Source organism: Thermoanaerobacter kivui (assembly GCF_000763575.1).
In the GTDB taxonomy this organism is placed as follows: domain Bacteria; phylum Bacillota; class Thermoanaerobacteria; order Thermoanaerobacterales; family Thermoanaerobacteraceae; genus Thermoanaerobacter; species Thermoanaerobacter kivui.
On the sequence record NZ_CP009170.1, the window covers coordinates 2,235,858 to 2,397,824 of the forward strand.

A 161,967-nucleotide genomic window follows, 5' to 3' on the forward strand; every position below is an offset into this window, starting at 1 on the left:
CCACTCATTTCATAATAATTTCACATCAGCAAAAGCACTATATATTAACCTTTATATATATCTTCTCTTGTATCAAAAGCTTTCACTTTAATAGCAAAATCAACGTTGTCAATCTCAAAAATCAATCTATAGTTTCCAACTTTTAACCTATATAAACGCTCCTTTTTAGATGTTTTTAGTTTTTTTACATCTCCCTCAAAAGGCAATCTACTGCCTTCTTTGCTTCTTCTAAAGTTATATATTCTCCCTCGCTTTCTTTTAATAATTTTTCCTCTTCGTGGGTTATTTGTTCTACTTCTAAAGATTTATCCCAATCGTTAAATTTTTTTATAAGCTCTTTCTTTTTTTCTTTAAGATACTCAGCAAAGTCAATCACTTCAGCAATTTCCTTCTCCGTTAAAGAATCTATAATTTCATTTAATTTTTTTATCATGCTACTATTTTGCATTTTTATCACCTTAATAAAATTTACTTTACATATATTATATCATCTTTATAATATTCTGACAACAATCCATATCTCTATATCAATCCTTTAACCGCTCTTGCTTTTATTATGCTATTTAATTTATTTAGAGACTCTACTGCTTCATCAGGGATTTCTTTGTCTGTGCTTACAATCATTAATGCTGTTCCATCATTTTTATTTGGGCTTACTTGCATGGTAGAAATGTTTATTCCAAAGTCTCCTAACACATTCCCTATGTGACCTATAACCCCTGGTACATCTTTATTCTTAACAAATAGCATGTGTTCTGTAGGCTCAAAATTTACTTTATGATCCATATATTCTACAATTCTTATTTCTTCCCCATATGTGGTGCCAGCAAATTGTGTCGTTTTACCATTGGTGTCTGTAATTTTAAGTATGATAAGGCTTGAATAGTGGTTTATTTCTTCGATTTTTCCTTCTACAACTTCTATTCCCATTTCTTTTGCCCTTAATTTTGCATTTACAACACTTACATCCTCTTCTAATACAGGCTTTAAAAATCCTTTAAGTGCATAAAGAGTTACAATTTCTGTATTAGTTCTCGAAATGTCTCCCCTATATATCACTTCAATCAATCTAACAGGAGTGTCATTTATCTGGTAATAAAGTGCTCCCATCGCTTCGGCTAATTTCATGTACGGCTTAAGCTGTGAAAATTCGTCTGATTTTACCCCTGGTAAATTTACTATATTTCCATACAGATTACTGTTTAAAGCCGAAATTACTTCTTGAGCAATGGATATACCTATGTTTTCTTGCGCTTCATAAGTTGAAGCTCCAAGATGAGGCGTAAAAACGACATTTGGTAGTTCAAGAAGAGGATTGTTAAAATCTTGATGTTCTATGTTATATTTTGGTTCTACTTCAAGAACGTCTAATCCTGCTGCCGCTACAATGCCCTCTTTAATGGCATTGTAAAGAGCTTTTTCATCAATGATGCCTCCTCGTGCGGCATTTACTATTCTAACTCCCTTTTTCATTTTTTTGAACTCTTTTTCGCTGAGCATTTTTTTGGTCTCTTCCGTTTTCGGAAGGTGAATTGTTATAAAGTCTGATTGCTGAAGTAATTCATCCAAAGTAACTTTTTCCACACCGTATTTTTCAAAACGGCTATCAGGCATATAAGGGTCGTAAGCAATTACTCTCATGTTGAATGCTGCCAACCTTGCAGCAACAAGGGAACCGATTCGACCCAAACCTATTATGCCTACAGTTTTTCCGTTCAATTCAACGCCTTTGAATTTATCCCTTCTAAAGTCTCCATTAAGACCAGCATGATATGCCTGCGGTATATTTCTGGCTATAGCCAGCATAAGGCCAATGGTCAATTCTGCAGCAGCTACAGTATTTCCAGCAGGAGTATTTACAACAAGAATTCCTTTTTCAGTAGCTGCTGTCACATCAATGTTGTCAACGCCATTTCCCGCACGACCTACGACTTTTAATCTTTCACCTTTTTCGATGAGTTCTCTATCTACTTTTGTAGCACTTCTAACAATAATAGCGTCATAATCTTTAATAATTTCTAAAAGCTCATCTCTTGAAATATTAGTTTTCACGTCTACGTCGGCGTGTTTTTTTAGATATTCAATGCCATTTTCTGATATTTTCTCTGTGACAATTATTTTCAAATTATATCCCTCCTTACTCCTTTATTGCGTCTTTCAGCGCCTCAAGAGTTTTAGTAAGCATTTCTTCAGTCACATAACCCATGTGACCTATTCTTATAATTTTCCCTTTTAAAGGTCCTTGCCCTCCTGTTATCAATACCCCATGTTTTTCCTTCATGTGATTTATAATCTCTGATGCTTTGTATTTTTCAGGAACTTTTATAGCAGTTATTAAATCAGAAGCTATGTCTTCTTCCGGCAACAGTTCTAATCCCAAGCTCTTTACGTATTCTCTCACTCTTTTTCCATAGGTGGCTTGCCTTTTGTATACATTATCCAACCCAAATTCTAAAAGCATATTTGTCGCTTTTGCTACAGCCATTATTGTAGAAACAGCAGGAGTAGCAGGAGTATCGGGATTGGGTTTTAAAACACCTTCTCTTGCTTTTTTTAAGTTAAAATAATATTTTGGAAGATTAGAAGTTTCCGCCATTTTCCATGCTCTTTCACTTAAAGCAACAAAGCTAAGTCCAGGAGGGGACATAAGACATTTTTGAGAACATGTTATTACTGCATCAATACCCCATTCGTCCATTTCAAGTGGTATGCCACCTAAAGAGCTTACAGCATCAACGATGACTGCCACACCGTACCTATCAGCAATTTTTGCAATTTCTTTTACGTTATTTGTAACTCCTGTAGAAGTTTCATTGTGTGTGACTAAAAGGGCTTTGTAATTACCATTTCTTAATTTGTCTTCTAATACATTAGGGTCTACGGCGTTTCCCCAGCCAAAGTCTTGAAGTTCTGCATCAAGGCCATAAGCTTTCGCTATATCATAAAACCTCTCTCCAAAGTAACCTATACTGGCGACTAATACTTTATCACCGGTAGAAAAAAGATTTGCAATGACAGCTTCCATTCCACCTGTTCCTGATGAGGTCAAAGTTATAACTTCATTTTTAGTTTTAAATATTTCTTTTAAATTTTTATTGAGATTAGAGAATAATTCATAAAACTCTTCCGTTCTATGGTGTAAGGGTTGTGCACCTGCAACTTTTTTTACCTCCTCCGGCACCATTGTAGGCCCCGGTGTCATCAATATCATCTCTTTCATCTTATCACTCCCTGTTACTAGATATATATTTAATATGATAAATCAATAAAGTAAAAAATGCAATAGCAAAAAATACATTTGTCCACGCAAAGTGGATATTGTTAAAAAAATATCGATTACTGATATGCAAAAATGAAAATATATCATCCAAAAGGTAAGAATTATTAAAAATCATCCATTAAATAATTAGAATAAAAAGAAAAGCGCCCATTGGGGCGCATTAGCTCCATCTTATATATTTCCTGTTTTCTCTAAAATTCTGTAAAGCATAGCTGCTGCCTCTGCTCTTGTAGCGTTGTCTTTTGGCTTGAAAGTGTTATCTTCATATCCTCTTACTATTCCAAGTTTTACTGCATTCGCTACTACATTCTTTGCCCATTCACTTATCTTGTTGTTATCACTGAAAGTGGTATTGCCTATGTTCTCCTCTTTGTACTCTGCAAGCTTTCCGTATACCCTCATTATTACTGCTGTCATCTCTTCTCTTGTTATTGGGTCATCCGGCCTCATATTCTTGCCGTCTCCTAACATTATCCCTGCTTTGTATGCTGCTTCTATCGCGTTTGCATACCATTCTCCTTCTTTTACGTCATTGAATTCTCCTTTGTATGGCTCTTCTTCTATTCCTAATGCCCTTATCATTAATGCTGCAAATTCTGCTCTTGTTATTTTTGCGTTCGGTACAAATGTTTCACTGTCTACTCCTTTTATTATGTGCCTTGATGCAAGGACATTTACTACGTCATATGCCCAATTGTCTTTTGTTACGTCTTTGAATTCTTTGTTGTATTCAAAGACTCCATAGGTTGAGAAGTGTTTGGCTTCAAAGGTTATTGTGTTTGTTCCTTTGTCAATTTTTCCTCCTACGTATTCCCATTGATTTGTCTTCTCGTTTAAGTAGTATACTCCTGCTTTTCTTATGTCTTTTCCACCTTTTATGTTAAATGTCATTTTTACTGGTGACCCTATTTTTATGTCTTTGTCTCCTGCTTTTATTGTTATGTCATAGGCACTTGTTATTGGCTCGAAAGATGATGCTTCCTTTTTGCCTTTGTTGTGTATGTTAAGTTTTATTGTTCCTGCTTTGTTTATGAGGTCAATTGCTTCTTGTGATACTGCTAAAGTTTTTGCATCAAATTGAAGAGCTACTTCGTCTGATTTTACTACTACGTTTTTGTTGTTCTCTGCTATTAAATTAAGTACAGTTACAGGTATTTCTAATGCTTTTTGAGGTGTAGTTCCTATATTTGTTAAGTCAAATTGTATTTCTTTCTTTGAAGTGTCTTTTATGTCTTTTGCTACTTTGTTTTCGTCTATTGTAAGTGTTGTTGTGTTATTTTCTACAACTACTTTGCCTTGTGATACTTCTTGAGTTGGCTTTGCTGTTTCTTCAGTGCTTGCAGGTGGAGTCACTGGGGGTATAATAGGTGTAATACCTACGCCTCCGCCAGAAGAAGATACTTCTTTTACTGTAACATTGACAGATGCAGTTTTGTCGCCATAACTTATTTCAATTGTGGTACTGCCTGCTTTAACCCCTTTAACAAGCCCTTGGTTTACTGTAACAATACTTGAATCTTTGGATGTATAGGTAGCATCTTTTGTCACATCTTTTGTTGTACCATCAGAATAGTTTGCTGTAACTTCTATTTGTGTAGTTTCCCCCACTTTTATTTCAATAGAAGAAGGTTGAACTTGTATATTTTCAAGAACTGGGTCTGTTACTGTAATTGGAACATTTAACGCACTATTGTTATACACAGCAGTAAGCACAGTGCTTCCTTTAAAAAGGCCTTTTACAACTCCCATAGTGTAGTTGTAGTCAGCAATAAGCGGATTTGCAATTATAAATTTAGTGTAATTTGTCACATCTACTTGACTACCATCTGAGAAATGATTATAAACTGCAACGGGCATTGCTTTGCCTGCTGGAACTTTTATAGATGCCGGGTCAACACTAATACCCAATGGTACAGCTTCTGAAACTACAACTTTTATATCAACAGATTTATTATCATATATTGCAGTTATTGTAGTTTCACCTGGATTCATTCCAACTACAATTCCATTACCCTCTACTTTGGCAATGTCCCCATATACAGATTCAAACACTGCTTTATCTGTTATATCTTTTGTTGTACCGTCTGTATATATTGCATTAACGGTTATTTTGCCTGTTCCCCCAATCGGTATATAAAGTGGATTTGGATTAGCATTAAGTGAGTTAAGCATGACTTCTTCAAGCTGTATTGTCTTTTGTGATCCATTATAGGTTATTGTAACGTAATTTTGTGTATCTGAAGTATATACATTTGCAGCTACTGTAGCTTCTGCTTTATTCGTCGCCACATCTACTGCACTTATCGAAATGATATTATTTCCCACGTTAAGAGGTACTCTGGCAATAAAGTTATCATTAAATGTTGTGTAATCATCAGCTTCTTTGTTAAGTATATTGTTGCCATTGATAAACAGTTTGTATCCAAATCCTGTATCGTACACATTGCCTGCTACTGTAAGGCTTACTCCTTCAGGTGAAATAAAGCCTTTGAAATTATCTACATTTAAAGTAATTTCGGGTGTTGTAATGTCTATATAAATGGGTATTGCAAATTCTGTCTTGTGTTCATATGTTGATGGGTCATTTGGGTCATACAATTTATCAAATGCAAGGAATTTTATTTGTTTCTTTCCATCACTGTCAAAATGTATTGTTGTTGTGAAATTATTGTTCTCATCAACTGGTACTAGTTTACCGTTAATATAGAGCTCGCCCATAAATGTCGTCTCATCTTCTATGGTTCCTGAAACAACAATATCTCTTGTATTAAATATTTGTGCTACTTGAGGTTCTTTTACAGTAATTACAGGTCCAAAATTGTCTTTTATTTCTGGGTTAAATGCAATACAGCTATTATTTACACCCATTATATCAGAAATATTTCCTGCATAGTCTACACCAAGTACAGCAATAAATGTATAGCGGTTTGGAAGAGGGACTTCTGCTGAAGTCACATCATTTGGTAAGACTTTTGCTTCAATATTTGCTACGTTATATGTCACAGGGTCAATCTTTCCTGTAAAGAGAACATAATAATCTATACCTGAACCTTCTTTATCAGTAGCTGTCCATTCAATTATTGCTTTTCCGTTTGAAATGTAATTTTCGTTTAAATATCCATATTGATCGACATAGCCATCATTTATCATAACTTCAGGTAATATTGTGTCAACTTTAACAGGCATTTGAAGAACTTGTGTCTTTGCATTCGGATAATCTATCTTAGATTCAAAGCGCATATAATATTGTCCATCAGGAACTGCTTCAAATTGTCCTGTCGCAGGGTTAAATGCTTTGCCGTCCCATATCCAAGAATCAGAAATCTGAGCTTTGGATGTCTCTGCTACGTTCTTTCTTAAATATTTCTCTTGGGATATTTCTCTTATTACATTTCCATTGCTGTCTACAACGCTTACTTTAAATTCTCTTGCATTTCTCATAAATGAAAGCACTGGCTGTGCAAAATCAAATACACCATCACCATTTGGCGATATAGCAATTGTAGATGGATCAGGTTTTTCTTCCTCGCGTCCCAAGTTACCTAAGAAATACAAATCTTCATCTATAACTCCTGCCATACCTGTAAGTCCATAATAAGTGTCATCTTCCCAAAGAGGTGAATCTATAATTCTTGGTTCATCCCAACTTCCATAAAAAGCTGTATAAGGTACGCTTAGTTTGGGAAGATTGTTGTCCTGTGGAATAAAGCTTAAAAAGCCTTCTGCAAAAATATTTTGTGGCGCATTTTGAGGAATTATCAATGTGACATTTACAGTTGCTTGTCCGTTTGCAGGAACTGTTACAGAATCTCTGTCAAAGTTAACCATTGCGCCCGTAAGAGGTACTGTTTCAGCAAAGTTAAATCCCCAAAGAACATAGTCTGTCAAAACTCCATATTCATCTTTTATATTATATGTGACATCACTATTCCCATAATTTTTAAGAGTCAATGTAAAGTTAGCACTATTTCCAATACTTCCAAGGGCAATACCTGCTTTCCCATTTGAATCTGTAATTGTAACGGGTGTTTTTATTGCCTTATCTATTTGAATCATACCTGCTCCCTGTTGCCTTGGAGAATAAGGCTTAGGACTTCTTAAAATTTTACCTGTATAAATAGCAGCATTGTCGTTTGTGTCAATAATAGGTCTTGCTGTATTCATAGCTACTATTTTTGCTAATTCTACAAAGTCTCTTCCTTCAACATTTAAAGTACCTTCTTTAACTTTTTGCTTTAGCGCTTCTGCAATTAATGCCATAGCACCTGCCACATGAGGTGATGACATAGATGTACCGCTCATCAAACCGTAGGAATCTTTGTTAAGTGTTGAATATATTCCACCGCCAGGTGCCATTATTTCCGGTTTAAAGTCAAAGCTTGGTGTAACACCCCAGGATGAAAAGTCTGTTACATTGTCTCCCGGAGGAACTCCTAATTTATTTGTTCCTATAGCACCATCAAATTTTACTGTGACTTTTTGCCCTTGATCTAACAAAGCTTTAATTGCAAGACCTGCATCTCTTAAAATAGACACAGAAGGAATTTTCGTACCTTCTCCTAATGCCATTGAAATTGTTCCTGTAGTATTATTGAAAATTACTGCAGCTACAGCACCAGCATTTTGTGCATTTATCGTCTTTGCGTTAAATGTAATAGAACCTCTTGAAATAAGGGCAACTTTACCTACTACATCTTTACCTTGAAAATCCTCGGGTCTACCTAATCCACAGTATACTACCTCATACTCTCCTTTCAAGACATCTGCAGGGTCAATAGGGTCATGGTCTGTAGGACTTCCTACAGAATATACTACTCTGGCAAAATCTTGTGGAGCAGGATTTACAGAAAAGCTTTTTCCTGTAAGTCCAGGATTTATAGAAGCAGCCACTTGAATAGCATCAAGCCACAATCCAGGCGAGCCGACAGTTCCTATATCTGGATCCATTGCATATGGATAAAATTCTGCGCTCGTCGAATAACTGGAGTTACCAGCTGAAACGACAACTATTACGCCATTGTCAACAGCATTTTTATCGCCAGGTGCTCAGGGTCATCAGGGCGAACGAAACCTGCTGTTGAACCTAAGCTCATGTTTATAACATCTGCACCAAATGCAACGGCATGGTCAATACCTGCTACTATATCGTCCGAAAAAGCAGATGCAAAATTAGGGTTATTTGAAAATACTTTTTCAGCTATAAGCTGTGCCTCAGGTGCAACGCCTTTAATATTGCCATTTGCTGCAACTATACCTGCAACGTGCTGTCCGTGCATTGACTGTGTAGCACCAATATCTATAATTTGATCATTGTTGTCTGCCCAGTTCCAACCAACCGGCACTTTATCTGTGAAATATTTATAAGGTTTTCCAGTTTCCTTCGCTATTTCTTCTACTTTTTCCTTTGTCAACTTCACTTTTGTGGGATCTGTAATCTTCATATCTTGATGTCTATAGTCTATTCCTGTATCAATTATAGCAACAACCATTCCTTCACCTTTATATCCCAAGTCATTCCACACGGTTGGTGCATTTGTTGAATAGATTGCTGTTGTCATGTCAAGGAAATACTCATTTGCAATTCTTACATCTTTTACTCCAGGCAATGTTTTAATTTTTTCTATGTCTTTAACTTTTACCTCGCCACTTATGCCATTCAAAACAGTTTTATATGTATGTCTTGGTTTAAAATTGAAATTTTTGCTCAATACGCTTTTTAATTGAGTTTGTTCTTGAGTAATTTTGTTTAAAACAGTCGTTTTTTCATTTTGCGTCAAAGTTTTGAGAGTCTTGTTAGACTTTAATGCAAAAGAAGCAAGACTATCCTTTTCTAATTCCACAATAACTCGTACAGTTTCATCAGGATTATATTTTTCAATCTCTTGCTTGGAACCATCTCTTAAATTTTGCATCTCTTCTCCAAATTGTTTCACAACTTTTGACTTGCTTTGATAGGGTTTAGCAGTTTCTTTAAAATTATCTTTAGCAATCTGTTTTACAAGATTATAATCGATTTTTAGCGAATCTAAAGTAAGTTTTGGGTTATCTGATGATGGCATTTGCTGAGAATAACCAAAAGAGCTAAAAGCACTAAATACCAATGTAAATGCAATCAGAAAAACTAAAAACCTTTTGCCCATAAAATCTTAACCCCCTTGTTTTTCATCTTCCTTATGTTTCGACAAAAAGATACAATTTTCTCCCCTTCATCCCCCCATTTTATGAAATATCTATAATCCAAGGGAATAAACCCTTAGATAGCATATGTTTAATAATTATAAATAAAATTTGTAATTATTGTTGAATTTGAGACATTTTATTTAAAATATAATATACTAATCCTTTGTATATCTTTTGCTTGGCTATTTGTATGATTACTATTTAATGTTGCATAAATTTCATATTCAATATTATTCTACATAAATTACATTTTTCCTTCTTTGGAAAAATAAAATTTTTTATTTATAAAACACACTCTTTGCAAGAAATTATTCATTTTATAAAATTAAAAAACCACATGCTTCGCATGTGGTTCGAAAACGCTTCTATAATATTAAAGTATTTTTAAATTTTATATTTTCTTTAACACTTCTATTGCTTTATCTAATTGAACATCTCTATTATTTAATTCTTCAAGCATTTTAACCATCGCATCGTATGTGTTTTTATCAAAAACCCCTGTCGGAGTTAATCCCGCTTTCTTTTGCAGTTCTTTTACAGCGTTTGCCGTTTTAGGTCCAAAAATACCATCTTCTGGGCCCGCATTAAACTTCAATATATTTAAATTCTTCTGTAAAATTTTCACATCATTTCCTCTGGAACCTACCTTCAATGTGCCATTAAATTTAATTGAAGGAGTATATTGAGTATTTACCACATATATATCTGGCTTCAAGCCTTGTTTGTCAATATATCTGCCTGAAGGGAGTTTATACCTTGCAATTGTAAGCTTAAAACCACTTCCATCTGGCAATGGCACTACTGATTGGACAGTCCCTTTCCCAAAAGATTTTTCTCCCACTAATATACCCGCTTTGGTATCCTGTATAGCCCCTGCTAATATTTCAGCTGCAGAAGCAGTATTGCCGTTAATTAATACTGCTAATTTATACTTAGGATTATTGAGATAAGAATAATATATTTCATTTTCTCCATTTTTTCTCTCTACAGTCAATACAACTCCTTTTGGAACAAAAAAGTTTGCAACGCTTACCGCCTCTGTAAGGAGTCCACCGGGATTATCTCTTAAATCAAGAACAATTTTATTTATACCATTATTGTCCATATACATGAGGGCTTTTGTTATGTTAGATGTGGTATTTTCATTGAATTCTTGTATTTTTATGTATCCAATTCCATCGATTATTTTATAAGAAACTGGATTGACACGAATTATTTGTCTGGTAAGTTCAAATTCTTTTATTGACCCACCTACGTCAAAAGTGACCTTTACTTTTGTACCTTCATCCCCAATTATCATGTTTACTACGTCATTTATATTCATTCCCTCAACGCTTTTGTCATTTACCGCTTTTATAATATAACCGCTTTTGATTCCAGCTTTTTCAGCAGGTGAACCTTCTAAAACGGAAGTTACAACAATTTTCCCGTCCTTTTCAGTCAAGACCATTCCTGTTCCGCTGAAAGTCCCAGAAGTATTTTTGGTAAAATCTTTAAACTCTTCTTTTGTAAAATATGTACTATATTCATCAAGGCTTGAAAAAATTCCTTTTAAAGCTGCTTCTTTGAGTTGATCGTACGTCACATCTCCAATGTAATTATCTGTTATATACTTCATAATGGAACCAATGTCTGCAAGGTTATCATATAGTTGTTGATCTGTCGTGGTTTGTGTTGAAGATTCAGCAAAAACATGTACTGGAACAGTAAAAGCAAGACTTGCAGCAATTAAAAATGTCAAAATTAGCGTCAAAAATCTTTTCACAATATATACCTCCATTTCTAATATATTGAGTTATAATCTCTCCGCTACTAAGTTTAATTATATCACATTGGTTTATCATAAAAATTTATCATATGATAAAATTTCAAAGGTTTCCCTATACTGATAGAGAAACCTTTGAAACTTGAGCACCGTTATTTTCACAATGGAGTTTATATACTCTATAATCTATCTCCATGCTAGTATACACACTTCCTACTCCTTCTACTACTGTATCTACCTTATCTTCCGAGCAAATAGCCATAATTGTGGGGCCTGCTCCACTTAAAAAAACAGAATAAGCGCCTGCTTCTAAAGCTTTTTCAAAACAGGCATGCATTTCAGGTATAAGTTTAGAGCGGTATTTTTGATGGAGCATATCTTGAGAGGCAATCTTTAACAAGTCGTACCTTCCACTAAACAAAGCAGCTGTCAAAAGAGAAGACCTACCTGCATTGAATACAGCATCTTTAAAATCTATTTTTTGGGGCAACATACTCCTTGCAATCTCTGTTTTTAAAAGTTTTTTGGGAGTAAAGGCAATAAATTTTAATTCTTCTTCTAATTCTTTTTTTACATAATAAGTAGTATTACCATCAAAAACCGTTACATTCAGTCCTCCATTTAGAGCAGGAGCTACATTATCGGCATGTCCTTCCATAGAAGCCGCAAGGTCTAAAATTTCCTCATGTGTTAAAATACCTCCTGCAAGTTCATTTGCTGCTAACATCCCACCAATTATCGCCGCCGCACTACTTCCAAGACCACTGCCTATGGGAATACCATTTCTTATCTCTATTTTTAATCCCTCATATTGTGTCTCAGTTTTTTCAAAAACTCTTTTAGCCGCTTTATAGACGAGATTATCCTCAGTTGTTTCTATTTCTTTATAGTCCTCTCCTGAAACCTCTATCAAGAGCCCTTCTTCTATAAATCCCATAGAAATTTCTGTATACAAATTTAGTGCCACTCCTATGCAGTCAAAGCCCGGTCCCAAATTTGCTGAAGAAGCGGGAATTCTCACTTTTACCATGTCACTCTCCATATAAAACTTCCTCCAATGCTTTTAGATTCGCCTCTATCGTTTTTATCTCTCCACCTAATTTAACAGCAGTATCTGGATCCTTTAATCCATTTCCCGTTAAAACACAAACAACAGATTCTCCTTCTTTAAAAAATCCTTCCTTGTATTTCTTAATAACCCCTGCAATAGAAGCCGCTGAAGCAGGTTCTGCAAAAATACCTTCACTTTTGGCTAAAAGCGCATAAGCTTCCAGTATTTCTTCATCTGTAACTTTGTCAATGATTCCACCCGACTCATCTCTCGCAGCGACAGCCTTTTCCCAGCTGGCAGGGTTACCTATTCGTATCGCTGTTGCAATAGTCTCAGGGTTTTCAATTACTCTGTTTTCAACTATAGGTGCAGCCCCAGCTGCCTGAAAACCTAACATTTTAGGAAGTTTCTTTATTTTCCCCGCATTATAATATTCTTTAAAACCCATCCAATAAGCTGTTATATTTCCCGCATTTCCTACAGGAAGTGCAACATAAGAAGGTGCATCTTTAAGTTCGTCACATATTTCAAAAGAAGCTGTCTTTTGCCCTTCTAATCTATAAGGATTTATAGAATTTACCAACGTTATAGGAAATTTTTGTGAAATCTCTCTAACTAACCTTAAGGCATCATCAAAATTCCCATTTATAGCAATGACTTTTGCCCCATAAGCAATGGCTTGGGCAAGCTTTCCTAAGGCGATTTTGCCACCCGGTATAAGTACGATGCTTTTAAGCCCTGCTTTTGCCGCATAAGCAGCCGCAGAAGCAGAGGTATTCCCTGTTGAAGCGCACACTACGGCATTAGAACCCTGCTCTTTCGCCTGTGACACTGCTACAGTCATCCCCCTGTCTTTAAAAGAACCTGTTGGGTTTAACCCTTCGTATTTTAAATATATTTTTATACCAGGAAAAGCTTTTTCAAGATTTACAGCTTCTATAAGGGGGGTGTTGCCTTCTTTTAATGTGACTATGTTTTCCTCTTTTATTTTAGGCATAAACTCTCTATAAGCTTTTATTACACCTTCACAGCGCATCAATTATTCCCCCTCTACCCTTATAACGCTCTCGATACTCTTTACTTCTTTGAGATTTTGTATTTCATCCAGTGCTTCAAATACTTTTCCTGTATTCGCAATATGAGTAATCAAAACAATCTCTGCAGTATCTCCCAAAACTCCTTTTTGTACAACAGACAAAAGGCTTATTCCTTTGTCTCCCAGTATTCCTGTGATTTTACTCATCACTCCCGATTTATCAAGAGCTATAAGTCTTATATAATATTTGGATACAGTATCCACAATAGGAAGAAGGTCAGCATCTTCACATCCATTTTGAATTACAATATGGTTTTTCACATCCATTATGTCCGCAACAACAGCACTGGCAGTAGGCATCATACCTGCACCCTGCCCATAAAACATGACTTCTCCTACCGCATTTCCATCTACTAAAATAGCGTTAAAGACACCATTTACCCCATTTAAAGGATTGTCTTTCTTTATCATGACAGGATGTACCCACGCTTCTAAACGGTCTTCTTCATCAATTTTTGCGTAAGCTATGAGTTTTACATTATGCCCCAATTCTTCTGCATACTTTATGTCAGATTTAGAGACAGATCTTATACCTTTTGTATAAATTTTTTCAGGCAAAATGAATTTGTTAAAAGCTAAAGTGCACAGTATGGCAAGCTTTCTTGCAGCATCGAAGCCTTCCACGTCGTCTGTTGGATCTGCTTCTGCATATCCTCTTTGTTGGGCATCTTTTAAGACTTCTTCAAAGTCAAGGCCTTTTTCTTTCATCTCTGTCAATATATAATTTGTAGTTCCGTTTAATATTCCTTTGATTTCGTATATTTTATTTGCCGCAAGACATTGTTTTAATGGCCTGATGATGGGAATACCACCACCAACCGATGCTTCATAGAGAAGACTTACTTTATTTTCTGTCGCAAGTTTTATTAGCTCTTTACCGTGAACTGCTATGACTTCTTTGTTTGCAGTGACAACATGCTTACCTTTTTTGAGAGCTTTTATGATATATTCCAAAGCAGGGTGTTCTTTTCCCATAACTTCTACTACAACATCTATTTCTTCATCTTCTAAGATGTCATCTGCATTAAAAGTTATTTTTCCCTCTGCAAGGGGTGTCCTCTTTTTATTGAGGTCTTTTACAAGTATCTTTTTTATCTCGATTTTTTCACCTATCTTTTTTTCAATGTTTTTACCATTTTGATTGATTAAATGAACTACACCTGTTCCAACTGTGCCAAGACCCATCAATCCTATTTTCATTTATATCCCCCTTATTCTCCTAAAATTTCGACTTTCCTCACACCATTTTGACTGAACAATTTCTCAAGAAAATTTTCTAAGCTTATTTCCATGTACTGGGTGTCAATAGAAATAGTAACACTTGCAACGCCCATTGAAGGAATACTTTGATTTATAGTGACAACATTACCCCTCACATTTGCCACCACGTCCAAAATAGACGAGAGCACTCCTGGCATATGTTCTAAAACCATAGAAAGAGTTATGATTTTCCCTTTGCTAAATTTTGAAAAAGGAAAGACATAATCTCTATACTTGTAAAAAGCGCTGCGGGATATCCCTACTTTTTTGACTGCTTCGTTGATGGTTTTTACTTTACCTGATTCCAGCAATTCTTTTACCTTTAGGGTTTTTTTGAGAGAGTCAGAAAGAATTTCCTCTCTTATGATATAAAGTTTGCCGTCCTCTCCCACAAATTCCACCTCCATTGTTTTTGTTGTATAAACATTATTCCATATATGAGATACATTTTACCACATAAAATTATAAAAATCAATAGCGGTTTACGTTTACTAAACAAAAAATTAATACTAAAAAAGTAAGATAAGGGTTAATGTATTTACATAAGGAGTTCCAAATAAAAAATTTTCAGTAATAAATATTCACTAAAAAATCATTAAAAACTCAATTTTTTTCTTTATTTTTCGCTGTAGTATAACATATTGGCATACTTATTCACTAATATGCATTTTTTATTGTTAACACCTCACAAATTTTTTGTATTTAAGAAGGATTTTTTAAAAAAGCGTCGAATATATTGTTTGTAAAACTATTACCCATTAATTTATCAACATTTTGCATTTTTACCTTCATCTTATCTATCTGTTACATTAATGAGCGTCAGGGAAAGTATATTTATCAGAAAGAGGGGGGTGTATTGATTTTTTAATTTATTTAAAATTTTGTAACTAAGCGAGCAAATTTTTAAAAATGGGGGTTGACATTTAATGTCAAAATCAAATCTATTTAGAAAGAAAACTTTAGAGATGGTATTGTCAGAAACGGAAGCTGCTGAATACAAATTGAAGAAAACTTTAACTGCAATTGACTTAATCGCATTAGGATTGGGCGCAATCATAGGTACTGGTATATTTGTTATTACTGGTGTTGCCGCCGCTGAAAAAGCTGGTCCCGCAATTGTGCTCTCTTTTATTTTAGCAGGATTGGCTTGTGCTTTTGCAGCAATTTCTTACGCAGAATTGGCATCAATATTCCCAATTGCAGGTTCTACTTATAACTACACTTATATTGCAATGGGAGAATTTATAGCTTGGATAATAGGATGGGACTTAATACTTGAGTACGTCTTTGCTCTTCCAGCAATTGCTTTAGGTTGGTCTGGTTATTTCACTAACCTCCTGGCAAGTGTGGGAATAAATATTCCTGCTTGGGCAGCTAACTCTGCATGGCAAGCACCCGGAGGACTTATTAATCTTCCAGCAATAGGAATCCTTCTTGTCATTGCAATCTTAAACTACATTGGAGTAAGAGAAACTGCTACTGTTAACAACATTGGCGTTGCCTTTAAAGTGTTTGTAATTCTCTTCTTTATCTTTGTCGCTGTATGGCATGTAAAACCATCTAATTGGCAACCCTTTATGCCTTATGGATGGCAAGGAATATTCCATGGCGCAGCAATTATCTTCTTTGCATATATAGGTTTTGATGCTGTTTCCACAGCTGCTGAAGAGACAAAGAATCCAGCAAAAGATATGCCTATTGGAATTTTAGGATCTCTTGGAATCAGTACCCTTTTGTACATCGCTGTTTCAGCAATTTTGACAGGTGTTGTTTCATACACTGAGTTGAACGACCCAGCTCCTGTTGCAAAAGCTCTTAACTTGATAGGTCTAAACTGGGCAAGAGGACTTGTATCTTTGGGCGCTATAACAGGTATTACAACAGTGTTACTCGTTATGTTCTACGGATCTACAAGAATAATCTTTGCTATGTCTCGTGATGGATTACTTCCACCCGCTTTTTCAAAAGTTCATCCAAAATTTAGAACACCTACTCTGGCTATATATCTCATAACGATTGCAACAACTTTAGTGGCAGGATTCTTACCAATTGGCATAATCGCAGAACTTGTAAATATAGGAACTATGTTAGCTTTTATACTCACTTCTATCGGTGTAATAGTATTAAGATATACACAACCAGACTTACCAAGAAAATTCAGAGCACCTGGTGTACCATGGACACCTCTTTTGGCAATTCTTTTCGTACTTTCACTCATGCTATCTCTGCCATGAGAGACATGGGTAAGACTTATTGTATGGCTTGTAATAGGGCTTCTCATTTATTTCGGTTACGGAAGACATCACAGTATACTATCCAAAACATCAGAAGGACAGCAACAATAGAAAAAACGCGGCAAAGTTTCATACTTTGCCGCGTTTTTTTTTATATTTCCATCACATCACTTTCAATGTTTCTCAAAGCCATCCTCACTTCAAATTTTACCCTTGACTTTTTAAGCATATCCGTTACAGTAGCAAAAGCAAGTTCTGGCTTGTTGTTATTCTGGCTTAAATGACCTAAAAAAGCTATCCCTATAGCTTTCATTTTAAACAGTTTCATGAGAACATCCGCAGCTGCGTCATTAGAAAGATGGCCCAAATTAGATAAAATCCTTTTTTTAAGTGGCCAAGGATATGAACCATTAATAAGCATTTCTACATCATGGTTTGCTTCTAAAAGTACCACATCAGAATCTATGAGATGATTTGCCACACCTCTTGTCATGTACCCTAAATCAGTAGCAATGGAAATTTTTTTGTCTCCGCATTTAAATGAAAAACCTACTGGCTCTACGGCATCATGGGGTTTTTTGAAGGACATTATTTTTACATCCCCAATTTCAAATTCTTCACCTGTGGTAAAATAGAGTTTGTTTTTTTCGGAAATTTCTTTTATGTCTTTCTCCATCGCATCCCACGTAGCTTTATTGGCATATATAGGTATATTGTATCTTCTTGAAAGTATCCCTGCACCGATAATATGGTCTTTGTGCTCGTGGGTTATGAGGATAGCAGATAGGCTTTTGGGGTTTACGCCTATATTAAGTAACGCTTTTTCAATTGTTCTACCGCTTAAACCCGCATCAACAAGTATATTCACATCTTTATGATTTATGTAAATAGCATTTCCACTGCTTCCTGACCTCAATGAACAAAACTTCATAACCAATATACCCGCATTGCGGGTATCCCCCTTTCACTTGTTTTCAGATTAATTATACCAATTTCTATAAGGTAAGTGAAGAAATTTTATTCTTTCGCGTAAAATAAAATTATATACAAGCAACTTGTGTGCAAAATTTTCACGTTTTAAAAAATGCCTATGTTTTAACCAATGACTTACATGATTTTTTAACATCAAGTTGTCAACATATTCACACACATTTGTGGATAAGTTGCTTAAATAATAAGAGGGGATAAATCCCCTCTTATAGTGAAAGACCTAACTTACGTCCTTCAGAAATAGCGTTGACAATTTTTTTACTTCTTTAGCATCTCCATATAACATGAAGCTTTTCTTGTGGCAAAACCTTACTGACCACTTCGTAAAGAGAAGAATCCGGTTTCAAACCCACCGCTAAAACTATAGTATCGGGAAGCAGCAGCTCTTTTTCACCTTCGGGTGTCTCCACCAAAAGCGCTTTTCCTACTTCCTTTAAACGAGTTTTTACATAGATTTCCACACCCCGTTCCTTTAAGCGCTAACTTTATGTCCTCTCACGGCAGCAGTATAAGCCGCTTCCAAGCCGGCAAGTCCAGCGCCAATGATAAATACTCTCTTTCCAGGTTGAGTTGCTTTAGGTATTTCGATTTCTTCCTCCATGCCAACAAATGGGTTGAAATTACAGCCAAAGCGGCGTCCTGCTCTCAATTCGTCCAGACAGCCCTGGTGGCAAGCAGCACAGCGGCGTATTTCCTTGCTGCGTTCTGAGGTAGCTTTTTCTACAAATAGCGGATCAGCCACCAAAGGACGTCCAAGAGCAACTAAATCAGCTTTGCCTGAAGTCAATATCTCTTCTGCCAATTCTGGAATCATTGCCTATCTCTTTCTTTATTTCCTCTAATATTTCCATCACAAAGCGAACTCTATTTTCAAAACTTCCACCGTATTCGTCCTCTTTTTTGTTGGTATATGGTGACAAAAACTGGTGAATGAGATAACCATGTCCAAACTGGATTTCCAATGCATCTGCACCAGCTTCATAAGCTCTGACAGCAGCTTTTACATAAATATTTTGCCATTTCTTTATGTCCTCATGAGGTATTCCTTGTGGTGCGGAATTTCTTTGCCGGATGGGGCCACGTATGCGGATTCTAAAACAATTAAACCCACCCCTCCCTTTCCTCTGTTAAGATAATATCCTATCAATTCTTCCGTAACCTGCCCCTCTACTGTAGCATACCCTGTTTTAACAGGAGCCATTACAAGGCGGTTTTTAAGCTCTATCCCCCCGAGTTTTATGGGTTTTGTAAGCTCCATATTCTCACTCCTTCTCTGCTATGAGTTTTAAAATAATGTTCATAATTTATTTATTCGACACAAAAAAGACAATTCCTTCTTGTTTTTTTCTCTATCAAAGGGAGGGGTATACATTTTTAAGCGTTTTTCTCACTTTTCAGATAATCTAAAATATCTTTTAAGCTTGCAAAAGCTACTCCAATGCTTGTATCTGCAGCACCATAGTAAATTATAAGCTTATCTTCTTCTTTTCTGTATATTGCCCCTGTTGGAAACACTATATTCACTGCATTGCCAATCCTTTCATATTCTTCCTGCGGCGCAAACACCCACTCTTTACTTCTCCTTATCACCTTTTGTGGCTCTTCTAAGTCCAAAAGTGCGAGTCCTACTCTGTAAACAGCTGTAGAAGCAGTGTAGCGAATACCGTGATAAATTATAAGCCATCCTTCTTCAGTTTCAATAGGAGGTGCTCCTAATCCCACTCTGTGGCAGTCCCACATTCCCGGCCTTGCGGGCAGCAAAATCTGGTGCTTGCCCCAGTAGGTTAGGTCATGAGAAAAGGAAATCCAGATGTGTCCCTCTCCTCTAATTATTGGCCTATGTATAAGGGCATATCCGTCTTTAAATTTTTTGGGGAAAAGACAGCCGTCTTTGTCTTCTGGCGGCACCAAAACTCCTTTCCTTTCAAATCTTTTAAAGTCCTCTGTAAGCATTAATGATATTACAGGACCACCTGGAGAAAAAGAAACATAAGTTATGGCGTACTTTCCCATATCCTCTAAGTACACAATCCTAGGGTCCTCAAGCCCCCACATCTCTTCATTGTAATTTTCATCTGGCAAGAGAGTGGGCTTATCTGGTATCTCCCAATTTGTAAGGCCGTCCCTGCTTTTGCAAAGTGTAAGATGAGAAAATCCGTCTTTGGTCTCTACTCGGCATAAAAGATAGACATAGCCGTCAAATTCTATTACTCCTGGATTAAACACTGCATTTGCATCATAGGGAATATTATCTCTTGTCAGTATGGGGTTTTTCTCATACCTTACAAAAAGCTCCTTATCGCGCATTTTTATCACTCCTCAGTTTTTCTATTTGGAAGGAATACACTTCTCTTAATTTTATAAAAAATTCCGTATACTCTTTTGTCTTGTAATCTGGATAGGTCCAAGGAAGAAATTCATATTTGCCCTTCGTATAGTAAAGGGTCACCTCTGCAAAGATGCCTTTCCCAAGGTATATCCTGTGGTAGAAGTTTTTCGTCGAAAAAAGCACTACTTTGGCCATGTCTATGTAACCAGGGTCTATATTAACTTTTCTTTTTCCCTCCTTAGAAAAAATTTCTTCTGCAGAATTTGTAAATAGCTTCCATTCATACGATTCATCTGGACTAAGAAGTTTTTCAAAGGATACAAAGCGCTTTTTTAAATCTTTTCCCATCTTTTCTTCATAGTAATCAGTAAAGTCAAAGGGAAAAGGGCCTGCTTCAAGGTCTATTTCTCCCCATTTTTCTTTTAATTTCTCTATCGCTTCTTCCACTACATCTTCTTCTTTATATATAAAGCCGCAAAAAAGTTTTACAGGCAGCACTTCTTTCACTTTCCCCAATTTTAATTCCCTCCATAAAAGTAAAAGCTCGAGTGTAAAGCAAATACTTCCACGACCACAGAGGTAAGGAAAAAGATTGCCTCAACACTGCAATAATAGAAAAAGCAAGTAAAGCCCCAAAAAACATGCGCAGAAAAGCTACATCAGCAGTAGTAAAACCCAATTTAACTATCAGCCTGACAAAAAGACCTGTCGTCCCCCACAGTGCACCTGCCGAAAAAGCAAGCACTTCCCCTTTTCGCACTCTTATTTTCTCCTTTCTTTTCTCCTGGCAATTATGTCATTATTCCACTTCATTATAATTTCTTCAATTTCCTTTTCTGAAAGGGTTGGCTTTAAATACATGCCTTTATCAAGCCTCTGCTTTAAAGCCTCATAAAGTATTATGCCTGTCGCCACAGATACATTCAGGCTTTGCACCATACCCATCATAGGTATAACAATTCTTTCATCCGCAAGATTTAATATATCCTCCGACACGCCTTTTAGTTCATTCCCAACCACCAATAAAGTAGGCTTTGTATAATCTATTTCCCGGAAATCTTTTGAGGACTCATCCAGCCAAGTGACAACAACCTGCAAATTTTCCCTTCCTTTTAGCTCCTTTATCGCCTTTTCTCTGTCATAAACCCTTTCAATAAAGAGCCACCTGTTTGCTGCCATTGACACCGCTTCATTTATTTCTATGCCGTTTTTTGCTTCAGAAAAATAGTATACTCTCATCACTCCAACAGCATCGCATGTCCTTAATATCGCCGAAAAATTGTGCTCGTTCGTCACATCATCCACAAAGACGACAAGGTCTTTTTGCCTTTTCTGCAAGACTTCATAAAATCTTTTCAATCTGCCTTCTAGAACTATTATTTTATTAGACTGCATAAGCTATCCCTGCCTTGTGTGAAATTCATACTTTTAGAATGTCACCTGCTACAAAAGGTGTGTTTGAAAGTAGCTCATTATGCCCTTTCACACAAGACACCTTTATTTATAATTTAGCATATTTTAGAGGATTTTGAAATATCCATATCCTAATCTTGTCTTTGCACCTATACCAAATTCAGTAAGAGCTTTCTTTACCCAGTTTTCTACCAATTCTTTTAAGAAAGTATCATCTTTTAAAAAATCTATTGCCCCTTTCACTTCTGATGGAATTTCTTTTTTTATGAGTTCTTTAAAACGGATTTTATCAAAAAGCACACTAAAGTTAAAACTGGTGTTTTCCTTCACTGTCAGAAAAGGTATAGGAATAGGGTTCTCCCAATCGCCTGGTGGCGTTTTCCCTGTATCATCGCTGTAATAACTTTTATAATGTACATTTATTATATCCACATCGAAAAGCGAAACATTGTTATTGATAACCGGAAAGGCATCAAGGAAAAGAAACAATCCTTTAAAATCTTGGGTACCAAAAAGCAATTTATGTAAAACTCTTTTTGGCGAATCTTCTTTCCCTTTATCTTTAGAAGAAGATCTATCAAAAATCAAACCTTCATAAAGCTCCTTTTGTAAATTCTCAATTTCCCCTTCTTCTATCTCTTCACCCCTTGCTTCTTCTATTGCTATATCCCAAAAACTTACCATCCTACAAACACCTTTTAAAGCAGTACCAGGAATATAAGGTATTCCAAATAGATGATGTATTGTAAGAGAAGTTTCTAAAGGATGTTCTACACCTAAACCTATTACCAATCTGGAAGCAGTTGTAATCTTGTATTGTCTTAAAATTGGTTGGTAGCCTTGCTTAGAAAGGTCTTCAACTTGAAGATTAACTTTGGAAAGATAAGCATCAAAATCTAAACTCCTCATGGAGTAGCTGGCAAGGCTAGTTAGAAATGCATTTTTGGCTCCTTCTTTCCCGCTTTCGATTAATTCCCTTCTTATTAGCTTTGAAAATGCTAGAGAAAAATTTTCACACTTATCCCAAGCAATCTTAGAATCATCTTTGTACACAACCCTTACCAAATCCGAAAAACTTTTTATCATTGTCCCTCCCTCTCTCCAAGCGAATTAGCTTTTTCTTCCTTTATTTCAATTTCAACTGTTCTCTTCAGCCAATTTGCTAAGGCTAAAATTTCTGTAGTAGCTAATCGCAGAATTTGAAAATCTTTGTTGACAAATTCTTCAAGAGCATCCTTATCCCTTGGTATGTATCCTCTTTTTTGCAACCACTTGTTTAGCGTATAATATACTGGCTTAGTTTCCTCTTTGGATTTGTAAAAAGCAAGGGTGGAAATCAAACCATTTGAAACGATAAAAGCTGGCAACCTTCTGGCATTTGCCTTGTATTTGTCTCTTTTATCTTTTTCTTTGGGTAAATTTTTTACTTCTTCAAGGCAAAAATTCGCTCTTTCTTGCTCGAGGGTTTTAACTTTCAAACCTTCAACCATCTTTCTTATCCTCCCTTTTAGAGATTTATGGATAAATCTTTACTCTCATAAACCCTTTTCCCGTAGTTTCATCTCCTCCAAGCTGGAGAATAGTTCCATTTAATATTTCATGCAAATTATCTAAAACTTCTGCAGAGTTAAAATAATTCCCTTCCCAAGCTTTTTTAAGATAAAATTCTTTATTTTTTACCTTTTCCAGCCATTCTTTTTTCTCAATCTTATTCTTTGCTTCTTCCCAGTTAAGTTTTCCCTGGGTCTTTTCTTTCACTTCAAGAAGGCAGCTATAAAATTCATCATCTATTCCAAAATAAGGGTCACTAATAAATAAAAGTGAATAAAATACGCTCTCAGAGGGTATGAGTTCTTCAGTAAACAATGCTCCCTCCTTCACCGTCCCTGTCTTTTGGTCAATTCTCACTCTTGTCCTCACCTCAACGGCATAATTTACAAAATCTCTGAAGGTATCATCTGACACAATGGCAAAATGTTTTTCAATATCTGTTGTAAGGAAAGTTTTAGGAAGCAAATTCTTTATAAACTTGACAACTTCTGAAATATTTTGCGACGTGTTTTTTATAGAAAATACAAATTCTTCAAAAGCCACTTGTTTATCATTTATCTCTAAAACTGAAATACTTTCTTTTGGAATCACTGCCTCTCCATCTTTTAAGTGTAAATTATCAATCACTTCGAAATTTTTATTAACTTCATTTATTCCTGCACTTTCCAATTCATCTTTAAATCTCTTCAATACAAAAGGACAGGTAATCCATGCAAACACGCCTCTGACAGAACGAACTGGATAGAGTAAAATCTTTGCATCTGTAATGCTTATACAACTAGAAAAATCGGAATCTTCCTCTGGACCAAAAATAAGATTTACTTTGTCTCTATCCCTCCAAATCCTATAGCAAGTATCCCTTATAACTCCTTTGATTCCGCTGGACCAGAAAATTGGGAAAGCAGTATGTCTTTCCCTCTGGACTGGCAGGTCCACATAAGATACGCTCTGCCCTGCGCCCATATGAACAGGCGTTTCAGCGTAAAACGTTATTAAAGCGCTCTCTTTATACATTTTTTACCTCCTCCTTGCCAATGAGAATTAGATTAGATCCAATAAAGTCCTGCTCACCATTCGGAATTTTAAAAGAGTAACCACCATCTTCATGTAATATGAAAGCTGGATTCACCAAAAGCATATCCCTCTTTGCTTCAAACCACATCACTGTGCCACTTGGAAAAGCCCTCACAGTCTTCCTTATTTTTAATTTGGGTGAGTACCTCCCTACAATTGTGTATTTATCTAGAGCCAGTGAAAACACTTCAAATCCTTCCACGGAAAATTTAAAATCAGGAAAAACTCCAGGGGTCAGAAATAAAACTTTTACAATATCTCCAGCTCTTACTTTTACCATTTGTGAAACTCCTAAATTTTCTCTCAAAAATTCCAGAAAATTTTCCCTCCCCACTTCATAAAAGGCGTTTCTCATCTCACCTCCTATTTTTAAAGCTCTTGGCGGTTGATTAAAAATTTCCATCAATTTATTTTCATCTGAAAAACCTGTTTTCCTAATCTCTTCAGCTTCAAAATCAAATTCTATCCATACAACAAGACTTACATCTTCCTTTAATCTCATAAATTCTATTCTATAAAGTGCGTCTTCTTCTCCCCCTACTGCATTCACTGTGCTATCCATTTTGATTCCAACTCTTTCTTCTTTTGTGAAAATTTCTTTATACTGAAGTATTTCATGTATTTCTATTTTCTCTCCTTTAAGCCACTTCCTGAGCCCTTCTATAGAAATAAAAGCCGGAAAAGTTCCTATATCCTCTTTACCCATATACAGCGGAAATGTTTTAATGTTAGAATCAGCATTAGTATTTTCTTTCCTAAAAAGTTTAGTGTTTAATTCATAAGGGCGAGCATGAAATATATTTTCGATTTTTTCTTTTTTTCTCTCCCCCAAAATACTGCTGGGTTTAGGGAAATAGAGCTTTCCGCCTTTTTCAATAAAAGGACCATAAACATTTTTCAAAATTTTTGATGTGTCAATTTTTGTATGTGCATGGATTTTTGCACAAATAGCTCCTGCTAGTGTGTGAGGATGAGGAAAAATGGAGTACACCACATCGCCCACATTAAAAGGCCGTCCTGAGCCAAAGAAAACCACATCGTAAGGGGTAATTTTAAACTTTATCATACACTTCACTCTCCTGGGGGATTGATTTCTATAAATTCGTATTTTTTTAATTTTGTTAAAAAATCTTCCACTGGTTTCTTCTGAGGCCACTCTTGCCATACCAAAATTACTCCAAAGTAATGATTTTTTGCATTTTTCTTGATTTGTATTATTAAAGGCGAAGTTTTTCTTTTGCTTCCTTTAGGAGAATAAGAGACCTCTGAAGTTTTTAGCTCATGTTTTAGAGCTCTATAGAGATTATCACGCAAGTCATTCATAGCACTTTCATAAGAATTCCAAAATTCATTTTTGGGTTTAATTAGAAATATCTTTGTATTGGTAAAATTAATAAATTCTTGTAAAGGCTTTATTTTTGAAACATCTCTTTGTATATTCAACTCCATCAATTTTTCGTTTATCTCTTTTTTAATCTCTTCTAATTCTTCACCACAAAGGATAAACTCTTCAACAACTATACTCCCAAATCCTCTTCTCCACCTGGCACCAATGCCACCAAATAAGCTTAAGCACAATATTGAATTTTTGAAATCTTTTTCATATTCTTTTAGAAAATGTGGCATAAATCTAAAATTTAAAATAAACTCTTGATTAGGAGCATAAGAAATTCTCACCCTTTCATTGTAATTTGCTACAGCGCCATTTTCCCCCTTTTTTCTTCTATCATTCATACACAAATATGCCTTTTCAGTACTTTGGGGCTTTTGAAGTATCCTTATATAAAATCTTTTGGCTCTGTTCGTGGAACCAAAAACTTCACTTTCCCTTTTTTGCAGGTCCTGAAGATCTTGATATTTTAAGCCCCCATAAAATCTGAACCACCACCTCAGAATACCGTTAATAGATTGCTCTCTCAGTTCAAGCGAATTTTTTCTTGCGCCACCCATTATTATTGGCGTCACTATTTGCAATTTACACTCATAATTCCTCATATTTTCACCTTCTCACATAAAACTTACACATGTTTTTTTAAACAATCTAAAAATTTTTTTTCGAGATTTTTATCATATCTTAGATACAATTTCCCCTCTTTTTTCCTTACTTCTGTGACATTTCTTTCAAAGCCTGCATGAGCCAAAAAATTTCTATCCTCAAAAAAGCTGGGTTCCCCTTCATCTATAAAGTTATAAACTTTATTCCACTCTTCTGTAGCTTGATTTAAAATAGATTTCTCTTTTCCTCCGTAACATAAATTGCGAATTTCCTTTCCTAAAATTGAAACATGTGTTCCCAGCTCAAACAGTTCATAAATAGAATTCTCTTCAGAGGCAAAGAACTGCTTTATCTCCTCTAGTGCAATTCCCTTTTCACAGTCATATTTTGATATACCCCTAGCCTCTAAAACCTTTAAAATTCCCGCATAAAATCCCAAAGACAGAATTGTATTTAAATAATCGGCTTTTGAAAGACCTGGTGAACTATTCCATGACCTTGAAAGTTTTTGCTTTAACATTTCCAAAAAATTTTTTAAAAACGAAATTACATCTTCCCGAACATTCCTTTTCCCCATTTGCCATTCTTCGCGCTAAGTTGAAATCCTCAATCTCTTTTTTCTTTATAGGAGAAGAAAAGAAAGTTTTAAAGCGCAATTCCTCGATATGTATTTTATAAGTTTTTTCTAACTCTGATAAAATGGGATCTGAAAACGCTAAAAATATTTTGGGTCTTTTTTCTTTTTTAAGCCAATTTAAAAGGCCAGAAAATACTGAAAAATGCCTCACTGCTTCCAACAATGCTGAAATATACATATTTTGTCCGCTAGATATGTCAATATAAAACTCTATTGCTCCATTATCTTTGTTGTATTCATTTAAATACCTTATAGCCATGTCACTAAAAATTTGTAAAACTATATCATCATAGGAACAATTAAACTTTATAGGTTTACCAAAAAGTTTATATTCTCCAATAGAGTAAATAACTAGAAAATCCTCCGCAATTTTGGAATAGGGATGCATTCTAAAAAAATCATAAGGACTTAAAAGATATTCTTCCAACGCGTTCGAAGTTATACCACTAATTTTTTCTTTAAATTCGTTTAATTCCCTATACTGGTTGCCTTTTTTATCCTTCAAAAGCCAATCGATGACCGTTTCATTAAGCAAAAGACTCGTAGGATAGATTAAAACAACTTTTGCAGTTTCAGTTTGAAAGCCCTCTTCTTCAAACGCTCTTTTTATGGCAAAGCTTGAAAGTAATTCTTTATAACTTTTGTCTTTAAAGTTAAACTCCCTCATTTCCATAAAATCTCTTGCGAATCTCCCTATTTGATATATAAGTTTCATATTCTCGCCTCCATTGCAATTGACCTTGCTATAATCAACATATTAGCAAAATTCATCACTCCATTTGGCGTTTTTGAAACTATTTCATCAAATTTAGGAAGCAGTATTTCATCAGCATACTTTTCTAAATCATCTCTGTTTCTACTCTGTCGAATAAATATTCTTTTCAATTCATTTCTCAAAATCCCGAGAACCTGCTCTTTATTTTTATCATCATACAGTCTGTCCACTACCTCAAAAAATTGATAAGGAAATGTGGATGAAAATTCTTCTTTCTTGAAATGCTCTATAAGTTCTTTCAAAAAATCTATCAACTCCCATTTGCCCCCGCATTCTTTCGGTGCCCCACTTCCTTTTATAAACTTAAGGCAAAATGCATTTCTATTATACTGTCTTTCATCCTTTGCTTTCTTCTGAGCCAGTTGAACCTCTTTTAAGGCAAGATAAAGAGGGTATTTATGATGAACTATCACAATCCCTGCACTCATGGAGGCCTCAGAACTTAAAACTTCTTTAAAAGCGTTCTGCAATTCATAAGCACATCCCAACACCTCTTCTACAGGAAGTAATGCTAGAACGTCATCCCCTCCTGTATAAACCAATTTTCCGTAATGTTTTTCTTCTACAATTTTTCGCACTTCTTGAAGAGCAAATGTAGAAATTTTTCTGCTTAGGGTCTGGTGAAGAGAAGGAGTAGTAGGGTGTTTCTTGTAAAGTATCAAAGATAGGTTATCTTTTGCATGTTGTTTTATATGTTCTCCTACTTTGGGGTGTAAAGTTTCCATTATAGATGGACTATTCTCTCCTTTTAACCATTTCCCCATGTGATCTCCATCCATTTGAAGAATAGCATAATACCTGGAAGGGTTGATTTTGTAAGTCTCCAGAAGCTTTCTTATTTTCTGAGCCATGTTCTGAAAGTCCTCTATTTCGAAGTTCTCTGCATATTCGCTTTTAATATATTCTTCTCTATAACTCTCTTTCATTAGCCATTGACCATCTATCTCAAAAAGCTGGTTATCCTTTAATTTTGGAACAGAAACAGTATTGGGAAGCATAAATTTCTGCTTAAATTCTTTAAATAATTCCTTAAACTCTGCAATAAACTCTTTGTTCTCAGCAATTCTCCTTTTTTCTCCAATAGCTGCCATTTCAGAAGTTGAGGGAAATTTCAGTTCTTCGGAAAGATTTAGCTCTTCCTTCATTCTCTTTGGGAACAATCGCTTCGCAAGACACACCCCACAAAGTTGTTCTTTTTCTTTTACTAAACCTTTTTCCTTACTCCTTAATTTCTCCCAATCCAATGGCAAAACTTCAAATTCTCCGCACAAACTGCATTTACGCCCTTTTTGCTCTAACTGTTCAAATTCTCTTATGCTTTTCCTTGTTCCAAGCAGTTTTTCGGTTAGTTCAAGAAGCAGTGAATAGGCTATGCTAAAATCTCTATATTTTTTACTTTTTTCTTGATTTTTACCTAATATTTTATTAACATGTTTCGTAAACTCACTTATCGTGTGATAAAGCTCTGTCTCCCCTATTATTTCTCTATAACCAGCCAAAGCCTCTTCTGGAGATTCTTCTTCTTCAAACCATGGCATAACTGCCCAATAAACCTGAAAATATTTTAATAGCTGATTTTCAATCTGCAACTGAATTTTTTCTAAATCTCTATCCCGATTTAAAATGCCTTCTAATCTTTGCGCTGTCTTTTTGGCTAACCTCTTTAGTTGCTCTTTAAAGTTTTTCTCACATTCTTCGCCCAGTTTCAAAGCTTCTCCTTCATTAACCGGCACAATTGCAAGAAACTTATTAGGCATATTAGCAATAGTCAATTTTCCTTCTAAACTTTCAGACCTCGGCACTCTATTCCATTCTTTAAACCATTCATCAAACTCTGTTTGCGCTAGATCCGTGAATGAATTACCAAATACCTTTGAACTAAGCCATAAATCTACAAGAGGTTGACCTAAAAGATTCGGGTACACAATTACATCTGGCCCATAATGTTCAACTACAAACTTCATACTTTCCCATATGAAGTAAGAAAGCATATAACTGCCTGCCCATAAATCAGAAGTTTTTCTAGCGGTAGCAATAAAGCTTTGAACAGGACCAATTGTAAAAAGCAAAAATGCTGGTTTGGGAAGAGCTGAAACCAGAGTGGACGTTTGAACAAGGTGATCATAAATAGAATGATTGGGTGCCCTTGTATCTGCAGGATGAATTTTAATCCAGTGAAAAATTTTTTGATAGAATCTCCATAGAAATAAAAACAAGATTTTTGCTTTTTCTTCTTTATTTATCTGAGAAAGCTTATAATTCGTTGCAAGTTTCTCTATTAATTCTAAAAAACGCTTATTCTCAGTTTCATAATCTGTTTCTGCCAGTATATCGTAATATATTTTTTTATTAAATATGTCAAAAAATATCACATCTTCTCCTCTTATTTTAACAGCCACTGGGGGAAGTATTCTATTTACAGGATAAGCTTGTGTATCTGCTTTTTCAATAAGTTTCTCTTCTTCCTCCGTTAAATCTTCTCCAAGAAGTGGTTCAATTACTTTAGATTTAATTAAAATCTCATGGCATCGACCTTTTTCCTGAAGCTGGAACTTTTTTATACATTCTTCATTGTCCATAGAAATTATCCAATGCTTATGAGGAGGGTCATGAAGAAAAGCTTTAAGTTTCAGAAGCCATACTTTTTCCATCTTTTTCTCCCTCACTTTTTCTAAACTTCAAAAAAGAAAATTTTGTATAATTATCATCTAACAGTTCTGCTTTTTACTATGTATAATTCTACATCAATTGCCAATTTCCTTCTTGAAATTATAAAAATTTCAACTTTTTTAACAAACACTCATCTTTCTTCTGTAAAAAATTAGGGAATAGTACAAAAAGCGGGAATTGCGGGAATTAATAAGATATAGGCGGAGTTTAATAGAAGAACGTGCCAGAGAAATAAACCGGATGCAAAAAGTATTAGAGGGAGCAAATATTAAACTTGCTTCTGTGACTACAGATATACTGGGTAAATCATCACGTGCGATAATTGAAGCTATAATTAATGGAGAAGAAGATCCAGCCATTTTATCCGAATTGGCCCAGAAACGATTAAAGAATAAGAAAGAAGAACTAAAGAAAGCTTTAAATGGTTTGATAGGACCACATCAAAGATTAATGTTAAAGACACAGCTGGCACATATAGATTTTCTTGATGAACAAATAGCCTTATTGAAGAGGACCTGGAGAGTTTAGACACTATTCCAGGAGGGGGCAGACGCACAGCTGAACACATAATAACTGAAAGCGAGGGTGTTGTGAATCGCCACATTCGCGGGAGAAGGAACCTTTAAAACGTAACATCGACATTCGCGAACGTCGCAAGACTATCGCTTCCGGAAGAAAATGGTCCCAACGAGAGCGCCGGCGATGGCGCCTGCTGCGACGCTCGCGCCAAGCGGTAAGGCGGTACCCCAGAAGCCATGAACAGCCCAGTTACCGAAAATAGGTGCCACCCAGAGAGATGGCAAAAATAGGAGCAGATACTTCATACCGTATCCCAGGTAATCGTGGATGGTTTCTCTAATCTCGGGTACTACAAGGATGACATAACTCAAAGCACCCCAGAGTGCCCCAATCAAGCTTCCCCAGTAGAGGGGCAACACGTCCATCACCTCCCTCCAATGACCACGGGGGCCTGCCACGAAAGCGCAAGCCGACCAGCGGCAGGCCCCCGAATTCTATCGTTCAAAACCCGAGCGCGGCCGGACCGGACCAGCGCCGGCTCAGGAAGACTGGGTAACCCTGAGCGCACAGAGAGCTCCTGGAACCGCGCCCGTATGGAGAGACGCATTCCGCGTTACGGCACGTTAATGAACACCGGATTCGCCCATACCTCGCTGAGGTCCGAGCCGTCCGTCTTAGTGAATTCGAACTTTACGACATAAAAGCCGTCGGTCGATGGGGCTATAGTGTTCCAATATATCACCGATGTAGACGGATTGGTCACGGTATAGACGGCTACCTGGTCCTTGTTGAATACCGTGATCTTCGTGCACTTCCGGCCGGTTACCGGGGTCTGTACCAGCTTGAACTGCAGACTCGAGCCGGGTGTCACGTTCAGGACGCTTCCTTGAACGGCCCCGTTGACGGTAAAGTATCCGAGGTCCTTCCGCCCGGAGGCGCTGACCCTACCGGACTTGATCGCATCCCAGATAGCAGCCCTGTTTGTCGACGAATACGAAGTCGCGTACGCCCAGGTGAACCCCGCGAACCCCGGCGCCTGGAAGTTGTGGCAATCCGACGTCCCGATGCCCACCATAAACCTACCGCTGGACATCGTTGAAGAAAGCCCGCTGCGCAACAGCGTAAACCAGCGAGAGATAGTATCGGGTTTGACAACGGTCTCCTGACTTAAAAGCTCCATCCCGCAAAAACCCGTTGCATTCCAGTCACTCCACGGATGAGCTCCGTAAGGATGGGCGATGACCGCATAGGAGTACGGATAGTTATGCCCGTTTATCCGGTTGATGAGCTCTTGCGCTGGATAGGTTTGGTTATTGGGCACCGTGGCAGCTGTTTCACTCATCCAGTAAGCTAGGGCATCCCCTTGGGAGTTTGCCGTAGTGATCTCTACACCTGGTAGCGCGGGGATAAGGTACTTGGACTGAGGTTTCAATCCCTCTTAGGTAGGCTAAAAACCTGTAATTGTTTTTGTGTATCTTATGCGCTTTCCTGGTTTCAATCCCTCTTAGGTAGGCTAAAAACGGTTGTAGGAGACAGCAAGCGTGGCGAATACCCTGTGTTTCAATCCCTCTTAGGTAGGCTAAAAACGTATCCGGTGTGTCAGTAGGAAGCACCGCTGTCACCTGTTTCAATCCCTCTTAGGTAGGCTAAAAACAACAGCTGATTGACAAGCAGCTGATTGACAAACAGCGTTTCAATCCCTCTTAGGTAGGCTAAAAACGCTCCAGAAAAATCAAGGCTTCCGGGCATTTGAATATAGTTTCAATCCCTCTTAGGTAGGCTAAAAACAACTACACGAGAGACTGAAAAAATACAGCAACGAAGTTTCAATCCCTCTTAGGTAGGCTAAAAACCTATCCTCCGCCAAGAAGGTGCTTTCTTAGCTGCTTGTTTCAATCCCTCTTAGGTAGGCTAAAAACTAGTGCCCTATAACGGTGCAAATATCCTGCGTAGTGTTTCAATCCCTCTTAGGTAGGCTAAAAACTTATTTCTGTTTTAAAGGGTAGCAAAAGGGTTGCATTGTTTCAATCCCTCTTAGGTAGGCTAAAAACGGTTCTCCGCCTGCCGGAGGTTGCCACTCCGGCAGGGTTTCAATCCCTCTTAGGTAGGCTAAAAACTCTAGTAAAACTAGAAGATGGAGAGAGGAGGTTGTCCTGTTTCAATCCCTCTTAGGTAGGCTAAAAACCTGCTCTTTTGTAAGTTCTTCTACATTACTTGTACTGGTTTCAATCCCTCTTAGGTAGGCTAAAAACGAGGGAACCGCCAAGGTTCTCTCGGAAATATTAGGAATGTTTCAATCCCTCTTAGGTAGGCTAAAAACTAGCAACGCCTATGATTGAAAGCCCGACTATAACCGGTTTCAATCCCTCTTAGGTAGGCTAAAAACTGGAAAATCGTGATTTAGAAAAAATCATTGAAACATTGTTTCAATCCCTCTTAGGTAGGCTAAAAACATGCAAAAATTCAAATCGACTACACAGACCCTTTCATGTTTCAATCCCTCTTAGGTAGGCTAAAAACTGCCGGTTTTCCAAGTATTTCTGATATTTTATTAATGTTTCAATCCCTCTTAGGTCGGCTAAAAACCCCATGTCGCCATTTTTATTCATCCTCCTTTTTTGTGTTTCAATCCCTCTTAGGTAGGCTAAAAACAACGCTGTCCGAGATTGACGCTGCCTTGGCACAGGTGTTTCAATCCCTCTTAGGTAGGCTAAAAACACAGGATAGCCTGCAAAGGTATTCGGTCTGCCAGCTGTTTCAATCCCTCTTAGGTAGGCTAAAAACGAAGAAGGCCAAACAAAAAATGCAATCGTATGGTTTGTTTCAATCCCTCTTAGGTAGGCTAAAAACCTCCATACCCTTCTTCATGTCAGCGAGTATCTCGCGTTTCAATCCCTCTTAGGTAGGCTAAAAACGAGGTGAAGTAGTAAAGGTTTGGCTTACAGCGCATGAGTTTCAATCCCTCTTAGGTAGGCTAAAAACTTTCCACCTTCCCATCATCCCCTTTCAGAAGGTCGCGTTTCAATCCCTCTTAGGTAGGCTAAAAACGGGCTTGAGTACGATATACCGGAACCGGATGATTTGTTTCAATCCCTCTTAGGTAGGCTAAAAACAGCGGGGTATGGGGGAGGGGAATACTAGCATATTCCGTTTCAATCCCTCTTAGGTAGGCTAAAAACGAAAAACGAATGCTTCAGGACTTTCATGAACGGGGAGTTTCAATCCCTCTTAGGTAGGCTAAAAACTCGATGACTTGGGTAAAGAAAACGTGTCTGAATACAGTTTCAATCCCTCTTAGGTAGGCTAAAAACCAGTATGCACACGTTGTAATGGAAGCGGTTGGATAAGTTTCAATCCCTCTTAGGTAGGCTAAAAACCTGACGAGATAAAAAATCCGCGGGGCGATTAGGCCTTGTTTCAATCCCTCTTAGGTAGGCTAAAAACGCGGTGCGGATAAAGGGTTTCCCACGCTGGAAACCTCGTTTCAATCCCTCTTAGGTAGGCTAAAAACAGCTATACTAAGGGCACGATGTTTTCCGCTAAAAATGTTTCAATCCCTCTTAGGTAGGCTAAAAACTGGTACCGGGTTCCCGTACTCTCAGTAGCAAACGAGGTTTCAATCCCTCTTAGGTAGGCTAAAAACGCCTACCGGCGGGAAAATATTTTTCGGCAGTGCAGAGTTTCAATCCCTCTTAGGTAGGCTAAAAACGAGTATTTCTAAACCCGCCGGTGGCCGGGGCGGGATAGTTTCAATCCCTCTTAGGTAGGCTAAAAACATCACTAGCTAATTTTTTTATTTGTCTTCTAATGCGGTTTCAATCCCTCTTAGGTAGGCTAAAAACTTTTGTTATCAGGTCTAATCTGCCTTCAGTCCACGCATGTTTCAATCCCTCTTAGGTAGGCTAAAAACAATATTTAAAAGAGGGTAAAAATGTTATATATGATGGTTTCAATCCCTCTTAGGTAGGCTAAAAACTAAGGGCAGTATAGAATATTTTAAAGTTGCATACACGTTTCAATCCCTCTTAGGTAGGCTAAAAACTCAGGATGGCAGTCGCTGGGGGAAATGCTTACCTCAGCGTTTCAATCCCTCTTAGGTAGGCTAAAAACAACAAGCATGATAGCAGCACTAATGCCCCTTGGGATTTATTTCAATCCCTCTTAGGTAGGCTAAAAACGATATTAAGAAAACGGCTGAAGATTACTACATCGGATTTCAATCCCTCTTAGGTAGGCTAAAAACAAGACGAAAAGGGGCTAAAAATTAGGGCTAAATTGGCGATTTCAATCCCTCTTAGGTAGGCTAAAAACAAGACGAAAAGGGGCTAAAAATTAGGGCTAAATTGGCGATTTCAATCCCTCTTAGGTAGGCTAAAAACATCATATGCAGAGTTTTGCAGATTATTATTTTGTACCATTTCAATCCCTCTTAGGTAGGCTAAAAACCTGCTGGTGGCTGTTCCTGGCAGTAGCTCTAGCAGTAGTAAATTTCAATCCCTCTTAGGTAGGCTAAAAACTAAGATACTCTATTTCTTCTTCCGTTAGCTCAGGAATTTCAATCCCTCTTAGGTAGGCTAAAAACTCTTTTGTATCCATTCTTATCCTCTCCATTCTTCGATTTCAATCCCTCTTAGGTAGGCTAAAAACGGATAAAAATATCCTTATAAGGACTGCATCAAGTGAATTTCAATCCCTCTTAGGTAGGCTAAAAACAGGATGGCCTCTATATAGGCCAGATTTCTTTTGTTATTTCATTTCAATCCCTCTTAGGTAGGCTAAAAACAAGAGTGAGTAATTATGAAGAGTCCATATTCAAGAATGCTATTTCAATCCCTCTTAGGTAGGCTAAAAACCTGGGCGTGCAATGGGTTTTGAGTCGTATACGCATTATTTCAATCCCTCTTAGGTAGGCTAAAAACTACGATGAAGAGAAGAAAAACGAAAGATTGTATGTACATTTCAATCCCTCTTAGGTAGGCTAAAAACTAGCAGTTCCGCCAGTATGGGAAAATTGCCAAGGTTCATTTCAATCCCTCTTAGGTAGGCTAAAAACAATATGGAAAGAGTCAGGTGTAGACGTTGCAGAAGAATTTCAATCCCTCTTAGGTAGGCTAAAAACTAAGTCAACCAACTGCTTAATCACTCCGGAATAGTTCTATTTCAATCCCTCTTAGGTAGGCTAAAAACAAGAAAAGGCAATAAATATGTGTATTTCTCTACTCCATTTCAATCCCTCTTAGGTAGGCTAAAAACAGCATTATCCTCATCTTCACCTCCTTCATCTACTTCATTTCAATCCCTCTTAGGTAGGCTAAAAACAGCATTATCCTCATCTTCACCTCCTTCATCTACTTCATTTCAATCCCTCTTAGGTAGGCTAAAAACAAGAACTAATCAGGCTAGAAGAAGCAGTAAAAACATCATATTTCAATCCCTCTTAGGTAGGCTAAAAACGTAGAGCACTGCTAAGTAAAGGTTTTGTTTTGTATGGATTTCAATCCCTCTTAGGTAGGCTAAAAACTTCCAGCATACTTACAAACATCTCAGCAAACTTCTTATTTCAATCCCTCTTAGGTAGGCTAAAAACACGGGATACCAAACTCTCCAAATTGGTATCCCGCTTTTGATTTCAATCCCTCTTAGGTAGGCTAAAAACACGTACTTTTACCTCACTAGCATTTAGAGTTACTGCATTTCAATCCCTCTTAGGTAGGCTAAAAACTATAAATGCGTCACTCTCTTTAAATTGTGCTTCTAAAGTTTCAATCCCTCTTAGGTAGGCTAAAAACTTACCCGGGAGTACAACGGCTAGGAGGTGGTCTGTGTTTCAATCCCTCTTAGGTAGGCTAAAAACTTGGGTATAAAAATATGAGTGCCCTCACAAATTTATGTTTCAATCCCTCTTAGGTAGGCTAAAAACAGGACGGAGAAAAGTATTTTTTGCTTCGCGTAAAAGGGTTTCAATCCCTCTTAGGTAGGCTAAAAACAAATGAATTTGTGGCAACTCATCTACTGTGTTATTTTGTTTCAATCCCTCTTAGGTAGGCTAAAAACAATAGGCGCTTGTCCTGATAGCCGTTCAGCTTTCTTATGTTTCAATCCCTCTTAGGTAGGCTAAAAACATCTGTGCGCAAAAAAATAAAGCTGTTCACAGGTTTGTTTCAATCCCTCTTAGGTAGGCTAAAAACAAAAGATACCTTTATGTGCAGGGAGGTTGCAGAGGTGTTTCAATCCCTCTTAGGTAGGCTAAAAACAATAATCCCCCAAATGGATACACTCGTTATCAACAATGTTTCAATCCCTCTTAGGTAGGCTAAAAACCTTTTTCTCTTGTTCTCAGCAGCTGCAGATAGTCTAGTTTCAATCCCTCTTAGGTAGGCTAAAAACAGTGTTATTATAGAGAATACAAATGCTTTTGCATCAGTTTCAATCCCTCTTAGGTAGGCTAAAAACTATAGAAGAATGGATTGAACAGCATTATAAAGATTTGTTTCAATCCCTCTTAGGTAGGCTAAAAACTTGCAAGCTTCCATTTTGTTTTGACTGCCACTCTTGTTTCAATCCCTCTTAGGTAGGCTAAAAACCTATGTCCAATATGAGAACAGGTGTATCTGCTTATGTTGTTTCAATCCCTCTTAGGTAGGCTAAAAACTTTTTCATGCGAAAAGAAGTACTTGTTCGGATTGTGCGGTTTCAATCCCTCTTAGGTAGGCTAAAAACAAGGCATAAATTTGGCTCAGAATCGTTTCTAAAATGGTTTCAATCCCTCTTAGGTAGGCTAAAAACAAGGCACAAATTTGGCTCAGAATCGTTTCTAAAATGGTTTCAATCCCTCTTAGGTAGGCTAAAAACAATTACAAGAAGATATGCGCATCTGGGAAGTATCCGGGTTTCAATCCCTCTTAGGTAGGCTAAAAACATGGCTACTTCCATTCCGCATCCTATATCTACTCCAAGTTTCAATCCCTCTTAGGTAGGCTAAAAACGCACAATAGGACAGGCGCAAGAGGAAGGAAAAGAAAAGGGTTTCAATCCCTCTTAGGTAGGCTAAAAACAGGACATTTGGAACATGAGGGGAATATTTTTTCTAACGTTTCAATCCCTCTTAGGTAGGCTAAAAACACGTTCAAAAAACCATAAAAAGCGAATAAAAATTTTGCCTCTCATAATGGCTTTGTCAAGTATCTTGCCTTTATTATATCACATTATTCGATAAAATCAATTACCTTAATGAAAACAAAAAATAAAAATGTCGTCGATCTCCAGTGATTTTTGCATTATTAGGGATCGACGACAAATATTTTGTTATCAGACGTACTTTATAAAATTGGTATCAATAAATTATTTGCCAAAAGTATAGCAAAATGTAATAATCATTTAAACCAAAGTTGCCCCAGGAAAATACCTTATAGAAAATAGAATTGCCTAAAGATAACTATGGAAAACTATAGGATTTATATAGACAGATAATAGTGAGTTTGGGAAAACTTGAAGAATTTATTTTCGGAAAATATTTCTGATAGTCTAAAGTTTTGTAAAAAACAACCCCAAGGTAAAGTCAAAAAATTGGAAATTACCCACCAGGTTTTAATTTTTATATTTTATTGAAAATGGTTTGGAATATTCAATATATCCATTCTTCTCCTCCCTTTTTTATCCCTAAAAGCTCTCTTTTAGTATATTTAGTATTGCCTAAAATATAAAATAGAACAGAATCTTCTTCAGGGTCAATAATGCGTGTAAGGTCATTTTTTAAAGCTCGATAGGTAGCTTCTGTGAGTTCTCCTTCCAATACAGAATTCTGCACCCAAGTGAGATAACGCCGGGCGGTTTTTAGAACTTTATTTACTCTATTTACATTTACATCATATACCAAAATCACATACATAATTTCTCTACTCCTGCAGAAAGAATAGTTTTAATTTCACCATCTACTCACAAAAGGTTCATATAATTCTTCCCCAATAAGATGTTTTTCTATCTTATATAGTTCCAATCGAATCAAAGTCTGATAACTTACATTGCGTTTAAGACGGCGATGATAAAACGTGGTTCGTAGTTTATCTTCAAATTCTTGCACATAAAGACGCCTCCCTCTTTCTTTTAGTAAAAACACTCCTCCCTGGTTTTCGAAATCATCTTCTTTTATAACGTTCTTATTCAAAAGTGTAAAAAGCACTCTATCAGCATAAATAGGTTTAAAAATTTCTGCTACATCTAAATTCAGTGTAAAACGCCTGAAATTAGTAGTGTGGAAATAACCAATCCTTGGATCTAAATGTGTCTTATAAATTTCAGTCAAAATCTTAGTATAAACTAATGAATTGCCAAAACTAATAAGAGCATTCAGTGGATCAGTAGGCGGGCGTTTACTTCTATTTTTCAAAATAAAAGGAGTATCATCGAGTATCGTGTTAAAACTTTCATAATAATAACGACGAATATTTCCTTCTAAAGCCATTAATTCTTCCACTGAAGAAACCGAAGATACACTCTCTTCTAATAAGGAAATTGCATACAAATAGCTTTCTAAATCTTTACCGCGATTCTGATAATACTTTAATACCTGTACAATATTGGCTACTGCACCTTGAACAAATCTTTTTGCTAAGTCTAAACGTTTAGTAGAGTCTAAGTAATGTTCTGCTTGTCTTAAAATTATATAGCCTGAATTATAATGTTCCCTAGGGTAAAAAGTTCCTACATAGTTACCATAGTAACCAAAAAAATGCAAGATTATTTCTTTATCTTCGGCGAATTCTATAAACTTTTTATTCAAATCAACTTCTCCAAAAACATATATATCCCTTATACTTTCTACGGGAAAATATTTTCTCTCCTTTTCTCCCTCCACGCAAATGGTATTATCTTTTCTATACAATCTGCCATTGGCAAAAAGATAAAGTGTTTTCTGCAAATATTTTTCACCTCACTTTTATTACTATTTCATTAATCATACCTATGCCCAGCAAAATTCGGCATAGGCACATTTGGAACAATAACGTCCTCTGTGAGGAGATGGAGGAAGTGGTTGGTTTATCAATTCTAAAATTTCCTGCTTTACCTTTTCTACTTTTCCTTCCCATTCTGGGGTTAAAATCAAAATCTCTTTTTTTCTCTCCTCTGGAAATAAAAGTTCTCCTTCAGCCTCTATCCCCATATTTTTTAATTCATAAAGATAAAAAGCTAACTGCATTCGTGCAGCCTCTATAGCTTTAGAAGTTTTCTTAACTTCAGCTATCACTAAAGTTTTTTCGCCCCTTTTAATCATATCTAAAGCCAAATGTTCTATGTGCACTTCTTTTCTTTCCCTACTATAGGCTTGTTTTTGAATTAATCTACCTATCTGTAAAAATATATTATCTTCGTCTGGACATACCTGTCGAGACATAAGCCATACCTGACGTGGACATATAAAAAAGGCCTGTACATAACTACCTATAACCTTAGATAGTTCTTCTTCCAAAGAAAATAAAGTACTCAATAGATCCACGTCCCTTCTTCCTTAAGCTTAAATCCAGTATTTGGGTCATAAAACTCATCTACTAAATCTCTGGAAAGATAGGGTATGGTTTTGCCTATATCTACTTTGTTTATCAAGACTTTAGCTGGTACAGAAATAATGTAACGTCCAAAATCCTTTTTTATTTTGTAAAAGGCTTCCCATCGGGCTTTACGATTAGAGGCTTTAATTACTTCTCTTTGATAAAAATTCCAAACTTCTTCTGCCTTATCATCTAACGCAACATATACACTTACAAGGTCCCACCGATTTTTAATCAATTGAAAATCGCTAACACCATAAGTATCATTTTGTGCTTTAGTAAACCGGCAGTAAGACATAGCCTCCAATAGCCCTATACTTTTACTCTGGTCTTTTTTCTCCCTGACCATTTCAAAAAATTGTTCCACTAAAACAGGGAATTCTTTTTCATCAAATTCTCGCCTTTCTGAAAAAACTTGCTTGGCGCAATGAATATGAACTGCCCCATAAACTGATGGAGCCATAATTTCGCCGTTTTCATTTACCAATTCAAAAAGCCTTACTATACCCTTCCCATGCTTAAAATTGCGATTACATCTCCCCGCCGCTTGTATGACCGAATCGATAGGTCCAATATCTCTCCAAACCTCATCAAAATCCAAATCCACACCAGCTTCCACTACTTGGGTAGATATTACAATGGGTTTCTCTCCTCTCCTCAGTATCTCCTTGATTTTCTTTATCCTCTCCTCTCTTTGCAAAGGTATTATATTAGTAGATAAATAATAAACATCTGCTTCAGGCATAAGCATAGTTAGTTTCTCATAAAATTCTATTGAGCTTCTGATAGTATTAGATATCACGAGATAAGACTTGTCTTTCTTATAATTATTGACAAAAATTTTAACCGCATCTTCTATACTTTTTTCCCCACCTTCAATTTTTAATCGAACTCGAGAAAGTTCATTAAAGTATCCGATAATATCTTGGGCTTCCCCTGCTAACTCTATAGCTTCCCCAGGACCAAACCACTCTGGTCTGGTAGCAGTCATAAGAATCAACCTTAAATCAAAATATTCTGCTGCTTCCTTCAATACTTTTATCACAAGAGGCCAATACTCAACTGGTATATTTTGTACTTCGTCCATTATTAAAATGGAAAGGTTAAGCTGGGAAAACTTTTTAAGCATTCTATTTCTATTCCCTATTAAAGTATGAAGTAACTGTACAAAAGTAGTAACTACCACCTCACTTTTCCAGCTTTCTATAAGGAGCATAGCTTCGTCAAAAGCTCGCATATCTTCTTCCTCTCTATCTTGATAAAAAATTTCACTCAAGTGATGGTGTTTAAGTAAATAAGGCGAAGGAGTGGAGGAAAACTGATCTACAGTTTTAGAAAAAATCTGATGCATTACTTCATAAGTTTGATCTATTATGCTTGTAAAAGGCAGCGCATATATGATTTTAGGAGCCGTGCCATAGATTTCTTTTAAGCGCTCTCTTAAAATGAACGCTGCGTTTATAACAGCAAGAGTCTTACCACTGCCAGTAGGAGCTGTGAGAGTAAAAAAGCGTTGTTCAAGAGGTGCGTTTTTTATTCGTTCAGCCGCCTGTTCAAAAACTTTTTGCCGTATGTCAACAATTTTAGGTTCTCCACTAGGAGTAAAATGTTTTTCTTTATATATGACTACCAAATTAGGAGGAAAATCCACCCGTTTAACTTCTCTGACCCGTCCACTGTGAAGTTTGTCATTGTTTATTAGAACAGAAAAGAGAGACACCATTTTGAAATATTCGTTTAACTCCCCGCTTTTTGCCCTTTTTTCTCGATAAAATTTTCTCCATTTTTTATGAAGAGAAGTATAAACATTTTTCCAATCGTCAAAAAATTCATTTAAAAGCTCTTCACAGTTTTGCTTCAAAACAGAAAGGACAGGAAGGTCTTTCGCACTTAACATTTTTATTAACCACTGCCGGGCTTTATTCAAAGAAAAAGAAACAGCTTTTGCATGTTTTTTTAAGTCTTTTATTTGCTGTTCTATAATTTCTAACCGTCTGGCTTTATTGGGATCCAGAGTTTTTTCATAATAATCTTCCATCTCTAAAGGAGATACCAAGTACTCTTCTATATTCCCCAAATCTCTGTGATGCCATAGAACTGACATAAAAACCATTAATTCATCCCAATCTTTTAATCCTTCTTTACCTACTAAAAATGTACTCCATATGGCTGAAATAAAAGCATGATCTTTATAGGGATTAGTTTGCTCTTTAAGTAAATAATCTTGAAAATAACTAGTATATTTACCAAAATCATGACCAAACCCAGCAATAGTAGCGGGAAAAACCAGTTCTTTCCCATTGGGTAGTTTGATTATGTCTTCTGCAGATTTGAGTGCAACGAAAACTAAATGAGCACCTAAGCGATAGAGGGCTTTTTGTTCTCTGTGGGCATAGTAAACCATAATTCCCCCTCCATAAAAGCTACATTTTCTTCCCCTGAAGGCAGAGAAAAACTATACGCATCAATTGAGAGTATAGCTTTCCAAGGCTGCCCCTTGGTCTCATAGATATAACTTCTAGGGGGTAAAAGATTTCTGCCTTCAGAAAAAGCTTCAGGAGCTTTTTCTCTGTTTAATGTAATCCCATTAGTTAAAAAGGGCTTTTTTAAAAAATCAACCGTTAAAACAGAATGGAGCATGACCTCTTCCCCTGCAGGGATTACTTTTGAAGGTTCACCAAAATATACTAATTGAGTCTGAGCAATAAATTCTGTCAAACCCAGGTAAAGAGGAAAATACGGCTTATTCTGTTTTAGCCTTTTTGCAACTTCCTCTGTTATTCCTTCTTCTTTATGCCCAAAATAGATACGGTAATTTAGCATAGGAGCTCCTCCTCCGGGGAGGAGAAGCTCCAGAGGTACCTGGGTTCCTTTCATGAAACCTAATTTTTTCATCATATTTAGATCCTCTTCCTTAGTTCTAATATAATTTACTGTTTGAAAGAGACTTCGCACTGGAACTTTTATAACTACTCCAAATCTCGCATTGTCGGGATTTAATTTTTCATAATAGCTATCCCTTTCCCACCCCAAAATAGCCGCTATTATCCCCATGAGCACTGTCCTTGGGGGAAAAGGATAAGACAAAGAAGAAGTATTAGTATAATATTTGCGGAAATGGGCGAAAGGCCCCCGCAAATCAAATACAGCTATCTTCATATCTTCTTCTCCCTTCTTAAACCAGAGATATTACTTTCGAAGATCCCAATATATTTTCCAACATCTCAGAAAATGTTTGTTCTTCTCCATTTACAAGTGTCATCAAATCTACATCTTGCCATACGAATACCCTGTTAATCTTTTCTTTCATACCTTCCAAATATCTTGTAATTCCTCCAATTTCTAATTTTACATCTTGAATAGAGCGCAATCCTTCCTCTTCAGAAAGTCGGAGATATTGTCTTAAATCTCCTATGAAGGTCTCATCATCTATATATTCAAATCGGACATAGAGGCGAGGATATTGCCCAATTTTGGAACGAGTAGCCAATAAAGGAATGGCTTTAAGCATAGCTTGATCTAAAAGTTCTAAATCCTCATAAGTAGTAGCACCTAAGAGATTTTCTCCTGCCTTTTTGTACATTTCCCTTGCCCGGCGTGCACTGATAATCCCGTGGAAGGCAATCAAAGAATAATAAAGTCTATAATCCTTGCCAAAAGTGCCCTGACCAGCTTGCTGTCTGGAGGAAAATTGGGAAGAAATAGTATTAGATTCTACTAATTGAACTCTATTGAGAGAATATCCCCAGTTAAACTGTACTGGTCCAGTAAGAGTTATCCCTTCTCCTTCTCCCTTTCGCTCACCTTTTATAGGCATGGTAGCTCCGAAAAGGCGCACATCAATTAGTTTTGTAAGTAAAATTGGCAGGTCAGCTCCACTAACGTTATCTTTGCCTAAGATTCTTTTTATTCTATCTTCAGCTTGCCCTATGCCTTCAGCTTTGGTTACATAAATGGTTTGGTCCTCTCCCTTGGCTTGGAAATAATCATATAAATAGTCCCTTATATAGCGCTTAAGTCTTACATCAGAAACTAAATTACGCTCTCGTTCTAAGTCCATTCTTGGTCTGTTTTCGTCATCGGGGTCACCATTGGGATTGCACATCTTTGCATCGTAAATGAACAATATTTCGCCGTTCTTATCAACAAGAGTTCTCATATAATCATTCCTCCTCTTCTTTTTCTTCTAAATTTTCTTTTTTACCTGACATTCTGGAACCAAAAGCATACCCTGACAGTATATAAAAGACGTTTTCCTCAGATGTCAAAGGCCAATCTTTTTCACCGCGGTATTTGTCCATGAGCTTTTTCATCTCACTGTAAACCTGCTCATTGAAGCGAAGTTTATCATACTGTCTTAGTTTTTCAAAAATCAAGTTGGACAATTGCTGAACTTTTTTAAAGCTCATGCCTTGATAGTTGATTTTGTCTAAAATAGGTTTGCTCTTATGCCCTGAAGAGTATTGTCCCTTACCTACTTCGCTTATGAGATAGCCCATCAAAAAGAGAGCAGCCTGAGGTTCACTGTATTTCATCTCTAATAAATAGTTTTTTATCTCTGGTTTCACTTCCAGCATTTCTGATACTTCCGTCAAGTTTTTCACCCCTTTTAATAATTTTTCTTCCTGTAAAAGTTTTATTAAAAATCCAGCTCTTAAAATTTCCTGACTTAAAATCCAATCCCTATTTTCTTGAGCAATTCTTCTCCTCTCTTGATTAGTACCAGCTAATGAATCTGTTAAATAGAGGCGTGCTAAAGTTACAAATTGAGTTACAAGAAAATCGTAATCTATAGGTTCTCTTTTAAGCAGTCCATGATAAAGGTAAAGTAACTTTTTGTGCTCTGTCTTATCACCCTCTCTCAAAGGTAGTAGATAATAAAGTCGGGTAAGGTCCAACCACCAATCTCTGCAATCACCACCCAATAATTTAGCAGCCAGGTGAGAAAGCTGGTTACTCTTCTTAAAAAGCCCAAAGAGCCAGCTTGGGGCCACATCTTCAATTAAGCTTAAAACTCTAAATTCACTCTGGGTTTTTTGATAAAATAAGAAAGTTAAAAGAGCTTGATTCTCTATCCCTTCTTCTTCCATCTCATAAAGTACTCTTCTAAGTTCTTTTTCAAATTCTTTTTCATCCGCTATACTCCTCACCTGACCAGTAAAATCTACAATATTTTGTGTTTTCTTTCTTAACTTCCCTACTATATTAGAAAAATCCATCTTCCATCCTTCTAAATCATGAGTTAAAAGTAATGAAGGTAAAAGTAAGAAACTAAGATTGCCTATTCTAAATCCCAAATTGCTGAGCATATATCTTTCAGCTACCAAAAGAGAATTAAAGCATTCCTCGCAAATGAGAAAATTGCGAGAAAAGCCTTTTTCATTTAATTCAGAAGCAAAACCAATTTTATCAGTTATATAAGGCTTAAAAAATTCAAGTCGCTTAAAAGCAGTAGGACTGACTCTGTCTTTCTTTTCTCCGCAAATCGAGCAATATCCTTCAATCACCTCCTTTTCAAATCCTTCTGTACGATATTCAATTATCACATCGTCATAGGGTGATAAATCTATTAAAGGTTTATTATTTAAAACTATTGTCCACAGGGCTATTTGCCTCTTTTTTACTCCAATTTTTTTAGCAATCTCTTCTGACAACTCTTGCGCTACTAATTTGGCTAAATCTTTTTTCTTAATTAGCTCTTTAGCTTTTTTGATAATATCTTTAATTTCTTTTTGCGCCTTTTTATCAGTTTGCTCCTTCTGATATTGGTTTAATTGCTGTAAAAAATTGTCCAGTTCATTGAGGTTCTCTTTTAACTTATCATCTTTTAAAGGAAAACCAATTTTTCTAATATCAAATAAGCTTTCACCATTTGGTAGCACAACAAAATATCCTTTTAATATTTTATCTATTGAAAGAGCCAATTCCGAATGTTGTCTGCTGCGGCGTAAAAGTGTCTGATAAAGGTTAGAAAGCGTAGAACCCATAAGATAATTTAAATTGCTAACAGTAAGAAATATTTGAGGAATATTCCCTGAAGCATTACCTACAAAACGCCAGCGAAATAAAAAATCTTTTCTGGATTTGTACTCCTCTGGAATCTCTTCCAAATCAAAATTAAATTTTAATTCTTCACCTTCTTCAAAGAATTTAAGTTTAACTAAATATTGTTCCTCCTCCTGTTTAGGTGAACTCAAATCTTCTATAAGGTAGGAAAGCATTTCTTCATCAACGCCCAAGTTTTTGCCAATAAAAGTTACTGCCTCTAACATTTTTATCCCTCTTTCTTTAATGATTGTGCCAATTTCCTCTGAGCCTCTTCGTGTGGTTCAAATCGACCATAGCCTACAGAAGTTTTAGCTCCGGCTCCAGCCCAGCTAAGAGCTTCTTTTATCCATTCCTGCAATTTAAATATATCTTCTTTTCCTTCTTTAATTCGAGGAGCTATGGCAAAAACAAAAGTTTGGTCTGAAGCTACTGTTAAAAAAGGTATGGGCACAGGGTCATACCAATCTCCCGGCGCATACCAATCTCCCGGCGCTTTTTCGATTTTATTTTTCTCTTGCAAATAATAGGGGCTGTAATGGGGTGTCATTACATCAGCTTCTAATTTAATAGCTTTTATTGGTAACACATCAAAGAAAATGACGCTTCCTGCTTTATCGGATTTTCCCTTGCCTTTAGGTCCAAATATTTTCTCTATTTCTTTCGGATCTATCTCGCTCCATTCTTCTGCCCAAGAACGCACTAATCCTTTAAAAGAACTTCCCGGAAGATAAGGCACTCCCAAAGTATGATGCCATACAAAACCATTTTCTATGGGGTGTTTTCTCCCCAAGCCGGTAACAAACCGCCACTGGGTTTTGTAACACATATAACTTCCTCCTAAAGTTGTTACAAGAGATAAAAGGCGAGTAAGAGCTTCTTGTATAAGTGATGGGTCGCCTATGTCACCACTAGTCACCGATTGAATCCATTCTTTTTTCCCATCTTTTTTCCCATCTTTTTTCCCATCTTTCGCTATAGTCCAATCTTTTTCCCACTGGTAGAAAAATTTATCATACCAGAGGCCAGCGTTAAAATTTTTTTGATATTTCTTCCACATTTCGATATTTTGAGCTTCTTGATAAAGAGGAATCATGATGTTTCCTCCTTCTCAACAACAGTCTCTTTCTTAAAAAAAGCCACAGCAAATTTTTTAAGCCACTCCAGGTAAGCTAAAGCTTCCATCTGGGCTTGAATATATGTCTCCCTGCTACTGTTGACAATGGCCTCCATCAAATCTTCTGCATTGCGATAAGGAGCTTGGGAATGATCTCTGCAAAGCCAGCTCTGTATGGAATTGTATAGGACATAGTGGAGGTCTTCCTTATCACCTTTGGCCTGTGCTAAAAGAGTAGCCATGGCTTGTCCTAAGCCATTAGCTAAAATTGTTGCAGGCAAACTTTCTACATATGAAGCGTATTTATTCTTATTATCAGAAGAGTACCTACCATTGTCGTTATTTATTTTTCTAATTTCGTTCAAGGCATGTTTAGCCCTTTCTTGAGCAATAGAGGGCCTCATCTGGATTCACCTCCAGAAAACCACTGTATCCTGCACCAACCCTGACCTATGGTTTCGTTTCCTCCCACTTGGAGATACGGACTATCTTTAAACAAAGACTCAACCTCATATAAGTCATTTTGATCCTCTGTAAGCTTTCTTTCAAAAATAAGAGAATAGAATAATGTATCAGGAGGAATTACTTCTTCATACCATAGGTTGTCACTGGTCTTGTTTTTATTCAGTACATTCCGGGCATTAACAGGTAGCCCGTACTGAGCGAAATATTGAAATTCTTTATCATCGATGATCACTAACTGAGTTTCTAGACGCTTTTTTACTGAATCATGTGGAATGAACTCTTTTAAAGTTTCTACTATTTTATTGAGATCTTTACCTTTGCTTGTGGAAAAAACTATTTCTTCCAGAAAGAGTTCTCCCATTTCTTCTTGAACTAAGGCTTTATCCCCGGGGTCAGGTATATCGAAATCCCAAGACAGCCCCATCAGCTCTCCATCTCTTTTTAGACGCTCTAAAATATAGGGACAAGTAACCCACTTAAAGGGGCCTGGTAGAGACCTCACAGGTAAAAGAAGAAGACGAGCATCGGTTATAAGCAAAGATCCCGCTTGGTTTGATTCGCCAAAAATCCGCTTTAATTTTTCTTCTTTTTCTCCCCATACCTGCTCTGCCTTATCTCTCAAAGCACCTTTTAAGCTAGAACCCACTATAACTGGATAACCTGTGGTTTTTTCCCGAGCTACAGGTAAGTCCACTGCTCCTACCACTTGTCCCACCCCAGGGTGCAAACTGGTCTCTGCAAAAAGAGATAAAATACTACCCTTCATTTTATCTCCTCCCATCTACCTATAATTATCTGGTTAAAACCATAATCTCCTCTCGGTTCCAAGCATTGCCCGTGAAGTTTACTCAACTTTTCTTTTATATCCTCTCTATTTTCCGCTTCATAAAACCATAGGCTGCCAGGAGGAAGAACAGGCACTAAAGGTCTGGGTTCCTGTTTTTTTAAGTCCCAACCTCCCACATAGAGGCATTTCCCTATGCACGCCGATACCATTGTGCCGGGAATTCCAGGAGGACCTTGAAGTATAGCTGTATCTAACGGCTCGAACCATCCAGGTGTAAGAAGTAAAGCAAAAAATCGCAATTTCCCATCTTTGTCAGGATAAATTTTCGGAAATGATGGTAAAACCTCTTCAGGAAAACCTGTAGCTACTTCAACTCTAGCCAGGCGCCCTTCTCCACCTAGAGGTATTGCTTTGATGCCAGAAGTATCCCAATCATCAGGAATGCCCCCTACATATATGGCCAAAGATGTTTCTTTTTGAGGTCTTACATGAACTACATAGTAAAGATGACCCTCCTTGGCGGTGCGGGTTTTATCGGACCGCTCCAAACCTATACGGGGTTCATTGAAATATACCTTGTCCCTGGGCAATATATCTTCCTCATTGGGAAGGCCGCCTTGTATCACCTCCTGAAGACCTTCTCGAGATATATACTCCCCTTCTATTACCTTATACCCTTCTCCACCTTCATCTGCTATAACAGGAAGGCGAACTTCCCCTAAATCGCAACGAACCTTGGAACCGGGCACTAATCTTAAAAAATCCTTGCCTTTTTTCAGAAGTAAAAGAGGTGCAGGAAAATAAGGCTTATTTTTGTACAAGAGATAAGGACCCTTAAACTGAATTTTGCCTAAATTATCTGAATCGCCCAGTTCTTTAGGCCATAAATTAGGCTTTTCAGGAGACCACCCTCTCTTTATGGCTAAACTATATCTTACTGCCCCCTGTAGAGTGGTTATAAAGGGTGGAAAAAGGCTCTGTACGCTACTGTATCCTCCTTCGCCCGCATGAAATGAGACTCCGCCTCGGAAAAAGAAAGTGTCCAAAGCTTCAAAGGACCACTTGCTCCAGTTCATGCCTCCACCCCCTTCTGGCTTAGAAATTTCACCAGCATAAGGCCATCGGTTTGAAAACTGGCTTTGTCTACATCCATCAAGTACCCCTTCCCATCTTCCTTTCCTTTTCTTTTAACCCTCTGGCAAAGCTTTAAAATATGCTTTGCTTTTTCTCTTGCTGTAGGCCAGTCCACTTGACGCTCCCTATTTTTCCTGTATTCTGCAGCCAAAAGGTCTACTAAATACTCTTCAGATATCCATTGTTCCGGTAGCTTCCCCTCCTGAGAAAACAAAGGTTCTATTCTCTCCCGCAAATTGTAAAAGAAAGTAAAATTGTATTCTTTAGGCTTGTCTCCTTCGGACAAAGCATTTAAAAACTCATCAAAGATATTGCCGTTATGGGTTTTGATGAACTCCCAAGGAGCAGACCAAGTTAAAACTCGCCCCGATCCTTTCCAAACAGTTATAGCTAAGCTATCTCTTCCAGTTTCATCTTTAGCTACTCTATCCAGTAGGTCATGAGCTTCCTTTATAACTCCGGTTAATGGAACATTGTAGTGGGCATATACTAAAGCTGCCGAAATAGTGCCTTCACCATCTTCCTCCAAAACTTCGTAATCATTTCCAAAGGTTTCTCTAAAAGCATTGACGTATGTTTCCCGCAACTTAAGAGCCAGAGATAGCGCTTTTTCCAGAGAAACCATTGCTAAGACGTCATCTCCTCCAGCATAAACCAAAACTCCATTATGGAGTTGCAGACTGTTGACAAAATATCGGGAACCCGTTATGATGAGAAGGGTTCCTTGTTTTTTTAACGGTACAAAGCAAAAGAGGAGAGGAGAAGAAAGATGTTATCAAAGAAACAGGATGCCAGACATCAAATAGAATTTGTAAGCATAGATCAGTTAGTTCCAAAAGATCACCTTTTAAGGAAGATAGAAAGAGTTATAGATTTTAGTTTCATATATGATTTAGTAAAAGAGAAATATTCCGAAGATCACGGCAGACCAAGCATAGACCCAGTAGTACTCATAAAAATACTTTTCATTCAATATCTTTTTGGTATACCATCGATGAGGAGGACAATAGCAGAAATAAAAACAAATGTAGCGTATAGATGGTTTTTAGGGTATGGGCTGACAGAAGAAATACCTCATTTTTCAACATTTAGTCAGAACTACATAAGAAGATTCAAGGGGACGGATATATTTGAAAAAATATTTACGAAAATTTTAGAAGAAGCAATAAAACATGGGCTAGTAAATGCAGAGGAAGTATTCATAGATTCAACCCATGTAAAAGCAAGTGCCAACAAGAAGAAATACACCAAAGAAATAGTAGAAAAAGAAGCCAGGACTTATCAAGAAAAACTAGAAGAAGAAATAAACAAGGATAGAGAGGCTCATGGCAAAAAGCCATTAAAGAAAATCAAGAAGATAAAGACGAAAGAAGTGAAAGTAAGCAAAACAGACCCGGATAGCGGAATGTTAAACAAAAACGGAAAAGAAAAAATCTTTGCATATTCTTTTCACACAGCCTGCGATAAAAACGGATTTGTATTAGGAGTAAAAGTTGAAGCTGCAAATGTACACGACAGTGTGATGTTTCAAGAAGTATTAGAAGAAGTTGAAAAGAGGGTAAGAAAACCGAAAGCAATAGCAGTAGACGCAGGCTATAAAAATCCGTACATATTAAAGACAATATTTGATAGACAAATAATACCATCAGTGCCGTATACAAGGCCAAAAACAAAAGATGGTTTCATGAAAAAACATGAATTTGTTTATGATGAATACTATGACTGTTACATATGCCCGCAGAATGAAATATTAACATATGTTACAACCAACAGAGAAGGATATAGAGAATACAAATCAAACCCAGAAAAATGTAAAAACTGTCCTCTAAGAGAAAAGTGTACCCAAAGTAAAGACTACACAAAGAGGATATTCAGGCACATATGGGAAGGATATGTAGAAGAAGCAGAACACCTAAGGCATACACCTTACTGTAAAGAAGTATATGAGAGAAGGAAAGAGACAATAGAGAGAGTATTTGCAGATTTAAAGGAGAAGCATGGTTTGCGATGGACGACGTTAAGAGGGAAGGAAAAATTGTCCATGCAAGCGATGCTTGTTTTTGCTGCCATGAATTTAAAGAAAATGGCCTTATGGTTATGGAGGAAGGGCAAAGGGCCCTTTGACATTTCAAAACTTTATTCATTATTTGGAGTTTTAAAGAAAATTTTATCCAGATATATACAGCCCCTGCTTTCGGTACTAAGAAAACAGGGGCTAAAATTTTGCTTTGTCAACAAACTGAAACTCCATTATGGAGTTGTACCACATCTTTTACGTTTTTAGAAAAACTATTCAAGGCAGAACTAATCTTTTTGGCATTGTACCTCCGCAAAAGAGCACCCATTCTATCTCCATCCATCAAAAGAAGAGCATAGAAGGAAGAAGGCTTTTCTCCTACCTTGTCCGTAAGCTCCTTTAAAGCTTTTTGACATTTTTCTCTCTCATCTTTGGGATCTTTCCCACCTTCTTGCACCCAGAGATTGGGATTACTCAAAGCAGCTTGGTGAAAACAATTGCCATTCAGAGAGAGAAATTCTCTCGTCTGGGCATCGCGGTTTGCGATTTCTCTCAGCGAAGGGAAAAGCTCTAAATCTTCCTTGTGTGTAGCTCCAGGAAGAAAAGAAGCACATTCTGCATATTGTCTCACTATTTCTGGAAGATTTTTTGCTGCCTTTATTATCCACGGCAAAGCTGACAAATACGGAGTAGAAGGATAATTTTTCTGCTCAGGATCCCATCCTATGGCTTCACGAGCTACCAAAGGAAAAAGCCTTTTGATTAACCCTATAGCAGAAAGTCTCTCCCTTTCATCCAGCTCGTACCCGCCTACTTGTTTTCTTAAAGATTCCCAAAAAGCATCCTGTTTTTCTCTTTCTTTTATGCGCAAATACCCTGAAAGTTCCTGAAAATGTCCCATCAGGGTGCATTTATCACCAGGTTCAGGAAGCAAAATGCGAATTCGCCAGTTTTTCCTGCGATCTAAAAGGTTTACCTGTCCTTCCTCCCCTAAAACCCACATTATTTCCCAGAAATTTTCCACTTGGCGCTTCCAAATTTCCTCAGTGTTGTTCCCGTCCTTGGCTACAGGCTGAACAAACTTATCCCAAACAGCCTGAGCTATTTTTAGCCAACCATTTTTTACAGCCTCCACACATTTCTGCGGGTCAAAATCTTCCGGAACCTTTGCCATGAAACGATTGGGCAAAGTGGCAATGCTAGGACCTTTTTTGACTTTCTCCCCCTCCCTTATCTCGGCAATGGTTTTCAAGAGAGCATCTACCCTTTCTCCCCGGTAATCCACCGCCGGGAACACCATCTCTCCGCCATTCATCAAAACCTCAGAAATGGCCAAACCAGAAAGATACGAGAGAAGAAAAGACCCAACCCAGAAGTCCCTGGTTCTTCTCGCTTGGGCCACGAATTCCTGAACGGGACCTATAGAGAAATGTAAACTCACTTTACTCATTTGGCCACACCACCTTGGCTCCTAAAGTTGGGCGCTTCAGGAAATCAGAAATTACGTCGTAATTTACCTGCACGGGGACAATCTTTGATTGCCCACCCCTCTTGATTTCTACCCTTACATTCTGAGGTAAAAACTGAGATGGAATTAAACTAAGTACTCCTACATAATTACCATCAGCTAATTTATGAATATGAATAAACAAAGGGCTCGCTCTTCTCTTTTGTCCTTTTGAATCTGGTTCTATAGAAACTTTACCTTTGCCGCTAAAAAAGTAATTATGAGGCAAACCAAAAACTACTCGCCGTGGAATCCTGTTAATTCTCTTCCCATTCAAGAAATCAAGCATCAAGTCGTGGTCATCAGCAAAAATTTGCTCTGCTTTCTCCCCCCAAGGCAATACATGCTTATCTTTTGAAGCTCGTCCATAACTTCGATATCTCAACAACTCCATTCCAACCTCATTTAAGAGTGCAAGAGGATCTTTATCTCCTTTTTTTACAAATATTCGAGTTTTACTACTAAAAGCCGTGTATGGAGGTAAGGTGTCGTCTCTACTTACTTTGTTTAGAAATCCTCTAAGGAGGTTTTTTAATTCTTTTACATTACGAGGCTCATTCCACTCTTCATTATTTTCTACTCGCAGAGAAACCAAAGAAAGAGAACCAAAACCTCTCCTGGACCTGGCTCCTGCTCCGCCAAAAAGCCCCAGAGCCTGTAAAGATTGTTTCAAAAATTTTAATTCTTCTTCTGATACAGATTTTTTTAAGAATAAACTGAGAGTAAAACTCCTGCCGTTTTCAATATATGGCCTAATTCCTTTTTCTGTCAAACCATACCCTAAGTAATTTAATCCATAAGTATATTTATTGAAAATCTGTTTTTTATTAGGCATAAGCGTATTGTCATCAATTTTTATAAGAAACTTAGCTTGCCCCTCAGTACTGCCAAAAATACTATTTTCTACCTCAAAAACTTCTTTTAGAGAACCCAGCTGGGGCCAGGCAACAGCTCGGAACCAAAATCGCAAGAGCCCTTTCAGGCTGGAAGGCCTAAGCTCTGTATTAGTTCCATTATCAGCCCCACCCATGAACATAGGTGTGCTTATATGATATGTAGCTTCAATTCGCACTTTCCCACCCCCCTTTTTTGCCAATCTTAAAAATAAATTTACCTTCGCTTTCTCGCCTTTACTTTATTGTCTGTATTTGCTAAAACAAATTTTTACTTTTTAGTTTTTTCCCTAATCTAAAAGTTTTTCCAACATTGAATAAATTTCTTTTAATTGTTTTTCAATGCTGGTTGGTATTTCTTGAGCGCCCTTTGTTTTACCGCAGTGGGCAATGCTATTCCGTAGATCTCTGATTTGTCCCCACAGTTTAACTAATTTTTCGCTCTCAGCCAATTGCTCAAACCATTCTGGTACTAAAGCTTCCTCCCCTTTTTTCTTTTTCAAACTACTGTTTAGGGCTAGCTCTATTGTATTCGTCCTGTAATCCCTATCCAACCATTCTTCTTTCAGATTTTTGTAAGCTACAAAATCCACTATCCATTCTCTAGTTAATAAAATTCCCTCTGTGTATCGTCCCTTATCTATATAATGTCGAATAATCGCTAATTGGCGTCGTAGATTCTCCCCAGTTAATTTCTGTGAATCGCATTCATAAGCCAATTCCTTTATTTCCCTTTTTACCTCGTCTAAAACCACCCCAAAGGGTTTAGCCCAAGTCTTTACTTCACCTGAAGCCTGTTCAAACAAAGGCAATAATTCTTGAGAAAATTCCATAACTTTTAAAGGGCGGAGTAACTGCAAAGCTTGAGATACCCTTTTGAGCCCTTCTCCTAATTTCTTTAATTTAGTCGGTTTTTCTCCTGGCTGCTCTTCCTTCCAAATTTTATTCTGGGTTTCGGCTATCCGTTCCGCCAAAAAAGCGGCATCACTTCTTTGTCGCAAAAATTCTACTCCAATCATCCAATCAAACAAATCTATCAATTTTGTTAAGTCAAAGATAGGAACTATATCTTCCTCTCTTGCTTCATATGCACCGTACAAAATAGCTTTAATTTTTGCTCCTTTGACCCTTTCTAAATAGACAGCTGCCGTAAATACTATTAAAGGCAAAGATCGAAAGGCATGAGTAATATCCAGAATCACTTCGTCCCCTTTTTCTACAACTTGAGTACATATATCAAAGATTTCCCAAAGTTCCCCTTCTGATTTTCCCTCAGGAATTTCTCTTTCCTTTAATTTAACTTTATCTTTTAGACGTTTTTGTAAAGTTTCCCAATAAGTCTCTTCTTCCAAAGGTTCTGGAAGTCCTTGGTTGCATTCGGGGCACTGCTCTCTTTTGGGAGGTCTATAATTTTTAGCCGATGGAGTCAGTAAAATTATAACCTCCTCAGGTTGAAAAATTTCAGCAACCGCTTCCGGAAAAAGATGGGTCCTAGCTTGCTTATCTTCCCAGACATAAATAACTTCTTTATATTGTCCTTTGCCTAGAAAACTTATTGCTTTTTTCATTACTTATCCCCTTTCAAATTTAACTTTTTTCTTAACTTCCTCTTCTTTTCCTCGCCTCCTCCCTCACTTGGTGTAGGTTAATAATCTCTGCTACTTCAAACTGGAGGGGAAGGCTTCCTTCTATTGGTCGAAGACGCAATACAGGAGGAAAATAGCCACACCTTCCGTGTACTTCTGCTAAAAGAGTTACTGCGCTTATGCTGAGAGATGGCGGATTTAGTATAAAAGGTACTGTTTGCCATTCATGTGGCGTAAACCCTACTCTATCTACCAACTCAACAATTTGAGGAATTAAGGACTTCTGTTGGTCTATGTAAGCATCTATCTCTACAACGCGTTCTATTTTTTGCCCCAATTTTTCTTCTAGTTTTTGAATTTGGTTCTCTGTTAGAGGATGTGAGAAATTTATGAGAAACATTGCAAAAACCCTCCATATGTAGTTATTCTTCTAGATCTTTTAAGGCAAAATAGGGTGCAAATTCTGCAATGAGAAGATTGCGGTCTACTTTCATAGAAGGATAATCCTTCCACTCCTTTAATTTTTCATAAATGACTTGCAATTGATTAGCTATAGTCTGCTCTTTTTTATGAAGAATCTTAGATATAGATGCATTGTCGTAACCTTTACATACAAGCTCAACAATCTCTCTTTCTGCTAGAGTAAGCCAATGATTTAAAAATTCCTTTTTTCTCTTAAACTCCGCTTTTTTAGTCAATTTTCTATACCAAATCTCAACTTCACTAGGGTCCCCTATCTCCGCTACTGTGCGCATTAAAGTAGAAGCTTCTGACCAACGTATTACAGGTATTTGCACTAACCAGACTTTTTCCTCACTTGAAAGATGAAGTTTGCGTTCATTCCCCGGTTCCCAACCTTCTGTAATAAGATACCATAAACGATCTTCATCCCCAAATAAAAGCTGAGCTACAAGCATTCCTACCACACCCATTATTTTCCGCCCACCTGAAATAAGAAAATGGATTGTGAAATCATTTTGCTTAAGTTCTCGAATCTCTTTATAAATAGTGCTTAGCAAAGCCTTTACACTTTCTTCTGTGAGAAAATCCTCTATCACCCCATCACGGGAATAACCCTTTACAGGTACTTTAACAAATTCCATCTTATAGAATTCCTTTAAAAACTCATCGTCTAAAATTCTTAGTGCATCAAGTACTTTGGAGCTTTTGGTATATATCACAATTACCTTGCTAAGTGGATACCCTCTTTTTAGCAACTCATCTAAAGCAATAGTGACTACCTGTGGTTCACTTCCTAAAGTTGCTATTAAAACTTCTTTTCGTTTTTTTAGCCTTTCCTTTTTGTTTGGATTTTTCATGATAATTCCGCCCTCTTCCACCTTGTCAATTATTTTATCCAAATTGCTCAAATTTTTCTATGTAATGTGTTACTATTTTAAATAGTAATTCCTTCACCCTATTATCTCAAAACACCCAAACCCTTGTGAATTTTTGGCACCCAAACCTGTGTAGTAGGCAAGTTCCAGAAGTTCAGGAGTAGTCTCAACATCATATATCCCCATCCATCCTTTTACATAAACATTTTTATATTTGATCATCTTTGAATATCTTCTGTCTTCTTTTTCCAATAAGGGATAAAGCTTAAAATATGGATCTTTCGCTTTTACTTTATGGACTAATTCATATTTTTTAAGGAGATTGTTAAGTAAAAGGAGAGAAAATTTGTCATCCCATGGAGAATAATAATAAGTGTATTTTATGTCTCCATTCCTAAGAGTAGTGTACATAACAACAGGAGAAATAAATTTTATCCTTGCTTTATTTTTAAAAACAGGAGGATTGTCTATATTGAGTGAATTCAAAATAAATTTTTGACCATTAAAATGGCAATACTCCTTTTTTAACGCATTTTTTGAAATATCAAATATAAATTCATCTAAAGGAGAGGCAACAGTAAATTTAAAAGGAGGTTTTATGCTTATTTTTTTCTGCCCTTTGGAATCTGTTAAAATCTTGAACTCCCCTTCAATTCTTGAAAAAGTAAATAATTTAAATTTTCTTTTTTCATATTGAAACCCTTCATCATGTAAAAAAGCTGCAAACTCACTGTCCCCCATGAGGTCATACAAAAAGCCTTGAACTATATAATTATAATGAATTGGCAATACTAAATTTTTTTCTCCCACAAATTCCAAAGTAATTCTCATAATAACACCTCATAAATTTATTCCAGTGAAGATATGGATATATTGGTTTTACGTGTATATAATTCTACATTAATTCTCATTTTTCCTTCTTAACTTTTAAAAAATTTTTAATGATTTTGTCTAAATTTATTTAATAAATAGTAAACTATAAAACAAAAAAGAAAAGCCCATTTTGAGCTTTTCTCTCTTTATAAAATTTCCTGAAGTGTCTTCCAAGCCAGTAGAGCACATTTTACACGGGCAGGAAAGTCAGATACTCCATGCAGTACTTGGGCATCACCTAATTCATCTAAGTTTACGTCTTTTTTGTGTATCATGTCTATAAATTCTTGAACAAGCCTTAAGGCCTCTTTTTTGTCTTTCCCTTTTATAAGGTCTATCATCATAGAGGTTGAAGCTTGGCTTATAGCACATCCATGACCTGTAAAAGATGCGTCTTCTATAATGTCACCATTCATTTTTAGATAAATGGTAATGTCGTCACCGCAAAGAGGATTGTGCCCCCTTTCTTTGTGAGTAGCATCTTTAAGCTCTCTTCTGTGAGGAGAGTTTTCATAGTGTTCCATTATAACTTCAGAATAAAGCTGATTTAAATCGCTCATTTAAACCACTTCCTGACTTTTTTTAGTCCTTCCACAAGGGCATCAATATCCTCAAAATCGTTGTAGAGATAAAAGCTTGCTCTTACAGTTGCAGGAACGCCTAAGTATCTCATTAAGGGCTGGCAACAGTGATGCCCACTTCTTACAGCAATTCCTTCTTCGTCTAGTATTGTAGCAACATCGTGAGGATGAACTCCTTCTACATTGAAGGAAATTAAGCCTCCCCTTTCCTTCGCGTCTTTGGGGCCATACAATTTTACAAAGTCTAATTCTTTCATTTTTTGAAGACCATACTCCAAAAGCTCGCCTTCGTGTTTATATATATTGGTAAGCCCAATTTTTTCTATATAATCTATGGCAGAAATAAGCACATACGCTCCCTCTATATTAGGAGTACCTGCTTCAAATTTAAGAGGGGAAGGTGCAAATGTGGAATAGTCCTCGTAAACCTCGTCTATCATTTCTCCTCCTCTTAAAAATGGCGGTACCTCTTTAAGTAAATCTTCTTTTATATATAAAACCCCAATCCCCATAGGTCCTAACATCTTGTGACCAGAGAAGGCAAAAAAGTCACAATCTATCTTTTGTACATCAACAGGCATATGAGGTACACTTTGTGCTCCATCTATTAACACTTTTGCCCCGTATTTGTGGGCAATATGTGTAATCTCCTCCACAGGATTTATTATTCCTAAGACATTTGACATGTGCTGGATAGCAATTAACTTTACTTTATCAGACATTTTTTCTTTAAAGTCTTTCATAGAAAGCCTAAAATCGTCATCAAGGTAGACATATTTGAGTTTCGCCTTTTTAGCTTCCGCTACCATTTGCCATGGGAGTATATTGCTGTGGTGTTCGGCTATTGTCAGTATTATTTCGTCTCCTTCGTTTATATACTTCATTCCCCACGTATATGCTATAAAGTTTATAGATTCTGTAGTATTTCTCGTAAATATTATAGATTCTTCAGTTTTAGCGTTAATAAATTTTTTTACTCTTTCTCTCGCCTCTTCGTAAGCCTGTGTGGAAAGAGCACTTAAATAGTGGGGGCTTCTATATACATTGGCATTTAACTCTTCATAATATCTATCCATAGCTTTAATGACGCTAATTGGCTTTTGTGTTGTAGCAGCATTGTCTAGGTAAATAAGCTTTTTACCATGAGGTTTTACATTTAATATAGGAAAGTCTTTTTTAATCTTTTCTACATCAACATATTTCACCTTAAAATCCTCCTTCCTATATGACCCTTTATGATGATTTCTCTTACGGGGTCATAAGGAATTAAGTCTATGACAGGATTCAATACCGCTTGTACCATCAAAAGTTTTGCCTCTTCTAAGCTAAAGCCTCTACTCATCACATAATAAAGCTTGTTTTCATCAATTTGCCCCGCACTGGCTGAATGGTTTGCCTGCACGTCATCTTCGCCACAATAAAGAGCAGGAATAGCATCGGATTTTACAGTCTTGTCAAGCAAAAGCACTGTTTCATTTTCATCAGCTTTTGCTTTTTTAGCACCTTTTTTTATGTCAATGTTGCCTCTGAATACAGCTTTTGCGCTACCCTTTAATGCGCCCTTTAAATCTACACTGCTGGTAGTTTTAGGAGCCTGGTGGAAGACTTTATAGGACATGTCATACTTTTGACTATCTACTCCTAAAAAAATAGATTTAGAGTTAAAAGTTCCACCTATTTCGTCAAGATATACCGTTACGTCAAAAGCGCTTATTTTTGACCCTATTACAACATTTGACCAGTTTACAGTAGCATCCTTACCTACAAATACAATGTTGTTGTCAAAGTCATTGAAGTCATCGCCTAACCTTTGTATTTTAACTATATTTACAGTAGAACCCTCGTTTGCAATTACTGCCGTTATGCCATTGTGAAAACCCTTAAGACCTGAATTATAGTCAAAAACAATGGTTATATTTGAATTAGCCTCTGCTTCTATGATATTGTAATCAATGATAGTGTCATTTCTTTCATCTCCTATAAAGTCAATTACTATAGGCTTTTCTGTCTTTGTATCTGTGGGGGATTTAATGTAAAATCCACTGTTGTAAAAGGCTTTTGCCATGTTTACAAATTTGTCATCTACGCCAAAAGCTCTGTCAACCAAAGACAATGTTTTGCTTTCTAAGTTTCCTAAGCTTTTAGTTATATCAGTTATTTTAACTGTTTCTTGTGAAGAATCCCTTAACACTACCAAATTATATTCTTTATAAAAAGGCAATTCTATTTTGTCTATATTAACTCTCTTCCACTTAGGAAAAGGAAGAGAAGAAAAGGCGTCATAAGCTTTTCTTCTGTATTCTTTTGCTATTTCATCTTCCTTTTCAAAAAGAGACTGTACTTTTTCATCCAAAAGATTTGACATGTTTTCACCCCTATCCTATCGCGCCTTCCAGCTCGAGTTTAATGAGCCTGTTCATCTCTACGGCGTATTCTAACGGTAAAGATTTCGCTATCGGCTCTACAAAGCCTTTTACAATCATAGCCCTTGCATCATCTTCGCTTAAGCCTCTGGACATGAGATAAAATATCTGCTCTTCGCTTATTCTTCCAACTTTTGCTTCATGGCCAATATCTACATTGTCATTTTCTATTTCTATTACCGGCATTGTGTCAGACCTTGATATGTCGTCTAACATGAGGCCTTCACATTGGACAGAAGCCTTTGCCCCTTCTGCTTTAGGTCCTATTTTCAAAAGGCCTCTGTAGCTGGATATTCCACCATCTTTTGATATGCTCTTTGCCAAAACCTTTGAAGATGTGTGGGGAGCTAAATGTATCATCTTTGAACCTGTGTCTAAGTGCTGTCCCTTTGCTGCAAAAGTCACACCTGTGTACTCGGCTTTTGCACCTTTTCCTTTTAATATAGAGGCAGGATAAAGCATCGTCTTGTGGCTTCCAAAAGAGCCGGATATCCACTCTATAATGCCGTCTTTTTCAACAATAGCTCTTTTTGTGTTGAGATTATAAGTGTTTTTGCTCCAATTTTCTATAGTAGAATAAATTATGCGGGCTCCTTCATTTACAAATAGTTCCACACAACCTGCGTGCAGGTTTGACACAGAATACTGGGGCGCAGAACAGCCCTCTATAAAATGGACTTCGCTGCCTTTATCAGCGATTATGAGAGTGTGCTCAAATTGCCCGCTTCCTGGTGCATTCATTCTCAAATACGCCTGAAGTGGAACTTCTACTTTAACCCCTTCAGGAACATACACAAAGGTGCCTCCACTCCATAGGGCAGCATGCAATGCCGCAAATTTGTGGTCATAGGGAGTGACGTTTTTTGTCATGAAATACTCTTTTATTATGTCAGGATATTTTTTTACTGCGGTGTCCATGTCTTCGAATATGACACCTTGGCGTGTAAGATTTTCTTTGATGTTGTGGTATACAACCTCAGAATCGTATTGTGCACCAACTCCCGCCAAAGCTGTTCTTTCTGCCTCAGGAATTCCAAGTCTTTCGAAAGTTCTTCTTATTTCCTCTGGCACGTCATCCCACGACCTTTGCATCTTTGCGCTCGGACGTATATATGCGATGATAGAATCTATGTCAAGCTTACTTAGGTCAACGCCCCATGTTGGCATAGGCATTTTTTGATATATTTCAAGAGCCTTTAATCGGAAGTCCCTCATCCAGGAAGGTTCATTTTTTTGTTCTGAGATTTCCAGAACAACTTCTTTAGAAAGCCCCTTCCCTGTCTGGTACTCGTACTTTATATTGTCTTTAACATCGTATATGCTAAAGTCTATGTCTTTTACATCTGTTTTTTTCATTTTTCCGCCTCCTACGCACTAAGCGCCATTTCTCACAAAATCGTAACCCTTTTCTTCAAGAATTTTTGCAAGGTCTTTGTCACCGCTTTTTACAATTTTCCCATCCATCAGGACAGATATTACATCTGGTTCAAGGTAATCCAGTATTCTGTTATAGTGGGTGACAATTAAGATAGACATGTCTTCTGTCTTTAATTTTTTAACCGCTTCTGCAACAATCTTCAATGCATCTATGTCAAGGCCTGAGTCAATCTCATCCAGCATTACAAGCTTTGGTTTCAAAAAAGCCATCTGGAGTATTTCAGTTTTTTTCTTTTCTCCTCCCGAAAAACCCACATTTAAATACCTATTTCTGTACTCGGATTTCATATCTAAAAGTTCTAACGTATTTTTCATATCTTTTGCAAATTGAAGCATTGATATATTTTGGCCTGTTACAATATTAACAGAGGTTCTTATAAAATTATCAACTGTTATGCCAGGTATCTCTTCAGGGTATTGGAAGGACAAAAATATTCCCTTTTTAGCCCTTTCGTTCACTTTCATGTTTGTTATATCTTCGCCTTCAAATAAAATCTGCCCCTCTGTTATTCTATACTTAGGGTTTCCCATAATGGAATTGCACAAGGTGCTTTTTCCTCCACCGTTGGGTCCCATTATTGCATGTATTTCTCCTTTTTTTATCGTCAAGTTAAGGCCTTTAAGGATGTGTTTATCCTCAACCTCTACATGCAAATCCTTTATTTCCAATAGTGTTTCCCTCATTTTTTACAACTCCTTTTTAATTCCGACTATTTTAATAGGAATGCTCAAGCAATATTATTATACACCACTTATACAACCAAAATCAATAGAAAGAGTCATAAGATTAATAATTATTTTCATTTAATAAACATATGTCAATAACCTTGTATAAAATATAAAAAGTCGGGACTTAAATTTCCCCGACTTTTATATCTCATCAACTTCCACAAATTTTGCCAGTATGTCATCTACAGGAATTATGAGATATTCCTCTCCCTCATGCTTTATTCTAGTTCCTGAAAATTCTTTGTATATAACCCTATCTCCTACAGCAAGTTCGTCTGTAGCACCAGCTGCAAGACCAGCTATTATTCCTTGATTTAATTTTTCTTCAGCAGTCTTAGGAATTATTATTCCTCCCACTTTTTTCTCCTCTGTATCTTTTTCAAGCTTAATAAGGGCATGGCCATTGACAGGCTGTATTTTAGTCATGATTTCTTCCCCTTTCTTTATAAATTTTGGTTTAAAATTTAAAAATAGAACAATATCTATTATACATCAGCTGTATCTTAGGGTACAAGTATTAAAACTTATTGTTCCACAATTCCCAATAATTTGTTGAGCTTTGGTTTGTCAAATCCTACCACGATTGTACCGTCAATATCTGTCTGTGGCACGCCTCTTTGACCACTGCGCCTTACCAATTCTGCTGCTGCGCTTGGATTTTTGCTTACATCTATTTCTCTAAAAGGAATATTGTGCTGCCTCAAATAAGCCTTTGTAGCATTGCACCATGGACAGGAAGGAGTAGTGTAAATTGTCACTCTGTGAGTTTTTTGTCCTTTGCCATCTGATACCTTTGGCGGAGCTGTAACTAACAACTTCTTATAATATTCATTGCTTTGAACGCCAAAAATAAACTGCCACGGCTCACCATTTTTAAATAGTATAACCGCTGGTACTACATTAATACCGTATTGGGGGTGTATATCTCTAATGTTTGAAACATTTACTGCATAAACTGGTACTTTGGGGTTGTCTTCGCTGAATTTTTTCATTATTTCAAACGCTTCAAGACTTTTTGGGAGGAATTAGAATAGAACATCAGCATAAAAAACTCTTCTTTACTTTTTACATCCTCGAAGTGCTGTACATCCTTTATAAATTCTAACATCAAATCACCTCTTTAAATATTTATGTTGCCCAAATCCACATTTATATAATCATAACCTAATTATAATTTATTCTTCCTCATGTCCTATTTCTACCCCCCATAAGTATTGGGTTCGCAACTTATATTATATGAAAATATCATTTAAAAATCAAGATATTTTTAACAATATTATTTTAATGAAACGATTGCACATATTGCAAAAAATTATCTCCCGTCAATTTTGCGGGAGATAATTTAATATATACACTTTTTCTTTTTCAATGTATTTTATCACTTCGTTGTAAACAAATCTTTCAAAATACTCGGCATCTTTATAAGTAAAAACTCCGCCTTTTAAAACAGTGTCATAGCAAAATATTGGAGAATGTTCTTTTAGTTTTTCTATTTTTTTCGCCTGTTCTTTTACCATTCTGAAGGCACCAATGTTCACATCTTTTATTCCCTCTACAGGTATTTTTAAGAAAAACTCTTTGACGAAATTTTTATAGATATTTTCAAAGTCATCAATGTACATCACCGGCTCAATAGAAATTCGAATCTTTAGTCCTTTTGATATGGCTTTTTTTATGCTTTTTATTCTGTCTTCAAGAGAAGGAGTAAACCTTTCGTATTTATCTATAACAGGCTGTGGCAATAGTGTCCATGCAAAAATGACGTTGTCTAATACCTTAAGTGAATAGACGGCTGAAAAATTACTGCTTTTTGTTCTTATTTCTATTGTGACATTTTTATTTTTTGTGGCATAGTCAACCCACATCCTCACAAAGTCTGTTAGGTATTCAAGGGCGAGTAAATCTGTTTCATAGGATATGCTCAAATACACTTTTTTGTCTTGTGTCAATTTATCCACTTCTTTAAAATAGTCTTCAATATTTACAAATATTACAAGATGACCCGAAGGATACATCCCTTGCAAATAGCAGTAATCACAGTCGTATATACAGTTTAATATATTAGAGGTGTGGTAAAAATTAATATTCCCAAAGTTTTCACAAAGCTTAGAACCTCTATATATAAAATCGTATCTTTTTTTGGCTATGATTAGATTTTGATGGTCTTTTTGGACAACGTAGTTTTGATTAGGCCTGTTAAAGACTTCATTGTATCTGTCAATGATGACAACCTTACTTTTAGTAAATTTTTTTATGATGTTTTGTGTTAGGGGACTATCTAATACCTCCTTTTCAACGTAAATGTGCGAGAATTTGCGCAAAAGCCCTCTTCCTTTCTTCTTTATTATTCACACTGATGTCATAAAAATCTTTCAAAAAGGTTATGTTTTCGCCTTTTCTCACTTTATAATGAAGGCAAGCTTTGTAAAAAATTTGCCTTTGGCTTGCAGTAAGTTTTAATGTCTGCGAAAGAAAATCAATTATATCTTTTTCTTGAGGGGAAAATATCTCTGTTTTTTTAAAAGAAGTTTTTACAATTTCAATAAATTTGCTTATTTCCTCTATTGTATTCTTTATCAAATTATATACCGTTTCTTTAGATACAGCGCTTAGGCTTACATTGTCAGAAACTATTTTTAAAAGATAAATTCTGTGAGTTTCAAAATATTTAGAAGCTGCTTGATAAAAACCACTGGCTTCCATATCACAAAGTTTCGCTGACATCAATGTAGCGTCATTGACGACATAGTTAAAAGTTTCTATATCGCTTTCTTCAAAAAAGTGGTTTATAAGTACATCCGGTATATAGTTTTTCTTTGTTTCATTATCTATAATCTTGTTAATGAGATATATACTCCCCAACTTGTCGTTAGAATCTTTAGAACCACATATTCCAATGTTTATTATATAATCATCAAAATCACATGAATATTTTGTAGCAGCATGAGAAACGGCTATACTGCTGTTTATTTTACCAATTCCTGTAACTATAAGAGTTATTTCTTCATTTTTAAAGACTTGAAAATATCTATTTTCTACATCCTTTTTTAAATCGTAATATTCAATTATAGGTTTTGCCTCAATATATAAAGCGGTTGCGATAAAGACCATCTTAGCACCTCTTTCAAGGTCACATAAAATTTGTGCCAAGAGAAATTCTCTTGACACAAAAAGTTCCCCCTTTATTCTTTAATGACAAGCCTGTGATACTCTTTTTTGCCCTTTCTTATTAAAATGCTATTATCTTTTATCATATCATCTTTTATATATTCATCAATACTTTCAACTTTTTCATTGTTTATATAAAGTCCGCCTTGTTGAATGAGCCTTCTACCTTCGCTCTTTGAAGGTATTATCTTTGCTTCAAAAAGCACATCCAAAACTTTTTTACCCAAAACATCGTGAGAGACGGTAACAGTAGGCACATTTTCTAAATCTCCGCCACCTTCAAACAATGCTTCTGCCGCTTTTTGAGCTTTTATAGCTTCCTCTTCTCCGTGTATGAGTTTTGTGACCTCGTATGCCAGTACTTTCTTCGCTTCATTTATCTCTTTGTCCTTTAAAGAACCTAATCTTCTAACCTCATCCATGGACAAGAAAGTCAAAAGTGCAAGAGCTTTCTCTACATCCGCATCGGCTATGTTTCTCCAATACTGATAAAACTCATAAGGGGAAGTTTTGTTAGGGTCAAGCCACACAGCACCTTTTTCTGTTTTACCCATCTTCTTGCCTTCACTGGTGGTAAGCAAAGTGAATGTCATGCCATATGCTTTTTTGCCTTCTTTTTTGCGGATAAGCTCTACCCCTGCAATAATGTTAGACCACTGGTCGTCTCCACCCATTTGCATTACACAATTGTACCTTCTGTTTAATTCAAGAAAATCATAAGCTTGCATCAACATGTAGTTAAATTCTAAAAATGAAAGTCCTCTTTCTAAGCGAGACTTAAAACACTCCGCTGTAAGCATTCTATTTACAGAAAAATGAACCCCAATATCTCTCAAAAATTCTATATAGTTTAAGTTGAGAAGCCAATCGGCATTATTCGCCATAATAGCTTTACCATCAGAAAAATCAATGAGCCTTTGCATCTGCTTTTTAAAAGCCTCGGCATTTCTGTTTATTTCTTCTATTGTAAGCATCTTTCTCATATCTGTTCTGCCGCTAGGGTCACCCACCATCGCCGTTCCGCCGCCAATCAAGACGATAGGCCTGTGGCCTGCTTTTTGCATATGGGACATTACCATAATTTGCAGAAAATGCCCCACATGCAAACTGTCAGCAGTAGGGTCAAAACCTATGTAAAAGGTGATTTTTTCTTTTTCTAAAAGCTCTTTTATTTCATCTTCATGAGTCATTTGCTGAATATATCCTCTTTCTTGTAAAACATCAAGTACCGACACAATAATACCTCCATCGCTTTTATTTTTTGTATATTGTATCAAATGAAACACACATTTTCAAATATTTTTGACAATATAATTTTATCATTTTATAATATTGACTATCAACAAACTTTAAAGAGAAGTGATAATATGAACTACAAGGTGTATGCCATCGGCAACAAAATAGAAAAGTTTTATTCCGACGCTATAAAAGAATATCAAAAGAGGTTAAGCCGCTTTTGTAATATTTCCTTTACAAACTACAAAAATCCTCAACAGTTGCCCAAGCAACAATTAGACAAATATTATAAAATCGGAATATCACCTTCGGGAAAATCGCTGTCTTCTGAAGAATTAGCAGAAAAAATAAAAGAGCTTGAACTTTCAGCAAAGTCAGATATATTAATAGTCATAGGAAATGAGGAAATTTCCTTAAATGAAAGCATTAGCATAAGTCCTATGGAAATGAGTTTAGGCCTTGCATCTACTATTCTTTTTGAACAATTGTATCGCGCTTATAAAATTTTAAACAATGAACCTTATCACAAGTGAATTTTACCATCAAATGCTAAATAAAGCTGTTCTAAAAGTATGAGCCGCATCAATTGATGAGGAAATGTCATTTTAGAAAAAGAAAGATTAAAATGGGATTGGTCCTTTATACTTTCCCATAATCCTAAAGAACCACCTATTATGAAAGTCATCTCTTTATACCCTGATTGAAAAGTATCTTTTATAAATTTAGAAAACTTATGAGAATCCATGCCCCTTCCTTCAATAGCAAGAGAAACAGCAAAACTTCCTTTTTTTATTTTTGAAAAAATCCTCTCCCCTTCTTTTTTTAAAATTTCTTCTCTTTCTTTTTCACTTAAATTTTGTGGCGCTTTTTCCTCTTCTACTTCTATAATTTCTATATTGCAATAGGGGCGCAATTTTTTCAAATAAAAATTTATTCCATCGTTTATATATTTCTCCTTTATTCTTCCAACAACTATTATGCGTATATTCATCTCTATGCTCCCCATTTTTAAACGACAAGATATTTAGGCACATCATCACAAAAATCGCATTTATGAGGTACCAGCCAATCCGTAAAAGAAACCTCATCTAATTTGTAAATATCTGGTGGTTGCTCGTACACTTCTACAAATTCCTCAATAGCATCCTCTAAATGCTTTTCACACACAACAAACATAAAACCTCTCCTATTCTCCGAGGGTTATAGTCGCATAGCCTGTCTTAAGAGTAAAAGTTTTGTAACGGACTTTTATTTTGTCTCCCGGGTTTTTTTCATAAATAATGCATTTCAAACTCGCCATAGTATTTACTGGTTTGCCGTCAACCTCTAAAAGGACATAACCCTTTCGTATACCAGCTTTGTAGGCAGGACCTTTTGGGTCAATATCTGCCACATAGATTCCCTCATAAATATAAACATCGGCAGAAATGTAGCTGGCAATTTCTTTGTCATAAGCAACTATGCCAATATAAGGAGCTTTGAAGGTACCTGTTTCTATAACTTTTTTTAGTATTGGCTTTACAATATTTATAGGAATAGCAAAGCCTAACCCCTCTGCTGTTGTAACTTTTGCAGTGTTTATTCCTATAGCCTTTCCTTGAGAGTCTACTAAAGGTCCCCCGCTATTTCCTGGATTTATAGAAGCATCTGTCTGTATAAGGTCTTCCATAATGCGAGGTTTCCCATCTTCTGTAATAGGAAGGCTTCTGTTTAAAGCACTTATTATCCCCGAAGTAACAGTTCTTTGGAAACGAAGCCCCAATGGATTTCCTATCGCTATTGCAGTTTGACCTACTGCAATTTTATCAGAATCACCTAAGGAAATAACAGGCAAACCTTTCGCGTCGATTTTTAATATGGTAAGGTCTAAAACAGGGTCAGTCCACAAAACTTTTCCTGGAAGTATACTACCATTGCTTAAATAGACTCGGATGTTTTTTGATGCTTTATTCGCCACATGGTTGTTTGTCAAAATATAACCGTTAGGGTTAACGATGAATCCTGAACCTACTCCTTCAACAGCTTTTTCTAAAAAATAATACTCCCTTTTAAATTCTATCGTAGATATTCCCACAACTGCAGGAGTATCCTTTTTAGCTACAGCTTCAGCTATTGTAGGAGGTTCCTCTTTTGGTATAATTACTTCCGTCCTTGTGCCTGACGGTGACATATAAGGTATTGGTATGACTTTTCCCCAAAGATATTTTGGTGCAATGTAGACAAAAACTAAAGAAGTAATCAAAGAAGCTACAATCGCAATAGCCCAAGAAGAATTTTTAATTTGCCGCTGCATAATACCACCCCATTAATAGGATGTATCTTATGCAGCGTATTATACTCAAAAAAATTACAATTTATTCTTTTACTCTTATTATATCTGCTGCTAAAGCTTGAAGCTTTACTTCCATGGCTTCATAGCCTCTGTCTATGTGATAAACCTCCATAACTTCAGTTATACCTTCAGCAGCAAGACCTGCTATAACCATTGCCGCTCCTGCCCTTAAGTCTGTGGCGTATACAGGAGCGCCTGTCAATTTTTCTACCCCTTCTATTATAGCAGTTCTCCCTTCTACTCTCACTCTTGCACCCATTTTTTTCAGTTCATCTAAATATTTAAATCTGTTTTCATAAATATTTTCAGTAATGACACTTATGCCATCAGCCAGTGCCAAAAGAACTGCCATTGGTTGTTGCATGTCCGTTGGAAAACCCGGATAAGGCAAAGTCTTTATGTCAACGTGTTTTAAAGGCCCTTCTCTTCTGACTCTTATAACATCATCATGTTCTTCAATTATAACTCCCATTTCAGTAAGCTTCGCAATAATCGCTTCTAAGTGATTGGGAATTACTCCTTTTATATACACGTCTCCTTTCGTCGCAGCAGCTACCACCATGTAAGTGCCTGCTTCTATCTGGTCAGGGATGATGGTGTAATGACAGCCATGGAGCTTGTCTACCCCTGTTATTTTTATGGTATCAGTACCTGCCCCTTTTATATTGGCACCCATAGCATTTAGAAAATTTGCCACATCTACCACATGAGGTTCTTTGGCACAGTTTTCTAATATGGTCACACCTTCGGCTTTGCAAGCAGCCAACATCAAATTTATAGTAGCTCCCACACTTACAACATCAAAATATATATGATTCCCTACTAATTTCTTTGCTTTAATTCTTATAAGACCGTGTTCTATAGTAGTCTCTGCCCCTAAGGCTTCAAACCCTTTAATATGCTGGTCAATAGGCCTTACGCCAATATTACAGCCTCCGGGCATAGCTATTACTGCCTCGTTAAACTTACTTAAAAGTGCTCCGATAAGATAATAAGAAGCCCTCATTTGACTCGCCAAATCCCGAGGAGGGTAAAAAGAATTAAGCCCTTCAGGGTCAATCACTATTTCGTGTTTTTTCTTTTCCACTTTCCCTCCCAGATGGCGTATCATCTGGGCTAATAATTCTATATCTTTTATATCAGGCAAATTATCTATCACACTCGGAGTATCAGCCAACAATGCCGCGGGAAGGATTGCAACAGCGGAGTTTTTAGCACCACTAATCTGTACACTCCCTCTAAGAGGCTTTCCTCCTTTGATTATAAACTTTTCCACTTTCAATCTTCCCTTCAAATCAAATTAAATTAAAATAAATCGAATATCATCACAATATATACTTTAATACAATTTAAAATATTTTACAAGTATTTTACGGTAAAAAAGAAAAAAGAAGAAGGCGGTATTATTTACCTTCTTCGAAATTTCCTGTATAAGCATTTATGTAATACTTATCCCCTTCTTCTGTAGTTATCCTCCAAACAGGGACTGCTTCTCCTTTTGTGGCATTGCTCCAGTTAAAATAATAACCTAATTTTATCTCCTTTATCACCATAGGCTTTTTGTCCCTCTTTATTTCCACAAGCTTCAAGAGAGCGTAAACCGCATCTATCACATCTTTTTTTGCATTTTCCATTGCAACAGAACCAAACCAGCACTTCGAAAATTCAAAGCTTTTATCATCTATTTTCCCTTCTATCCATCCGCCATCTATGAAGTAATCTTTATAGGTTTGAAAATACTTTATCTTTACCTCTTTACCTTGAGAAATTTTTTCAACTTGCACATTTATTTCTTTAAAATGATAATTATTTATAAAATCCTGTATATACTCTTCCTTTTGAAAAGAAGACATGTGTTCAAATTTATCACTTTTTTCAGAGTAATAAAAACTGATGCCATCCACTTTGATAGTCTTATTCTCAAATTTAAAAATTGTATATTTGTTTTCTTTGTATTTTTCATATTTCTGCCCTTTGATAAAATTTTCTAATACAAAATTTTCATCAAATATCTCTCTTTTCACCTTAATAAGTGGCATTGGCTCTGTATTTTGCGGTATTGCAGTTTTTAAAATTATGTTGTTTTGTGACAAAACCTCCTCTAAAGAATGCAAATCCTCTCCAGATAAAATATGAGGTTCTGGTTTATTCATTTTAGCAATAGTTAGATATAAAAGAACATTTAAAATCGCAAAAGTGATTATCATCACTGTTTTTGCTTTAGACCAGTTCATAATCTATACCCCATTGTAAATCAACTTTCCATTAAATATGTTTATGAAAAACACTCTATTTTTACCTTCCCCAATCCAAACAGGGATAAATTGTCCTTCATAATACACATAACCTATTTTTAAATCAGAAAGTGGCTGTTGCCAGTTTATATGCTTTAATCCCATTACAAGAGATTGTTTCAATTTTCCATGAGAAATTAAATAACTTCCATTACTCATCAAATCTAAATACAAAACTCGTGCATATTTAATATTCCCATTTGAGATATTTACCTCGATTGGAAAATCCAGCATTTCTTTTTGCAAAATTCGAAGAGGATAATCAAATATATAATTAAAATAAAAAGTATACTGCCCTTTTTCTTCTTTGACATCCCACAAGTAAATATTGTCAACTTTTATCCCTATTTCCTCTAAAAAGATGACAGATTTTCTCAGTGCAAAAATTTTATCAGTGGGAGAAGCTTCAGAAACAGTGTCATAAAATTCTATATACCCATTTTGATATAAGCGCAGACTTTTTAAACCGTCGGTATAAACAGTACATCCGTTATTCTCGGTAATTTTTCTTACAACAGAGATATTCGTAAAAAATTTTTCTAGAAAATGGGTGTCAGATTCAAAATTTATTTCTTTATTATATATCTTCTTAATCGAAAAAGTGAGAGAAGGTATGTACACGTTTTTTGTAAAGTATGTATTGCTTTCTTGATACACCGACTCACAAACAGTAATATCATTTTTGTTCAAATTTTCTATAAAACTCTTTAAGCTCTCCAAACTTTGATAATTGATAATATAAAATTTCTCATTAACTGCATCTTTCACAAAAATTTGACTTTTGCCTATATTAATAATAATTTCTTTTACATATATATCACTATTTATCTTTTTAAACCAGCCCTCTTTATTGCTAAAAACCTCTCTCAAAAATTCACCATTTACACTTTTCCCCATTAAAAACCGTATAAATGTACCTTTTTGTGCATCCTCCCAGCTATTTTTATCCACTACATTTATTTTTTCTTCTTTATTTGAATTAATAAAATCTGTTGTTTTTTTCCACAGAGAGGAGGAAAGATTGTCATCTGAAATCAAATACACTTTATCTTGCAAACCCACAAAAGTGTATTCTGGCCTAATTATACGAAAAATGTCCACTTTTATATTTGTGGACTTTTTATTAGAAAATAGTTCATTTTGCGGAAAGGATATCCACAAGGTATAAGTTAAATACATACTGGTTAAAACAAGAAAAAACAATAGCAGTGATTTAACCTTCTCCTTCATCCTTCAAAACCTCTATCTCAAAAGGGATTTTATTATATCTTCAATGGCAGTAATTGTTATTTGTAAAATTCCATCCTTTTTTGTAAGTATCACGTGTCCTTTTATTATTTGCAATTGATCACCTTTATAAGCCTTTATGACAATGCAATTATCTCCATAGCTTAAAGTCAGCAATTTTGCAAAAAGCATTGTATCGCCAATTACCCATTTGTCGTTTAAACTGTCATTTAGGATAAGCTCTACTGTAGTATTAGGTTGACCACTACCAGAAATTATAAAATATTTGTTAGCTGTCTTTACATCGTTTATATTAGTTTTAACTTTTATGAGATCTTGTGCGTATCCGTATGACATAAAAAGGGCCATCAACATAATCACTGCTACAAATAAAGCAATTATTTTTTTCAAGGATATCCCTCCTTCTCTTTTATGACTTTATTATACAGTACTATTATTACAGTATTGTTACAGTAATATTAAACTATTATTACAAATTTACTGGTATGGCAGTTTAACCCTCACTATAGTGCCTTTTCCTACTTCGCTTTCTATGTTTACTTCTCCTTTGTGAAGTTCTACAATTTGTTTTACAATAGAAAGCCCCAAACCTGTACCTCCAAGCTCTCTGGATCTGGCTTTATCTACTCTGTAAAACCTTTCAAAGATTCGAGGCAGGTCTTCTTTAGGAATTCCTATACCGTTGTCTTCCACAATGAAGGTTGCAAAATTTTCATCGTATTCTGTGATAACTTTTATCATTCCGTTTTCTGGAGTGTATTTTATAGCATTGGTTACTAGGTTCAGTATAACTTGTTCCATTTTATCTTTGTCAATATACACATGCCTTGGCGTTTCTTGAAGGTCTACGATAAGTTTCTGATTTTTTTTATGAGCTTCAATAGAAAGTCTATTTATTACGTCAATTATTACTTCATTTAAATTTTTATGCTCAAATTTGAGGTTTTTGTCTTCAGAATCCATTTTAGATAAAAGAAGCAAATCTTTTACAAGACGTGTCATTCTGTCAGTTTCTGAATCTATTATTTTTAAAAATCTCTTTAAATATTCAGCATCTACGTCGCTGTAAAGAAGAGTTTCAACATAGCTTTTTATGGTAGCAAGAGGAGTTCTAAGTTCATGAGAGACATTTGCCACAAACTCCTTCCTCATGGCATCCAATTTGTGTTGCTCCGTGATATCGTGAAGTACATAAACATATCCTTCTATTTGTTGATTGCTTTTTAGCGGAGCTATGTTAACTGTTAAAACCTTGTTTCCGCAATTCATTGTCGCTACTGCATCTTCTTTTTCTAAATTTAGTATTCCCTCTATTGGCATTCCTAATTCCAGCTTCACATTTAACATTTTCTCGGCAGCCTCATTATAGTGGATTATGTTGCCTTTTGCATCTGTTGCCACAACACCATCGGTCATAAATTGTATAATAGCTTCTATTTTGTTTTTTTCACCTTGAATATCATTTAAAGTCTGTTTTAACCGCAAAGATAAAAAATTAAACATTTCACCTAATTTTCCTATTTCGTCATTAGATTTTATCTTTATCGTCACATCAAAATTACCTTCTGCCATCTTTTGAGCATATTTTGTCACTTCTTTGATGGGATCTGTTATAGTCTTGGACAAAATATATCCAAGCACCATAGTAATTCCAACAGCAAAAAGAGTAGCACTCGAAAGAATCAAATTGACATCCCATAAAGTCTCATATATTCCATTTAAAGAACCGCTAATATACACAACTCCATTTATTTTACCATCGCTATTATAAACTGGCATGGCAAAGCTTTTTATTTTTCCAGTAGAATTATAATCATCAGTCACTTCACTTCCGATTTCTCCTGATAGGGCTTTGACAATAGCAGGAGTCATCATTTTTCCCCTATCCCCAGTTGAACTAGCTAAAATATTTCCTTTATTATCCAAAATATACACATACTTTACGTTTGAATTAGGACCCAGGTACATATTTATCACATTTTTTAAGCTTTTTGCATCCATGTTGTCTTTAAGGGTAAAAGAAATACCTCGCGCTTGCGCTTCAAGGTAATTGTCAAAGTTATTCATGTGGTAATTTTCAAGAGATTTATAAAGATATACCCATATGATTTCCATTGCTACAAGTATTAGCAAAGTATATATGAGAATTATTTTCCATTGAATGCTTTTAAATCTGCTTCTCATCGCTAAAATAGTAACCAACCCCTCTTTTTGTGTGAATAAGCTTAGGGTTACTGGGGTCATCTTCAATTTTTTCTCTCAGTCTTCTTATGGTGACATCTACTGTTCTAATATCACCCAGATATTCATAACCCCATACCTTTTCCAATAGCATTTCGCGTGAAAAAATAAGCCCCTTGTTTAAAATGAGAAATCTCAAAAGTTCAAATTCTCTAGAGGTAAGTTCTATCTCTTTATTGTTTTTCTCTACTTTATATTTTGACATGTCAATTTTTAAATTTTTTACGTAAATGATATTCCCAGACTCGTTTCCATTTAAACTAATTCTCCTTAAATTAGCTTTTACCCTTGCTATGAGTTCTCTTACAGAAAAAGGTTTCGTTATGTAGTCATCAGCTCCCAATTCTAAGCCCAACACTTTGTCTACTTCTTCCTCTTTAGCCGTCAACATCAAAATAGGTATAGTCATTGATTGCCTTAGAGTTCTTAGCACTGAAAAGCCGTCCAACTTAGGCAACATCACATCAAGTATTATCAAATCTGGATTTTGCTCTTTTGCTATTTTTAAAGCCTCTTCCCCATCATAAGCTTCATAAGTTATGTATCCCTCTTTTTCCAGATTGTATTTGATTATCTCAACTATAGGCTTTTCATCATCAACTATCAGTATTCTGTAACTCATTTTACTTCCCCCTTGTCTTTTTATAGGGTTAAAGCAAGAAGAGCAATACTCTCCTTGCTTTATTTCAATGAATCTACAAATTTCTCTAAATCTACTCCTGTGATTTTGTAAAAACTGTCATTTAAACTTAATCCTTTCCCCAAACATTTTAAAATATCTCTTATACTTTGCATTCCATATTTATCAGTTATGGCTTTTACTATTTCAAAAGACCTTTTATAGGCCAATGTCTCATCTAATTGGTTAAAATTATAAGTCAACTCTTTGAGAGAATAGGGTTTATCAGCTGTTACACCTTCGCCCCAGACAAAGCTATTTTCTCGATATTCTTCAAGAAGGGCTATGCCTTCTGTAAACCATACGGGGTAATTGCCTCTTGCAACATCATCCACAATGAGATGGGCAAACTCGTGTACAATCGGTCCATCATGTTCAAAGACTCTTTCTAAATCTTGTCCAGGGCTAATCCACAATTCGGGTGATACTATGCTTATGGCTCCATTTAGATAAAGGCCCATAGCAGTATCCCCTTTTGCAAGTGAAAAGTCCCTGTTCATTTTCTCAGGGTCATGGTACATTATAATAACAGTTTTATTATGGGGCTTATAACCTAAATCGTCAGTAACATTCGCATAATGCTTCTCTGCAATTTTTAAAACAAGAGGAACGTATTTTTCATCCTGTGGTGTATATCGCACTATAAAGTGTTCACTTTGTGTTGTTTTGTAATCTTTTGCATTATCTGTTAAACTCTTCTCTTTTATTTCTCTCACATAAGGATAGGAAGCCACCACAATTTTGTTGGCGTAATAAAGAGAAATGAACAAAATAAGCGCACTAACAAAAGCGATAATTTTCCTTTTCATCCTGTATCACCTCACACATATTTTAAAAAACCCCGTATGTATTATATGTGCATGCTTTTATATGTATGAAGTAATACAGGTTTTTTAACAAATATAACTACAACTGTATTATAACATTCATAAATGCTTGTAGCAACCCTATAAAAATAAAAAGCCCTCTTAGGGCTTGTAGCAATTATTTATTTAAATAGGTCAAAGGATTAACTGGAACACCATTTTTTCTCACTTCAAAGTGCAAATGAGGTCCCGTTGCATGGCCTGTCGAACCTACCAAAGCAATTTTTTGTCCTTTCGCCACTTTATCTCCCTTCTTAACAAGGAGTTTGCTGGCATGGCCGTAATAAGTGACATAGCCGTTTTTGTGGTCAATTTTAACCACATAGCCATATCCACTTTCCCAACCAGAAAATATAACAGTACCCCCATCTGCCACATAAATAGGTGAACCTTGTGGTGCCGCTATGTCAACTCCTGTGTGAAGTCTCCCCCACCTTTGTCCAAACCTTGAAGTGATAGTACCTCTAAGGGGATAACTAAAAGACCCTGTAGCAACAGTCAAAGGTAATCTCTTTGAACCTACTGCAACTATTTTGTTGACAGGCTTTTCAAGTACATTTTCGCTCTTTATCTTTTTGGAAACCTCAATGCCGTTGTAACTTATGACAACAGCGGTTACTTCTTTTAAACCTTTTTTGCCCTCAACTAAAACTTTTGATTGGTTTGTGTATAAACTTTCATCCTTTGCTAGTTTTGTATCAAAAGGTATTTCTTCTTTGTAGCCCACTTGTCTTTCAGTAACAACTGTAACATGAGGTTCAGCAGAGGATAAATATATCACTTGTCCTGGTTTTAAATTTTCTGTAAGACCGGGATTTAATTTTAAAATATCTTCAATGTACATGTCGTGGTCTCTTGCAATAGACCACAAACTATCGTTTTCTTTGACAGTATATGTAACAACTTTTTTTACAGGTTGTTCCAATATTTTTAATGCTTCTTCTACATTTGTTAAATACTTTGGAGGTATGTACTTCTCTTCAATTTTGACATCTTCTTTAAAATATACTCTTTTAGAACTTTTAGCGTATTTGCCTTTCAAAAGCTCAAGTGCTTTTTCAGCCTCTTCCTGATTTTTTAACGCAGTGACAAATTTGTTGTCTACTATTATAGCAGCAGCTTTGCAGCTAAAGCTCATGGCATTTTTCAAATTGTCATAAATTTTATGTACATCTGTCAGCTTTTTATTTGCTACTCTTACCCTTTCAAATTTTATTTCTTGATTTAAAACTATATCCGTCCCCGTCTTTTTCCTTTCTTTTTTATGTAATTCTTCTATAAAGCTTTTTACCTCATCTATATTCTTGGTAATTCCGACAATTTCCCCGTCTACTGTTATTTTGTAGGCAAATCCTTCTTCATACACAATAAAAGATAGCCCTATGGACAGTGCTACCGCAAAAGCTATAAGATTGTTCTTGTAAGTCTTTAATAAACCAAGAAAAAACTTATAGCTTTTATCCCCCACATTACCCATAGTATTCTCCTTTCATTTGTTAATCCTATGTTAATCCTTTTTAATTATACCATACTTTTTACAAAAACCAAATTTTGATTTATGAAATATTTGTCATTCTTCTATATTTTATGCTATACTCACTTACAATATTCATGTATATATTTTCTTCACTAAAAGTTTCTTAACAATAGGACAAATATTCCGATAATTATGTTAAAATCTTTTTCAATTGAAGGGCATAATCCACTGTGCTATAATATATTCGAGGTGGGGAGGATGAGCGTTTTTAAATTTTTAAACGAAAATGACGATTGGGGAAGCACACCTGTTAGCAATTATTTTATAAATCATTTTATGTTGGATGCTCCTGGAGAATACGTTAAGGTATATATTTTAGGGTTAAAATATTGTTATTATGGCAATGAAATATCTTTAAGCGCTCTAGCAGATAAGCTATTTATGTCAGATATAGAAGTTGATAGAGCGTTGAAATATTGGGAAAAATCCGGCCTTGTCAAATTAAAATATGTCGACGGCGAATACACAGTAGAATATCTCCCTGTAATACCGCAAAACATCTCAAACCACAGCTTATCTTTGCAGGATAGCCAAGTAAAGCAGATGTTTGAAGCAATTGAGCTGACATTAGGAAGGCCTTTAACTCCCACTGAAATGGATACATATTTGAGTTGGATAGATGAATACGGCTTTTCCTTGGAAATAATAACGATGCTGGTAAGTTACTGCGCTTCTAAGAATAAAACATCTTTGAGATATATGGAAAAGGTAGCAATAGCCTGGCATGACGCCGGTCTTAAAACTGCACTGGATGTAGAAGAATACCTCAAAGCCGAAAACAAAAGGTGGCAAAATTATAAGAGGATTTTAAACGCCCTTGGCCTTAAAGAAGACGAACTGATGGAATCTCATAAAGAAATGATGGACCGTTGGATGGACGATTTGGGCTTTGATGTAGATGTGATAATAAAAGCCTGCAACGAATGTACTCTTAAACTAAACGAACCCAGTTTCCCTTACATTAACAAAATACTAATAAACTGGTTTAACGAAGGAATAAGGACAGTAGAAGACTTAGAAGCTAAAAAAGCCTCAACAAAGAAAAAGTCCCCTGTCACAACAGGTTTTAAAGCACCAAAAAATTACTTTAACAGCTATTCCCAAAGAAATTACGACATAGAAGATTTGGAAAAGAAGCTTTTAGCCCATTCAAGGGGTGAATTAAATGAATGATAACATCATACATGAAATTCTTAAAGAATATGAAATGAAAAGAGATACTTCTTTAAAAGAAGCTCTTCGCCGCAAAAACCGATTATATAAAGAAATTCCTGAACTTGAAAAAATTGACGAATCCATTAAAAATATAGGCATAGAAATAACACAGGCTATTTTCAAAGAGCCCGACAAAGCGAAAGATCTTTTAAATTCTTTAAAAGAGCGTTTGAACAATCTAAAAAAACAAAAAGCTTCCCTTTTAATTTCCCACGGTTATTCAGAAGACTATCTTGAGCCCAAATATGAATGCAATATTTGCAAAGACACGGGATACGTAAACGGAAAGCGATGCAAATGCTTTGACCAAAAGCTCATAAATATCTACTACAAGCAATCCAGCATAGAAGAAATACTAAAAAGAGAAAATTTCTCTAACTTTAATTTTGAGTATTATTCTGACAAACCTTACGGAGACAAGCCCTCTCCCAGAAGTAATATGCGAGAAATCGTGGAGTTTTCCCTTAATTTTATAAAAAACTTTGATACATATACAGAAAGCCTTTTTTTCTATGGGGATTCTGGGTTGGGAAAAACTTTCCTTGCCAATTGCATTGCAAAAGAGTTGTTAGATAGAGGTAAAAGTGTGATATATCGAACAGCATCCGATTTAATAGAAGGGTTGAGAATAAACAAGCTCAATCCTGACAGCAGCACTTACAGCGAATATTTAGACCTTTTAAAAAACTGTGACTTGCTCATAATCGATGATTTGGGAACAGAGCCCATAACAGCCTTTAGCCTTCAAGAATTTTTTAATCTTTTAAATACAAGATTGCTGGCCGATAAAAAGTTTATCATTTCTACAAACTTACCTCTATCTGAAATAATGGCCATATACCCCGAAAGAATTTATTCAAGAATATTTGGCCATTTCAAATTGCTCAATTTCTATGGTGAAGACATAAGGCTTAAAAGGAAAATGATAATTTAGTAAAACCACTCTTGGAAAAATCCACCTGTATCTTTGCCTGTAACACTGTCCACTACGTCAATTAGGTCTTGCGTAGTGGCAATTTTATATTTGTATTTTTTATAATAACTCTGTAATACTTTTTTAAACGCTTCGTCACCTATTAAGCCTCTTAAATCATGGAAGACCATCGCTCCTTTATTATATGCAATATTTGTATATTGTTTCCACTCTTTGAAATCAGCGAGGGTTTTCGCAAAAGAAGTATCAGAACTTGTTTTTAGATATTTGTCAAACTCGCCTTCTATTACGTGTCTGTAAATCTCATCTGCAGTAGCTTTTCCGTAATACCTTTCTATATACAGTATTGTTGTGTACTCTGTCAATCCTTCATCCAACCAAGACTCCTTTATTTGATTATTCCCTACAGCACCGTACCACCATTGGTGAGCAGTTTCATGGGCAATAACGTATTCCAAGTTAAATAAATTGCTATTAGTGTACAAATCTTTAGATATCATCACAAGGTTTGGATATTCCATCCCCCCTATGTAAAAATCGCTTTGAACCACAGAATATTGCTTATAAGGATATTTCCCAATGTAGTCGTTGTAAAATTTAATAGCATCAACCGCAAATTTGAGGGCTTTTTTCCCGTAGTCTTTGGTAAAATAATAGGATTTTACTTTTATTCCATCTACCTCTTGTTCTGCTACTTTAAATTTGGGGCTCATCACCATAGCAAAATCTCTAACTTTTTGAGCTTCAATATTTAATTCCTTGAAATCATAAGAGACTTTTTCATCTTTGATTACTCCAGTAGTAGCCACTATCATATTTTTAGGCACTGTTAACTTAACTTTGTAATTTGCTATGTCGCTGTAGAAAGGATCGCCAAAAACATAATAGAGGTCATTATTCCAACCATTTTTGTCGTAAACGGAAAGTATGGGATACCAATTGGCAACTTGCACAGTATTGGTGCCATACCCAAATCTACCTCTACAAGGAGGAAGCTGAACTTTATATGTCATTTTAATCTGTATTCCTTCTCCTTTTTTCAATTCTTTAGGTAATATCACCTTTAAAATTTCACCATTCGGTTCTTCAAACTTATAAGTAGCTGGAATGTCATTGCGGTACGCAATTTTCTCAAACTCTATAAACCCCAGTTTAAATCCATCAGGATATGCAAAAGGAAGTTCTTCTTTGGTAAAAGGCAAATTCTCTTGTGTTTTAAAAGCATTGGGATATAAATGGAAGTACACTTCTCGAAGGGAAATATCATGAGTATTTACATAATCCACCTTTTGTGTAGCATAAATCACTTTGTTTTCGTCATCATACTTTGCTTCAATAGTATATAAAGTAATGTTACTATCTTTCGTTGGCAAAAGATATATAATTAGCCCAATAATTATAATTATTGTTAACGCCCATAATGTTTTTCGCTTTAATCTCATATAACCAGCTCCCCCAAATTATCCTTCAATATATATTAGTACAAATCATTGAATAATAGAACTTTTATGTTAAAAAAATTATTTACCAAATCTCGTTTTGATAAAAAAGCAAACATTGGATATTATTAAAAAGTATAAAAGCACCTTTTGCTTCAAAAGGTGCTTTTATACTTTATTCTTTTTTATTTTAATTCATGAACAAATAAACCGCTTCTCAATTTTGGTTCAAACCAAGTAGATTTAGGAGGCATTATCTTACCTGCATCTGCAACAGCAATTAAATCGTCAACAGTGGTAGGAAATATAGAAAAAGCTACTTTCATATTCGTTTTAACTCTTCTTTCTAATTCTTCAAGTCCTCTAATACCTCCTACAAAGTCAATTCTTTTATCTCTTCTGGGATCTTTTATTCCAAGAATAGGGTCTAAAAGATTTTTTTGAAGTATGCTTACATCTAACCTGTCTATCGGGTCAGTAGAGTCAAAAGTGCTTTCTTTGGCAGTAAGTTTATACCATCTTCCTGATAAATACATGCCAAAAGTGTGTTTTTCTGTGGGGTTAAAAGGCCCTTTATTCTCATAATTTTCTACTATGAATTTTTCCTTTACTTTATCAATAAACTCTTCTTCAGAATATCCATTTAAATCTTTGACAACCCTATTATAAGCCATAATATGCACTTCATCATGTGGGACAAGTACTGATAAAAAATAATTAAACTCTTCACTTCCGTCATAGGAAGGATGCTGCTGTCTCCTTTTCAACCCTATTTTTACAGAGGCAGCCGACCTGTGGTGTCCATCTGCAATGTAAAGATAATCTATCCCCTTAAAAATAGAAGTAATCCTATCTATCAAAGATCTGTCATTTATAACCCATACTGTATGCCTTATTCCGTCATCAGACACAAAATCGTATATGGGGTTTTTTCCCCTTACCCAACTGCTTAATAAATCCTTAATCTCTTGGTTAGCTTTGTAAGTTAAAAATACAGGACTGGTGTGGGCATCACAGTAGTCCATGTGATTTATTCTGTCTTCTTCCTTTTCAGGTAAAGTAAGTTCATGCTTTTTAATTATACCATTTAAATAATCATCCACACAAGCAGTAGCCACTAAACCGACTTGGATTCTTCCATCCATTATCTCTCTATATATATAATAATAGTCTTCAGTGTCCTTTATTAACACACCTTCTTTAAGCATTTTATCAAAATTTTCTTTCGCTTTTTGATATACTATTTTGTCATACAAATTTATAGAAGGATCTAAATCTACTTCTGACCTATCTACGTGAAGAAATGAATAAGAATTCCCTTTCACCAATTCTCTCGCTTCTTCGCTATTTACAACGTCATAAGGCAGCGATGCTACTTTATCCGCTAAATGCGGTGCAGGCCTTATCGCTTTAAAGGGTTTTATTGTAGCCATATTAACCCACATCCTTTCGCTTTGCTCAAGCACAAATTGTAATGAAAGTGTGCTATTGAGCGATATTTTTGATATAATTTCTTTAAAATATATAGATATACTACAAAGCACGGAGGAGGGAGTGGAATTATTTCTACCACTCATTGGACTCAAGTCCGCATTTTAACATGTGTAGAATATCTTCTCAAGCACAAATAAGTGTGACTTTGATCACGTACACTAATCATTGTATAAGCAATTCCTTAGTGTTCATGTGCTGGATATTCAGTCAATGTCTATATATTTTAATTTTTATCTCTAGGGTTGATCAATCAGTCAAGATGAAGGTTTGCGGAAAACACTATGACTTTATCAATCTTTGTGTTTCTGATTTGGATAAAGCCATTTCTCAATTAGCCAAACCTTATCAAGACTTGATTGATATCTCTGTTACTCTTCCTGGCATAACCGAAAAATCGGCAACTTATATCATCGCTGAAATCGGCACGGATATGACAGTTTTTAAATCTGACAAGCACCTTTGCTCTTGGGCTGGTCTTACTCCTCAAAACAACGAAAGTGCAGGTAAGAAAAAATCTGTCCATGTCTCAAGAGCAGGTGTTTACTTAAAACTTCTCTTAATACAGTGTGCCAATGCAGCAATTAGGGATAAAAAGAATCCTTATTTTAGGATTAAATATGAACGTATTAAAAAGCGCCGCGGTCATAAACGTGCAATTGTTGCTATTGCTCGTATGATCCTCACTTGTCTCTATCATATGCTTTTGAAAAGGGAACCTTTTAATCCTTCTGACTCCGATTACACTAATATGCCAGAAAAACTTTATCAAAAGCATAGGCAACAATATATTAAGAAAGCTATTAAACTTTTAGAAAAAGAAGGTTGTACTATTATCCCTCCAAAAATTACTTAAACATTATATGTTACCATTATTTGGCTTTGGGCAGCTTCATTTGGTGCCCTTTTTGTCATGCCCAAATTTAACTATTTTACTTTCACACTATTAACCTCCTAAAAATTTATTTGTTACTTTAAATCTTCAAGATGGTACGTTTTTATTATATCATATCACTTTATAAATGCAATGTAGTAAAGCGAGGCAACCGATGGCTTTTAAAGCATAAAAAACAAGCTCAACAACAGTTGTTGAATCTTTACCACCACTGTAACCGGCAAAGAGTTGGCTTGATACAGTTTTTTAATAAGTTCTATCTTTTCCCTGACAACTGTTTTTAAACCATGTGTTGCAATTAATCCAGTGATTTTAATTACTCCTTATTAACTTAAATATATTGCTATTAAAATTATAACACATAATTTCGCAAAGCCTATCAAAAAAGTGCTTTAAATAATTATATACGACAAAAAATAACTATTTCCTTCTAAATAAGTACCATATTTATTTTCAAAACCCTTTACTCATTCATTGGATTATTCTTTTGATTTTTCTATTTGACTTTATTTCCCGGCAAATAATCTCCCAGGCTGACGTTAAAACTTATCATTTTACCATCGGTTACTGCAATTACAGTTCCACATTCATCTGTCCTGTATACTGTTATCCCTAATGTTTTAAGTTTTTTCATTGTCTCTCTATGAGGATGTCCGTAGTCGTTGCCTCTCCCACAGGAAATTACAGCATATTTGGGCCTTACAGCCTTTAAAAATTCTAAAGTAGATGCTGATGAACTTCCGTGATGACCGACTTTTAATACTTCTGCTCTTAAATCATATCCTTTATTTAGCATTTCTTCTTCTGATTTTGCACTAGCATCACCTGTGAATAGAAATGATGTGTTTCCGTATGTTAGCTTTATTACTGCACTGTAGTTATTTAAATCATCATAGTGCGTGCTGTTTGGTGCAAGCATCTTTGCAGTTATGCCATTGCCAAGGTCCAGTGAAACACCAGCTTTGGTAACGTTTATGGAAATTCCTTCGCTTTTTGCTGTCTTTAAAACCTCTTCAAATGTCTTTGTGGTTGTAGTGACTTTTGGCATATAAAACCTGCCTATTTTAAAGTTCCTTATAACATCTGGTATGCCTCCAATGTGGTCATTGTGAGGGTGAGTACCAACAAGTATGTCTATTTTGCTAATTCCTCGACTTTTTATATAGTTTACCACTTTATTACCCATTTCAGGTATCCCTGCATCTATTAACATCGTTTTGCCTGATGGGGTCTCCACCAATATGCTGTCCCCTTGACCTACATCTATGTAACTTACTATGAGAACGCCTGGGGTTAATGTGGTTGTATTTGTATTTGATTGCTGAGTGTTAACACTATCTACCTGCTCTGTTTGAACTCTCTCTAATGGTTGTTGCACACTTGTTGTGTTTGAACAGCCGACAAAAATTAATAAAAAAATAAAGGCCAAGATTAATGCTGTCAATCTCTTTTTGAACATTGTATAGCCTCCTATTCGTCTATAAATAAGTCTTTTGCTATGCTTTCGATTGCTTTTTTGCGTTTAGCTGTTTCTTCTTCGTCTACATGGATGTTAAATGAAAGTACATCTCCCTCTTTTGCGTTTTGGGGAAGAAGTTGTTTAGGAAAATTAAAAGTTTTGTCGCCATACTCTATTACTGCCCAATTGTCTTCAAATCTGTCTATAATACAGAGTTGGTAAGGAATTTCAGACATAGTTAAGCCTCCCTATTGGAATATTGTTTCAAGATAGCCCTTCTTAATTGTACTACTTAAATGTTCAATAAAAACATTATTAATACTTTTTACAATCATATCAATCATCTTGGGAATCAATTCCTCTTCCTTCTCCAAGACTTTTTCATACAGCAATTCATAATTTAAAGGATCGCACTTTCCTCTTAATAATTTAAGAAGTACTTCAGGATCATTTTCTTCACGTTGTGATAGAAATAAAGTTAAAAAAGCAAAGATGTTTGAGGGAGGTATTTTTTATGAGTGAATACTTACAGCATTACTATAATATACAATTCATATTATGCTGCTTTGACTTTAAGCACACGTAATGCATTAAAGACTGCAATGAGGGCAACACCAACGTCGGCAAATACAGCTTCCCACATTGTGGCAATCCCCAAAGCACCAAGTGCAAGAACTGCTATTTTTACTCCAAGCGCAAGAATGACATTTTCCCATACTATTAATTTTGTTTTTTTCGATATCTTTATAGCCGTTACCAGTTTTGATGGTTTATCTGTCATTAAAACTACATCGGCTGCTTCTATGGCAGCATCTGACCCGATTCCACCCATTGCAACACCAACATCAGCTATCGCTAAAACCGGTGCATCATTTATGCCATCACCGACAAATATGAGTTTGCCTTTTTGATTGTTATCATATTAATAATTAACGCCAAAAAAGTAACAATAGGACTATAATATTTCGCGAATCTTGTTATAAAGTTCTCTGTAGGAGCTTTTTTACTACCCGCATTCTCAACTAAATCCAGTATTTTTGAAACGGTCGATTCACCGAATTCTTGTGTTACTTCTATTGTAAGAAGGCCATTTTTGTTTATAAAGCCACTTAAAACATCCGAGCCTTTATAAACTTCCCTCAGGACAGACTCACCAGTTAATGCAGAAGTATCAACCATTGACTTTCCGTCAATGATTTTTCCGTCAAGCGGTATTTTTTCACCAGGTTTTACTATAATGATATCTCCAATTTTTACCTCTTCCGGTGAGACCCTTTTTACCTCAAAGTCCTTTTAAAATAAATAACTTGTTATTATTTTGCACTTTACTCTGGCTCAATTATATCACCTCCATTGGATTTACTCATTAATATGATTAAATCCCTGTTCAAATATTTTCTTTACATGATCATCTGCTAAAGAATAATAAACTACCTTCCCTTCTTTTCTAAATTTCACTAATTTATTTTGCTTTAATACTCGAAGCTGGTGGGAAACAGCAGACTGGCTCATACCAAGAAGTGCAGCAATGTCACAAACACACATCTCTGATTCAAACAACGCACAGAGTATCTTTATCCTTGTAGTATCCCCAAATACTTTGAATAATGCTGCAAGGTCATACAGTTTTGTCTCTTCTGGCATAATTCCTCTTACTTTATTCACAATATCTTCATGTATTACATTAACTTCACAAACCTCTGTTTTATTTTCCTTGTCCTTCATAAAAAGCACCTCAACACTTGAACATGTAAATAATTGTTCATATATTTAGTATATAATTATCTTTTCCTGATGTCAATATCAGCAACCTGTTGAATTATCACAACTACTCTCATTTCTCCTTCAGGTTTGTCAATTGAAATAAAATTGTTATTGTAAGAAATGAGTTCCTCTCCAAACACTTTGTCGCCATAACCTAATACTACCACATTATTTTCTGCATCAATATCGACAACATAGAGGGGTTTGCCAACAGAAATTCCCAAACCTTTCCTTTGTCCTATTGTATAATGGATAAACTCTATTAAAAAATGAAAGGGGAGGCACATTTGAACTTAGTTTAAAAGTTATGGCCATAACAAGGTTTTTGATGCCTGATATTAATATTTCAACAACCACAGCAATGAAAACTCTAAATATTAATAGAAGATTGATAGCACTTCGTAGTGGATCAAATGTTTAATGCCAAATGTTACAGAAGGGGAATACAGAAAATTATACACATTATATCCAGGTAAAATCTGTATAAATTACACTCCCTCCCATTGCTTTAGCTGTATTACTGGTAAAATAAATAGCATAGGAAAACTAATTGCAAAGGATTATGATTATAGGAAAGTACTTTAAAAAGACGGGTCTTCCCCGTCTTTTATGCATACATATTTCCATAAGGTCTTTTGCCTATCGGATGCAATTTGATAAAAGAATGATTCATAATCTTTTGAAAATCATAATCAAAATATTGACAAAAATTTTCAATATACTTCTGGATAAACGCGTAATCTCTGTCATCTATCTTTTCTTTAATAACTTCTTTTCCAAGTTTATAGTCTTCTACATCTCCTCTCAAATATATAACTCCTCCATGCATACCTGTACCACAATATTCTCCAACTATATTTTCATCATTTTTCAAGTTCAGTACAATCATACATCCACCTGCCATATATTCACCAAAGAAATCTCCCGCACTTCCTCCAATAACTATTACAGGAACTTTATCTTTGTATTCTTTCATGTGTATGCCAACTCTATAGCCAACACTATCTTTTATATAGATAGATCCACCCCTCATCCCGTAACCAACGACATCACCTGCATGTCCATGTATAATAATATTTCCATCGTTCATTGTGTTTCCGATTGCATCCTGTCCATTGCCAAAAACTTCTATTGTAAGGCCGTCCATAAAAGCCGCCATGTCATTGCCAGGCGTACCTTCGATATTTATTTTTGTAGTCCCAGATAAATTATCTCCTATATATCGCTGACCATTGACATTTTTTAAATTAATTATGTCTTCACCTGAACGAACTAACTCTTTAATTATTTCATTAAGGTCTCTATAATAAATTCCTGACGCATTTATGGTTTTCATTATACCACCTCCACCTATTCGCCGGCAGCAAGAATGCCAAGTATATCAAGTTCCTTTTGTGTCATTCCTATGCCACGAAGCATCAACCTATTGCCTTTAAGACTTTCAATATCATTTATACCCATTCCACCAAGCATTTCTTTTATTTCATGGCTCCATGCTTGTACAAGATTAACAAGCCGTTTATATCCAATTTCTGGGTTTAATCTTTTTACAAGGTTAGGATCTTGTGTAGCAATTCCCCAATTACACTTACCAGTATAGCATTTTTGGCACATGTGACATCCCAAAGCAATCAAAGCGGCTGTTCCAATGTAAACAGCATCTGCACCAAGAGCTATTGCTTTGACTATGTCTGCACTGTTTCTAATACTACCTGCTGCAACTAAAGATATTGTATGTCTTATACCTTCGGAGCGAAGTCTTGCATCTACAGCAGCTATTGCAAATTCAATTGGAATTCCTACGTTATCCCTTATTCTCTTTGGTGCAGCCCCTGTACCGCCTCTAAATCCGTCTATAGCTATATAATCTGCACCAGCTTTTGCTATTCCCGAAGCTATTGCCGCTACATTATTGACTGCTGCAATTTTAACACCAACAGGTTTTTGATAATTGGTAGCTTCCTTCAATGCATATATTAATTGTGCAAGGTCTTCAATTGAATAGATATCATGATGCGGTGCAGGAGATATAGCATCACTTCCAGGTGGTATCATTCTTGTTGCCGAGATGTCCTCACTCACCTTTTCACCGGGTAGATGACCACCTATCCCAGGCTTTGCACCCTGACCAATTTTTATTTCAATAGCCGCCGCAGTATTGAGGTATTCTCTATCAACACCAAAACGTCCTGAGGCGACCTGCACAATTGTGTTTTTCCCATATTTGCGGAAGTCCTTGTGAAGCCCTCCTTCACCAGTATTATAAAGTATCCCAAGCTCTTCAGCAGCTCTTGCCAAAGCTGCGTGAGCATTGTAACTTATTGAACCATAAGACATTGCTGAAAACATTATTGGTGTCTCAAGTTTGAGTTGTGGAGGCATTTTTGTTTTAACATTAAGGTTTTCGTCTATTTCTATCTTGTCAGGCTTCCTACCTATATATACCCTTAATTCCATAGGTTCTCTTAGTGGGTCTATAGAGGGGTTTGTAACTTGGCTTGCATTTATAACCATTTTATCCCAATATACAGGATAAGGCCTATCATTTCCCATGGATGACAGAAGAACTCCACCTGTTTCTGCCTGTCTGTATATATCTCTTATAGCATCGTAAGTCCAATTGGCATGTTCTTTAAATGTTTGAGGATGTTTAATAATTGTAAGAGCTTGTGTTGGACACAATACGACACATCTTTGACAATTTACGCAATTCATATCATTTGAAATCATTTTATCTAGATGTTCATCATAACTGTGAACTTCAAATGAACACTGTCTCATACAAACCTTACAGTTAATGCATTTATCGTAATCTCTGAGTACTTTAAATTCTGGAGTAAGGTAGCTTAAACTCATGCAGTAACCTCCTTTGTAGAATACATTTCTTTTTCGTTGTCACGTATGAGCTCAGCTATAACAGGTTCTCCACCTCTAGGAATCCATACGCTTTCAGGATTTTTGCATACTTGCCTTATTGCTGACTCTTCGCTGGCTACATATATCATATCGCCTTTTTTTGCAGCAGTAAGTGGCCTTAGTTTAATCCTATCATTTATTGCCACAAAGCCATCTTCATATGCTATTATCATTGAAAATGGACCATTTAGGAGTGCTCTCCCATAAATTATTTTCAGGTTAGTGTATAAAATTTTTTCTTTTGGTGACATCCTTTCAACCTGCTTCCACAAAGGCGATGCAACTACTTTGCATGCAAGTTCTATTGGTAAACCATGTCTTCTTAATAGAAGATCGAAAATGTATGCCGCAACTTCTGTATCAGTTTGCAAGGTGCAAATATATCCAAACTCTTCTAAATATTTACGATTAGTATCGTACGAAGAAAGCTCGCCATTGTGAACAACAGAGATATTTAACAGATTAAAAGGATGTGCACCGCCCCACCATCCTGGTGTATTCGTTGGAAATCTACCGTGAGCCAACCACATATATCCTTTGTAAGATTCCAATTTATAAAAATTTGCAACATCTTCTGGGTAACCTACTGCTTTAAATACTCCCATATTTTTCCCGCTAGAAAAAACATATGCGCCTGGTATGTTACTGTTTATATTAAATACAAATTTAATTGTAAATTCATTTTCATCCAGTTCTGATAATTTCAATTTCTCTGGCCTTGGTATAGCAAAATATCTGTAAATTAATGGTGCATTTTTAATATGTGCCGTTTTTCGTGTGGGTATTTTTTCTTCTAAAGCGACTATATAATTTGCTTTTAAAATATTCTCTGTTTCCTGTTTAGCTATCAAATCATCATAAAACATATGAAATGCAAAGTAATCTTTAAAATCAGGATAAATGCCATATGCAGCAAAACCACCTCCAAGACCATTTGATCTATCATGCATTGTCGCGATGGAATCTGCTATAGATTGCCCCGAAAATAGACGACCAGTGCGATCAATTATGCCACTTATAGCACATCCCGAAGGTATTCTTACATAACCTTCCTTCAACATTTTATAACCCCCTTAAAAAATTTTTATATGCAATATTTTTTTTTGAAAGTTGCATCAAGCGAAAATGTTTACTGTTTAAAATTGTCCTCAAATTGTGGCAAAATGCTTATCACTCCTAAATTACGAGTGTTATGTTAATTATAATATATTTTATTAATTTTGCAATACGTTAATATGAAAAATTCATAAATTATTTTTAGGTTAATTCTTCACTTAAATTTAGTGGGCAAAAAAACAGTTAGATACTTTAACATCATAGGTAACTTATATGTAGAATGACAACACCCCCACTTTCTACGCATAAAAAGTGGGGGTGCTTTTTTATATCTGCAATGCTCTTTCCATTGTTCTCGTTCTTCTCCCTAAACATCCAAAAGTCGGCAAAAATTCGCCCAAAAACGGGAAAAAACTTCCTGATTCTTTTCCCACAGCCTTTTTGTCTCCTCTTTAAGTTGAGCCACTGCTCCTGGTCCAGCAAACTCTATAAGTTCTTCTTGATAAATCTCAGTCCAATAACTAACGATTATAGGTGTAACTTCTGGGTGAAATTGTAAAGCCCAGGCACAATCCTGATAAGCAAAAGCCTGGTTAGTACAAGTATCACCTTCTGCAAGGAGAACAGCCCCTTCAGGCAGTTCAAAAGTATCTCCATGCCATTGAAAAGCCCAAAACTCTTCTGGCAAATCCTGAAAAAGAAAGGCCTTTTCCCCTGCTTCTGTCAAATGTATTTTATACCACCCAATTTCTTTTACCGGGTTAGGTTTAACTGTTGCTCCCAACGCCCTGGCAATAAGCTGTCCTCCCAAACATATTCCTAATACTGGTATTCGTCTTTCTATCGCATCGCGTATAAGTTCTTGTACTTGATAAAGATATGGGTACTTTTCTTCTTCGTATGCTCCCATTGGACCTCCCAATATTATCACAGCATTATAGTCAGCCACCGTTTTAGGTAAAATAGCTCCAGGTTGATTCATTACGCGAATATCTAACTTCCATCCTTTCTTCGAAAAAATTTCAGCTATAAGGCCTGGTCCTTCCTGACTTACATGTTGGATAATTAAAACTTGCATTATCTCCTCTCCTTTGTTAAACAATTATGATTATTCAGATTCAATCAACTTTTCTATTTAAAGTGCTTTTTCACCTCGTTCGCCAGTACGAACTCGTATCACATTTTCTAAATTCACCACAAAAATTTTACCATCTCCAATTTCTCCAGTCCGTGCAACTTCTGATATGAGCTTTACTAACTTTTCTGTCTGATGATCAGCTACTGCAATTTCAACCTTAACTTTAGGCAATAAATTGATAAAATATTCATTGCCACGGTAAACCTCGGTCCAACCTTTTTGATTTCCACAACCCATTACTGGATAAACAGTCATACCGTGAATATCAAATTTACCTAACTGGTCTTTAATAATCTCTAATTTTTCCGGCCGTATAATTGCTTCTATTTTCTTCAAAGCAAATCACTCCTTTTAAACTTTTCAAAATATATTCGATATTAATTTCTACTGTTTAATATTATTTTCTAAACAATGTTGTATAGATAATTGCGTTTTTAATTATTATCATAATAGCTAAAATAATTATATTTAAGTTCTATATTATTATAAGCTCCTTCACCGTGTTGAGATATGTCTAAACCTGATTCCTCCTCTTCCTCACTTACTCTTAAGTCCATAAACAGACTTATGAATTTAAGTATGGCATATGTCATTATGCTTGCGAAAGCATATACCGCAATAACACTTATAATTTGTATTATAAATTGGTGTACATTTCCATATATTAATCCATTAGCACCTGCTGGGTTTACTACCTTTGTAGCAAATATACCTGTTGCTATAGCCCCCCACGTACCACCAATACCATGTATTCCAAATGCATCAAGCGAATCATCATATTTAAATTTATGCTTTAAGTAATTAACTGAGAAATAACACAATATTCCTGCGATAACACCAATTATAATTGCTGATACCACAGTTACATAACCTGCAGCGGGTGTTATTGCAACAAGTCCTGCCACAGCTCCACTTGCCGCACCAAAAAGTGTTGGTTTGCCATTTACTTTCCATTCAACTATAACCCAACCGAGCGCAGCCGCTGCAGCCGCCGTATTTGTCACTACAAATGCATTAACAGCTATTCCATTTACTGCTAATGCACTTCCTGCATTAAAGCCAAACCATCCAAACCATAAAATTGCTGTACCCATAATAACCATAGGTATATTATGGGGAATTATATTAACATTTTTACGCTTTCCAATTAAAATTGCCGCTATAAGGCCTGAAATACCTGAACTGATATGAACAACCGTACCACCCGCAAAGTCCAGTGCACCAAGATTTTTAAGCCATCCTCCGTTGCCCCATACCCAATGTGCAATAGGAGCATACACAAGTGTTGTCCATAATAGAGTAAATAATAAAAACGAACCAAATCTCATTCTTTCAGCAAAAGCGCCTGTTATAAGAGCAGGTGTAATTATTGCAAACATCAACTGGTAAATCATAAATGCCATAAAAGGAATTGTTGCAGAATATGCGTCATAAGGTTCAAATCCTACATTTTTCAACCCTAACCATTGTAAATTTCCTATTATATGTCGTACATCGCTTCCGAACGATAATGAAAAACCAAATAATATCCATTGGATTGATACTATTGCGATAATTATAAAGCTTTGCATCATGGTACTTATTACATTTTTACTACTAACCATGCCACCGTAAAAGAATGCAAGTCCTGGAGTCATAATCATAACAAGCGCAGCAGAAAATAGCACAAAAGCAGTATCACCTGTATTGATTTTACCTGTAGAAGCAAAAACTAACTTTGGTATAATTAAAAACATAAACATAAGAGAGAATAACAAATAAATCTTCTTCACCATTTTGTATAAACCTCCTCTAAATTTTTCTGTTTTAAGCCAACATAGAAAATGGCGCTTTTGCCTTAGGCTTTAGCCTGTTGCAAAAGCGCCATTGCTTTTGTACTTTAAAATATTAATTTTTATGTCCAATTAGATGACACTGTAAAAAGTTAAATGTTAAATAACATGTCGGCATATGTTGGTAGTGGCCACAATTCTGCATCTACGATTGTTTCCAGTTTATTGCCAATTTCTCTTAAAATGCCCATTTTTGTAAATATTACATCTCTGTAATAGCAAGCCTTGCTATAAGAATCACCATTCATATTTGAAGCTTCATTAACTGCATTTTCAAGTTCAGAGATGTTTTTCTTAAATTCACTCATTAGCGAAGAAACTTCTCCCAACAATTCAGTTTGTGCACTTATATCAACATTTAGACCTGTTGCTTTTACAGAATTTATTGATTCTGCGATTTTTGTAGCAAAATTTATTACAGCTGGGAGTATTTGTTGTTTTGCTATATCCAACATTGTCAGAGCTTCAATATTAATTGTTTTTATATAATTTTCAAGAGAAATCTCATATCGCGATTCAAGTTCAACTTTGCTTAAAACACCGTGTTTTTCCATGAGTTTGACATTCTTCTCTTTAATTAAAGCAGGAATAGCTTCAACTGTTGAGCGAATATTTGGAAGCCCTCTTTTTTCTGCCTCTTTTACCCATTCTTCTGAATAACCATTCCCATTAAATATAATTCTTTTGTGCTTCCTTACAATTTCCTTAAGCAACAGTTGCACTTCTTCATCAAAATTTGTGGCCTTCTCCAACCTATCCGCAATCTGGGATAGACTTTCAGCAACAATGGTGTTTAATATAAAATTAGCATTTGCAATTGATGAAGAAGAACCAACCATTCTAAATTCAAATTTATTTCCTGTAAATGCGAATGGAGATGTTCTGTTTCTATCTGTAGAATCCTTTGGTAGTGCAGGAAGAGTAGATACACCTACTTTTAGTACTCCTCCTTGTTTTGAAGTTGTCGCACCACCATTTTCGATTTGTTCAAGAATATCTGTAAGCTGCTCACCAAGGAAGACTGATACAATTGCGGGCGGTGCTTCATTAGCGCCGAGACGATGGTCATTTCCTGGTGTTGCAGCGGCTACTCTGACCAAGTCAGCATATTCATCGATAGCTTTAATTACGGCACACAGGAATACTAAAAATTGTGCATTTTCGTGGGGTGTATGTCCCGGATCTAAGAGATTTTGGCCATCATCGGTGCTCATTGACCAATTAATGTGTTTACCGGAACCATTGACTCCTGCAAAAGGTTTTTCATGCAAAAGGCATACAAGCCCATGTCTTAAAGCAATTTTTTTCATTAGCTCCATTGTTAATTGATTATGATCTGATGCAATATTAGCTGTATTGTATACTGTAGCGAGTTCATGCTGAGCAGGAGCAACTTCATTATGCTTAGTTTTAGCAGGAATTCCTAATTTCCACAATTCTTCATCTAGATCTTTCATAAATGCTGATATTCTTTCTTTGATAGAAGCAAAATAATGATCTTCCATTTCTTGACCTTTTGGTGATTTAGCACCAAATAGAGTTCTTCCTGTAAGTATAAGATCTTTACGCTTATCATACATCTTCTTGTCAATTAAGAAATATTCCTGTTCAGGTCCTACGGTTGTAATAACTTTTTTTGCTGTAGTATTACCAAATAATTTTAATACTCGAAGAGCTTGTTTTGATAAAGCTTCCATAGAACGCAGTAAGGGTATTTTTAAATCTAGCGCTTCGCCTGTATACGAACAGAAAGCGGTGGGGATATATAGCGTATTATCTTTTATAAAAGCGGGTGATGTACAATCCCATGCTGTATATCCTCTTGCTTCAAAGGTAGCCCTTAAACCACCTGATGGAAACGAAGAAGCATCAGGCTCGCCTTTAATTAATTCTTTTCCAGAAAATTCAGTTATTACCCTACCATCTTGAGTAGGAGAAATGAAAGAATCGCGCTTTTCAGCAGTAATTCCAGTTAATGGCTGGAACCAATGAGTAAAATGAGTTGCTCCTTTCTCAATTGCCCAATCTTTCATTGCATTTGCTACAACTTCAGCAACTGCTGGTTCTAATGGAATTCCCTCATCGATTGTTTTTCTTAAAGCTTTGTATGTTGCCTTTGGAAGGCGTTCTCTCATGACAGAATCGTTAAAAACATTTGAACCAAAAATGTCGCTTAGAGTGTTTTGTGCCATAGTAATTTCCTCCTCTTAAATTTTTATAAATTAACATAATAAATTGATAATTAATTAAAATACAAATATTAAAAACAAAACAAAGGCGCCACCTCTAAAATACAGGATGAAACGCCTTTGTTTCATTCGCAAACTATTAAATTTCCACTCATATATAATTAATAATTTTCGTAGCGACTTTATAATAGCACATTTTTATTTTGATTTCAAGTACTTTTTTATCAAAGATAGTGTCAAGATACTGTAGGATAATTTTTATAAACAACTCCTGAAATATCCTAAATCATGGTTTTCACCGTGTGCTTGTTTCTATTGGTTTTTTATATTATATTTTCATATTTTATTGCCTTAAAAATTTTACTAAACACTCTTAATTTTGCCATCAGCTTTAATCCTTTTCTACTCCATCCCATCTTCTCTTGACTTGTAATATGTCCATTTATGTTCTATTTCTCCAAGCATTAAAGATGAAGTAATTGGATTCTTTCTGAACCATTCGAATGGCCTCGTCCGGAGGCAACGGTTTGCTGAAATAATAACCTTGAACTTTGTCGCACCCGCTCTCTATAAGACAATCAAGCTGTTCTTTTGTTTCCACACCTTCGGCAGTTACGCCGAGTTTCATCCTGTGCCCCAAGAAAATAATCGCATCGACAATAGCCTTATTTACCTCTACCTTTATCTCGCTCACAAATGACCTGTCAATTTTCAAACCATCAACCGTAAATTTTTGGAGGTATTTGAAAGAACTATTTTCCGTTCCGAAATCATCTATTATTATTTTGACCCCTACCTCTTTCAAGCGATAAAGGTTTCTAACCACCGTTTCCATTGCTTCTATAAGGATGGTTTCAGTAATCTCCAGTTCCAAATATCTTGGTTCAAGTTCAATCTCGTTTAGTATATCAAACACAACTTTTGCAAAATCAGGCTGCTGCAGCTGATGCACTGAAACATTCACCGAAACATTAAAGCCAGAATACCCCATATTAAGCCATTCTTTCATTTGCCTGCAGGCTGCCCTTAACACCCATTCCCCTATAGATATTATTTGTCGTGTCTCTTCAGCAATTGGAATAAAATGAATGGGACTGATCAGTCCTTTTTTAGGATGCTGCCACCTCAATAAGGCCTCCATACTTGTTACTTTACCAGTCCTTATATCAACAAGAGGCTGGTAGCACAAAAAGAACTGACCTTTTTCCAAAGCCAACCTTAAATCTCTTCTTATTGTGCTGGCAACTTCGACTTCTTTCCTCGTGATGCTGTCAAAATATTGAAAACTATTTTTCCCATCTCTTTTAGCCTTGTACATCGCTATATCTGCATTTTTGACTATAGCTCTTTCATTTTTTCCATGGTCAGGATATATGGCAATACCTATGCTAATAGTCACATACAATTCATGATTATTGAACTTTATCGGTTGGTTGAAAAGTTCCAATATTCTGTTTGCAACTTTATTCGTATCGTCAATATCCATTATGTCAGGCAGCAAAATGACAAACTCATCACCGCCCACTCTGGATACTGTATCTGATTCACGCAGACACGCTTTCAGTTTCCTGGCAATCTTCTTCAATAGCCTGTCACCTATATGATGTCCCAGGGAGTCGTTGATTGTTTTGAAATTATCAAGGTCTACAAAAAACACTGCAAGTTTCTTTCCATTCCTTTTTGCATCTGCCATGGCAATTTTGAGCCTATCCATAAAAACCTCCCGGCGAGGGAGGCCAGTTAATGGATCATAGAAGGCCATGTATTTTAACTTGCTTTCCATCTGTTTCCGTTCAGTAATATCTGTGTGCGACCCTGCCATTCTTATGGCTCTGCCCTCTTCATCCCACAATGCCTTTCCCCTGCTTAGAACCCAAATATATCTACCGTCTTTTGTTTTGATTCTGTATTCACATAAATAAAATGGTGTTTTTTTCTCAAGATGATTACGTAGATTATTGATGACTGTTTTAACATCTCTAGGATGAATTAATTTAGTCCATGTTTCATAATAGTTGTTTACTACTTCTTTATCTAAACCAATGATATCCTTCCACCTCTCGGATATGTATGCTGTATCCGTTATCAAATCCCAGTCCCATAGTCCATCGCTTGCTCCTTCAACTACCAGTCTGTAGCGTTCTTCACTTCTTTTCAATTCATCCTGCTGCCTTTGTATTTCAATTAAGTTCTGTCTCAACTCTTCTTCCCGGGCCATAAGTTCTTCATTCATTGCAGAGAGCTCTTCCTGTTGAGCCATCAATTCCTCGTTTAAAGCAACAAGGTTATTATTTGCTTCTTCAAGTCTTCTTTCAGCATTTTTCAGGTCTGTAATGTCTATACCAGTTGAAACAACATACCTGTTTCCTTCATCATCCCAAATAATACTGTTATGCCACATAATATAAATTTGTCTACCATCCTTCAAAGCCATCGGATTTTCACATTTGTAATGAATGCCTCTATATTCAATATCGTCCAAATTTTCTTTTATACGGCTTATCGTGTCCCTGGGAATTATTGAACTTACATCTATCCTCTCTGTTTGTTCTTCGACCGTTATACCAATTACAGCCTGGGTATATCTGTTGAACCAAACTACTCTACCATCTAGTGCCCAGACTACTATAAGCATCTGCTCGTTTTCAAAAATTCTGCTTAAAAATTCTTCTTTCTTCTGAAGATAAGCAATTGATTTCTTTGATTCTTCAATAAAACTCTTATTTTTCTTCTCACTAGGTAACTTCTTACCATTCACCATTAATTTCTCCTTTCTGGACAACTATTCTTTAAACAATGTCTTCAACGACTTTTTCATCTTTGTCTAAATATAATTTTATTTTTTCACCATTTTTTAATTTGTAGCCTATTTTATCAAAGTATAGTTCGACTCCTTCATAGCCGTAAAGAATTTTTGCTACTGAATTTTTACTCCCCTTTAATAATACATGACTGCCAGCGCCAAGCGATCCGGCTTCTTTTATAAAGATATTTTTCTTAAATTCGATCGTACTCATCTTAACCTTACCATTAATAGAAACTGAACCATTTGTAGAAATTTTTGTGTTATAACAACCTGCTTCTGAGGTTATAATTACGTCCTTCATAGCATAAATTTTGCTGTCATGAACCCATTTTGCAAGTAGATGTCCCTTGTTTTCATGTTCCTCGGCTAAAATCCTTGATATGAAGAGGATTTTTTCATAAATTTCTTTTAATGAATTCAAATGTTTTATAAGACCAATAATATCGTAATCCAAAATGTTGTTGAGCGTTTTAACGAGTACTCCAGAAGATTTTGAAGTACATTTGAACTGCGTATCATACTTATTTCTGTTGATGATGTTTTTAACTCTTCTTTTAAAGCTTCAATTAATTTGATCTTCTCACTTAAATGTCTGGAATTATTCATAACTGTCGGTAGTTCTTTAATATGGAGGAAAATTGCCGATAATTTCTCAACAATAAGATTTACAGCGTGAAGTTCTATTTTATCAAAAATGTTTCCTGGTAAAAAACCGGCATGTAACTGGCTATCAACAATTCCGCCAGAGATAATAATATTTTGCCCTCCCTGAACTACTGATTCGTAAACTGAACCAAGTATCTGAACATTTCCTGAAGCAATTATTTGGTTACCTTTTTCGACATTTCCGTTTATTATAACATTGCCCTCGAATGTTAGAGGTCTTGAATTCTTCGGGATACTTCCTTCGTAAAAGAATACAGGAATAGAGTTAAAAAAATATACAAATTTATCAGTTTCATCTTTTTTATGTACAACCGGTCTTATGTCAGATATCGCAACTATCTTATCTTCATCTTCTTTAAACACTATGGAATCGCTGAGAATTTTTACCTCAACGTCTCTTACAGGTGGTGCATTTATAATTCTACCTCTTACGCTAATTCCATTTTCACCTTTTATGGGTTTATGCAGTTTTCCGATAACATCACCTTTTCTTGCAAAGGGTATACTTGCCATATCAAATATATCTTCAGAGAATGTTTCTGTATAAAGAATTCTCGGCTTATCGATTTTTATAATAAATTCCAGATAACCATCCCTGCCACTTTTATATGGTATTCCTCTTGCTATCACCGCTTCTTTTTTATTTTGGGTATATACGCTAATTAACGCACTTTTATCTATACCTACTATAATTCCGTTCTTACGAAGTTCGCTTTCCACTATATTTAAAAATTCATCTATATCACCCCAAGAAGAAAAAAGGGTTTTTCTTAAGGTTACAATCATTTCATCATCCGAGATTTCTAAAATAATCCCCATTTTCTTCAAAATATCGCTTAATTCTATTTTCATAAAAACACCCCCGTATGTTAAGCGCCCCAATGAATATTAATGGATATTCTACATTCAAAGATATTTTCTGCCTCCTTGTAAACTCCAAGCGACTATATCTATTAATTTCAAAACTTATTAAAATTGCTATCTTCCGTTGTCCTCATTGTGGTAAAACTCTTGAAAAATCAAAGCTCGTAGGAAATATGATATCTGTAAATGCAAGAACTCTTCCCGCCCTTATTATCTTGATAAATATTTAAAAAACAAATTGCATGGGGTTCAGGCAGTGTTGGACTTTATTTTGCACACTCATCCGTCCTAAGTCAGCCATATAGTTCTTGTTCATCGGGCCGGGATTTTGCCGCTGTTTCCTTCAGATTCCACCTCACGATGGACACCCTTGCCTTTGGCTAATGGTTCCTACAGCCATGCCCATAACGGACTTTCACCGCCTAGCTATCGCCCATGCCGGGTACACCATATTAAAAAGTAGGCAACTGCTTCGGTTGCCTACTTTTATAACTACAAATTGGCAACCCAGCCGTCATAGCAGCTGCATGCCTTAGACCTGTGGCTTTGCGTCCTTACCTTTCGGTAAGTTTGCCTTTTTCAGAATATCATATTTAAATAATTATTTACTTTTTTGAAAAATTATATTAAGTAGTTAACTGTTTTTTTACATTATTATCTATTAAATTATTATATTCGACAAAAAAACCATAATTCCTTTTAAAATTTCAAAAAAAAAAAAAAAAAAAAAAAAAAAAAAAAAAAAAAAAAAAAAATTACGAAAATTATTTAACCAATTTAACCTAATTTGGTTCTTTGTTAAGAGTTAGGATAGGTATTTTCTAAATGCCCGCCCTTAATTGTTATGTCAAAATATAATGGCATTATTACTAAATACAAAAGCATCAAGTATTAAAAATAGATTATGGATTTGTATTTGCAGCACAAAACGGCAGTCCATTAAGAAAGGAATGTTGTACGATATTTTAAAACACTTCTTAAAGATGCAGGATTACCTGATATAAGATTATATGATTTGAGGCATACATGTGCTACTCTTTTACTGGCAGCAGGAGAAAATCCAAAAGTTGTATCAGAAAGATTAGGTCATGCTAGTATTACACTAACACTTGATACCTATTCCCATGTACTACCAGACATGCAGAAACAGGCAACGGATAAGCTTGAGGAAATGTTATTTTAATTTCGCAATCAAAAAAGGGTATCGACATTTTATCGATACCCTGTAATCCGCTTAAATACTGGAGCTGGCGAAAGGACTTGAACCTTCAACCTGCTGATTACAAGTCAGCTGCTCTGCCTATTGAGCTACGCCAGCACATCTTTTTCTATTTAATTGCCCTGACATTTATATATTATACTTGGAGCACAAGATTGTGTCAAGGTTTTTAGAGAAAATTTTTTGAGGAATTTGAGGTATCCCCTCAAAAATTCCTCAAAACAATTGTCTGCCCTCGTTCGGGTCCTACAGATATTATTGCCGCTTTAATCCCCATCAATTCTTCAATTCGCCTTACATATTTTTGAGCATTATAAGGCAATTCTTCGAAACTTTTGGCACTTTGAATGTCTTCATCCCAGCCTTCTAATTCTTCATATACGGGTTCGCACTGGGCCAAATCTTCAAGGCTCGCAGGAAAATCTGTTATGATTTCTCCATTAAATTTATATCCTGTACATATTTTTATTTTTTTAAGCCCTGTCAGTGTATCAAGTTTTGTCAAAGCAAAATATGTTATACCAGATACTCTGATAGAATATCTAAGTATTACAACATCTAACCAACCACACCTTCTCGGCCTTCCTGTTGTAGTGCCGTATTCATGTCCTTTTTCTCTTAAGAAATCGCCATTTTCATCAAAAAGCTCTGTAGGGAAAGGCCCTTTGCCCACTCTCGTTGTATACGCCTTTACAACTCCCATCACTTCATCAATCATTGTAGGTCCTATACCAGCTCCAACTGTTACACCACCTGCTATAGGATGTGATGCAGTAACATAAGGATATGTGCCTAAGTCAAGGTCAAGAAGTGTTCCTTGTGCACCTTCAAATAAAACTTTTTTGCCGCTTTTAATTAAGTCATATAAAAGCACTGTCGTATCAGTAACAAATGGTTTTATTTTTTCTGCATAGTCTAGGTATTTTTCGTATATTTCCTCAAAGCCAAATCCTTCCGCACCATATAAATCTCTAAAAAGTTTATTTTTCTTTTCTACATTTCTTCTAAGTTTTTCTTCTAAAACTGTGGGTTTTATAAGGTCACATACTCTTATTCCTATTCTTTCTGACTTATCCATGTAGCAAGGTCCTATTCCCTTCCTTGTGGTTCCCAAGTCATTTTTCCCTTTTGAAATCTCTTCAAGTTCATCCTGTCTTATGTGATAAGGAAATACGATATGCGCTCTATCACTTATCTTTAAATTATTCACACTAATTCCCTGTTTTTTTAGATTCTCTATTTCGCCAATCAAAGATGCAGGGTCAATTACGACACCATTTCCTATTATGCAGATTTTTTCAGGATACAATATCCCAGATGGAATTAAATGAAGTTTATACTGAACACCTTCTTTTTCAACAGTATGACCTGCATTATTTCCTCCTTGATACCTTACGACTACATCTGCTTTTTCCGCAAGATAATCAGTAATTTTACCTTTCCCTTCATCGCCCCATTGGGTACCAACTATAACTAATGTTGACATATTAAGTGCTCCTTCCTATTTAACTCGATTTAATATTTCCCTTGCGACTACAACACCGGATACAGAAGCTTGTGCTAAACCCCTTGTAATTCCTGCTCCATCCCCTGCTGCAAAGAGATTTTGAATTTGCGTTTCAAACTTGTCAGTAAGCTTAACCCTTGATGAATAAAACTTTACCTCAACACCGTACAAAAGCGTATGCTTAGAATAGACTCCTGGCGCTACTTTGTCCATGGCTTGAAGCATTTCAATTATTGACTGCAAAAATCTGTAGGGAAGCACTAAGCTTAAATCTCCCGGCGTTGCATCTTTTAACGTCGGTTCAACAAGACCTCTTTTAATCCTCTCAGGGGTGGAACGCCTTCCTGCCAGTAAATCCCCTAATCTTTGGACAAGCACTCCATCACCCAGCATATTGGCAAGTTCTGCTATATAGCGACCGTATTCTATCGGCCTATTGAAAGGATGAGTAAACTCTTTGCTGACAAGTATTGCAAAATTTGTATTGTCCGTTTTTATATCTTTGTAACTGTGTCCATTTACCGTTTTTATACCATTATTATTTTCAATAACCACTTTCCCGTAAGGATTCATACAAAATGTCCTTACTCTGTCATCAAAAGACTTTGAATAATATATAAACTTTGATTCGTATATTTCTTTTGTTATGTCTTCCATGACAACAGCAGGAATTTCCACTCTCACGCCTATATCAACAGCATTATTTTTTGTTTCAAGTCCGAGTCTATCAGCCTCTCTTTTAAACCATTCAGCACCTTCTCTTCCAGGTACTACAACTATATATTTTCCGTAATATTCTTCTCCTTTTTCTGTAACTACGCCTTTTACTTTCCCATTTTCTACAATTATCTCAGCCACAGGTGTTTCTGTTTTAATCTCCACTTTTTGCCCAATATTATCTCTCATGTTTTTTATAATATCGAAGCATTTTTCTGTACCTAAATGCTTTATCACTGCTGGAATCAATTTTAAATCTGCAGCCTGAGCCCTCTTTTCTATTTCTCTAATTTTCTCTCTATCTGTACCATGAACTTCTGTTGTTCCTCCAAATTTTACATATATGCTGTCTACATAACTTATAAGGTCGTTAAGCTGCGACTTAGGCATGTATTCATCTAAAACTCCACCAAACTCTGACGTCAAAGTTAATTTCCCATCACTAAATGCCCCTGCGCCACCTATTCCACAAGTAATAGCGCAGGGTTTACAATTGGCACACCTTGAACCATAGGCATTAATAGGACAAACCCTTTTTTGTATATCCTTTCCTTTCTCCAACAATAATATTTTTAATCCTTCTTTTTTATCAATTAATTCTAAAGCAGTAAAAAGCCCTGCAGGTCCTCCTCCAACAATAATGACATCGTACAATTTCATAAATATAACCCCTTTTTGCTAATATGTTGAACGCAAAAACCCGTAATATATATTACCAGAAAAAAAATTATAAATCAATTAAAATACGAATTTTATTTTTAAAACTATATTAAAAGTTCGTATTGTCCATGAGCATCTTTTGCAATTCTCCCATTTAATATTTATTGCACAAACAATAAAATTAATCACAAAAAAGCAAAAAGACAGGCTTTTTAGCTCTGTCTTAATTTCAGTTTCACAATCAAGCAACAAGTTTAGACAATATATCTTCAAGGGATGTCGCCGATTTTAATAGTTTTTCCGAACTTTCTTTTATTTCATCTATAAATTTCATATGTTCCTCTGTGGAAGCCGCCACTTCTTCAGTTGATGCGGCAGTCTCTTCTGATACTGCGGTGATATTAGCTATTGACCCTATTATTTCATCTTTATACCTTGAAAGTTCCATCACAGCATTATTTAACATATGTATATTTTCCGTTATCGTGTCAATTGAGCTCTTGATTTCATTAAAAACAGCATATGTAGTTTCAACCTGATGAGCTTGGTCATCTGCTATTTCTTTTACCACATTAGCTTTTTCCACTGTTTTATCTGTTTTTTGTTCTATTTCACTGATAATTTTTGCTATTTCACTGGCAGCTTGCCTCGACTGTTCCGCCAAATTTCTAACTTCTTCCGCCACAACCGCAAACCCCTTACCTGCTTCCCCCGCCCTTGCCGCTTCTATGGCAGCATTTAAAGCAAGCAAATTAGTTTGATCTGCAATGCCTGTGATTACTTCAATAATTTTTTCAATGTGATGAGAATTGGCTTGAAGTTCGTTTATTGCCGTAACTACTTCATCAATTGATTCTTTCGTAACAGCGCTTTTTTCCTTTAAAGAATTTATGGTTTGCATACCATTTTGACTAAGTTTATCAGCATTCACAGTAGACTTCTCTACAGCTTTAAAAAATTTTGCAGAATTATCGATGCTTTCACCTATATTTTGTACCATATCAGCTGCATTTGAAGTGTCTTTTGCCTGCTCTGACGCCCCTGTCGCAATCTCTTCCACCGCTTTTGAAATTTGCTGAAAAGTTATATTGCTTTGCTCAATAGATTTAAAGAGGGTATTTGCCGTTTCTTTGGTACTTTGCGCAAATGTTGATACATCTTTCAAAATAGACCTCATATTCTCCATCATCACATTGAAACTTGCTATCAATGTTCCAATCTCATCTTTTCTCTTTAAATCGACTTTTGCAGTAAAATCGCCATTTTGCACCTTTTTAAACTCTTCTGTCAGCTTTTTTATGGGATGTGTGATATTTAAAGAAATAATCACTGATAATAACAAAGACAAAACAACACTAACTGTTGCAACGGTAATAAAAACATGCATTACTTTATCATCTACAGCAAAATAATAAATAGCACCAACAGGTATAGCAACTACCACAAAAAACGAAATAATTAATCTCCAAAATATGCTTCTCATATAAAGGTTCCCCCTTATTAATTGTTTTTTGGCGGAAGTTTGATAAAATTTAGCCAGGTATACTCTGTATTTACCTTTACTTGCCTATTAGCTTAATAATGTACTCAAAAAACACACCCCCAAGGTAAATACCTATAATTCCAGCTACACCAGGCAACACATTTGGAGCAGGAAGTGGGAGCTTTAAAAATGAAAAAATCAATCCTACAATTATTCCTGTAACCAGTGCCAATAATGTCGCTTTCACATTAACACCTCACCTTTATTTTATCGGCATACTTATTATTAACTTTAAGCAAAAATATTATATCATAATTTTTACTATTTGTCAGACTATGTCATCCTGAAATAATGGCTTCAAAAGGAAACAAAAACATGTTGAAAATCTTTCAGCAATTCATTTATTATTCAAGTAAAAAATAAAATTCTAATGAATAGGCCTTTTTTGCAGTTTACCTCCAAAAACATCATAAACATCATGGATAGTAACAAAAGCTCCTTCGTCAATTTCCTTTATAATCAACTTTAATTTAGCAATTTCCAAACGCGTAACAACTGCATACAAAATTCTTTTTGATTGTCCAGTATATCCCCCTTTTCCTTCCCAAAAAGTCACGCTTCTTCCCAATTGTGCAATAACAACCTCTGCAATCTCATCCACCTTTTCAGAAATTATCATAACAGCCTTCGCCTCATCCAAACCTTCAATAGCCAAGTCAATCACTTTAAAAGCAATAAAATACGTAATAAGTGAATACATCGCTCTATCCCAAGTAAAAACTATACCTGCACTTCCTAAAATAAAAATATTGAAAAACAATATAATTTCACCTACAGAAAATCCCGTCCATTCAGAAATGGCAATAGCTACAATCTCTGTTCCGTCCATAGAGCCACCATACCTGATAACCAATCCTACCCCTATTCCTAAAATAATACCACCAAAAACAGACGCTAACAGAGTGTCATTAGTCAAAACAGGAGCTTTATCTAATACAGTGACACTAACCGAAAGCACTGTAACAGCGAAAAAGGTCAACCCTACAAAAGTCTTCCCAATTTGTTTATAACCAAAAACAAGAAAGGGAATATTTAATATGAAAATAAAAATTCCAAGTGGCAGATTTGTCAGATAACTAAGCATAATAGAAATGCCAGTTATACCTCCATCTATTATATTATTAGGAACCAAAAATATTTCCAATGCGGTTGCCACAAGTAAAGCACCAATAAATAAAAACCCGTACTTTTCTAAAGTATTAATTAACTCACTTTTCCTTCTCATCTCACTACCTCCTGGAAAAATATCTTTTTGTTTTATTCTAACTGATTTTCCTCTCCCCAGTAAAAGCTTACAATCAAAAGATTAACTTTAGGCTTTAACTCTGAAATGTCTTTTTTAATTTGATTTTTTGTCCACACAGTATTGTCAAACCCTGTATATCCAAGTATCCCAATCTTTATTCCTTTTGTAGTCCTAATGTATTTATATCCATATCCAAAATAACCAATACCTTCTTTCTTTAATGCCCTTACCGTATCATCAAAACCCTCTCTTAAATAATCAAAAGTATGGTTATTGGCTAAATTTACAACCTCTGTACTTCCCTCTTTCAAGATCCTGGTATAAGAAGGGTCTCCTTTAAAAGCATACTAGTGGATAGTTAACTGTCGGAAAATTTCCATCGAGGATTTGCTGTTCTAAGTTTCAATTCCAGTATGGTTGGATTAAATCAAGAAAGATGTAGAACGTGGTGAAGTTCGTATTATGTTTCAATTCCAGTATGGTTGGATTAAATCTGATTTTTTATCCCAAATGCTGAAGCGATCTGTTTGAGTTTCAATTCCAGTATGGTTGGATTAAATCTGATTTAGCTTCCCGACCTTGAATTCATCAACGTAATTTCAATTCCAGTATGGTTGGATTAAATCGTATGGCGATCCTGTTGATATTGTATATTTTAATGACTTTCAATTCCAGTATGGTTGGATTAAATCTATTACACAGATTTTTTGATATATTAAAAAAATAACTTTCTTTCAATTCCAGTATGGTTGGATTAAATCAGCATGTAAGTACAGTTGTACTTGCGTATAGTATTGCTTTCAATTCCAGTATGGTTGGATTAAATCTTATGAATGCTGTTTTTGCCAAATTTTTGGTTAGCTTCTTTCAATTCCAGTATGGTTGGATTAAATCAAGAGTATACCAGAAGGTCATTTATCACACAAACATCTTTCAATTCCAGTATGGTTGGATTAAATCCAACCGAAACATCCAGATTAATAGGCAACGAATAGAACTTTCAATTCCAGTATGGTTGGATTAAATCCGGCAGGAGTAATTCCCAGGTCCGCTTCTGTTTTATCTTTCAATTCCAGTATGGTTGGATTAAATCATAAATCCACCAGCGGAAGCAGAATTTACAATACAATCTTTCAATTCCAGTATGGTTGGATTAAATCGTGGATGTAATTGATTATGGTCTTGCTGCTTTTGCAGCTTTCAATTCCAGTATGGTTGGATTAAATCTTATGAATGCTGTTTTTGCCAAATTTTTGGTTAGCTTCTTTCAATTCCAGTATGGTTGGATTAAATCAAGAGTATACCAGAAGGTCATTTATCACACAAACATCTTTCAATTCCAGTATGGTTGGATTAAATCTTAAATTATGCTTTACTACCTCGTATGTATAATACGACTTTCAATTCCAGTATGGTTGGATTAAATCCAAAAGCAAGAGAACAACTAGTTGAGGATATAAAAAACTTTCAATTCCAGTATGGTTGGATTAAATCTTCTTTCAGCTTTGTTTCATTGAAGGTTTTTATCTCCTTTCAATTCCAGTATGGTTGGATTAAATCGAATATCCACCTTTAATTAATATGTACCAATAAATTGCTTTCAATTCCAGTATGGTTGGATTAAATCTGTCAATATCACAGCAAACTAACTTGCCTTTTACGTCTTTCAATTCCAGTATGGTTGGATTAAATCTGTACACGAATGTGAATTTTATTCGTTAGCAAACTACTTTCAATTCCAGTATGGTTGGATTAAATCCTAAGGCTTTTACATAATCAAAAAACAGTTTGCTTCTCTTTCAATTCCAGTATGGTTGGATTAAATCCAAAAATACACTCACAAAATCACCCTTTCAATATTTTCTTTCAATTCCAGTATGGTTGGATTAAATCGATATAAAACACAACCAATTCAGTATATATTCATACCTTTCAATTCCAGTATGGTTGGATTAAATCTTAATGAAGGTGATAATGTGAGCAAAAAGACGATTACTTTCAATTCCAGTATGGTTGGATTAAATCCACCCCCTTGTCAGAAATTTAGTCGAGTACAATCACTCTTTCAATTCCAGTATGGTTGGATTAAATCCACCCCCTTGTCAGAAATTTAGTCGAGTACAATCACTCTTTCAATTCCAGTATGGTTGGATTAAATCTTTAACAGATGGCACAAATAATTTCTTATCAACACACTTTCAATTCCAGTATGGTTGGATTAAATCTAACCCAAAAATTTCCGTTTTCATTGCCTTTTGATGTTCTTTCAATTCCAGTATGGTTGGATTAAATCTCAACACTATATTGTTTAAGTTTTTCGTGTAATTCGACTTTCAATTCCAGTATGGTTGGATTAAATCGCTTTAAAGTTTGTTCATCATCATAAAAGTTTGGCTTCTTTCAATTCCAGTATGGTTGGATTAAATCGGGACAGCTTTATGGAGTGATGCCAATTCCAATCCTTCTTTCAATTCCAGTATGGTTGGATTAAATCTTGTTCTCATTATGTTTTAACTGCTGAATGTTTGCGTTGCTTTCAATTCCAGTATGGTTGGATTAAATCTGTTACCAAGTTTTCGCAGCTCAGCTTCAGCTCTATCCTTTCAATTCCAGTATGGTTGGATTAAATCGCACACTGAAAGAAAAAAAAGATTATGGAATCATCCCCTTTCAATTCCAGTATGGTTGGATTAAATCTTTGAGCATTCCATACAACGTTTAATCCTAATGCTTCTTTCAATTCCAGTATGGTTGGATTAAATCTGCATCTTCGAGTTTGCCAGTCAGAGCTAAGTATTGCTTTCAATTCCAGTATGGTTGGATTAAATCCCATGAAAACTGCATGATAATACTAATGCTCTTTAAATTTACTTTACCACAGAATAAGCTATTTTACAATAACAAATCCTAAAATAAATACTCAAACATAAATTCATAAAAATTCATCTCGACATAAAATTTATATTTTTGTGATATTATGAAAACGTTATATATGGGTTTTTCTTCGTCGACCTCTTGGCATTCTTACATCCGGAGAGGTCGACAAAAAATTAAATTAATAAATATTCATCTTATTTTTTGTATCATTCCAAACCCTGCACTATTTTTCTCTCCTATACCGCAATCATATGCCACTTTGATTAATTCAATATTTCCTGACATTGTAAATGGCACCATATACCCTTTTACATAAACATTTTTATATCTTATCCTTTTACCTTTTGGATTTTTCGAATAATACTCCATGTCAAAATTAATATTAAGACTTAAATTATCTGGCAATGTATTGTAAATCACGTAATATTTTTCAATGAGATTGTTTTTTAAATTTTCTACAAATCTTGGATCATGTAAAGGCAAATTTACACTTTTCCTTTTACCATCTATCTCTGCAGCAGTAGAAGTTACAATTGGAGATAAACATATAAATTTATTTTCTCCTTTATCAAATTCCGGTTCCTTTAATATTTCTACAGTTTCAATCTTAAATTCGTAATCTTGTAATTTTAAGATATTATTATTTAAAACTTCAGTTACAAAATTTAACAAAAACTCTTTTTTGGGAGAAGTTATATATAAATAAGTTTTATCTAAAAACATAATATTCTCGTTAACTATCTTAAGATTTTTGCTTCTTAATTGAGAAAAAGTAAATAATTTAAAAACCTTTTTCCCATAGCTATATCCTCTTGTATGTAATTCTTCCGCATACTCTTTATTTGCTTTCTTTAAAGTATTGTATATCCACCCAGACAAAAAGTAATTATAATTTATGTTTAAACTTTTATTTTCTTCCGGTAACAATGTTATTCTTATCCTCATTGTATCCCCTCACAAAATATTATCTGTAGAATTTTTCTCTACTCCAATCACTCTTTTAGAAAGCCATTTTTCGGAACTAGCAGTATATATCAAAACAGAATCGCATTCCAAATCCAAATGTCCCTTAAACCATAAGACGATCCTATTTAACTGAGCTTCTGTTAATTCCCCTTCAAAAACAGAATTTTGCACCCAATTTAAATAAGTCTTTAAAAATTTATTGACTTTTGCAACCCTTTTTTCTTCAACATCATAAACAATAAGTACATACACATTACCACCACATTTTCAACGCTTCATATTCTTCTTCATCTAAAATATGTTTTATAAGCTTGTAACACTCAAGTCTAACAAGCCTTCTATAACTTACACTTCTATTTAATTTGGGATGTTTTATTATTGTAGCTAATTTTTCATCAAATTCTCTTTGAAATATAACTCTTCCTTTTTCATTAAGATAACACATACCTAATTCTTGGTCAAAATGCTCTTCTCTTATCATCTTTTGATTTACCAAGCTAAAAATAATTCTATCTACAATTATCGGTTTAAAAATTTCGCTTATATCAAGGCTTAAAGAAAACCTTCTTTCTCCCGGCTCATGTAAGTAGCTGATTGTTGGATTAAGCTGTGTATTATATATTTCTGTCAGAACTGTGGAATACATCATGGAATTGCCAAAAGAAATTAAGGCATTTATAGGGTTGTCTGGGGGATTCATTGTCCTGTTTTTAAATTCAAATTTTCCATCAATGATAATTTCAAATGCACTGTAATATATGTTTCTAATTCTCCCTTCTACTCCCATGAGCTCACTTATAGTTTTGGCATCTTTTACATTTTTTCTTTCATTTTCTATTCTTTCAACATATTCATCTAAGCCTTCTTTTCTGTTTGAATAATACTTTACATTTTTTAAAATATTGTGAGTGGCACCATTAATAATTTCTTTTGCAATTTTAAGCCTTTCATACTCGTCTTTATATTTTTCTACTTGCTTGACCAATAAAAAACCTGACGGCAAATGTTCCCTTGGATAAAAGCTTCCTGAATAATATCCGTAATAATTAAAAACATGAAGTGTTATGTTATTTTGTCCTAAAAAATTGATAAGTCTTGTATTTAAATCAATTTCCCCAAACAAAAATATCTCTTGTGTATTATTTACTGGGATAGGCTTTTTCCCGTAAGTTTCACTTTCCAAGTAAAGGGTATTGTCTTTTCTACTGAGTCGTCCATTAGTATTTATATATACGCTTCTTTTCATGAAATCACCTTCTAACAAAAACATAATTCATAATAACTGCACTTTGTGCAAACTTTGCTTTTGACCTTTTGAGGCGGTTTATCCATCTCTTTTATTTTATTGATTTCTTCGATTATTTGTTTTATCTTTTCCTCATTCTGCTCCCTCAGCGTAATTTCTTCCTTCGAATGGTTATCCATATAATGTATAACCCCTGTAACTCCGTCTACACCTTTCATTTTCAAATAGTAGATATAGTAAAGAATTTGATATTTTGTAGCTTCCTCCATCGCTTTGCTTTTTTTAGTTTCATGTATTTCTAATTGATTCCGCACAAAATCTATTTTTATGCGCCCATCAATAAGGATTTCTTTATCTTCTCGCGTAAAACTTTTTTCATGCAGCGCATTACCTATATCTACATAATCAGAATTATGCTCCATATTTATGCCATGGGTAAAAAGCCAAAGTTTATGCTTACATACAAAATAATAATTTATCTCTGTACCTGTAACTAAATTCATAATATCACCTTATTAATATTGATTAATATTGAAAATCATCAGCAAAGATATTACTGTAAGGTTTATCTATCAGTAAGCCTAAGTCTTTGTCATACTCACAATATGCAAAACCTATATTATAATCTTGATCTTCAATAAGATTTTGCTTTTTTAATGCAATGTATCTTCTCTGAGAAATTCCAACTATATATCCTGTAGCTTCAAAATATTCCTTATTCTTAACTTTCTCTAAATACTCTTCTTTAAAAACATAAGGCACAACTTCTCTATTATCAAATAGTTCATAAAATTCTTCTTTTAAATGTTTTGTTTCAATAAATGGATACAACTGTTTTATAACATTTCTAAAACTTTCTTTTGCTCGAATAAACTCCTCATAATCTTTACCCACATATCCCTCTTTATAAACTTCATCAACTAAATTTTGTATTAGGTCCTCACTTAAAATGTCCCATTCTCTTAAAAGTTCTAATGTTTTACTTACCACTTGTTGATTTTTATATACATTTTTATCTACCTCAGACCCTTGTGAAAAAATATAAACTGGCGATACACCCTTATATCCTTTTCTGTTCACTCTTCCAAACCTTTGAATAAGTGCATCAATAGGAGCAGGTTCAGTATATAAAGCATCAAAGTCTATATCTAATGAAACTTCTATTGCCTGCGTACCAACTAATAATTGCACATTATCTAAATTTTGCTCTATTTTTTCCCTATCTTTTAGAATAAACCTTGAATGTAAGAGGGCACTCTTATCTGTATATTCTTTTAATTCACTATAAACTTTTTGTGCATGGCCAACAGTATTGCAAACAACAAGAACATTTTTATTCTCCTTTGTATCTTTTATTATTTTGCCTATATTAGAAAAAACATCTCCTTCAATAACTGAAACTTTGTGCCTTGCAATTTTCTTAAGCTCTTCTTTTGAAGGCTCAATTAAACATCCTATATTTAGTTCTTTCATAAAAAGTTCTTTTAAAAATTTTGGCAGTGTTGCTGACATTATGAGAACTTCTACTTTGTACTCCTCTTTCAGATATTTTAAACTTTCAAGTATTAGAGCAGTAGTATGGGGATCATAGCTATGAACTTCATCTAAAATAAACAGCCCTCCTGTCATTTCTCCAATATGCTGTTCAAAGCCTCCTACCCCAAAAAAGTGCTTTAATATTTGAAAAGGAGTCAAAACTTTATAAGGTTTAAAAATCTTTTGAGATAAGTTATATTTCGTTTTAGCTTTTGTCACCGCACTGAAATAATCCTCTCCCGATTTGGTAAACTCTTTATACAAAAAATATACCGCTTTTCCATGGAGCAAAGCAACTCTATCATCCCCAAAAGTATCTTTAAACCTATTATACATAGCATTAATACTTGCAGTATAAGGCAATAAATAAAAAATTCTCTTCCCTTTTACTTCATTTTGGTTGTTGTCACTCCACAAAAGAGAAGCCTCTGTCTTTCCATAGCCAGTCGGCGCAATCAAAACAGCCGAACCTTTTGTAGACATCGCCTTTAGCTGAGTATCTCTATACACCGGAAATTTAAATATTTCTTTCATGTTTGAAACTGCTTTTACTACTTCCTCTTGAGAAGCAGAAGACAAGTGGTCACAAGCAGTCAAAAAACCTCTTAAAAACAATTTTCTCTTCTCATTAGTGATTTTTTTATCCTCATAGTCATTGAGATACTCCTTTGCCGCCCAACAAAAAGCATCTTCTATCTCTTCAATGGATTTTATTTGATTTAAGCTAATTTCATAACCTAAAAACTCTTTGCTCCACTCCGGCACCTTGTCCAACATAAATTGCAAATAGCTTATATTTTTCTCAAGTTCTTTCAACCTTTTTATATAATTATCCTTCCCCGGAGGTGTTAAAGTAGAGTAGCCCTCTTGCAATTCATATAAGTCTTTATGGTGTGTAATAATTGCAAGAGCTATATCTTTTTTTACATCCTCAGAGTATGGTAAGCATGAGATAAAACCTGCCGATATTATCTCATGCCTATATCCCCAAGGTTTAGCTTCTTTTAGCATTTTTTGGAATCCTTCTGCTGCCTTACCAAAGTCGTGTAGAAATATAGCCGCAAAAAGATACTCATAAAATTTTTCATCCCCACAAATCTCAAGTACTTCTGGATAAGCCTCCTTTAGGCTTTTTAACACATTGAGTGCTTTTTGTGTATGCTGAATAAGTGTCTCTTCTCCATATTCACTACTTTTTGCCAATATTTTTTTACCCATGTATATATACTCCCCATTCTAATTCCTCATCGTACAAAAAGCTATCCCCTTCATATTCTATAAAATCTCCCAAAACATAATATGGTTTAATGCCAATAACCTCTCTTGGTATTGTATTTGAAAAATACATCGGTAGTGCCTGAAGAGGTCCCCATATTCCTTCTTCACAAAAAGGCACAACTGTACCGCCAACTCTTTTCCTGCCATGTTTTTGTATTAACTCAATCTCTTTTATCTCTGTCACCATTATAAGGTCAGAACTTCTCCCCAAAAGGAGAGAATATTCTGGTTTTTTGAAGGCTTCTTTAAAACTTAGATTTGTGAGGTATATATACAAATCTGGATTTAACAAAAATTCTCTCTTATAGACATTAGATTTTACGCTATTATCATTTGAAAGCATGTATATAGTTTCTAAATCAACTCCTTTTGCATCACTTCTCATTACATAACCTACTTTTGTATCCTGTGGCGTTACATACTCTCCTTTGGCAGCAGAAATAAGACCATATATAGTAGATACAGGCGGTACAGGTAAGGTAGGCTGATACCCCGTGACAAAAATTGGATATCTAAATGATGCAGTCCAGCCCACAAGATGCACCCTTAAAACTCTCATGTTATATCACCTCTTATAAAAGCCACTAACTACTTGCTGAAACTCAGATACCGCCTCATTTACTGTTAAAAGATGTACTTTTATGTTTGATAATGTTCTGTTTAACTCATCAGTCATTTGCCTTAAATCCTCATTGTATTCGTCCATAAATCCTTCTCTTTTACCAATATACACATCAGATATAATGTTTTCTTGATAATCCAAAATAACTTCTTTTAAAGCTTTTACATTTATAGCAGCTTCTCCTCTATCATCAACTGCAATATTCATAAAAATGTTATTTCCGCAGTTTAAAATAGCTAAGACGATAAACTTTGGAGAAACATCTGTCAAGTGGAATGTTTGTTTAGCACCTCCAAATATATACGGCAGTACCCCTATGAGTTCACTAGCTCTTTTAGCCCTTACTTCCGCTGGTAAAGTTACCACCTTGCCATCTTCTTCAACCGTACAATTATGTGCTTCCCATTCTTCTTTATAAGCTTCTGTTATATTCATATATCCAGTTTTATTTACACTGCTAAATCTACCCACCGAATCTAAGTCAAGAGAAAAAATTCCTTTTAAAACTGTAGAGTAAAACTCATGTTCATAAGGCACAGGGTCTCCTTCATGTCTTGCCATAACCCCAAAATCATTCACAATATTTACAGGAGTTACAGAAATTAATGGTGAGCACTTAAAAGGAGAAACTCTTGTAAGTGTGCTACCAGACTTTTTACCTATTGCCTTCATATATCCAAACATATCATCATCTGGGTATTTAAAAGGATTTGCTGCCGTGAAGGCTATTTTAGAATCTCTCTCAATAGGAGACAATTCCCATCCAAAAATATTTTTTAAAGAACTCCTCACCCAATACCTAAAAGCCTGTCCTGAAACGTAAACGTATTCTCCTCTCCCTCTTCTTATCTTTTTTACAGCAATCGTATTTTCTGTCTTTGCCCCCACATCTGGCCCCGCATTATTCAAAGCAGAAGCAGGAGCATCTACTAATATAAACCCATTTACATTATTCATAACTTAATTCCTCCTTCTCTATTTCATTATCACTCTCTTCACCAATAACAATTTCTTTTATCTCTTCATTTCCAGTAAGCCAATTATGTAACTGTTCATAAAGCCTAAATATTATAAGGTCTTGAGTTTCTTTCCAAGACAAATTCCCCTCTGGAAAAAGGTATTTTTCGTATTCGTCAATGGTAAATAATGGCCTTTCAAATCCTGCATTTATCCTGTCTTTAATTACCAGTCTTAGAACATTTCTAAACTCCCCATAAGTTTTTGCAGTCTCAAGTTGAGTAAGTCTTCGTACATTGCCTTTTGCCTTTATAAGTTCAGCAATATCGTCACTTACTCTTTTTATAGTCTCAAGCCTTTTCTCTTCCAAACCTCTCACTCCTTTCATGTAATACTCAAGAAAACTCCAGCCTACTAAAGTCTTTCTTTCGCTTGTGTCTACAAAATATCCCAATATTGACTCTCCTCTTAAAAGCCTTTCATAGACATCATTGCGTAAATTTTTGTACTTCTCCTCATCTTCTAAATTAACTTTTTTGGTTGAGATGTACCCTCTTTTTATAACCTTTTTCCAGTTATCTTTTTCTTCGTGCTGAAGTGCATAAGCCAAAAATTTAAATATCTTATCTGGCATATCAAATATTGATAAATTATCAATAGGCGGTTGATTAAAATTAGTAAAATAGTAAAGTCTTATATTTGTATTATCCTTTTGCCAATCCCTTCTGTCATAAGTCAATATAATATCTGAAGCTAAATGAAACAAGGCATTAACAGGGTTAGTATACCCTTCGTCATTACACCCTGTGTAGTTTTTTGTCGCCTTTTGCATATCAATAAAAGTTTTGCATTTATTAGCATAAATTTTTTCTGCTTCTTTATTGTTTGACTGCAAACATACTAAATTCCCAGCTTTATAAAAAATAAGAGGTGAAAATTGAATAGCTAAGGCACAGACAGAACAGTAATCTGCTCCTTCTTTGCCATAAGAAAAGAAATTTATAAAATCACTTGTCCCTGTTAGAGGCACTTGAGTTTTTGTAAATTGTCTTTTATAATTTCTCCTGCCACATGCAATACAGTTTCCCCCGTTTCCTAAAACAGTGACTTCTGATAATAACTCATTGAGAAATTTTGTATATTCTCCTTTTTTGTCTTTTACACTGGGATTTGTCAGCTTGCTATTTGGAAAGATAGAATACATTATCTTATTCCAACCATCTTTTGTATACAAATCCGTTATTTCATCTATTAAATTTTTAACCTCGTAATCCTCAATGTCTTCAGGTTTTTCCTTCCCCAGCCATACTAACATAGCAGTTATTCCCGCATCAACAAAAGGATTTCCTGTATAAGTAAATATATTATTCAACCCTAACTCACCTCCTTCTAATACACACTTTTACCCATTTACCTAATATATTCTACAAAAACTCCTAAAATCCTCTATATTACCAGTAAAATTTTATAAAAAAACTGATACCTCAAACCAGGTATCAGCTAAAATGTCAGTTCTTGTCGTTTTATTTTTCTAATTCCTCTGTTAATTTAATTATTTCATCTATTATACTGCCAATATACTCAATTGTATCCAATAATGGCTTTTCTGTGGTTATATCTACACCTGCCATTTTTGCCAGTTCTACTGGCGTCTTTGTTCCACCAGCTTTCAATACCTCTTTCCAGTCTTCTAAGGCCTTTTGTCCTTCTTCTAAATATCTCTTGTTTACTTGTGTGGCTATAGTAAGCCCTGCACTGTAAGTGTAAGGGTAAAGTCCCATATAATAATGAGGCTGTCTCATCCAGGTAAGTTCTGCTCCCTCATTTATTTTTGCTGAATCTCCCCAGAATTTTTCTAAAACTTCCCTCTTTATTTTATTCAAAATAGATGCTGTAACAGTACCACCTTTATCAATTATTCTGTATACTTCTCTTTGATAAGCAGCCTCTAATAGGTGAGTCACAAAATTGTGATAATAGGTTCTCGATATCAAAGTGGAAAGCACCCATCTTTTCATTCTCTTGTCCTTATTATTTTTCATCAAATAATTAGCCATCAAAAGCTCATTCATTGTAGAAGGAGCTTCTATAAAGTACAAAGAAGGCCAAATATATTTTGATACTGGTGAGCTAGATAAAAATGCCCTGCATGCCCTAATTCGTGAGACAGCACAAATACTTCTCTCATCTTGTCAGTCCAATTAATCAATACAAAAGGATGAGCTCCATAGGGGGTAGAGCAAAAAGCTCCTGTAGACTTACCTTTATTTTCAGCAAAGTCTATCCACCTTTCATTAAATGCCCTTCTTATCATTTCTCTATAATCTTCACCAAAAACTGACAAACCTTCTTCTATGTATTTTTTCGCTTCCTCAATTGTTATTTCCGGTTCAAAGTCAGGGTCTACTTCTAACTTCAAATCAGCAAAAGTCATTTCCTCTAAACCGTGTATTTTTTGAAGAAGCTTTGCAAATTTCCTCATATGAGGTGCTAAATGTTCCATTATCAAATCAATTTGCCTATCGTACAATTCTCTATCAACTTCCTGATGGAACAAAAGACTGTCAATAACAGAATCAAAACACCTTAAAGTTGCTATAGTCTTTTCCTTTTGCACCTGTGTCTGATAAACTGCTGCTATTGTATGCTGATATTCTCGCAATTTCTTAGAAAAAGCCTCAAAAGCAGCTCTTCTAATCTTAGTATCTTCTTCATATTCCCATTTTGTTTCAAACAAAGAAAAACTTAAAGGATATTCTTTCCCATCTACTTTAAAAGTACCAAAGTCCATATCTGCCAATTTTGCCATATTGTAAATATGAAGTGGTGCTTCTAAAACAGTTGAAAGAGCAGACAAAACTTTCTCCACTTCTGGATTAAGGGCATGTTTCTTTTTTCTGAGTATTTTTCTAAGATAATTTGCATTCTCTTTTGATTCTTCTATAGCTTGATTTATTATTTTTTCATCTAATTCTATAATTTCTGACTCTACAAAACTTATCCTGCTTTCAATATCAGAGGCTATATTAGAAAATTTCATTTGTCTCTGTAGATTTTCTGTATTTGTTTGGTCCACTGAAACAGCCAAATGAGCATAGGAACCTGCAAGAGTAAGCAATTGGGCTAATACTTTTAATTTATCCAAGTAGTTGTTAATCGTCTTAGAAGTATCAAGTTTTCCTTTAAACTCTTCTTCCAACTCCTTTGTAAGTTCTTGCGCCTTCTTTATCGCCTCCTCATATTCCTCCTCTGTTCTGAAAATCCCTGACAAATCCCATGTCAATCTTTCATCTACATCTTTTCTCTCTAACAAATGTGTACTCAAGAAAATTTCCCCCTTTTTAATATTTTTTTAGGTCTTTGCAGAATCCCAAAATCCTTATGAATTAAGGGATTCTGCTGTATATTTTCAAAGGAATTCACCCGCTTTCGTCGAATTTATATAGAGAACCAAATCCCAAAAAGAAAGGGAGGAACTCCTATGAAAACTAAAGCTAAACAACTTTCTCTCTCCGATATTTACGATAATGTCCTATCCTTCTTTGAAGAAGATAAACCCAAGTTTATTAAACTCTTTGATTCCTTTATTGATTTATCTGAACTTATTCCGCCTTCTATTTAAAAGTAAACCAATCTCCTAATGTTGTAATAAAAAGGCCTATTAAAAGCAGTACAAAACGCGATTCTAATTTTTTCAGCAACTTGCTCCCTACATAAAATTCATCTTCTACTATTGCCCTTTCATATAGTAATTCTTTTATTTACAAACAGCTCTTTACGTATCCTTCCTTAATTATATTATACATGTAAAAACAGATATTTCCAAAGAAAACTTCAAAACTCTTTAAAAAATTGATAAAATAACTGTTAAACATAATCTTACAAGGAGAGATTCATATGGATCTTGGTCTTAAAGATAAGGTAGCATTTGTAATGGCTGGAAGCAAAGGCCTTGGAAAAGCAGTCGCCTTGGAACTTGCAAAAGAGGGAGCTTACGTTTCAATTATGTCGAGAAGTAGTGAAAATTTAAAAAAGCCCAAGAAGAAACTAAGTCTATCACAGGAAAAGAAGTCTTGGCAATTGAAGGAGATGTAATTCGCAAAGAAGATATTGAAAAGGCTGTAAAAGAAACAGTAAGTAAGTTCGGTACTATTCACATCCTCTTTGCAAATGCAGGAGGTCCTCCTGCTGGTGGATTTTTTGATGTAAAACCTGAAGATTACTTAAAAGCAGTGGAACTAAATCTAATGAGCACAATTTATGCAGTTTATGCAGTCAAAGACTACATGATAAATCAAAAATGGGGAAGGATAATAGCATCAACTTCAATATCAGTTAAACAGCCTCTGGATAACCTTATTCTGTCAAATGTATCAAGAATGGGAGTAGTCGCTTTTATAAAGTCTGTATCAAATGCATTAGCACCTTTTGGAATTACTGCAAATGTGGTAGCACCCGGCTACACAATGACTGAAAGAATAGAAAATCTCCTTAAAGCAAGAGTTGAAAAAGAAGGCATAACCTTTGAAGAAGCGCAAAAATCAATGATTACAGACATCCCCATGAAGCGCTTAGGCACTGTTGAAGAATTTGCATCAACTGTTGCTTTTCTTGCATCAGAAAAAGCATCATACATAACAGGGGTAGTTTTACCAATTGATGGAGGTTTTATAAAAGGAGTGTAAAAGCTAAGCTCCAAGCTTAGCTTTTACACTCCTTTTATAAAACCTTTTACACGCTATATAACTTCATCCCTCACTATTTTCCCATCCCTTATATTAATTTGCCTTTTTGCTCTATTTTAATCTATAGAGTGAAAAGACCATATCTTATATAATAAAAATGGTAAAATAGAAAATAAAGTAGAAACAGTACAGGGGCCTTCGGGGGCTGGTAAAACAACACTTCTTAATATAATTGCAGATTTTGAAAGGCCTACAAGAGGAGAAGTTGAAGTATTTGGAATAAATGTTTCTTCACTTAAAGAAACTGCTTCAAGCTCATCAAAAATTGCCTCAAAACGGCTTGATGAAAATGGAAAATATATATGGCCACCAAATAACGGATTTGAGGGTACACCAGTAAAGAGAATATTCAAACCGGGAGAAAGGTTTGATAGATATGGGGATGAAACAGGAGAATTTACAGCGCCGAGAGGAACACCATTTGAATTTTTTATTTCTTTTATATGCTACTTGTAAATAATAAGTATATCGCTTGTATAACCTTTTGAATCAAAATCTGATACAATTTTCCCCCATTCAAATTCTGCTACATCTGCCTTATAATTTTCCTCATCCCATTTGCGTTCTAATTTTATCCCTTTACTTCTTAAGTATTCATCATGTATTTCTTTCCTCTTAGGTTCATTATTCCATTCTTTTATAAGTGGACTGTCCATTGCAAGTGAAACTTCTTTTAAGAAGGAATCTTTGAAATATAAACTAATATAGAAATCTCTTCCGTCTATTTTGTGAGGTCCTCCTATGCTCATGTACATTTTTTCATCTTGTCCGGTATAATATCTTGTTTTTTTGAACTCTTCAAGACTTAATTTCGGTGATAATATTAAATCTGAGTTTACTATTATCTCCCCTGTTTTTAAATCTATCATTTTCACCTCTCCTTATTTGTAATTTTTAAGTGGTATTTCTTTTACAGGTACCAGTATCCCTTTTTGTTCCAACTCTTTTACATTTGGTACAAATATTTGAGGTAACCCTCCTTCTCCATGTTTTACATTTGCTTTTGCAATGCCAAAGGCTGCTTTTGTATCTTTTGTAACTTTATATCCTACCATTACTTTTTTGTATTCACCATATATTTCACTTTTTTTTACTTGTAATCCTCTAAATAATTTTGTTGCATCATTTTCTGACCTTTTTATAGCACTTTCTGTAGTAAAAAATTCTGTACCATTAGGTTCTCCTCTGTATATTATTTTCCCTTCTTTTTATGTTATATCTCTAAATCTATCTATGCCTGGATAGTCCTTAGTACCCTGAGCCATTTGTGCAAGTTTTGATGGAGATATAGCAGTTTCTTTTACAGAAGTTGACTCTATTTTGGGTACAGCTTTAGAGATTTTCTCTACTACTTTTTCTGCAACTCCTGCTGCTTTCCCTGCTTTTGTTATATCTACCGCTGTCTCTGCAGTTTTCGCAGTTCCTGCTATTACTGTTGCTTCTTTTACTGCTTTAATCCCTTTGTCTATCCCTTTTGTCCCTACTACTGCTAACCCTACTTCTCCTACTATCCTTCCTGCTATCTTCGATTTTGTATTTGCATCCCCTGTTTTAAAGTCGTTATATGTCTTTATTGCTTCCTCTTTTATTGCATTTGCTGTCTCAACAGGATGTGTTGCTGCATAGGCTATTCCCTGTGCAGTCTCTACTGGATGTGTGGCTATTGTCCATACTCCTTTTAATGTGTCAACTACTGCATCACCTATGCCTTCTCCAAAATTTTTTAACACTGTTACTGTATTTACATTTTGCTGGTTTGTTGTTATTTGTCCGTTTTTGTTGTATACTTTATAATTTTGTGGTGTTGTGCTTCCATTTATTTGCCCGGCAAGTATGTTTATTCTTGGTGTTGTACTTCCTCCTGCTATTGGAGTTGTGCTGCCATTTTTGCTGTATGTAATTGGTGTTGTGCTTGCTGATCTGTATGGCGTGACACTTCCGCTTTTAAGATATGATGGATAAAGTCTTCCATTAGTTTGCACAGGCGTTGTGCTTCCACTTTTGCTGTATGCTGTATAGGCTGTTATTACAGCATTATTTTTTGCTGAACTTGGTGTGTTACTACCTCCTGTAGGAATAACAGAAGGTGATGCACTTGCACTTTTATATACGGCTGTTCCATTTCCTGCTGATATGGTTGCTGTATTTACAGGTACAGACTTTGCTGTGCTACTTCCATTTAATGCAGGAACTGTACTTGCACTGTTTGAGTATGTTTTGTTCGATGCTACCGTATTGGATGTAACAGGATTTGATGGCACCGGAGTTGTACTCCCACTATAGCTCTTGTTTGTGCTTGTTTGAATTACATATGATGTACTTGCTGTTTTTGTATTTGTCGTATTTTGCGGTGTTTGATAAGTGCTTGAGCTTTTTTGCTGCACAGGTGTTGTACTGCCGCTACTTAATGTTACAGGTTTTACAGTCGCTGCTGCTGTATTTGATTTTGGTGTCGCACTTGCACTTGATATACTATTTGCTGCTTTTGTCAGTGCCTGAAGTGTTTTAGGTCCTATTATTCCATCTGGTGTCAGTCCATTTGCTTTTTGAAAGGCTCTTATTGCTGCATCTGTGTTTTTACCAAATATACCGTCAACCCCGCCTGTGGTATATCCCAATTTGTTTAACACCTGCTGTCATACACCGGGGACGGTTCCTCTTGTTTGATTTTCAAATTTCAAACAAAAGGAACCGTCTCCTTTGTTTGAGAGAAGAGAGCTGTGGGACAAATGCGATTTCAATGGCAATGCGATTAAAGAGGGGTAGTGTATGTAAGACCTCAGGAACACTACTGTAAGATATTCAAAAAATGGCACTGCATTGCTTCACCTATAATAGTAGAAAATGGGGAAATAGTAGGCTATGTGGATATATCAACTATTGATAAAAAGATTGTGGATGAAGTATCAATAGTAATAAAACTGCTAACTGAGAAAATAGCAATTGAGTATGAAAAGATAGTAAAAGAAGAAGAAGTAAATGAGATGAAGATAAAATTAAATGACAACCAGATAAAAATACTGGCATTAGAGGCAAAAGGATACAAAGAATTAGGCATAGCAGAGACTCTTGGAATAGAGGTTGTGACTGTAAAGTATCACAAGAGAAAGATAGTAGAAAAACTTAGGGTAAAAAATATCAAAGAGGCAGTAATAAAGGCAATTAAGTTGGGATTGGTAGATTTGGATTAAAGTTTGAGACTATACTTTAGTATAGTCTCAAACTGTTGACAAACTTTCGAAAATAGGATATTTTGCATAAGGAGCGACTTGTTACAAAGCGGTAACAAAACTTAGCAAGACCAAGGTTGGAGGCAGGGCCGTAGCCAAGGATGGTGAAGGCGGGCACCTGAGACAGGACGTCGATTGTGCCCGGTACCCTGCCGGAACCCGAAGGTCGAGCTTAGTTTTGTCGCTTTGGAACATCGGAGTGACGATGCAAAATATCCTATTTTAAAATTTCTGACTTTGTCAACAAGCCGAGACTATACTTTAGTATAGTTTTTTTGCTCATTTATGTAAATATTAACTGGAAATGTAATAAAAACTATACTAAAATATAGTAGACATTGCGAAAAATGTATATTATAATAACTGTAGAAAAGTTTGGTAGATCAAGAAGGATATAAACAATAATATGGTTTTTGTGGCTTTAATAAAACATTATGTACCAGTCTAATAAGTATTTAGGGTTATTTAACTTAGTATTAGCTTTAATAGGGGCAGAGTCCATGGAAATAAACTCACCGGAGATAATTCCCATATTTTTGAGGATATTGACTGATTTTGAAAGATAGAGGTCAAATAATCCTGAGAGAACTCATTAATAAAACGGCGGAAAGTCCAATAAGAAGGAAGAGGTTTAAAAATGTTAAAGCCACAAAGATGAGCAATGATAAGATTATTGCGGAGATAATCTAAAAGGTCAGAAATTGTACCGAATCTTAAAGCTTAATAACAATAAAAGCTCTAAACATTGCATGATGAGAATAACCCTTACGGCCATGACTAGAGGAAGAGAATTCAGGTATTGAAGACAAGTCTAGATTTTTAAACATAGAAGAATAAAAGTCTATTTTAGACTGGGAAGTAAAGAGTTCAGGTATATTTAAAAGTAATTGAAGCTGGTACATGTAGGATTTCCTCCTCCTTAAGAAATATTTTCATGCTGTATATATAATAATTCGACAAATGGGAGGTGAAATCCTACATAAAAGATAAAAAATTCAAGAGTGATAGAAAAAAAGTATGTCTCCAGAATCGCTTAAATGAAGGCTTTCAAATTATGCACAAGCCTATAAGAGAATAGAAGGGGGGTGATAATATGGCCATAAAGAAAATAACAATTATTAATTATAGTTTTACTGATTAGTATTAATATTATTCCAAGTTTTGCTGCTTTTACCCAGAACTATATACGCCATTATGCGTGGTCCAGCGATTGGGGCATGAAAATTTTCGCTTTTTACGTAAATTACAGCGCTTCTAATTACATTGATTACCCCATGAAGTCTATTGGTGATCATTATGTTGCTGCTTTTAACAACTTGCCAAATCATCCTGAAATAGGTAATGGCAATTGTTACTTGGTAGGTGTTGATGTTGTTGATGCTAGTTCTGGAGTTTTAATTGGTACAATAGATCCTTCAAAATTCGTAAAAAATCCGAATGGTTCAATTTGGAATCCAAATACATTAATATATTTTGATTTGTATAGTTCTTATGCAATCAGTTATTATTCTACGACAACAAAAACTGTTAATTCTACTGCAAAGACTCTTTTCCAATTAGATCCTAGTTGGATACCAAGTAGTTGGACTGACTATACGACTTTAACATTTAGCTTTTGAGGAGGTGAATTGAAGTGAAAAAAGGAAAAACTTTAATTTTAATTAGTTTGAGTATTTTTCTGATATTTATTTTAGCTATTGTTGCTTTTTCATTTTCAGCAGCAAATCCGCAAGAAAAAGCAAATGAATTACAATTTAATAATGTTGTGAAAAAAGTATCTGCCTTTTTTAAAAGCAACAAGGATAAATTACAGGGTGACATAATTGCAGAAGTTAATGGTATACCGATATACAAAAATGAATTTGAATTACGGAAGGAGTTAACATTAGCATCAGGGGTACAAACAGATAATATAGATGATTATATATTGCAAAAATTAATCAAGGAAAAAGTACAAGAATATCTGGCAAATAAATACAATGTAAAAGTTTCGCAAAATGAGATAAATGCATATATAGAAAAAGAAAAGAAGGAATTTAACGAGTATCCCGAAGCAAAGAAAAAATTAAACGAATTGATTGCTGCCAGCGGTATGACAGAAGATGAATATTGGAATACCTATGAAAACTACAATGTAAGAAGAATGCTGTTATTTGGCAAATTATACAATTCTATTATAGAAGAAGGAATAAACAGTGGAAAATTGAAAAAAACCGAAGAGATGACAAGCGAGATGCAAAATGAATACAGAAAATATGTTGACAGTATAATAAATGAATATGTAAAAGATGCTAAAATATCAATTAACGATAAGTATAAAGATATGTTTAAAGGCTTTTGAGAACAGCTGATGTATAGGAAAAGTTAATGCTTTACCCCTATTATAATGGGGGTTAATTTGGTGTTTTTAAAAATAAAATTTAACTCTTGTAAATGATTGTTCCATAGAGTGAGAATGTTTTTCATTTTCAATTATATTTAAAACCACTCAATTTTTCTTAAAGCCTCCATGCTAATAAGAGCCTGCACTGATGCATCTTTTTGAGTAAGTCCTAAAGATTTGCGTATATTTTTCAATTCATTGACAAAACTTTTTTGGATTTTCATCATAACTGGAAAGAAAGTGGCCTGGGATATACTTCTTAAACGATAATGTTTGTCATGTACTGCTATTACCTTGCTATCATAGAGAATTTCAATTTTGCCATTTACAAACGTCGGGGACGGTTCCTTTTGTCTGAAATGAAAATCAGACAAAAGGAACCGTCCCCGACGTTTGAGAGGTATTTGTCGTGCTATTTTTTTGTTTAATAAAGGAATTATAGATGCTGTTTATGACCTTGTTCCAGCAGTGAAGATTCAGATAGCTTTTTACGAAGTTTATGGAGCCGAGGGCATTCGTGCATTTTTTAAAACAGCCGAATATGCAAAGAAGAAAGGTCTGATTGTTATTGCTGATGTAAAAAGAGGTGACATAGCCGATGTTGCTATGATGTATTCAAAAGCATATCTTCAGAATGAATATATTGATGCAATAACTGTAAACCCTTATATGGGAGAAAATACTATCCTGCCTTATATTTCTGATTGTACGAAATATGGGAAAGGAATATTTATTCTGGTAAAAACGTCTAACAAAGGTTCCGGAACAATACAAAATATCAAAACTGAGGAAGGATATTTTTTTGAAAAGGTTGCGGAAATGGCAAATAAGATGGCTGATAGCCTTATAGGAAACTACGGATACAGTTCCATTGGAGCGGTGGTTGGAGCGACTTGCACAGAGGAAGCAAAGATTCTCAGAACGAAGATGCATAGAAGCTATTTCTTAGTACCTGGTTATGGCGCACAGGGAGCAACAGCAGATGATGTAGCTGATTGTTTTAATGATGACGGATTGGGCGCTGTGATAAATTCTTCTCGAAAAATAATTTTTGCTTATAGAAATGGGTATTGGAAAGATGTGTATACTGAAGAGGAATATGCTCAAACATCCAGGGAAGAGGTTATACTGATGAGAGACCTTATAAATAATTGCTTAATGAAGAAAAGATCTTAAGTTTTGAGTGGAAGAACGGTAGAAAACCCAGGTGTTTTTAATGTTATTTCCCGAAAGTGCTTGACTATCTGCCATAATTGGATTAATATTGAATTATAACATTAAAATAGAACAAAAGAAAAGAAATGATAGTAAGGAGGTGCATAAAATGGAAGAAAAAATTAAGCACGAACACGAGCATACGCACCCAGAGATTCATCATTCGCATTCTCATAAACATGATGATGGTACAATTCATGAACATAAACATACTCATGCGTCTGTAACACATACCCATGAACACGTACATGAACCGGAAAAAGTAGAAAAACACGAACATGAGCATCCTGAACATAAACACGAGCAATAAAAACTGAGCCAGTTGTCAAGGTTTTGTTAAATCAAACATGGAATGTTGGCGTTATTTTCTGTAAAGAAAAAGCATACAATTTGCACGAAAAGGGTATGGAAGAAATATTCCATACCCTGTAATCTGCGTAAATATTGGTACACCTGACAGGAATTGAACCAGCGACCTCCCGGTTCGGAGCCGAACGCTCTATCCACTGAGCTACAGGCGCATAGCTGTTATTGTATATAGTTGCCAGTTTAATAATGCGATAGAAAAAAATAAGATAACACTGTATCTGATTATATCATATTTTATTGAAAATTTCACCCTTTTTAAATTAATTAAGCTTATATATCATTTTTTATTTCGTCTTAGAAACCACCCATTAAAAAATTTTATTAAGTATAAAATACAATAAAGCAGAATTTATGATACTATGATATTTTTCATTTGATGCCAATGATATAATATAATTAACCCGGCTTTAACGCTTCTATACCGCCTCTTAAATACTGATATAGCCACCCTCTAACCTCTAAGTGTCTCAGATTCCTTTAGCATTAATTTTAATTGGAGAGGTTACTTATGCAAATAGTTTTCCATGTTGATAACATTGAAGAATATTTACATAAAGGTAAAGATTACAATTTCCCTGCCCCACCAGATAGATGCCCTCATCCTGACTGCAAGTGTAAAGTAAAATTAAAAAAGCACGGTTTTTACTACCGTTACTATTTAAATGGAGCCATCTGCATAAAAATAGCCATAAGAAGATATATATGCCCTGTGTGCAAAAGGACTCTTTCCTACCTCCCTGATTTCTGTATTCCTCATTTTCAGTATTCTTTCAATATGGTTGTAAAGTCTTTAAAAGAGACACTTACAAGAGAAAAAACTCTCAGTTCTTTCATAAGTGACTTAAAAAGAAACTTTCCCACCATACTATTTTCAAGACAGCATATATATTTTTACACCAAAAGGATAATCAATAATTTAAGTTTTATCATATATGGATTAAGGCAAATAAACCCTTACATAAAGTTATCTGAGACTAACTCACAAAGAGAGAGGGCCAGAGAGATTTTGGACATTAAAGCTTGTACCACTCTTCTCCCAACGGTTTTATGCTCATTGCCAAAAATCATTTCTGGCCTCTCTCACATAATTTTAACTGATAAGTCCGGTGTTAAACGGACAGGTAAAAAATCAGAAAGAATATTTTGATGCTCTTTCTGATAAACCTATTGAGATACCTTATATTGGAATGAGAAGATATACTCCCAAGACACTTAGAGGGTGGCTATATCAGTATTTAAGAGGCGGTATAGAAGCGTTAAAGCCAGGGTATCGAAGTGACAGAGGCAAATACAGAAAGATAGACTTTGAACTTTCAGAGAGAATAAAGCAAAAGAAGCTTGAACATCCTGAAATGCCAAACAAACTTCTTTATGAGACATTGATAGGAGAGGGAATAATATCACCGGATAAAGTATCCCTTTCGACATTCTATAGGTTTTTGAAAAACATTCCTGTAAAATCTTTAGATAAAGAAAAAGAGGGTAAAACAAAGAGGTTTTCCCATGAATACATCAATGAACTGTGGCAAACTGATGTCATGTATGGGCCATATATTAAAGAAGGTAAAATAAAAAGGCAAACGTACCTTATTGCATATATAGATGATGCTTCAAGGCTTTGTACCTATGCTCACTTTTACTATACCCAGAATTTTTTAGCTTTAAGAGATTCATTTAAAGAGGCGGTGCTAAGAAGGGGGATACCTAAAATGCTCTACACTGACAATGGAAAGATATATAGAAGTACTCAATTGGAATATATCTGTGCTTCATTAGGTACGTCTCTTATTCACGCTGAGCCTTTTTCACCTCATTCAAAAGGAAAAATAGAAAGATTCTTTCATACAGTAAGAATGAGATTTTTAAGCACAATAGATCCTACATCCATAAAGAGTATAGATGAGCTCAATATGATGTTTTTTAAATGGTTGGAGGAAGATTACAACAGAAAAGAACACAGCAGTATTGGCATAAGTCCTTTAGATTTTTTCATGTCTCAAATATCGAGGATAAATATGTGTGGTGACATAGATATGTTGAATGAATGTTTTTTAATAAGAGTGAATCGTAAAGTAAACAAAGATGCTACACTTAAAGTGGAAAATATACTTTATGAAACAGAAGAAAAGTTTAAAAATATTCGCTTAGAAGTAAGATATGACCCGCAGTGGCTTAAGGATAATACGCCGCTTCTACTTTATTATGAGGGCAAAAAAGTAGGAGAAGCGTATAAAGTGAACTTTCATGAGAATGCTAAGATTTCTGCTGCGTATATAAAAGGCAAAAATGACGTAAGCGAAAATGAAGAAATAAGTGATTTTACCAAGCATAAAGTAATCTCTTTTAACGATATCATTGATTGAAAGAGAGGTGCCTTAAAGTGTTTACCCAATATTTTGGAATGAAATTTAATCCATTTTCTAAAGAGATAAGTGTAAACGACCTTTACATAAGTGAAGACATTGCTGAATTAAATGCCAGGCTAAAATATTTGCAAGAAACAAGGGGTATAGGACTTATCGTTGGGGAGGCCGGTTCAGGCAAATCTACCGCATTAAGAAAATATGTTGAAAGCCTTAACCGTTCTTCGTATAAGCCGTGTTATTTTGCTCTGTCTACGCTCACAGTGAGAGAATTCTATCAAGCATTGGCTATGATTTTAGGCGAAACACCCTCATACAAAAAAGTAACGCTCTTTCACCAGATACAAAGAGCGATAACAGAACTTTACTATAGCCAGAAGATAACTCCTGTCATAATATTAGATGAAATACAACTGGTTTCTAATGATGTTCTCGAAGATTTGAGAATAATATTTAACTTTAATATGGATTCTCAAAACCCGTATATACTGATACTTTCGGGGCAACCACACATAAGAAACAAATTAGCTCTCAATGTAAACAGTGCACTAAGGCAAAGAATTACCGTAAAGTATATGATGCAAGGGCTAAAAAAAGAAGAAATTCAAGATTATATAAAAACAAGAATGAAAATAGCCGGAATGATGGATGATATATTTACACCATCAGCATATGAAGCAATATATTCTCTAACAAAAGGGCTGCCAAGGATAATAAATAACCTGGTAACAGCTTCTTTACTCTATGCGTATTCTAAAAGGCTAAGAGAAATAGATGAAGAAGTAATATACCAGGCACAAAATGAAATAAGTTTATGAGAGTAGTAGCTTTCGCTACTCTCATTTTTTATTATACTTCAATTAACCCAAATTGCCAATAACAGATATTAACATATTTTAGCGGTAATGCTTTTGGAAAGTGAAAAAAATTTTTAATCAGGCTGTGATAATTTGAGAAAAAATACTTTTATGCACTTAAAAAATGCCATTATAATTTGAAAATCTTTGGAGATTTAATTTGAGAATTGACATTCTTCATATCCACACACCTCACCTTAATATTTTGTAATAAATCAGTCGTGTTTTAAAAATTCATTTTCCTAAGATTCTCTTATCACCACCTCCACAATAATTTATAAACTTGTCTTATAACAACATCACCTCCCAGATATTACAAAATACTATCTTGTTAAATCTTCTTACCCTAATGGTGTAACTATACCTGCATTCAAATATAATAAAGGATATTGAAGTAACAGATGTTAGGAAGATAAGCATTAATTTCTTTTTTGTTTACACCGCCACTTTACATATCTTTTCTTTCCATTTGAATCGGGGTTAGTGTCAAAAATGGATGGGTTCTACTGTAACTTAGAAGTTTTTTGTGCTGACAAGCTTGGGCATCAGTAATGCCCGTATGCTTGTTCTACTGTAACTTAGAAGTTTTTTGTGAGGAACTTAAAAATATCCGCAAATCTGTGGAACTTTCCTAAACTAATGTTTCCGTGTATAGTTTCATTAATTTGGAAAGAGGATATTAAGTCTTTAGTTTTTTCCTTGATATATGGGTTCTCCATGTACCCTTGGTTCTCTTTCTTCTGCTAACATGTATTGTTGCATTACTTTTTTATCATTTATATAGGAGGGCTTTACGTTAATGTACGTCACTATCCCAAGTAAAAAAGCTACTAATGCCAATAAAGCTATAGCTTTCTTCAATTTTCTTCACCTCCCAAATCCTCTTTCAATTTTATCCTATCATTCTTACCTCTCCCAGTAAAATGGCAAAAACGCTTATAGGCCCTTACAATATTTCGTTTCATCGAAGTTATTCACTTTTTTCTTTCTTTTTCTCCTTTTTTCATATATCGCCAGTGAAAAATTTTAATTTTGTAACTGTAAGTTACAATAGGTTAAATTTATAAAATGTCTAAAAGACAGTAAAATAAACTGTTAAGGGATTTAAAAAGGAACTTTTAAAATAAATTGAAAATTTAAACTTTATTTGTTTTTTATTTTGATTTCTTTTACATTCCTCTTTTATGGATATAATTGTTATGATTGCAAAACTTTAAATACTTTTGTTTCTGCATTTCTGAAAGCTGAGTTTTTATAGGTAATAAAACAAAAAGCTCCCCATCTTCTGGAGAGCTTTTTGTTTTCGGACAAAAAGAACCGTCCCCGGTGTCTGACTGAACTGTCCCCGGTGTTTGATTATACTCCTAAGAACATTTTTAGGTCGTCTTCTACGTTTGTTATTCCGCCAATGCCAAATTTTTCGACTAGTAATTTTGTCACATTTGGCGACAAGAAAGCTGGTAGTGTTGGTCCTAAGTGAATATTTTTTACTCCAAGGTAAAGTAGTGCCAGAAGTACTATTACAGCTTTTTGTTCATACCATGCAATGTTATATGATATAGGAAGTTCGTTTATGTCGTTTAATCCGAATACTTCTTTAAGCTTCATTGCTATTACAGCAAGAGAATATGAGTCATTGCACTGTCCGGCATCTAACACTCTTGGAATGCCATTTATGTCTCCAAGATTTAGCTTGTTGTATCTGTATTTTGCACATCCTGCGGTTAGAATCACCGTGTCCTTTGGAAGAGCTTTGGCAAACTCAGTATAATAGGTTCTACTTTTCATTCTCCCGTCGCAGCCTGCCATTACAAAGAATCTCTTTATTGCTCCTGTCTTTACTGTTTCTACTATTTTATCTGCTAACTGCAAAACCTGGTTGTGAGCAAAACCACCAATTATCTCTCCTCTTTCAATTTCTACAGGAGGTTTGCATCTTTTCGCGTGTTCAATAATTTCTGAAAAGTCTTTCTTTCCATCAGGGCCTTCAGGAATATGTTTTACTCCCTCAAAACCTACAACTCCTGTAGTGTAGACCCTGTCTTTATAAGAGTCTTTGGGTGGAATGAGACAGTTTGTAGTCATTAAAATCGGTCCGTTAAATAGTTCAAATTCTTTGTCCTGCTGCCACCACGCATTGCCATAATTGCCTACAAAGTGAGGATATTTCTTAAAAGCAGGATAATAGTGAGCTGGTAACATCTCTCCATGAGTATATACATCTACACCTGTGCCAGCAGTTTGCTCAAGAAGCTGTTCTAAGTCCTTTAAATCGTGACCGCTTACCAATATTCCTGGATTATTTCTCACTCCAATATTGACCTTTTTTATCTCAGGATGACCGTAGGTAGAAGTATTGGCTTTGTCAAGAAGTGCCATTGTATCTACACCGTATTTTCCTGTCTCCATTGCCAAAGCCACATAGTCATCCACTGTCAAGCTGTCATCCAGAACCTTAGCTAAAAGCTTTTCCATGAACCTAAATATATTGTCATCTTTATATCCCAGCTGATATGCATGGTATGCGTAAGCTGCCATACCTTTTACGCCATAGGTTATTAACTCCCTCAGAGACCTTATATCTTCATCTTCTGTAGACAACACCCCTACTTCCTGTGAAATCGCCTCTATGTCTGCATCCGTGCCATAAGTCCAGGAAATGGCATCTATACTTTCATATTCATCTACTTTTACACCTGCTTTTCTCAGGTCTTCCTTAATCTCTTCTCTTAATGCGACCGCTTCTTTTATTCTTCTCAAAAAGAAATTTCTATCAAAATTTACATTTGTAATTGTAGAAAAAAGGCCTTCGATTAGAAAGCGATCTGATTTTTCCTTATTTACTCCGACTTCTCTTGCCTTTAAGTTTAAAAAAGATATCCCCTTCAGGGTAAAAATGAGCAAATCCTGAAGGTTTGCTACATCTGCTGTTTTGCCACACACTCCCACTGTCGTACATCCTGTATTCTTCAATGCCTCCTGACATTGATAACAAAACATCTTCATGCCCACTACCTCCTTAAATTTGTTTTTACATAGTAAATGATAGGGTATATTAAGAGAAAAATCTGTGACAAAAATCACATAAAATAAAAAAGTCCCAAATAGCTTTGGGACAAAATCAGAGCATTTTTCTGAGTTCTTCTAAATCTTTTATCAATATTTTGTCTTTGCCAAGCTTTATTATTCCATCTCTATCCATTTGACTTAAAATCCTTGTGATATTTTCTCGAGAAGTTCCGGCTAAATTGGCCAGTTCCTGTCTTTTTAGGTCTATTTCTACCAAAATTCCTTCTTTTATAGGGGTACCCCTTTCTCTCGCAAAAGTAAGTAAAATAGAAGCTGTTCTTCCTACAGAATCTCTCAAGGCTAAGTTCTCTATGACAACAGCTATGTATTTTAACCTTTTTGCCAACATTTTTATTATGCTAAGGGCTATTTGGGTATCTTTTAAAATTAGGTCTTCTATGTCTTTATTTTTTAGTTCCAGAATTTCACTGTCTTCTATTGCTTCAGCAGTAGCCGGATATTCGCCTCCTATAAATAAGGTAGATTCTCCGAAGACATCCCCTTCTTCCATTATCTTTATAGTATATTCTCTCCCAACAGAAGAAATTTTGGATATTTTTACTTTGCCTGTCTTTACAAAATATATAGCTTCTCCTTTTTGACCTTCTGTAAAGATAATACATCCCTTTTTGATAGGCTTTAATGTTGTAATATTATACAGTTTTTTAAGCTGCTGCTCTTCTAATTCGCTAAAATAGGAGATTTTTCTGAGATATTTAAGTTCTCTCACGGGCTCATCCACCCCTTATCCTTCTTCCATTCTGTACTTGTCAAGACTTACAAATTTTGTATACTGTGCAAGCCATAGGAGTTCTACTACTCCTGTGGGGCCATTCCTGTGCTTTGCAATTATAACTTCCGCTATGTTTTTCTTTTCAGAATCTTTGTGATAGTAATCATCTCTGTACAAAAACATTACTATGTCAGCGTCCTGCTCTATTGCTCCAGATTCTCTCAAATCGCTCAAAATAGGCCTGTGGTCTGACCTTGTCTCAGGTGCGCGTGAAAGCTGTGATAAAGTGATTACTGGAACATTGAGTTCTCTTGCTAAACTTTTTAAAGACCTTGATATTTCTGAAATTTCCTGCTGCCTGTTTTCTGCCTTTCCTCTTCCTTGCATAAGTTGCAAGTAATCTATCATAACCAAACCCAATCCCTTTTCCAGTTTAAGGCGCCGGCATTTTGCTCTTATGTCCATTACGCTAATTCCAGGGGTGTCGTCAATGTAAATAGGGGCTTTGGAAAGAGGAGTCATGGCGGCCGCCAGTTTCATCCAGTCATCTTCGTCAAGGTTTCCTGTTTTAAGTTTTTGGCTGTCTATATTTGCCGTCGAACAAATAAGCCTGCTTACCAGCTGCTCTTTTGACATTTCCAAGCTGAATATAGCAACGGGAAGGCCGGTTGAGAGAGCTGCATTTTGTGCAATATTTAGTGCAAAAGAAGTTTTTCCCATTGAAGGCCTTGCTGCGACTAATATAAAGTCGGAGGGCTGAAATCCTGCGGTTTTTAAATCAAGGTCAGGAAATCCTGAAGGAATTCCTGTAAGCTGCCCTTTGTTTTTGTAAAGTTCTTCTATTTTGTAAAAGGTATTCATCAATACGTCTTTTATAGGAGAAAAATTAGTAGTGTTTCTCCCCTGAGCTATGTCAAATATTTTTTGTTCTGCTATGTCAAGGACACTTTCGACGTCATCTCCTTGATAACTTAACTCCATAATCTCTGAAGAGGCTTCAATGAGCCTTCTCAATGTGGCTTTTTCTTTTATAAGCTTTGCGTAGTAAGATACGTTAGCAGTGGTAATAACATTGGAAGATAAACTTGCTATATAATCGATTCCGCCAACGGCTTCCAGCATGTTGCGCTTTCTGAGTTCATCAACAACTGTCACAAGGTCAACGGGGATGTCTTTTTCAAACATGTTCATCATTACTTCGAATAATTTTTTGTGGGATTCTTTATAAAAGTCATCAGCTTTTATTATTTCAGACACATCTATTATGGCATTTCGAGATAAAAGCATTGACCCCAGGACGGATTGTTCAGCCTCTATGTTTTGTGGAGGGATTTTGCTCCACTCCATCCTTATTCCCCCTTGTTTTAGTTACTCTGCCACCACATCTACTCTTACTTTTGCAGTAATTCCCTGAAAAAGTTTTATGTCTGCATAATATGTCCCTGTCGTTTTTACAGTTTCGTTAAAAGCTATTTTCTTTTTATCGATGTCAAAACCTTTTTCTTTTAAGGCCTCCTGTACGTTTTTTGAGGTTATAGAACCAAAGAGTTTGCCATTTTCTCCAGCCTTGACTTTTAAAACCAGGCTGATACCCGAAAGCTTTTGTGCCATTTCTTTTGCCTTCTCCAGCTCCTGCTGCATTTTTTTCTCTTCCGCTTTTTTTCTTTCATTGAGAGCCTTCATGTTAGAGTCCGTAGCCTCTATGGCAAGTCCTCTTGGAAGGAGATAATTTCTGCCATATCCATCGCTGACATTTACAATTTCTCCTGCTTTTCCTACATTTTTAACGTCTTTTACTAATATAACTTTCATTTGTCTTCACCTTCCTCTTCAAAGTATTCTTTAATGGCATTTTTTAAGTCTTGTAGTACTTCCTCTATTGGCTTTTTGACCTGAGCTCCCGCCACAGTCAAATGACCTCCTCCTCCAAGCTTTTCAAGGATAACCTGCACATTTATGTCTCCAAGGGAGCGCCCACTTATGGCCACATCTTCTTCTCTTTTTAACAGGACAAAAGAAGCCTGTACTCCTTTTATTGTGAGAAGCTCATCAGCAGCCTGAGCTATGATAAGGTTGTTTGCATTTGCAGGGCTTATTGCTATTGCAATGCCGTTATCCAATATTTCAGCGCTTTTCACTATTGAAGACTTTATGACGTAAGAAGCTAAGTCGTTTTGGAAAAGCTGCTTGACAGATGTTGTATCTGCGCCCTTTCTCCTCAAAAAAGAGGCCGCTTCAAAAGTCCTTGAGCCTGTCCTAAAAGTGAAATTTTTTGTATCCACCGCTATTCCTGCCATGAGTGCTTCTGCTTCTACAGTCTTTAAGTCAATTTTGTCCGCTATGTACTGTAAAATTTCTGTGACCAATTCACATGCAGAAGAAGCATAAGGCTCCAAGTAAACAAGCAATGCTTTGTCGATAAATTCTTTTCCTCTTCTATGATGGTCTATAACAACTATCCTGTCCACAATGTCGACAATTTCGGGATAGGTAAGGTAGCTGGGTCTATGGGTATCAACTACTATTAACAGGCTGTTTTGGTCCACCATGTTTTTAACTTCGCTGCTTTTTATAAATAAATCTTCATAGCCTTTTGTACTTTGTATCTTCTTTACCAGCTCATCTATCGCTACATTAGATTTGTCTAAAATTATATAGGCTTTTTTGTCAAGAGACATACAGGCTCTGTACATGCCAATTGCAGCACCTAATGAATCAAAGTCCATGAAGTTGTGTCCCATTATGAAAATCGTAGAGGATTCTTTTATGAGCTCTCTTATAGCGTGGGCAATTACTCTCGCCTTTACTTTTGTCCTCTTTTCGACAGCTTGTGTCCTTCCTCCATAAAAAGAAATTTTATCTCCTCTTTTTATTACCGCTTGGTCTCCGCCTCGCCCTAATGCTAAATCTAAAGCGCTAGAGGCGTATTCATTTAAGGCTAAAAAGTCACCGGCATCTGCGCCAATACCTATGCTTAAGGTCAACGGGATTTTGATGTCCTCTCCAATTTCTCTCACTTTATCTAATATTTCAAATTTGTTTTCTTCCAGATTTTTTAAACCCTCTTCTTTAAATATGATAAGGTATTTGTCGTCATCGTATTTTTTCATAAAAGCCTTTATTGAAGAAGCCCATTCTGAAAGTTTTTTCTCTATTTCTGAAGAAATGACCGCTTTTTTTATGTCTTCTATTGCCATCATTGCTTCTTCGTAGTTGTCAATTATTATGTGCCCTACCACAGGTCTATCGTAAACCAAAGATTTTTTAAGCTGAATGTATTCAGTATTGTCAAGGAATAAAAGAGTGCAACTTAAATCTTCACCTTTTTTTCTTTTGAGTTGTGAATCTATTTTTAACACTGAATAGTATTTGCCATTAAATTCTATTTGGTTCTTTCTGTCATCAATTTTACTACTGAGATATCTCTTTATCAGTTTTTTTATTTCTTCATTTTCATTAAAAGCTTGAGCGTAGCTGGAATTGTACCACAGTATTTCCCCCTTGCTGTTTAAAACAACTGCTGGAATTGGCATTTTTGCCAAAACACTTTTCGATGCCTTATCTACATTGAAAAATAGGTTTTCCAGGTATCTATCCAGCTCCAACTGTTTTTTCTTTATGCCAAAGTACTCACTTAAAAGGACATAAAGAAGAATAATTAAGGAAATGGAAGCAATTATCTTGTTGTAATAAAACATAAAAGCTATTAATATAACTGACAGCAAAATATTTATCACACTGACAGAAGAAATTATCCTGTAAAACTTCTTATCCACAAAAACACCTCTCATCTTTTAAAGCATGTATTTTCTTAAATTCATGCTTGTATCCGCAATGCCTAATATGGTAAGCAGCCAGGAGGTAAGAGGAAAAATAAACAAAAATACAAGTATAAGATTGCATAATAGAGGTTTAACATTTAATTTATGCGTTAAATAATACTTTACAACTGACATCCCGCCTAAAGTAAAACCTAGTGAAAGCAATATAATGATATTTGTGGTAATTATCTCTGGTTTTTCTAAAAAATACTGATATATTAATGCCCCGATGAAAATCCAACCTGTGATATAAGGCATTCTCCAATTTTCAAAAGTAGGAAGTGTATCTATTGAAACTCTTTGCGTTTTAAGGACTTTTGCTATGACAATGTAATTAATTAAGATGATAGAGACTACAGTAATTATTATGGAGGCAGGAAGGCTCATCTTTACCATCTGTTCCAGTGCCATAAGAGTGCTTTTTATAGAAGAAATATCAGGATGCCCTTTATAAATGGATAATACTTGTTTTGTGCTCATATCAAAGATTTTAAAAAATTGATCAATGACATTTATGTTAAAAGCTATTTTTATAAAGTAAAATATTACAATTATACTAAACACTGACACAACAGAGGTATCTATGACAATTTCACTGGCTTTTCGCTTCTTCAATATCAAATACCCTATTAGAAAACCTTGTAACGCAAAAAACAAGCTTATAAATGCAGTAATTATATCTGTAAAAATTACATTTACAATAAACACAGCGAAAGACGCCGCTACAGCATAGGATTCAGAACTTCTTACACAAGTTATGGCTATAGGAGCAGGTATTAAAAAAAACAGCAAAAACAACAGAGGAACGTATACTCCTACCAACGTTATTACAACAGCCATTGCAGTCATCATTGCTGCATTTGTAAGTTTTCTGGCATCCATTAAATCACTCCCGCTTTCTACCCTTTATGTATCTTTCTAGACCAGAAAAATTATAGTCTCCATCAAAGTTTTTATCGATAATTTGAAGCTTGAGTTTTTTAATTACTTGCTCATCCATTTCTTCAAAGTCATAACCTAATTTCTCTCCTAATAAGTACGCAGAAATTAAAATATCGCAAAGATTATCTATCAATACTTCTCCAGCTTCATCTTCGTTAAAAGCTTTAAAGAGAGAATATACTTTCCCTAAAAGGTTTATTTTTAAATTCTCAATGCTCATGATATTTTTAGCAATTTCAAAGTTATTTTTCATACCTTCATTCCACCTTTATTTTTAACAGCTTTTCTAAATAGTAAACTAAAAGAGGGCATCGCCCTCTTATTATTATATCATTATTCTACTGTATATGGTAGTAGTGCAATCTGTCTTGCTCTTTTAATAGCTTTTGTAAGCTGCCTTTGATGCCTTGCACAGTTTCCTGTAATTCTTCTTGGCAGAATTTTTCCTCTTTCTGTGATGTACTTGCGGAGCCTTGCTACATCTTTGTAATCAATTTTGTCTATATTATCTGAACAAAAAGCACAAACACGCTTCTTTGCTTTTCTGCCTCTTTTTTTCGCAGCTGCACTGTCTTTCGTTGTCGTATTAGCTGTTGTCATCCTTCAACCTCCTTTTTAAAAAGGTAAATCATCTTCACTCTCTATAGGTGTAAAGCCCTCAAACTCTTCCGGTATATCTTCAAATACACTGTCAAAGCCTTCATCAAAATCTCTATTTTCTTCAGCATTGCCACTGCTGCCAAAACCAGATTTCGGCTCTAAAAATCTCACATCGTCTGCTACCACTTCTGTAACCCAATGCCGATTGCCGCTATTATCATCCCATGAACGGGTTTGAATGCTTCCCGTCACTGCTATTAGTCTACCCTTTTTTAAGTTATTAGCGCAGATCTCTGCAAGCTTTCTCCATGTGACGATGGGTATAAAATCAGTAGGCCTTTCCCCGCTCTGACTGACATAATTCCTGTTAACCGCTAACGTAAAAGTAGTAACAGGAACCATATTGGCACTATACCTCATTACAGGGTCTTTTGTAAGCCGGCCTATTAAAATAACCTTATTTAACATTTTTAACCCACCTTTTTATATTAATAAATGATCATTCGTCAGTTCTTATTATTAAATATCTCAAAACGCCATCTGTGATCTTATAAACTCTCTCCAATTCCTGAGAAACCTTTGAGTCGCTGTTAAAGTTCATCAGTACATAATATCCCTCAGGCTTTTTGTCAATTGGATAGGCTAATTTTCTCTTACCCCATTCATCAAAATTGGTTATTTCTCCACCATTTTCAATGATGAGGTTTTTAAATCTTTCTATTAAGCCTTTTCTTTCCTCTTCACTTAAATCTGGAGAGAGAATGTACATTGTCTCGTATGACCTCATTTTTTCACCTCCTTTTGGACTAAACGGCCCTAAACGGGCAAGGCGGCAATCCATACACATATTCTATCATTGTCCTTGGGGATTTTCAACCGTTTTTAAAATTTTTTTAATGCTTTTTTCAAATTTAGGCCTGGGCATCAAAACCATTCTGCCACATTTCAAACATTTTATTCGAATATCCATACCCACTCTTAAAATTTCCCATTCATCAGAACCACAAGGATGCTTTTTTTTCATCTTTACAATATCTCCTACATGGAGTTCTTTTGGCAAAGCAATCACCTCTAACCAATCTATGAACTTAATAAATCAACTGAAAAGGTGCTTTGATTTTCACACATTACTAACCAAGTTATGTGTCAATATTTGTTATTGTAACATCTGTATGCGGATACGGAAATGTAATCTTTTCTCTATCAAATACTTTTTTTATCCTGTATCTTATATCCCTTTCAACTTCCCATTGTTTCATAGGCTCTGTTTTCGCAATAATCGTTATTAAAACTTGCGAGTCCTGAAAATCCGTAATTCCCAAGACTGTAGGGCCCTCTATCACATCATTCCTGGATTTTTTTATATCTTCACAAATTTGTGTGAGCACATTTATTATTCTATCAATATCTTCCTCATAAGGAATACCTACATTTACAAGCGCTCTCATACTGCCTCGTGTATGGTTTGTTACAGTCTTTATTTCTCCATTTGGTATTATATGTAAATCGCCCGAAAAATCCCTTATTTTGCTTGTTCTAAGTCCTACTTCTTCAACAAGACCCGAAAAATTATTTATCGTTATATAATCCCCAACTCCAAACTGATCTTCAAATATTATGAAAAATCCCGAAATTACGTCTTTGACTAGATTTTGAGCACCAAAACCTATAGCCAAACTGCCAATTCCGGCAACTGCCAATATTGATGTCATTTCTATGTTGAAAATTTTTAGTATTGAAGCAGCTGCTATGAAATAAATGACATATCTCAATATATTTTTGGTAAGAGACATTAAAGTGCCTATCTTTCTTTCAGGAAGCTGTATTTTTCCTTTTGTCTGTAATTTGTAAAACCTTGATATAAGTATGTCTCCTATTTTTATACCTATAAAAGCTATAACCAAAATTTTTATGATGTCGAAAGTTACTTTTAATATTTTTATATCGTAAAGACTTGAAAATTTTTGGTATAGTTGAGCTATTGTCTCCATTCCATCACCCGCTTCATTTCCTTTATATTTTATATATTACACAAGTAAGAAAGGTTTTTCAATAATTAAAACCGGAAATTACCTGTATTTAATTTTACATAGTTGACAAAAATATATTTGTAAGACTTATCAACTTAAGAAAGGAGAAACATATGGAGTTAATAAATATTGAAGACAAAAGAGCTGTTTGGCATTTTTATAGATTTTTTTCTCAATACATGCTTGACCTTTATGACTATCAAAAAGAAATAGTTTTGCTTTGCATAGGTACTGACAGGTCTACAGGCGACAGCCTTGGACCTTTAATTGGTCATAAACTAAAGCCGCTTCTTAAGGGAAAAGCTCATATTTTCGGCACTTTAGAAGAACCACTACATGCAAAAAACATACATCAGGTTTTAAAGTACATAAATTTAAATTATGGACGTCCTTTTATGATAGCGATAGACGCTTGTTTGGGTTCTTTAAACCACGTAGGCCACATCTCTGTTGGAAAAGGACCTATAAAACCAGGAGCAGGAGTTTCAAAAGACCTTCCTCCTGTGGGAGACATGTTTGTTACAGGAATTGTCAATATCTCTGGTTTTATGGAATACATGGTACTTCAAAATACAAGGCTTAGGACTGTAATGAAAATGGCAGACATCATCTCCTTAGGTATATTTAAAACAATAAATGAAATATACGAACAAAACAAAGTAAGGGCTTAAAGTCAAGCCCTTTCAGTCTGTAAACAAAGTCACATTAAAAAAATCTCCACTTTTATGCGTAAAGTGCATTGCGGAAGTATCTTAGTGTGTCCCCTCTGTCCAAAACGAGCCATAGACACGACTTAGATATGTGAGCCTGCACTTTAATATAAAGCTGGAGACTTTAATTTATACCTCAAAAGGTTTGTCAACAAACTATAAGGGCTTGAGTTAAGCCCTTTCAGTTTGTTGACAAAGTTAAAAAATATTCAAAGGAGATATTTTGCATCGTCGCTCCGATGTTCCAAAGCGACAAAACTAAAGCTCGACCTTCGGGCTCCGGCAGGGTACCGGGCACAATCGGCCTCCTTGCCTCAGGTGCCCGCCTTCGCCATCCATGGCTTCGGCCCTGCCTCCACCCTCGGTCTTGCTAAGTTTTGTTACCGCTTTGTAACAAGTCGCTCCTTATGCAAAATATCTCCTTTACGAAAGTTTGTCTACAGTCTGTAAGGGCTTGAGTTAAGCCCTTTCTAATTTTATTTCAATATTTTTAAGGTCTTTGTTTTTGATAAACTCCTCTATCACTTCTATAATCGGCTGATACTTTTCATAAAAAACTATTATCAAATCTCCTGGTTCAGCGTTGTACATAGCTGCCCTTAATGCTTCCGTCTCTTTTAGAATCGTCTTTATTTTTTGCCTATCCATACCACCTTTTATTGCGCCCTGTTCTAATATCTTTGCTACTTCTCCCGGCTTTCTACCTCTTAAATCTAAGTCTTCTTTTATATATATGAAGTCAAATTCTCTTCCGCAAATTTCTCCAACTTTTAATATGCTGGAATTTGTTCTGTCACCTGGAACTCCTATCACTCCAATGAGCCTGTTTGCATCCATCTTCTGAGCAGCTTCTATTACGCTTTTTATCCCTGCGATATTGTGGCCATAGTCCACCAAAACTCGGAAATTCCCTACATTAAACAAGTTAAACCTTCCTGGGTTGTGGGTGGTGTCACAATAAAAAGTTTTTATGCCTTTTGCAATTATATTGACAGGCACTTTTATCCCATAGCATGCAGCAATTGCTGCAAGAGCGTTTTCCACGTTATACAAAACTTTGCCTGACAGTGCTGCAGGGATTTCTTCTATCTTTACAACTGGAACTATCTGCCCATTCGCTATAACGATGACACCGTCTTTAACGTATACTGCTATTCCGCCTTTTTCTATATGTTTTTTTACAGTGAGGTTATTATCGTACATTGAAAAATATATTATTTTCCCTTTTGCCCTTTGGGCCAAATAAGTGGTCATCGGGTCATCAGCATTTAACACACAATATCCATCTTTTTTTACCGCTTCAATCACCAAAGCTTTTACAAAAACTAAATCTTCTAAAGTCTCTATCCCATCAATGCCGAGATGGTCTTCAGAAATATTTGTTATGACACCTACATCTGCAAGGTCATAACCTAAACCTTCCCTTATGATACCTCCTCTTGCCGTCTCCAATACAGCGGCATCTATATTTTTGTCTGCCAGGCAAGTTTTTGCACTCTTAGGTCCGGTGTTGTCACCTTTATAGACACATACGTCGTCAATGTAAATTCCATCAGTACAAGTCATTCCCACAGTGTAACCGTAAGTTTTTAATATGTGCGCAGTCATCCTTGTAACTGTGGTCTTTCCATTAGTACCTGTAATAGAAATAATAGGTATTGTGGCTTTGCTCCCTTTGGGAAACAACATGTCTATTATGGCTGCTGCTACATTTCTGGGTTTTCCTTTGCTGGGATAGTGGTGCATCCTTATGCCTGGTGAAGCATTTATTTCTATGATGGCTCCGTTTTCCTTTGTGAGAGGTTTTCTTATGTCTTCCATTGTAATATCTATTCCTGCAATATCAAGCCCAATTGCTTTTGCAGCTCTTATCGCAATTTCGATATTATAGGGATGAATATCCTCTGTCCTATCTATAGCGATTCCTCCTGTGCTCAAATTTGCACTTTCTCGCAAAAACACTTTTTGCCCTTTTTTAGGTATATCTTCTAGCTCAAATCCTTGTCTTTTTAAAGTCATTTTTGATATCGCGTCTATTGTTATTTTTGTGAGGGGCTTTTCATGGCCTTTTCCTCTTAAAGGATTTTTATTTTCAATCTCTACTAATTCCTGTATGGTGTGAATTCCGTCTCCTATCACATGAGCTGGAAATCTTTCTGCTACTGCTACGACTTTTTCACCTACTACCAACACTCTGTAATGCCTTCCTTTAATGTTTTTTTCTACTATAACAAGGTCGCTATAATTTCTAGCATTTCTGTAAGCTATAGTTACTTCCTCTTTAATAGTTATATTTAGATGTACTCCCTTTCCTTGGTTGCCGTCATAAGGCTTTATAGCCACAGGATACCCAATTTCCTCCGCAATGGCAATCGCTTCTTCTTCATTATAAGCAACATCACCTTCTGGCACAGGAAAACCGTGGTCTTTTAGAATCTGTTTTGTCAAAATTTTGTCTGACGCTATGTCGACAGCAATGCAGCTGGTGTTTTGGGATATAGTTCCTTCAATCATCTTTTGATATTTTCCATAGCCTAACCGCAATATGCTTCCATTGCCTACTCTTGTAACTGGAATTCCAGCTTTTATTGCTTCGTTTTTTATAGCCATTGTGCTTGGCCCTAATTCTATTTCAGCAATTATATTTCTTATTTTGTCAAGCTTTCCCTCTAAGTCAAATTCTTCTCTTTTTATAAGTTTATTGACCATTTCAACCGCCAATTTGCAAACCCTCACGCCGCATTCCTCAAGGCTGTACTCCGAAATTATATAGTAAAAATTTCCTTCTATATTCCTTGCCTTTCCAAATTTTACGTCATATCCTAGCATGTGCTGAAGTTCTAAAATTATGTGCTCTGTCACATGGGGCAAATATGTGCCTTCCTCCAGCCTTTTTAAAAAACCTCCTTCATATCCATAAGAACAGCCATGTTTTGACAACCCCGGAAGTAGTTCTATTAATCTGTCATTAAAGCCAGTTATGTCTTTTGTGGGTATATCAAAACCTTCTATGTCTACTACCATTTTTATTACTGGTTTGTGACTGTATATGTTTCTGCCTCGATATACCCTTATATCTTTGATAATCATACTTTATCCTCCTTGAATTTGACTAAAGGTACCCAATTTTTTAAGTCATATCCACAACCTGATGGCAATATGTGAAGGGTTACATTGGTAAGGGCTAAAATTTCGTCAGGACTTGACTCAGAAACATTGGTATGTCTTAATTTTCTTCCGTCTACCACCGTCACAGCATTGGAACCTATCACTCTAAAACAATTTTGTTCCACAACTATAGCTGTATCTTCGTCTATTCCTATGCCAAGATTATTTGGATTTTGTGCAATTGACGCAAGAAGCCTTCCAATACGACCCCTTTGTGCAAAATGTTGGTCAATTATAACATCTTTTAATAATCCTAAGCCCGGTGCCATTTTTATAGTACATTTTCTTGGCGAATCTTCATCTTTTCCCTCAACAATCATGGTTTGAGACATCACAGAAGCACCTGCACTGGTCCCCACGATTAAAACTCCATTTTCATTTAATTCTTGCAATAATCTATCTATACCACTTCCTCCTAAAATGCTTGTTATCCTCAGTTGGTCACCACCTGTAAAAAATACACAGCTGCAATCTTTAAGTACATCATTTGCATAATTTATTTCTGCATCTTCTCTTGAATCTATGTTTATTACTTTTACTTCATTTGCTCCTAATTTTTTAAAAATAGAAACGTACATTTTTCCAGCTTCAATAGGTTTTTCTGTGGCTGTCGTCATTACTACTATTCTACTATCTCTACCCCCTGACAAATTTACGACTTCCTTTAATATCTCACATTTATCTTCTTTGTCTTCCGCACCACCTATTATGATTAACTTTCTTCTTGTCTTTTCCTCCATTTATTCGCCTCCAAAAATAATAAACTCTCAGGTTCACATAATTATTATTCCTGAGAGTTTAATGCAATATACTATAAATTATATTGTGCACAGATTTATGGCATCTTTTTCCACTTTTAATTCTAATCTCTTATCTTGAATTATTTCACCGTCAACACAAATAGGTAGTTCCTTTTTTGTGTTTATCTCCACTCTTTTAGCTTTGTAAATTTCTACAAATTTATACTGCTAAAGGCTGCTTTCCTCGCCAATACTTCTCCTTCTTCTGCGTATTTTGTGATAAAAATTTTGTAATCGATTAATTTCTCTTTCATAATTTTTTCGATTTCGGAAATCTTTCTATAAGCTTTGCCCCCGCCCGCCACCGGATTTACGATGAATGGAATCAAAGCCACCACTCTCCTGTTTTTCTATAAAGCTTTTCTTTTGGCTCTTTCTATAGCTTGTACTTCTTCAGCAGAAAGAGGATACTTTGACTGCCCTCTCTCAATAGGTTTGGCAAATGTAGCTGTTTCATTCCTACCATATATGCCTGACAATACTATTCCATTGTCATTACTATCCAGGAGGGCAATAGAAAAACTTAAATCAGAACCTACATCAGAAAAAGCGTTGTATCTTACAATTCCTACTTTCTTAATTGCAGTCTTTACTTCCCTATCTAAGCCATTTAAATCAATGTGCAATTTGTCCAGCTTATCTTTGATTTCTTCGTTTTCTGTGGCAATTTTTGAAAAAATGTCAAAAACATCCCCTTTTTCTAAGGTTTTTATCATTTTTTTATAGGTTCTGTTTAATTTTAAAAACCTTGAGTTGATTACTATTATAAAAATGAATTGAATGAAAGATAAAACTATTAAAAAAGAAATAATTAATGCCGTGTTTTTGCCTATAATATCTAATAGGTTTTGCATAAGTTCCTCCTCCATTTTTTAGGGTGTTTTATGTGAAATCGCCTCTATAGCTTTTATAGCTTCAACTACTTCTTTTTCTGTGTTAAAATACCCAATTCCAAACCGTAAAGTACCGGTTTGTAGTGTCCCGATTGTAGAGTGCGCCAAAGAAGCACAGTGAAGTCCTGAGCGAGTTGCAATTCCAAATTCTCTATCAAGAAGATAGCTTATTTCTCCTACATCCATATCTTTTATGCGTATTGAAACTACCCCCACCCTTTCTTCTACATTTTGCGGTCCGTAAATTATGACCTTTTTTATTTCTTTTAATCCCTCTATTAGCATTTTAGTAAGTTGTTTCTCATGCTCACGAATTACATCTATACCTACCGACCTTATAAATTTTACGCCTTCCTTTAAACCAGCAATTCCCGGTGTATTAGGAGTACCGCTTTCTAACTTATCAGGCATAAGGTCTGGTTGATATATAGATTCTGATTTACTTCCCGTGCCACCCTCTTTTATCGTTTTTATGTCAATTCCTTCCTTTATATAAAGCCCCCCTGTCCCTTGTGGCCCATACAAACCTTTATGTCCTGGAAAAGCCAAAAGGTGTATGTTTTGACTTTCTACATCAATGTCAAGCACACCTGCAGTCTGAGCCGCATCCACCAAAAATATTAAATTCATTTCCCGGGCAATATTTCCTATTTCTCTAATTGGCATTATGGTACCCGTGACATTAGAAGCATGAGTCATTGCAATCATTTTTGTATTTTTCTTTACCGCCTTTTTTACATCATCTGGGTCAATCTTCCCTTCACTATTCGCTTTGACGATAGTCACTTCTATTCCTATACCTTGTAATGCCATAAGAGGCCTTATCATAGAATTGTGTTCCATGCTGGAAGTTATAACATGGTCTCCTTCTTTTAAAACTCCCTTTAAAGCTATGTTTAATGCCTCTGTAGTATTGAGAGTAAAGGCGATTCTCATGGGGTCTTTAATATTAAAAATACGGCATATCTCCTGCCTTGCTTCAAATATAACTCTTCCTGCTTCTAATGCCATTGTATGACTGCCTCTTCCAGGGTTTCCGCAATTTCTTAAAACCCTGTCAACTTCTTTATACACCGATTCAGGTTTGGGCCAAGAAGTTGCAGCATTGTCAAAATAAATCATTCCCCTATCCCCTCTATTTTAAATCTCCCTACTATTATATGCAATAGCTCTTTATAATGCCTTACATATGGCAAAAGCATGCCCTCATGTAATTTTTCTGCACTTTATTATATTTTGCCACCTATTTAATTTTAACATTTTATTAAAAGTTGCGCAATTCATCACCACTTATAGAAATGGGTATCTTTTTTAGAATTTAAAAATTACTTATAAAAAATGCATTTCCCTAAACGAATGCATAGTTTGTAGATAAAGTTTTTTTAATAAGTCTCTGCTTTTATGTGTAAAGTGCATCGCGGAAGTATCGGAGACGGCTTGGTGAAGTTTTGGAAAAGCAGCTTCTCATGAGCAGTCTAAAAAATATGTTTTAAATAGAAAAGAAATTTTCTCACTTCAGATTAAAAATACTTCGGTGGGAGAAAAAAAGCGAATTCAGAAGCTGCCCAAAACGAGCCTTAGGCACACTTAGATATGTGAGCCTGCACTTTAATATAAAGCAGGAAACTTTAATTTACATACAAAAAAGGTTTGTCAATAAACTGTGCATTTTCCCCTAGACAAATGCTTTTTTTTCCATACCATTTCCATAGAATATTTCTAAAATTCTTGTCAGGTCTTCTTCCCCATAATATTCTATTTGTATAATTCCTTTATTTTTACTTTTGTGAGATATTTTAACCTTTGTTCCTAATAAACTGCACAGATTTTCCTCTATTTCCTTAAGGTGAACGTTTGTACTTTTTCTTTCATTTCTTTTTGAAACTTTTCTATTGGTTTCTGACAAATTTTTAATTAATTTTTCTGTATCTCTTACATTTAACCCTTCCAGTACAATTTTATTTGCCACTTCATATTGCAAATTTTTATTTGTCAGAGAAAGTATCACTTTTGCATGGCCTATTGTTATGTCACCTTTTGAGAGCATATTTTGAACTCTCTCATCAAGGTTGAGAAGCCTTATACTGTTGGCAATTGCAGAACGACTTTTTCCCACTCTTTTAGATATTTCTTCTTGCGTAAGATTAAACTGTTCCATTAAAGACTTATACGCTTTAGCTTCATCGATTGGATCTAAATCTTCTCTTTGTAAATTTTCAATTAAAGCTATTTCCATCACTTGTCGATCATCAAAGTCCTTAATAATGGCTGGTATTTCAGAAAGTCCCGCAATTTTTGCAGCTCTCCATCTTCTTTCTCCAGCTACAATTTGATAACTGCTGTTTATTTTTCGCACTATTATAGGTTGTATTACACCATGCTCCTTTATTGAATCTGCCAGTTCTTTTAAAGTTTCTTCGTTAAAATGTTTTCGCGGCTGATATTGATTAGGTTGAATATCAGATATTTTAATGGTTTCTACTCCCTGCAAGTCTTCAGTTTGGTATTCAGGTATAAGAGCCTGCAAACCTCTACCCAATCCTTTTTTGCTGGCCATTTGATCACCACCTATTTTATATTTTTGCCCTTTCCACAACTTCCTGCGCTAGTTCCTCATAGGCTTCTGCGCCTTTTGAAGTAGGGTCATATAATGAAATGGGCTTTCCAAAGCTTGGCGCCTCTCCTAAACGAACATTGCGAGGTATAATAGTTCTATAAACTTTGTCTTTAAAAAATTTTTTCACCTCATCAACCACTTGTATAGACAAATTAGTGCGTGCATTAAACATTGTGAGAACCACGCCTTCTATTTCAAGATTTGGATTTAGACTTTTTTTAACGAGATTAATAGTATTCATAAGCTGTGTAAGACCCTCTAATGCATAATATTCACACTGAATAGGAACAATCACTGAATCAGCAGCTGTAAGGGCGTTAATCGTCAAAAGTCCAAGAGATGGAGGGCAATCTATTAATATATAGTCAAATTCTTCTTTAATATCTTTTAAAGCATTTTTTAATCTAAATTCTCGAGAAATCATAGGAACTAATTCAATTTCAGCACCTGCCAATTGAATGCTAGAAGGAACAACAGAAACATTCATTTCTTTTAAAAAGACTATTGCATTCTTTATATCGTCCTCTTCTATTAAAACAGTATAAGTAGTATGTTCCAGTGAAACAGGGTTAATGCCAAAACCACTTGTCATGTTGCTCTGAGGATCTATATCTACACACAAAACTTTTTTCCCTAAAACAGCTAAAGAATAGCCTAAATTTATAGCAGTGGTAGTTTTTCCTACTCCACCCTTTTGATTGGCGATGGCAATAACTTTGCTCACAATTTCACCCCCTTCTATAATATGCGCTATATTAATCAATAGTCAATTGAATTTTATATGTCTATTATACCATTGTTCCACATGGAACAAAAGCACATGAGGGGGTGAGTAAATAGTTACTATGTTTTTGGAATTTTTATTATAAATTCTATATAATCATCACTTTCTTTTTTGTCATATTCAGCCGGCACCCCTGATTTTCTCATCAAATCTACAGCTTGCTTGATTGTGTTTACAAATATTCTTATGTCTTTGTAAAATTTCATCATCTTTTTGCTGTCTTTTTTGCTTTCTTCTTGTTGTTTTGTAATTTTGTCTATCATGCTTTGTACAAGTTTTTCCGTTTCACTGACATTCAGTTTTTTCTTTATAATAACATCTAACGCCTTTTTTTGTAGTTCTTCATCAGGAAGGCGCAAGAGGGCTCTTGCGTGTCTCTCTGTCAAGTCATTTTCTATTAATTTTTCCTTTATTTCCTTGCTTAATTTTAAAATTCTCAACTTGTTTGCTATAGTTGACTGACTTTTTCCCAACATTTTCGCCAATTTTTCCTGTGTTAAATGGTGGTCATTTATCAAGTTGTAATATCCTTCTGCCTCTTCAATAAAATTGAGGTCTTCTCTTTGCAAATTTTCAATTAACGCCAAAATAGCAGAATCTTCATCATAGGCATCTACAATTATTGCAGGTATTTCAGTAAGTCCAGCCAATTTTGAAGCTCTCAATCTTCTTTCCCCTGCCACTAACTCATAAGAATTGCCATTTACCACTCTCACAGTGATTGGTTGTAAAACCCCATACATTTTTATAGACTCCGACAATTCTTGAAGATTTTTTATGTCAAAAGTCTTTCTCGGCTGGTATGGATTAGGTCTTATAGCATCGATGGGCAAATAACAAATTTCCTGTGATTTAATTGACGTCATCTTACACACCCCACTTTTAAAACACTCAAAAAATTTTCTGTAATTATATATTCGACAAATGATGTAAAATTCCTCCTAAAATTCTTATATATTGTTAAAATTATAAAAAAGTCTCAGGAATGGGGATGAGGCAGTTAAAAAAATCTTTTTGCTGTATTAACTCTGCAAGCTTTTTAGGGTAGACTTCATAATTTTTTAAATCCTTAAAATCTATCCATTTTACTTCTTTTAACACTTGTCTATTTTTAGGCAGTTCTGGGTCACTGCCAAGCGCTAACTTCCCTCCTATTATTGTGGAATAAAAATACGTTACATAGTAAATATCATATTCTTGAATATAACAAACTCCATTTAATTTTACTTCATACCCTGTTTCTTCTTTGCATTCTCTTATGGCAGCAGCAGCTACCGATTCATTCTCTTCAACCCTCCCTCCTGGAAACACCCACGCAACTTTTTTTCCATCTTGATGCTTTACCAGCAAAACTTTTTCATTTTCTACAACGACAACTCTGGCCACCAGGAAACTTGCTCTAAAATTTACCATTTTATTCTTCTCCTTGTCAGTATTTTACCTTATTTAAAATTATATCATAAAAATATTTTAAAATAACACAACAAAAACAAACTTGTGTGTGTCAAAACTTTGTAGGTAGCTGACGTTTTGCACTGCTTGCTCCGGTGACCTCACAGGCTAAACTAGCGCTCGACATCAGATTCCGAGAGGGTTCCTGGCCCATTCGGCTTCCTTGCCTCAGGGGCCATCCCCCGGCATCCTTGCCATCAGCCCCGCCTTCATCTTTCGGTCTTGCTAAGTTTCCCGGCACTCAAATAAACATGTTATATAATCACAAAGCAAAGTAATAGCAAGTCTATTTGAGTGCCAGACGGTCAAGTCGCGCGCTTTGTGTAAAAGTCAGCTATACTATTTACCTACTAAAACTTTACACACACTACAAACTTTTAACCAAAAATAAAAAGACAGCTAAAATTAGCTACCTACAGACTGTCGACAAAGTTTTTTTAATAAGTCTCCGCTTTTATGTGTAAAGTGCATCGCGGAAGTATCGGAGACGGCTTGGTGAAGTTTTGGAAAAGCAGCTTCTCATGAGCAGTCTAAAAAATATGTTTTAAATAGAAAAGAAATTTTCTCACTTCAGATTAAAAATACTTCGGTGGGAGAAAAAAAGCGAATTCAGAAGCTGCCCAAAACGAGCCTTAGGCACACTTAGATATGTGAGCCTGCACTTTAATATAAAGCAGGAAACTTTAATTTACATACAAAAAAGGTTTGTCAATAAACTGAAATGACAGCTAAAATCAGCTGCCATTTTTACAATTCATAGTGGAGATTTTTGGATAGCATTTGGCCTTCTTGGATATTTTATAGGGCTTGTATCTATTTTTTTAACAACAATTAGATGATGCACTATATTACTATAGGGAATGTCAATTTTGATTATTTCCTCTACACTCCCTTTTAACTCTTTTAATGCTCTTTGACTATTTACCATCTCTTCCTCAATTTCTCTTCCTTTTAAGGCGACAAAATAACCATCTACTTTTACAAAAGGAAGTGTATATTCTAATAAGACATTCAAAGAAGCAACAGCTCTTGCAACACATACATCAAACTTCTCTCTATAAGCAGAATCCTTTCCGATGTCCTCTGCTCTTCCATGTATTACATTTACCTCTTGCAAATTTAGCTCTTCTACAATGTGATGCAAAAACATAGTCCTTTTTTTAGAAGAATCTAGTAAAGTAATTTTTAAAAAAGGAAAAACAATTTTGAGAGGGAGAGCTGGAAAACCAGCTCCTGTTCCCACATCTATAATTTGTTCATTGCCTTTCATTTTGCCACATTTATAAGTGGATAGACTATCTAAAAAGTGTTTTATCACAACCTCCTCTTCTTCTATAATTGCAGTTAAATTCATTTTTTTATTCCATTCAACAAGCAACTCATAATATTTATTAAATTGTTCCACATGGAACATTTCAATATTTATTCCAAACTCTTTAGCACCTTTTAGCAGCATTTCAACCGATTTGCTCTTCATCTTTATTTCTCCTCAATTGCTGCAAATAAATTAATAATACAGAAATATCAGCTGGAGAAACACCAGAAATACGGGAAGCCTGCCCTATAGAAGTAGGCCTAATTTTGGTTAATTTTTCTTTGGCTTCATTGCTTAAACCGTGAATTTGAGTGTAATCTATGTCATCGGGAATTTTTTTGTTTTCCAATGCTTTAAAATGTTCTACTTGCCTGAGTTGTTTCATTATATATCCTTCATATTTAATTATTATATCAATTTGTTCGGCAACGCTGTCCATTATGTCATCAGGCCTATGTTTGTCAAGAAATTTCGTCGACTTATAGTCAATCTCTGGGCGCTTCAAAAGTGTATATAAATCTACTCCTGTGACTAAAGGAGTGCTTCCTTTTGACACTAAAAAATTATTGACCTCTTCTGAAGGAGTAATCATGACGCCATGTAACCTTTGCATCTCTTTTTCTAACTGTATTTTTTTCTTTAAAAACTTTTCATATCTTTCTTCAGTCACAAGGCCTATTTTATAGCCAATCTCTGTAAGTCTAAAATCTGCATTGTCTTGCCTCAACAAAAGCCTATACTCGGCTCTAGAGGTTAACATTCTGTAAGGTTCATTTGTACCTTTGGTCACGAGGTCATCAATTAGCACTCCAATATAAGCCTGAGACCTATCTAAGATGACAGGAGGTTTATTTAAAAGTTTCATAGCAGCATTTATGCCAGCCATTAAACCTTGAGCAGCCGCCTCCTCATAACCAGAGGTGCCATTAACTTGCCCTGCAAAATACAAACCACTGATTCACTTAGATTCCAGAGTCAAATTAAGCTGTGTAGGGTCTATACAGTCATATTCGATAGCATAAGCAGGTCTCATCACTTTTACATTCTCGAGTCCTGGAACAGTTCTTAAAAATTCTAACTGCACATCTTCTGGCAAACTGGAAGACATACCTTGGACATACATTTCGTTGGTGTTCAATCCCTCAGGTTCAATGAAAATCTGGTGCCTTTCTTTGTGGGGAAACTTCACAACTTTATCTTCTATAGAAGGGCAATATCTCACCCCAACTCCTGTTATTTCACCGCTAAAGAGTGGTGAACGATCGATATTCGCCATAATTATTTCATGGGTTTTTTTGTTAGTATAAGTAAGCCAACATGGTAATTGTTCTCTTTCAATTTTATCGTGCATATAAGAAAAAGGCGTTATAACTTCGTCACCAGGTTGTATTTCCATCTTTGAAAAATCGATACTTCGCTTATCAACTCTGGCAGGTGTACCTGTCTTAAATCTCATCAATTTAAAACCCAGTTTTTTTAGATTTTCAGAAAGTTCAGTGGCTGGGAAAAGTCCATTAGGACCACTACTATAGCTTACATCTCCAATTATAACTCTTCCTTTTAAATACGTCCCTATAGTAATGATACAGGCTTTGCACTTGTATATTGCACCTAATTTTGTAACAACACCTGTTACTTTATTATCCTCCACTAAAATATCAACAATTTCTGCCTGCTTTATATCGAGGTTTTCTTGCCTTTCCAATGTGTATTTCATGTTCATTTGATAAAGTTTTTTATCCGCCTGTGCCCTTAAAGACCTTACAGCAGGTCCCTTACTGGTATTTAAAGTCCTTATTTGTATGAGAGATTTATCTGTGTTTATAGCCATTTCCCCACCTAAAGCATCTATCTCTCTCACCAATTGAGCCTTGGCAGGTCCTCCAATAGAAGGATTGCAGGGCATCATCGCTATAGAATCCAAATTTATGGCAAAACCTACAGTCTTAAGGCCTAATCTCGCACAAGCAAGGGCAGCTTCACTGCCAGCGTGCCCCAACCCTACAACCGCAACATCGTACTCACCAGCAATAAAACTCATACATTCCACCTACTTTCCCACACAAAATCTTTCAAAAATTTTATTTATTAAATCCTCAGTTGCTGTTTCACCGGTAATCTTTCCTAATTGGTCAAGTGCAGCATTTAAGTCAATTGAAATGAAGTCTTCACTATACCCCCTTTCAATAGCATTAAGACAGCTTTCCATATACTTTTTTGCATTGATAAGGGCTTCTTTATGTCGTGAATTTATAACTACTGCATCCTCTTTTAAGCTTATATCTCCCTTAAAAACTAAATTGTAAATGGTATTTTCTAATTCTTCTAATCCAATTTTTTCAACAGTAGAAACCTCTATTATTATACCACCTTTGGTAAGATTCTTTAATTCTTCTTCGTCAATTTTTTTAGGTAAGTCAATTTTATTTAAAACAAAAATAGTGTCTTTGTCAGTTAGAATATCGAAGATTTCATAATCTTCGCGACTAAGTTCTTTTGAGGCATCCAGCACAAACAATATGAGGTCTGCCTCCATCAAAACCTCTTTGCTCTTTGATACACCTATTTTTTCTACCAGCTCGTCTGTATCACGGATGCCTGCAGTATCAATCAACTTTATCGGAATACCTTTTACATTTACATACTCTTCAATAATATCTCTTGTAGTTCCGGGTATATCCGTTACAATGGCTCTATTTTCCTTTAGTAAAGCATTCAAAAGAGATGATTTTCCAACATTTGGCTTCCCAATGATAGCCGTTTTAAGCCCTTCACGTATAATCCTTCCACTTTCTGAAGAAAGAAGAAGTCTATCAATATCGCCAATTATCTCTTTAGCAGTATTTAACATCTGCTCTCTTTCCAGTTCATCTACATCCTCTTCAGGAAAATCGATTAAAGCGAGAATATGAACTAATAGTCCCATTATTTTGTCTTTAATGTCCATTATTCTGCTTCCAATATATCCTGAAAGTTGCTTTTGAGCGTATTTATTAGCAAGCATCGTCTTTGCCCTTATTATATCTATAACAGCCTCTGCTTGAGACAAATCAATCCTTCCGTTTAGAAAAGCTCTTTTTGTAAATTCGCCTGGTTCAGCAATCCTTGCCCCGTGTTTTAACACTAATTCAAGAATTTTAGAAGTTACAACAATTCCACCGTGGCAATTTATTTCAACTACATCTTCCCTCGTGTAAGTATTAGGCTTTTTCATTATAGATACCAAAACTTCATCGTATACTTCTTTTGTCTCTGGGTCGATTATATTGCCATAATGTAAAGTGTGAGTTTTTACCTTTTTTAAATCTTTCGGCTTATAAGGCTTAAAAATTTTAGAGACTATATCTATTGCCTCATTACCGCTCAGTCTCACTATTCCAATTCCTGCTTCCCCTGGAAAGGTTGAAATAGCAGCAATTGTATCAAAATCCATTTCCATCACCAACCAACAAATTATCTTATAAAATAATATGCCAACATTCTGTGCTTTTCAATCATAATATAAAAAAAACCCTGATTAGGGTACTATTTTAAAGCTATAATAACTCTTCTATTAGGCTCTTCACCTTCACTGTAAGTTTCTACATAGGGATGGTCTTGCAAAGCCATGTGTATAATTCTTCTTTCATTGGGACTCATGGGCTCTAATTCTATATTCTCTTTACTCTCCATCACTCGTTGTGCCAACTTTTTTGCCAATTTAATCAAAGTCTGTTCTCTTCTTTTTCTGTAATTTTCTGCATCAAGTATAATTCTTTTATACCTTTCGTAAGTTCTATACTTATTTGCGACAACATTCACAAGATATTGTAGGGAATCCAAAGTCTCTCCTCTGTGGCCTATCAATAAACCGACATTTTTCCCGTGCAAATTAAACTTTATACAATCTTCTTCTTCTACGATGTCAAACTTTACGTCTATTTTCATCGCTTCAATTACGCTTTGCAAAAAATTTTTTGCACTTTCTTTTACAACATCTTTTAAAATCACTCTAACTACTGCTTGTTTGCTAAGCAACCCTAGAAAACCTTTACCCCCTTCATCCAGTATTTCCACATCTACCATTTCCCTTGGAACGCCAAACTCTTTTAACGCGAGATTTACTGCCTCCTCCACTGTTTTACCTGTTCTTATAAGCTCTTTCAACTCATGATCCCCCCTTAGCAGTATTGGATTCCCTCAAAAAGAAATACTGCTGAACTATCTGGAATATATTGCTTGTTACCCAATATATTCCTACCCCTGCCGGCAAAGAAACAGTTACCCATCCCATAAAAATTGACATCATTATATTCATAGAATTTTGACTCTTGTCTGTTGCTACCATTGCAGAAGATATATAAGTAGTCACAGTAGCTAAAATAGGAATTATATAATAAGGGTCCTTTTGTGCAAGGCTATGCATCCATAAAAAAGAAGCAGTAGAAAAAGCCGGATAAGTTCTAAGCATCGTAAAAAGCGGCCACAAGATTATCAAAGGCAAAAGCATAGGTAAACATCCACCAAAAGGATTTACCTTTTTCTCTTGGTACAATTTCATTGTTTCCATGTTTAATTTTTGAGGGTCTTTAGCGTATTTCTTTTGAAGCTCCTCCACAAGAGGCTGTATTTCTTTCATCTTTTTCATTGTTCCCATTTGCTGTACATAAAAAGGCAAAAGCAATATCCTTATTAAAATTGTAAAAATAATTATAGCGATACCATAATTTCCTACATAATGATGTATAAATTCTAACAACTGTCCTAAATACATAGCAATTGTTGCCATAATATACCTCCAAAAATTTATTTTACAGGGTCGTATCCCCCAGGATTAAAGGGATTGCACCTTAAAATCCGCCAAATTGACATAATTCCGCCCTTTAAAAGTCCATGCTTTGATATTGCTTCTATAGAATATTGAGAACAAGTTGGGTAAAATCTACAAGCCCTTGGCTTCATAGGCGAAATATATCTTTGATACAACTTAATTAAAAAAATAACAACATTTTTCATCTTTCATTCCCCACATAAAGAGGTGTTTTCATAATCAATTTTCTCATGGAATTTTTTAAAGTGTGAAAATCAGCCTCTACAATTTTCCCTCTTGCGACAAAAATTATATCAAAACCTGTTTTTATCTCAATATCTAAAAGTCTAAAACTTTCATGTAAAAGCCTTCTAACTCTATTTCTTACCACACTTTTACCTATTTTTTTACTCACTGAATAGCCAACTCTATTAAAACCTAAATTATTTTCCATATAATACATTACAACAAACTGATTAGCAACAGATTTTCCATTTGAATAAACCTTTTTAAATTCATAACTTTTTTTAATTTTTATAATCTTGTTACTCATTTATACCTCCGGATTGTAAAAAAGGCCCTAAAGGCCTCACGCTGTCAATCTATGTCTACCTTTTTGTCTTCTTCTTTTCAAAACATTACGACCACTTTTGGTAGACATTCTCTTTCTAAAACCGTGCTCTTTTTTTCTATGTCTTTTCTTGGGTTGATAAGTACGAAGCATTAGTACACCTCCTAAAACCTAAAAAATGCTATAAAAATTATAGCGTTAAATCAAGGTCATGTCAACAACAGTTATAAGATATTTTTAGAAGCTCAAAGTTATCAACAGGCCACTTGTTTGTCTACAGGGTTTGTAGATAAAATTATTTTTCTTATTGATAATCTGTTGATAATTTGATATTATAAAATTAAACTGTTGATAACTTAAATAAATTTTGGCCACAAAAATAACAACTTATTCACAGGTTGTGTATAATTTTGTGAATAAGTTGTTATTTAACTGTGAGCAGGCTTTATTCATTAACTTATATTTAAGGTGTTTTGAGCCTTTTTACATAGATTTTTATTAAAATATTTTTTATAAACAGCATTTTTACATGTTTTTTTGCAAAAGTTATCAAAAATAAAAATTCACATTATCAAA

General features: G+C 35.3%; 143 protein-coding genes, 2 tRNA genes, 13 pseudogenes, 2 CRISPR repeat arrays and 1 riboswitch. Of the genes and pseudogenes, 20 read left to right on the top strand and 138 right to left on the bottom strand.

Annotated features, from left to right (window positions below; genetic code table 11):
* Positions 1-44 precede the first annotated feature (44 nt).
* From TKV_RS12590 to TKV_RS11430, 11 genes are all read right to left on the bottom strand, one after another.
* A complete protein-coding gene (locus TKV_RS12590; protein WP_175574660.1) occupies positions 45-206 on the bottom strand; it encodes a type II toxin-antitoxin system RelE family toxin in 162 nt (53 codons plus the stop codon).
* A complete protein-coding gene (locus TKV_RS11390; protein ID WP_049686026.1) occupies positions 185-448 on the bottom strand; it encodes a hypothetical protein in 264 nt (87 codons plus the stop codon). The genes TKV_RS12590 and TKV_RS11390 overlap by 22 nt, the downstream gene beginning before the upstream one ends.
* Before the next feature lie 74 nt (positions 449-522).
* Positions 523-2,124, bottom strand: a complete 1,602-nt coding sequence (gene serA, locus TKV_RS11395; protein ID WP_049686027.1) for a phosphoglycerate dehydrogenase — start codon at positions 2,122-2,124, stop codon at positions 523-525.
* Between the two features lie 13 nt (positions 2,125-2,137).
* A complete protein-coding gene (locus TKV_RS11400; RefSeq protein ID WP_049686028.1) occupies positions 2,138-3,220 on the bottom strand; it encodes a pyridoxal-phosphate-dependent aminotransferase family protein in 1,083 nt (360 codons plus the stop codon).
* 231 nt (positions 3,221-3,451) lie between these two features.
* Complete coding sequence (locus TKV_RS11405) at positions 3,452-8,290, bottom strand: S-layer homology domain-containing protein (protein ID WP_268870120.1); 4,839 nt, start codon at positions 8,288-8,290, stop codon at positions 3,452-3,454.
* Positions 8,290-9,420, bottom strand: a complete 1,131-nt coding sequence (locus TKV_RS13860) for a S8 family serine peptidase (RefSeq protein WP_268870082.1) — start codon at positions 9,418-9,420, stop codon at positions 8,290-8,292. The genes TKV_RS11405 and TKV_RS13860 overlap by 1 nt, the downstream gene beginning before the upstream one ends.
* Before the next feature lie 431 nt (positions 9,421-9,851).
* On the bottom strand, positions 9,852-11,225 hold the full coding sequence (locus tag TKV_RS11410; protein ID WP_049686029.1) for a S41 family peptidase: 1,374 nt from the start codon (positions 11,223-11,225) through the stop codon (positions 9,852-9,854).
* 115 nt (positions 11,226-11,340) lie between these two features.
* Positions 11,341-12,267, bottom strand: coding sequence for a homoserine kinase (gene thrB, locus TKV_RS11415; RefSeq protein WP_049686030.1), 927 nt, complete (start codon positions 12,265-12,267; stop codon positions 11,341-11,343).
* Positions 12,257-13,312 carry a threonine synthase gene (gene thrC / locus TKV_RS11420; protein WP_049686031.1) on the bottom strand — a complete coding sequence of 352 codons (1,056 nt, stop codon included), beginning with the start codon at positions 13,310-13,312 and terminating at the stop codon, positions 12,257-12,259. Before thrC ends, thrB begins: the two co-directional genes overlap by 11 nt.
* A gap of 3 nt (positions 13,313-13,315) precedes the next feature.
* A complete protein-coding gene (locus TKV_RS11425) occupies positions 13,316-14,572 on the bottom strand; it encodes a homoserine dehydrogenase (protein ID WP_049686032.1) in 1,257 nt (418 codons plus the stop codon).
* A gap of 11 nt (positions 14,573-14,583) precedes the next feature.
* Positions 14,584-15,024: an ACT domain-containing protein gene (locus TKV_RS11430; protein WP_049686033.1), complete on the bottom strand. Its 441-nt coding sequence runs from the start codon at positions 15,022-15,024 to the stop codon at positions 14,584-14,586.
* Positions 15,025-15,558: 534 nt separating this feature from the next.
* Here TKV_RS11430 and TKV_RS11435 point away from each other — a divergent pair.
* A pseudogene (locus tag TKV_RS11435) lies at positions 15,559-16,977 on the top strand (amino acid permease).
* 40 nt (positions 16,978-17,017) lie between these two features.
* On the opposite strand, the gene TKV_RS11440 reads toward TKV_RS11435, so the two are convergent.
* The 17 genes from TKV_RS11440 to cas10 all read right to left on the bottom strand — a co-directional run bounded on the left by TKV_RS11440 (position 17,018) and on the right by cas10 (position 30,282).
* The gene (locus TKV_RS11440; RefSeq protein WP_049686034.1) at positions 17,018-17,797 is read right to left on the bottom strand and encodes an MBL fold metallo-hydrolase; all 780 of its coding nucleotides are present in this window, start codon (positions 17,795-17,797) and stop codon (positions 17,018-17,020) included.
* A 325-nt stretch (positions 17,798-18,122) separates the two neighbouring features.
* The gene (locus TKV_RS13690; protein WP_236617271.1) at positions 18,123-18,317 is read right to left on the bottom strand and encodes a hypothetical protein; all 195 of its coding nucleotides are present in this window, start codon (positions 18,315-18,317) and stop codon (positions 18,123-18,125) included.
* A gap of 11 nt (positions 18,318-18,328) precedes the next feature.
* A complete protein-coding gene (locus TKV_RS13695) occupies positions 18,329-18,598 on the bottom strand; it encodes an FAD-dependent oxidoreductase (protein WP_236617272.1) in 270 nt (89 codons plus the stop codon).
* A 25-nt stretch (positions 18,599-18,623) separates the two neighbouring features.
* Positions 18,624-18,947, bottom strand: coding sequence for an oxidoreductase (locus tag TKV_RS13700; protein WP_322785823.1), 324 nt, complete (start codon positions 18,945-18,947; stop codon positions 18,624-18,626).
* Positions 18,881-19,114 (bottom strand): oxidoreductase, encoded by a 234-nt coding sequence (locus tag TKV_RS13705; RefSeq protein ID WP_236617273.1) that lies wholly within the window; start codon positions 19,112-19,114, stop codon positions 18,881-18,883. Before TKV_RS13705 ends, TKV_RS13700 begins: the two co-directional genes overlap by 67 nt.
* 116 nt (positions 19,115-19,230) lie before the next feature.
* Complete coding sequence (locus TKV_RS11450; RefSeq protein WP_049686035.1) at positions 19,231-20,163, bottom strand: glycoside hydrolase family 130 protein; 933 nt, start codon at positions 20,161-20,163, stop codon at positions 19,231-19,233.
* A complete protein-coding gene (locus TKV_RS11455) occupies positions 20,153-20,692 on the bottom strand; it encodes a DUF4416 family protein (RefSeq protein ID WP_236617483.1) in 540 nt (179 codons plus the stop codon). Before TKV_RS11455 ends, TKV_RS11450 begins: the two co-directional genes overlap by 11 nt.
* Positions 20,646-20,945, bottom strand: a complete 300-nt coding sequence (locus TKV_RS11460) for an EamA family transporter (RefSeq protein WP_049686037.1) — start codon at positions 20,943-20,945, stop codon at positions 20,646-20,648. Before TKV_RS11460 ends, TKV_RS11455 begins: the two co-directional genes overlap by 47 nt.
* Positions 20,946-20,947: 2 nt before the next feature.
* A complete protein-coding gene (locus TKV_RS11465) occupies positions 20,948-21,580 on the bottom strand; it encodes a TrmH family RNA methyltransferase (protein WP_049686038.1) in 633 nt (210 codons plus the stop codon).
* Positions 21,581-21,703: 123 nt separating this feature from the next.
* Positions 21,704-22,684, bottom strand: a complete 981-nt coding sequence (gene cmr6, locus TKV_RS11470; protein ID WP_049686039.1) for a type III-B CRISPR module RAMP protein Cmr6 — start codon at positions 22,682-22,684, stop codon at positions 21,704-21,706.
* Positions 22,681-23,088 (bottom strand): type III-B CRISPR module-associated protein Cmr5, encoded by a 408-nt coding sequence (gene cmr5, locus TKV_RS11475; RefSeq protein ID WP_049686040.1) that lies wholly within the window; start codon positions 23,086-23,088, stop codon positions 22,681-22,683. The genes cmr6 (TKV_RS11470) and cmr5 (TKV_RS11475) overlap by 4 nt, the downstream gene beginning before the upstream one ends.
* A 25-nt stretch (positions 23,089-23,113) precedes the next feature.
* Positions 23,114-24,163, bottom strand: coding sequence for a type III-B CRISPR module RAMP protein Cmr4 (gene cmr4, locus TKV_RS11480; RefSeq protein WP_009609733.1), 1,050 nt, complete (start codon positions 24,161-24,163; stop codon positions 23,114-23,116).
* Positions 24,156-25,289 (bottom strand): type III-B CRISPR module-associated protein Cmr3, encoded by a 1,134-nt coding sequence (cmr3, locus tag TKV_RS11485; protein WP_049686041.1) that lies wholly within the window; start codon positions 25,287-25,289, stop codon positions 24,156-24,158. Before cmr3 ends, cmr4 (TKV_RS11480) begins: the two co-directional genes overlap by 8 nt.
* Positions 25,290-25,294: 5 nt before the next feature.
* The gene (gene cmr1 / locus TKV_RS11490; RefSeq protein ID WP_049686042.1) at positions 25,295-26,218 is read right to left on the bottom strand and encodes a type III-B CRISPR module RAMP protein Cmr1; all 924 of its coding nucleotides are present in this window, start codon (positions 26,216-26,218) and stop codon (positions 25,295-25,297) included.
* Positions 26,219-26,241: 23 nt separating this feature from the next.
* Positions 26,242-26,739, bottom strand: coding sequence for a TM1812 family CRISPR-associated protein (locus TKV_RS13710; RefSeq protein ID WP_049686043.1), 498 nt, complete (start codon positions 26,737-26,739; stop codon positions 26,242-26,244).
* Complete coding sequence (csx1, locus tag TKV_RS11500; protein WP_049686044.1) at positions 26,705-27,571, bottom strand: CRISPR-associated CARF protein Csx1; 867 nt, start codon at positions 27,569-27,571, stop codon at positions 26,705-26,707. Before csx1 ends, TKV_RS13710 begins: the two co-directional genes overlap by 35 nt.
* On the bottom strand, positions 27,568-30,282 hold the full coding sequence (gene cas10 / locus TKV_RS11505) for a type III-B CRISPR-associated protein Cas10/Cmr2 (protein WP_049686045.1): 2,715 nt from the start codon (positions 30,280-30,282) through the stop codon (positions 27,568-27,570). The genes csx1 and cas10 overlap by 4 nt, the downstream gene beginning before the upstream one ends.
* Positions 30,283-30,466: 184 nt before the next feature.
* Here cas10 and TKV_RS11510 point away from each other — a divergent pair.
* Positions 30,467-30,879 (top strand): annotated as a pseudogene (locus tag TKV_RS11510) (IS110 family transposase); the annotation flags it as partial.
* An 81-nt stretch (positions 30,880-30,960) separates the two neighbouring features.
* On the opposite strand, the gene TKV_RS11515 reads toward TKV_RS11510, so the two are convergent.
* The 14 genes from TKV_RS11515 to TKV_RS11575 form a co-directional block, all read right to left on the bottom strand.
* Positions 30,961-31,245 carry a hypothetical protein gene (locus TKV_RS11515; protein ID WP_049686047.1) on the bottom strand — a complete coding sequence of 95 codons (285 nt, stop codon included), beginning with the start codon at positions 31,243-31,245 and terminating at the stop codon, positions 30,961-30,963.
* A 188-nt stretch (positions 31,246-31,433) separates the two neighbouring features.
* Entirely contained in the window at positions 31,434-32,162 is a 729-nt protein-coding gene (locus TKV_RS12940) for a CehA/McbA family metallohydrolase domain-containing protein (protein WP_148307274.1), read from the bottom strand.
* A gap of 83 nt (positions 32,163-32,245) precedes the next feature.
* Positions 32,246-37,942: direct repeats of the CRISPR family, unit length 30 nt; unit sequence GTTTCAATCCCTCTTAGGTAGGCTAAAAAC.
* Positions 37,943-38,444: 502 nt separating this feature from the next.
* Positions 38,445-38,708: a CRISPR-associated endonuclease Cas2 gene (cas2, locus tag TKV_RS11520; RefSeq protein ID WP_049686048.1), complete on the bottom strand. Its 264-nt coding sequence runs from the start codon at positions 38,706-38,708 to the stop codon at positions 38,445-38,447.
* Positions 38,709-38,744: 36 nt separating this feature from the next.
* Positions 38,745-39,737: a type I-B CRISPR-associated endonuclease Cas1b gene (cas1b, locus tag TKV_RS11525; protein WP_049686049.1), complete on the bottom strand. Its 993-nt coding sequence runs from the start codon at positions 39,735-39,737 to the stop codon at positions 38,745-38,747.
* Between the two features lie 42 nt (positions 39,738-39,779).
* Positions 39,780-40,313, bottom strand: coding sequence for a CRISPR-associated protein Cas4 (gene cas4, locus TKV_RS11530; RefSeq protein ID WP_236617274.1), 534 nt, complete (start codon positions 40,311-40,313; stop codon positions 39,780-39,782).
* Positions 40,301-42,769 (bottom strand): CRISPR-associated helicase/endonuclease Cas3, encoded by a 2,469-nt coding sequence (locus TKV_RS11535; RefSeq protein ID WP_049686050.1) that lies wholly within the window; start codon positions 42,767-42,769, stop codon positions 40,301-40,303. Before TKV_RS11535 ends, cas4 (TKV_RS11530) begins: the two co-directional genes overlap by 13 nt.
* On the bottom strand, positions 42,724-43,524 hold the full coding sequence (cas5b, locus tag TKV_RS11540) for a type I-B CRISPR-associated protein Cas5b (protein ID WP_049686051.1): 801 nt from the start codon (positions 43,522-43,524) through the stop codon (positions 42,724-42,726). The genes TKV_RS11535 and cas5b (TKV_RS11540) overlap by 46 nt, the downstream gene beginning before the upstream one ends.
* 16 nt (positions 43,525-43,540) lie before the next feature.
* Entirely contained in the window at positions 43,541-44,524 is a 984-nt protein-coding gene (cas7b, locus tag TKV_RS11545; RefSeq protein WP_049686052.1) for a type I-B CRISPR-associated protein Cas7/Csh2, read from the bottom strand.
* 4 nt (positions 44,525-44,528) lie between these two features.
* Entirely contained in the window at positions 44,529-46,637 is a 2,109-nt protein-coding gene (locus TKV_RS11550) for a TIGR02556 family CRISPR-associated protein (protein ID WP_084574297.1), read from the bottom strand.
* 2 nt (positions 46,638-46,639) lie between these two features.
* A complete protein-coding gene (gene cmr6 / locus TKV_RS11555; RefSeq protein WP_049686053.1) occupies positions 46,640-47,506 on the bottom strand; it encodes a type III-B CRISPR module RAMP protein Cmr6 in 867 nt (288 codons plus the stop codon).
* The gene (gene cmr5, locus TKV_RS11560) at positions 47,503-47,931 is read right to left on the bottom strand and encodes a type III-B CRISPR module-associated protein Cmr5 (RefSeq protein WP_049686054.1); all 429 of its coding nucleotides are present in this window, start codon (positions 47,929-47,931) and stop codon (positions 47,503-47,505) included. The genes cmr6 (TKV_RS11555) and cmr5 (TKV_RS11560) overlap by 4 nt, the downstream gene beginning before the upstream one ends.
* Complete coding sequence (gene cmr4, locus TKV_RS11565; RefSeq protein WP_043883753.1) at positions 47,928-48,758, bottom strand: type III-B CRISPR module RAMP protein Cmr4; 831 nt, start codon at positions 48,756-48,758, stop codon at positions 47,928-47,930. Before cmr4 (TKV_RS11565) ends, cmr5 (TKV_RS11560) begins: the two co-directional genes overlap by 4 nt.
* Positions 48,755-49,855, bottom strand: a complete 1,101-nt coding sequence (locus TKV_RS11570) for a type III-B CRISPR module-associated Cmr3 family protein (protein ID WP_049686055.1) — start codon at positions 49,853-49,855, stop codon at positions 48,755-48,757. The genes cmr4 (TKV_RS11565) and TKV_RS11570 overlap by 4 nt, the downstream gene beginning before the upstream one ends.
* Positions 49,852-50,625, bottom strand: coding sequence for a Cas10/Cmr2 second palm domain-containing protein (locus tag TKV_RS11575; RefSeq protein WP_394214542.1), 774 nt, complete (start codon positions 50,623-50,625; stop codon positions 49,852-49,854). The genes TKV_RS11570 and TKV_RS11575 overlap by 4 nt, the downstream gene beginning before the upstream one ends.
* A 57-nt stretch (positions 50,626-50,682) precedes the next feature.
* On the opposite strand from TKV_RS11575, the gene TKV_RS11580 reads away from it, so the two are divergent.
* Complete coding sequence (locus tag TKV_RS11580; protein ID WP_049686057.1) at positions 50,683-52,197, top strand: IS1182-like element ISTte1 family transposase; 1,515 nt, start codon at positions 50,683-50,685, stop codon at positions 52,195-52,197.
* On the opposite strand, the gene TKV_RS11585 is transcribed toward TKV_RS11580, so the two are convergent.
* The 16 genes and pseudogenes from TKV_RS11585 to tyrS form a co-directional block, all read right to left on the bottom strand.
* The gene (locus TKV_RS11585; RefSeq protein ID WP_049686058.1) at positions 52,145-53,380 is read right to left on the bottom strand and encodes a type III-B CRISPR-associated protein Cas10/Cmr2; all 1,236 of its coding nucleotides are present in this window, start codon (positions 53,378-53,380) and stop codon (positions 52,145-52,147) included. The two genes, TKV_RS11580 and TKV_RS11585, sit on opposite strands and share 53 nt — an antisense overlap.
* Positions 53,373-54,509 carry a type III-B CRISPR module RAMP protein Cmr1 gene (cmr1, locus tag TKV_RS11590; RefSeq protein ID WP_049686059.1) on the bottom strand — a complete coding sequence of 379 codons (1,137 nt, stop codon included), beginning with the start codon at positions 54,507-54,509 and terminating at the stop codon, positions 53,373-53,375. The genes TKV_RS11585 and cmr1 (TKV_RS11590) overlap by 8 nt, the downstream gene beginning before the upstream one ends.
* A gap of 111 nt (positions 54,510-54,620) precedes the next feature.
* Positions 54,621-55,898, bottom strand: coding sequence for a TIGR02221 family CRISPR-associated protein (csx2, locus tag TKV_RS11595; protein WP_049686060.1), 1,278 nt, complete (start codon positions 55,896-55,898; stop codon positions 54,621-54,623).
* 31 nt (positions 55,899-55,929) lie between these two features.
* Positions 55,930-56,316 carry a CRISPR-associated protein Csx15 gene (gene csx15, locus TKV_RS11600; protein WP_049686061.1) on the bottom strand — a complete coding sequence of 129 codons (387 nt, stop codon included), beginning with the start codon at positions 56,314-56,316 and terminating at the stop codon, positions 55,930-55,932.
* Between the two features lie 22 nt (positions 56,317-56,338).
* A complete protein-coding gene (locus TKV_RS11605) occupies positions 56,339-57,277 on the bottom strand; it encodes a CRISPR-associated protein Csx14 (protein WP_236617275.1) in 939 nt (312 codons plus the stop codon).
* Between the two features lie 51 nt (positions 57,278-57,328).
* Complete coding sequence (gene cas6 / locus TKV_RS11610; RefSeq protein ID WP_049686063.1) at positions 57,329-58,084, bottom strand: CRISPR-associated endoribonuclease Cas6; 756 nt, start codon at positions 58,082-58,084, stop codon at positions 57,329-57,331.
* Between the two features lie 188 nt (positions 58,085-58,272).
* Complete coding sequence (gene sufU / locus TKV_RS11615; protein WP_049686064.1) at positions 58,273-58,686, bottom strand: Fe-S cluster assembly sulfur transfer protein SufU; 414 nt, start codon at positions 58,684-58,686, stop codon at positions 58,273-58,275.
* Positions 58,683-59,912 carry a cysteine desulfurase gene (locus tag TKV_RS11620; RefSeq protein WP_049686065.1) on the bottom strand — a complete coding sequence of 410 codons (1,230 nt, stop codon included), beginning with the start codon at positions 59,910-59,912 and terminating at the stop codon, positions 58,683-58,685. Before TKV_RS11620 ends, sufU begins: the two co-directional genes overlap by 4 nt.
* Positions 59,909-61,072 carry a Fe-S cluster assembly protein SufD gene (gene sufD / locus TKV_RS11625; protein ID WP_084574299.1) on the bottom strand — a complete coding sequence of 388 codons (1,164 nt, stop codon included), beginning with the start codon at positions 61,070-61,072 and terminating at the stop codon, positions 59,909-59,911. The genes TKV_RS11620 and sufD overlap by 4 nt, the downstream gene beginning before the upstream one ends.
* A gap of 10 nt (positions 61,073-61,082) precedes the next feature.
* Positions 61,083-62,486 carry a Fe-S cluster assembly protein SufB gene (gene sufB, locus TKV_RS11630; RefSeq protein ID WP_049686066.1) on the bottom strand — a complete coding sequence of 468 codons (1,404 nt, stop codon included), beginning with the start codon at positions 62,484-62,486 and terminating at the stop codon, positions 61,083-61,085.
* Between the two features lie 18 nt (positions 62,487-62,504).
* Positions 62,505-63,251, bottom strand: a complete 747-nt coding sequence (gene sufC, locus TKV_RS11635; RefSeq protein ID WP_049686067.1) for a Fe-S cluster assembly ATPase SufC — start codon at positions 63,249-63,251, stop codon at positions 62,505-62,507.
* A 186-nt stretch (positions 63,252-63,437) separates the two neighbouring features.
* Positions 63,438-63,722: a co-chaperone GroES gene (locus TKV_RS11640; RefSeq protein ID WP_049686068.1), complete on the bottom strand. Its 285-nt coding sequence runs from the start codon at positions 63,720-63,722 to the stop codon at positions 63,438-63,440.
* Positions 63,723-63,820: 98 nt separating this feature from the next.
* Positions 63,821-64,404 (bottom strand): annotated as a pseudogene (locus TKV_RS11645) (glutaredoxin domain-containing protein).
* 214 nt (positions 64,405-64,618) lie between these two features.
* Entirely contained in the window at positions 64,619-65,617 is a 999-nt protein-coding gene (locus TKV_RS11650; protein ID WP_049686069.1) for an SPL family radical SAM protein, read from the bottom strand.
* A complete protein-coding gene (locus TKV_RS11655; RefSeq protein ID WP_049686298.1) occupies positions 65,589-66,407 on the bottom strand; it encodes a 5'-methylthioadenosine/S-adenosylhomocysteine nucleosidase family protein in 819 nt (272 codons plus the stop codon). Before TKV_RS11655 ends, TKV_RS11650 begins: the two co-directional genes overlap by 29 nt.
* Before the next feature lie 71 nt (positions 66,408-66,478).
* Complete coding sequence (tyrS, locus tag TKV_RS11660) at positions 66,479-67,699, bottom strand: tyrosine--tRNA ligase (RefSeq protein WP_049686070.1); 1,221 nt, start codon at positions 67,697-67,699, stop codon at positions 66,479-66,481.
* A gap of 132 nt (positions 67,700-67,831) precedes the next feature.
* On the opposite strand from tyrS, the gene TKV_RS11665 reads away from it, so the two are divergent.
* Positions 67,832-68,233 carry a 23S rRNA (pseudouridine(1915)-N(3))-methyltransferase RlmH gene (locus TKV_RS11665; RefSeq protein ID WP_049686071.1) on the top strand — a complete coding sequence of 134 codons (402 nt, stop codon included), beginning with the start codon at positions 67,832-67,834 and terminating at the stop codon, positions 68,231-68,233.
* Here the strand turns inward: TKV_RS11665 and rlmH are convergent.
* From rlmH to TKV_RS11715, 11 genes are all read right to left on the bottom strand, one after another.
* Positions 68,224-68,691, bottom strand: coding sequence for a 23S rRNA (pseudouridine(1915)-N(3))-methyltransferase RlmH (gene rlmH, locus TKV_RS11670; RefSeq protein ID WP_049686072.1), 468 nt, complete (start codon positions 68,689-68,691; stop codon positions 68,224-68,226). The genes TKV_RS11665 and rlmH overlap by 10 nt on opposite strands.
* Positions 68,692-68,708: 17 nt before the next feature.
* Positions 68,709-68,876, bottom strand: coding sequence for a CxxH/CxxC protein (locus TKV_RS12595; protein ID WP_003867872.1), 168 nt, complete (start codon positions 68,874-68,876; stop codon positions 68,709-68,711).
* 10 nt (positions 68,877-68,886) lie between these two features.
* Complete coding sequence (locus TKV_RS11675; RefSeq protein ID WP_049686073.1) at positions 68,887-69,993, bottom strand: S1C family serine protease; 1,107 nt, start codon at positions 69,991-69,993, stop codon at positions 68,887-68,889.
* A gap of 61 nt (positions 69,994-70,054) precedes the next feature.
* Positions 70,055-71,308: a UDP-N-acetylglucosamine 1-carboxyvinyltransferase gene (locus TKV_RS11680; RefSeq protein WP_049686074.1), complete on the bottom strand. Its 1,254-nt coding sequence runs from the start codon at positions 71,306-71,308 to the stop codon at positions 70,055-70,057.
* Between the two features lie 127 nt (positions 71,309-71,435).
* Entirely contained in the window at positions 71,436-72,266 is an 831-nt protein-coding gene (locus tag TKV_RS11685) for a two-component system regulatory protein YycI (RefSeq protein WP_049686075.1), read from the bottom strand.
* Positions 72,267-72,269: 3 nt separating this feature from the next.
* On the bottom strand, positions 72,270-73,556 hold the full coding sequence (gene yycH / locus TKV_RS11690; protein WP_049686076.1) for a two-component system activity regulator YycH: 1,287 nt from the start codon (positions 73,554-73,556) through the stop codon (positions 72,270-72,272).
* 12 nt (positions 73,557-73,568) lie between these two features.
* A complete protein-coding gene (locus tag TKV_RS11695) occupies positions 73,569-73,964 on the bottom strand; it encodes a hypothetical protein (RefSeq protein ID WP_049686077.1) in 396 nt (131 codons plus the stop codon).
* A gap of 87 nt (positions 73,965-74,051) precedes the next feature.
* On the bottom strand, positions 74,052-75,758 hold the full coding sequence (locus tag TKV_RS11700) for an ATP-binding protein (protein WP_049686078.1): 1,707 nt from the start codon (positions 75,756-75,758) through the stop codon (positions 74,052-74,054).
* A complete protein-coding gene (locus TKV_RS11705; protein ID WP_049686079.1) occupies positions 75,742-76,437 on the bottom strand; it encodes a response regulator in 696 nt (231 codons plus the stop codon). The genes TKV_RS11700 and TKV_RS11705 overlap by 17 nt, the downstream gene beginning before the upstream one ends.
* 59 nt (positions 76,438-76,496) lie before the next feature.
* Complete coding sequence (locus TKV_RS11710; RefSeq protein WP_049686080.1) at positions 76,497-77,303, bottom strand: peptidase MA family metallohydrolase; 807 nt, start codon at positions 77,301-77,303, stop codon at positions 76,497-76,499.
* Positions 77,304-77,478: 175 nt separating this feature from the next.
* A complete protein-coding gene (locus TKV_RS11715; protein ID WP_049686081.1) occupies positions 77,479-78,837 on the bottom strand; it encodes a peptidoglycan DD-metalloendopeptidase family protein in 1,359 nt (452 codons plus the stop codon).
* A 258-nt stretch (positions 78,838-79,095) separates the two neighbouring features.
* Here TKV_RS11715 and TKV_RS11720 point away from each other — a divergent pair, with 258 nt between their 5' ends.
* Both TKV_RS11720 and TKV_RS11725 read left to right on the top strand, forming a co-directional pair.
* Positions 79,096-80,070, top strand: coding sequence for a DnaD domain protein (locus TKV_RS11720; protein ID WP_049686082.1), 975 nt, complete (start codon positions 79,096-79,098; stop codon positions 80,068-80,070).
* On the top strand, positions 80,063-81,046 hold the full coding sequence (locus tag TKV_RS11725) for an ATP-binding protein (protein ID WP_049686083.1): 984 nt from the start codon (positions 80,063-80,065) through the stop codon (positions 81,044-81,046). Before TKV_RS11720 ends, TKV_RS11725 begins: the two co-directional genes overlap by 8 nt.
* Here TKV_RS11725 and TKV_RS11730 read toward each other — a convergent pair.
* Together TKV_RS11730 and TKV_RS11735 are read right to left on the bottom strand one after the other, a co-directional pair.
* Complete coding sequence (locus TKV_RS11730) at positions 81,043-82,488, bottom strand: M1 family metallopeptidase (protein WP_049686084.1); 1,446 nt, start codon at positions 82,486-82,488, stop codon at positions 81,043-81,045. The two genes, TKV_RS11725 and TKV_RS11730, sit on opposite strands and share 4 nt — an antisense overlap.
* Positions 82,489-82,670: 182 nt before the next feature.
* Positions 82,671-83,918, bottom strand: a complete 1,248-nt coding sequence (locus tag TKV_RS11735) for a DUF1015 domain-containing protein (RefSeq protein WP_049686085.1) — start codon at positions 83,916-83,918, stop codon at positions 82,671-82,673.
* 320 nt (positions 83,919-84,238) lie between these two features.
* On the opposite strand from TKV_RS11735, the gene TKV_RS11740 reads away from it, so the two are divergent.
* Complete coding sequence (locus TKV_RS11740) at positions 84,239-84,832, top strand: transposase (RefSeq protein ID WP_236617234.1); 594 nt, start codon at positions 84,239-84,241, stop codon at positions 84,830-84,832.
* Between the two features lie 535 nt (positions 84,833-85,367).
* Here TKV_RS11740 and TKV_RS11745 read toward each other — a convergent pair.
* The 15 genes and pseudogenes from TKV_RS11745 to TKV_RS11815 all read right to left on the bottom strand — a co-directional run bounded on the left by TKV_RS11745 (position 85,368) and on the right by TKV_RS11815 (position 101,549).
* Positions 85,368-86,330, bottom strand: coding sequence for a ComEC/Rec2 family competence protein (locus tag TKV_RS11745; RefSeq protein WP_049686086.1), 963 nt, complete (start codon positions 86,328-86,330; stop codon positions 85,368-85,370).
* 11 nt (positions 86,331-86,341) lie between these two features.
* Positions 86,342-86,566, bottom strand: a complete 225-nt coding sequence (locus tag TKV_RS11750; RefSeq protein WP_049686087.1) for a DUF3006 domain-containing protein — start codon at positions 86,564-86,566, stop codon at positions 86,342-86,344.
* A gap of 320 nt (positions 86,567-86,886) precedes the next feature.
* Positions 86,887-87,614, bottom strand: a pseudogene (locus tag TKV_RS12600) (P-type ATPase); the annotation flags it as partial.
* 75 nt (positions 87,615-87,689) lie between these two features.
* Positions 87,690-88,055 carry an ArsR/SmtB family transcription factor gene (locus TKV_RS11765; RefSeq protein ID WP_049686090.1) on the bottom strand — a complete coding sequence of 122 codons (366 nt, stop codon included), beginning with the start codon at positions 88,053-88,055 and terminating at the stop codon, positions 87,690-87,692.
* A 104-nt stretch (positions 88,056-88,159) separates the two neighbouring features.
* Positions 88,160-88,348: pseudogene (locus TKV_RS11770) on the bottom strand (tRNA methyl transferase PRC-barrel domain-containing protein); the annotation flags it as partial.
* 353 nt (positions 88,349-88,701) lie between these two features.
* Positions 88,702-89,430, bottom strand: a complete 729-nt coding sequence (locus tag TKV_RS11775) for a GltB/FmdC/FwdC-like GXGXG domain-containing protein (protein WP_049686092.1) — start codon at positions 89,428-89,430, stop codon at positions 88,702-88,704.
* Between the two features lie 14 nt (positions 89,431-89,444).
* Complete coding sequence (locus TKV_RS11780) at positions 89,445-90,950, bottom strand: glutamate synthase-related protein (RefSeq protein ID WP_049686093.1); 1,506 nt, start codon at positions 90,948-90,950, stop codon at positions 89,445-89,447.
* Positions 90,947-92,071: a class II glutamine amidotransferase gene (locus TKV_RS11785; RefSeq protein WP_003870571.1), complete on the bottom strand. Its 1,125-nt coding sequence runs from the start codon at positions 92,069-92,071 to the stop codon at positions 90,947-90,949. The genes TKV_RS11780 and TKV_RS11785 overlap by 4 nt, the downstream gene beginning before the upstream one ends.
* A 362-nt stretch (positions 92,072-92,433) precedes the next feature.
* Positions 92,434-93,144 (bottom strand): type 1 glutamine amidotransferase, encoded by a 711-nt coding sequence (locus TKV_RS11790; RefSeq protein WP_049686094.1) that lies wholly within the window; start codon positions 93,142-93,144, stop codon positions 92,434-92,436.
* 57 nt (positions 93,145-93,201) lie between these two features.
* On the bottom strand, positions 93,202-93,540 hold the full coding sequence (locus TKV_RS11795) for a P-II family nitrogen regulator (RefSeq protein WP_049686095.1): 339 nt from the start codon (positions 93,538-93,540) through the stop codon (positions 93,202-93,204).
* Positions 93,541-93,638: 98 nt separating this feature from the next.
* On the bottom strand, positions 93,639-94,979 hold the full coding sequence (locus tag TKV_RS11800; protein ID WP_049686096.1) for an ammonium transporter: 1,341 nt from the start codon (positions 94,977-94,979) through the stop codon (positions 93,639-93,641).
* 149 nt (positions 94,980-95,128) lie between these two features.
* Positions 95,129-97,228 carry a glutamine synthetase III family protein gene (locus TKV_RS11805; RefSeq protein WP_049686097.1) on the bottom strand — a complete coding sequence of 700 codons (2,100 nt, stop codon included), beginning with the start codon at positions 97,226-97,228 and terminating at the stop codon, positions 95,129-95,131.
* Positions 97,229-97,667: 439 nt separating this feature from the next.
* Positions 97,668-99,986: a GGDEF and EAL domain-containing protein gene (locus TKV_RS11810; protein ID WP_049686098.1), complete on the bottom strand. Its 2,319-nt coding sequence runs from the start codon at positions 99,984-99,986 to the stop codon at positions 97,668-97,670.
* A gap of 28 nt (positions 99,987-100,014) precedes the next feature.
* Positions 100,015-100,485, bottom strand: coding sequence for a hypothetical protein (locus TKV_RS13715; RefSeq protein ID WP_236617279.1), 471 nt, complete (start codon positions 100,483-100,485; stop codon positions 100,015-100,017).
* Complete coding sequence (locus tag TKV_RS11815; RefSeq protein ID WP_236617280.1) at positions 100,458-101,549, bottom strand: FapA family protein; 1,092 nt, start codon at positions 101,547-101,549, stop codon at positions 100,458-100,460. The genes TKV_RS13715 and TKV_RS11815 overlap by 28 nt, the downstream gene beginning before the upstream one ends.
* A 510-nt stretch (positions 101,550-102,059) precedes the next feature.
* Positions 102,060-102,146: riboswitch (cyclic di-GMP riboswitch) on the bottom strand.
* A gap of 415 nt (positions 102,147-102,561) precedes the next feature.
* Between TKV_RS11815 and TKV_RS13720 the strand changes: the two genes are divergently transcribed.
* Positions 102,562-102,744 carry a tyrosine-type recombinase/integrase gene (locus TKV_RS13720; protein ID WP_236617484.1) on the top strand — a complete coding sequence of 61 codons (183 nt, stop codon included), beginning with the start codon at positions 102,562-102,564 and terminating at the stop codon, positions 102,742-102,744.
* 59 nt (positions 102,745-102,803) lie between these two features.
* Here TKV_RS13720 and TKV_RS11820 read toward each other — a convergent pair.
* The 16 genes and pseudogenes from TKV_RS11820 to pepF form a co-directional block, all read right to left on the bottom strand.
* Positions 102,804-102,879, bottom strand: a tRNA-Thr gene (locus tag TKV_RS11820).
* A 106-nt stretch (positions 102,880-102,985) separates the two neighbouring features.
* Complete coding sequence (locus tag TKV_RS11825; protein ID WP_049686099.1) at positions 102,986-104,266, bottom strand: adenylosuccinate synthase; 1,281 nt, start codon at positions 104,264-104,266, stop codon at positions 102,986-102,988.
* A 15-nt stretch (positions 104,267-104,281) separates the two neighbouring features.
* Entirely contained in the window at positions 104,282-105,664 is a 1,383-nt protein-coding gene (locus tag TKV_RS11830; RefSeq protein ID WP_049686100.1) for an NAD(P)/FAD-dependent oxidoreductase, read from the bottom strand.
* Between the two features lie 241 nt (positions 105,665-105,905).
* Positions 105,906-107,147 carry a methyl-accepting chemotaxis protein gene (locus TKV_RS11835; RefSeq protein ID WP_049686101.1) on the bottom strand — a complete coding sequence of 414 codons (1,242 nt, stop codon included), beginning with the start codon at positions 107,145-107,147 and terminating at the stop codon, positions 105,906-105,908.
* A gap of 76 nt (positions 107,148-107,223) precedes the next feature.
* Positions 107,224-107,394, bottom strand: a complete 171-nt coding sequence (locus tag TKV_RS11840) for a XapX domain-containing protein (protein ID WP_049686102.1) — start codon at positions 107,392-107,394, stop codon at positions 107,224-107,226.
* A gap of 180 nt (positions 107,395-107,574) precedes the next feature.
* Positions 107,575-108,432 (bottom strand): YitT family protein, encoded by an 858-nt coding sequence (locus TKV_RS11845; protein ID WP_049686103.1) that lies wholly within the window; start codon positions 108,430-108,432, stop codon positions 107,575-107,577.
* Positions 108,433-108,473: 41 nt separating this feature from the next.
* Positions 108,474-108,800: pseudogene (locus TKV_RS11850) on the bottom strand (CapA family protein); the annotation flags it as partial.
* A gap of 52 nt (positions 108,801-108,852) precedes the next feature.
* Positions 108,853-111,282: direct repeats of the CRISPR family, unit length 30 nt; unit sequence CTTTCAATTCCAGTATGGTTGGATTAAATC.
* A gap of 237 nt (positions 111,283-111,519) precedes the next feature.
* Positions 111,520-112,275, bottom strand: a complete 756-nt coding sequence (cas6, locus tag TKV_RS11855) for a CRISPR-associated endoribonuclease Cas6 (RefSeq protein ID WP_049686105.1) — start codon at positions 112,273-112,275, stop codon at positions 111,520-111,522.
* Between the two features lie 9 nt (positions 112,276-112,284).
* Positions 112,285-112,548, bottom strand: coding sequence for a CRISPR-associated endonuclease Cas2 (cas2, locus tag TKV_RS11860; RefSeq protein WP_049686106.1), 264 nt, complete (start codon positions 112,546-112,548; stop codon positions 112,285-112,287).
* A gap of 1 nt (position 112,549) precedes the next feature.
* Positions 112,550-113,542 (bottom strand): type I-B CRISPR-associated endonuclease Cas1b, encoded by a 993-nt coding sequence (cas1b, locus tag TKV_RS11865; RefSeq protein WP_049686299.1) that lies wholly within the window; start codon positions 113,540-113,542, stop codon positions 112,550-112,552.
* Positions 113,543-113,553: 11 nt separating this feature from the next.
* Positions 113,554-114,045, bottom strand: a complete 492-nt coding sequence (gene cas4, locus TKV_RS11870; protein WP_049686107.1) for a CRISPR-associated protein Cas4 — start codon at positions 114,043-114,045, stop codon at positions 113,554-113,556.
* Between the two features lie 22 nt (positions 114,046-114,067).
* The gene (locus TKV_RS11875) at positions 114,068-116,296 is read right to left on the bottom strand and encodes a CRISPR-associated helicase/endonuclease Cas3 (RefSeq protein ID WP_049686108.1); all 2,229 of its coding nucleotides are present in this window, start codon (positions 116,294-116,296) and stop codon (positions 114,068-114,070) included.
* A complete protein-coding gene (gene cas5b / locus TKV_RS11880; protein WP_049686109.1) occupies positions 116,289-116,915 on the bottom strand; it encodes a type I-B CRISPR-associated protein Cas5b in 627 nt (208 codons plus the stop codon). The genes TKV_RS11875 and cas5b (TKV_RS11880) overlap by 8 nt, the downstream gene beginning before the upstream one ends.
* A gap of 6 nt (positions 116,916-116,921) precedes the next feature.
* Positions 116,922-117,935: a type I-B CRISPR-associated protein Cas7/Cst2/DevR gene (gene cas7i, locus TKV_RS11885; protein WP_049686110.1), complete on the bottom strand. Its 1,014-nt coding sequence runs from the start codon at positions 117,933-117,935 to the stop codon at positions 116,922-116,924.
* Positions 117,928-119,307, bottom strand: a complete 1,380-nt coding sequence (gene cas8a1 / locus TKV_RS11890) for a type I-B CRISPR-associated protein Cas8b1/Cst1 (protein WP_049686111.1) — start codon at positions 119,305-119,307, stop codon at positions 117,928-117,930. The genes cas7i and cas8a1 overlap by 8 nt, the downstream gene beginning before the upstream one ends.
* 151 nt (positions 119,308-119,458) lie before the next feature.
* Positions 119,459-121,260, bottom strand: a pseudogene (gene pepF / locus TKV_RS11895) (oligoendopeptidase F).
* 156 nt (positions 121,261-121,416) lie between these two features.
* Between pepF and TKV_RS13170 the strand changes: the two are divergent.
* From TKV_RS13170 to TKV_RS13725, 3 genes and pseudogenes are all read left to right on the top strand, one after another.
* Positions 121,417-121,557, top strand: a complete 141-nt coding sequence (locus TKV_RS13170) for a hypothetical protein (protein WP_173402341.1) — start codon at positions 121,417-121,419, stop codon at positions 121,555-121,557.
* A 311-nt stretch (positions 121,558-121,868) separates the two neighbouring features.
* Positions 121,869-122,620, top strand: a pseudogene (locus tag TKV_RS11900) (SDR family oxidoreductase).
* 231 nt (positions 122,621-122,851) lie between these two features.
* Positions 122,852-123,136, top strand: coding sequence for a hypothetical protein (locus tag TKV_RS13725; RefSeq protein ID WP_236617485.1), 285 nt, complete (start codon positions 122,852-122,854; stop codon positions 123,134-123,136).
* Here TKV_RS13725 and TKV_RS11910 read toward each other — a convergent pair.
* From TKV_RS11910 to TKV_RS13880, 3 genes are all read right to left on the bottom strand, one after another.
* Positions 123,127-123,549 (bottom strand): hypothetical protein, encoded by a 423-nt coding sequence (locus tag TKV_RS11910; protein ID WP_049686113.1) that lies wholly within the window; start codon positions 123,547-123,549, stop codon positions 123,127-123,129. The two genes, TKV_RS13725 and TKV_RS11910, sit on opposite strands and share 10 nt — an antisense overlap.
* Before the next feature lie 12 nt (positions 123,550-123,561).
* A complete protein-coding gene (locus tag TKV_RS13270; RefSeq protein WP_201769479.1) occupies positions 123,562-123,735 on the bottom strand; it encodes a hypothetical protein in 174 nt (57 codons plus the stop codon).
* Between the two features lie 153 nt (positions 123,736-123,888).
* The gene (locus TKV_RS13880) at positions 123,889-125,310 is read right to left on the bottom strand and encodes a peptidoglycan-binding domain-containing protein (RefSeq protein ID WP_201769480.1); all 1,422 of its coding nucleotides are present in this window, start codon (positions 125,308-125,310) and stop codon (positions 123,889-123,891) included.
* Between the two features lie 74 nt (positions 125,311-125,384).
* Between TKV_RS13880 and TKV_RS13735 the strand changes: the two are divergent.
* A pseudogene (locus tag TKV_RS13735) lies at positions 125,385-125,871 on the top strand (LuxR C-terminal-related transcriptional regulator); the annotation flags it as partial.
* Between the two features lie 493 nt (positions 125,872-126,364).
* On the opposite strand, the pseudogene TKV_RS12625 reads toward TKV_RS13735, so the two are convergent.
* Positions 126,365-126,812 (bottom strand): annotated as a pseudogene (locus tag TKV_RS12625) (transposase); the annotation flags it as partial.
* A 315-nt stretch (positions 126,813-127,127) separates the two neighbouring features.
* Between TKV_RS12625 and TKV_RS11930 the strand changes: the two are divergent.
* The gene (locus tag TKV_RS11930; RefSeq protein WP_236617281.1) at positions 127,128-127,529 is read left to right on the top strand and encodes a hypothetical protein; all 402 of its coding nucleotides are present in this window, start codon (positions 127,128-127,130) and stop codon (positions 127,527-127,529) included.
* 14 nt (positions 127,530-127,543) lie between these two features.
* Positions 127,544-128,251 carry a SurA N-terminal domain-containing protein gene (locus tag TKV_RS11935; protein WP_049686115.1) on the top strand — a complete coding sequence of 236 codons (708 nt, stop codon included), beginning with the start codon at positions 127,544-127,546 and terminating at the stop codon, positions 128,249-128,251.
* A 137-nt stretch (positions 128,252-128,388) separates the two neighbouring features.
* Here TKV_RS11935 and TKV_RS11940 read toward each other — a convergent pair whose 3' ends face one another.
* Entirely contained in the window at positions 128,389-128,667 is a 279-nt protein-coding gene (locus TKV_RS11940; protein WP_049686116.1) for a transcriptional regulator, read from the bottom strand.
* 1 nt (position 128,668) lies between these two features.
* Between TKV_RS11940 and pyrF the strand changes: the two are divergent.
* Both pyrF and TKV_RS11950 read left to right on the top strand, forming a co-directional pair.
* Positions 128,669-129,469 (top strand): annotated as a pseudogene (gene pyrF, locus TKV_RS11945) (orotidine-5'-phosphate decarboxylase); the annotation flags it as partial.
* A 148-nt stretch (positions 129,470-129,617) separates the two neighbouring features.
* Positions 129,618-129,818 carry a hypothetical protein gene (locus TKV_RS11950; RefSeq protein ID WP_049686118.1) on the top strand — a complete coding sequence of 67 codons (201 nt, stop codon included), beginning with the start codon at positions 129,618-129,620 and terminating at the stop codon, positions 129,816-129,818.
* Between the two features lie 135 nt (positions 129,819-129,953).
* Here the strand turns inward: TKV_RS11950 and TKV_RS11955 are convergent.
* Positions 129,954-130,029 (bottom strand) — tRNA-Arg (locus tag TKV_RS11955).
* 356 nt (positions 130,030-130,385) lie between these two features.
* On the opposite strand from TKV_RS11955, the pseudogene TKV_RS11960 reads away from it, so the two are divergent.
* From TKV_RS11960 to TKV_RS11970, 3 genes and pseudogenes are all read left to right on the top strand, one after another.
* Positions 130,386-130,965 (top strand): annotated as a pseudogene (locus tag TKV_RS11960) (DUF6431 domain-containing protein).
* 6 nt (positions 130,966-130,971) lie between these two features.
* Positions 130,972-132,240 (top strand): DDE-type integrase/transposase/recombinase, encoded by a 1,269-nt coding sequence (locus TKV_RS11965; protein ID WP_148307276.1) that lies wholly within the window; start codon positions 130,972-130,974, stop codon positions 132,238-132,240.
* Between the two features lie 17 nt (positions 132,241-132,257).
* Positions 132,258-133,058 carry an ExeA family protein gene (locus tag TKV_RS11970; protein WP_049686119.1) on the top strand — a complete coding sequence of 267 codons (801 nt, stop codon included), beginning with the start codon at positions 132,258-132,260 and terminating at the stop codon, positions 133,056-133,058.
* Positions 133,059-133,784: 726 nt separating this feature from the next.
* Here the strand turns inward: TKV_RS11970 and TKV_RS13175 are convergent.
* From TKV_RS13175 to mscS, 13 genes are all read right to left on the bottom strand, one after another.
* The gene (locus tag TKV_RS13175; RefSeq protein WP_173402342.1) at positions 133,785-133,958 is read right to left on the bottom strand and encodes a hypothetical protein; all 174 of its coding nucleotides are present in this window, start codon (positions 133,956-133,958) and stop codon (positions 133,785-133,787) included.
* Positions 133,959-134,453: 495 nt separating this feature from the next.
* Positions 134,454-136,103: a hydroxylamine reductase gene (gene hcp / locus TKV_RS11975; RefSeq protein ID WP_049686120.1), complete on the bottom strand. Its 1,650-nt coding sequence runs from the start codon at positions 136,101-136,103 to the stop codon at positions 134,454-134,456.
* 115 nt (positions 136,104-136,218) lie between these two features.
* Entirely contained in the window at positions 136,219-136,908 is a 690-nt protein-coding gene (locus tag TKV_RS11980) for a Crp/Fnr family transcriptional regulator (protein ID WP_173402343.1), read from the bottom strand.
* Positions 136,909-136,911: 3 nt separating this feature from the next.
* The gene (gene dnaB, locus TKV_RS11985) at positions 136,912-138,246 is read right to left on the bottom strand and encodes a replicative DNA helicase (protein WP_049686122.1); all 1,335 of its coding nucleotides are present in this window, start codon (positions 138,244-138,246) and stop codon (positions 136,912-136,914) included.
* Between the two features lie 21 nt (positions 138,247-138,267).
* Positions 138,268-138,711: a 50S ribosomal protein L9 gene (rplI, locus tag TKV_RS11990; RefSeq protein WP_049686123.1), complete on the bottom strand. Its 444-nt coding sequence runs from the start codon at positions 138,709-138,711 to the stop codon at positions 138,268-138,270.
* Entirely contained in the window at positions 138,708-140,675 is a 1,968-nt protein-coding gene (locus TKV_RS11995) for a DHH family phosphoesterase (protein ID WP_049686124.1), read from the bottom strand. Before TKV_RS11995 ends, rplI begins: the two co-directional genes overlap by 4 nt.
* Before the next feature lie 18 nt (positions 140,676-140,693).
* Positions 140,694-141,602, bottom strand: a complete 909-nt coding sequence (locus tag TKV_RS12000) for a YybS family protein (protein ID WP_049686125.1) — start codon at positions 141,600-141,602, stop codon at positions 140,694-140,696.
* A 4-nt stretch (positions 141,603-141,606) separates the two neighbouring features.
* On the bottom strand, positions 141,607-141,915 hold the full coding sequence (locus TKV_RS12005; RefSeq protein WP_049686126.1) for a MazG-like family protein: 309 nt from the start codon (positions 141,913-141,915) through the stop codon (positions 141,607-141,609).
* Positions 141,916-141,995: 80 nt separating this feature from the next.
* On the bottom strand, positions 141,996-142,262 hold the full coding sequence (rpsR, locus tag TKV_RS12010) for a 30S ribosomal protein S18 (protein WP_049686127.1): 267 nt from the start codon (positions 142,260-142,262) through the stop codon (positions 141,996-141,998).
* Between the two features lie 15 nt (positions 142,263-142,277).
* Positions 142,278-142,730, bottom strand: a complete 453-nt coding sequence (locus tag TKV_RS12015) for a single-stranded DNA-binding protein (protein ID WP_049686128.1) — start codon at positions 142,728-142,730, stop codon at positions 142,278-142,280.
* A gap of 31 nt (positions 142,731-142,761) precedes the next feature.
* The gene (gene rpsF, locus TKV_RS12020) at positions 142,762-143,049 is read right to left on the bottom strand and encodes a 30S ribosomal protein S6 (protein ID WP_049686129.1); all 288 of its coding nucleotides are present in this window, start codon (positions 143,047-143,049) and stop codon (positions 142,762-142,764) included.
* Positions 143,050-143,115: 66 nt separating this feature from the next.
* Positions 143,116-143,322 (bottom strand): DUF951 domain-containing protein, encoded by a 207-nt coding sequence (locus TKV_RS12025; protein WP_049686130.1) that lies wholly within the window; start codon positions 143,320-143,322, stop codon positions 143,116-143,118.
* 79 nt (positions 143,323-143,401) lie between these two features.
* Entirely contained in the window at positions 143,402-144,253 is an 852-nt protein-coding gene (gene mscS, locus TKV_RS12030; protein ID WP_049686131.1) for a small-conductance mechanosensitive channel MscS, read from the bottom strand.
* A gap of 152 nt (positions 144,254-144,405) precedes the next feature.
* Between mscS and yyaC the strand changes: the two genes are divergently transcribed.
* Positions 144,406-144,963, top strand: a complete 558-nt coding sequence (gene yyaC, locus TKV_RS12035; protein ID WP_049686132.1) for a spore protease YyaC — start codon at positions 144,406-144,408, stop codon at positions 144,961-144,963.
* Positions 144,964-145,461: 498 nt separating this feature from the next.
* Here the strand turns inward: yyaC and cphA are convergent, their stop codons facing one another.
* The 17 genes and pseudogenes from cphA to rpmH form a co-directional block, all read right to left on the bottom strand.
* Positions 145,462-148,092: a cyanophycin synthetase gene (gene cphA, locus TKV_RS12040; protein WP_049686133.1), complete on the bottom strand. Its 2,631-nt coding sequence runs from the start codon at positions 148,090-148,092 to the stop codon at positions 145,462-145,464.
* Positions 148,089-148,910: a cyanophycinase gene (locus tag TKV_RS12045; protein ID WP_049686134.1), complete on the bottom strand. Its 822-nt coding sequence runs from the start codon at positions 148,908-148,910 to the stop codon at positions 148,089-148,091. The genes cphA and TKV_RS12045 overlap by 4 nt, the downstream gene beginning before the upstream one ends.
* Positions 148,911-149,122: 212 nt before the next feature.
* On the bottom strand, positions 149,123-149,299 hold the full coding sequence (locus TKV_RS12630; RefSeq protein WP_084574305.1) for a diacylglycerol kinase family protein: 177 nt from the start codon (positions 149,297-149,299) through the stop codon (positions 149,123-149,125).
* Between the two features lie 21 nt (positions 149,300-149,320).
* The gene (locus TKV_RS12050; RefSeq protein WP_049686135.1) at positions 149,321-149,824 is read right to left on the bottom strand and encodes a DUF4446 family protein; all 504 of its coding nucleotides are present in this window, start codon (positions 149,822-149,824) and stop codon (positions 149,321-149,323) included.
* Between the two features lie 18 nt (positions 149,825-149,842).
* Positions 149,843-150,985: an aminotransferase class V-fold PLP-dependent enzyme gene (locus tag TKV_RS12055; protein ID WP_049686136.1), complete on the bottom strand. Its 1,143-nt coding sequence runs from the start codon at positions 150,983-150,985 to the stop codon at positions 149,843-149,845.
* Between the two features lie 553 nt (positions 150,986-151,538).
* Complete coding sequence (locus tag TKV_RS12060) at positions 151,539-152,420, bottom strand: ParB/RepB/Spo0J family partition protein (RefSeq protein WP_049686137.1); 882 nt, start codon at positions 152,418-152,420, stop codon at positions 151,539-151,541.
* A 16-nt stretch (positions 152,421-152,436) separates the two neighbouring features.
* A complete protein-coding gene (locus TKV_RS12065) occupies positions 152,437-153,204 on the bottom strand; it encodes a ParA family protein (RefSeq protein WP_049686138.1) in 768 nt (255 codons plus the stop codon).
* A gap of 119 nt (positions 153,205-153,323) precedes the next feature.
* Positions 153,324-154,130 (bottom strand): nucleoid occlusion protein, encoded by an 807-nt coding sequence (gene noc / locus TKV_RS12070; RefSeq protein WP_049686139.1) that lies wholly within the window; start codon positions 154,128-154,130, stop codon positions 153,324-153,326.
* Positions 154,131-154,230: 100 nt separating this feature from the next.
* Positions 154,231-154,677 carry an NUDIX domain-containing protein gene (locus TKV_RS12075; RefSeq protein WP_049686140.1) on the bottom strand — a complete coding sequence of 149 codons (447 nt, stop codon included), beginning with the start codon at positions 154,675-154,677 and terminating at the stop codon, positions 154,231-154,233.
* A 793-nt stretch (positions 154,678-155,470) separates the two neighbouring features.
* Positions 155,471-156,193 (bottom strand): 16S rRNA (guanine(527)-N(7))-methyltransferase RsmG, encoded by a 723-nt coding sequence (gene rsmG, locus TKV_RS12085; protein WP_049686142.1) that lies wholly within the window; start codon positions 156,191-156,193, stop codon positions 155,471-155,473.
* Positions 156,174-158,072 (bottom strand): annotated as a pseudogene (gene mnmG, locus TKV_RS12090) (tRNA uridine-5-carboxymethylaminomethyl(34) synthesis enzyme MnmG). Before mnmG ends, rsmG begins: the two are co-directional and overlap by 20 nt.
* Before the next feature lie 9 nt (positions 158,073-158,081).
* Positions 158,082-159,464 (bottom strand): tRNA uridine-5-carboxymethylaminomethyl(34) synthesis GTPase MnmE, encoded by a 1,383-nt coding sequence (mnmE, locus tag TKV_RS12095; RefSeq protein WP_173402356.1) that lies wholly within the window; start codon positions 159,462-159,464, stop codon positions 158,082-158,084.
* 92 nt (positions 159,465-159,556) lie between these two features.
* A complete protein-coding gene (jag, locus tag TKV_RS12100) occupies positions 159,557-160,177 on the bottom strand; it encodes an RNA-binding cell elongation regulator Jag/EloR (protein WP_049686144.1) in 621 nt (206 codons plus the stop codon).
* Between the two features lies 1 nt (position 160,178).
* A complete protein-coding gene (locus tag TKV_RS12105; RefSeq protein ID WP_049686145.1) occupies positions 160,179-160,799 on the bottom strand; it encodes a YidC/Oxa1 family membrane protein insertase in 621 nt (206 codons plus the stop codon).
* A 17-nt stretch (positions 160,800-160,816) separates the two neighbouring features.
* Positions 160,817-161,026, bottom strand: a complete 210-nt coding sequence (gene yidD, locus TKV_RS12110) for a membrane protein insertion efficiency factor YidD (RefSeq protein ID WP_049686146.1) — start codon at positions 161,024-161,026, stop codon at positions 160,817-160,819.
* Positions 161,023-161,373 carry a ribonuclease P protein component gene (rnpA, locus tag TKV_RS12115; protein ID WP_049686147.1) on the bottom strand — a complete coding sequence of 117 codons (351 nt, stop codon included), beginning with the start codon at positions 161,371-161,373 and terminating at the stop codon, positions 161,023-161,025. Before rnpA ends, yidD begins: the two co-directional genes overlap by 4 nt.
* A 36-nt stretch (positions 161,374-161,409) precedes the next feature.
* The gene (gene rpmH / locus TKV_RS12120) at positions 161,410-161,544 is read right to left on the bottom strand and encodes a 50S ribosomal protein L34 (RefSeq protein WP_049686148.1); all 135 of its coding nucleotides are present in this window, start codon (positions 161,542-161,544) and stop codon (positions 161,410-161,412) included.
* Between the last annotated feature and the right edge of the window lie 423 nt (positions 161,545-161,967).

Coding starts and splice junctions, on each gene's coding strand:
- TKV_RS13170 (WP_173402341.1), top strand. CDS start 121,417: ATGAAAACTAAAGCTAAACAACTTTCTCTCTCCGATATTTACGATAAT.
- cas1b (WP_049686299.1), bottom strand. CDS start 113,542: ATGAAAAGAAGCGTATATATAAATACTAATGGACGACTCAGTAGAAAA.
- TKV_RS13710 (WP_049686043.1), bottom strand. CDS start 26,739: ATGTTAAAGCAAAAACTTTCAAGGTCATGGAATAGTTCACCAGGTCTT.
- csx15 (WP_049686061.1), bottom strand. CDS start 56,316: ATGTTTCTCATAAATTTCTCACATCCTCTAACAGAGAACCAAATTCAA.
- TKV_RS11785 (WP_003870571.1), bottom strand. CDS start 92,071: ATGTTGAAGGAAGGTTATGTAAGAATACCTTCGGGATGTGCTATAAGT.
- cas2 (WP_049686048.1), bottom strand. CDS start 38,708: ATGTATGTGATTTTGGTATATGATGTAAATGTAAATAGAGTAAATAAA.
- sufC (WP_049686067.1), bottom strand. CDS start 63,251: ATGAGGGAAACACTATTGGAAATAAAGGATTTGCATGTAGAGGTTGAG.
- rnpA (WP_049686147.1), bottom strand. CDS start 161,373: ATGAGTAACAAGATTATAAAAATTAAAAAAAGTTATGAATTTAAAAAG.
- cmr5 (WP_049686054.1), bottom strand. CDS start 47,931: ATGAGGCCCTCTATTGCTCAAGAAAGGGCTAAACATGCCTTGAACGAA.
- cmr4 (WP_043883753.1), bottom strand. CDS start 48,758: ATGAAGGGTAGTATTTTATCTCTTTTTGCAGAGACCAGTTTGCACCCT.
- TKV_RS11765 (WP_049686090.1), bottom strand. CDS start 88,055: ATGAAGGACAAGGAAAATAAAACAGAGGTTTGTGAAGTTAATGTAATA.
- cmr1 (WP_049686042.1), bottom strand. CDS start 26,218: ATGAGGAATTATGAGTGTAAATTGCAAATAGTGACGCCAATAATAATG.
- TKV_RS11400 (WP_049686028.1), bottom strand. CDS start 3,220: ATGAAAGAGATGATATTGATGACACCGGGGCCTACAATGGTGCCGGAG.
- TKV_RS11815 (WP_236617280.1), bottom strand. CDS start 101,549: ATGAAAATAGAATTAAGCGATATTTTGAAGAAAATGGGGATTATTTTA.
- hcp (WP_049686120.1), bottom strand. CDS start 136,103: ATGAAGATGTTTTGTTATCAATGTCAGGAGGCATTGAAGAATACAGGA.
- sufB (WP_049686066.1), bottom strand. CDS start 62,486: ATGAAAAAAACAGATGTAAAAGACATAGACTTTAGCATATACGATGTT.
- TKV_RS11425 (WP_049686032.1), bottom strand. CDS start 14,572: ATGAAAATAGGATTGATGGGTCTTGGCACAGTTGGAACAGGTGTAGTT.
- thrC (WP_049686031.1), bottom strand. CDS start 13,312: ATGCGCTGTGAAGGTGTAATAAAAGCTTATAGAGAGTTTATGCCTAAA.
- rpmH (WP_049686148.1), bottom strand. CDS start 161,544: ATGCTTCGTACTTATCAACCCAAGAAAAGACATAGAAAAAAAGAGCAC.
- TKV_RS11810 (WP_049686098.1), bottom strand. CDS start 99,986: ATGGTGAATGGTAAGAAGTTACCTAGTGAGAAGAAAAATAAGAGTTTT.
- TKV_RS11830 (WP_049686100.1), bottom strand. CDS start 105,664: ATGAAATTGTACGATGTCATTATTGTTGGAGGAGGACCTGCAGGGCTT.
- TKV_RS11665 (WP_049686071.1), top strand. CDS start 67,832: ATGAACTACAAGGTGTATGCCATCGGCAACAAAATAGAAAAGTTTTAT.
- cas7i (WP_049686110.1), bottom strand. CDS start 117,935: ATGAATAATGTAAATGGGTTTATATTAGTAGATGCTCCTGCTTCTGCT.
- TKV_RS12000 (WP_049686125.1), bottom strand. CDS start 141,602: ATGGATGCCAGAAAACTTACAAATGCAGCAATGATGACTGCAATGGCT.
- TKV_RS11550 (WP_084574297.1), bottom strand. CDS start 46,637: ATGTTAGAGGCAGTAACTTTTATTGGCAAAAACTTGGGCGTTGATGAA.
- TKV_RS12055 (WP_049686136.1), bottom strand. CDS start 150,985: ATGATTTATTTTGACAATGCTGCAACTTCTTGGCCCAAACCTGAATCG.
- dnaB (WP_049686122.1), bottom strand. CDS start 138,246: ATGGAGTGGAGCAAAATCCCTCCACAAAACATAGAGGCTGAACAATCC.
- TKV_RS11705 (WP_049686079.1), bottom strand. CDS start 76,437: ATGAGTTACAGAATACTGATAGTTGATGATGAAAAGCCTATAGTTGAG.
- TKV_RS11745 (WP_049686086.1), bottom strand. CDS start 86,330: ATGTTCAAAAAGAGATTGACAGCATTAATCTTGGCCTTTATTTTTTTA.
- TKV_RS11790 (WP_049686094.1), bottom strand. CDS start 93,144: ATGCAAGTTTTAATTATCCAACATGTAAGTCAGGAAGGACCAGGCCTT.
- TKV_RS11700 (WP_049686078.1), bottom strand. CDS start 75,758: ATGAGAAGCAGATTTAAAAGCATTCAATGGAAAATAATTCTCATATAT.
- TKV_RS11685 (WP_049686075.1), bottom strand. CDS start 72,266: ATGAACTGGTCTAAAGCAAAAACAGTGATGATAATCACTTTTGCGATT.
- TKV_RS11805 (WP_049686097.1), bottom strand. CDS start 97,228: ATGGCACAAAACACTCTAAGCGACATTTTTGGTTCAAATGTTTTTAAC.
- cmr3 (WP_049686041.1), bottom strand. CDS start 25,289: ATGATAAAGTTTAAAATTACCCCTTACGATGTGGTTTTCTTTGGCTCA.
- cphA (WP_049686133.1), bottom strand. CDS start 148,092: ATGATTATCAAAGATATAAGGGTATATCGAGGCAGAAACATATACAGT.
- TKV_RS11750 (WP_049686087.1), bottom strand. CDS start 86,566: ATGTCTGAAATTCCTTACCAACTCTGTATTATAGACAGATTTGAAGAC.
- cas4 (WP_049686107.1), bottom strand. CDS start 114,045: ATGAATTTAGTTACAGGTACAGAGATAAATTATTATTTTGTATGTAAG.
- TKV_RS11845 (WP_049686103.1), bottom strand. CDS start 108,432: ATGAGAAGGAAAAGTGAGTTAATTAATACTTTAGAAAAGTACGGGTTT.
- thrB (WP_049686030.1), bottom strand. CDS start 12,267: ATGGAGAGTGACATGGTAAAAGTGAGAATTCCCGCTTCTTCAGCAAAT.
- rplI (WP_049686123.1), bottom strand. CDS start 138,711: ATGAAAGTTATATTAGTAAAAGACGTTAAAAATGTAGGAAAAGCAGGA.
- rpsF (WP_049686129.1), bottom strand. CDS start 143,049: ATGAGGTCATACGAGACAATGTACATTCTCTCTCCAGATTTAAGTGAA.
- TKV_RS11800 (WP_049686096.1), bottom strand. CDS start 94,979: ATGGTGAAGAAGATTTATTTGTTATTCTCTCTTATGTTTATGTTTTTA.
- TKV_RS11390 (WP_049686026.1), bottom strand. CDS start 448: ATGCAAAATAGTAGCATGATAAAAAAATTAAATGAAATTATAGATTCT.
- TKV_RS11450 (WP_049686035.1), bottom strand. CDS start 20,163: ATGCGCGATAAGGAGCTTTTTGTAAGGTATGAGAAAAACCCCATACTG.
- yycH (WP_049686076.1), bottom strand. CDS start 73,556: ATGAAGGAGAAGGTTAAATCACTGCTATTGTTTTTTCTTGTTTTAACC.
- TKV_RS12595 (WP_003867872.1), bottom strand. CDS start 68,876: ATGTTTGTTGTGTGTGAAAAGCATTTAGAGGATGCTATTGAGGAATTT.
- TKV_RS12940 (WP_148307274.1), bottom strand. CDS start 32,162: ATGAGTGAAACAGCTGCCACGGTGCCCAATAACCAAACCTATCCAGCG.
- csx1 (WP_049686044.1), bottom strand. CDS start 27,571: ATGAAACTTATATATCAAATAGGGAGATTCGCAAGAGATTTTATGGAA.
- TKV_RS11535 (WP_049686050.1), bottom strand. CDS start 42,769: ATGGTTTACTATGCCCACAGAGAACAAAAAGCCCTCTATCGCTTAGGT.
- sufU (WP_049686064.1), bottom strand. CDS start 58,686: ATGAGCGATTTAAATCAGCTTTATTCTGAAGTTATAATGGAACACTAT.
- TKV_RS12060 (WP_049686137.1), bottom strand. CDS start 152,420: ATGGCCAGCAAAAAAGGATTGGGTAGAGGTTTGCAGGCTCTTATACCT.
- TKV_RS11875 (WP_049686108.1), bottom strand. CDS start 116,296: ATGGGTAAAAAAATATTGGCAAAAAGTAGTGAATATGGAGAAGAGACA.
- TKV_RS11730 (WP_049686084.1), bottom strand. CDS start 82,488: ATGAGATTAAAGCGAAAAACATTATGGGCGTTAACAATAATTATAATT.
- yidD (WP_049686146.1), bottom strand. CDS start 161,026: ATGAAAAATGTTGTTATTTTTTTAATTAAGTTGTATCAAAGATATATT.
- TKV_RS11675 (WP_049686073.1), bottom strand. CDS start 69,993: ATGCAGCGGCAAATTAAAAATTCTTCTTGGGCTATTGCGATTGTAGCT.
- cas6 (WP_049686105.1), bottom strand. CDS start 112,275: ATGAGGATAAGAATAACATTGTTACCGGAAGAAAATAAAAGTTTAAAC.
- TKV_RS12105 (WP_049686145.1), bottom strand. CDS start 160,799: ATGGCAACAATTGCTATGTATTTAGGACAGTTGTTAGAATTTATACAT.
- TKV_RS11710 (WP_049686080.1), bottom strand. CDS start 77,303: ATGAAAAGGAAAATTATCGCTTTTGTTAGTGCGCTTATTTTGTTCATT.
- cas5b (WP_049686109.1), bottom strand. CDS start 116,915: ATGAGAGTTTTAAGGGTGCATCTTGTGGGCTGGACTGCATCATTTAGA.
- TKV_RS11640 (WP_049686068.1), bottom strand. CDS start 63,722: ATGACTAAAATACAGCCTGTCAATGGCCATGCCCTTATTAAGCTTGAA.
- rpsR (WP_049686127.1), bottom strand. CDS start 142,262: ATGACAACAGCTAATACGACAACGAAAGACAGTGCAGCTGCGAAAAAA.
- TKV_RS11465 (WP_049686038.1), bottom strand. CDS start 21,580: ATGCAGTCTAATAAAATAATAGTTCTAGAAGGCAGATTGAAAAGATTT.
- TKV_RS12050 (WP_049686135.1), bottom strand. CDS start 149,824: ATGCAAAACCTATTAGATATTATAGGCAAAAACACGGCATTAATTATT.
- TKV_RS11655 (WP_049686298.1), bottom strand. CDS start 66,407: ATGGTCTTTATCGCAACCGCTTTATATATTGAGGCAAAACCTATAATT.
- cas10 (WP_049686045.1), bottom strand. CDS start 30,282: ATGGAAAAAGTATGGCTTCTGAAACTTAAAGCTTTTCTTCATGACCCT.
- cmr6 (WP_049686053.1), bottom strand. CDS start 47,506: ATGATTCCTCTTTATCAAGAAGCTCAAAATATCGAAATGTGGAAGAAA.
- cas5b (WP_049686051.1), bottom strand. CDS start 43,524: ATGAAGATAGCTGTATTTGATTTGCGGGGGCCTTTCGCCCATTTCCGC.
- cmr4 (WP_009609733.1), bottom strand. CDS start 24,163: ATGTATAAAGAGAGCGCTTTAATAACGTTTTACGCTGAAACGCCTGTT.
- TKV_RS11910 (WP_049686113.1), bottom strand. CDS start 123,549: ATGATAGATTTAAAAACAGGGGAGATAATAGTAAACTCAGATTTAATA.
- TKV_RS11440 (WP_049686034.1), bottom strand. CDS start 17,797: ATGAAGTTTTGTTCATTGAGGTCAGGAAGCAGTGGAAATGCTATTTAC.
- TKV_RS11740 (WP_236617234.1), top strand. CDS start 84,239: ATGAAGGTTTGCGGAAAACACTATGACTTTATCAATCTTTGTGTTTCT.
- TKV_RS13860 (WP_268870082.1), bottom strand. CDS start 9,420: ATGGGCAAAAGGTTTTTAGTTTTTCTGATTGCATTTACATTGGTATTT.
- TKV_RS11950 (WP_049686118.1), top strand. CDS start 129,618: ATGGAAGAAAAAATTAAGCACGAACACGAGCATACGCACCCAGAGATT.
- mscS (WP_049686131.1), bottom strand. CDS start 144,253: ATGGAGACAATAGCTCAACTATACCAAAAATTTTCAAGTCTTTACGAT.
- cmr6 (WP_049686039.1), bottom strand. CDS start 22,684: ATGATAAAAAGTTTTTCGGATTTGGTAAGGGTTGTGTACAAAGATGAT.
- noc (WP_049686139.1), bottom strand. CDS start 154,130: ATGACGTCAATTAAATCACAGGAAATTTGTTATTTGCCCATCGATGCT.
- mnmE (WP_173402356.1), bottom strand. CDS start 159,464: ATGGATTTTGATACAATTGCTGCTATTTCAACCTTTCCAGGGGAAGCA.
- TKV_RS11780 (WP_049686093.1), bottom strand. CDS start 90,950: ATGAGTTTAAGCTACCTTACTCCAGAATTTAAAGTACTCAGAGATTAC.
- TKV_RS11825 (WP_049686099.1), bottom strand. CDS start 104,266: ATGTCAACATTAGTTATAGTTGGTACCCAATGGGGCGATGAAGGGAAA.
- yyaC (WP_049686132.1), top strand. CDS start 144,406: ATGGAGTTAATAAATATTGAAGACAAAAGAGCTGTTTGGCATTTTTAT.
- TKV_RS12045 (WP_049686134.1), bottom strand. CDS start 148,910: ATGGAGGAAAAGACAAGAAGAAAGTTAATCATAATAGGTGGTGCGGAA.
- TKV_RS12015 (WP_049686128.1), bottom strand. CDS start 142,730: ATGTTAAATAAGGTTATTTTAATAGGCCGGCTTACAAAAGACCCTGTA.
- TKV_RS13705 (WP_236617273.1), bottom strand. CDS start 19,114: ATGGAGCTTACAAAACCCATAAAACTCGGGGGGATAGAGCTTAAAAAC.
- rlmH (WP_049686072.1), bottom strand. CDS start 68,691: ATGAATATACGCATAATAGTTGTTGGAAGAATAAAGGAGAAATATATA.
- sufD (WP_084574299.1), bottom strand. CDS start 61,072: ATGTCAAATCTTTTGGATGAAAAAGTACAGTCTCTTTTTGAAAAGGAA.
- rsmG (WP_049686142.1), bottom strand. CDS start 156,193: ATGAAGAGCAAATCGGTTGAAATGCTGCTAAAAGGTGCTAAAGAGTTT.
- TKV_RS11725 (WP_049686083.1), top strand. CDS start 80,063: ATGAATGATAACATCATACATGAAATTCTTAAAGAATATGAAATGAAA.
- TKV_RS11775 (WP_049686092.1), bottom strand. CDS start 89,430: ATGAAAACCATAAATGCGTCAGGAATTTATTATAGAGACCTTAATGAA.
- csx2 (WP_049686060.1), bottom strand. CDS start 55,898: ATGAAAAAAGCAATAAGTTTTCTAGGCAAAGGACAATATAAAGAAGTT.
- TKV_RS11735 (WP_049686085.1), bottom strand. CDS start 83,918: ATGGCTACAATAAAACCCTTTAAAGCGATAAGGCCTGCACCGCATTTA.
- cas6 (WP_049686063.1), bottom strand. CDS start 58,084: ATGAGAATTACTTTGGAATTTGTGGGAGAAAAAAATTTAGTATTGCCA.
- TKV_RS11720 (WP_049686082.1), top strand. CDS start 79,096: ATGAGCGTTTTTAAATTTTTAAACGAAAATGACGATTGGGGAAGCACA.
- TKV_RS11715 (WP_049686081.1), bottom strand. CDS start 78,837: ATGGGTAATGTGGGGGATAAAAGCTATAAGTTTTTTCTTGGTTTATTA.
- cas7b (WP_049686052.1), bottom strand. CDS start 44,524: ATGAGAACTCTTGTTGATAAGAACGGCGAAATATTGTTCATTTACGAT.
- TKV_RS12005 (WP_049686126.1), bottom strand. CDS start 141,915: ATGAAAAATAACTTTGAAATTGCTAAAAATATCATGAGCATTGAGAAT.
- TKV_RS11570 (WP_049686055.1), bottom strand. CDS start 49,855: ATGAACTGGAGCAAGTGGTCCTTTGAAGCTTTGGACACTTTCTTTTTC.
- TKV_RS13270 (WP_201769479.1), bottom strand. CDS start 123,735: ATGGTAGGATATAAAGTTACAAAAGATACAAAAGCAGCCTTTGGCATT.
- TKV_RS11585 (WP_049686058.1), bottom strand. CDS start 53,380: ATGAGTAAAGTGAGTTTACATTTCTCTATAGGTCCCGTTCAGGAATTC.
- TKV_RS11930 (WP_236617281.1), top strand. CDS start 127,128: ATGAAAATTTTCGCTTTTTACGTAAATTACAGCGCTTCTAATTACATT.
- cmr5 (WP_049686040.1), bottom strand. CDS start 23,088: ATGGTTGAAGGTTTGAAAGTTAAAACCCTCGAGCAAGAAAGAGCGAAT.
- TKV_RS12075 (WP_049686140.1), bottom strand. CDS start 154,677: ATGGTAAATTTTAGAGCAAGTTTCCTGGTGGCCAGAGTTGTCGTTGTA.
- TKV_RS11580 (WP_049686057.1), top strand. CDS start 50,683: ATGTTATCAAAGAAACAGGATGCCAGACATCAAATAGAATTTGTAAGC.
- TKV_RS11515 (WP_049686047.1), bottom strand. CDS start 31,245: ATGGACGTGTTGCCCCTCTACTGGGGAAGCTTGATTGGGGCACTCTGG.
- TKV_RS11835 (WP_049686101.1), bottom strand. CDS start 107,147: ATGAGAAGCATATTTTGGAGATTAATTATTTCGTTTTTTGTGGTAGTT.